Origin of the sequence: Streptomyces sp. NPDC046909 (assembly GCF_040644695.1) — a bacterium.
Lineage (GTDB): Bacteria > Actinomycetota > Actinomycetes > Streptomycetales > Streptomycetaceae > Streptomyces.
The window spans coordinates 559,405-790,090 of sequence record NZ_JBEYXC010000002.1 but is presented as its reverse complement, the minus strand read 5'-3'; the positions used below and the strand labels follow the sequence as shown (position 1 = coordinate 790,090).

Below are 230,686 nucleotides of genomic sequence, written 5' to 3'. Positions count from 1 at the left end.
GGGGCGACCCGGCTGTGCAGCAGGTAGAGGCAGGGCGCGTGGTACTCGATGTCCTGCCAGCGGGTGATCCGCCCCTCGATCCCGGTCGACTTGGCGTAGAACGGCGGGCACTCGGCGTCGTCCATGTGCCGGCTGACCCGTACGATCCCCGCGCCCTCGTCGACCTCGGTCGTGATCGGCGTCTCCGCGACCTCGGGGGTGCCTATGTATCCGCCGTGCAGATACGTCTCGTGGGACAGGTCGAGCAGGTTGTCGACGAGCAGCCCGTAGTCGGCGTCGATGGGCTCCATCCCGCGTACGGTCGTCCAGCCGGGGGAGTCCAGGTGCCGGGCCCGCGGGATGGTGCCGGCGTCGGCGAGGGCCGGGTCGCCGATCCACACCCAGATCAGGGAGTCCTGCTCGACGATCGGGTACGAGGCGACCCGGGCCGTCCGCGGTACGCGTTTCTGTCCCGGCACATACACACACGTGCCCGTCGTGTCGTACGTGAACCCGTGGTACCCGCACACGATCCGGTCACCGTCGAGCCGGCTCGGCTTCTCGTGCAGCGGGAACCGCCGGTGCACACAGCGGTCGGCCAGCGCGACGGGCGTCCCGTCCTCCTCCGTCCGGTAGAAGACGAGCGGTTCCCCGAGGATGGTCCGCCCGAGCAGCTCCTCGCGCCCGACCTCATGGCTGTAGGCGGCGACGTACCACTGATTTTTGGCGAATGCGGTGGTGTGCGGCATCGTTGCGGCTCCCGTCTGTCTGCTGTGCTGGCATCGTCCGGAAGGGCGCCGCCGCACCGCAACACCGCTTCCGCCTCACGGAAGGGGATCGGCGAAAGGCCTGTTGAGAGGGGGCCGAATCCGAGCCGAATGCCTCCGGGCCGAATGCTGTGCGCCCCGGAGCAGGGGACGGGTCATTCGACCGCCGCGCCCCCCGACAGCCGGACCTCCTCGCTGTCGAGAGCGGCCTGCAGGCGGCGCAGTACGGTGTCGTCGATCCGGCGTTCGTCGCGGAGCCGGACGACGGTGGCGCGCTTGTCGGCGATGAGGGCCAGGCGCAGGGCCAGGTAGTCCTGGTGCTGGACGACGGCCGGGTCGTCGTGGGCGCCCGCGCTTCTGGCCCGGACCGACGCGAGGGTGGCCTCGTACTCCTGACGGAGCCATTCGACGATCTTCGGATCGGTGCGCAGCTCGGCGGCCAGCCGGGGCATCGCCTTGATCGCCTCCTCGACGGCGGTGGTCTCGGCGAGGTCGTGCTCCTCGTCGACAGAGGTGTCGGGCGGGAGCTTCGCCCAGCGCGCCGCCACCGGCAGCAGCAGTCCCTGCGCCACGAGCGTCACGAGGATGACGCCCGAGGTGACGAAGACGATGAAGCTGCGGTCGGGGAACGCCTCGCCCGAGTCGAGGGTCTGCGGCACCGACAGCACCATCGCGAGGGAGACCGCGCCCCGGAACCCGGCCAGGCCGTTGACGACGCGGGTGCGATGGCCGACCCGGAGCGTGCGCTGGCGGGGGCTGCGGTCGAGGGCGCGGATCAGGTACGTGGAGGCGTAGAGGAACGCGAGGCGTACGGCTACGAGGACCACGCAGATGACGCCCACCGCGATGAGTGCGTCCCGGAGGTCGGCGCGGCCCAGGTCGCGGACCGCGTACTGGAGTTCCACCCCGACCAGGACGAACAGCGCCCCGTTGATGAGGAAGGTGGCCAGCGGCCAGAACGCCAGTGCCTGGGTGCGGTGCCCGGCCGGGATGATCCTCGGGGCGACCTGGGACATGATCAGACCGCTCACGACCACCGCGAGGACGCCGGACGCCTCGATCAGCTCGGCGAGCAGATACGCCGTGAAGGGCGCGAGGATCATCACGAGGTTGCCGAGCAGGGGGTCGGTCAGGCGGCGGCGCAGGTTCATGTTGACCCACGCGACCGCGACACCTACGGCCGCGCCACCGCCGTAGGCGAGCAGGAAGAGTCCGCCGACGTGCGGGACGCTCAGGTGCTCCTCGCCGACCGTGATGCCGACGGCGAGACCGTAGACGACCAGGGCCGTGCCGTCGTTGACCAGGCTCTCCGCGCGCAGGATGGTGACCTGGCGGCGCGGCAGGGCGCGGGCCAGGACGCCGACCGCCGTCGCGTCGGTGGGCGCCAGGGCCGCGCCGAGCACCCACGCCGGGCCCCACGGCAGCCCGAGGGCGTGCCCGGTCGCGGCGACGGCCCAGGCCGTGAGGATCACCAGGACGGTGCTCAACTGCACGATGCCGCGCAGGTTGGTGCGGATCTCCCGGAGGGACGTGGTCAGGCTCTCCCAGTACAGCAGCACCGGAAGGAAGAGCAACAGCACGACCTCCGGGGGCAGTTGGGCGTTCCGGACCGCCGGCACGAACCCCAGCAGCACCCCCGTCACCAGCAGGACGACGGGCGGGGCGATGCCGAAGCGCTGTCCGACGACATTGCCCACGAGGACGGCCACGCCGAGGACCACGACGAGTTCCAGACCGAGCACAGTGGTTGTCTCCTGTGGTTCAGCGCGCGAATGAAGGGAATTCCCTGAAAGGGCCGTACCCAGGATAATTCCACCCCGGGTGTGAGGTATCCAGGGACAAAACCCTCCTACCCAGCCGAGTGGCGGGCGACCGCGAACTGAGGAAATTCGTGATTCCGGGACGCCGGGAATCCTTGAATGGGATTGCTGATTCCCAGGGACAAATCCTTCCTACCTTTGTCGATGAATTCCGTGCCATGCTGCAGGAGCAGGATTCACAGGAACCTTTTCCAGGAGCGATTTCCCTATGTCCGCCACCTCCCGGCCCACCGTCGCCATCGCTTTCCATTCCGGTTACGGCCACACCGCCGTCATAGCCGAGGCCGTGGCACGCGGCGCCGCCGAAGCCGGTGCCGAGGTGATCTCGATCCCCGTGGACACGATCACCGACGAGCAGTGGGCGCAGCTGGACGGCGCCGACGCGATCATCTTCGGTGCCCCCACCTACATGGGCACCGCGTCCGCCGCCTTCCACTCCTTCGCCGAGGCCAGCAGCAAGCGCTGGTTCACCCAGAGCTGGGTCGACAAGATCGCCGCCGGTTTCACCAACTCCGGTGCCAAGAACGGCGACAAGTCCTCGACCCTGGGCTACTTCTTCACGATGGCCGCCCAGCACGGCATGCACTGGGTCAGCCTCGGCGTGCAGCCGGGCTGGGCCTCCACCCAGGGCAGCGAGGACGACATCAACCGTCTGGGCTACTTCGTCGGCGCGGGCGCGCAGACCCCGACCGACGCCGGTCCGGAGGCGGTCCACACGTCCGACATCGCCACCGCCGAGGGACTCGGAGCCCGGGTCGCGCGGCAGACCGCGTTCTTCCGCGCGGGCCGCGCCGCGCTCGCCGCCTGAGCCTCCTGCGCTTGAGCGCTGCATCTCACCCACAGTAAGGAGCACCGTCATGTCCGATTCCCCGAACCTCGCCCTCGGCTTCCCCTACGGCGGTGTCTACAAGACCTGGGCCGGCGCCGGCGGCGATTCCTTCGGCCGCCTGGCGCCCCGCTTCACCTCTTTCGGCGCGGTCGCCGAGGAGTTCTACGACGCCGACGGCGACCACGTCTTCGTACGCGGCCACTGCCACGCGGTGTCCAAGTCCGGCGCGGAGTCGGACGCCCGCTTCATCCACCTGTGGACGGTGAGCGGCGGCAAGCTCACCCACCTCGTGCAGGCCGCCGACAGCCACGTCGTCCAGCTGGCCGCGAACAACTGACCCCCCTCAGGGAGAACACCATGGCGAAGATCCTCTTCCTCATCACCGCCGCCGACCACTGGACCCTGGCCGACGGGTTCGAGCAGCCGGCCGGCTTCTGGGCCGAGGAGGCCATCGGCCCGTACGGCGTCTTCAAGGAGGCCGGCCACGAGATCGCCGCGGCCACCCCGGGCGGCGTCCCGCCCACCGCCGACGCGCTCAGCCTCACCCCGGACTTCAACGGCGGCGAGGAGGGTGCCGAGAGGATGCGGACCGCGCTGAAGGAGGCCACCGAACTGGCGGACCCGATCCGCATCGAGGACGTCGACATCGACGACTACGACGCGGTGTTCGTGCCCGGCGGCTGGGGTCCGATGGAGGATCTCTCCGACGACCCGGCGGCCGGAAAGCTGCTCGGCGACTGGCTCGCCTCCGGCAAGATCGTCTCGCTGGTCTGCCACGGCCCCGCCGTACTCCTGTCCACCGTGGACACCGACGGCAAGTCCCCGTTCTCCGGCTACCGCCTCACCGGCCTGTCCAACGCCGAGGAGATCCAGAACGGCCTCGCCGACCGCGCGAAGTGGCTGCTCCAGGACCGTCTCGTCGCCGACGTCGGCGCGGACTACCGCAAGGGCGAGGAGAACTTCGCGCCCCACCTGGAGCTGGACCGCACCCTCATCACCGGCCAGAACCCGGCCTCGGCCGTCCCGCTCGCCCGGGAAGTCGTCAAGGCACTGGGCTGACACCCCACCCCACACCCTCACTCACAGAACGAGGTAACACCCATGGACAGCAACGCCACCCTCCCCAGCGTCGGCCAGACCTGGCTCGCGGACCTCGGTCCCGACACTCCGCTCGGCCACTTCACGGTCGAGATCACCTTCGACTCGGCGACCCAGGTCAGCTTCGAGGTGACGGGCGGTGCCATCGCGGGCCGCAAGCAGACGATGGAGTACACCACCACCCAGCTCCGCGACGGCCTGTTCATCGTCCGCTGGACCGAGCCCGACGCCGGTGACCACGTCACCCACATCGAGGACTACACCGAGGGCACCTGCATGGCCAGCTCGGTCATCGGCGGCGAGTTCGTCCAGCTCCACGGGAAGTGGAGCCGCGTCCGCTGAATCGGCGGCGCGACTGTACCGGCGGCGCGACCGTGCACTTCCAGGGACAGAACTCTCCCCCTGACAACCCGGCCCCGCGATGCCAAGGTGAGGTCATGAACCGCGATCCTCACCGCCATGATCTGGGGGAATTCCTGAAGGCGCGGCGCGCCGAACTGAACCCGGCCGCCGTCGGACTGCCCGACGGCGGCCAGCGGCGCGTCGCGGGTCTGCGCCGAGAGGAGGTCGCCGTACTGGCGGCCATCAGCACCGACTACTACGCCCGCCTGGAACAGGGCCGTATCCAGCCCTCGCCGTCCGTCCTGGAGTCCCTGGCCCGGGTGCTGAACCTGGACGAGGACCAGCGCGCCTACCTGTACGAGCTCGCGGCCAAGGAGGAGTTCCGGCCGCCCCGGCGCCGACCCCGCCCCAAGGTGCAGACGCAGCTCCAGCGCATGATCGACGACATGGCGCACACCCCCGCCTTCGTGATCGGGCCGCGCACCGAGATCGTCGCCTGGAACACCATGGGCGCCGCCCTGGTCACCGACTTCGGGAAGATCCCCGAGAAGCAGCGCTACTACATAAGGCTGCTCATCACCGACCCCACGATGCGCGAGCTCTACGCGGACTGGGAGGGCGTCACCCGGCTCGCCATCGCCCAGCTGCGGATGCACAACACCAACAACCCCGGGGACGCTCAACTCGCCGCTCTGGTCGGTGAACTCTCCGTCCGCGACGACCAGTTCCGCCAGTGGTGGGGCGCCCACAACGTCGCCGTCCGCGACACCGGCACCAAGCATCTGCGCCACCCCGTCGTCGGCGACCTCCACCTCGACTGGAACGCCGTCACCTGGGCCGCCGACACCGACCTCCAGATCATCGTCTGGACCGCCGAAGCCGGCACCCCCACCCACGACAGCCTGCGCATGCTGGCCTCCTGGGCGGCGGACCCCAGCCACGAGGCCCGGAGCAGCAGCTCCGCCTGACCGCCCGTGGATATTCCCTTCAGAGGGGGGAGCCTTTCCTCCTACGCGCCCCGCGCCCAGGAGAAGGCTCTCCCCTTTTTCCCGTACGGCCCTCCTGGCACGCTCGTCACGAGCCCGACCGCGCACCCGCAGCCACCCCCGGTCGCCTCCTTCTCCTCCCTCTCCTTCTTCTCCTCCGCCAGGAAAGAGATCCACCTCCCCATGTCCCTGACCCAGCCCCGCCCCGCGACGCTGCCCTCCGCCCCCGAACCCCGTTGGAGCGCCCGCCTCTGGGCCGTCCTCGCCGTGCTGTGCCTCGTCCTGTTCCTGGACGGCCTCGACGTCTCCATGGTCGGCATCGCCCTGCCCTCCATCGGCCACGACCTCGGCCTGGCCACCGGCTCGCTCCAGTGGATCATCAACGGTTATGTCCTCGGCTACGGCGGGCTGATGCTGCTCGGCGGCCGTACCGCGGACCTGCTCGGCCGTCGCCGGGTCTTCCTGATCGCGCTGGCCGTGTTCGCCGCTGCCTCCCTGCTCGGCGGCCTCGTCGACGACGGCACGCTGCTGATCGCCACCCGCTTCGTCAAGGGCGTGGCCGCCGCCTTCACCGCGCCCGCCGGACTGTCCATCCTCACCACGACCTTCCCCGAGGGCCCGCAGCGCAACAGGGCCCTGTCCGTCTTCAGCCTCTTCGGCGCCCTCGGCTACTCCTCGGGCCTGATCCTGGGCGGACTGCTCACCGGGTTCGGCTGGCGCTGGACCTTCCTGATGCCGGTCCCGCTCGCCCTGCTCGCGCTGGTCGTCGGCCTGGTCCTGATCCCGCGCGACCGTCCCGCCGGGACCGGCGGCCAGGATCCGGCCGGAGCGGTCACCCTCACCGCCGGGATGCTGCTCGCCGTGTACGCCGTGGTGACCGCACCTCAGACCGGCTGGACGTCGGCGGCGACACTGGCCGCCTTCGGGGTCGCCCTCGTGCTGCTGCTCGCCTTCGTGCTGATCGAGAAGCGGGTCCGGCACCCGCTCGTCCGCTTCGGCATCCTGCGCAAGGCCACCACGGTCCGGGCCAACCTCAGCATCGTCGCGCTGATGGGCTCCTACCTCAGCTTCCAGTTCATGATGACGCTGTTCCTCCAGGACGGACTCGGCTGGTCGCCCCTGCGCATGGCGTTCGCGCTGCTCCCGGTCGGCCTGATCGTGGCCGTCGGCTCGCCGCTCACCGGAAGACTCGTCACCCGCTTCGGAACCGCGCCGCTGATCGTCGTCTCGATGACCTCGCTGACCCTCGGCTACGTCTGGTTCCTGGCCACGGCCGGGTCCGCACCCCCCTACCCGCTCGCCATGTTCCCGTCCCTGATCCTGCTCGGCGGCGGCTTCGCGTTCGGCTACAGCGCGATCATGTCCCAGGCCACCGAGGGCATCGACGACTCCGAACAGGGCCTCGCCTCCGGCCTGGTGCAGACCTCGGGGCAGGTCGGCGCCGCGCTCGTCCTCGCCGTCCTCACCGCGGTGCTCTCCGGAGCTGGCGGGAGCGGCGCCGACTTCGCCGCCTACCGCCCCGGGCTGGACCTGGTCACCGGTGTCGCGGTCGTCGGTCTGCTCCTGAACGTGGTCCCCGTACTGCGCCTGGGAAAGGACCGCACCGCGCGCCGATGAGTTCCGGCGGGTCCGGGAGTCTGCTCCGGTGACGGCCGGGGGCCGTCGTACGACGCCCCCGTCACCCGATCCGTCACCTGACACCCGTCACCCGTCATCCCGGAGGACCCCATGCCGACCGCACCCGACGCCCCGACCCCCGAACTGCCCGGCCGCCCGGCCGTCGTCGACCTGGCCACCTGGCAGGCCGCCCGTGATGAGCTCCTGGTCCGCGAGAAGGCCCACACCCGCGAGGGCGACGCCATCGCCGCGGCCCGGCGCCGACTGCCGATGGTGGAGTTCGACGGGACGGTCGAGATCGTCGGGGCCGAGGGCCCGGTCCCGTTCCTGGAGCTGTTCCAGGGGCGCGAGGAACTCGTCGTCTACAAGCACATGTGGTACGACGGGGCGCCGCACCAGGGGCAGTGCGAGGGCTGCACCACGACCGCCTGGCACCTGGACGACGCCGTCTACCTCAACGCTCGCGGCGTGTCGTTCGCGGTCCTGACCACCGGGCCGTGGGAGGAGGTGGCGCCCTTCGTCGCGTTCATGGGGTACACCCAGCCCTGGTACTCGGTGCGGGACGTGGCCGGACCGGCCGGCGGCGACATGGGCTTCCTGACCAGCTATCTGCGCGACGGCGACCGCGTGTTCCTCACCTACTCCACGACGGGCCGCGGCAACGAGCGGGTCAACAGCTCCATGGGCCTGCTCGACATGACGCCGTACGGCCGGGGCGAGACCTGGGAGGACAACCCCGAGGGCTGGCCCAAGGGGCAGGGCGCCTGCTGGTCCTGGCGCATGGACGCGGACGGGAATCCCACCTGGGGGCCGACCGGCCGCCCCACACCGCAGTGGTCCCGCCCCGGCGCGACCCCGGTGGAGACGCTCGGGCGGCACGGCCACTGTCACTGAGAGGAGCGCGCGAGCCACCGGCACACTGCTTGACCAAGGGTCTGCACTCCACGATGCTGTGTTGCGACACATGAGATGCGTGCCGTAATGAGCAACATCTGATTCGCGTCCCGACCAGTCGAGGAGTGGCCATGTCGCACCAGGTCCGTGGAGTCGTCGCGCGGGGCAAGGGCGCCCCCGTCAGCCTGGAGACGATCATCGTGCCCGACCCGGGTCCGGGGGAAGCGCTGGTGAAGGTCGAGGCGTGCGGGGTCTGCCACACGGACCTGCACTATCGCGAGGGCGGCATCAACGACGACTTCCCGTTCCTGCTGGGGCACGAGGCCGCCGGTGTGGTGGAGTCGGTGGGGGAGGGCGTCACCGACGTCGCCCCCGGCGACTTCGTCATCCTCAACTGGCGTGCCGTGTGCGGGAACTGCCGCGCCTGTCTGCGCGGGCGCCCGTGGTACTGCTTCAACACCCACAACGCCACGCAGAGGATGACCCTGCTCGACGGCACCGAACTCGCCCCGGCGCTGGGCATCGGCGCGTTCGCGGAGAAGACGCTGGTCGCGGCCGGACAGTGCACCAAGGTCGACCGGGCCGCCTCCGCGGCCGCCGCCGGGCTGCTGGGCTGCGGGGTGATGGCGGGCATCGGTGCCGCCATCAACACCGGCAACGTCGGCCGTGGTGACACCGTGGCCGTCCTCGGCTGCGGCGGGGTCGGCGACGCGGCCGTCGTCGGCTCCCAGCTGGCGGGCGCCGCGAAGATCATCGCCGTGGACATCGACGACCGGAAGCTGGAGACCGCCCGCAAGCTGGGCGCGACCCACACCGTCAACTCCAAGGAGACGGACGCGGTCGAGGCGATCCGCGAACTGACCGGCGGCTTCGGCGCCGACGTCGTCATCGAGGCGGTCGGCCGCCCGGAGACGTACCAGCAGGCCTTCTACGCCCGCGACCTCGCCGGGACCGTCGTGCTGGTCGGTGTGCCCACGCCGGACATGAAGCTGGAACTGCCGCTCCTCGACGTCTTCGGGCGCGGCGGCTCCCTGAAGTCCTCCTGGTACGGCGACTGCCTGCCCTCCCGGGACTTCCCGATGCTCATCGACCTCTATCTCCAGGGCCGGCTCGACCTGGACGCCTTCGTCACCGAGACCATCGCGCTGGACGAGGTGGAGAAGGCCTTCGAGCGGATGCACCACGGCGACGTGCTGCGCTCGGTGGTGATCCTCTGATGGCCGCCCGTGTCGAACACCTCGTCACCTCCGGGCAGTTCAGCCTCGACGGCGGCACCTGGGACGTCGACAACAACGTGTGGATCGTCGGCGACGACACCGAGGTGATCGTCATCGACGCCGCCCATGACGCCGACGCCATCGCCGAGGCCGTCGGCGACCGTGCCGTGCGCGCCATCGTGTGCACCCACGCGCACAACGACCACATCGACGCCGCCCCCGCCCTCGCGGCCCGCACCGGCGCCCCGGTCCTCCTCCATCCGGACGACCTGCCGCTGTGGAAGCAGACCCATCCCGACCGGGCCCCGGACGCCGAACTGGCCGACGGCCAGGGGATCGTGGTGGCGGGCGTGGAACTGACCGTGCTGCACACGCCAGGCCATGCCCCCGGCGCGGTCTGCCTGTACGCGCCGGCGCTGACGGCCCTGTTCAGCGGCGACACGCTGTTCGCGGGCGGGCCGGGGGCGACCGGAAGGTCGTACAGCCATTTCCCGACCATCATCGAGTCGATCCGGGACCGGCTGCTGACGCTGCCCGGAGACACCGTCGTGCACACCGGGCACGGCGACACGACCACCGTCGCCGCCGAGGCCCCGCAGCTGGCGGAGTGGATCGACCGCGGCTTCTGAGGTCTCTGCCAGGACCTTTCCTACGGCCCTCCCCATGGCGCCCGTTCCGCCTGTTTCCGCAGGTGGCCCGGGCGCTTCGGGCTGCCCGCACAGCCGTCCGCACACCGGTGCGAACGAGGCCCGGTGACGCCTTGACAACGGTTCGGAGCGGCCCGCAGACTGGCGTTGCGTCAATCGCAATCCGTTTCGCTATACGCACCGAGGTGTCATGATGATTCCCGCGTGCCGTCTCGAGGACCTTCCGCGAGGCGAGGCCCACCGGCTCGACATCGATCCGCCGGTATCGGTGTTCCACACCGACGACGGCGAGCTCTTCGCCATCGACGACACCTGCACCCACCAGGACGCGTCGCTCGCCGACGGCTGGCTGGAGGGCTGCGAGGTGGAATGCCCGCTGCATGCTTCGAAGTTCGACCTGCGGACGGGTGCGGTCGACTCCCCGCCCGCCAGGCTTCCGGTCCGGACGCACGAGGTCGTCGTCGAGGACGGCACGATCTATGTCCGGGTCTCCACCGAGGCCCCCAATCTGCCGCCCTGCGTCGCCGCCCGGCTCGCCGGAGGTCCCGCGTGAGGACCGTCGCCGTGGTCGGCGCCTCGCTGGCCGGACTGTCGGCGGCGCGCTCGCTGCGGAAGCAGGGCTACGACGGTCGGCTGGTCCTGATCGGCGACGAGCTCCACCGCCCCTACGACCGGCCGCCGCTGTCCAAGGAGTTCCTCGCCGGCACCCTCGGCGAGGCCGAACTCGCCCTGGAGACCGACGGCGAGGACCTGGGCGCCGAGTGGCTGCTAGGCGTCCGCGCCACCGGACTCGACCACACCGCGCGCGCCGTCCGGCTCACCGACGGAAGCGCGGTTCAGGCCGACGGTGTCGTCATCGCGACCGGCGCCGCCGCCCGCACCCTGCCCGGCTCCGCGGGCCTTGCCGGGGTGCACACCCTGCGCACCCTCGACGACGCCCGCGCCCTGCGGGACGAACTGGCCCTGGGCGGACGGCTGGTGGTGATCGGCGGCGGCTTCATCGGCGCCGAGGTCGCCTCCACGGCGTACACCCTCGGTCTGGACGTCACCGTCGTGGAGGTCGCCCCGACCCCGCTCGCGGGGCCGCTCGGCGAGGCCATGGGGGCCGTCGTCTCCGGTCTCCACGGCGACCACGGCGTACGGCTGCTGTGCGGGGCCGGCGTCAAGGGGCTGAGCGGGGAGACCCGCGTCGACGCCGTCCTGCTGGAGGACGGGCGCAGCATCCCCGCCGACATCGTGGTGGTCGGGGTGGGCGCACGGCCGTGCGTCGAGTGGCTGGAGGGCTCCGGCATCGCGCTCGACAACGGCGTGAAGTGCGGCGCGGACGGCCGTACCAGCCTCGCCGGGGTGGTCGCCGTCGGCGACTGCGCCAACTGGTACGACCCGCGCGCGGGCCGGCATCACCGGGTCGAGCACTGGACCGGCGCGCTGGAACGCCCGGCCGCCGCCGTCGCCGCGCTGCTGGCCGGGGGCGCGGTGGAACCAGGGGTGCCCAGGCCGCCGTACTTCTGGTCCGATCAGTACGGCGTGAAGATCCAGTTCGCCGGTCACGCGGCCGCCGCGGACAGTGTGACGATCGAGGCGGGCAGCGCGGACGACCGCGATGTCCTGGCCGTCTACCGGCGGGCCGGGGATCCGGTCGCCGTGCTCGGGATGAACCAGCCGCGGCTGTTCACCCGGCTGCGCAAGCAGCTCGCCGCCGTGTCTTGACAGCGCCCCGGCGCCATCCCATGCTGCGGTTTCACATGGTACGCAGCGTTGCTCCATGCACAACGCGGTCCGGCCTCGCCCTCCCCGGCGCGTGAACGACCCCGCGTGAACGCCCCCTCCCCGACGTCCTCCCGAGGAGTGCACCGTGACCTCGACCAGCCTGCCGGACAGTCTGATCGCCACCCTCCCCGGCTCCTCCTACACGGATCCCGGGATCTTCGCCCAGGAGCAGGAGCGCATCTTCGAGACCATGTGGTTCTGCGTGGCCCGCGCCTCCGAACTCGCCAAACCCGGCGCGTTCCGCACCGTCGACGTGGGCCGCGAGTCCATCCTCGTCACCCGGGCCCGCGACCACTCGATACGCGCCTACTTCAATGTCTGCCGGCACCGTGGGGCCAAGCTCTGCACCGAGGAGACCGGGGAGGTCAAGCGCGCCTTCCAATGCCCTTACCACGCCTGGACCTACGGTCTGGACGGCAAGCTCGTCGCCGCCCCCAACCTCACCAAGATGCCCGACGTCGGCCGCACCGAGTACGGCCTGGTCAGCGTGGCCGTACGCGAATGGCTCGGCTATGTGTGGGTGTGCCTCGCGGAGAACCCGCCCTCCTTCGAGGAGGACGTCATCGGCGAGATCGTCGGCCGGCTCGGGGACGTCGAGTCCATCGAGCACTACGACATCGACAACCTCACGGTCGGCAAGCGGATCGTCTATGACGTCCAGGCCAACTGGAAGCTCATCATCGAGAACTTCATGGAGTGCTACCACTGCGCCACCATCCACCCCGAACTCACCGAGGTGCTCCCGGAGTTCGCGGACGGATACGCCGCCCAGTACTACGTCGGCCACGGCGCGGAGTTCGGCGCGGACGTCCAGGGATTCACCGTCGACGGCTCGGAGGGCCTCGACCGCATCCCGGGCGTCGCCGAGGACCAGGACCGCCGCTATTACGCGATCACCGTCAAACCGCAGGTGTTCATCAACCTCGTGCCCGACCATGTGATCTTCCACCGGATGTACCCGGTGGCCGTGGACCGCACGGTTGTCGAGTGCGACTGGCTGTATCTGCCGCATGTCGTCGAGAGCGGCAAGGACGTCAGCCGGTCCGTGGAGCTCTTCGACCGGGTCAACCGGCAGGACTTCGACGCCTGCGAACGCACCCAGCCCGGCATGAGCTCCCGTATGTACGCCAAGGGCGGCGTGCTGGTGCCCAGCGAGCACCACATCGGCGCCTTCCACGACTGGGTGAACGAGCGCCTCGGAATCTCCGGCGGGTGACTCAGCCCAGATAGCCCATCCGGTGGCTGATCTCCTCGGCGCCCTTGACCAGCACCGGGGAGAGCTCGTGCAGCCGCTCCTCGGTGAACCGGTAGGAGGGGCCGGAGGCGCTGAGGGCCGCGATGACCACGCCGTCCCGGTCCCGGACCGGGGCGGCCATGGCGTGCAGCCCGATCTCCAGCTCCTCCAGGGTGAAGGCGTAGCCCCGCTCCCGCGCCTCGGCGAGATTCTTCTCCAGCTTCGTCTTCGCGGTGATGGTGCGCGGGGTGACCTTCTTCATACCGCCGGCGGCCAGCAGCGCGGCGCGTTCCTTGGCGGGTGCGTGGGCCAGCAGGATCTTGCCGCTCGACGTGGCGTGCAGCGGGGTCAGCTGGCCGACCCAGTTGTGGGCGGTGACCGCGCCCGGACCGCGCACCTGGTACAGGTTGATCGCGTAGTGCTCCTGCATCACCGCGATGTTGACCGTCTCACCGATCTCCTCGGCGAGGCGCTCGCAGACGGGACGGCCCTGCTGGGTGATGTCGATGCGCCCGGTGACCGCGCCGGCGAGGCGGACGATCCCGAAGCCGAGCCGGTACTTGCCGCGCTCACCGGCCTGCTCGACCAGACCGCGTGCCTCCAGGGCGCCGAGCAGACGGAAGGCCGTGGACTTGTGGACGTCGATCTCACCCGCGACCTCGCTCACGCCCGCCTCGCCGCGCTGGGCGAGGATCTCCAGGACGCTGATGGCACGGTCCACCGACTGCACTCCGCCGGCCTGTGAATTCGACGTTTCTGTGTCAGGGCTGTAGTTGCTCACAGTGAAACTATACGCGTAGTACGGTACAACGCGTTTACGTTCAAGACTCTGATCAGGGCTTTTCTCCTGGTAGGGGCCGATGCCCATATCTGATGACTTCCGACCCCTACCTGCGAGCATCCGGGCGTTCGGCCGCTAGGAGACGAGCTCCTTGGTGATGCGGTCGAGCATGTACGCCGAGGACTCCCGCGCGCGTTCCTCCCAGGCGAACACGCAGGCCGTGGCGACGCCGTCGAAGTCCAGCTCGCGGAGCGTGCCGAAGAAGGCGTCCCAGTCGACCTCGCCCTGGCCGATGTCCAGGTGCTGGTGGACACGGGCGGTGGTGCCGGGCGGGTTGAGGATGTAGCGGAGCCCGCTGGAGCCCTTGTGGTCGAAGGAGTCGGCGATGTGGACGTGCTGGAGCCTGTCGCCGGCGTGGCGCAGCATCGCCGCGATGTCCGTCCTCGGGTCGGCGCCCGAGAGATGGAAGGAGTGGGGCGCGCAGTAGAGGTAGTTCACCCAGGGCTTGTTGATCGCGCGGACCAGGTCGACCGCCGGGGCGTTCTCCTCGCAGAAGTCGTCCGGGTGGGCCTCCAGGTTCAGAGCGATGCCCTCACGCTCGAACACCGGCAGGAGTTCCTCCAGCGAGCGCCAGAACGCGGCCTCGCTCTCGGCGGCGTGCTCGGGGCGGCCGTTGAACTCGCTGTTCATCAGCGGGCATTCGAGGTCGGAGGTGATCTCGATCATCCGCTTCCAGTAGCGGACGGCCGACTGCCGCTCGGTCTCGTCGGGGGACGACCACTTGTAGAGCGGGAGCACGGAGGACAGCTTGACGCCGTGCGCGCGCAGGGAGTTCTTGAGCTCCGCGACCCGCTCGTCGTCCGCCCGCGGATGCAGGAAGAACGGCATGAAGTCGTCGCGGGGCGACAACTCGATGTACTCGTAGCCGAGTTCGGCGACCGTGCGCACCATGTCGTCGATCGGCAGGGCGCGGAACATGTACGGGTCGAGGGCGATCTTCACGCGGCACCTCCGTAGAAGGCGGGACGGGGCTTGAGGTCGGTGGTGACGACGCGGCCCGACTCCAGGGCCTCGACGGTCGCGGCGGTGATGACGGTGGCGGCGTAACCGTCCCAGGCGGAGGGCCCGGTGGGCTCCTCGCCGGCGGCGATCCCGGCGATCCACTCCCGGAACTCGGTGTCGAACGCGTCCCGGAAGCGGCCCACCCAGTCGGTCAGCACCCCGGTGCGGTGCGCGGCGGCGGTACGCACCCCGACGGCGGCCGGGTCGGGCAGCCGGACCAGGCCCTCCTCACCGACGGCCTCGCACTGGATGTCGTATCCGTACTGGCAGTTGACGAAGACCTCCAGATCGATCCGGACGCCCTTGGCGGTCTCGAACAGCATGATCTGCGGGTCCTTGAGGTGCTCGAACCGCTTGCCGGTGGGGCGCGGGGTGATCACCTGGGTGGAGACGATCTCGTCGTCCAGCAGCCAGCGCAGTACGTCCACCTCGTGCACGGCGGTGTCCAGGGCGGCCATGGGGGAGGTGTAGGACGCCGGGACCGTCGGGTTGCGGTGGGCGCAGTGCACGATCAGCGGCTCGCCGATCCGGCCGGAGTCGATGACCTCCTTCATCTGCCGGTAGCCGGCGTCGTAGCGGCGCATGAAGCCGACCTGGACCAGGCGGCGGCCGTGCGCCTGCTCCGCCTCGATGATCCGCAGACAGTCCTCGGCGGTGGTGGCCAGCGGCTTCTCGCAGAACACCGGCTTCCCGGCGGCTATCGCGCCGAGCACGTGCTCGGCGTGGGTGGGACCCCAGGAGGTCACGAGGACGGCGTCCACGTCCTCCGCCGCGGCCACGGCGGCACCGTCGGGCAGCACCCGGGCGCCGACCGGCGCCGCCGCCTCCTCGGCGCGGGCCGCGTCGATGTCGGTGACGGCGGTGACCCGGGCGCCGGTGACGGTGTCGGTCAGTCGCTTGATGTGCTCTTTGCCGATCCAGCCGGCGCCGATGACACCTACACGTACGGTCATGTTTGTTTCCCAACTGGTCCTGAACCGGGAGGAGTTCGGCGTGCTGCGGGCTTGCGCGTCACCGCGTGCCCTTCGCGGCGAACTCGGCCACCTCGTCGACGTTGTCCTTGGTGATGAAGGCGGGGCCGGTCAGGACAGGGGCGGTGCCGCCGCCGCTGAAGTTGCCGTTGGTCCTGTAGAGCCACAGGGAGTCGACCGCCAAGTAGCCCTGGAGGTAGGGCTGCTGGTCGACGGCGAACTCGATGGTGCCGTCCTGGATGGCCTTGACCAGGTCCTTGTTGAGGTCGAAGGTCGCCACCTTGGCCTTGCTGCCCGCGTCGGACAGCGACTGGACGGCGGTCAGGGCGATCGGGGCGCCCAGGGTGACGACCTGGTCGATGGAGGGGTCGGCGCTGAGCTTGGCGGTGATGGTGGACTTCACGGACGGCATGTCGGTGCCGTTGACGTAGAGGGTGTCCGTCTTGCCGCTGAAACCCTTCTTCAGGCCGGCGCAGCGGGCCTCCAGGGCGACCTGGCCCTGTTCCTGGATGACGCACAGGGCGTGCTTGGCGCCGAGCTGGTCGAGGCGTTCGCCGAAGGCCTGCCCGGCGATGTTCTCGTCCTGCCCGAAGTATTCGAGCATGCCGAGCTCCTTCCAGTCGCTCACACCGGAGTTGAAGCCGACGACGGGGATGCCTGCCGCCTTCGCCTTGGCGACGACGTCCTTCATGGCGTCCGGCTTGGCCGCGGTGAGGGCGATGCCGTCCACCTTCTGGTCGATGGCGTTCTGGACGAGCGTGGCCTGGGCGCCGGCGCTCGGGTCGGAGGAGTAGACGAGCTTGACGTTGTCCTTGGCGGCGGCGGCCGCGGCGCCCTTGCGGACCAGGTCCCAGAAGGTGTCGCCGGGCGAGGCGTGGGTGACGATGGCGACCGTCATCCGGGGCGTGGTCGCCTTGCCCGCGGAGACCGCCGCTCCGTCCTCCTCGGACTTCTTGCCGCCCGAACCGCTGGAGCAGCCGGCGGCGAACAGGGCGCAGGCCAGGACGGTGGCGGTCAGAGCGGCGGCTCGGTGGTTTCTGTGCATGTCCCTCGCACCTCACTGTGCTGAAGAAGGGTCCCTGGCGGTTCACTGGAGCGCGTTACTAGCGCGCTCTAGTGCCCGTACTATGTGGCGCCCTCGAAGTGAAGTCAATAGGTTTGTCAGGACGTATCGACAAGCTTTCCGGCGGTGGCGGCCCGGGCGCGGGTAACACCGCCGAAACCAAGCCCTAGAGGTTGCGCGGTTCGCAACCTGGTGCGTATGGCGCTACCGGGTTTAGCATGCCTCGCATATCTACGGCGCGAGCGAGACGAGACACCATGGCTCCTGTGCAGTACGACTACGTCATCGTCGGTGGCGGTTCGGCCGGCAGTGCGCTGGCGAACAGACTCTCCGCCGACCCGGCCCACCGCGTACTCGTCCTGGAGGCCGGCCGACCGGACTATCCGTGGGACGTCTTCATCCACATGCCCGCGGCGCTCACCTACCCGATCGGCAGCCGGTTCTACGACTGGAAGTACGAGTCGGAGCCCGAGCCCCACATGGGCGGCCGCCGCATCTACCACGCGCGCGGCAAGGTGCTCGGCGGCTCCAGCAGCATCAACGGCATGATCTTCCAGCGCGGCAACCCCATGGACTACGAGCGCTGGGCCGCCGACCCCGGCATGGAGACCTGGGACTACGCGCACTGTCTGCCGTACTTCAAGCGCATGGAGAACTGTCTGGCGGCCGACCCGGACGACGAGTTCCGCGGCCACGACGGCCCCCTCGTCCTGGAGCGCGGCCCCGCCACCAACCCGCTCTTCACCGCCTTCCAGAAGGCCACCGAGGAGGCCGGGTACGCCCCCACCGACGACGTCAACGGCTACCGGCAGGAGGGCTTCGCCAAGTTCGACCGCAACGTCCACCGCGGGCGGCGGCTTTCGGCCTCCAAGGCGTACATCAAGCCGGTCCGCAAGCGGCCCAACCTGACGGTCAAGACCCGCGCCCTCGTCACCCGCGTCCTCTTCGAGGGCAAGAAGGCCGTCGGCGTCGAGTACCAGCGCGGCAAGAAGGGCGCCCTCCAGGAGGTCCGCGCCAAGGAAGTCATCCTGTGCGGCGGCGCGATCAACTCCCCGCAGCTCCTCCAGCTCTCCGGCGTCGGCAACGCGGAGGAACTGCGCGCCCTCGGCATCGACGTCGTGCACGACCTGCCGGGCGTCGGCGAGAACATGCAGGACCACCTGGAGGTGTACATCCAGTACGCCTGCAAGCAGCCCGTCTCCATGCAGCCGTACCTGGCGAAGTGGCGCGCCCCCTTCATCGGCCTCCAGTGGCTGTTCCGGAAGGGCCCGGCCGCCACCAACCACTTCGAGGCCGGCGGGTTCGCCCGCAGCAACGACGACGTCGACTACCCCAACCTGATGTTCCACTTCCTGCCGATCGCGGTCCGTTACGACGGCTCGGTGCCCGCCGGCGGACACGGCTACCAGGTCCATGTGGGCCCCATGTACTCCGACGCGATCGGCTCGGTGAAGATCAAGAGCAAGGACCCGCGCGAACACCCGGCCCTGCGCTTCAACTACCTCTCCACCGAGCAGGACCGCCGGGAGTGGGTCGAGGCGATCCGGGTGGCCCGCAAGCTCCTCAACCAGCCCGCCCTCGCCCCCTTCAACAACGGGGAGGTCTCGCCAGGACCGGCCGTCGAGACCGACGAGCAGATCCTCGACTGGGTCGCCAAGGACGGCGAGACCGCCCTGCACCCGTCCTGCACCTGCAAGATGGGCTCCGCCGAGGACGAGATGGCCGTCGTCGACCCGGCCAGCATGCGGGTGCACGGAGTCGAGGGCCTGCGCGTCGTCGACGCCTCGGTGATGCCGTACGTCACCAACGGCAACATCTACGCGCCGGTGATGATGATCGCCGAGAAGGCCGCCGACCTGATCCTCGGCAAGGAGCCGCTCGCGCCCTCGAAGGCCGCGTACTACCGGCTCCGCGACGCCGAGCAGCAGGCCGGGTAGCTCTTGGACGCCACCGCGCTGAGGGCGCTGCTGCACCGCGTCCGCTACGAGGTGCTGCCCGCGAGGGCCACCGAGGAGAAGGTCCTCGCCCATGTGCCGGGCGACGTCGTCGTCACCGTGACGGCGTCGCCGGTCAAGGGCCTGGAGCCGACCCTCGACCTCACCGGCCGGCTCGCGGCGCACGGCTTCCGTGTCGTCCCGCATGTGCCCGCGCGGCTGCTGCGGGACGACACGCATCTCAAGGAGGTCGTCGACCGGCTCCGCGAGGCGGGTGTCGAGGACGTCTTCGTCCCCGCCGGGGACGCCGACCCGCCCGCCGGCTCCTTCGACGCCGCGCTGCCGGTGCTGCGCCGGCTGAGCGAGCTGGGCGGGCCCTTCGCGCGGGTCGGCATCACCGGCTATCCGGAGAGCCATCCCCTCATCCACGACGACATCACCGTCCAGGCGATGTGGGACAAGCGCGAGCACGCCACGTATCTCGTGAGCAACCTCTGCTTCGATCCACGGGTCCTGGGGGAGTGGCTCGCCCGTATACAGCGCCGCGGCATCACGCTGCCCGTCCATCTGGGCGTCGCGGGGCCCGTGCACCGTGCCAAGCTGATGGCGATGGCGACGAAGATCGGTGTGGGGGAGTCGACGCGGTTCCTCGCCAAGCACCCCTCGTGGTTCCTGCGGTTCGCGGCGCCCGGCGGCTACTCGCCCGAGCGGCTGCTCACCCGCACCGAGGTGACGCCCCAGGTGGCCGGACTGCACCTGTTCACGTTCAACCAGATCGCCGAGACGGAGAACTGGCGCCGCGAGCTGCTGGACCGTCTGGGCGGCTGAACTTCTGGGAGAAGAATGACGGACTGGAAACTGACCCGCACCTTCACCAGCACCTCGGGCGACGTCCGCTGGGACCGGCTCGGAGAGCCCGGTCGGCCGCCGGTCGTCCTCCTGCACGGCACGCCCTTCTCGTCGTACGTCTGGCGCGCCGTCGCCCGCTCCTTGGCCCGCCGGTACGAGGTGTACGTCTGGGACATGCCCGGCTACGGCACCTCCGAGAAGGCCACCGGGCAGGACGTGTCCCTGGCCGCCCAGGGCCGCGTCTTCACGGAACTTCTCGGCCACTGGGGCCTGACGGAACCCCTGGTCGTCGCCCACGACTTCGGCGGCGCCGTCGCCCTGCGGGCCCATCTGCTGCACGGCGCCCGGTACCGGGCCCTCGCCCTGGTGGACCCGGTCGCGCTGGCGCCCTGGGGGTCCCCGTTCTTCCGGCTCGTCGGCGAGCACGCCGACGTCTTCGAGCGACTGCCGCCCGCCCTGCACGCCGCCCTGGTGCGCGAGTACGTCGGCTCCGCGAGCGGTCCCGGGCTGCATCCCGCGGTCCTCGACCGGCTCGTCGAGCCGTGGCTGGAGGGTCCCGGGCAGGCGGCCTTCTACCGGCAGATCGCCCAGGCCGACCAGCGGCACACCGACGAGATCCAGGGCCGGTATCCCGGGATCGACCTCCCCGTGCTGGTCTGCTGGGGCGAGGACGACACCTGGATCCCCGTCGCGAAGGGCCGGGAACTCGCCGGCCTCGTTCCAGGCGCCCGTTTCGAGCCCATCGGCGGCGCCGGTCATCTCGTACAGGAGGACGCTCCCGCGGAACTCACCGGCGTGCTGGGGGAGTTCCTTCGGGAGCACGGCTGAGCCGGAAAGCCGTATACGAAAGGGGCGGGGCTTCAGGCCCCGCCCCTTTCGTGTGTCGGTGTCAGCGGAAGACCACCGTGCGGTTGCCGTCCACCAGGACGCGGCTCTCGCTGTGCCACTTGACCGCGTGCGCGAGCACCTGTGCCTCCACGTCCCGGCCGACCGTGACGAGGTCACCGGGGTCGAGGGAGTGGTCCACGCGGACCACGTCCTGCTCGATGATCTGGCCCTCGTCCAGTTCCGGGGTGACGTAGTGCGCGGTGGCGCCGACGAGCTTCACGCCGCGTGTGTAGGCCTGGTCGTAGGGGCGGGCGCCCTTGAAGCTGGGGAGGAAGGAGTGGTGGATGTTGATCGCGCGGCCCTCCAGCTCCTTGCACAGGTCGTCGGAGAGGACCTGCATGTAGCGCGCCAGGACGACCAGGTCGATGTCCAGGTCGCGGACCAGCTCCAGGAGCCGGGCCTCGGCCTCGGGCTTGGTCTCCTTCGTCACCGGGATGTGGTGGAAGGGGATGTCGTAGGTGTCCGCGAGCTTCTCGAAGTCCCGGTGGTTGGAGACGATCGCGGGGATCTCGATGTTGAGGGCGCCGGTGCGGCGGCGGAAGAGCAGGTCGTTCAGGCAGTGCCCGAACTTCGACACCATGATCAGGGTGCGGGTCGGGGTCGAGGCGTCGAACAGCCGCCAGTCGATCCCGTACGCCTGGGCCACCGGACCGAACCGGTAACGCAGTTGTTCCAGGTCCATGTCGGGATCGGAAACGTCGAAGTGGACCCTCATGAAGAAACGGCCCTGGAGCCGGTCGTCGAACTGCTGGCTCTCCAGGATGTTGCCGGAGTTCCGGACGAGGAAGCCACTGACGGCGTGGACCAGTCCGGCGCTGTCCGGGCAGGAGAGGGTGAGGACGTATTCGCGGCCGGGGTGCGGTCGAGGGGACATGTGCGGCCTCCGTCGGTGCGCATTGCACAACAGGGTGAGCGATACGCAACATAGTCGGCTCGGCGCCCCTTCCGGTCAAGGGCCGGGTCGCCCGAGTGATCGCATGGCCAAATCGTCATCGGCGAAGCACTTGACGTCTGTCCGGACATTCGCCAGGGTGTTCCACCACAAGCAATCGGGTGCACGATGCGCAACGAAGTTCCATCGAAAGGCTCGGCGCGTGGCAGACCTGTATGTGGATGGCGAATGGCGGAACCCGGTGGCCGGAGGGCACCGGGACATCCGATGTCCGGCTGACGGCACCCTCGCGGCGACCGTCTCCGAAGGGACCCGCCCCGACACCGAGGCGGCGATCGAGGCCGCCCGCCGCGCCTTCGACACCGGACCCTGGCCGTCCACCCCCGAGCGCGAGCGCGGCGCGGTCCTGCTGCGCACCGCCGACATCCTGGAGCGCGACGCCAAGGAGTTCGCCCGCGCCGAGTCCCTGGACACCGGCAAGCGGCTCGTGGAGAGCGAGTACGACATCGCCGACGTCGTCTCCTGCTTCCGCTACTACGGCGGCCTCGCGGGCACCGACGCCGGCCGCGCCATCGACACCGGCCGCGACGACGCCGTCAGCCGCGTCGAGTACGAGCCGGTCGGGGTCTGCGGACTGATCACCCCCTGGAACTACCCGCTGCTTCAAGCCAGTTGGAAGGTCGCCCCGGCACTCCTGGCCGGCAACACGATCGTCCTCAAGCCCAGCGAGCTCACCCCCTCCACCTCGATCCTGCTGATGAAGGCCCTGGAGGAGGCCGGACTCCCCGCCGGCGCCGCCAACCTCGTCCTGGGCACCGGCCCCGAGGTGGGCGCACCCCTCTCCGAGCACCCAGCCGTCGACATGGTCTCCTTCACCGGCGGCCTGGAGACCGGCAAGCGCATCATGGCCACCGCCGCCGCGGGCGTGAAGAAGGTCGCGCTGGAACTCGGCGGCAAGAACCCCAACGTCGTCTTCGCCGACGCCGACTTCGAGACCGCCGTCGACTTCGCACTCACCGCCGTCTTCCTGCACTCCGGGCAGGTCTGCTCAGCCGGCGCCCGGCTGATCGTCGAGGACTCCCTGCACGACCGGTTCGTCGACGAGGTCGTCCGCCGGGCCCGGCTGATCCGCCTCGGCGGCCCCTTCGACCCCGAGGCCGAGACCGGGGCGCTGATCTCCGCGGCGCACCTGGCGAAGGTCGAGGCGTACGTCGCCGCGGGCCTCGCCGAGGGTGCCGTACTGCGCTGCGGCGGCGCCCGCTCCGAGGACCCGGCGCTCGCGAACGGCCACTTCTACCCGCCGACCGTCCTCGACGGGTGCACCCAGGACATGCGCGTCGTCCACGAGGAGTCGTTCGGGCCGGTGCTGACCGTCGAGCGCTTCACCGGCGAGGACGACGCCGTACGCATCGCCAACGACACCGAGTACGGGCTCGCCGGAGCCGTGTGGACGCAGGACGCCGGCAAGGCCCAGCGGGTCGCCCGGCGGCTGCGGCACGGCACCGTGTGGATCAACGACTACCACCCCTATGTGCCGCAAGCGGAATGGGGTGGCTTCGGGCATTCGGGAGTGGGCCGGGAGCTGGGACCGACCGGTCTGAACGAGTACCGAGAGCCCAAACACATCTGGCAGAACATCCACCCCCGGCCGCAGCGCTGGTTCAGCGGCTGAACGCCGAAAGAAGGTCGAACGTGACCACACAGACCGAGGTGCCGCAGCGGCGCGGCGCGCCCCAGGACTCGGGCTCCACGCCTGTCATCTCCGTGCGCAGGCTGTGGAAGGTGTTCGGGCCGAAGGCGGACCAGGTCCCGGACTCCGAGGAGCTGTGCGGCCTGACCCGCCGCGAGCTCATGGACCGCACCGGCTGCACCGCCGCCGTGCGCGACGTCCACTTCGACGTCTCGCCCGGCGAGGTCTTCGTCGTCATGGGCCTGTCCGGTTCGGGCAAGTCCACCCTGGTGCGATGTCTGACCCGGCTGATCGAACCCACCGCCGGTGAGGTCGTCTTCGAGGGCGAGGACATCCGCCAGGCCGACGACAAGCGGCTGCGCGACCTCAGGCGCCGCAAGTTCTCCATGGTCTTCCAGCACTTCGGTCTGCTGCCCCACCGCCGCGTCGTCGACAACGTGGCGTTCGGTCTGGAGATCCGCGGCATGGGCAAGGCGGAACGCACCAGGCGGGCCCAGGAGGTCGTCGAACTCGTCGGCCTCGCCGGCTACGAGAACTCCTACCCCGACCAGCTCTCCGGCGGCATGCAGCAACGCGTGGGCCTGGCACGGGCGTTGGCGGGCGACCCGGACGTCCTCTTCTTCGACGAGCCGTTCTCCGCCCTCGACCCGCTCATCCGCCGTGACATGCAGAACGAGGTCATCCGGCTGCACCACGAGGTCGGCAAGACCATGGTGTTCATCACCCACGACCTCTCCGAGGCACTCAAACTGGGCGACCGCATCCTCATCATGCGCGACGGGAAGATGGTCCAGTGCGGCACCGGCGACGAGCTCGTCGGCGCCCCCGCCGACGACTACGTACGGGAGTTCGTGAAGGACGTACCGCGCGGCGATGTGCTCACCCTGCGCTGGATCATGCGCCCGCCGGCCGACGGCGACGAGCTGGACGGTCCCGAGCTCGGCCCGGACGTCGTGGTGAAGGAGGCCACCCGGGCGGTGCTCGCGGCCGACAAGCCGGTCAAGGTCGTCGAGAACGGCAAGCTGCTCGGCATCGTCGGCGACGAGGAGATCCTCGCGGTGGTCGCCGGGCAGGAAGGCGGCGTGTGATGACCGTCGTCATGGAGAAACCCGAGAAGACCGGGACGGTCGAGGAGAGCCCGCCGGTCAAGGCCGAGCGCCGGATCAGCCGGTCCATGGTGATCGCCGCGATCCTCGTCGTGTGGCTGCTGCTCTTCGCCGTACTGCGCGGCAAGCAGACCCTCACGCTGGCCGCGGCCGACCTCACCGATCTGCACCGGTGGTTCAACGACGTCAACGACTCCATCGGCGCGAACCGCAACTCCAACCCGCTGTTCCTGTACTTCTTCAACGAGATCCGCCTGGTCATCGACTCCGTGGTGACCTTCGTGCAGGACCTGATCTCGCAGCCCACCGGCGACCGGCCGGTCCCGCAGATCGGCTGGCTCGGCGTGGTCGGCGTCGTCGGCTTCGTCTCCTGGGCCGTCGGCAACTGGCGGGTCGCGCTGCTCGCGGTGGCCGGGTTCACCTTCCTCGGCCTCCAGGGCCTGTGGCAGGAGAGCATGGACACCCTGGCGCTCACCCTCTCCGCGGTGTTCGTGGCGCTGCTGTTCGCGATCCCGCTGGGCGTCTGGGCGGGGCTGTCCGACCGGTTCAACCGGATCGTGACGCCCTTCCTGGACTTCATGCAGACGATGCCGACCTTCGTCTACCTCGCCCCGCTGACCCTGTTCTTCCTCATCGGTCCGGCCTCCGCCAACATCGCCACCATGATCTACGCGGCCCCGCCCGCGATCCGCATCACCGCGCACGCCATCCGCTCCGTCCCGCACACCACGGTCGAGGCGGCCGACTCGCTCGGCGCGACCCGACGGCAGTCCCTGACCAAGGTGCTGCTGCCGATGTCCAAGCGGACCGTCGTCATGGGCGTCAACCAGACCATCATGGCCGCCCTCGCCATGGTCACCATCGCCGCCCTGATCGACGCGCCCGGGCTCGGCAAGACCGTCCTCCAGGCACTCCAGTCGCTCGACGTCGGCACCGCCTTCAACGCCGGTCTCGCCATCGTCGTCATGGCCATCGTGCTGGACCGGGTGACGACCGCGGCGGCCGGACGCGAGGAGGCGGCACGGCGCTCGAAAAACCGCTTCCTGGCCTGGCGGCGCCAACTCCTGGCCGCGGGCGCGGTGGTGGCGGCGGTCCTCGTCTACCTCTCGCACACCTATGTGTGGGCGGCGGAGTTCCCCGGCGAGGGCGGCACGGGCACCGCCATCCGCAGCGGGGCGGACAACGTGACCACCTGGGCGCAGGACAACCTGTCGGGCATCACCAACGCCTTCCGCGACGCCATCACCAACGGCCTGCTCAACCCGTTCCAGTCGCTGCTCACCGACTCCCCGTGGTGGCTCGTCGGCGCCGCCCTGATCGGGATCGGCGTCGTCCTCGGCGGCCCGCGCGCCGGGATCACCACGGCGGTGTGCGTGGGCCTCCTCGTCGGCACCGGCGTCTGGTCGGACAGCATGACGACGCTGGCGTCGACCGCCGTCGCCACCGCGCTGGTGATGCTGCTCGGCATCGGCTTCGGCGTCTGGATGGGCCGCAGCGCCCTCGTGGACCGGCTGCTGCGGCCGACCCTGGACGCCGCCCAGGTCATGCCGCCGTTCGTCTACCTCGTGCCGTTCCTCGCCCTGTTCGGCGCGACCCGCTTCACCGCGATCGTCGCCGCCGTCGTCTACGCCGCCCCCGTCGCCATGAAGATCGTCGCCGACGGGGTGCGCAACGTGCCCGCCACCACCGTGGAGGCGGCCACGTCCGCCGGGTGCAACACCTGGCAGATCATCACCAAGGTCCAGCTGCCGATGGCCCGCAGCGCTCTGACCCTCGCCACCAACCAGGGCCTGATCTACGTACTCGCCATGGTCGTCGTCGGCGGCCTGGTGGGTGCGGGCGCGCTCGGCTACGACGTCGTGGCCGGCTTCTCCCAGGGACAGCTGTACGGCAAGGGCCTGGCGGCCGGGCTCGCCATCGTCCTGCTCGGCGTCATGTTCGACCGGATCACTCAGGCAGCGGCTCGCCGCACCAGCGCATAAGGAGCACCACACCATGGCAAGACACTGGCGAGCCGGAGCGGCCGGCATAGCGGTCCTGGGCCTGGCCCTCACCGCCTGCGGCGGTGCGAAGGTCGGCGACGACAGCGCCGGTTCGGGCGAGTCCGGCAAGTGCGGCACCTTCAACCTCGCGGTCAACCCGTGGGTGGGCTACGAGGCGGACGCGGCCGTCGTCGCGTACGTCGCGGAGCACGACCTCGGCTGCAAGGTCAACTCCAAGGACCTCAAGGAGGAGATCGCCTGGCAGGGCTTCGGGACCGGCGAGGTGGACGCCGTCCTGGAGAACTGGGGCCACGACGACCTGAAGAAGAAGTACATCACCGACCAGAAGACCGCCGTGGAGGCCGGCTCCACCGGCAACAAGGGCATCATCGGCTGGTACGTGCCGCCGTGGCTGGCCGAGGCGCACCCCGACATCCTCGACTACAAGAACCTCAACAAGTACGCGGCGAAGTTCAAGACCTCCGAGTCCGGCGGCAAGGGCCAGCTCCTCGACGGCGACCCCTCGTACGTCACCAACGACGAGGCGCTGGTGAAGAACCTGAAGCTCGACTTCAAGGTGGTGTACGCGGGCAGCGAGACCGCGCTCATCCAGGCCTTCCGCAAGGCGGAGAAGAACAAGGAATGGGTGATCGGCTACTTCTACGAGCCGCAGTGGTTCCTGTCCGAGGTGCCGCTGAAGAAGGTCTCCCTGCCCGCCTACAAGGACGGCTGCGACGCGGACGCGGAGAAGGTCGCCTGCGACTACCCCGTGTACGACCTCGACAAGATCGTCAGCGCGAAGTTCGCCAAGTCCGGCAGCCCGGCCTATGACCTGGTGAAGAACTTCAACTGGACCAACGACGACCAGAACACCGTCGCCAAGTCCATCGCGGTGGACAAGCTGACGCCCGAGGCGGCGGCGAAGAAGTGGGTCGAGGCCAACCGCGACAAGGTGGACGCCTGGATCAAGTAACTCCTGTACGGATGCCCGGTGGGCGGTGCGCGGGGACGCGCGCCGCCCACCGGGCATTCCTGTTTCCCGGGGGTCCCCGGGGGGTTTTCCGCGGCGGGTTCGCGCACGTCACCGGGCTCTTGACACCCACCTGCCGGACAGGCACATTGAGTTGCGCAACCTGAATCATGTTGCGTAGAAAGCAACTGAACCGGAGGTGCGGCAATGGCGGGACCCCGAGTGGTCGTCATCGGAGCGGGCGTCGTCGGCGCGGCCGTCGCGGACGAGCTCTCCGCGCGAGGGTGGACCGAGGTGACGGTGGTCGACCAGGGCCCGCTCCCGGCGACCGGGGGCTCCAGCTCGCACGCCCCGGGCCTGGTCTTCCAGACGAACTCCTCGAAGACCATGACCGAGTTGGCCCGCTACACCGTCGAGAAGTTCTGCTCCCTCGACGTCGACGGCAAGCCCTGCTTCCTCCAGGTCGGCGGCCTCGAAGTCGCCACCACCCCGGAGCGCCTCGCCGAACTCCACCGCCGGCACGGCTGGATCACCGCCTGGGGCATCGAGTCCCGGCTCCTGACCCCCGACGAGTGCGTCGAGCGGCACCCGCTCGTCGACCGCGACCGCGTCCTCGGCGGCCTCCTCGTCCCCACCGACGGCCTCGCCAAGGCCGTCCTCGCCGTCGAGGCGCAGATCCGCCGGGCCACCGAGCGCGGAGTGACCTTCCTGGCCCGCCACGAAGTCCTGGACATCCTCCAGGCCGACGGCGAGGTCACCGGCGTCCGCACCGACCAGGGCGACCTGGAAGCCGACATCGTGGTGTGCTGCGCCGGCATCTGGGGCCCGAAGATCGCCCGCATGGCCGGGATGAACCTCCCCCTCACCCCGCTCGCCCACCAGCTCGCCTGGACCGGCCCGATCCCCGCCCTCGCCGGCCAGACCGAGGAGGCGGTCCGCCCGATCCTGCGCCACCAGGACGCCGACCTCTACTACCGCGACCGCTTCGACGGCATCGGCATCGGCTACTACGGCCACCGCCCCATGCCCATCACCGCCGACGAGATCCTCTCCGTCGACGCCGCCGACGACATGCCCTCCGTCCTGAAGTTCACCGAGGACGACTTCGCCCCGGCCTGGACCGAGACCCAGTCCCTGCTCCCGTCGACGCGGGAGGCGAAGATCGAGGAGGGCATCAACGGACTGTTCTCCTTCACCACCGACAACTTCCCGCTCCTCGGGGAGTCCCAGGACGTCAAGGGCTTCTGGGTGGCGGAGGCGGTCTGGGTCACCCACTCCGCGGGCGTCGGCCGCGCGATGGCCGAGTGGCTCGTCGACGGCCACTGCTCGTCCTTCGACCTCCACGAGTGCGACGTCAACCGCTTCGAACCGCACCAGCTCGCCCCGGAGTACGTCCTGGCCCGCGACTGCCAGAACTTCGTCGAGGTCTACGACATCCTCCACCCCCTCCAGCCCTCCGGGAACCCGCGCCCGATCCGCACCAGCCCCTTCCACACCCGCCAGCAGGAGCACGGCGCCTTCTTCCTGGAGGCGAACGGCTGGGAACGCCCGCAGTGGTACGAGGCCAACGCGGGCCTCGTGGAAGGCCGTTCGATCCCCACCCCGAACGACTGGGCCGCCCAGTTCTGGTCGCCGATCGTGGGCGCGGAGGCCCAGGCCACCCGCGAGACCGTCGCGATGTACGACATGACGGCCCTCAAGCGCCTGGAGGTCACCGGCCCCGGCGCCGCCGACTTCCTGGAGCGCCTGGTCACCGGCAAGGTCGCCAAGTCCGTCGGCTCGGTGACCTACACCCTCCTGCTGGACCACGACGGCGGCATCCGCAGCGACATCACGGTGGCCCGGCTGGCCCGCGACCTCTTCCAGGTCGGCGCCAACGGCAACCTCGACCTCGACTGGTTCACCCGTCACCTCCCCGCCGACGGCACCGTCCAGGTCCGCGACATCACCCCCGGCACCTGCTGCATCGGCCTGTGGGGCCCGCTCGCCCGCAAGGTCCTCCAGCCCCTGACCGACGAGGACTTCAGCAACGACGGCCTCAAGTACTTCCGCGCCAAGCGCGCCTACATCGGCAGCGTCCCCGTCACCGCCATGCGCCTCTCCTACGTCGGTGAACTCGGCTGGGAGCTCTACACCACCGCCGACCAGGGCCAGAAACTCTGGGACACCCTCTGGCAGGCGGCTAAGCCCCTCGGCGGTGTCATCGCAGGGCGCGGCGCCTTCAACAGCCTCCGCCTGGAGAAGGGTTACCGCTCCTTCGGCACCGACATGACCTACGAGCACGACCCCTACGAGGCCGGCGTCGGCTTCGCCGTCAAGCTCGACAAGGACGACTTCATCGGCAAGGCCGCGCTGTTGCTCCGCAGGGAGAACGTGAGGCGCAGGCTGACGTGCCTCACCATCGACGACCCGCAGTCGGTCGTGATGGGCAAGGAGCCGGTGTTCGACGGCGAGCGGGCGGTCGGCTACGTCACCAGCGCGGCGTACGGCTACACGATCGGCAAGGGCATCGCGTATGCGTGGCTGCCGACTGAGGTTGCCGTGCCCGGCAGCAGGCTGCACATCGGCTACTTCGACCAGCGCGTCGAGGCGCTGGTCGCCGAGGAGCCCCTGTTCGACCCCACGATGTCACGGCTCCGTGGCTGAGCGCTGCCAGGGCCGTGCCGCGATGTCCCGTCATTCGTCTGCGGGTTCGTCGTGGCTGGTCGCGCAGTTCCCCGCGCCCCTTGAGGGCGTTCACCTCAGCCTCGTTGGAAGGAGCATCCCCGGTGACCACACAACTCCTTGACGGCAAGGCGACCGCCGCCGACATCCGCCGCGAACTCGCCGAACGGGTCGCCAAGTTGACCGCCGACGGGGGACGGCCGCCCGGCCTCGGCACCGTCCTCGTCGGCGACGACCCCGGCAGCCGCGCCTACGTCGCAGGGAAGCACCGGGACTGCGCCCAGGTCGGTATCGCCTCCCTCCGCAGGGACCTGCCCGCCGACGCCACCCAGCGGCAGGTCGAGGACGTCGTCGACGAACTCAACGCCGACCCGGCCTGCACCGGCTACATCGTCCAACTGCCGCTCCCGAAGCACCTGGACGCGGGCGCCGTACTGGAACGCATGGACCCGGCCAAGGACGCCGACGGACTGCACCCCGTCAACCTCGGCCGGCTCGTCCTCGGCGTCGACGCCCCGCTGCCCTGCACCCCGCGCGGCATCGTCGAACTGCTGCGCAGGTACGAGGTGCCGCTCACCGGGGCGCGGGTCTGTGTGATCGGCCGGGGCATCACGGTGGGCCGGCCGATCGGACTGCTGCTGACCCGCCGCTCCGAGAACGCCACCGTGACCCTGTGCCACACCGCCACCAAGGGCCTGGCCTGGCATGTGCGCGAGGCGGACATCGTCGTCGCGGCGGCCGGCTCGCCGGGGCTCGTCACCGCGGACATGCTGCGCCCCGGCGCCGCCGTCCTGGACGTCGGCATCACCCGCACCGACAGCGGCCTGGTCGGCGACGTCCACCCGGACGCGGGGCAGGTCGCCGGATGGGTCGCGCCGATGCCGGGCGGGGTCGGCCCCATGACCCGGGCGATGCTGCTGGCCAACGTCGTCGAGGCCGCCGAACGGAACGCCGGCGCCGTATGACCTCACGCACCGCGGGCGCCACCAGGGCGCCCGCGGTGTTCCGACTCCTCCCGTACCGCCGACTTTCACATGGACGCCACCGGACCCTTCCCTGACGTTTGGTGCTCTTGGAACACTCGCTCCGCGCGCATTCCGTCAGGTTCCGGCCATCCGCACCCCAGGATGAGAGGCAGTACCCACCCATGTCCGAGGTCAACCGGCGCAGATTCCTCCAACTCGCGGGCGCCACCACGGCGTTCACCGCGCTGTCGAGCTCCATCCAGCGTGCCGCCGCGCTCCCGGCGAACCACCGCTCGGGGTCGATCGAGGACGTCGAGCACATCGTCGTCCTGATGCAGGAGAACCGCTCCTTCGATCACTACTTCGGCAAGCTCCGGGGCGTCCGCGGCTTCGGGGACCCGCGCCCGGTGACCCTCCAGAACGGCAAGTCGGTCTGGCACCAGGCCGACAGCACCGGCAAGGACGTCCTGCCCTTCCACCCCGACCACGACGACCTGGGCCTCGCCTTCCTCCAGGACCTCCCGCACGGCTGGAACGACGGCCACGCCGCCTTCAACGCGGGCAAGTACGACAAGTGGGTGCCCAACAAGAGCGCGACGACGATGGCGTACCTGGAACGCGAGGACATCCCGTTCCACTACGCGCTCGCCGACTCCTTCACCATCTGCGACGCCTACCACTGCTCGTTCATCGGCTCCACCGACCCCAACCGCTACTACATGTGGACGGGGTACACCGGCAACGACGGCAAGGGCGGCGGACCGGTCCTCGGCAACGACGAGGTCGGGTACGGCTGGACGACGTACCCCGAACGCCTGGAGCGGGCGGGCGTCTCCTGGAAGATCTACCAGGACATCGGCGACGGCCTCGACGCGGCCGGATCCTGGGGCTGGATCAACGACGCCTACCGCGGCAACTACGGCGACAACTCGCTCCTGTACTTCAACCAGTACCGCAACGCCCAGCCCGGCGACCCGCTGTACGACAAGGCCCGCACCGGCACCGACTACACCAAGGGCGAGGGCTACTTCGACCAGCTGCGGTCCGACGTGAAGAGCGGCAAGCTGCCGCAGATCTCCTGGGTCGTCGCCCCGGAGGCCTTCACCGAGCACCCCAACTGGCCCGCGAACTACGGCGCCTGGTACATCGCCCAGGTCCTCGACGCGCTGACCTCGGTGCCGGAGGTGTGGGCGAAGACGGCGCTGTTCATCACCTACGACGAGAACGACGGCTTCTTCGACCACGTGGTCCCCGCCTTCCCGCCCGCCTCCGCGGCGCAGGGCAAGTCGACGGTCGACCCCGGGCCCGACCTCTTCAAGGGCGACAGCGGCCATGTCGCCGGCCCCTACGGTCTCGGCCAGCGCGTGCCCATGCTGGTCGTCTCGCCCTGGAGCAAGGGCGGTTACGTCTGCTCCGAGACCCTCGACCACACCTCGATCATCCGGTTCATGGAGCGCCGCTTCGGGGTGCACGAGCCGAACATCTCGCCCTGGCGGCGCGCGATCTCCGGCGACCTCACCTCGGCCTTCGACTTCTCCCGCAAGGACGTGAAGCCGGTCGCGCTCCCGGACACCGACGGCTACGAGCCGCCGGACCGCGTCCGCCACCCCGACTACGTCCCGACGCCGCCCGCCACCCCGGCGCTCCCGAAGCAGGAGCACGGTCTGCGCCCGGCCCGCCCTCTCAAGTACGCGCCCCACGTCGACGGTTCGGCCGACACGGCGGCGGGCAGGTTCACGCTCACGTTCGCCTCGGGGGCGAAGGCGGGCGCGGCCTTCCTGGTGACGTCCGGCAACCGCGCCGACGGCCCGTGGACCTACACCACGGAGGCCGGCAAGACCGTCTCCGACACCTGGAACTCGGCGTACTCGAACGGCTCGTACGACCTGACCGTGCACGGCCCCAACGGCTTCCTGCGCGTCTTCAAGGGCCCGAACAAGGCCGCCGGACCCGAGGTCACCGCCCGGCACGTCGGCGACACCGTCGAGCTGACCTTCACCAACAAGGGCTCCGGCGCGGTACGCCTCAAGGTCACCAGCGGATACGGCGGCCGCGTGCGGACGTTCACGGTCCGCCCCGGCACCACCGTCAAGCACACCGCCGACCTCACGGCGAGCCGACGCTGGTACGACCTCACGGTCACGTCCGAGTCCGACGCGGCCTTCCTGCGCCGCTTCGCCGGCCACGTCGAGAACGGCCGCCCGGGCGTCAGCGACCCCGCCCTGTCGGCCGTGTAGCCCTCACAACGGCGTGAGATGCCCCGGCTCGGCCTGCCGGGGCATCAACCCCGCCTCGGCCGCCCCCTTGGCGGCCTCCAGCGCGAGAACGGCGGCGACGGGGTGCTCGTCGTAGGGGTGACCGGCCACGCCCGCGGGCCGCTCGTCACCGGCACGCGCGTGCTCCTCGCGGACCATCGCGCCCTCAGACGTCACCTCGCCGGCCGCCACCACCGGCGTCACCCGGCTCAGCACCACGACACCCCACGCCGCCAGCCCCGCCCCGGCCAGGGCCAGCAGGATGCCCGCGGGGCCGCCCTGGAGGCGTTCGCCGAGCAGGGTGAGGCCGATCACGGCGGCAGCCACCGGGTTGGCCAGGGTCACCACGGCCAGCGGGGCGCCCAGGCCACCCCTGTAGGCGACCTGGGACAGCAGCAGGCCGCCCGCGGCGAACGTGGCGACCAGGAGGGCGACGCCGATGACCTGGACGCTGAGGAGGGATTCGGAGCGGTCCGTCGCGGCCACCGTCACGGTCTGGGTGAGTGCTGAGGCGACTCCGGAAGCGAAGCCGGACGCGGAGGCGTGCCGGAGGCCGGGGCGGGCGCCTCGGCGGGCGAGCAGGCCGATCACCGCGGCGGTCACACCGGCGACCGCGACGGCCTCGGGCGCGCTGAGCACGTCCTCGGGCGCCGGACCGGACGCCGTCACCAGGATCGCGGCCAGACCGAGGAGTGTGTACGCCGTGCCCCGCCACTCCGCCGCGCTGACCCGCCGGCCGGCGACCCGGGCACCCATGGGCACCGCGGCGACCAGGGTGAGCGCACCGAGCGGCTGGACCACGGTCAGCGGGCCGTACTTGAGGGCGACCACGTGCAGCAGCGCCGCACCGGCGTTGAGGACCACCGACCACCACCAGGCACCCGAGGTCAGCATGTGCAGCATCCCCGCGCCCGGTTCGCGGGAGGCGAGCCGCTCCTGGGCGACGGCCGCGGCCGCGTAGGCGACGGCGGAGAACAGGGAGAGGACGACGGCGAGGACGGTGGCGCTCATCGGCCGGCTCCGACCAGGACGTTCTCCTTGGCGGGAGCGAGGCTCTCCTGGGCGCGGCCCGCGGTCGTCGTGGTCCGGTGCGGCAGGTGGATCACCGCGAGGGCGATCCCGAGCATGGCCGCCGCCACGATCGCGTCCAGCCAGTAGTGGTTGGCGGTCCCGACGATCACCGTCAGGGTCAGCAGCGGATGCAGCAGCCACAGCCACCGCCAGCGCGACCTCGTCGCGACGATCAGGCCGATGGCCACCATCAGGGCCCAGCCGAAGTGCAGCGACGGCATAGCCGCGAACTGGTTCGAGAGGTGGTCGGTCCGCGGCGGCCCGTACACGGACGGCCCGTACACCTTCGCCGTGTCCACCAGCCCCGTCGCCGCGAGCATGCGCGGCGGCGCGAGCGGGAACGCGAGATGTACCAGGAGCGCGGCGGCCGTGACGGCGGCGAGGACCCGGCGGGCCCAGACGTAGTGCGTCGGCCGGCGCAGATAGAGCCAGACCAGGAAGGCCAGGGTGGCCGGGAAGTGGACGGTCGCGTAGTAGGTGTTCGCGAGGTGCGCCAGGGTGTCGCCGTGCAGCAGCAGATTCTGCACATCGCCCTCGCCGGGGAGATGGACGGCCCGTTCCAGGTCCCACACCCGGTGCGCGTTGCGGAACGCTTCGCCGGTGTGGCCGGCCGCCAGCTGACGGCCGAGCTTGTAGACGAGGAAGAGCCCTGCGACGAGCAGGAGCTCACGGACGAGCGGCGGCCGCGCTATGGCACGGGTCTCCGCCTCTGCAGGCTCGGTGCGGGCATTCATCCCCCGGCCCCTTCGCTGACGGTGGTGCGGGTAGAGCTGGTGACTCGTCGGGTGCGGCGAACTCATCGCGCTCATCGGTACTGGTTCGTTCCGATACGACAGTGTACCGATACGCGAGTGTACCGATACGATCGGGTACCGGTACACTGACGTATCGATAGACGTACGCCACACTGGATGCGGACACCCCCCTCAAAACCTTGGCCGCAGCCGCTCAAGCGGCACTAGAACGAGGAGAAGAGCCGATGACGTCGCAGGCCGCGGACGGACCGGACATGGTCACCGCCTCGCGCCGCTCCAAGATCACGCCGGAGCGTGAGCAGGAGTTCTTCGACGCCGTGCTCGAACAGGTCCGTGAGTGCGGCTATGAGGCCGTGACCATGGAGGGCGTCGCCGCCAGCACCCGGTGCAGCAAGTCCACGCTGTACCGGCAGTGGAAGACCAAGCCCCAGTTCGTGGTGGCCGCGCTGCGCTCCCGGCGCCAGTCGAAGTTCGACGGCATCGACACGGGATCGCTCGCGGAGGACCTGCGCGAGGCGGCGCGGGCCGCGGGCCGCTGGTCCAGCAGCGACACCAAACTGCTCCAGGCCCTCGGGCACGCCGTCACCCAGGACCCGGAGCTGGCGAAGGCGCTGCGGGAGGCGCTCGTCGACCCGGAGATCGCGGCGCTGAAGGAGATCCTCCAGCGCGGCGTCGACCGGGGCGAGGTCATCGCGGGACATCCGGCGCTGGAGTACATCCCGGCCCAGATGTTCGGTGTGATCCGGGCCCGGCCCATCGTGGACGGGGAGTACGCGGATCCCAACTATCTGGTCTGCTTCGTGGAGGCCGCGGTGCTGCCCGCACTCGGCCTCACCTGAAGACCCAGGCCGCCGTCCACGGGATGACTGGACGGTGACCTGCACGCGCCGCACCGTGGGGACGGGGGCGGCGCGCACCCCCCGGCCGGGTGGGGTTCCTCTTGAGCGGAGAGGCGCCCCACCCGGCCGACTGGTTCCCCGGGTTGTGGACGACGGGGGTGTCAGACGTCCTGGCCGCTGCCGCCGCCCGTGGACACCTTGATCCCCTTGGTGATGTCGTCGATCAGGGACTGCTTCTCGCCGACGTCCACACCGAAGCGCACGACGACGATCTGTGCGGAGTTCGCGGGGGAGGGGAAGGCCAGCGACTCGACGTAGCCGTCGGCGCCCTTGCTGGTGACCGCCTTCCAGCGGACCAGATAGCCCTTCTGCCCGGCGACCGTCACGGCCTTGGAGGCCAGCACCTCGTGCGAGGTGATCGAGCCGTACGTCTTGCCGCCGTAGGACTGCTCGGCGTTCGCCTCGATGTCCGCCTTGGCGATCTGCTCGGCCGTGCTGCCGGTGGTGCCCAGCAGCTGCGCGGGCGCCGAGTACGCGCCGCCCTTCGTGCAGGTCTGCGTGGTGTCACCGGGGCAGTCGTAGGAGTCGTTGGACGTGACCGACGCGCCCGCCTGGATCTGCTGCCCGTACCAGTCGTCCGGGATCGGGATGCTGATCCCGGAGACCGCGTCGGTCACCGAGCCGCTCTCGATCTTCGGCGCCTCGGACTGCTGCGGCGAGGGCGAGGCCCCGTCGGAACCGCCCGAGCCGCCGCCGGGGCCGCCGTTCCCGCCGTTGCCGCCGGGTCCGCCCTGACCGCCCGTGGAGCCGTCCTGTCCGCCGGGCCCGCCCTGGCCGCCCGGACCCTGCTGCGAGGTGGCGTTGCCGCCGCCCGAGTCGTCGCTGCCGGCCAGCGCCCACACGCCCACGCCGATACTGGCGAGGACGGCGACGGCGACCGCGACGGCTATGCCGGTGCGCAGTCCGCGCCGGCCGCCCGCCGGTGGCGGGGCGGGGTACGCGGGATACGCCGGATACGCCCCGGCCTCGGGGGTCTGCGCCGGCGGACCCCATACGGCGGCCGACCCCGCGGGGCGGGTCTGGTCCGTCCATGCCTTGCCGTCCCACCAGCGCTCGGTGGCGGGACCGTCACTTGTCTGCCCGGGATCGGGGTACCACCCGGGAGGAGTCACCTGCGTCATGTACCCACCGTATGAGGCGTCGGTGAAAGGCGGATGAGAGGGCCTGACCCCATTCCGGTCACTTCAGTACGAGTCGTACAGGACCCTCTCGCGCGGGCGGCGGCAGCCGCAGCCCGTCCCGGCCGGGAGTGACCGAACCGAGCACGCGCGCGTGCCGGGCGCCGGTGCTCGCGGGCACGGTGCCGGGCAGCCCGTGCGCGGTCAGGAACCCGAGCACGGCGAAGGCGTACGCCTCCTTCGCCGCCGACGGCAGCCCCAGCTCGTCGGAGGTGCGCAACGGCACCCCCGGCAGCTCCTCGGCCAGCATCGCCCGCAGGACCGGATTGCGGACGCCGCCGCCGGAGGCGATCACCTCCGTCGCCCCCACGGACCGCACCGCGTCCGCCACCGTACGGGCGGTCAGCCGGGTCAGCGTGGCCACGACGTCCTCGGCGGGCAGCGTCCCGGTGCCCGCCAGGGCGTCCCGCAGATGCCCGAGGTGGAACAGCTCCTTCCCGGTCGTCTTCGGCGGCGGCAGCGCGTAGTACGGCTCGGCCAGCAGCCGGTCGAGAAGCGGCCCGTGCACCTCGCCGCGCGCGGCCAGCGCCCCGTCGGCGTCGTACGCGAGGCGTCCGCCGCTGAACCCCCGGGCCGCCGCGTCGATCAGCGCGCACCCGGGGCCGGTGTCGAAGGCGGTCCCGTCGGGCGCGGTGAGGTTGGCGACACCGCCGAGATTGAGCGCGACCGGAGTGCCGGGACGGCCCCGCAGCCACAGCAGGTCGACCAGGCTGACCAGCGGCGCGCCCTGACCGCCCGCGGCGATGTCCCGCGGCCGGAAGTCGGCGACCACGGGCAGCCCGGTCGCCTCGGCGATCCAGGCGGGCTGCCCGATCTGCAACGAGCCGTGGACCCTGCCGCCGACGGCCCAGTGATACACGGTCTGCCCGTGCGAGGCGACCAACTCGGCCCGCCCGTCGCACAGTTCACGATCGGCCCGCACCGCCGCCGCGGCGAACGCCTGCCCGATCAGGGTGTCAAGGCGGCACACCTCCGCCATCGAGGTCGCCCCCGGCGGAAGCGCCGCCGCGAGCGCCGCCCGCAGCTCGTCGTCGTACGGCCGGCTCACCATCCCCAGCGGCCTGAGGACCAGACCGTCCCCGACGAACTCCAGGTCGGCCGCCGCCGCGTCGATGGCGTCGTACGACGTCCCGGACATCAGGCCGATCACCCGCATCCACTCAACCCGCCTTCCGTCCAGGGGACTTGGCCAGCGCCAGCACACTCACCGCGCACGTCACGGCCGCGTAGTAGGCGGGGATGTCCACGTTCCCGGTGCGTTCCACCGTCTTGGTGATGATGAGCCCCGCACAGCCCGAGAACACCGCATTGGACAGGGCGTAGGCGAGTCCGAGGCCCGTGTACCGCACGTTCGTCGGGAACAGCTCCGCCAGCATCGCGGGACCCGGCCCCGCCATCAGACCCACCACGGCACCCGCGGCGAACACCGCCACCCCCTTCGCGGCATTCGAAGTCCCGCCGCTCTGCAACAGGTTGAGCAGCGGCACCGAGAGCACCGCCACCAGCAGCGCGCCCGTCAGTATCACCGGGCGGCGCCCGACGCGGTCGCTGAGCAGCCCCGCCGGGAGGATGCTCGCCGCGAAGCCCAGGTTGGCCAGCACCGTCGCGATCAGGGCCTGCCGGAAGCTCGCGTGCAAGGTGCTCTGCAGATACGACGGCAGCACGACCAGGAAGGTGTACCCGGCCGCCGCCCACCCCATGATCCGTCCCGCGCCCAGCGCGATCGCCCCCACCACCCGGCGCACCGGCGGGCGTTCGGCCTCGTGCTCCTCCCGGAACGCGGGCGTCTCGTCCAGCCGCAGCCTCAGCCACAGCGCGCCCAGCCCCAGCGGCAGCGTCAGCAGGAACGGCAACCGCCAGCCCCAGTCGCCCAGTTGCCCCTCGGACAGCACGCTCGCCAGCAGCGCCGCGACCCCCGCACCGCCCAGCAGCCCGAGCGCCACCGTGAACGACTGCCACGCCCCGTACAGCCCCCGCCTCCCGGGCGGCGCGAACTCGGTCATCAACGACACCGCCCCGCCGAACTCCCCACCGGCGGACAGCCCCTGAAGGACCCTCAGAAAGGTGAGCAGCCACGGCGCGAGCGCGCCGACCTGGCTGTACGTCGGCAGCGCGCCGATGAGGGTCGTCGCGCCCGTCATCAGGGCGATCACCAGGATCAGCACCGGACGCCGCCCGATCCGGTCCCCGAGACGGCCGAACAGGGCGGCGCCGACCGGCCGGAAGAAGAACGCCAGCGCGAACGACGCGTACGTCCTCACCAGCGCCTCGACCTCACTCCCGCCCTCCGGGGTGAAGAAGCGGGCCGCGATGATCGTGGCGAAGTAGCCGTAGACGCCGAACTCGTACCATTCGATGAAGTTGCCCACCGACCCCGCGACCAGGGCACGGCGGGAGCTTCCTGCCTTCGGATCTCGGAAAACGGTCTCCTCCTCCGGTTTTTGACCATCAGTCAAACAACACGGGACGGCAGGTCAGCGGCCTGATGCGTCGACCGTCCGAAGCCGCCGTCACCCGTCACGGCAACAGCTGCCCGGACCGCCCTCCACATAGGCAAGCGGACGGCTACGCTCGTGGTCTGTACGTCGTTCGGGCGACTTGGGGAGGTATTGGGATGACGGAGGAAGAGCCCGCACCGGCCGCCTCGGCCTCCCTCCTGTGGGAGCGCGAGACGGAGGTCGCCGCCGTGGAGCGGGCGATCGCCACCCTCCGCGCGGACCGCTCGTCCTCGGGCAGCCTCCTGCTGGTCCGCGGCGAGGCGGGACTCGGCAAGACCGCGCTGCTCACCGAGGCCCGCCGGATCGCCGAGGAACACGGCTGCACCGTCTGGTCGGCCCGCGGCGGCGAGACCCTCAGGTCCGTCCCCTTCAACGTGGTCCGCCAGCTCCTCCAGCCCGCCCTGATCTCCCTCATGCCGGAGGAGGCGCGCGAGTACCTCGGCGACTGGTACGACATCGCCGGCCCCGCCCTCGGCATCACGGACCCCGGCGAGCGCCAGGCCGACCCGCAGGGCGTGTGCGACGGCCTCGTCGCCGCCGTCCGCAGGCTCGCCCGCCGCGACTGGCCGCTCGTCCTGGTGATCGACGACGCCCACTGGGCCGACCAGGAGACCCTGCGCTGGCTCGCCGCCTTCGCCGAGCGCCTCGACGACCTGTCCGTACTCGTCCTGGTGGCCCGCCGCCCCGGCGAGGTCAGCGGCGAGAGCGCCCGCCACCTCGACGCGGTCGCCGCCGCGGGCGCCCCCGTCGCCACCCTCAGCGCCCTGACCCCCGCCGCCACCGAGGGCCTCACCCGCGCCACCCTGGGCGCCCACGCCGACGCCCCGTTCTGCCGCGAGGTCTGGGCCGTCACCGGCGGCAACCCCTACGAGACCGTCGAACTCCTCGCCAAGGTCCAGGACAGCGAACTCGAACCCGTCGAGGCCCAGGCCGCCGAACTGCGCGCCCTGAACCGCTCCGCCCGCGGCGGCGGACTCGTCGCCCGCCTCGAAGGGCTCGGCATCGAGGCCACCCGGTTCGCCTGGGCGGCCGCCATCCTCGGCACCGGCATCTCCGTCGACCTCGTGGCCAAGCTCGCCACCATGGGCCGCGACGAAGCCGTCCGCTGCGCCGAACTCCTGCGCACCGCCCGCATCCTGACCGAGCCCGACCCGGCCGCCGTACCGGCCGACGACGGCGACCTGGAGTTCGTCCACCCCCTCATCGCCACCGCCGTCTACAACTCCATCCCCGACGCCCTGCGCACCGCCATGCACGGCATCGCCGCACAGGTCGTCGCCGAGTCCGGGCTCGGCGCCGCGATGGCCTCCCGGCACCTCCTCCAGGTGCACCCGGACGACGACGAGGAACTCGTCGAGCAGCTCCGCGAGGCCGCCCGCGAACACCTCGCCGTCGGCGCCCCCGACGCGGCCCGCCGCTGTCTGGAGCGGGCTCTGCTGGAACCGCCCCGCCCCGAGGTGCACGCGCAGGTGCTCTACGAACTGGGCTGCGCCACCCTCCTGACCGCCCCCGCGACCACCGTCCACCACCTCCAGTCCGCGCTCGGCATGCCCGGCCTCGACGGCCCCGAACGCGTCGACGCCGTCTTCCGCCTCTCCCAGGCCCTCCTCCACAACGACCAGCTGGAGGAGGCCGTCCGCACCGTCGAGGCGGAGGCCGCGCGCCTCGAACCCGGGCCCGCCCAGATGCGGCTCCAGGCCGTCCAGTACATGTGGGAGGGCATCCACGCGGGCGAGGCGTCCTCCCCGGGCCGCTCCGAGCGGCTCGCCGAACTCGCCGCCACCTGCACCGGCCGCGACAACTCCGAGCGCGCCCTGCTCATGCTGCGCGGCTTCGACGCCATGACCCACGGCGAGAACGCGGAAGTCGTCGTAGAACTCTGCGACCGCGCCCTCGTCAACGGCCGCCTCGCCCCCGGACTCGGCTGGACCGACCCCGAGTGGGGCATCGAGATCCTGATGATGCTGGCCAGCTCCTACACCTACACCGACCGACTCGACCGCGCCGAGAGCCTCTTCACCGAGGGCCTGCGCACCTACGAGTCCGCCGGCTGGAGCGGCGGCCACCTCTCCCTCGCGCACGCCTTCCTCGGCTTCGCCTACCGCCGCCGAGGCCGCCTCCGGGAAGCCGAGGCCACCCTCCGCGAATCCCTCCGCATCGCCGAGCGCGTCGGCCGCGGACTGCCCCTGTACTGGTCCGCGACCTGCAACCTCGTCGACACCCTGCTCGCCCGCGGCCACGTCGACGAGGCCTGGGAGGTCGCCGAACAGTACGGCTTCATGCCGCCCTACCCCTCCACCATCGTCCTCCCCGACCCCCGCTCGGTCCGCGGCCGCCTGCTCCTCGCCGTCGGCCGTACCCAGGACGCCATCAACGAACTGGAAGCCGCCGAGAAGGCGGCGACGGTCCGCGGCCACCACAACCCGGTGATGGTCCCCTGGGGCCTGGACCTCGCCCGCGCACTCGCCGTCGACGACCCGACCCGCGCCGCCCAACTCGCCACCGACGCCCGCCGCCGCGCGGAGCGCTTCGGCACGGACACGGCGATCGGCGAGGCGTTGAGGTGCGCCGCGGCGCTGGAGACGGGGCAGCGGGCGGTGCGGCTGCTGTCGCAGGCGGTGACGTATCTGGAGGCGTCACCGTGTCAGTACGAGCACGCGGCGGCAAGGGTGGAGTACGGAATCGCCGCGAGGTCGGTGGCGGAGATCAACAGGGGTCTGTCGCTGGCGCGTTCGTGCGGCGCGGACGGCTTGGTGGCGCAAGCGAGGGAAGTCCTCGACACAGGACGAGGCTTGCGCTGAGCCCCGTAAGGGGCGCGGGGAACTGCGCGATCAGCCCCAACGCACCCGCACACGGCCTCAGAGAGCAAGCAGCTGCTCAGTAGCCGCAGAGAGCCGCTTCTGTACGTCCCTGTCGTACGTCTCCTCGTGCGCCCGCGCCGGACTCGTCCCGTCGAAATACCCACCTGTCCCCAAGTCCCGCGTGGCCAGGGCCAATACCCCCGGCGCCCCGTCCGCGACCGTGTTCCACGGCGTCACCCCGCCCTCGCGCACCATCGCGGTGTCCATGAAGGTCGCCGGATGCAGCACGTTCACCGCGACGCCTGTACCCGCCAACTCCTCGGCCAGCGTGAATGTATGCGCCGCCAGCGCGAACTTGGCCCGGCAGTACGCCCCGAACCCGTCGTACCCGCGCCGGAACTCGATGTCGTCGAAGTCGACGGGATTCTGCCCGACGGAACCGACGTTGACGATCCGCGCGGGCGTGTTGGCGCGGAGGACCGGAAGCAAGGCTCGGGTCAGGACCACCGGCGCCAAGTAGTTGACGGCCAGCCGGAGTTCATGCCCGTCGGCACTCAGCTCGCGCCCCGAGCCAGGCGCACCGGCACCCACCCCCGCGTTGTTGATCAGCACATCCAGGTCGGGATGCGCCCCCGCGACATGCGCCCCCAGCTCCCGCACCTCCGCCAGTGAGGCGAGGTCGGCGACGAACGCCTCGGCGTCGCCTTCGGTGCGAAGCTCCTCGACGAGCTGTTCGGTACGCCGGGGATCGCGGCCGTGGGCGAGGACGACATGGCCGGAGCGGACCAGCTCGAAGGCGACGTAGCGGCCGAGTCCGGAGGTGGCACCGGTGATCAGAATCGTGGACATGCCTCCACCGTAGGCGCGCGGCGGAGGCATGTGCGTGGTGCTGTCGAAGCTACGTCCCGCAGGGTCACCCTTCTTCTTCGGCTGTTTCCTCCGCCAGGACCCGCTGAGCGGTGGCGAACGCCGAGTTCGCGGCCGGAACCCCGCAGTACACGGCCGTCTGGAGCAGCACCGCGCCGATCTCCTCGGGTGTCAGACCGTTGCGCCGGGCGGCCCGGACATGCATGGCCAGCTCGTCGTAGTGGCCGTGCGCGACCAGCGCGGTCAGCGTGATCATGCTGCGCTCGCGGCGGCTGAGCGTCGGGTCGGTCCAGATCTCGCCCCACGCGTAGCGCGAGATGAAGTCCTGGAAACGGGCGGTGAAGCCGGTCTGCCGGGCCTGCGCCCGGTCCACGTGGGTGTCGCCCAGCACCTCCCGCCGTACCTCCATGCCCCGCTTGGCGCCCCCGTCGAAGTGGGCGCGCAGAGCGGTCAGCACGGCCTCCGGGCACTGCGCGGGCGCCAGATGCGAGGCGCCCGGGAGCTCGACGAGCGCGGCGCCCGGCACCGCGTCCGCGATCTCCCGCAGATGCGCGGGCGGGGTCGCGGGGTCCTCGCGCCCCGCGACCAGGAGTGTCGGCGCGGAGATCTCCGCCAGCCGGTCCCGGATGTCGAAGGCGGCGAGCGCGTCACAGCAGGCGGCATACGCGGCCGGGTCGGCGTCCCGGTGGTCCCGCACCAGCCGCGGCACGGTGAACCCGGGCGTGAACCAGCGCGCGTCCGCGCTCTCCACCAGCCACTCCATGCCCTCGGCCCGCACCCGCGCGGCCCGCTCCTCCCACGCCTTCGAGCCGTTGAAGTGGGCCGACGAGCAGACGACCGCCAGCGACGAGATCCGCCCCGGGTGGCGCACGGCCAGCTCCAGCCCGACCGCACCGCCCAGCGAGACCCCCGCGTACGCGAACCGCTCGATGCCGAGCGAGTCGGCGAGCGCGATCACCAGATCGGCCAGGTCGCCGACGGTGGCCCCGGGGCCGATCAGACCGGCCGCGCTGCCGCCGTGCCCCGGCAGGTCCCAGCGGACCACCCGATGAGTGGTCGACAGCTCGGGCGCGACCTTGTCCCACAGGGCGTACGACGTCCCGAGCGACGGCCCGAGCAGCAGCGGGGGAGCCGAAACCGGGCCCTCGGCATGGTGGTTGAGGAGTTTCTCGGTCAACGTCGCTCCAGAGCACGGTCGGTGAGAGTGGCGGCGGCGCCCGTGTAGCGGGCCGGGTCGGTGAGCGCGTCGAGGTCGACGCCCTTCAACTCCGGTTCCTCCGCCATGAGTTCGCCGAGACCGCGGCCCTCGGCGTAGGTGCGCTCGGCCAGCTCGGTCAGCAGCGCCTTGGCGCGCGCCCGGCCGAGCACGGGGGCCAGCTCGGCGGAGAGCCGCTCGGAGACGATCAACCCGTGGGTGAGGTCCAGGTGTTCCCGCATGACGTCCGCGTGCACCCGCAGCCCCTCGGTGAGTTCGGCGGCGTCATGGGCGGCGCCGCCGACCAGCCGCAGCAGATCCCGCAACGGCTCCCACTCGGCGTGCCAGGCCCCGGCCGGCCGCTCGTCCTCCGCGGCCAGGGAGCCGTACAGCGTGGCCGCGAGCTGCGGTGCCCGCCGGGCCGCCGCCGCGATCAGCGTGGACCGTACGGGATTCGCCTTGTGCGGCATCGCCGACGAACCGCCGCCGCTGCCCTCCGCGACCTCGGCGATCTCGGTACGGGCCAGCGTGAGCACATCCGTGGCGAGCTTCCCGAGCGCTCCGGCCGCGAAGGCCAGACACCCGGCGAGATCGGCGATCGGCGTCCGCAGCGTGTGCCAGGGCAGCTCGGGCGCCTTCAGCCCCAGCTCGCGCGCGTACGCCGCCGGCAGCGCGGTCGGATCGGTCGCGCCGTACGCCGTGAACGCGGCCAACGTCCCCGCCGCACCGCCGAGTTGGGCGGGCAGCGAGTTCCGTACCGCCGTCACCCGGTCCCGCGCGTCCAGGACCAGCGACCGCCACCCGGCGGCCTTCAGGCCGAACGTCGTCGGTACGGCGTGCTGGGTGAGCGTCCGCCCCGGCATCGCGGTGTCCCGGTGCGCGGCGGCCAGCCGGGCCAGCGCCGCCTCCGTACGCCCGAGGTCGGCGCGGACCAGGTCGAGGGTGCGCACCGCGACCAGCACGGTCGCCGTGTCCATGATGTCCTGGCTGGTGGCGCCCCGATGGACGTACGGCCCGTACTCCGCCCCCACCGCCTTTGTCAGATCGGCGACCAGCGGGATCACCGGATTGCCGCCCGCCCGTGCCCGTACGGCGAGGTCGCGGGCGTCGAACTCCCCGGCTCGGGCGGCCGCGGTCACCGCCGTGGCCGCCTCCTCGGGAGCTAGCCCCAGCGCCGCCTGGGCGCGGGTCAGCGCGGCCTCCGCGTCGAGCAGCGCCCTCAGATAGGCGGCGTCGCCGGTCGCGGAGGCGGCGGGGGAGCCGGCCCACCCGGGGGCGAGCAGACCGGCGTCGGGTTCGGCAGAAGTCACTGGAACTCCAGGAAGACCGTCTCGCCTTCGCCCTGAAGGCGGATGTCGAAACGGTACGTTCCGTTGCCGCCGTGGGCCGCGATCAGCGTGCCGCGCCGCGCGGGGTCCACCTGGTTCAGCAGCGGGTCGGCGGCGAGCGCGGCCTCGTCACCGGGGAAGTAGATCCGCGTGTACAGGTGTACGAGCAGCCCGCGCGCGAACACGCACACACTCAGATAGGGCGCGCTCCGCCCCCGCGCGCCCGGCCGCAGCGTCCGCGCCGACCAGTGCCCGCTCGCGTCCGTCTGGCTGCGGCCCCACCCGGTGAACTCCACCCCGGTACGCCCCATGAAGCCACCACTGGCACCGTCGCGCCGCATCGACCCGTCGACCCGCGGGATGTTCCCGTCCGGGTCGGCGCCCCACAGCTCCACGAACGCGTCGGGGAGCGGGTTGCCCGCACCGTCGTAGAGGTAGCCGTGCACGGCGACGGTGTCCGGGTGGCCGACGGGCGCGATGTCCTCGCCGCCCGGGAACGGCAGGGCGTGTCCGTAGAACGGCCCGACCGTGTGCGACGGAGTGGGCAGCACCGTCTCGGGACGGCTCGTGTCGATCTTCGTCATGGCAGGTCAGCGCCCTTCTTCGATCCAGGTGGCGTTCGGGCCGTCGAGCACGATGTCCCAGTGGTAGCCCATCGAGAACTCCGGCACCGACAGGTCGTGGTCGTACGTCGCGACCAGCCGCTGCCGGGCCGCGTCGTCCGTCACCGACTGGATGATCGGGTCGTACGGGAACAGCGGGTCGGCCGGGAAGTACATCTGCGTCACGAGCCGCTGCGTGAACGCCGAGCCGAACAGCGAGAAGTGGATGTGCGCCGGCCGCCAGGCGTTGAGGTGCTGCCGCCACGGATACGGGCCCGGCTGGACGGTCGTGAAGTGGTACTCCCCGTCGTCGCCTGTCAGCGTACGGCCGACGCCGGTGAAGTTCGGGTCCAGCGGCGCGTCGTGCTGCTCCCGCTGATGCGCGTACCGCCCCGCCGAGTTGGCCTGCCATATCTCGACGAGCTGCCCCCGGATCGGCCGCCCGTTCCGGTCGAGCAGCCGCCCCGACACGGTGATCCGCTCCCCGATCGGCTCCCCGTTGTGCTGCCGGGTCAGATCGTTGTCGATCTCGGTGATGTCCCGCTCCCCGAACGCGGGCGAGTGCAGCTCCACCAGCTCCGGGTCCTTGGACACATCGATGGTGACCGGCGGCTGCTTGGGATGCCGCAACACCGAGGAACGGTACGGCGCGTAGTCGCGGCGCGGCTGATGCTCGACGGGGGCACCATCGGCGACACGCTTCTCGTAGGCGGCGTGCTCGGCGGCGATTTCCTGGTCGATGTCGTGCTGGGTGAGAGTCATGAGAAGTCCCGGGGGCTTGACGTTCTTAGCGTTCGAGGACGAGGGCGAGGCCTTGGCCGACGCCGATGCAGAGCGTGGCCACACCGACTCCACTGCCCTGGCGGGCCAGTTGATGGGCGACCGTGCCGGCGAGCCGGGCACCGGAGGCGCCGAGCGGATGGCCGAGGGCGATGGCACCGCCCTGCGGGTTGAGGATCGCGGGGTCGAACTCGGGCCACTCGGCGACACAACCGAGCACCTGCGCGGCAAAGGCCTCGTTCAGCTCCAGGACCGACAGATCGTCAAACCCCTTGCCGGCCTTGGCGAGCGCCCGATTGACGGCCTCCACGGGGGCCAGGCCGAAGTAGTCCGGGTCGAGAGCGTTCACGCCGGTCGAGGAGATACGCGCGAGCGGCTCCCGCCCCGTGGCCCGCAACCCCTCCTCGTCCACCAGCAACAGCGCCGCCGCCCCGTCGTTCAACGGAGACGCGTTGCCCGCGGTGACCGTCCCCCCGTCCGTACGGAAGGACGGCTTCAGCTTGGCCATCGCCGCGAGGGACGCGTCGGCCCGTACGCACTCGTCCGCGCCGAACACCACCGGCTCGCCCTTGCGCTGCGGAATCGCCACTGGCGCCAACTCGGCGTCGAACAGCCCCGCTTGCTGCGCGGCGGCCGCCTTCTGATGGGAGCCCAGCGCGAACTCGTCCTGCTGCTCACGCGTGATCTTGTGCTTGTCGGCGATCAACTCGGCGGACTCACCCAGCGGAATCGTCCACTGCGGATCCATCCTCGGATTGACCATCCGCCAGCCCAGCGTGGTCGAGTACAGCTCGGTGTGCCCGGCCGGAAAGGCCCGGTCGTTCTTCGGCAGCACATACGGCGCCCGTGTCATGGACTCGACCCCGCCCGCCACGGCGATGGACGCGTCCCCGACCGCGATGGCCCGGGCCGCCTGGATCACCGCCTCCAGGCCGGACGCGCACAGCCGGTTGACGGTCACCCCCGGCACCGACGTCGGCAGCCCGGCCAGCAGCGCGCCCATGCGCGCGACGTTGCGGTTCTCCTCACCGGCCCCGTTCGCGTTGCCGAAGTACACGTCCTCGATCCGCGCCGGGTCCAAGTCCGGCGTACGGGCGAGGAGTTCACGGATGGCGTGCGCGGCGAGGTCGTCCGGCCGCACCGAGGACAGACCGCCGTTGTAGCGGCCGATCGGCGTCCGGACCGCGTCGACGATGTATACGGGCTTCACAGCAGGTCCTCCGCGACGGTGAGCTTGGCGCCGGTCCGGGCGATGACGTCGTCGACGGTGACATCGGGGGCCACCTCGGTCAGCACGAGGCCGTCCGGGGTCACGTCGATCACGCCGAGGTCGGTGATGACCCGGTTGACGCACGCCTTGCCGGTGAGCGGCAGCGCGCACTCGTCGAGGATCTTCGCCGAGCCGTCCTTGGCGGTGTGGGTCATGACGACGATGACCGTACGGGCGCCGTGGACGAGGTCCATCGCCCCGCCGATCCCGGTGATCATCTTGCCGGGGATGGCCCAGTTGGCGAGGTCACCGCCCGCGGACACCTGCATCGCGCCGAGCACCGCGACATCGATGTGCCCGCCCCGGATCATCGAGAAGGACAGCGCCGAGTCGAAGAAGGAGGCGCCCGGCAGGACCGTGACGGTCTCCTTGCCGGCGTTGATGAGGTCCGGGTCGACCTGGTCCTCGGTCGGGTAGGGGCCGGTGCCGAGGATGCCGTTCTCGGACTCCAGGATCACCTCGACGCCCGGCGGAAGGTAGTTGGGGATCAGCGTGGGCAGGCCGATGCCGAGATTGACGTACTGCCCGTCCTCAAGCTCGCGCGCCGCCCGCGCGGCCATCTGCTCGCGTGTCCAGGCCATCAGTTGCTCACCGTCCGCTGCTCGATCCGCTTGTCGGCGGCCTGCTCCGGCGTCAGTGCCACCACCCGCTGCACGAAGATCCCCGGCAGATGCACCGCGTCCGGCTCGATCCCGCCCGGCTCGACGAGTTCCTCGACCTCGGCGATCGTCACCCGACCGGCCATCGCCGCGAGGGGGTTGAAGTTGCGGGACGACTTGTTGAAGACCAGGTTCCCGTGCCGGTCGCCCTTCCAGGCCCGCACCAGTGCGAAGTCCGTACGGATACCACGTTCCAGCACATACTCCGTGCCGTCGAACTCGCGCACCTCCTTCGGCGGTGAGGCCAGAGCGACGCCGCCCTCACCGTCGTACCGCCAGGGCAGGCCGCCCTCGGCGACCTGGGTGCCGACGCCGGCGGGGGTGTAGAAGGCGGGGATCCCGGCGCCCCCGGCGCGCAGCCGTTCGGCGAGCGTGCCCTGGGGGATCATCTCGACCTCCAGCTCGCCGGCCAGGTACTGGCGGGCGAACTCCTTGTTGGCGCCGATGTAGGAGCCGGTCACGCGCGCGATGCGCCCCGCCGCGAGGAGGACGGCCAGGCCGGACTCCATGGCACCGCAGTTGTTGGAGACGACGCCCAGGCCGCTGACCTCACGCTCGTACAGGGCCTGGATCAGCACGTTCGGCACACCGCTGAGTCCGAAGCCGCCGACGGCGAGTGTCGCGCCGTCCGGCACATCGGCCACCGCCTCGGCGGCTGTGGCGACCACCTTGTCCATGCGTGAAGCTCCATCCCGCTGAATGCTCAGGGCACTGACTATTTCGGTGAAGTTTCCTTCACGCTGCCACCGGACGGGGATCGCGTCAAGACCCAGGAGAAAGGTGAGGTCAGGAGTGTGGGTGGGGTTGCAGACAGTGCGCCGGTCGGCGGGTATCGTTCAGTGCACCAATCAATTCGTCCCGTGTATCGATCGACTCGACCGTGGGGAGCGCACATGGCCGCGGTGGACCTCACCACCCACCCCGGGCACCTGGCCCGCCGCCTCCAGCAGGCCCACTACCTGCTGTGGAACACGATGGTCTCGGAGGAGATCACCTCGCCCCAGTTCGCGGTCCTCAACGCGCTCGTCGCCGAGCCCGGCCTCGACCAGCGCACCGTGGGGGAGCGGGTGGGGCTCGACCGGTCCACGATCGCCGAGGTGATCAGCCGGCTCGGCCGCCGCGGACTGCTGGACAAGGTGCGTGACCCGCAGGACGGCCGTCGCTTCCTGCTGCGGCTGACCGAGGACGGGCTGCGGACCCACCGCAAGCTGACCGTGCGGACGGCCCGTATGAACCAGGTCTTCCTGGCCCCGCTCTCCGCCGCGGAACAGTCCGTCTTCTTCGAGCTGATCCAGCGCGTCGCGGACGCGGCCGAGGGGCTCCGCAATCCGGCGGAACCCCTCGTCGCGCAGCGTTAGGCCTTCACGAAGAGCACCCACACCTGACCCTTGGCGAAGTTCACCGGGTCACCGCCGCTCGTGGTGAAGGTGGTGCCGTCCGTCGCCTTCTCCCGCTCCCAGTCGACGTTGTACGCCTTTCCGCCGCGCAGCACCTTCGCCTTCCCGGAGCCCACCGTCTCGGTGTACGGCGTGTTGTTGCCGAGGAAGTCGTAGAAGTCGGACTTGCGGATCTTCACGTACTGCACGACGACCGTCGCCGGGGCGATCCGCTTGCCCCCGGTCGTGATGGCCGGGGTGCCGTCCATCGAGACCAGGTAGCGGTCGCGGCTGGACGACCAGGTGAAGGAGTAGGTGGCCGCCGGGTAGCGCACGGTCTCCGAGGTGTCCTTCTTCCCGCCGGAGGGCGCGGTGCCGTAGGTGAAGCCGGTGGTCAGGGCGTCCGCGCCGGGGGCGGCCGGCATCAGCCGGGCCGGGCGGAGATAGAGGTTGTGCGGGGCGGGCTTCTCGGTGCCCCGGAAGTAGGCGCCGGAGGTCTTGCCCGGGGTCTGCGGGTTGAGCGGCGCCTTGTTGATCAGCGGCATCAGCTTGCCCTGGGCGCCGGAGAAGGTGAGCGTCGGGTTGTCGAACTGGCGCAGCAGCTCCAGATCGGACTCCCGGGCGCTGCGCACCGGCCCGATGACCTTCGGCAGCTTGGTCGCGTACACCGCCATCAGCCGGCTCAGACCGCCCTCGACCTGCTCGGCGTAGATGATGTCCGCGGAGTCGGTGCCCGTGTGCGGCCGGGCCGCCCGTACGTTGTCGATCTTCACGGCGAGGACCGACTCGCCGGCCAGCCCGCTCTCCGCCGGGTCCTGGCCGTCGTCGGCGCTCTGCCCGCCGTCGTGTGTCTCGCCGGGCCCGCGCCCGTCGTCCACCGGTCCGGGCCGGTTCGTGCCCGTGCAGCCCGCCGCCAGGGAAACCGTCAGTGCGGCGGCCAGAAGCGCCGCCGTCGTCGCGGCGCGTCGCGTGCGCGCCCTTCGTCCCATGCCCACCGTCGCCACCCAAGTCTCGTTTCACTGATTGTGCGCTTATCTGTTCATTGGTGGCCATACCCGCTCGGATTTGATGGACTTGGGTGAATACTCCTGACGGAGCGTGTTGCTACGCCGAGCGGCTCAGAAGGGGGTTAACCCAAGATCGCGTCGAGGTCGTAGCTGACCGGCTCCTCCAGCTGCGCGTACGTGCAGCTCTCCGGTTCCCGGTCCGGGCGCCAGCGGCGGAAGCGGGCCGTGTGCCGGAAGCGTGCGCCGTTCTCCATGTGGTCGTACGCCACCTCGGCCACCCGCTCCGGTCTGAGCGGCACCCACGACAGGTCCTTCTTCCCCGACCAGCGGCTCGGCGCCCCGGGCAGCCGGGCGCTCTCATGGGCCGCCTCGTCCGACCAGGCCGCCCAGGGATGTCCCTCGGTGTCCTGGAGCCGCAGCGGCTCCAGCTCCTCGATCAGCTCGGCGCGCCGTTTCATGGGGAAGGCGGCGGACACGCCCACATGCTGGAGGGTGCCCTGGTCGTCGTAGAGCCCGAGCAGCAGCGAGCCGACGACGGGGCCGCTCTTGTGCAGGCGGTAGCCCGCGACGACCACGTCCGCGGTCCGCTCGTGCTTGATCTTGAACATGGCCCGTTCGTCCGGTCGGTAGGGCAGCGTGAGCGGCTTGGCGATGACCCCGTCCAGGCCCGCCCCCTCGTACTGCTCGAACCACCGCTGGGCCACCTCGACGTCCGTGGTCGCCGGGGCCACGTGCACGGGCGCGGTCGCCCCGGACAGCGCCGTGGTCAGCAGCTTTCTGCGGTCGCTGAGCGGGACGTCCAGGAGCGGCTCGTCCTGGAGGGCGAGCACGTCGAAGGCCACGAAGGACGCCGGGGTCCGCTCGGCGAGCGTGCGGACCCGGGAGGCCGCCGGGTGGATGCGCTCGGTCAGCGCGTCGAAGTCCAGCCGCCCGTCCCGCGCGATGACGATCTCCCCGTCCAGGACGCAGCGCTCGGGCAGGTTGCCCTTGAGGGCTTCCACCAGCTCCGGAAAATACCTGGTCAACGACTTCCCGGTACGGCTGCCCAGCTCGACCTCGTCCCCGTCGCGGAACACGATCGCCCGGAACCCGTCCCACTTCGCCTCGTACTGCATGCCCGGCGGGATCTTCGCCACGGACTTGGCGAGCATCGGCTTCACGGGCGGCATCACCGGCAGGTCCATGGTCCGATTCTGTGCCCGACTGTCACGAAATGCCTTATATGTGATGCTCGCCTACCGTGGCTCGCATGGGTGACGCGGTGGAACTGGAGGTGGGCGGGCGGAGCGTACGGCTGTCCAGCCCGGACAAGGTCTTCTTCCCCGAGCGAGGTTTCACCAAGCTCGACCTCGCCCGCTACTACCAGGCCGTCGCCCCCGGCATCCTGCGCGCCCTGCGCAACCGCCCCACCACCCTGGAGCGCTACCCGGACGGCGTGACCGGCGAGTCCTTCTTCCAGAAACGGGCCCCCAAGAACATGCCCGACTGGATCCCCACCGCCCACATCACCTTCCCCAGCGGCCGCAGCGCCGACGAGATGTGCCCCACCGAGGAGGCCGCCGTCCTGTGGGCCGCCCAGTACGGCACGCTCACCTTCCACCCCTGGCCGGTACGCCGTGACGACGTCGACCGCCCCGACGAACTCCGCATCGACCTCGACCCGCAGCCCGGCACGGACTACGACGACGCCGTCCGCGCGGCAGGCGAACTCCGGGCCGTACTGGAGGAGTTCGGCGGCCTGCGCGGCTGGCCGAAGACCTCCGGCGGGCGGGGCCTGCATGTCTTCGTGCCCATCGAACCCCGCTGGACCTTCACCCAGGTGCGGCGGGCGGCGATCGCGGTGGGACGGGAGATGGAACGCCGGATGCCGGACCAGGTCACGATCAAGTGGTGGAAGGAGGAGCGCGGAGAGCGCATCTTCGTCGACTACAACCAGACGGCCCGGGACCGGACCATCGCCTCCGCCTATTCCGTACGACCTCGCCCGCACGCCCCTGTCTCGGCACCCTTGCGCTGGGAGGAGGTCGGCGAGGCGCATCCGCAGGACTTCGACCTCGCGACCATGCCCGCGCGCTTCGCCGAACTCGGCGATGTGCACGCGGACATGGACGATCACGCCTTCTCTCTGGACGCGCTCCTTGAGCTGGCGCGTCGCGACGAGCACGACCACGGACTCGGCGATCTGCCGTACCCGCCCGAGTATCCGAAGATGCCGGGGGAGCCCAAGCGGGTACAGCCGAGCCGGGCGCGCAAGGAACCCTCTTAGAGCTCCTTGATCCGGATGTCCCGGTACGAGACCACATCCGTAGTGCTGTGCACCTGGAGTCCGACGTAACCGGAGGCGAACCGCCGTCCGTCCGTGCCCGGGTCGTCCGAGCGGGGCGGGACGAAGTCCTGGCCGCCGATGTTGTCGAACTCGTTGATCAGGACGCCGTTGCGGTAGACCGAGTAGTGCTGGTCGACCACGCGGATCTCGTAGTCGTTCCAGGTGCCCTTCTGGGTCACGCCCGCGCCGGCCAGGCCCACGCGGTCGAACCCGTAGATCGAGCCCGTCTTGTACATGTCGCCGTCGGGCCGGTCCAGGACCTGTACTTCATGCCCGTACTTGATGGCGACCCACTCGGGGCGGGACTCCTCGGGGTGGTCGTGGACCCACGGGAAGCGCACGAACACACCGGAGTTGGCGTTGCCGGTGCCGGGGGCGTCGTCGCGCCACTGGAGGCGGAGCGAGAAGTCGCCGTACTTGCGCTCGGGGAACCACAGCATGCCGAGTCCGGCCCTGGCCGTCCCGGAGGTGATGGACCCGTCGGCGTTCAGTCCGAACGAACCGCCGCCCACCTGCTGCCACTTGGCGAAGGAGTCCGCGCTGCCGTCGAGGATCTTCCGGTAGCCCTCGGTCTGCCCGGGCTTGCCGATCCCGGACTGGCGGGCCGCCTTCTGGATGGCGTCGTACTCGCGCTGGTCGACGACCCCTTCCTTGAGCAGCTTGTCGAGGACCGTCTTCACGTGCTTGAGGAACAGCGCGTGGGACGTCCACTCCTTCTCGTCCTCGATCAACTCGTTGATACGGCAACGGCTGTTGGTGAGCCGGTTCGGCACGCCCGAGTCGACGTCCCCGACGATCACCGTCAACCGCTCGTCGAACTCGGGGCAGTTGGGGGCGGGGACCTGGCTGGAGACGACGGTGAAGGTCACCGTGCGGGCGGCCGATGTGTTGCCCGTCCTGTCGGTGGCCCGATAGGCGAGGGTGTGGGTGCCGGCCCGGTCGACGATCACCGGTGTGGTGTATGCGATGTACGGTCCACCGTCGATCGAGTACTCGATCCGGTCGACGCCCGACCCGCCCTCGTCCGTCGCGCTCACGGTCACCCTGGCGTTGCCGACATAGGCCCCGCCGGAGTTCTTCGTCCCCTCGACGGTCACCCCCGTCACCGGCGGTGTGGTGTCCGGCGTGGGCGTGGCGACCACCGTGAACCGCACATTCTTCTCGGCGGAGACGTTCCCCGCCTTGTCGGTGGCCCGGTAACGCACGGTGTGGGTGCCTAACTGATGCACCATCACGGGTGCGGTGTACGGCTGCCAGGCCCCGTCGTTCACGGCGTACTCGATGGTGTTGACCCCGGAGCCGGTGTCCGAGGCGGACACGGTCACCGTCGCCATGTCGAGGTAGGCCCCGTCGGTGTTCCGCTCGCCGGTCACCGTCGCCGAGGTGTCCGGGGGAGTGGTGTCGTCGGACTGCGGGGCGACGACCGTGAACTGGACGTTCTTCTCGGCGGAGACATTGCCCGCCTTGTCGAGCGCCCGGTAGCGGATCGTGTGGCTGCCGATCTGGTCGACGACGATGGGTGCGGTATACGGTATCCAGTCGCCCGCAGTGCCGACCGCGTACTGTATACCGTCGACCCCCGACCCGCCGTCGCCGTCCGTCGCACTGATCGCGACACTCGCCGAGCCGACGTACTCGCCCTGCGCGTTCCGCGTCCCGGTCACCTGGGCCGCGGTCTCGGGCGGGGTGGTGTCCTCGCCGCCGGCCTCGGTCACCACGAGGATGCCCTGCATGGAGCCGTGCCCCGGGATCGTGCAGTGGTAGAAGTAGCGGCCCGGGGTGAGGGTGACCTCGGCGGTGTGACGGCCGCCCATGTCGTCGTTCGGGTTGGCGAGGATGTTCAGCTCGACATCGCTGTTGAACTCGGGATCGCTCGTCACGAACGTCAGCGTGTGCGGCATTCCGGTGGTGTTGCCGGTCGCCGCACTGTTCTCGAAGACGATCGTCGCCTGCCCCGCCACCGCGGTCGTCGGCGCCGATGTGTACTGGGTGATGTCGTCACCGGCCGTCCAGGTGAGCGTCTGCGCGGCGGCGGCCTGGGGCGCGGGCCGCTGCGCCGGCTGCTGAGCGGAGACGGGTGCGGCTTGCAGCCCCAGCAGGACCAGTACGGCGGCGAGCAGGGCGGTCCAGATCCTTCGTCGCTGTCCCGTCATCGAGCGGCCCCCCTCGCCAGCAGGTCGGCGGCCGGAGTGGGCCCGCCGCCCGTGTAAGTGACCCGCCACAGCGCCGACTTCGCGTCCGAGGTGAAGAAGCCCCGGCCGTAGTCGAGGACGTACAGCGAACCGTCCGGGCCGAACTTCCAGTCCATGAGGTTCTTGATGCCGTCGTTGCCGATCGGGATGATCTTCTTCAACGACTCGGAGTGCACGGGCAGTCCGCCCTCCCCATGGTTCTTCGGGTCGGTGATGACGGCGTTGCGCGGCTGGTCGGCGTCGTAGAAGTCACCGACGAACCACTTGCCGTCCCAGTACGCGGGCCACTTGACGTCGCTCGCGCTCGTGGTGTCGTAGCGGTAGACCGGCCCGTTCATCGCGGCCTGCCCGCCGCCCTTCAGCCACGGCAGCAGATACGTGGACTCCTCCTGTTTGTATGACGGGACGCCGTTCGCGTCACGTGGGAAGTCCGGGGCGCCGCCCTGGGGCGAGTACCAGATGTTGTTGCCGGTGACCGGCGGGAGATTGACGAGGCCGTTGTTGTTCGGGGACTCGTTCTTCGGGTGGTCGCAGTCGTACCAGCCCAGCGGCTTCGTCGGGTCGGGGAGGTTGCGGTCGCGGTAGGGCTGCTTGTTGCCCATGCAGTACGGCCAACCCCGGTTGCCCGCCTTGGTGATGACGGCGAACGTGTCGTACTTGGCCGGACCCCAGGTCGTCGAGGGCGCCGAGGCGTCCGGGCCGACCCAGCCGGCGTAGAGGATGTCGGTCTTCCTGTCGACGAAGATGCGGGCCGGGTTCCTGACCCCCATCACATAGATCTCGCCGCGTGTCTTGCCGCCGCCCTCGTCGGTCTCCTGCCCGGTGAAGAGGTTCCCGGCGGGCAGCGTGTACGTCCCGTCAGCCTCCGGGTGGATGCGCAGGATCTTGCCGTTGAGGTTGTTGGTGTTGCCGGCGGTGCGGCGGGCGTCGGCGAAGGAGACGCCCTTGTAGTTGGGTTCCGGGTTGTTGCCGGAGTAACCGTCGCTGAACCGGCTGGAGTTGTTGTCACCGGTCGCGATGTACAGGTTGCCCTGGGAGTCCCAGGTCATCCCGCCGCCCGCGTGGCAGCAACTGTGGATCTGCACCGGCCACTTGAGCAGCACCTTCTCACTGCTCAGGTCCAGCTTGTTCGTGGCGAGGTCGAGCGTGAAGCGGGAGACCCGCCGCTCGGCCATCCGTGTCTCGCGGTTGATCTGTGAGTGCGGGGTGTAGTGCAGATACACCCACCCGTTCTCCTCGAACCGCGGATCGAGTTCGATGCCGAGCAGCCCCTCCTCGACCTTGACCAGTTCGTCGCCGCCGCCCTTGTTGCCGAAGACGGTCAACGCCCCGGCCAGGGTGACCTTCTTGGTCTTCGGGTCGTAGACGTGGATCTCGCCCTTGCCCTTGCCGATGTCGGGGTTGTTCCAGTCGGTGATCACCGGCTGCGAGGAGTCCGCGCCGCCCCGGCCGATGTAGAGCACCCGGCCGTCGGGCGCGGTCACCAGGCCGTGCGGCTCGCCGATCTGGTCGTTCTGGCCCGGCTGGTTGGGCTGGGTGAGACGCTCGGCCTTGTAGTTGCCGGTGATGGTGGCCTTGCAGTCGGCCTGGGCGATACGGGTGGTCCACATCAGCGCGCCCCGCAGATGCGCACGGAAGTCGGTCTCGTCGTAGGACGACACCGTGCCGCCCATGCCGGTGTAGAAGGAGCGGCCGCCGTCGTAGTCACGGCACCAGCTCACCGGATGGTCCCAGCCGTTCTTGCTGTCCCCGGGCTGGTACGTGGACTCCCGCACCCGCGCGACGGTGTGCACGGAACCGGACGGGTTCTTCGCCCAGTTGAACCACTGATCGGGCCGTTTCCACTGCACCGGCAGATCCTTGGTGGCCGGATGTTGACGATCGCCGACCTCGACGACAGCCCGCTGAACGGCCGTTGGGCTGCCCGCGGCCGGACGGGCCCCGACCAGACCGGTGAACCAGTCCGAGTACGGCTCCGCGCGGGCCGCGTCATGGACACCGACGAACCCGCCGCCGGCCTCCATATAGGCCTCGAGTCCGGCTTCCTGCTCCGGATCGAGGATGTCACCGCCGCCGGTCAGGAAGACGATCGCGTTGTAGCGCCCGAGCCGCGTCTCGTCGGTGAACACCGAGGCGTCGTCCGTGGCCTCGGTCCTGAAGCGTTGTTCCGTCGGCCCGGACAGACCGATCCTCTCGATCGCCTCGATCCCGGCGTTCACGACCGGCGACTCCTCCCCGGCCGCCGCGGAACCGTAGAAAATCAGCACGCGTACATTCGCGCCGCCCGGAGGCGACTTGATGGACATCGTTGTCAGGGGCGGCTCAGGAGCCGGGCGCGCGCTGGCGGCGGGACCCGACAGCAGTCCGGCGACGACGATTCCGGCGGTCACACCCGCCACACCGATCCGTCTTCTCGTGCTCAACCCTCGTAAGTGCATGGGCACCTCCTCGGTCACAGCAACAGCGCGTTGGAAGCTAGACCTCATTGCGCAACTCGCCAATACCTATGACCGAGTTGGGGTCAACTTTGTCCTTGGTGTGGATAAACGGCGGAAGCGCCGGTACCGTCTCACAGGTTCATCACAGGTGCGTCTCCGCAAATTCCGTATCAGGGTGGGGAGTTCCGCATGGACCGACGCGGGTTCAACCGACGAGTACTGCTGGGCGGGGCGGCCGTCGTGGGCACCGGGACCGTCGCGACATCGTTGTCGCTGGCGCCCGAGGCCGCGAGCGCCGACACCCCACCGAGAACCGCCCCGGCCGGCGGGGAGGTGAGACACCTGAAGCTGTACGCCGAGAAGCTCGCCGACGGGCAGATGGGCTACGGCTTCGAGAAGGGCAAGGCGACCGTCCCCGGGCCGCTCATCGAGCTCAACGAGGGCGACACCGCGCACATCGAGTTCGAGAACACCATGGACGTCGCGGCCAGCCTGCACGTCCACGGCCTCGACTACGAGATCTCCAGCGACGGCACCAAGCTGAACAAGAGCGACGTCGAGCCCGGCGGCACCCGCACCTACACCTGGCGCACCCACGCCCCCGGCCGCCGCAAGGACGGCACCTGGCGGGCGGGCAGCGCGGGCTACTGGCACTACCACGACCACGTGGTGGGCACGGAGCACGGCACCGGTGGCATCCGCAAAGGCCTCTACGGCCCGGTGATCGTGCGCCGCAAGGGCGACATCCTCCCGGACACGACGTACACGATCGTCTTCAACGACATGCTCATCAACAACAAACCGGCCCACTCCGTGCCCGACTTCGAGGCCACCGTGGGCGATCGCGTCGAGTTCGTGATGATCACCCACGGCGAGTACTACCACACGTTCCATCTGCACGGTCACCGCTGGGCCGACAACCGCACCGGAACCCTCACCGGCCCCGACGACCCGAGCCAGGTCATCGACAACAAGATCGTGGGCCCGGCGGACTCCTTCGGCTTCCAGGTGATCGCGGGGGAGGGCGTCGGCGCGGGCGCGTGGATGTACCACTGCCACGTCCAGAGCCACTCCGACATGGGCATGGTCGGCCTGTTCCTCGTGAAGAAGACGGACGGCACGATCCCGGGGTACGAACCGCACGAGCACGTTCACTGACGGGCCCGGAGAGCGCTCTCACACCTCCCGCGGCCAGGGATATCCTGGGCCGCAACCGCGAGGAGGGCCCCGAAGTGACCGAGACAGCGCCGCGTCCGACGTTGGAGGCCGTGGCTGAGCGGGCCGGGGTGTCGCGGGCCACCGTGTCGCGGGTGGTGAACGGTGGGGACGGGGTCAGGGAGCCGCTGGTGGAACGGGTTCGGCGGGCGGTGGAGGAACTCGGGTATGTGCCCAATCAGGCCGCTCGCAGTCTCGTCACCCGGCGGCATGACGCGATCGCCGTCGTCGTCGCCGAGCCGGAGACACGGGTCTTCGCCGATCCCTTCTTCGCCCTGCAACTCAGGGGCATCAGCAAGGAGTTGACCTCCCACGACAACCAGCTCGTGCTGCTGCTGACCGAGGGGCGGGACGATCACGCCCGGGTCGGCCGGTATCTCGCCGGGGGGCATGTCGACGGGGCGCTCGTCTTCTCGCTGCACCTCAACGATCCGCTGCCCGGGCTGATCCAGCGGGCCGGCATCCCGACGGTGTTCGGGGGGCGGCCGGGGTGGAGCGACGGGAGCCGGGACGTCGTGTTCGTCGACAGCGACAACCGGGGTGGGGCCCGGGACGCCGTACGGCATCTCGTCGGGCTCGGCCGTACCCGCGTCGCGCACATCACCGGGGCCCTGGACCAGACGTCCGCGGCGGACCGGCTCGAAGGGTTCCGGGATGTCGTGGGGGACGTCGATCCCCGGCTCGTCGTCGAGGGGGACTTCACCCCGGCCGGGGGCGAGCGGGCGATGCGGGAGCTTCTCGACCGGTGCCCGGACGTGGACGCCGTGTTCGCGGCGAACGACCTCACCGCCTCCGGGGCCCTGCGGGTGCTGCGCGAGCGGGGGCGGCGGGTTCCGGACGACGTCGCTGTCGTCGGGTTCGACGACATGCTGCCGGTCGCCGAGCAGACCGACCCACCGCTCACGACGATCCGTCAGGACATCGAGGAGATGGGCCGGTTGATGGCACGGCTGCTGCTGCGGGGGGCCGGGGACGCGCCGTCCGGGGTGGTGCTGCCGACCACCTTGGTGCGGCGCGCCTCGGCATAGGCCGCCCCTCAGCCCTGCTGCGGCACGCTCTTGATCACCGCGAACCGGGCCCCGTAAGGATCCGCCAGCTTGGCGACCCGGCCGACGCCCTCCATGTCCGTGGCGGGCATCCGCACCGTGCCGCCCCGCTCCCGGGCCTCGGCCACCACCTGGTCCGTGTCCGTGACCTCGAAGTACGGCAGCCAGTACGGCTCCGTCTCCCCGGGGGCGTCGGCGAGCGGCACGATGCCGCCGAACATGGCGTTCTCCGTCTCACCGGCCGGGTTGATGGTGGTGTACGTGCCGCCGGGGAAGTCGACGCCGTACGTCTCCAGGCCGAGGACGGCGTTGTAGAAGAACGCGGCCATCGGCTGGTCCGCCGTGTACAGCTCCAGCCAGCACAGCGAACCCGGCTCCTGGACGACGTCGAGCCCCTTGTTCCGGCCGGGCTGCCAGATGCCGAAGGGGACGCCCGCCTTGTCGGCGAGGATCGCCATGCGGCCCTGGTCCATGACGTCCATGGGCTGCACCAGGACCGCGCCGTGCGTCTGCTCGGCGGCCTTCGCCGTGGCGTCCGCGTCCGGTGTCTGGAAGTACACCGTCCAGGACGGCGGTCCCTGCTCCTCGGTGGTCTGCATACCGGCCGCGACGGTCCTGCCGTCCAGCCGGAAGAAGCCGTAGCCCCCGGCCTCGGGCGGCCCGGGCTCGAACCGCCAGCCGAAGAGCGCGCCGTAGAAGGAAGCGGCGCCGTCGATGTCGGGGGTACCGAGATCGATCCAGTTCGGGGCGCCGGTGACATAACGGGTGGTGAGCATCTCTGCCCCTCCTCATAGGGGTCCCGCTGCCTGCACTGCCGAGTCTGGCACCGCCCACTGACAATCGCCCGGAACCGCGACCGTCCGTGACCCATCGTGACCGGCGGGCTGCTCCCGGTTTCCCGCCGATACCGCTTTCCCGCGATCCCGCGCGCCGCCGTGCGCCACGCCGTGCGGCGGAGGACCATCGAGGCGGCCGGAGGCCCATGAACGCGGCGTTGATCCCGCGTTGATCGAACGTTTTTCGCTGCCCGGCACGATCCTGACCATGCTCATCGACACGATCACCCCGCCCGACCTGGAGTGGCAGGACGAGGCGTTGTGCGCACAGACCGGCGGCGACTTCTTCTTCCCCGAGCCGGGCAGCTCCGTACGGGAGGCGAAGCGGATCTGCGGCCTGTGCCCGATCCGCTCCGCCTGTCTGAACTTCGCCCTCGACAACGACGAGCGTTTCGGCGTCTGGGGCGGCCTGTCGGAGAAGGAACGGCTGGAGATCAGGCGTACATCACGCTGAACCGCCACGTCCCCGCCGGCACCCGCACGTCCTGCCCCGTCACCGGCAGCTCCCGCCCGTTCGCCTCGGCCGAGCGCACCTCGCCGAACCGGCACGGGTAGACGAACCGCACACCGTCCGGCGCCTGCGTGATGTCCACGGTCACCGTCCGCGCGCCCGGGTCGTGGGCGAGCCGGTAGCCGAACGGCGCGCCGAAGAGCGTCGGAGCCGCGTCCACGGTGACCCTCCCCCAGCCTTCGGCCGGGGGGACCCCCATCTCGCTGCGCTCGTCGCCGGGCACCCAGTGCGGCCGTACCCCCGGGGCGATGTACAGATGAGGGTCGCGGTCCTCGTCGGCCTCGAAGAAGAGGATGTCGCGGATCAGCAGCAGATACTCGGCGGCCGCCCAGCCGTGCGGGATGTCGCCCATGTACCAACGGCTGAACGGGACTTCGGCGAAGTCGGACGCCACCGGGTACGCGTGCTGCTCGTTCCACGCGCCCAGCGCCACCGCCCGCCCGGCCGTGTGCGGGAAGCCCGCGCCGAAGATCCAGCCGAGCAGTTCGTCCATCCGCCCCGGATCACCGGCCAGCAGATACGCGTGCGCCAACTGCATGGTCAGATAGGGCCCGTACGCGTTCCAGGCGGCATCGTGCCGGTAGCCGCCCGTGACGAAGTGCGCGTACATCGTGTCGAGCGTGAAGCGGGCCGCCCGGTCGATGTCGTCGCCGAGCTTGCTGCCCATGTGCAGACGCAGCGGGTGGAAGTACGCGGCCGTGCCGATCATCGTCGAGTCGAGCCGTCCGACGTCGCCGGGCCCCGTCGGAATGTACGTCTCCCAGGCGCCGCGCGCCCGCTGCTGGTCCAGCACCCAGCGGATCGAGTCCCCGGTGGCGCGCTTCAAGTCGTCGAAGGCGCCCCAGAGTTCGGCGACCTCGGGCGCCCCGATCCGCTCGGCGAGCCGGGCGGCCTCGTAGAGTCCGGCCAGTCCCCAGAAGTCGTCCCAGTAGTGCGGTTGGTTGCGGTCGCCGAGGTGTTCGGCGCTCCAGCCGCTGTGCAGCAGGCCGAGTCCGTCGCGGTTGTCACGGATCCAGCGGGCCGCGTCGAGCACGTAGGGGACGTACAACTTGGCTCCGAACGCGGCCCGTCGGCCGCTGGTGCGGTCGAACCGGCCGATCGCCCACAGGGCTTGGCCGTTGCTGTCCCACTCGCGGTCCTCCTTCTCGTGCGGGCCGCCGTAGAAGCCGTACTCGGCGCACTCGCCGATCCGGCCCGTCCCGCGGTTGAACTTGAGCGGGTAGTGGGTGCCCAACTGCCGTTCGGCCAGGGCCGAGTCGCCGACGAGCGAGCACGCCGTCGCCTCGACGGAGGAGTCACGGATCCAGAAGGAGTCGTACACGGTCGGGCCGGGATGGATCTCGCCGTGGTCGGACAGGATCAGGAGCTGCGAACGCGCCTGCCGGAACTGGTCGGTGAGGTGCGCCACCGGGCGCGGCAGCCCCGGCTGGAGGCCCTGCCCGAGGAGCTTCGCCGTCCAGAAGTCCCGGTTGGCGTCCTCCAGTTCGGCGGTCGGCGTGCCCCTCAGCTCCGCCAGGTCGGCGGCGCCGGAGAACTGGTCCACGGGCAGCCGTACGTCGATCTCGAAGCCCTCGTCCTCGGCGACCCGGAACGGCCACGCGAACACCGCGCTGCACAGCCCCGCCACCTGGTCCTGCGCCTCCAGGGCGCCGTTCAGCTTGCCGCCGACGGCCAGGTCGTGGAAGGCGCTGCGGATGAGATAGGAGTCCGGGTCGAAGGAGAAGTCCGCGTTGCCGTACACCCCGTACTGCTCGGGCGCGGTGTCGAAGACCGGGCCCCAGCCCGAGTTGGTCTCCACCCGCTGCTCGTCCGGGAGATGGCGCAGGAACGTCAGCCGCCGGTCGGTGATCTGCCGCCCGTTGCGGTCGTGCCGCTGGAAGCCGCTGGGCCCGGCCGGCAGCACCGCCGCACACAGCAGCCCGGTGCGCTCCTGTCCCGTCGGGCTGCCCACGGTCACCCGGGTGACGACAAGGTCCCGTTGGCTCGCCCCGACCGTGGTGCCGAAGGTGCGCTGCACGAACTCGACGTCGTCCTCCGTACGGAACGTCGTCAGCACGACCGGCAGATGCGGTGCCTCCATCCGCTGCTCCACCCGTCCGCCGTCCGGGAGTTGAGGCAGCCGTAAGGCACCCGTCGCCGGATCGTGCAGGAAGAAGGAGAGGCTGTACTTGTCGTAGACCGGTTCGATCTCTCCGGCCTGGCCGATCAGGGACTCCTGCCGGTGGTCCTTGACGCCGACCATGTGCCAGTACCGGTACAGGGCGTTGGAGGCGAAGGCCGCCTCCTTGGACTCGTAGGTGCCGGAGTCGAAGTCGTCGCTCCAGCGTCGGAAGGCCTGCTGCGCCCACCAGGGCACGGGATACGGGACCCGGTCCCGACCCGCCCAGCCGCGCCACATGACCTCGTAGAACATCCACTCATGGGTCTGGGCCATGGAGTTCACCCCCTTCGGGCACCGTTGCACCGCCGGGACGTTCCGTAAATCGGTGCGACCGGCCGTCGGGGGTGCGGTTAGGATCCGGGGGCGCACCCGGGCGTAGCGCAGAGGCAGGCGCACCCGCCTTGCCCAGGCGGAATCACACCGGTTCGAATCCGGTCCCCGGGCTGCGTGCGGGGCCCTGTAGAGCAGAGGCAGACTCGCCGCCCTCTCAAGGCGGATACGCCGGTTCGAATCCGGCCGGGGCCACGGTACGACGGGACACGGGGCGGGACGGCACATGAGCGAGGCGATCGGAGAGACGGTCAGCGAGGCGGAATTGGCCGCCTTCCACCAGGTCGTCGGCAAGTTGCGTGCCCTGCCCGTCGACGATCCGGTGCGGCTGCGTGCCGAGCAGGTGGCCGCCTCCTTCGCCCGTGACGGGCGTTTGCGGCGCCGCAAGGCGCGGGGCGTGGAGGCGACGGCCGCCGACGCCTCCGTGATGGCCGCCACCGCGACCGGCGCCCTGGAACGACGCGAGGACGCCCCGCTGGCCGGGTCCGGCACCGGCGGTGTCTTCCGCAAGCCGCGCAACTGCTATGTCTGCAAGTCGGCCTATCGAGAGGTCGACTCCTTCTACCACCGCCTGTGCCCGGCCTGCGCCGCCGACAACACGACTCGGCGTGCCCTGAGCACCGATCTCGGCGGCCGCCGCGTGCTGCTCACCGGCGGCCGTGTGAAGATCGGCTTCCAGCTGGCCCTGATGATGCTGCGCGACGGCGCCCAGGTCCTGGTCACCTCCCGCTTCCCGCACGACACCGTGCGCCGCTTCCGCGCCGAGCCGGGCAGCGAGAAGTGGCTCGACCGGCTGACCGTGCTCGCCGTCGACCTCCGCGACCCGCGCCAAGTTCTCGGCCTGTGCGAGGAGTTGCGGAGGGAGGGCGAGCCGCTGGACATCCTCGTCAACAACGCCGCGCAGACCGTGCGCAGGCCCCCGGAGTCGTACGCGCTGCTCGCCGCCGGGGAGTACGACGCCCTGCCCGAGGGCGCGCGGCAGGCGCCCGGGTTCACGCCGATGCGGATGCTGGAGAGCGGCGCCGCGTCGCTCCCGGCCGCCCTGCGTGAGGCCGACGAGGCCGGTCTGCTGCCTGACCCGTCCCCGGAGAACTCCTGGTCGGCCCGGCTCGGCGCCCTCGACCCGGCCGAGGTCCTGGAGACCCAGCTGGTGAACGCCCTCGCCCCGGCCCTGCTCTGCGACCGGCTGCTGCCCCTGCTGCTCGCCTCGCCGCACCCGCGCCGGTACGTCGTCAACGTGACCGCCGTCGAGGGCCGATTCGCGGTCCGCAACAAGATGGCGGGGCATCCCCACACCAACATGGCCAAGGCCGCCCTCAACATGCTCACCCGCACCAGCGCCGCCGAACTCGCCGAGCAGGGCGTCCACATGTGCGCCGTCGACACCGGCTGGATCACCGACGAGAACCCCGCGCCGAAGAAGGCCCGGATGGCGCAGGCCGGGTTCCGGACGCCGCTGGACATCGTGGACGGGGCGGCGCGGGTGTACGACCCGATCGTGCGGGGTGAGGCGGGGGATCCCGTGGCCGGGGTGTTCCTCAAGGACTACCGGGAGGCGGAGTGGTGACACCGGATGAGTCGGGCGAATCGGACGAGGGGTGGCGGTCGGAGGCGGACGGGTTCGCCGGTGTGCCGTCCGTCGTGTCGCGTCCGGTCGCCGAACTCGCCCCGTTGCTGGACTGGTTGCGCGCCGGGCGCCCCGCCGGGGAACGGCTGGACTTCCCGGCCGGTACGGCGCTGCCCGACGGGCGGCTCGACCTGTGCAAGCAGGAACTGGGCGCCGAGGGCGCGGCTCTCGTCGCCGAGGCGCTGGGTCAAGGTCCGTCGCCTGTACGTCACTTGCTGCTCGGCACGGACGGCCTCGGGGACGCCGGGGCGGCCGTCGTGGCCGGGGCGAGCGAGGACGTCGAGACGCTCTACCTCGGCTGCAACGGCATCACGGCGGGCGGCGCCTGCCGGATCGCCGACCAGCTGCGGGCCTCTCCGCAGGTCGTCACCGGCGTGTGGCTCAAGCGCAACCCGCTGGGCGCCGGGGGAGGGCGGGCGGCGGCCGAACTCATCGAGTCCGCACGGTCGTTGCGCACCCTCGACCTCGTCCAGACCGGCCTCGACGCGACCGGAGCCCTAGTCCTCGCGGACGCGCTGCTGACGGCCGCAGGCAACGGGCGCCGCGTCGAGCGGCTCTTCGTCGGCGGCAACCCGCTGGGGGAGGCGGGCGCGGAGGCGCTCGGCGCGGTGGTCGCGGCGGGCGCGATCGACGAACTGTACGTCTCCGCCGCCCGGTTGGGGGACGCGGGCGCGCTCCGCCTCGCCGACGCGCTGGACCGGGCACCGTACGGCCGGCTCACCCGTCTCGCCGTCGCCAGCAACGGCATCGGACCGGTGGCCGCCGCCCGACTGGTGTCGGCGGCCACCGCGGCCGGGGTCACCCTGCTGGACCTCGGCCGGGTGCGCGCTGCGGCGGTCCTGGGCGCGGCCGACAACCACATCGACCTGCCCGCCGCCGAGACGATCGCCGACGCCTTGGCAGCCGCCGAGCACCGCCTGACCCACCTGGTCCTCACCCACACCGGCATGCGCAGCCGCGAGGCCCACCGCCTCCTCGACACGGCCCCGCACGCCGCCACGGCCACCCGCTTCGTCCTCGGTCAGGGCATCGCGGCGAGCGTCAAACGCCGCCTGGAGGCACTCAGCGCCCACGTCCCCCGACCGGAGGTCCCGGCCGACGTGGCCGCCGTACGGAGCGTCCACCGGACGGCTCCGCCCGACGCCTGAGCCTCACCGTCTCCGCATCCCCATGAACACCTCCGTCCAGAACCGCTGCTGCCGCTCCGACGCCCCCACGAGATACGTCGCCCGGAGCTTCGCCGGCAGCAGGGCCACCAGCCGGGTCACCACCGCGCGGTGCTTCTTCAGCTGGGACAGTTCCGCGTTGGCGAGGATCTGGTGGACCACGTCACTGTCGTCGCCGCCCTCGTCGGAGTGCGCGGCGGCGCGGCGCAGCCGGGCCTCCCACGCGTCGGCGTCCCGGGCGAGCTCGCGCAGGCCCGTGACCTGGCGGCCCTTCAGACGGGCCATGAGGGCGGTGAGCGGCACCGGCGCGTACTCGCCGTCGCCCAGGTACACCGTGCCCATCTCCAGCGGGAGCCCGCGCCGGTGCAGCTTGATGAGCCGCTCCAGCGTGCGCTTGGTGATCCAGGCCCGGCCGTCGTCGTCGATGTCGTGCTTCCACCACTCCAGGACCGTCTCCGCGTCCGAGCCGTAGTGCGCGAGCAGCCACTCGTTGGCCGGGATGTCCTCCGGCTCGACGGTCAGCGAGGCCGTGAAGCGGGTCGCCTGCGCGATGTTGTTGCGGGACACCAGCAGCTTGCGGCCCAGATGGTACGGCGGGTTCTGGACGGCTATCTGGGCGCGCAGGTTCTCGATCCGCCGCCCAGCCAGCGACCACTCCTGGGTGATCTCCATGAGCTTGGCGAACGCGGCCCTGTCCTTGGGCCGGTTGTACTCGTCCCACACGATCGCCTTCGGCTCCGGACCGGTGAAGTGCGCGGCGAGGAGGTTGTCGAGGGTGCCGTCCGATGACGGGATCGGCACGCACAGGTCCTCGACGTTCGTCACCGGCAGCGAGAAGTACAGCGCGTCCCGGCCCAGCCCCTCGCGCACGGTCTGCCGCACCAGCTCCGTCTTGCCGCACCCGGGCGGGCCCTGGAGCAGCACCGTCCAGCGGTTGCGCAGCGCGGCGCGCACGACCTGCCGTACCGGGTCGGGAATCGTCGAGGGGTTGGCGACGCCGACGGACTCGGCGACGCGGTCCAGGATCTCGTTCGTACGGTTCTGCCCCGGCCTGCCGTCAGGACCCGGCTCGGCCAGCCGCAGCCGCTCGCCGTCGACCAGGGGCAGGCCCCAGCGCAGCGGGAACCCCTCCTTCGCGTTGGCCAGGACGTGGTCGAGGGTGCGCGGGGAGAGCCGCTCGCGCAGGGCGGGGGAGAGGGACGCCCACAGCGAGAACACCGGACGCAGGTCCCACGGGCGGTACTTGGCCGCCAGATGCCTGCGCCAGGACGTGTCGTCGGCCGTGATCCGCATCGTGGCCATGCGGTCCAGGAGCGCGAGGTCGCCGCGCCGGGACGAGGTCTCCGACAGGGACTCGTTGTCGGTCAGGAACACCCCGACGCAGCCGAGGGCCCGCAGATCGTGCTCGCCCAGCGTCCAGTCGCAGGCGATCTGCATCAGCTGCGACTGGATGGTGTCGCCCGCCTGGAGCGAGTCGTCGATGAGCAGCACGAACGGCGTGCCGGGCTTCAGCTGGCTCATCACCAGCTGGCGCAGCACCAGTTCACCGGTGCGCGGATCGCGCACGGGCGCGTTGACGAGCAGGTCGTCCGGCGTGAGGTTCGCCGCCGGCACGTACACCAGGGCCGTGCCGGGGTGGGCGCGGGCGATGTGCGAGAAGAACGTCGCCGTCTTGCCGATGCCGTGCTCGCCGAAGATCTGGCCCGTCTGCCCCATGTCGATCATCGCGTCGATGAAGGACTCCAGGCGTGAGACGGCCGTCGACCGACCTGTCTCCGACTGCCTTGTCTCTGTGGTCATTACCGCGATCCCGTGGTCACGCGATGGCAGTCCATCGCGGGTGTGTGCGTCTCGGGCCATTCGTCGCCGCCCTCCGTGATCAGCCAGATCCATTTGTCCGGCTCGGCGGGCGTGATCGGCGGCGCGTATCCGTCGGTGAGCATCACGACAGCGTCCGGGGTCTCGTCGAAACGCCGCCCCCTCACCTCCGTACGGCCCTCCACGTAGTCCGCGACCACCTGGAAACTCGTGCCGCCACCGCCGTAGACCCGCTCGCCCGGCACGAAGGGCATCACCACGCCGTCGAAGGACAGCCAGTGCGCCTCCACGCCGTCGATGCGGCCGACCAGTTCGGTCAGCCAGGTGATCACGTGGTGCGGCATCGAGCCCGAGGTGTCGTACGCGATGACCAGCACCTTGTCCCGGACCGGGCCGCGCCGCGCGAGCATCGGGTCCTGGCCGAGGGCCGCGAGCAGGGCGCCGCGCTTCTTCGGGTACACCAGCCGCTCGCCGTCGCGGAGTCTGGAGCCGAGGACGTCGACGAGCCAGCGCTGCCACCAGTCGACCGTCCGCGTGCGCGTGGTCCCGCCGCGCAGCGTGCCCGCGCCCAGGTTGCCCCAGATGCGGGCCGCGCGGGCGTTGCCGTCCTCGGTGCGGCCCATCAGGTCGAGCAGTTCGCCCTCCGCGCCCGTGTGCCCGCGCCGGGCGGCCAGCAGGGAGTTGAGCAGCGCGGAGGAGGTCACCGCGTCGACGGTCTCCTGGTCGGCCGGGACCGGGTCGCCGTCCGCGAGGTGCACGCAGAGCCGCCGCTCCGGAACCGGAGGGTTGTGCATGCGCTTCAGCTCGCCGTACACCCGCATGTCGGTCTCGGTGAACGTCTCGTACGGCACCGGCTCCAGGCCGTGGGCGGTGAGGTCCGCGCGGTAGCGCTCGTACACCTCGCGCGGGTCGATGCCCGTCGGACGGCCGTCCAGCAGGGGGAGTCCCTCCCGGTTGAGCCGGATCAGCGCCACGTGGTTGATGGACACCTCGGCGGCCAGCTCGAAGACCGGGTCGTCGCGCAGGTCCGGGTCGGTGAACAGATGGCGGTGCACGAGGTGGCGTGCCTCGTGGAACAGGACGAACTTCACGCCGTCCAGGCCTAGTCCGACGAAAAAGTCCGGGTTGTAGAGCAGCAGGCAGGTGCCGTCGCCCGACGCCACCACGGCCGCCGTGTCGATCGCGGTCGTCGGGATCTGGTGGTGGCACTTGGCGTACAGCCAGGACGCCACCGCCGACTCCGTCAGCCCGAAGTCCAGCAGCGCGGCCTCCTTGAGCCGCCGCGCCTCCGCCACCACCGCCGGATCCGCCGGGCGGTACGCCTCCAGCGCCCTGCGGTCGGCGAGGTCGACCACCGGGGCACGCCGCCCCCGCTCCCCGTACGCCATGTCATGCCCCCCGTACTGACGTGCCCCCGTGCCTCATTGGTACCAGGGCCCACTGACATCGGGCCAAGGCATTACGATCTGGCGCCAAGGGCGGGGTCGTAGCGCAGAGGCAGGCGCACCGGTCTCCAAAACCAGAACACGCTGGTTCGAATCCAGCCGCCCCGCCCCCTAGGCGATGGCGCCCGCGGTCACCACGAGTTCGGGCGTGTTGCCGTGGAACGTCTCGATCAGCTGGACCAGCACCGCCCAGGCCTCCTCGTTGTCGCCCAAGTGGTCCTGGACGAGCGGGCGGAGAGTGGCCTCGGCCTCCTGGGCACGCGCCGGGAACAGGGCGTGCCCCAGCGCGAGGACCTCCAGGACACGGATGGCCGGCCCCTCGGACGTCACGTACTCGGCGGGACCGTCGTACACGCCCGCCTGCCGCAGCCGGTGGGTGAACTTGCTGTGCGAGCCGAAGGCTTGGCGTATCAAGGGCGGGCAGTCCGGGCGCACGGACAGGGCCCAGCGGGCGTAACCGGGCAACGGGCGGTCGAAGTCCGCGTCGCCGACGGTCCACCAGTCGTCCTGCGTGAGCACCATGGAGGCGGCGGCGCGTCCCGCGGCCATCGAATCGACCTCACGCAGACTGCCGACGAGACCATGACGGACGTAGCTCTCGGGGATCTCGGGTTCCTGTCCCGGGAGCATGCGATCGACCGGGATGATCCCCGTGCGACCGGGCCCGAACGGCACCCCGCGCGCGATGGCCCGGCGCAGCCCGGAGTCGGTCGGGATGTGCCGCCACACGACGGCGTTGAGCCCGGGGTCGTCGTTCTCCAGGATCCACAGCGCCACGGAGGCCGGCAGATGCCGCGCCCACGTCCAGGCCCGGCGCAGCCGCTCGACCGTCGCCTCGGGTCGCTCGGAGCCGGGCAGACCGGTGCGGGCCCGGACCCGCCCGGCGATGTCCTCGTCGACGAGCCCGAGCAGAAAGCCGACCGCCTGCTCCGCAACGCTGTTCTGCCGCATGGCCGCATGATGTCGCGGGCCAGGGGCGCACCGCATCGGAAATACGGCGGTCGGCCGGAGGCGGGGTCAGCCCGCCGCGCGGGCCGCCATCCGCGCCTTGCGCGCCGCCAGCTTCTCGTCGAACTTGAGGGCCTCGGCGTCCAGGCCGCCCATGAACAGGCCGAGTTCGTCCTGGGCCCGCTGTCCCTCGGGGCCGAGGCCGTCGATCTCCATGACCTTCAGGTGGCGCAGGACGGGCTGGAGGACGTCGTCGTGGTGGATGCGCATGTTGTAGACCTCGCCGATCGCCATCTGGGCGGCGAAGCGCTCGAAGCCGGGCATGCCGTGGCCGGGCATGCGGAAGTTGACGACGACGTCGCGCACCGCCTGCATGGTGAGGTCGGGGGCGAGTTCGAAGGCGGCCTTCAGCAGGTTGCGGTAGAAGACCATGTGGAGGTTCTCGTCGGTCGCGATGCGCGCCAGCATGCGGTCGCAGACCGGGTCGCCGGACTGGTGGCCGGTGTTGCGGTGCGAGATCCGGGTCGCGAGCTCCTGGAAGGCGACATAGGCGACCGAGTGCAGCATGGAGTGGCGGTTGTCGGACTCGAAGCCCTCCGACATGTGCTGCATACGGAACGCTTCCAGCTTGTCCGGGTCCACCGCGCGCGAGGCCAGCAGGTAGTCGCGCATCACGATGCCGTGCCGGCCCTCCTCGGCGGTCCAGCGGTGCACCCAGGTGCCCCAGGCGCCGTCGCGGCCGAAGAGGGAGGCGATCTCGTGGTGGTAGCTCGGCAGGTTGTCCTCGGTCAGCAGGTTCACGACCAGCGCGATCCGGCCGATCTCGGTGACCTTCGACTGCTCCTTGTCCCAGGCCTCGCCGTCCTCGAAGAAGCCGGGGAAGTTGCGGGCGTCGCTCCACGGCACGTACTCGTGCGGCATCCAGTCCTTGGCGACCTTGAGATGCCGGTTGAGCTCGGTCTCGACGACTTCCTCCAGCGCGTACAGCAGCTTGGCGTCGGTCCAGACGGCGGGGCTGCCGAGGTGAGGGGAAGTGATCGTCACGGGGACTCCAGGGGGACGCGTAACAAAGCGGGGAGACCGGCGAGCGGTGGCCGGATCCGATGCAACCTACGTGAGCGTAGGCTACGAAGCCGTAGGTTACGAGACCGTAGGTTAAGCGCGATGTAAAGATCCCTGATCAGCAGGTGTGCCAGGGGTATGCCGAAAAGCCCCAGGACCGCAGGTCCCAGGGCTGAACGGATGAATCGCGCACGCGGTCAGGCGTACAGGTCCCGCATCCGGACCGAGAGGCACGTCACACATCCTTCGAGCTTCTCGAACTCGCCGATGTCGACGACGACGGGATCGTGCCCGAGATCGGCGAGCAGTTCCGCCGTCTTGGGCGCGCTCGCCGAGATGAGCAGCTTGTGGCCGCCGAGCAGCACCACATGGCCGCCGGCCTCCTCCGGCACCGACAGGAAGCGCGGGAAGAGCGAGGGCCGGTCCACCTTCGGGATGTGCCCGACGACCGTCCCGTCGGGCAGCGCCGTCACCGCCGACTTCAGATGCAGCACCTTGCTCACCGGCACCGCGACGACCCGCGCCCCCAGCGGCTCGAAGGCGGCCCGCAGCTGCTGCACGCCGGCCGCGTTGGTACGGCCGCCACGGCCGACGTAGATCGTGTCGCCGACCTTCAGGACATCGCCGCCGTCGAGCGTGCCCGGCTCCCAGATCCAGTTCACCGAGCAGCCGAGCGAGGCCACCGCCTCCTCGACCCCGGCGGTCTCCCCGCGCCGGGCCTCGGCGCCGGGCCGGGTGATCAGCGCGACGTTCTTGTACATGACGACCGTGTCCTCGACGAACACGGAGTCCGGGCAGTCGTCGGCCGGGTCCACCTCGACGGTCTCCCAGCCGTGCGCGCGCAGGGTCTCGACGTACGCCTCCCACTGTTCGACCGCGAGATCGACATCGATCTTCTCGCGCTCGATGTGCGTCACCAGGCCTTCGGCGAGGCGCGGGCTGGGGCGGCGGACGAGGGCCTTCTTGCTGGGCACGAGGAACTCCGTAACGGCGGCAGGGGCGGCGCCCCGAGAAGGGGCGCAGCCGCCATCATGCAGGGCGCGCCCGCCCGCACAAAACCCTCGTTGCCAGGCTGTGGCCCTCCTGAGATACGCGGCGGTAACCAGGCCCGGCGCCCGGGAGCGGCTCTCCCGGGCGCCGGACCCGGCCATCGCGCCCGGTGCCGGGCCCGCGGATCACCCGATCTCGTCCGGCGTGATCTCCCGCAGCTCGCCGTCCAGCAGCAGCCAGCGGGTGACGCCGATCGACTCCAGGAACGGCACGTCGTGACTGGCCACGATCAACGCCCCCTCGTACGACTCCAGCGCCGTGGTGAGCTGCCGGACGCTCGCCATGTCGAGGTTGTTCGTCGGCTCGTCCAGCATCAGCAGCTGCGGCGCGGGCTCGGCCAGCATCAGCGCCGCCAGGGCCGCCCGGAAGCGCTCACCGCCGGACAACGTGGCCGCCGGCTGGTCGGCGCGGGCGCCCCGGAACAGGAAGCGGGCGAGCCGCGCCCGGATCCGGTTGTTGGTGGCGCCCGGCGCGAACCGGGCCACGTTCTCGGCGACCGACAGCTCACCGTCGAGCACGTCGAGGCGCTGCGGCAGGAAACGCAACGGCACATGCGCCGTCGCCTCGCCCGACACCGGCGCCAGCTCCCCGGCGATCGTCCGCAGCAGCGTCGTCTTGCCCGCGCCGTTGCGCCCGATCAGCGCGACCCGCTCCGGGCCCCGCAGATCGAAGCCGCCCTTCACCCGGGCCCCGTACGCCAGCTCCAGATCCATGAGCGTGAGGACGTCACGGCCCGGCGGCACGGCCGTGTACGGCAGGTCGACGCGGATCTCGTCGTCGTCCCGTACCGCCTCCACCGCGTCGTCGAGCCGCTCCTTGGCCTCGGCGAGCCGCTCCTCGTGCATGATCCGGTGCTTGCCCGCCGAGACCTGGGCCGCCCTCCTGCGCGCCCCCATGACGATCTTCGGCTCCCGCTTCTGCTCGAACATCTTCTGCCCGTACCGCTTGCGGCGGGCCAACTTGGTCTGCGCGTCGGTCAGTTCGCGCTTCTGCTTCTTCAGATCCGCCTCGGCGACCCGCACCATCCGCTCCGCCGCCTCCTGTTCGGTGGCGAGCGACTCCTCGTACGCGGAGAAGTTGCCGCCGTACCAGGAGATCTCCCCGGACCTCAGATCGGCGATCTGATCGACCAGGTCCAGGAGTTCACGGTCGTGGCTGACCACGACCATGACCCCGGGCCAGGACGCGACGGCCGCGTACAGCCGCCGGCGGGCGTACAGGTCCAGGTTGTTGGTCGGTTCGTCCAGCAGCAGTACGTCGGGTCGGCGCAGCAGCAGCGCGGCCAGCCGCAGCAGCACCGACTCGCCGCCGGACACCTCGCCGATCGTGCGGTCCAGCCCGATGTCGCCCAGGCCGAGTTCACCGAGCGTGGCGAGGGCGCGCTCCTCCACGTCCCAGTCGTCGCCGAGGGTCTCGAAGTGCGCCTCGGACGCGTCGCCCGCCTCGATGGCGTGCAGTGCGGCGCGCCGCGCGGCGATTCCGAGCACCTCGTCGACGCTGAGGCCGGTGTCGAGGGTGACGTTCTGCGGCAGGTACCCCACCTCGCCCGCGACGCGCACGGCGCCGTCGGTCGGGGTGAGTTCACCGGCGATCAGCTTCAACAGGGTGGATTTCCCTGACCCGTTGACGCCGACGAGGCCGGTCCGGCCGGGGCCGAAGGCGACATCCAGGTCCTCCAGGACGGGGGTGCCGTCGGACCAGGAGAAGGACAGGGACGTACAAGTGACGGAAGTAGACATACGGGCCTCGCGGTTGCTCGATGCGGCTGGGGGGCAAACGCGTATCGAGACACCTGCGACCAAGGGGGAGTCAGGCTCAGCGGGTACAGGGCATGAAAAAGGGCCCTGCACCGGAGGACGGCTCGACGCCGAGGTCGCACGCGGCGCACACACACGTGTGGTGTGTGACGCGGTGTCTCAAGACCTCAGAGGAGCAACGTCCTTCTCCGATCGACGGCAACAGAACCGTCGTCAACGGTAGGAGGGGGCACCGAGGCTGTCAACGAATTAACGTGAGACCCGACCGCACCTCAAGGAGGCCCCGTGCCCAACGGCCCGCTGTCGCTGCCGGCCCGGCTGTTCCTGCTGGCCTGGGACCCCGGGGGGAACGAGCTCACCTCCACCACCCACGCCCAGCACCTGGTCCGCGCCGGCGCCCTCGCCGAACTGGCCCGGCGCGGCCTCCTCGTCGACGACGACGGCATCGCCACCCCGGCCGACATGGACTCCCACACCGGCGACTCCGTCCTCGACGGCCTCCTGGAGCTGGTGCGCGAGTCCCGCCCGCACCACTGGCGCAGCTGGGTCCCGCTCCACGCGCGCGTGACGCTCGAAGCGGTACGGGAACAACTGGCCGCCGAGGGATACCTCCGGGCGGAGAAACGCCGGGTCCTCGGCGTCTTCCCGACGGTCGAGTACACCCTGGACCGTCCGGCCGTGGTGGCCGCACTCCGCGAGGAGGTCCGGCAGGTCCTGGAGGGGCCCGCGAACCCCGCGGAGATCTCGGACCGGGACGCCGCCGTCGCCGTACTGGCTGCCGCGGCCGACCTGCGCACCCTGGGCCCGCGCGGGGAGCGCTCCCGGCACAAGGAGCGACTGGAGGCACTGGTGGAGCGCAGCGCGACGGCGACGCCGCCGCTGCGGACGGTCGTACCGGAGCTGTGCGCGGCGCTGAGCACGGTGGTGGCGCCCACAGGGGGCTGAGGCGGCGGGCGGCGGGTCGGCCGGACCGTCGTACCAAGGCTGCGCTCACGCCGCCCCCGTACCTGCCTCCGGCGGCCCGACGTACCCGTCGGATTCCTGCCAGCCCCGCCCCACCGCCCACTGCTTGAGTGGACGCCATGACGAACCAGACCTCCCTCCGCGACCGCGCCCTCGCCTTCCACGCCCTGCACGTCCCGGGACGCCCGCTGGTCCTGCCGAACGCCTGGGACACCGCGAGCGCCCGCCTGGTCGAGGACGCCGGTGCCGCCGCCGTGGCGACCACCAGCGCCGGGCTCGCCTGGGCCCTCGGCGCGGCGGACGGCGACCGGGTGGAGCGCGACCGCGCGCTCGGCGTCGTGGCGGACATCGTGGCCGCCGTCGCCGTACCCGTCACCGCGGACATCGAGAGCGGTTACGCCGACGACCCCGAGGGCGTCGCCGCCACCGTCCGCGCGGTGCTCGCGGCGGGCGCGGTGGGCGTGAACATCGAGGACGCGCTGTACGAGAAGGGCACGGGCCCGTTGCGCCCCATCGGCGAGCAGTCCGAGCGCATCACCGCCGCCCGCGAGGCCGCTGACACGGAGGGCGTGCCGCTGTTCATCAACGCCCGCATCGACACCTTTCTGCGGGGCTCCGGAGACGTCGACCTGACTCTGGAACGCGCCGCCGCCTTCCGGTCCGCGGGCGCCGACGGCATCTTCGTCCCCGGGGCCGTCGACCCGGGAACGGTGAAACTGCTCGCAGACGGCGTCGACGGCCCCCTGAACATCCTGGTGGGCCCGGGCGCCCCGCCGATCCAGGACCTGGCAGCGCTGGGAGTCGCGCGCGTGAGCGCCGGTTCGAGCATCGCGCAGGCGGCACACGCACTGGTCCGGCAAGCGGCAAGGGACCTGCTGGAGCTGGGCACGTACGAGAAGCTGGAGGACGGCCTCGACCACAGCACCCTCAACACATTGCTGGGCACGGCACGGTAGACGCGCCCCAAAGGGGCGCGGGGAACTGCGCGACAAGCCACAACGAACCCGCAGACGCCGACGGTCGATCGTGGCACCCCGTTACGCGTCCCGCATGAGCTCGACGAGCTGCTGATCCAGGTCGAGCTGCAAATGCTCCAGCCCCACCGGCACCAACTCCCCAGTCGCCTGCAAGAACCGCCGCACCTCCCCGGTCCGCACATGCACCACCGCGGTCCCCTCCGGCGCATGGAACTCCAGCACAGTGCGGTCGTACCCGTACGGCCGCACCCGCACGTCCCCCTGCCCCTCGGAACTCTCCAGCCCCGCCGTCAGCAGCTCACGCGAGAAGGTCCAGCAGACCTCCACCCCCTCCAGCGTGGCCGGCGCGGGAAAGGTCATACGGACGGCGAACGGATCACGACGGTCGTAGCGCAGCTTCGCGGGAATGCTCGGCATCCGCGGCGCGGCGGCGACGAGACGGGCCTCAACGGGCTGCTCGATGACAGTGGACAACGCGTTGCTCCCTCGTGACGGCTGGACTGACTTCCGGGCGGATGAGGCCGGCATTGGAAGAGACGACGGAATCGGCCGATCCGTGTACACGAATGTCGAGTGACCTCGGTCACCGTTTTCCATGCACACGAGTGGCGCAGACCACCTTCCGTTCCCCGAAGGACACTTGTGGCGCCCCCCGCCCCGTCCGTGCCCCGCCCGACGGCGGTCTGGACGGCCACGGGCGCGTGGGCTAGCTTCGCCCGCCATGAGGCGCTTGGGGATCACGCGACGCAGGGGACACCAGGGACGTACGGGCAGACGGGCCGCGGCCGCGGGGGTGGCCTGCGCGGCGGCACTGGCCGCGCTGACCGCCGTACCCGCACAGGCGACGGGGACGGCGGGGACGACGACGGCGGGGACGACGACGGCGGAGACGACGACGGCGGAGACGGCGGGGTCACCAGGGCCGGCGCACCACGCGCCGCACTGGGAGCTCAAGGACAGCGGCACCCCGGACGTACGGTTCCGAGGCCTGTCCGCCGTCAGCCGGACCACCGCCTGGGTCTCCGGCACCCAGGGCACCGTGCTGCGCACCACGGACGGCGGCGCGACCTGGCGGAACGTCTCTCCGCCGGGCACCACGGACCTCCAGTTCCGGGACATCGAGGCGTTCGACGCGCGGCGGGCCGTCGTCCTGGCCATCGGCGAGGGCGAGGCGTCCCGCGTGTACCGCACCGACGACGGCGGGGTCACCTGGACCGAGTCCTTCCGCAACACCGACGCGCGGGCCTTCTACGACTGCATGACCTTCTTCGACCGCACGCACGGACTGGCGATGAGCGACCCGGTGGACGGGAAGTTCCGCATCCTGTCGACGAGTGACGGCGGCCGTTCGTGGAAGGTGCTGCCGAACGAGGGCATGCCCGCCGCGCTGGACGGTGAGGCCGGGTTCGCGGCGAGCGGGCAGTGCCTGGTGAGCTCGGGTCCGAAGGACGTGTGGCTGGCCACCGGCGGAGCGGCACGCGCACGCGTGCTGCACTCTTCCGACCGCGGCCGCACCTGGACCGCCACGGACACCCCGATCCCGGCCGGCGACCCCGCCAAGGGCGTCTTCGCGCTCGCCTTCCGCGACCGCACCCACGGCCTCGCCGTCGGCGGCGACTACCGCGCCGACCAGGCGTCCCCGCAGGCCGGCGCCGTGACCCGGGACGGCGGCCGCACCTGGCGGCCCTCGGCCACTCCGCCGCCCGCCTACCGCTCGGGCGTCGCCTGGCTGCCGTACAGCCGTACCGCGGCCCTCGCCGTGGGACCCACAGGCACCGACCTCACGACCGACGGCGGGCGCACCTGGAGCACGGTCGACACGGGCTCGTACGACACCGTCGACTGCACCCCCGACCTCGGCTGCTGGGCGGCCGGCGAGAAGGGGCGCGTGGCGCGGCTGGAGAGCTGATCCGGAATGTGGGTACCCGGTCGCCGAGTGCGGAAGGAGTGAGCCCCCATGCCACGTGGTTCGAGCCCGAAGAGGGAACGCCAGTACGAGCACATCAAGCAGAGCGCGAAGGACCGGGGCGAGAGCACCGCGCGGGCCGAGGAGATCGCCGCGCGGACCGTCAACAAGGAACGCGCCCGCTCCGGGGAGTCGAAGACCGCGAGCCGCACCTCGACCCAGGACATGTCGTCCGGGAAGAGGGGCGGTCAGCGGTCCGGCAAGGGCTCCCAGGGCCCGACCTACGACCAGCTCTACGAGGAGGCCAAGCGCCGCAACATCAGCGGGCGTTCGGACATGAACAAGAGCCAGCTCCAGCGCGCGCTGGGCGGCAAGTGAGGCTTCAGGAGAGCGACTCGCGGTACCGGTCCAGCTCCGGCGCGGTCTTCGTCGCCGCGAACTCGGTGACGCGGTAGGCGCAGACGCCGGCCGTGACGAACGGGTCGGTCGCGGCGATCGCCTCGATCCGCGCGCGGTCCTCCGCGACGGCCAGGATCACCCCGCCGTCGCGGGGGTTCTTGCGCCCCGAGGCGAGGAACACGCCCTGGGCGTACTGCTCGTCGAGCCACGCCACATGGGCCGCGAGGGCGGCGTCGACCTGATCGAGCGGGGCGGTGTAGGTCAGCTCCAGTACGAACATGATCGCGAGCCTACGCCGACGTACGCTCATGGCCATCATGAAGACCGTGAGCATTCCCGCGGGCTGGCCCGCGACCGAGGAGCAAGCCCGCGCGGTCCAGGACGAGTTGCGGACGAAGGTGGTGCTCGACGAGCCGGGCCCGCCGCCCGGCACGGGGCACGTGACCGGCGTGGACGTGGCCTACGACGACGAGCGGGACGTCGTGGCGGCCGCGGCGGTGGTGCTGGACGCGGCGACCCTCGACGTCGTGGCCGAGGCGACGGCGGTCGGCCGGATCTCCTTCCCGTACGTGCCCGGCCTGCTGGCCTTCCGTGAGATCCCCACGGTCATGGCCGCGTTGGACGCCCTGCCGTGCCCGCCCGGCCTGGTCGTCTGCGACGGCTACGGCCTCGCCCACCCCCGCCGCTTCGGCCTCGCGAGCCACCTGGGCGTCCTCACCGGGCTCCCCACGATCGGCGTCGCCAAGAACCCCTTCACCTTCACGTACGACGATCCCGGCGCCCCGCGCGGGAGCGCCTCGCCGCTGCTCGCGGGCACCGAGGAGGTCGGCCGCGCCCTGCGCACCCGCGAGGCCGTCAGGCCGGTCTTCGTCTCCGTCGGCCACCGCGTGAGCCTCGACAACGCCTGCGCCCACACCATGGCGTTGACCCCGGTGTTCCGCCTCCCGGAGACGACTCGGCGGGCGGACGCGCTGTGCCGGAAGGCGCTCAAGGAGGCGACGCGGGACACCGTCTGAGTACGCGAACTGAGTATCCGTACGGATGTGGACGCCCCGTCGTGATCGGCAGGCTGTGCCCCATGACGACGCACCGCATGACGACGCAGCGCATGCCCCGCCACCGCTCCCCGCAGCCCCTCGCCGACCCCCACCGTCCCGTCGAGCGCGCCGTGCTGGCCGCGCTCTTCCTGGCCGTGCTCGCGGGGCTGGCGTGGATCTGCGGGATGATCTACACCGTCGCGACCTGGCCCTTCTAGGGCGACCTGGCCCTTCTGGGGCGCGGTCAGCGGCTCTTGGCCACCCGGAAGACGATCCCCGCGCGCCGCAGCCGTTCGATCAGCGCGTCGCCCATGGCCACCGCCGTGGTGACCTGACCGGAGGTCGGGGGGAGGTCGTCGAAGGCGAGGGACAGGGCCGACTCGGCGAAGATCTTCGCCGTCTCGTCGTAGCCCGGGTCGCCGCCCGCGACCTCGGTGAAGACCTGGCGGCCGCCGCCCTCGCCGACGAAGCGGACCTTGAACCAGCTCTTGGCGCGCTTCTCGGCGCTCGGACCGTCCCCGGGCTTGAGCCGGTCCGACAACCAGCGCCGCGCGGGCGGCAGTTGGGCCGCCGCGAACAGCGCGCCCGCGGCCGCGACCCCGCCGACGGCGATCGGCAGCCGGCGTACGGCCGCGTAGTGGCGGTAGCGGAAGTCGGGGCCGTAACGTTCCAGCGCCCGGGCCGAGCGTCCCACGATCTGCGCGTCGATGGTCGGCAGCGGCAGCGCCCACGCGTCGACCTCCCCGACGTACCGCGGCGCGCCGTTCGGTGTGGACGCCCGGCGTCCCACCAGGCGCGGCTCGTGCCGTCCGCGGTCCCGCGCGGCGGCGATCATCTGCCGGCCGCGCGCGAACTGGTTCAGCGCCGAGGCGAAGGTGCCGCCCGAGAAGGTCGCGTCCACCGTCACGAACCCGTCCACCCTGAGGGGCACGCCCTCCGGCAGCTGCCGGACCGTGAAGTAGGCGCCGAGGTCGTGCGGCACCGAGTCGAACCCGCACGCGTGCACCAGCCGCGCACCCGTCTCACGCGCGCGTGCGTCGTGCCGGACGTACATCCGGTCCACGAACTCCGGCTCACCGCTGAGGTCGAGATAGTCCGCCCCCGTCTCCGCGCAGGCGGCGACCAGCTCCTCGCCGTAGGTCACATAGGGGCCCACCGTCGTGGCCACCACGCGCCCGTGCTCGGCGAGCGCCCGCAGCGACGCCGGATCGGCCACGTCCGCCCGCAGCACCCCGATCTCCGCGCCGCCCGGCAGCCGCTCCCGCAGCGCGTGGAGCTTCTCCTCGCTGCGCCCGGCGATCGCCCAGCGCAGCCCCTCGGGCGCGTGCGCGGCGAGGTACTCCGCGGTGAGCATCCCCACGAAACCCGTGGCTCCGAAGAGCACGATGTCGTACGGACGGTCCGCCCTGTTCAGCCTGCTCATGACACCCCTCGGTTCCGCACCACGCGCCGTTGTCGGTGGCCGAGGCTAGCGTGAGGGGTGCGGAGCCGCCCTCGCGGGGCAGGGCGAACGGTGATTGTCCAAGCGCTTGCTCGTTCGGTCTTGTGCCGAGTGGAACAGGTTCTTAGCATCACTGGTGTTACATCGGTTGTGTCACGCCAATGGGGGCTGGATGACAACGGCAACGACGCCGGGGCAGGGACCGCTGACCGGAGTGCGCGTACTCGAACTGGCCGGCATCGGACCGGGCCCGTTCGCCGCCATGCTCCTCGCCGACCTGGGTGCCGACGTCGTGCGCGTCGACCGGCCGGGCGGGCCGGGCCTCGCCATCAACCCCGGCTTCGACGTCACCAACCGCAACAAGCGCTCGGTGATCATCGATCTGAAGGCCCCGGACGGCGCCGCCCGCGTCCTCGACCTCGCCGCCCGCGCCGACATCCTCATCGAGGGCTACCGCCCCGGCGTCGCCGAACGCCTCGGCATCGGCCCCGAGGCCTGCCACGCCCGCAACCCGCGGCTCGTCTACGGCCGCATGACCGGCTGGGGGCAGGACGGCCCCCTCGCCCAGCGCGCCGGCCACGACATCGCGTACATCGCCCTCACCGGCACCCTCGGCATGATCGGCAGCCCCGGCGAACCCCCGCCCGCCCCCGCCAACCTCCTCGGCGACTACGCGGGCGGCTCGCTCTACCTCGTCGTCGGTGTCCTCGCCGCCCTCCACCACGCGCGCGCCACCGGCGCCGGACAGGTCGTTGACGCCGCCATCGTCGACGGCACCGCCCACCTCTCCGCGATGATCCACGGCATGCTCGCCGCCGGCGGCTGGCAGGACCGGCGCGGCGCCAACCTTCTGGACGGCGGCTGCCCGTACTACGGCACCTACGAGACGGCCGACGGCGGCTACATGGCGGTCGGGCCCCTGGAGCCGCAGTTCTACGCCGAGTTCGTACGCCTGCTCGACCTGGCGGAGCATGCCGAGGCCCGTAAGGACTGGACCCGCTGGGGCGAACTGCGCGAGGCCGTCGCCGCCCGCTTCAAGTCCCGTACGCGCGAGGAGTGGACGACCGTCTTCGACGGCACGGACGCGTGCGTGGCCCCCGTGCTGTCGCTGCGCGAGGCCCCGCACCACCCCCACCTCGCCGCCCGCGGCACCTTCACCGACCACGCCGGCCTCACCCAGCCCGCCCCCGCCCCCCGCTTCTCCGCCACCCCGACCGCCGTACGCACCGGCCCCGCACAACCCGGCGCGCACACCGAGGCCGTGGCGCACGACTGGGACGTACCCGACCTCCTGAAGGGCCCCGAAACGCGATGAAGCGGCAGATCTTCGCCCCCGAGCACGACGCGTTCCGCGAGACGGTGCGCGCCTTCCTGGCCAGGGAAGTGCTGCCCTACTACGAGCAGTGGGAGAAGGACGGCATCGTCTCCCGTGACGCCTGGCGCGCGGCCGGCAAGCAGGGCCTGCTCGGGCTCGCCGTGGCCGAGGAGTACGGGGGCGGCGGCACCGCCGACTTCCGCTACAGCGCGGTCCTCGCCGAGGAGTTCACGCGCGCGGGCGCGCCCGGACTCGCGCTCGGCCTGCACAACGACATCATCGGCCCGTATCTGACCGGCCTGGCCACCGAGGAGCAGCGGCGGCGCTGGCTGCCCGGCTTCTGCGACGGCACGCTGATCACGGCCATCGCCATGACCGAGCCCGGCGCCGGATCCGACCTCCAGGGCATCCGCACGCACGCCGAGGACCGCGGCGACCACTGGGTCCTCAACGGCTCCAAGACCTTCATCTCCAACGGGATCCTCGCCGACCTGGTGATCGTCGTCGCGAAGACGACCCCGGAAGGCGGCGCGCACGGCCTGTCCCTCCTCGTCGTCGAGCGCGGCATGGCGGGCTTCGAGCGCGGCCGCAACCTCGACAAGATCGGCCAGAAGGCGCAGGACACGGCCGAGTTGTTCTTCCACGACGTGCGCGTGCCCAAGGAGAACCTCCTGGGCCGGCTCAACGGCGCCTTCGTGCACCTGATGACGAACCTCGCGCAGGAGCGGCTGAGCATCGCCGTCTCCGCGATCGCCGCCGCCGAACACCTCCTGGAGATCACCACCGAGTACGTCAAGGAACGCGAGGCGTTCGGGCGGCCGCTCGCCACCAAGCAGCACATCCGGTTCGAGGTGGCGGAGATGGCCACCGAGTGCGCCGTCACCCGCACGTTCCTCGACCGCTGCGTCGAGGATCACTCGAACGGGGAACTCGACGCCGTCCACGCCTCCATGGCCAAGTGGTGGGCCACCGAGCTCCAGAAGCGCGTCGCCGACCGGTGTCTGCAACTGCACGGCGGCTACGGCTACATGAGCGAATATCCCGTCGCCCGGGCCTTCACCGACGGCCGCATCCAGACCATCTACGGCGGCACGACCGAGATCATGAAGGAGATCATCGGCCGTTCCCTGCTGGGCTGACCCTCACCCTCGACCACCCCCGAAAGGCCTCCTCGTGAGCACCGAAGCGTATGTGTACGACGCGATCCGCACCCCGCGCGGCCGCGGCAAGGCGAACGGCGCCCTGCACGGCACCAAGCCCATCGACCTGGTCGTCGGACTCATCCACGAGATCCGCAGCCGCTTCCCGGGCCTCGACCCGGCCGCGATCGACGACATCGTCCTCGGCGTGGTCGGCCCGGTCGGCGACCAGGGCTCCGACATCGCCCGGATCGCCGCCGTGGCCGCCGGACTCCCGGACACGGTCGCGGGCGTGCAGGAGAACCGCTTCTGTGCCTCGGGCCTGGAGGCCGTCAACATGGCCGCCGCCAAGGTCCGTTCCGGCTGGGAGGACCTCGTCCTCGCGGGCGGCGTCGAGTCCATGTCGCGCGTGCCGATGGCCTCGGACGGCGGCGCCTGGTTCAACGACCCGATGACCAACCTGAACGTCAACTTCGTGCCGCAGGGCATCGGCGCCGACCTCATCGCCACCATCGAGGGCTTCTCCCGCCGGGACGTCGACGAGTACGCGGCGCTGTCGCAGGAGCGAGCGGCGACGGCCTGGAAGGAGGGCCGCTTCGACCGTTCCGTCGTCCCGGTGAGGGACCGCGCCGGTCTGACCGTCCTCGACCACGACGAGCACCTGCGCCCCGGCACCACCGCCGACTCGCTCGCCAAGCTCAAGCCGTCCTTCGCGGACATCGGCGACCTGGGCGGCTTCGACGCCGTCGCGCTCCAGACGTACCACTGGGTCGAGAAGATCGACCACGTCCACCACGCGGGCAACTCCTCCGGCATCGTCGACGGCGCCTCGCTGGTCGCCATCGGCTCCAAGGAGGTCGGCGAGCGCTACGGCCTCACCCCGCGCGCGCGGATCGTCTCCGCGGCCGTCTCCGGCTCCGAGCCGACCATCATGCTCACCGGCCCCGCCCCCGCCACCCGCAAGGCCCTCGCGAAGGCCGGGCTGAGCATCGACGACATCGACCTGGTCGAGATCAACGAGGCGTTCGCGGCGGTCGTCCTGCGCTTCGTGCAGGACATGGGCCTGTCCCTGGACAAGGTCAACGTCAACGGCGGCGCCATCGCCCTCGGCCACCCGCTCGGCGCGACCGGCGCGATGATTCTCGGCTCGCTCGTCGACGAACTGGAGCGCCAGGACAAGCGCTACGGCCTCGCCACGCTCTGCGTGGGCGGCGGCATGGGCATCGCCACCATCGTCGAGCGCATCTGACCCCCCTCCCGACGGATACGACGGATCACACGGAGCACCTCCACATGAGCACTCAGTCCACCACCATCCGCTGGGAACAGGACCGCGAAGGCGTCGTCACCCTCGTCCTCGACGACCCCGACCAGTCCGCGAACACCATGAACCAGGCGTTCCGCGACTCCCTCGCGCACGTCACCGACCGCCTGGAGGCCGAGAAGGACTCCATCCGCGGCATCATCCTCACCTCCGCCAAGAAGACCTTCTTCGCCGGCGGCGACCTGCGCGACCTCATCCGGGTCACGCCGGAGACCGCGCAGGAGCTGTTCGACGGCGGCCTCGCCATCAAGCGCGACCTGCGCCGCATCGAGACCCTCGGCAAGCCGGTCGTCGCGGCGATGAACGGCGCGGCCCTGGGCGGCGGTTACGAGATCGCCCTGGCCTGCCACCACCGCGTCGCCCTCGACGCTCCGGGCTCGAAGATCGGCTGCCCGGAGGTCACCCTCGGCCTGCTGCCGGGCGGTGGCGGCGTCGCCCGTACGGTCCGCCTCCTCGGCATCGCCGACGCGCTGCTGAAGGTGCTGCTCCAGGGCACCCAGTACACCCCGCAGCGCGCCCTCCAGAACGGCCTGATCCACGAGGTCGCCGCCACCCAGGAGGAGCTCCTCGCCAAGGCCCGCGCGTTCATCGAGGCCAACCCCGAGTCGCGGCAGCCCTGGGACAAGCCCGGCTACCGCATCCCCGGCGGCACCCCCGCCAACCCCAAGTTCGCGGCCAACCTGCCCGCCTTCCCCGCCACCCTGCGCAAGCAGACCAACGGCGCCCCCTACCCGGCCCCGCGCAACATCCTCGCCGCCGCCGTCGAGGGCGCCCAGGTCGACTTCGAGACCGCGCAGGTCATCGAGGCGCGCTACTTCGTGGAGCTGGCCGCAGGGCAGATCTCCAAGAACATGATCCAGGCGTTCTTCTTCGACCTCCAGGCCGTCAACTCCGGCGCCAACCGCCCCAAGGGCATCGCACCGCGCCAGGTCCGCAAGGTCGCCGTCCTGGGCGCCGGGATGATGGGTGCGGGCATCGCCTACTCGTGCGCCCGCGCGGGCATCGACGTCGTCCTGAAGGACGTGTCGGCGGAAGCGGCGGCCAAGGGCAAGGCGTACTCCGAGAAGCTGTGCGCGAAGGCGGTCTCCCGAGGCCGTACGAGCCAGGAGAAGGCGGACGCCCTGCTGGCCCGCATCACGCCGACCGCCGACCCCGCCGACGTCGCGGGCTGCGACGCGGTCATCGAGGCCGTCTTCGAGAACCCCGAACTCAAGCACAAGGTCTTCCAGGAGATCCAGCACCTCGTCGAGCCGGACGCGCTGCTGTGCTCGAACACCTCGACCCTCCCGATCACCGCGCTGGCGGAGGGCGTCGAGCGTCAGACGGACTTCATCGGTCTGCACTTCTTCTCGCCGGTCGACAAGATGCCGCTCGTCGAGATCATCAAGGGCGAGCGGACGGGGGAGGAGGCCCTCGCGCGCGCCTTCGACTTGGTCCGGCAGATCAAGAAGACCCCGATCGTCGTCAACGACTCGCGCGGCTTCTTCACCTCCCGCGTGATCGGCCACTTCATCAACGAGGGCGTCGCCATGGTCGGCGAGGGCATCGAGCCCGCGTCGGTCGAGCAGGCGGCGGCGCAGGCCGGCTACCCGGCGAAGGTCCTCTCCCTGATGGACGAACTGACGCTGACCCTCCCGCGCAAGATCCGCAACGAGTCCAAGCGGGCCGTCGAGGAGGCGGGCGGCGTGTGGCCCACGCACCCCGCGGAGGCCGTCATCGACCGCATGGTCGACGAGTTCGGCCGGACGGGCCGCAGCGGCGGAGCGGGCTTCTACGACTACGACGAGACCGGCAAGCGCGCGGGCCTGTGGCCGGGCCTGCGCGAGCACTTCACGCGCGCGGGCGCCGAGATCCCGTTCAAGGACATGCAGGAACGCATGCTCTTCTCCGAGGCCCTCGACACCGTCAAGCTCCTGGAGGAAGGCGTCCTGACCTCCGTCGCCGACGCCAACATCGGCTCCGTCTTCGGCATCGGCTTCCCGGGCTGGACCGGCGGCGTCCTCCAGTACATCAACGGCTACGAGGGTGGCCTCCCCGGTTTCGTGGCACGCGCGCGTGAGCTCGCCGAGCGGTACGGGGAGCGGTTCACGCCGCCCGCGCTGCTGGTGGAGAAGGCGGAGAAGGGGGAGACGTTCACCGACGGACGCTGACGACGCCGGCCGACACCCGGTGACGTACCGCTGAGCGACACGTCACGCTTGCTCCTCGGGGGACGGTGCCCCGACGCTGACCTGCGAACCGGTCCCCGTCCCCACCGAGGAGCCCTCATGGGAACCCGTCCCGCCCTCGCCTTCCTGGACATCCTCCGCGGCGAGGGCGTGGACCGCGTCTTCGGCAACCCCGGCACCACCGAACTGCCCTTCCTGGCCGCGCTCTCCCAGGCCGAGGACGCCCCCGAGTACGTCCTCGGCGTCCACGAGGGCGCCGTCGTCGCCATGGCCGACGGATACGCGCGCGCCACCGGCCGCCCCGCCTTCGTCAGCCTGCACATCGCCGCGGGGCTGGCCAACGGACTCATCGGCCTCCTCAACGCCCGCCGCTCCCGCACCCCCCTCGTGGTCACCGCTGGCCAGCAGGACCGCCGCCACCTCCAGCAGGACCCCATGCTCTCCGGCGACCTCGTCGGCCTCGCGGCCTCCGCGGTGAAGGCGGCGTACGACGTCCAGCACGCCCGCGATCTCCCGCTGGCGTTGCGTCGCGCCTTCGCCCTGGCCGTACGACCGCCCGCGGGCCCGGTGTTCCTGTCCGTTCCCATGGACGTGTTCGCCGAGGACACCGAGGTCGAGATCCCGGCCCCCACCCCCGCGCCCCCGCCGGGACCGGCCCCCGGCATCGAACGCGCCGCCGTCCTCCTCGGCGGCGCCGCCCGCCCCGTGATCGTCGCCGGGGACGGAGTCGGCCGCGAGGACGCGGTCGGCGCCCTGGTCCGCGCGGCGGAGGCCTGCGGGGCGACCGTGCACCACCAGCCGATGGCCGACTGTCTGAACTTCCCGACCACCCACCCCCTCCACGCCGGGATGCTGCCACCCCGCCACGACGCCATCCGCGCCGCGCTCGCCCCCTACGACGTGCTCCTCATCGCCGGCGCCCACGCCTTCACCCCGCACCACTACACCCCGGGCCCCGCGCTGCCGCCCGGCCTCACCGTCGTCCAACTCGACTCCGACCCCGACGAGATCGGCCGCAACTTCCCCGCCGAGGCCGGCCTGGTCGGCTCCCTCACCCCGTCCCTCCACCGCCTCGCCGACCTCCTGCGCGAACGCGTCCCCGCTCACACCGCCAAGGGCCGCACCCTGCGCGCCGGCGAACGCCACACCGCCGACCGCGACCGCGCGGAGTCCGCGGCCCGCGCCGCCTACTCACCGGCCCCCCTCGCCCCCTGGGCCGCCGCCCACGCCGTCGCCCGCGGTCTGCCGCCCGGCGCCGCGGTCGTCGAAGAGGCCATCACCGTAGGGCTGTTGCTCCGCCGCCTCGTACGCCTCGACCGCCCCGGCAGCTACACCCACACCGTCGGCGGCGGCCTCGGCTGGGGCATCGGCGCCGCCGTCGGCCGCGCGCTCGCCGAACCCGGGCGCCCCGTCGTGGCCGTACTCGGCGACGGCTGCGCCCTGTTCGGCCTCCAGGGCCTCTGGAGCGCCGCCCGCCAGTCCGCCCCCGTCCTGTTCGTCGTGATGAGCAACGGCGCCTACCGCACCCTCCAGGACACCTACGAGGCGATGGGCGGCCTGGGCACCTGCCCCGGCACCGACCTGGGCGCCCTGGACTTCACCCAGGCCGCAGCCTTCTTCGGCGTCGACGCGGTACGCGCCGAGAGCGCCGAGCATCTGCGCGAACTGGTGGCGGGGGCAGGGAAGTTGAAGGGGCCGCTGCTGGTCGACGTACCGCTGCGGTCGTGACAGGTACCGCCGAGGTCACGAGTGGATACCGCTGAGGAGATGATCCGCCACTCACAGCGACGCACACCTTGCCACCCGCCCACCCAAGCCCCACCATTCGGTCCATGACGGACGACGGTCCTCTGCCCAAGTCGGTGCTCGCACGCGGAGTGACCCTGCTGCGCGCCTGCGGGGACGCCGGGACCGCCCTCACCCTCGCCGAACTCGCCCTGCGCACCGGCCTCCCGAAACCCACCGCGCACCGGCTGATCGGCGAACTGGTCCGCCTGGGCCTGGTCGAACGCACCCCGGACGGCAGGTACCGCATCGGGCTCGGCCTCTTCGTCCTCGGCCAGTCCGCGCCGTCCGTCTGCGAACTCCGGGACGCCGCCCTGCCGTACCTCGGCGATCTGCACGAGGCCACCCACGAGAACGTGCACCTCGCCGTCCCGGACGGCACCGACACCCTGTTCCTGGAGAAGATCACGGGCCGCCGCGCCACCCCGATCGTCTCCCGCACCGGCGGCCGCCTCCCCGCCCACTGCACCGCCACCGGCAAGGTCTTCCTCGCCCAGGACCCCCGCCCCCTCCACCGCACCCTGCTCCGCCTGACCCCCCGCACCCTGGTCCTCCCCGGCCAACTCGCCCGCGACCTCGCCCTGACCCGGGCCCGCGGCTTCGGCGTCAACCTGGAGGAGGCCGAGATCGGCGTCTCGGCGGTGGCCGCCCCGGTCTACGCCCACAGCCGCGACTCCCGCCCGATCGCCGCGATCTCGGTGACGGGCGGCACGCGACGGCTGGACGTGGCGAGGGTCGGAGCGAGCGTCTGCGCGGCGGCGAGGGCGCTGACGCGGACCTTGTCGGCGTGAGCGTGGGTGATTGGCAGATCTGTTCCACACCCCGCCCGTAAAGCCGCAGGTCACAGCAGCCTGCTCTGGAACAGATCTGCCAATCACCCACGCTCAGCCCGGCGCCGACCTCAGCCCGCCCCCGACCTCAGCCCGGCGCCGACGCCCCCTGCTGCATCGCCACCGCCAACGCGTGCTCCGTCAGGTGCGCCCCGTGGATCTCGCCCGTCACCCTGCCCCGCACGAACACCAGCACCCGGTCGCAGACCTCCGTCAGCTCCGCCAGGTCCGTCGACGCGATCAGGACCGCCGCGCCGCCCGCCGCCAACTCGCCCACGATGCAGTGCATTTCGGCGCGTACACCGACGTCGACGCCCCGGGTCGGATCGTCGAGGACGACGATCCTCGGGTCGGTGGCCAGCCACTTGGCGAAGACGACCTTCTGCTGGTTGCCGCCGGAGAGGCGGCCCACCACGTCGTGCGGTCCGCCCCGCAGGCGCAGTCGCCCGGTCAACTCGGCGGTACGGCGGACCAGTTCGGAGCGTGAGGGCGCGATGCCGCCCCGGCCGAGGGCCAGCCAGCTCACCGACGTGGTGTTCTCCCACACCTCACGGTCGGTCATCAGCCCGTACCGCTTGCGGTCGCTCGGCACGAAGGCGACCCCCGACCGCACCGCGTCCCGCAGCGAGTGCGGCAGGCCCCGGCCGCCGACGTCCACCCGGCCCGCCGAGACGGCCGTACGGCCGCACACCACCTCCAACGCCGAGAGATGGCCCGCCCCTTGCAGCCCCGCGAACCCGACCACCTCACCCGCCCGCACGGTGAAGGTCACGTCCGCGAGCCGGCCCGGCACGCTCACCCCCGACAGCACCACCGGGGGTGGCAGGTCCACCACGGTCCGGGTCCGGCGTGCCCGCTGCTCGGGCCGGCCGCCCAGCATCGCCGTGACCAGTTCGGGCACATCGAGGTCCGCGCGCCGCACGCCGGCCAGCGCGACCTCTCCGTCCCGCAGCACCGTGACCCGCTGGGCGAACCGCATCACCTCCTCCAGGAAGTGGGTGACGTACAGGACGGCGATGCCCCGCCCGGTCAGGGTGCGCAGGATGCCTTCGAGGCGGTCGACGGCGGCGGCCGGCAGCGCCGAGGTCGGTTCGTCGAGGATCAGCAGCCGGGGGCGGCGCAGCAGGGCCCGTGCGATCTCCGTCAACTGCTGGTCGGCGAGGGGGAGTTCGCCGACCTCCGTGCCGAGGTCGACGTCCAGGCCCAGTTCGGCGAGGACCGGCCGGGCCGCCCGGTCCATGGCGCCCCGGTCGAGGAGGCCGAGGCGGCGCGGCGGACGGTGGGGGAAGAGGTTCTCCCGGACCGTGAGGTCGGGGAAGAGGCTCAACTCCTGGGAGACGGTGGCGATCCGGGTGTCCTTCGCGAGCCGCACCGCCCCCTCCTCCGCCGTCAGCGACCCGGACAGGATCCGCACCAGCGTCGACTTGCCGGCCCCGTTCTCCCCGACGAGGGCGTGCACCTCGCCGCCCCGCAGCCGTATCCCGGCCCCGTCCAACGCCCGTACTCCGCCGTAGGACTTGACCAGGCCCTGGGCCACGAGGATGTCGCCGTACGTCATCTCAGCGCGCGTCCTTCAAGGGGTGCAGCTGTCCCTCCTGGTCGCCGAGCAGCTTGTCGATCGTCGGCTTGTACCAGTCGTACGCCGCCTCCGGGGACTTCTGGCGGGCGATGATGTCGTCGATGTTGGAGGAGTCGACGACCCCGCCGGGGGACAGGAACCAGCCGTCCGGGAGCTTCCCGTCCTTGTCGCGCACCGACTCGATCAGGATCGCCGTCGAGAGGTAGCCCTTGAGGAAGTGCTGGGGGTCGATGGCGACGAAGTTGGAGCCGTCCTTGACCGCTTCCAGGGTCTTCGGGTCGACGTCGAAGCCGGCCGTCAGCCACTTCCCGCCCTTCGACTTCTTGATCTTGGCGAGGTTGTAGCTGTCGGCGTCCCCGACACCGAGGAACGCCAGCGCGTCCGGATGCGCGTTGACCTGCGCGGACCAGGAGCTGTAGTTCTGGCCGGGATCGCTGTACGTCTGGAAGGGGCCGAGCACCTTCACGTCCGGCGCCTCCTTGGTGAACGTGTCCTTGATGCCCTGCGCCCGGTTGTCCAGCACCGGCGTCCCGGGGTTGGGCACGCCGATGACGATCTCGCCCTCGGGGTCGTCGCCCAGCCGCTTCAGGGCCTCCTTCGCCATCAGCTCGCCGAGGGCGTAATTGTCGTTGCCCACATAGAAGTTCACCTTGCTGCCGTCGGTGGGGGAGGTGTCCAGGGCGACGACCGGGATGCCCTTGTCGACGGCCCGGGCGGCGGGGCGGGTGAAGATCGGCGGGTCGAGGTTCTCCAGGACGATGCCGTCCTTGGCGGTCGTCTGGAGGTTCTGGAACAGCTGCACCTCCGCCGGGCCGTCGGTGTTGGGCGGGCCGACCGCCTGGAAGTCGACGTTCTTCGCGTGGTCCGCCGCGCTCTGAGCGCCCAGCACCATCTCGTGGGCGAAGTTCAGTGAGATGTTGGCCACCGCGATGCCCATGTCGAGCTTGCCGCCCTTGCCGCCGCCCGACCCCCCGCTCTCGCCGCACCCGGCGGCGCCCAGCAGGACCAGGACGCCGAGCGCGGCGGCCACCGTACGGAATCGAGGGTGCATCAAGGCCTCCAAAGGGGCGGCTCACAGGGGCACTTCGGCGCCTTCGAGCGGGGATTCATCGCCGCCGGCGTCCGGTCCGGCGCAGCGCGCTGTCCGCCGCGACCGCGACGAGGATGACCCCGCCGGTCGCGAACGACGTCCAGTTGATGGGTACTTCGAAGAACACGAGCCCGGCGGCCACGACCGACAGGATCATCGCCCCCGCCACCGCGCCGACCACCGAGCCGCGCCCGCCGGCCAGCGGGGTGCCGCCGATGATGCACGCGGCGATGGCCTGCAACTCGTAACCCTGGCCCAGCGTCGGGTCGCCGGCACCGTAGAACGCCAGGGCGAGCACCGCCGCGCACGCCGTGGTCAGGCCGGACAGCGCCAGGGCCTGGACGCGGGTGCGCACGACCGGGATGCCGCTGAACGCGGCCGCGTCCGGGTTGGAGCCGATGGCCCGCACCCGGGACCCGAAACGGGTGCGGGTGAGCACCACGGCCAGCACGGCGACCACGACGAGCAGCACCCACAGGGCGAACGGCACCCCGCCCGGATCCCCGCCCGCGAAGGTGAAGAACGAGTCGTCCAGCGGCAGATCGGTGATCTGCTTGCCATCGGCCAGCGCGAGGCCGACACCCCGGAACAGCATCAGCGTGCCCAGCGTCACGATGAACGACGGCAGCGCCAGCAGCGTCGTCACCAGCGCGTTGAACACGCCCAGCACGATCCCGGTCACCAGCATCACCGGCACCGCGAGCCAGGGCGCCCACCCGTCCCGCACCAGCAGCGCCCCGACGACCAGGACCATCGCGTACGTGCCGCCCACCGACAGGTCGACCTCGCGCATGGCGAGCGCGAACACCATCCCGCACGCCATCAGCGAGATGTAGACCGAATTGTGGGCCGTGGACAGCAGGTTGTCGGTGTCGAAGAAGTCCGGGTAGGGGATCCCGATCCCCACCACCAGCAGCCCCAGCACGAGCAGCACGCCCAACTCGTCCCGCACCAGCCGGTGGGGCCACGGCAACGGCCACCACCGCCGTGCCGGGGCGTCCTGTTCGCGGGCGCGCTCGGCGTCGTCCACGGCACGCTCGGTCTCGGTCATCGGGCACGGCTCCCGTACGGCTGGCGCTGACGGCCGCCCCAGGGCGGCTGCCCTTCGCGGCTGCCCCCAAAGGCGGCTGGCCGCAGCGTCGGCCCCCCGGGGCCGGGCGGCAACACGGGCGTTCCAGCGAGTGAAATGCGCTCTTGCCCGGTGCCTGACGGGTCGTCACACTCGGCGCATGGAGACGCGTACCGCCCTGGTGACCGGAGCGGCACAGGGCCTCGGGCAGGAGTTCGCCATCGCGCTCGCCGGGCGCGGCTACCGGGTCGCGGGACTCGACCTCGTGGCGCAGCCGCGGACCGCGGGCAAGATCCTCGACTATCTGGAACTGGTCGCGGACGTCACCGACGAGGAGGCCGTACGCGCCGAACTGGAGCGCGTCATCGACCAGTTCGGCACCCTGCACGTGGTCGTCAACAACGCCGGCGTCTACCCGTCGAAGCCCTTCGAGGAGACCACCGCCGAGGACTGGCGCCGCGTCATACGCGTCAACCTGGAGGCCCCGTTCCTGGTGACGCAGGCGGCACTGCCGTATCTGAAGGCCGCCGGGTGGGGCCGTATCGTCAACATCGCCTCCGCGGCCGTGTTCACCGCACCGTCCACGATGGTCCCCTACGTCGCCTCGAAGATGGGCCTGATCGGCTTCACCCGCGCGCTGGCCACCGCGCTCGCCCCGTACGACATCACCGTCAACGCCATCGCGCCCACCATGGTCCGCACCGCGACCGCCGAACGCACGGTCGGCGCGGACGGCGGCTTCGAGTCCGTACGCGCGGGCCAGGCCGTCGCCCGCACCCAGGAACCCGCCGACCTGGTCTCGACGCTGCTGTACGTGGTCGACGAGGGCAGCGGCTTCCTGACCGGCCAGACGCTCAACGTGTCAGGAGGATCCGCCTACTTGTGACGAGCCGTCGCCGAGCAGGGGCACCCATTCGCTGAGCTCCTCCTTCAACGACCGCTGGAACGTGGTCAGCAGCGCCTGCACCACGATCGGATGCATATGGGCGGACAGCGACTTCACGTCCTGCGTGTCCCGCTCCGCGACCTCCCCGCGGAACAGCTCCGCCAACTCGTGCGCCGCGGCCCGCGAATGCTCGATGAGCACGCTCCGCGCCGCGAGGATCGACTCCAGCGACAGCGGTACGTCGAGCAGCCGCACGGCGAGCCGCAGCAGCCCCGCGTCGCAGCGGAACCCGTCCCCGTCCGCCCGCACGACGTTCATCGCGGCGAGCCGCTCCACGTCCTCGTCGCCGAGCGCCCGCCCGGCCCGCCGCTCCAGCTCCTGCCGGGTGACCGTCTCCACCGTGTCCGGCGCCCAGGAGGCGACGACCGCGCGGTGGATCGCGAGATCGTGCGGACTGAGATCCGCGGGCAGCTGCCGCAGATAGCGCTCGATCGCCGCCAGCGTCATGCCCTGGTGCTGCAACTCCTCGATCAGCGCCAGCCGGGCCAGATGCTCGCTCCCGTAGTGCCCCACCCGCCGCGCACCGATCACCGGCGGCGGCAGCAGCCCCTTGGTGCCGTAGAAACGCACCGTACGCACCGTGACACCGGCCCGCGCGGCCAGCTCGTCGATGGTCAGGGCGGTCTCGTCGGTATCGGTCGTCATGTGCAGCAGTATCGCTGTCTCACCAATACTGTGAAACCTCACACCCACCGCCGTTGTCAGTGGCGGCCTCTACGGTGGGGTCATGTCGGAGATCACTTACATCAGGGGGGACGCCACCGCTCCGTCGGTGAAGGGCGTCAAGGTGATCGCCCATGTCTGCAACGACATCGGGGGATGGGGAAAGGGCTTCGTGCTCGCGCTGTCGCGCCGCTGGCCGCAGCCGGAGGCCGCGTACCGCGCCTGGCACCGGGGGCGCGCGTCGAACGACTTCGGCCTCGGGGCCGTCCAGTTCGTGCGGGTCGAGCCGTACGTGTGGGTGGCCAACATGGTCGGGCAGCGGGGGACACGCACGGGCAGCAAGGGCGTCCCGGTGCGCTACGAGGCGATCGACGCGGCCCTGGAGAAGCTCGCCGGGAAGGCCGCCGAGCTCGGCGCCTCCGTGCACATGCCACGGATAGGGTGCGGCCTTGCGGGGGGTAAGTGGTCCCGCGTCGAGCCGCTCATCACCGAGCGGCTGACCGCGCGAGGGGTCGCCGTCACGGTCTACGACCATGGGGAGAGCCGGAGTTGAGCAAGGACATCGACGTTCTGGTGCTGGGCGGCGCGGGCGTCGACACCATCATCCACGTACCGGAGCTGCCGCTGCCTTACGCGGACAGCTACATGATCGACTCCGGGATCCGCACCCGCGCGGGCCAGACCGGGGACTTCGTCGCCGTCGGGCTCAGCGCGCTCGGCCTGCGCACGCACCACCTCGACATGCTCGGCGACGACCCCGAGGGCGACCTGGTCCGCGCCCTCCACCGGGACCGGGGCATCGGCCTCACCGCCGTACCGCAGCCCGCCGGGACCAAGCGCGCCGTCAACCTCGTGGGGCCCGACGGGCGACGCCTGTCCCTGTACGACGTCAGCCGCGGCCACCCCGACGACCGGCTCCCGGAACCCACCGTCCGGGCACTGGCCGAGCGGAGCCGGCACGCGCACGTGTCCATCACCCAGCCGTGCGCCCACGCCCTGCCCGTCCTGCGCGACACCGGGGTCACCCTCTCCACCGACCTGCACGACTGGGACGGCGAGAACCCCTACCACGAGCCGTTCGCCCTGGCCGCCGACGTCGTCTTCCTGTCGGCGGCCGCCCTGTCCCGACCCGAGCTGACCATGCGCCGCATAGCCGACCGAGGCCGGGCCGAGGTGGTCGTCGCCACGGCCGGAGCCAAGGGCGCCTACCTGCTGGCCGACGACGAACTGACCCACATACCCGCCACGCCGCCGCCGGCACCGGTGATCGACTCCAACGGCGCCGGCGACGCCTTCGCCGCCGCATTCCTCTACGGCTGGCTGAACCGGGAACCCCCGCACCGCTGCGCCCAGTACGGAGCGGTGGCAGGGGCCCATGCGTGCACGGTCCCGTCGACGGAGACGAACCCGATCAGTCGCGCCGAGCTCATGACGCGGGCGACCACAGCGCCGCGCTAGGGGCCCGGCAGGCGCTCAGTGCACGTCGTTCGTCGCCGCGATCTTCTTCCAGGACTTCGGCTGCACAGGCGCGACCGACGTGCGCACCGCCGCGGGCGCCGCCGGCTTCGACGGCTGGAACAGCCAGGTGTCGAAGAGCGCCGACAGCGACTGCCCGGAGATCTGCTCGGCGTAGGTCCGGAAGTCGGCGACCGACGCGTTGCCGTACGCGTACTTCTGCGGCCAGCCCTTCAGGATCGCGAAGAAGGCGTCGTCGCCGATCTCGTTGCGCAGCGCCTGCAACGCGAGCGCGCCCCGGTCGTAGACGGCGATGTCGAACTGGTTGTCCGGCCCCGGGTCACCGGGCTTCACGGTCCAGAACGGGTCGTCGGCCGGGTGCGCGGCGTACACGTAGTCGGCGAGTTCCTGGGCCGTGCCCTCGTCCTCGTGCTCGGACCACAGCCACTGGGCGTACCGGGCGAAGCCCTCGTTGATCCAGATGTCCTTCCACCCGGCGACGGAGACGAGGTCGCCGTACCACTGGTGGGCCAGCTCGTGCACGACCACGGAGACGTTGGACCCGTTCGCGAACTGGCGGGGGCTGTAGAAGGGCCGGGTCTGCGTCTCCAGCGCGTACCCCGTGGTCGTGTTCGGCACATACCCGCCGAGCGCGTTGTACGGGTACGGCCCGAAGTACCCGCTCAGCCAGTCGGCGACCTCACCGGTCCGCTCGATGCTCGCCCGCGCGGCCCCCGCGTTGTCGCCGAGGTCCTTGCTGTACGCGTTGATGACCGGAATACCGCTCTCGGTCGTCCCCGTGGTGATGTCGAACTTCCCGACAGCCAGGGTCGCCAGATACGTGGCCTGCGGCTTGTTGGACCGCCAGTTGTAGCGGGTCCAGCCGAGGCGTGAACTCGTCGACTGGAGCGTGCCGTTGGAGATGGCCTGGCTGCCGTCCGGCACCAGCACGGACACGTCGTAGGTGGCCTTGTCGAGCGGGTGGTCGTTGCTCGGGAACCACCACCAGGCCGACTCGGGCTCGTTGGCGCCGACCCCGCCGTCCGGGGTGCGGTGCCAGCTCGTGAAGCCGTACGCCTGCTTGGACGACGGCACCCCGCTGTACCGCACGACGACGGTCACCGAAGTGCCCTTCGCCAGCGGCGACTTGGGCGTGATCTCCAGCTCGTGCTCCCCGGAGGTGGTGAACGACGCCTTCGCACCGTTGACCCGCACCTCGCTGACGTCCAGCAGGAAGTCCAGGTCGAACCGCGACAGATCCTGGGTGGTACGGGCCAGCAGCGTCGCCGTGCCCTCCAGTTCGTCCGTGGCCGGCTGGTACTTCAGCCGCAGGTCGTAGTGCGAGACGTCGTATCCGCCGTTGCCGTAGGCCGGGTAGTAGGGGTCGCCGATGCCCGGGGCGCCAGGGGAGTAGCTCGCGGCCGATGCCGGGATCGCCAGCAGGACGGACGCGGCGGCCAGTGCTCCGGGCGCGATGAGTCTGCGGTGCACGAAAGCTCCAAGTCGTAGGGGACCGAAGTCTGTTCGCAGCCTATTCAGTCCCTGTGGACCCACCCGTGTCCACGGCCGCACCTGTCACACGATCGCCATTCGGCCGTCATGAGCGACCACGCCCCACGCACCTTTCCAGCCACCCACCGACTGCCCCGATCGGCCCTCTTTTGCACGGGAGTTGACCGCTGTACCGTCCGCGCCATGCCGATACGCACGCGCTTCACGACCTGGAGAACGTTCGCTACGGCGGCCACCGCCGCCCTCCTGGCCACTTTCCTCACCCCCGCCGCCGCACAGGCGGCCCCGCGTGAGAGCCAACCCGTCTACTCGTACGACAACGCCGTCCGTGAGGCCGTCTGGGTGGACACCGGGCTCGACGGGGACGGCGACGGCAAGGGCGACCGGGTGGCCGTCGACATCGTCCGCCCCCGTGAACCGGCCGAACAGGGCCGCAAGGTGCCCGTCATCATGGACGCCAGCCCCTACTACTCCTGCTGCGGGCGAGGCAACGAGAGCCAGAAGAAGACGTACGACGCCGATGGCGATGTCGTCCAGATGCCGCTGTTCTACGACAACTACTTCGTGCCGCGCGGCTACGCCTTCGTCGGCGTCGACCTGGCCGGCACCAACCGCTCCGACGGCTGCGTCGACGTCGGCGGGCGCTCGGACATCCTCTCCGCGAAGGCGGTCGTGGACTGGCTGAACGGCCGGGCCACCGCTTACACGACCCGCACCGGCACCGCACGCGCGCCCAAGGCCGGCTGGACCAACGGCAAGACCGGCATGATCGGCAAGAGCTGGGACGGCACCATCGCCAACGGGGTCGCCGCCACCGGTGTGAAGGGCCTGAAGACGATCGTCCCGATCAGCGCGATCTCCTCCTGGTACGACTACTACTTCCAGCAGGGCGCCCCCCTCTACGACTCCGGCCCCGACTGGCTGTCGAACTACGTCGACAGCCCCGACGCCCGCGCCAAGTGCGCCGCCGTCCAGCAGAGGATCGTCGACGGCGCCCCGCGCACCGGCGACTGGACCGGCTTCTGGACCGAGCGTGACTACGTCAAGGACACGGCCAAGGTGAAGGCCAGCGTCTTCGCGATCCACGGCCAGCAGGACCTCAACGTCCGGATGAAGCACCTCGGCCAGTGGTGGGACGCCCTCGCGAAGAACGGCGTCGAGCGCAAGATCTGGCTCTCCCAGACCGGCCACGTCGACCCCTTCGACTTCCGCCGCGCCACCTGGGTCGACACCCTGCACCGCTGGTTCGACCACGAACTCCTCGGCTACGACAACGGCATCGACCGCGAACCGATGGCCGACATCGAACGCCACCCCGACCAGTGGGTCACGTCGAAGGTGTGGCCCCCGCGCGGCACCGCCACCGCCACCCTGCGCCCCGCCCAGGGCACCCAGCCCGGCGTGGGCACCCTCGGCCTGACCAGGACCACCGGCACCGAGACCTTCACCGACGACCCGGCCCTGAGCGAGACCGACTGGGCCGCCAAGATAGACACCGCCACGCCCGACAAGGCGGGCTTCACCACCGGCGCCATCACCGAGGACCTGCGCATATCCGGCTCCTCGAAGGTCACCGTCACCGCCACCCCGACCACGGCGACGGCCCACCTCTCCGCCGTCCTCGTGGACCTCGGCCCCGCCACCATCCGCGACTACGCGGCCTCCGGCGAGGGCATCAGCACCCTCACCGACCGCACCTGCTGGGGTGTCGGCTCGGCCGGCGACAGCGCCTGCTTCAAGGTGACGCAGGCCAGGACCACCGACGTCGACTACGAGGTCGTCAGCCGCGGCTGGGCCGACCTGGGGACCTACGCGAACCCCGGCAAGGGCGTCCCGCTCACCCCGGGCAAGGCATACACCATGACCATCGACCTCGCGGCCACCGACCATGTCGTCCCGGCCGGCCACCGCCTCGCCCTGATCGTCGCGGGCACCGACAAGGACCTCATCGACCCGCCGTCGACCACCCCGACGCTCACGCTCGACCTGTCCCGCACGAAGGCGAGCGTCCCGTTCGTCGGCGGCACCGCGGCCTTCGCGCACGCCACGGACGGCGCCGCCATCGTCGTACCGGAATCCGCGCCGCTCGACGGAGTGACGGCGCCGCGGTCCGTCCAGCGCGTCCCGGGGGCCGGCTCGTGATCCGAGCCCTCACGCTGAGCACGGCGGCCCTGGCAGCGTCCTTGGTCGCCGTGCCGGCGCACGCCGCCGAACCCCCGCCCCGCACCGGCTTCGAGCAGTCGAACGGGGCCCGCTGGACCGGCGAGGCCGAGGAGCAGGACTTCCTCGCGGCCGTCGACAGGGCGAGTGACCGGGTCTCCGTCGCCCGTATCGGTACGACGCGGCAGGGCCGCCCGGTCCAAGTCGTCAGGGTCGGCAGGCAGAGCACCCCGAACAAAGTGCTCCTCGTGTGCAGCCAGCACGGTGACGAACCCTCGGGCCGCGAGGCCTGTCTCACCAGGGTCCGCGACCTGGCGTACGCGAAGGACGCCGGCACCCGGCGCTTCCTGGACCGCACCACCCTGCTCGTCGTCCCCACCGCCAACCCCGACGGCCGCGCCGCCGACACCCGGGGCAACAGCGACGGCGTCGACATCAACCGCGACCACCTCGCGCTCAGGACGGCCGAGGCACGGGCCATGGCCGCGCTGATCCGCGACCAACAGCCCGATGTCATCTACGACTTGCACGAATACACCCCGACGCCCCCGTACTACGACAAGGACCTCTTCGACCTCTGGCCCCGCAACCTCAACACCGACGAACGGGTCCACGACGAGGCCGAGACCCTGTCGCAGGAGTACGTCCGCCCCGCCGCGCGGAACGCCGGCTACACCACCGGCACGTACGGCATCTGGACCGACCCCGTCACCGGCGACCCGGTCAAGCAGACCGCAGGGGACGGCCAGGAACGCATCCTGCGCAACATGTCCGGCGTCAAGCACGCCGTCGGCCTCCTCATCGAGAGCCGCGTCGACGCGCTCACGGACGTCGACGAGGCGACCAACAACCGACGCCGGGTCGCCTCCCAACTTGCCGCGCTGAAGGGCCTGTTCGGCTTCGCCGACGAGCGGCGCGGTCGTATCGAGGCGGCGACGACCGAGGCCCGTCACGCAGGCCGGTCCGACACCGGACCCGTCTATACAGGCGGCGCCGACAACGACCCGCCCGAACCCGCCGAGGTGATCCAGGACCCGCCCTGCGGCTACCGGCTCACCGACGACCAGTACACGGAGGTCAAGGACGAACTCGCCCTGCACGGCGTGCGGACGAAGGGCACCTACGTCCCCCTCCGTCAGCCCCTGCGCGCTCTCGTCCCGCTGCTCCTCGACGAAAGCGCCCCGTACCACCTGACGGTCGGGGAGCCCGACACCGACTGTTGAGACAAGGTCATTCGTCGCATTTGTGGTAGTCCGTACCCATGGGTTACGGGAGAAGGTGCCGCGAATGACGGAAGACTTGACCAAAAGGGGTGGCCGGGAGGGTCCCTCGGATGTTCCCGGCCCCCACACCACGGACCGCGTCGTGTTCGGCGTCACCGCCGTCATCACCGTGGCCTTCGTGATCTGGGGCTCGACGGCCACGGACTCACTGGAGAGCGTCTCCACGAAGATGCTCAACGGCCTGATCCACAACGGTGGTTGGGCCTTCATGCTGGCGGCCTCCTGCTTCGTGGTCTTCGCCCTGTGGCTCGCGGTCAGCCGCTACGGCCGCATCCACCTCGGCGCCGAGGGTGAGGAGCCCGAGTTCAGGACCGTGTCCTGGGTCGCGATGATGTTCAGCGCGGGCATGGGCATCGGCCTGATGTTCTACGGCGTCAGTGAACCGCTCTCCCACTACACGACCCCGCCACCGGGTACCGGCCCCGCCGACTCCGCCGAACGCATGGAGACGGCGATGGCCACCACCCTCTTCCACTGGACGCTGCACCCCTGGGCGATCTACGCGGTCGTCGGCCTCGGCATCGCCTACAGCACCTTCCGCAAGCGCCGCCGCCAGACCATCAGCGCGGTCTTCACCCCGCTCATCGGCGAGAGGCACGCGAACGGCACCGGCGGCCGGGTGATCGACATCCTCGCGATCATCGCCACCGTCTTCGGCTCCGCCGCCTCACTGGGCCTGGGCGCGCTCCAGATCGGCTCCGGCTTCCAGGAACTGGACTGGATGGACGACGTGAGTGAGGGACTGCTCGTCGCCATCATCGCCGTGCTCACCCTCGCCTTCGTCGCCTCGGCGATCTCGGGTGTCGAGCGGGGCATCCAGTGGCTGTCCAACACGAACATGGTGCTCGCCCTGATCCTCGCGGTCTTCGTCTTCATCGCGGGCCCCACCATCATCGTCCTCGACCTGCTGCCCACCTCGGTCTTCGCCTACCTCGGCGACCTGCCCCAGCTCGCCGGCCGCACCGAGGCCAGCGGCGGCGAGGGCGTCGCGGAGTGGCTCGGCAGCTGGACCGTCTTCTACTGGGCCTGGTGGATCTCCTGGACGCCGTTCGTCGGCATGTTCATCGCCCGCATCAGCCGCGGCCGCACCATCCGCCAGTTCGTCGGCGGCGTCATCCTCGTGCCCAGCACGGTCAGTCTGATCTGGTTCGCGGTCTTCGGCGGTACGGCGATGAAGCTGAAGGAGGGCGGCGCGCTGCGCGGCGCGGACACCCCCGAGAGCCAACTCTTCGGCGTCCTCAAGGAGTTCCCCGTCGCCACCGCCACGAGCCTGCTGGTGATGATCCTGGTCGGCATCTTCTTCGTCTCCGGCGCTGACGCCGCCTCCATCGTGATGGGCACGCTGTCCCAGCGGGGCGCGCTCGAACCGGGCCGTTTCGTCGTCGTGTTCTGGGGTGTGGTGACCGGCGCGGTCGCCGCCATCATGCTGCTCGTCGGCAGCGGGCAGGGTGACGCGCTGACCGGCCTCCAGAACCTCACGATCCTCGCGGCCGCGCCGTTCGTCCTGGTGATGATCGGCATGTGTGTGGCTCTGATGCGGGACCTGCGGCGGGATCCGGTCATCGTGCGTGGCGAGATGGGGTCCGAGGCCGTTGAACTCGCCGTGATCGAGGGGCACAGGAAGTACGACGGTGACTTCGAGATCAAGGTGGGGCCGGGGCCCGGGACGGAGACGGAGGGGGATCCACTGGGTCACGATCACGGTTAGGTGCCTTCACGAGGAGGCGAGCCCTGCCGCCTCCTCCGCGCACCCCCACGCCACCGTCACCCCCGCCCCGCCGTGACCGTAGTTGTGCACCAACACCCGCTCCTCCTCCAGAAGTTCGCGCTCCAGTCGCACCGCGTCCCGCGCCGGGCGCAACCCCACCCGGTGCCCCAGCACCCGCGCCCCCGCGATCTCCGGACGCAGCGCCGCACACCGCCGTACGATCGCCTCGGCCACCGCCGGATCCGGCTCGGTGGACCACACGTCCTCGTCCGCCGTGCCGCCCAGCAGGAGCCGGTCGCGGTGCGGGAAGAAGTACGCCATCTCGCCGGCGGTGTCCGTCGAGACGACCCAGGTCCGGAGGCCGGGGTTCTCCACCACGACCAGCTGCCCCCGCACCGGCCGCACCGACGCGTCCGGCACCAGCTCGTGTGCCCCGAGGCCCGTGCAGTTGACGACCACCGGCGCCTCGACCGACGCGAGATCGGACACCGTACGCGTCTCGACGACACCGCCCGCGTCGAGCAACCGCCGCCGCAGCCAGGGCAGATGGACCGTCATGTCGATGAGCGGCAGCCGCGCCCACAGTCCGGAACCGGCGTACTTCTCGGCCGTCGTCGCGCGCAGCCCCGGCAGGCGCTCGCCCGCCCACGCCCCGGCCGCGTCCGGATCGGTCTCGCCGAGTACCCCTTCGACCATGCGTACGCCGGTCAGGTCCGGGTCCGCGGCCAGCGCCTCGTAGACCTCCAGTGAGCGCAGGGCCCACGCCCGCGCCGACTCGACCGGCTCGATGCGGTACGGCCACCACAGGGCCCCGGCAACCGCCGAGGTGGTGCGCTCGACGGGATCCCGGGTCCACACCCGCACCCGGCGGCCGCGCTCGGCCAGTGTCACGGCCGTCGTCAGGCCGATCACCCCGCCACCGACCACCACGACTTCGCTGCTCGCGTCGACTCCCACGCCCGGACGTTAGCGGAATGTCCCATGCCGTGCTCAGAGGGCGCTTGCTGCGGGAATACTCACAGCATGTCTGCCGCGTACGCGACCTTCGGCCTGGCACCGGCGATGCGTGCCGGTGGAGTCCTCGTCAACGGTGACTTCCAAGTCCACCGGGACTTCGTGGACTTCATCGTCGACGGACGACCGCTGCTCTTCCAGCTCTCCGACCTCGACGCCGTCTCCCCACTGGCCTCGGACGTCCCACCCGCCATCTTCACCGCCCAGGTCCGCAGCCTCCTGCTGGAGACGGATGCCCCGCTTCCGGGCGGACGGTTCGTCATCTACGGCTGTCCCGAGTGCGAGGACCTCGCCTGCGGAGCCGTCACCGCCGTCATCGAGAAGGAGCACGGCGACTTCATCTGGCGGGACTTCGCCTGGCAGACCGACGAATACGCCGACCTGGAACTCAACGGCTACCACGGCATCGGCCCCTTCCGCTTCCGCGGCCCCGAGTACCGCACGGCCCTCGACTCCCTGCTCACCGAGACCCCGGACTCCGCGAGCCCGCGCCGCCGCGTCCTGCTGATCGGCGCCCGGGTCGCCCTCCTCGCCAAACTCGCCGCAGCCCTGCGCACCATCGGCATCGGCGCCGACATCGCCCATGACGCCGACGGCGTCCCCGCCGACGAACTGCGGGCCTACGGCGCGGTCGCCTTCGGGCGCGCCGTCGGTCAGCAGGAACGTGCCGCCGTACGCCGCTCCTTCGAGCGCGCCGGCGTCGACGTCGCCTATGTCGACGGCCTCGCCCCGATCGTCCCCCTCCTCGTCGCCCAGATCGAGCACGCCCTCGACCGCAGCCCGCAGGAACAGCGCCGGCTGACCCGGCTGGTCGCCGCCGACGGCGAGGCGGGCGTCGAGGTCACCTCGCCGTGCCGGGTGCGCCTCACGGCGTACCGCCTCGACCGGCTCCTGCGCACCCACGCCCAGGAGGTCTTCGACGGTGTGCTGGAGGCGGGGCGGCATCGCATCGCGCTGGACGCCAAGGCGGTGAAGGGGGAGGCCTTCGTGGTGGCGCGGACCTCGGGCAGCGTGCTGGTGGAGGCGATGGCGCACTGAGCGCCCCCGCCGGGGCGGGGGCGCCGGGCAGCTCAGGAGAACAGCAGACGCCAGGTCAGCGGGCCGGGCGTGCCGTCGGCGTCGCCGCGCAGCTCCTTCCGGGACTTCTGGAAGGCCCGCACGTTGAGCCGGTCCGCCTCGCCCCAGGACTTGCTCGGACCGACCTTGTAGTGGTCACCGAAACCACGCTTCACCAGCTGCTTGCCGAGCTGGAGGACGTAACTGTTGGTCGCCCCCGCCACGAAGTACTTGCGCCCCGGGAACGCGGGGATCTTCGGCGTGGTGGGCTTGGTCGGCGCGGGCGTGTCGTCGTCCACGTCCAGGTCGGCCTTGGCGTACTTGACCAGCTGGGCGAAGTCGATGGCCCCCGGGTCACCGTGCTGGTTCTCCACCACGTGGAGGTGTCCGCATATCCCCTTGAACTTGTTCCACTCGGCCGCGGTCATCCGGGCCCCGTTGCCCTTGCCGTACGAGCTCGGGTACGCGGGCCACTCCTTCGGGCCCGACAGCGGTACGCCGTGCTCCTCGTGCATCCAGGCCAGGAACTGGGCGACGGCCTGGAGCGCCCAGTCCGGGGCGTCCGGCCAGTAGATGTGCTCCTGGCTCGCGGCCATCCACTTCTTGTGCGTCGTGGGGTCACAGGTGCCGACCAGCTCGACCTGGCACACGTTCGCCGTGTTGGTCTCGGCGCCGCCCTTGAGGTTGACCAGCGCGCGGGACGAGGTCTCTATGTCGAAGTGCTGGTACCACTTCAGCTTCTTGGCGGCGAAGTCCGGCACCGCCGTCAGGTTCGGGGCGGTGGCGCCGCCCTCGTAGCCGGGCAGGGTGCGGCCCTCGGTGGTGTGCAGGACGACGACGTTGACCTCCATCGGGTCACCGCCGAAGTCGTCCTGGTACCAGTTGGCCCGGCTCGCGCCGGGATAGCGCTGGGGTCCGGTCTTGGTGCTCATCACTGTCTCCTGAGGAGAGTTCGGCCAAGGGCCGTGCGGTGGAGAGAAGTTGAGCGCAAAAGTACGACCGATGGGGGGACCTGGGGGCGTTTCCGCGTTGTTTTGCTGTTGTCGAGTCGTTGTCGCGCGCCGCCTCCCGGACCGATATGAGAGGAAACCCGCGCACAGCGCTCGCTAGGATCAGCCCCCTGATGACTGCAACCCTCGTCGCGAAGAACCTCGCCGCCGGCCATGGCGACCGCTCCCTGTTCACCGGGCTCGACCTCGTCGTCGCGCCCGGCGATGTCATCGGGCTGGTCGGAGCCAACGGCGCGGGCAAGTCCACCCTGCTCAAACTGCTCGCCGGGCTCACCACGCCCGAGGAGGGCGAGCTACGGCTCTCCCCGCCGACGGCGACCGTCGGCCACCTCCCGCAGGAGCCGGAGCGCCGCCCCGGCGAGACCGTCCGGGAGTTCCTGGCCCGCCGCACCGGCGTCGCCGAGGCCCAGCGGATCATGGACGAGGCGACCCAGGCCCTGGTCGACGGGGCACCGGGCGCCGACGACGCGTACGCGACCAGCCTGGAGCGCTGGCTCGACCTCGGCGGCGCCGACCTCGACGAGCGCGCCGAGGAGGTCACCGACTCCCTCGGCCTCGCGGTGGACCTGGACCAGCCGATGACGTCCCTGTCCGGCGGCCAGGCGGCGCGGGCGGGCCTCGCCTCCCTCCTGCTCTCCCGCTACGACGTCTTCCTCCTCGACGAGCCCACCAACGACCTCGACCTGGACGGCCTGGAGCGCCTCGAACGCTTCGTCAGCGGCCTGCGCGCCGGCACGGTCGTCGTCAGCCACGACCGCGAGTTCCTCACCCGCACCGTCACCAAGGTCCTCGAACTCGACCTCGCCCAGGGGCGGATCAACCTCTACGGCGGCGGCTACGAGGCCTACCTGGAGGAACGGGACGTGGCCCGCCGGCACGCCCGCGACGACTACGAGGAGTACGCCGACAAGAAGGCGGCGCTCCAGGACCGGGCCCAGACCCAGCGCTCCTGGATGGACAAGGGCGTCAAGAACGCGCGCCGCAAGGCGGGCAACGACAACGACAAGATCGGCCGCAAGTTCCGCAGCGAGGCCAGCGAGAAGCAGGCGGCGAAGGCCCGGCAGACCCAGCGCATGATCGAACGCCTGGAGGTCGTCGAGGAGCCCCGCAAGGAGTGGGAACTCCGCATGGAGATCGCCTCGGCCCCGCGCTCGGGCTCGGTCGTGGCGACCCTGCGCGAGGCGGAGGTCCGGCGCGGCGACTTCGTGCTCGGCCCGGTGACCCTCCAGATCGACTGGGCGGACCGGGTCGCGGTCACCGGCGCGAACGGCGCCGGCAAGTCGACCCTGCTCGCCGCCCTGCTGGGCCGTGTCCCGGTCGACGCGGGCAGCGCCGCCGTCGGCTCCGGCGTCCTGATCGGCGAGGTCGACCAGGCCCGCAAGCTGTTCCACGGCTCGGAGTCCCTGCTGGACGCGTTCTGCGCGGCCGTCCCCGACACCGAGCCCGCCGAGGTCCGCACCCTGCTCGCCAAGTTCGGCCTCAAGTCGGACCACGTCCTGCGCCCCGCGGCGACGCTCTCACCCGGCGAGCGCACGAGGGCGGCCCTGGCCCTGCTCCAAGGCCGCGGCGTCAACCTCCTGGTCCTCGACGAGCCGACCAACCACCTCGACCTCCCGGCCATCGAGCAACTGGAGTCCGCCCTCGACGCCTACCAGGGCACCCTGCTCCTGGTCACCCACGACCGCCGCATGCTGGACGCGGTCCATGTCACCCGCCGCCTGGAGGTCGCGGACGGCAAGGTGACCGAACAACGCTAGGAGCGGTGCCGCAGCAGCGCGCACACGAAGTTCTCCTGGACGGCACGCATCCGGCGCAGCAGCTCGGGCTTCTGCGCCTGGTTGACCTGGGTGGTCACCGAGAACGTCAGTGACCGGTGTCCGTCCGGGGTGGCCGCGATCAGCTGGGTGTACCCGAGGGTGTTGCCGGTGTGCCCCAGCACCACCCCACAACGGGTGGAGTACCGGAAGACGCCCAGCCCCGCGTCGTTGCGCCCGGGCCCCTTGGGCTCGGAGGAACCGGGGATCCAGTCCCGCTGCCGCTCCACCACATGCGACCCGTACAGCCGCCCTCCGGCGTAACCGCGAATGAAGCGCGTCATGTCGGCGGGCGTGGAGACGATCCCGCCCGAGGCCCACACGCCGGACATCCCGAGCACCTCGCTCACGTCCTCGGTGGGGTGGGGCGGACTCACGTCGTACCCGTGCAGATAGGGCTTCGGCATCCGATAGCCCTGCGGCAGACTGGTGCCGCGCAGCCCCAGCGGCCGGTACACCAGCTTGTCGAGCAGTCGCTCGTACGGGATGTGCGTGGCCGCCTCCGCCATCAGGGCGACGGCGATGTTGTCCGAGTTGGAGTACTGGTACCGGGAGCCCGGCTCGAACCGCAGCGGCTCGCCGGCGGCGAAGTCCAGCAGCCCGCGGGAGTCGAACCGGTGTCGCGGATCGGCCCGGATGATCTTCAGAAACCCGGGGCTCTGCGAGAAGTCGGGCAGCCCGCTGGTGTGGTGCAGCAACTGCCGCAGCGTCACGGCGTGCCAGTCCTTGGGCAGATGGGGCAGCAGCCCACCGAGGGTGTCGTCGAGCCGCAGGGCGTTCCACTCGACGAGGGAGAGCGCGACGGCCCCGCTGAAGGCCTTGGCCGTACTGGCGATCCGCATGTGGTCACCGGCCTCGGGCCGACGCCCGGTGGCGAGATCGGCGACCCCGGCCCGCACGACCCGGCTGTGCTCGCCGTCCCGGAGCACGACGATGACCCCGGGCGGCCCGCCGGGCGCGTCGACCAGCTCGTCGAGCTGCTCCTGAAGCCCGGAGTCGTGGTGCGGCCCGGGAGGGACGGCGGCGTCGGCGGCGACGGGCGGCAGCACGGCCAGAGAGGCCGCGACCAGGGCGACCGCCACACGGCGACGGGATCGAACGGATCGAACAGGCATGGGCTCTCCGGGACGGGCGGGACGGGTCGGACGGACCCGCCCAGCTTCGCCCCGCCGTGATCAGGGGAGCCCCTTGAGCTACTGCACCTGGCGCAATGGGAGGAGGCGCGAAGCGCCTGCCCTCCCAGGGGCGCGGGGAACTGCGCGACCAGCTACAACGGACCCGCAGTTGCCCACGCCCTGATCGGCGAAGCCGTCAGCGCTTACCGTTCTTCGGATCGAGCAGCCCGGCCTTGCGCAGAGCATCGGCCATCGCACTGTTGGCAGGCGGCGGCGCCTGACGCGAACCACCCCCCTGACGCTGCTGGCCCTGCGGCCGCTGCTGCCGCTGCTGAGGCGGACGCCCACCCCGCTGCCGACGCTCGCCCCCGCCACCCTGCTGACCCTGCGGAGCCGCTTCGTCGTCCAGCCGCAGCGTCAGCGAGATCCGCTTCCGAGGGATGTCGACGTCGAGCACCTTCACCTTGACGATGTCACCCGGCTTCACCACGTCCCGCGGATCCTTCACGAACGTCTTCGACAGCGCGGAGACATGCGCGAGCCCGTCCTGGTGGACACCGACGTCGATGAACGCCCCGAAGGCCGCCACGTTGGTGACGACGCCCTCCAGGACCATCCCGGACTCCAGGTCGGAGATCTTCTCGACGCCCTCCTTGAAGGTGGCCGTCTTGAACGCGGGGCGCGGGTCACGCCCGGGCTTCTCCAGCTCCTTGAGGATGTCGGTGACGGTCGGCAGACCGAAGGTCTCGTCCACGAACTCCTGCGGCCGCAGCGAGCGCAGCACACCCGTGTTGCCGATCAGTGAGGCGACCTCCTGGCCGGCCGTCTTCACCATGCGCCGGACCACCGGGTACGCCTCGGGGTGCACGCTGGACGCGTCCAGCGGGTCATGGCCGTCGCGGATCCGCAGGAAGCCCGCGCACTGCTCGTACGCCTTCGGGCCCAGCCGGGCCACCTTCTTCAGCTCGGTCCGCGACCGGAACGGCCCGTTGGTGTCACGGTGCGCCACGATGTTCTCGGCGAGTCCGGAGGTGATGCCGGAGACGCGGGCGAGCAGCGGGGCGGACGCGGTGTTGACGTCCACGCCCACGCCGTTCACACAGTCCTCCACCACCGCGTCCAGTGAACGCGACAGCTTCACCTCGGAGAGGTCGTGCTGGTACTGGCCGACACCGATGGACTTCGGGTCGATCTTCACCAGCTCGGCCAGCGGGTCCTGGAGGCGGCGGGCGATGGAGACCGCGCCGCGCAGCGACACGTCCATGTCCGGCAGCTCCTGCGAGGCGAAGGCGGAGGCCGAGTACACGGACGCGCCCGCCTCGGACACCATCACCTTGGTGAGCTTCAACTCCGGGTGCTTGGTGATGAGTTCACCGGCGAGCTTGTCGGTCTCGCGGGACGCCGTGCCGTTGCCGATCGCGATCAGGTCGACCGCGTGCTCCTTGGCGAGGCGGGCCAGCTTGGCGATGGCCTCGTCCCACTTGTTGGCCGGGACGTGCGGGTAGATGACGTCGGTCGCGACGACCTTGCCGGTGGCGTCGACGACGGCGACCTTCACACCCGTACGGAAACCGGGGTCCAGGCCCAGCGTCGCGCGCGTGCCGGCCGGGGCGGCGAGCAGCAGGTCGCGGAGGTTGGCGGCGAACACGTTGACCGCCTCGTCCTCGGCGGCGGTGCGCAGCCGCAGCCGCAGGTCGATGCCGAGGTGAACCAGGATGCGGGTGCGCCAGGCCCAACGGACGGTGTCCGTCAGCCACTTGTCGCCGGGGCGCCCGCGGTCGGCGATCTGGAACCGGTGGGCGACGATCCCTTCGTACGACGACGGACCCTCGGTCGGCTCCTCCGGCTCCAGGACGAGGTCGAGGACCTCCTCCTTCTCGCCGCGCAGCATCGCGAGGACGCGGTGCGAGGGGAGCTCCTTGAAGGGCTCGGCGAAGTCGAAGTAGTCGGCGAACTTGGCGCCCGCCTCCTCCTTGCCGTCCTTCACCTTCGCGGCGAGCCGCCCGCGCACCCACATGCGCTCGCGCAGCTCGCCGATGAGGTCGGCGTCCTCGGAGAACCGCTCGGTGAGGATGGCGCGGGCGCCGTCGAGGGCGGCCTGCGGATCGGCCACGCCCTTGTCGGCGTCGACGAACGCGGCGGCAGCGGCCAGCGGTTCGACGGTCGGGTCGCCGAGCAGCCCCTCGGCGAGCGGCTCGAGGCCGGCCTCGCGCGCGATCTGCGCCTTGGTCCTGCGCTTCGGCTTGTACGGCAGGTAGATGTCCTCAAGGCGCGCCTTGGTCTCCGCGCCGCGGATCCGCGCCTCCAGCTCCTCGGTGAGCTTGCCCTGCTCGCGCACCGAGTCGAGGATCGCCGTGCGCCGCTCCTCCAGCTCCCGCAGATAGCGCAGCCGCTCCTCGATCGTGCGCAGCTGCGCGTCGTCGAGCATCTCGGTCGCTTCCTTGCGGTAGCGCGCGATGAAGGGCACCGTCGAACCGCCGTCGAGCAGCTCCACGGCGGACTTGACCTGCCGCTCCCGAACGCCGAGCTCCTCGGCGATCCTTCCTTCGATGGATCCGATGTCGATGGGCTCGCGTGTCGTCACGATGCCGTACCGCCTTCTCACTGAGGTTGCGCGGCAATTGTGGCAGGTGGCACCGACAGTCGGGGATCAGGGCGCGGACATCAGGCCCGTCGGCTCCGGGTGGAGCCCGAGGCGCCGCCGAAGAGCCGGGCCAGCGCCCGGAAGGGCAGCGTCACGACGGTGGCGACTGCCCCGCCGATCTGCCGGAGGACATCTGCGATCGCTCGGAACACGAATTTCCCCTTTCCTCTCCCGACCCCGGTGGCCGGGGGGGCGAGTACCTCGCGAACACGCCGGCATGCGCCCGTCGACCGGAGGAGCCGCGCCGACCCGCATCCGGCGCCTGGACGCACGGCTTGGGCAGCCGTGGAGTTCGCGGGGGGAGCGCCGGACGCCCGGCAACGCCGACCGCCACACCCGCCTGGCGCTCAGCCCGCCTCGTGCTTGCCGGGCCCGCCTCGCGCTCAACCGGCTCGCGTCACCCCTCCCGTGCTCAGCCCTTCCCGATCAGATCCGCCGGGAACGCCCCCGCGGCCAGAGCCGCCCGCGCGAACCCCGCTCCGAGCTCCGTGAGCCGTGCGACGCCCTCGGCACCCAGGTGTTCGTAGGGCGCCCGGTCCAGTCGGTCCGTCGTGTCCTCGATCTCCTCGCGGAGCGCGACGCCCCGCTCGGTCAGCTCGCCGGTGTCGTCCAGCAGTCCGCGGTCCCGGAGCCGGGCGACGGCCGCGTCCCACTCCTCCTGGGACCAGCCGCGGGTGGCGAGCACCCACTTCGGTGCCGTGCCCTTGCCGGTCGCCGTGTGGGTCACCATCGCCTCCAGACCGTCGAGCCCGGCGGTCATGAGCGCGGCGAGATGCCCGTCGCCCCGGTGCTCGCGCAGCAGGGTCGCGGCGTGGAAGTACGCCAGGTGCGGCTCCTCGGGCACCGGCAGGTCGGCGTGCGCGGCGTACAGGGGGCGGGCGCCTCGCGCGCAGGCCTCGGTGGCGCGCAGGCCCAGTTCCGCGGCCTCCGCCATCTCCGGGGACGTCACCGTCTCCTCGCCGAGCAGCCGCCGCAGGGCCGCGTCGACGGCACGCGTGCGTGCCGCGAGGACGGCCTCGGGCGAGGCGAGCGACCAGACGGCCGGGACGAACCGGGCCACCAGTTCGTGCTTGTAGTTGTAGAAGGCCGCCGTCACCGTCCCGGCGCCCACCGCCCCCATGGCGGCGGCCCGCACCGCGAAGTTGGCGGCCCTGGGGTGGGTGACCCCGACCGCGGCCAGCTCCTCGCCCAGCTCGGGGGCGAAGTACGACGTGGCGTGCAGGGAGTTCAGCACATGGGCGCAGCGACGGCCGGCGCGCGGCTCAAGGGCGGCAGTGGTCATGCCGGGCAGGTTACCAACCGCTTGGTACGTAGCCCATGGGTGGAGAGACCATGGCAGGAAAGGTGGGGTACTCGTCATTGCGGCCATCCCGGAGGCGCCCAAGAATCGAAGGCATGACGCAGCGAACCGTCCTCGTCGTCCTCTTCGACGACGTGCAGAGCCTCGATGTCACCGGCCCCCTGGAGGTGTTCGCCGGGGCCGAGCACCACACCCCGGGCACCTACCGCATCCGTACCGCCTCCCTGGACGGCGCCCCCGTGCGCACCTCCAGCGGCCTGACCCTCGTACCGGATCTCGCCCTCACCGACGCCTCCGTGCCGCACACCCTGCTCGTCCCGGGCGGCCAGGGCACCCGCCGTCCCGACCCGAGGCTGACGGACTGGCTGCGGGAGCACGGGCCGCGTGCCGGGCGCCTGGTCTCCGTCTGCACCGGCGCGATCCTGCTCGCCGAGGCCGGGCTGCTCGACGGCCACCGCGTCACGACCCACTGGGCGTACTGCGACAAGCTCGCCCGCGACCACGAGGCGATCCACGTCGAACCCGACCCCATCTACGTCCGGGACGGCCGGATCGCCACCTCCGCCGGAGTCACCTCCGGCATCGACCTCGCGCTCGCCCTGGTCGAGGAGGACCTGGACCGGGACGTCGCGCTCACCATCGCCCGCCACCTGGTGGTCTTCCTGCGCCGGCCCGGCAACCAGGCCCAGTTCAGCGCCCAGCTGGCCGCCCAGACCGCACAGCGGGAGCCCCTGCGCGAGGTCCAGCAGTGGATCACCGAGCACCCCGACGGCGATCTGACCGTCGAGACGCTCGCCGCCCGCGCCCGTCTCTCGCCGCGCCACTTCGCCCGCGCCTTCCAGACCGAGACGGGCACGACCCCCGGCCGGTACGTCGACCGGGTCCGCCTCGAACACGCCCGCCGTCTCCTGGAGGACACCGCGGACGGCGTGGAGGAGATCTCCCGCGCCAGCGGCTACGGCACCGCCGAGACCATGCGCCGCGCCTTCGTCAAAACCCTGGGCACCCCACCGGCCGAGTACCGCCGCCGCTTCCGCCCGACACCGGCTCATTGAAGCGCCGACGAGCCCTGAGCCACCGGACCGGCCCGCCCCTGTCCGGCCGCCCGGCCCACCCGGCCCCATCGAACCGCTGACCCCTTGGCCGAGCCCGCTGAGGCACCGCCTTCGGCTCCGCCCACTCCGCGCCCGCCGAGTGGCCCCCGCCGCGGACGTCGGCCCGTTCCACCTGGCACCCACCCGCTCATCCATCGGAAGGACCCCGATGCAGATCGCCATCGTCCTGTTCGACCGCTTCACCGCCCTCGACGCCGTGGGCCCCTACGAGACCCTCGGCCGTCTCCCGGACGCGGACCTGGTCTTCGTCTCCGAGCAGGCGGGCCCCGTCCGCACCGACACCGGGAAGCTCGCCATCATCGCGGACAAGACCCTCGCCGAGGTCCCGAGCCCCGACATCGTGATTGTGCCCGGCGGCCCCGGCCAGACCCCGCAGATGGAGAACGAGACCCTCCTCGACTGGCTGCGCGCCGCCGACGCCACCAGCACCTGGACGACGTCCGTGTGCACCGGCTCACTGCTCCTGGCCGCCGCCGGACTCCTCGACGGCCGCCGGGCCACCTCGCACTGGCTGGCCCTCGACTTCCTCAAGAATTTCGGCGCCGAACCGACGGGGGAGCGGGTCGTGTTCGACGGCAAGTACGTCACCGCCGCCGGGGTCTCCTCCGGCATCGACATGGGACTCACCCTGCTCGGCCGGATCGCGGGCGACGAACACGCCCAGGCCGTACAGCTGTTGACCGAGTACGATCCGCAGCCGCCCTACGACGCCGGCTCGCCGGAGAAGGCGCCCGCGCACCTCGTGGAGGAGTTCCGCGGCAAGAGCCGGTTCATCCTGACGTAGTCCATGTGAAGCGCGGCGGTCTGCGCTCCAGGAACGCGGCGACGCCCTCCGCGGTGTCGCCGCTGCCGCGCGCCTGCTCGGTCCAGTGAGCATCCCGGTCGGCGGCCCCGCCCGCGAACTCCTTCGCCGCCGCCTGCGTCAACTGCGAACGCGACACCAGGATCCGGGTGAACTCCGCGACCCGCTTGTCCAGTTCGCCTTCGGGGAGCAGCTCGTCGACCATCCCCGTGCGCAGTGCCCGCGCCGCGTCGATCAACTCGCCCGAGAACAGCAGGTACTTGGCCGCCGCCGGACCCACCAGCGCCACCAGCCTCCGTGTGGAGGAGGCCGGATACACGATCCCGAGCTTGGCCGGTGTCACCCCGAAGAGCGAACCCTCCTCCGCGAACCGCAGATCGCAGGCCGCCGCCAACTGCGAACCGCCGCCCACACAGTGGCCCCGGATCGCCGCCAGCGTCGGCTTCGGGAAGGCCGCGAGAGCCTCCTCGGCGGCCACCGCGAGCCCCTGCGCCTCCTCCGGCGACCCCCGGAGCGTGGAGATGTCGGCGCCCGCGCAGAACGTCCCGCCCTCGCCGGTCAGCACCAGGGCGCGTACCGCCGGATCGGCCGCCGCCGTGCCGAGCAGCTCCGGCAGCGAGCGCCACATCGCGGCCGTCATGGCGTTGCGCTTGGCCGGATGGTGGATGACGACGGTGGCGACCGAGCCGGTCACGCGGTACATCAGCTGGGGCTCCATGGCCGGATGCTAACCGCACCTCCCGCCCGTACGATCGGGGAGGGGCCCGCGCGAGGAGGCGCCGATGGCCAAGGACGAGACGACGAAACTGAGCCGCGGCTTCGGCTGGCTGGCCGCGCTCGGCGTGATCCTGGTGCTCGCGGGACTCGTCGGGCTGATCTACACCGGGGTGGCCACGCTCACCTCGATGATCCTGTTCGGCTGGCTGCTGCTGATCGGCGGCGCCGTCGGACTGCTGCACGCGATCCAGGCGCGCGGCACCAACTTCTTCTGGCTCGGTGTCGTGGTCGCCGCCCTGAACATCGCGGCCGGCGTCGTCGTCATCCGCCGCCCCGAGGCCGCGGCCGAGGCCCTCACCATGTTCGCGGCGCTGCTGTTCCTGACCGGCGGGGTGTTCCGGCTGGCCGGCAGCCTGGTGGTCCGCGGGCCGCAGTTCGGCTGGACGCTGGTGCAGGGCGCCTTCGGCCTGCTCCTGGGCATCCTGGTGCTGGCCTCCTGGCCGAGCAGCAGCAAGTACGTGATCGGCTGCTTCTTCTCCCTCGCGCTGCTCTTCGACGGGCTCGGTCTGGTCGCCACCGGCTTCGGCGGGCGGCGGATCGTCGGCATGGTCTCCGAGCGGCTCGCCGCCGACGAGGACGCACGGCGCGAAACGGACGAGGGCGCCGCCAAACCCGTACCGCCCGAATAGTTCACGAACACGGCACGAGTGGAACAGGAACGGTCCGGCGGGAACCCTTGTCATGCGGAGTCGATCGGAAACGCTCGATATCCGCTGACTTGTGTTCAGTCATCCGGGGCGGAGCGAGTCGTTACCAACACTCGACGTGTGGTGACAATCGAGCGCGAGGGTGGCGACCGGACGATGGAGAACCACGGGCGTGGGCCGGGCCCGCGCCCAGCAGCCGGCGAGGACGGGGAGCCGGCCCTCGGCCCGCCCGGGCCGTTGCCGTACGAAGGTGTCTGGCGGTTCACCGCCCCCGCGGTCGACGCCTCCGTCCCGCAGGCCCGGCACGCCGTGCGGGATCTGCTGCGGCGCCAGGGCGTGCCGGTCTCGGACGACCTGGTGCAGGGACTCCTGCTGATCGTCTCCGAGCTGGTCACCAACGCGGTGCGGCACGCGGCCCTGCTGTCGCCGATGCTCGCCGTGGAGGTCGCCGTCGGCGCCGAGTGGGTGCGGGTGTCCGTGGAGGACAACCACCCCTACCGCCCGACCGCCCTGGAGACCGACCACAGCGGTGAGGGCGGCCGGGGGCTGCTCCTGGTGCGCGAGGTCACCCGGGAGGCGGGCGGCGTCTGCGACGTCGAGCACACGGCGGGCGGCGGCAAGGTGATCTGGGCCGCCCTGCCGCTCGCCCCGGTCCGGGTCCTCTAGGTCACCAGCCGGCCGACGGGCCCGTCAGCTCCCGCACGGCGGGGCGGGCCGCGTCCAGCACTGTCATGAACCAGGACGAGAAGGTGTCCTTGGCGTGGCGCTCGGCGAGTTCGGCGGGCGTCACGAAGGCGGTTTCCCCGACCTCCTCCGGGTCCGGGCGCAGCGGTGACTGGAGCAGCCCGACGAAGAGGTGGTTGTACTCCTGCTCCACCAGGCCCGAGTCCGGGTCCGGGTGGTTGTAGCGGACCGTGCCCGCCTCGGCGAGCAGCGACGGGGAGGCGCCCAGCTCCTCGTACGTCCGCCGGGCCGCCGCCGCGAACGGCGCCTCGCCCGGGTAGGGGTGCCCGCAGCAGGTGTTGGACCACACGCCGGGGGAGTGGTACTTGCCCAGGGCGCGCTGCTGGAGCAGCAGCCGGCCGTGCTCGTCGAAGAGGAACACGGAGAAGGCGCGGTGCAGTTGACCCGGCGCCTGGTGGGCGGCGAGCTTCTCCGCGGTGCCGATCGTGACGCCGTCCTCGTCGACCAGTTCCAGCAGAATCGGGTCAGCGGTGCCGTTCGACGGACTGTGCGTCGCGGTGGCAGGTGTGATCGGCATACCCATCCTTCGCATCGGTTTTTCGCGCCCCAAGTGTGCCGTACAAAAACGACACCACCGGCAGTTGATCGTGCCCGGCGCGGCGGACAGGGAATCGTCCGGGGTGGCTCTGTGGGGTGGAGGACGCAGCAGAACGCCGGATCGCTGCATTCCGCTCAGTACGGACTTATCGGTACGGGTCGGTACAGGTTTGCCGGACCTTCAGTGACACAGCCGCGCCTCGTGCTCGGCGTGCCCGCTCGGCTCCAGCTGGAAGGTGCAGTGCTCCACGTCGAAGTGGTCGCCGAGGCAGCCCTGGAGCTCGTGGAGCATCTTCTCGTGGCCGATCGCGCTCAGCACGTCCGAGCGCACCACCACGTGTGCGGACAGCACCGGCATCCCGGAGGTGATCGTCCAGGCGTGCAGGTCGTGGATGTCCTCGACGCCGTCGAGCGCCAGTATGTGGGTCCGCACCTCGGCCATGTCGACGTCCTTGGGGGCCGCCTCCAGGAGCACGTCGAGGGTCTCCTTCAGCAGTTTCCAGGTGCGCGGCACGATCATCAGGCCGATGACCAGGGAGGCGATCGGGTCGGCGGCCTGCCAGCCGGTGGTGAGGATCACCACCGCGGAGAGGATCACCGCGAGCGAGCCCAGCGCGTCCGCCGCGACCTCCAGGAACGCGCCCCGCACGTTCAGGCTCTCCTGCTGGCCGCGCACCAGCAGCGACAGCGAGATCATGTTCGCGACCAGACCGATCGCGCCGAACACGATGGTCAGCCCGCCCTCGGTGCCGGCCGGCGTGATGAACCGCTGGATCGCCTCGTACAGGACGTACCCGCCGACGCCGAGCAGCAGCAGACAGTTCGCGAGCGCGGCGAGGATCTCCGCGCGGGCGTAGCCGAAGGTGCGCTTACCGCTCGGCGGCAGGCCCGCGAAGTGGATCGCCATCAGGGCCATGCCCAGGCCCAGCGCGTCCGTCGCCATGTGCGCCGCGTCCGCGACCAGGGCCAGGGAGTCCGCCACGACACCGCCGACGATCTCCACCACCATGACGGTGAGCGTGATCGACAGCGCCACCCGCAGCCTGCCGCGGAACGCCGCCGTCGCCGTACCGCCGGCCGGCGCGTGCGAGTGCGCGTGCCCGTGATCGTGCCCAGCCCCCATGGAAGCCGCCTCCTGTCGTCCGTCCGGAACAGTCCGTCCGGAACAACCCGTCCGGGATCACAGTGAACTACGGGTGGGGGGTATGGGGCAACGCGGCACTGAACACCGTTGTCATGTGCCCTGACCTGGGTAAACGATCCGCAGGTCAGGGCACCCTCAGTTCCCTGGCCCGGTCACCGCGCGTGATGCAGCCGCCAGCCCTGCCACGCCGACTCGATCATCTCGCGCACGCCTCGACGCGCGGTCCAGCCCAGCTCCTCGGCGGCTCGCGCGGCGGAGGCGACGGACACCGGTGCGTCGCCGGGGCGCCGGGCCTCCACGACGGGAGCCCGGCGGTCACCGCTCACCTCGCCGATGACGGTGACCATCTCGCGCACGGAGACGCCCTCGCCGCGGCCGATGTTGACGGTCAGATCGCCCCGCAGGCCGCCTTCGGAGAGCTTCCTGGCCGCCGCCAGATGGGCCTCCGCGAGATCGGCGACATGGATGTAGTCACGGACGCAGGTGCCGTCCGGGGTCGGATAGTCGTCGCCGAAGATCCGCGGGGCGTCGTCGCGCGTGAGCCGGTCGAAGACCATCGGCACGATGTTGAAGACGCCCGTGTCCGCCAGCTCGGGCGAGGCCGCGCCCGCCACGTTGAAATAGCGCAGACATACGGTGGAGATCCCGTGCGCCCGCCCCGCCGCCCGCACCAGCCACTCCCCGGTGAGCTTGGTCTCGCCGTACGGGTTCACCGGGGCGCATGGGGTGTCCTCCGTGATCAGTCCCACAGCGGGGTTGCCGTAGACGGCGGCCGAGGAGGAGAACAGGAACCGCTCGACACCGGCCTCGGCGACCGCCTCCAGCAGCGTCGCGAGGCCGCCGACGTTCTCCTGGTAGTACCGCGTCGGCTGCGCCACCGACTCCGCGACCTGCTTGCGCGCGGCGAGGTGCACCACACCCGTCACCCCGTGCTCGGCGAGCACCCGCTTCAGCAGACCGGCGTCCAGTGACGAACCCCGCACGAGCGGCACGTCGGCCGGCAGCCGTGCCGGGATCCCGGCCGACAGGTCGTCCAGCGCGACGACGCGTTCCCCGGCCTCCGTCATGGCCCTCGCCACGTGGGCCCCTATGTATCCCGCTCCGCCTGTGATCAGCCATGTCATGGTCGCCCACCCTATGCGGAGGGAATCGCGGCCTCCGTAATGTCCCGGATGCCCGGTCCACCCGGGCCGCGGTTTGTGGGCGGGGCCCGTGATCACCCATGATGATCGCGGCAAAGGCCGGGGGAGACGGCGTTGATCGGCCCATGAACAGGCGGTGAACGCGAGTTTCCCGGCATCCGATAGCCTCTGCCGACATGCCGCCCGGCCGTCACCGGCAAGGGGCGCCCCCACCGTGTACCGACCGGCGTCCCAGCGCCGGCACCCAGGGAGTGAGTTCGGTTGCCGACCGCCATCCTCACCGGTCAGCCGGTCCCCGGATCGTCGATCGAGGGCGATCTGCGGTCCCTCGGCTACGACGTCCGGGTCGCCTCCGACGCCACCGACGCCGAGACGCTCCTCGCCCAGGTGCCGGGTGGTGAGCGCGTAGCCGTCGTGGACGCCCGTTTCGTGGGCCACCCGCACGCCCTGCGCCTCGGTCTCACCGACCCCCGCTTCGACCTCGCCGCGATCCCCGGCGCCGTCACCGCCAAGCCCGCCGGACGCCAGGCCCTGACCCGGGCGATGGCCCGCGAGAGCAGCGCCGGCGGCGGTACGACCCTCGCCGTCGACAGCCTCGCCGACCGCATCGTCACCGCCCTGGACGCCGACGACGCCGGGGTCCACCACCCCGAGCTCGGCAGCCTGGTCGCCGCCGTCCCCACCGACCCGCAGGCCCGCAACGAGGCACGGCAGGCCGTCGCCGACGTCGACGACGAAGCCGTACGCCTGAAGTCGGCCGTGAAGTCCCGCGACGGCTTCTTCACCACCCACTTCATCAGCCCGTACTCCCGCTACATCGCCCGCTGGTGCGCCCGCCGCGGCCTCACCCCGAACCACGTCACCACCGCCTCCCTGCTCACCGCCCTCATCGCGGCGAGCTGCGCGGCCACCGGCACGCGGATCGGCTTCATCGCGGCGGGCGTCCTGCTGATCGCGTCCTTCGTCCTCGACTGCGTCGACGGCCAGATCGCCCGCTACGCCCTCCAGTACTCCACGCTCGGCGCCTGGCTGGACGCCACCTTCGACCGGGCCAAGGAGTACGCCTACTACGCGGGCCTCGCGCTGGGCGCGGCCCGGGGCGGCGACGACGTCTGGGCGCTCGCGCTCGGCGCGATGATCCTCCAGACCTGCCGGCACGTCGTCGACTTCTCCTTCAACGAGGCCAACCACGACGCGACCGCCAACACGAGTCCCACGGCCGCTCTGTCGGACAAGCTCGACAGCGTCGGCTGGACGGTGTGGATCCGCCGGATGATCGTGCTGCCGATCGGTGAGCGCTGGGCGATGATCGCGATCCTGACGGCGGCCACGACGCCCCGGATCACCTTCTACGCGCTGCTCATCGGCTGTGCCTTCGCGGCCACGTACACCACGGCGGGCCGGGTGCTGCGGTCGCTGACCCGCAAGGCCAAGCGGACGGACCGGGCGGCACAGGCCCTGGCGGACCTCGCGGACAGCGGGCCGCTCGCCCAGCTGCTCGGGCGCTTCCTGCCGAGCAGGTTCCCCGCGCTGGCACCCGTCATCGCCGCTGCCGGTGCCGTACTTCTCGTGCTCGCGGCCTGGATCGACGGGCCGGGCTGGTCGGTCGTGGTGTGCGCCGCCGTCTACGTCCTGCTGTCCGCCGAAGCCGTCTCGCACCCCCTCAAGGGCGCCCTCGACTGGCTGATCCCCCCGTTCTTCCGGGCGGCCGAGTACTGCACCGTCCTGCTCCTGGCAGCTGAAGCGGACGTGAACGGAGCCCTTCCTGCGGCTTTCGGGCTGGTGGCCGCGGTCGCCTACCATCACTACGACACGGTGTACCGCATCCGCGGCAACGCCGGCGCGTCCCCGGCCTGGCTGGTGCGCGCCATCGGGGGGCACGAAGGGCGGACGCTGCTCGTCACCGTCCTCGCCGCCGCGCTCACCGCCTCGCAGTTCACGGTCGCGCTCACGGTTCTCGCCGTGGCCGTGGCCCTGGTGGTGCTCTTCGAGAGCATCCGCTTCTGGGTGTCCTCCGGGGCGCCCGCCGTACACGATGAAGGAGAACCCGCATGATCGGCCTCGTGCTGGCGGCCGGCGCCGGACGGCGTCTGCGCCCCTACACCGACAGCCTTCCCAAGGCTCTGGTGCCGGTGGGTCCCGCGGGCATAGAGGGCGAACCGACGGTTCTGGACCTGACGCTCGGCAACTTCGCCGAGATCGGTCTGACCGAGGTCGCGATCATCGTCGGCTACCGCAAGGAGGCCGTGTACGCGCGCAAGGCGGCCCTGGAGGCGAAGTACGGCCTCAAGCTCACCCTCATCGACAACGACAAGGCCGAGGAGTGGAACAACGCCTACTCCCTGTGGTGCGGCCGTGACGCCCTCAAGGACGGCGTGATCCTCGCCAACGGCGACACCGTGCACCCGGTCTCCGTCGAGCGGACGCTGCTCGCCGCGCGCGGCGAGGGCAAGCGGATCATCCTCGCCCTCGACACCGTGAAGTCCCTCGCCGACGAGGAGATGAAGGTCGTCGTCGACCCCGACAAGGGCGTCCAGAAGATCACCAAGCTGATGGACCCCGCCGAGGCGACCGGCGAGTACATCGGTGTCACGCTGATCGAGGGCGACGCCGCCCCCGAACTGGCCGACGCGCTGAAGACGGTCTGGGAGACCGACCCGCAGCAGTTCTACGAGCACGGGTACCAGGAACTGGTGAACCGCGGCTTCAGGATCGACGTGGCGCCGATCGGTGACGTTCAGTGGGTGGAGATCGACAACCACGACGATCTCGCCCGCGGACGGGAGATCGCGTGCCTCTACTGACCCGGCTCATCCCCGCTCCGGTCGTCGTCGACATCCGCCCGGGTGCCCTCGACGACCTGGTGGGCGTCCTCGCCGACGAGCGCATCTCGCACTCCGGCAGGCTCGCCGTCGCCGTCAGCGGCGGCTCCGGCGCCAAGCTGCGCAAGCGGCTCGAACCCTCGCTGCCCGGCGCCACCTGGTACGAGGTCGGCGGCGGCACCCTCGACGACGCCGTCCGGCTGGCCAGTGACATAAAGGCCGGCCACTACGACGCGGTCGTGGGCCTCGGCGGCGGCAAGATCATCGACTGCGCCAAGTTCGCCGCGGCGCGGGTCGGCCTGCCGCTGGTCGCCGTGCCGACGAACCTCGCGCACGACGGCCTGTGCTCGCCGGTCGCGACCCTCGACAACGATGCGGGCCGCGGCTCCTACGGCGTGCCGAACCCGATCGCGGTCGTCATCGACCTCGACGTCATCCATGAGGCTCCGGCCCGCTTCGTGCGTGCCGGGATCGGCGACGCGGTCTCCAACATCTCCGCGATCGCGGACTGGGAGCTGGCCAACCGGGTCAAGGGCGAGAAGATCGACGGCCTCGCCGCCTCGATCGCCCGCCAGGCGGGCGAGGCCGTGCTCAGGCACCCCGGCGGCATAGGGGACACCGACTTCCTCCAGGTGCTCGCCGAGGCGCTCGTCCTCAGCGGTATCGCGATGTCGGTCTCGGGCGACTCCCGCCCGTCCTCCGGCGCCTGCCACGAGATCAACCACGCCTTCGACCTGCTCTTCCCCAAGCGCGCCGCCGCCCACGGCGAGCAGTGCGGACTGGGCGCCACCTTCGCGATGTTCCTGCGGGGTGCGCACGAGGAGTCGGCGTACATGGCCTCGGTGCTGCGCCGGCACGGCCTGCCGGTCCTCCCGGAGGAGATCGGCTTCACCGTGGACGAGTTCGTCCGCGCCGTGGAGTTCGCTCCGGAGACCCGGCCCGGCCGGTACACGATCCTCGAACACCTCGACCTCAAGCCCGACCAGATCAAGGATCTCTACGTCGACTATGTCAAGACCATCGGTAGCTGAACTCCGTCCGGTCGTGCACCCCGCCGGGGTGAAGGACCGGCGCAGCGGTGAGCACTGGATGGGGCGCCTCTACATGCGCGAGGTGTCCCTGCGGGTGGACCGCTACCTGGTGAACACCAGGGTCACGCCCAACCAGCTCACGTACCTGATGACCGTCTTCGGCGTCCTCGCGGCCCCGGCACTGATCGTGCCGGGGATCCCGGGGGCCGTCCTCGGTGTGGTCTGCGTGCAGATGTATCTGCTGCTGGACTGCGTCGACGGCGAGATCGCCCGCTGGAAGAAGCAGTACTCGCTCAACGGTGTCTACCTCGACCGGGTCGGCGCCTATCTGACCGACGCCGCCGTCCTCGTCGGCTTCGGGCTGCGCTCGGCGGACCTGTTCGGCAGCGGCCGTATCGACTGGCTGTGGGCGTTCCTCGGCACGCTCGCCGCGCTCGGCGCCATCCTGATCAAGGCGGAGACCGACCTCGTCGGCGTCGCCCGGCACCAGACCGGCAAGCCGCCCGTGCAGGAGTCGGCGGCCGAGATGCGCTCCTCCGGCATGGCGCTGGCCCGCAAGGCCGCGTCCCTGCTGAAGTTCCACCGCCTCATCCTCGGCATCGAGGCGTCCCTGCTGATCCTGGTCCTCGCGATCGTGGACGACGTCCGCGGCGACCTGTTCTTCTCCCGGCTCGGTGTCGCCGTACTGGCCGGTATCGCGCTGCTCCAGACCCTGCTGCACCTGGTGTCCATCCTCGCCTCCAGCAGGCTGAAGTGAGCACCCCCGGCAGCGGCCCGATGAAGGTCGGGGCGGTCATCATCACCATGGGCAACCGCCCCGAGGAGCTGCGGGCCCTGCTCGACTCGGTCGCCAAGCAGGACGGCGACCGGGTCGAGGTGGTCGTCGTCGGCAACGGCTCGCCCGTCCCGGAGGTCCCCGAGGGCGTCCGCACGGTCGAGCTGCCCGAGAACCTCGGCATCCCCGGTGGCCGCAACGTCGGCATCGAGGCCTTCGGCCCCAGCGGCCGCGACGTCGACATATTGCTCTTCCTCGACGACGACGGCCTCCTCGCGCACCACGACACCGCGGAGCTGTGCCGCAAGGCGTTCGCCGAGGACCCCAGGCTCGGCATCGTCAGCTTCCGCATCGCCGACCCCGACACCGGCGAGACCCAGCGCCGGCACGTCCCGCGGCTGCGCGCCGCCGACCCGATGCGCTCCTCCCGGGTCACCACCTTCCTGGGCGGCGCCAACGCCGTACGCACCCAGGTCTTCGCCGAAGTCGGCGGGCTGCCGGACGAGTTCTTCTACGCGCACGAGGAAACCGACCTGGCATGGCGGGCCCTCGACGCGGGCTGGATGATCGACTACCGGTCCGACATGGTGCTGTACCACCCGACCACCGCGCCCTCGCGGCACGCGGTCTACCACCGCATGGTCGCCCGCAACCGCGTCTGGCTCGCCCGCCGCAACCTCCCCGCCCTCCTGGTCCCGGTCTACCTCGGGGTCTGGATGCTGCTCACCCTGCTGCGCCGCCCCTCGCGGCCCGCGCTGAAGGCCTGGTTCGGCGGATTCCGGGAGGGCTGGACCACCGCGTGCGGCCCACGCAAGCCCATGAAGTGGCGTACGGTGTGGCGGCTGACCCGACTGGGCCGTCCCCCGGTCATCTGACAAGCTCGATTCTGAGAGCCACCGGGTCCGCCCGGCCCCGGCTCCTGCCCAAGCCCGCACAGGCTGCGCATCTCGAAGACGAAAGTGTTTCCACCAGTGAGTGAGACAACGCATGACGGCGGAGTCGCGGTGACCGCGGCCCCGTCGCCCGACGAGGGCCTCGACGCGGCACAGCTCGCCGCCAAGTACGGGCTGTCCGTGAGCGGCGCCCGCCCCTCGCTCGTCGACTACGTCCGCCAGCTCTGGGACCGGCGCCACTTCATCCTCGCGTTCTCGCGGGCGAAGCTGACCGCCCAGTACAGCCAGGCCAAGCTCGGCCAGCTGTGGCAGGTGGCCACACCGCTGCTGAACGCGCTGGTGTACTTCTTCATCTTCGGTCTGCTGCTGGGCGCCCGGAAGGGCATCCCGCACGACATATACGTGCCGTTCCTGGTGACCGGCGTCTTCGTCTTCACCTTCACCCAGAGCTCGGTCCTCGCGGGCGTCCGCGCCATCTCCGGCAACCTCGGCCTGGTGCGCGCCCTGCACTTCCCGAGGGCCTCCCTGCCGATCTCCTTTGCGCTCCAGCAGCTCCAGCAGCTGCTGTACTCGCTGATCGTGCTGGTCCTGATCATGGTCGCGTTCGGCAGCTACCCCGGCCTGTCCTGGCTGCTGGTGGTGCCCGCGCTGGTCCTCCAGTTCGTCTTCAACACCGGCCTCGCGCTGATCTTCGCCCGGATGGGCAGCAAGACCCCCGACCTGGCCCAGCTGATGCCGTTCGTGCTGCGGACCTGGATGTACGCGTCCGGCGTCATGTTCAGCATCCCGGCGATGCTGGCCGGCAAGGACCTGCCGGGCTGGGTCACCCAGGTCCTCCAGTGGAACCCCGCCGCGATCTACATGGACTTGGTCCGCTTCGCGCTGATCGACGGCTACGGCTCCGAGTACCTGCCCCCGCACGTGTGGCTCTTCGCCCTCGGCTGGGCCCTGCTCGCCGGAGCGTTCGGGTTCGTCTACTTCTGGAAGGCGGAAGAGAGGTACGGCCGTGGCTGAGCAGCCCAGGGACCCCCGTCCCACCGTCATCGCGGACGATCTGCACATCGTCTACCGCGTCAACGGCGCCAAGTCCGGCAAGGGCAGCGCCACCGCCGCCCTCAGCCGTATCGTCAAGCGCGGCGAGGAGCGCGGGGTGCGCAAGGTGCACGCCGTGCGCGGTGTCTCCTTCGTCGCCTACCGGGGCGAGGCCATCGGCCTGATCGGCTCCAACGGCTCCGGCAAGTCGACCCTGCTGCGGGCCATCGCCGGGCTGCTGCCCGCCGAGAGCGGCAAGGTCTACACCGACGGCCAGCCCTCGCTGCTCGGCGTCAACGCGGCGCTCATGAACGACCTCACCGGCGAGCGGAACGTCATATTGGGCGGGCTCGCCATGGGCATGTCCCGGGAGCAGATCAAGGAGCGCTACCAGGAGATCGTCGACTTCTCGGGCATCAACGAGAAGGGCGACTTCATCACCCTCCCGATGCGCACCTACTCCTCCGGCATGGCGGCCCGGCTCCGCTTCTCCATCGCCGCCGCCAAGGACCACGACGTCCTGATGATCGACGAGGCCCTGGCCACCGGCGACCGCAAGTTCCAGAAGCGCTCCGAGGCGCGCATCCGCGAACTGCGCAAGGAAGCCGGCACGGTCTTCCTGGTCAGCCACAACAACAAGTCGATCCGCGACACCTGCGACCGGGTCCTGTGGCTGGAACGCGGCGAGCTGCGCATGGACGGCCCGACCGAAGAGGTCCTCAAGGAGTACGAGAAGTTCACAGGCAAGTAGTCCACCCCGGCCTGGACGCACCGGGCCACCACGCTTCGCAGGGCCCCGCCGGAACTGCTCCGGCGGGGCCCCGCGTCTGCAAAGGAAACGTCAACTTCGGTACGGCGTAGGAATCTTGAAGCCAATCGGTGTGTTGTTGTGATGTGCAGGACACCCCGACGAACCTCACTGCGTTGTACAACGTAAGCTGTACCGGTCCCGAATCGCGGCAAGTGGGGCGATAATGCCCGACACCCTCAGTCAGGGCGGCTGCGCGGAAGGCCGGGCGGCGTGTCCGAAATAGTGTGTATTGGGTCGGCGGTGTAGAACGGGAGACGTGACGGCTATGGCTACGGAAACTCCCCAGCTCAACGCAGCAGGTGCCGTCCCCGCCCCGGGCGGTCGGCGGTGACGGGAACCGACACGGTGCGCGACTCCCGGGCGGAGCGCGGCACGCTGGACAAGGCCGCGGGTGAGAACTTCCCCGTGGCCCCCTTCTTCCTGCCCCGGGCCCGGCGCACCGACCTCATGGCCGTGTACGGCTTCGCCCGCCTCGTCGACGACATCGGCGACGGCGACCTCGCCCCCGGCGGCGCCGACGCCCGGCTGCTCGGGGTCTCCCCGGCGGAGGCCGACGACCGTCTGGTGATGCTGGACGCCTTCGAGGCCGACCTCGGCCGGGTCTTCTCCGGAGAACCCCGCCACCCCCTGCTGCGCCGCCTCCAGCCGACGGTCCGCCGCCGCTCGCTCACCCCCGAGCCCTTCCTCGGCCTGATCGCCGCCAACCGCCAGGACCAGCTGGTCAAGCGGTACGAGACCTACGACGACCTGCTCGCCTACTGCGAGCTGTCGGCCAACCCCGTCGGACGCCTGGTGCTCGGCGTCACCGGCACCTCGACCCCCGAGCGGATCCGTCTGTCGGACGCGGTCTGCACGGCGCTCCAGATCGTCGAACACCTCCAGGACGTGGCCGAGGACCTCGGCCGCGACCGGATCTATCTGCCGGCCGCGGACATGAAGCGCTTTCATGTCGAGGAGGCGGATCTCGCCACGAAGAGCGCGGGCGCATCGGTGCGCGCACTGGTCGCGTACGAAGCAGAACGCGCCCGCGTTCTCCTGAATGAAGGCGCCCCCCTCGTGGGTAGCGTCCACGGCAGGCTCAAGCTGCTGCTCGCAGGGTTCGTGGCGGGGGGAAGGGCGGCAATCCGTGCGATTGCCGCCGCCGAATACGACGTACTTCCCGGCCCGCCCAAGCCCGGCAAGCTCCAGCTGCTGCGCGAGGTGGGCGTGACTCTGCGAGGAGAGGGGTGATCCGGACCGTGGAGGCCGAACCACACGTGTCCGCACCGGTACTCGCCGCCTACAGCTACTGCGAGGCCGTCACCGGACAGCAGGCACGGAACTTCGCGTACGGCATCAGACTGCTGCCGACGCCACAGCGCCGCGCGATGTCGGCGCTCTACGCGTTCGCGCGCCGGGTCGACGACATCGGCGACGGCGCGCTGGAACTCGATGTCAAGGCGGTCAGACTCGAGGACACCCGGGCGATGCTGGCCCGGGTCCGCGACGGCGTGGTCGAGGAGGACGACACCGACCCGGTCGCGGTCGCCCTCACGCACGCCGCAGCGACCTTCCCGATCCCGCTGGGCGGCCTGGACGAGCTGATCGACGGCGTCCTGATGGACGTCCGCGGCGAGACCTACGAGACCTGGGACGACCTCAAGGTCTACTGCCGCTGTGTGGCGGGCGCCATCGGGCGGCTCTCGCTCGGCGTGTTCGGTACCGAACCGGGGGCGCGCGGCGTCGAGCGCGCGCCGGAGTATGCCGACACGCTCGGGCTCGCGCTCCAGCTCACCAACATCCTGCGGGACGTCCGCGAGGACGCCGAGGGCGGGCGCACCTATCTGCCGGCCGACGACCTCGCGAAGTTCGGCTGCTCGGCCGGGTTCAACGGGCCGACCCCGCCGGAGGGCTCCGACTTCGCGGGCCTGGTGCACTTCGAGGTACGCCGGGCCCGTGCCCTTTTCGCCGAGGGCTACCGGCTCCTCCCCATGCTCGACCGGCGCAGCGGCGCCTGTGTCGCCGCCATGGCCGGCATCTACCGCCGCCTCCTCGACCGCATCGAGCGCGACCCCGAGGCGGTCCTGCGCGGCCGGGTCTCGCTGCCCGGACGCGAGAAGGCGTACGTCGCCGTCCGTGGCCTCTCCGGCCTGGACGCCCGGCATGTGACGCGGCGGACCGTCAGGAGGCGCGCCTGATGGACAATTCGGTCCAAGGTGATGCCACCGGAGATAAGTGGCACGCAACCCTCCGTGCGGGGACGGCGTCCCTGACTGCAACGGTCTGCCGTGCACCGTTCAAGCACCGCGGCGGCCGTGCAGGGGAGGGTGTGCGATGACCGACGGCAAACAGTCCGGGCGGGACGCCGTCGTGATCGGCGGCGGGCTCGCCGGCATCACCGCCGCGCTCGCGCTCGCCGACGCGGGAGTCCGCGTCACCCTCCTCGAAGGCCGGCCGCGCCTGGGCGGGCTCGCCTTCTCCTTCCAGCGCGGCGAGCTGACCGTCGACAACGGACAGCACGTCTACCTGCGCTGCTGCACCGCCTACCGCTGGTTCCTCGACCGGATCGAGGGCACTGCGCTGGCGCCGTTGCAGGATCGTCTCGACGTGCCCGTCGTCGACGTGGACAAGCCCGAGGGACGGCGGCTGGGCAGGCTGCGGCGCGACGCGCTGCCGGTGCCCTTGCATCTGGGGCGCAGCCTCGCCACGTATCCGCATCTCTCGCTCGCCGAACGCGCCAAGGTGGGCCGGGCCGCGCTCGCGCTCAAGGGGCTCGACCTCGCCGATCCGGACCTGGACGCACAGGACTTCGGCAGCTGGCTGACCGCGCACGGTCAGTCGGCGCGTGCCGTCGAGGCCCTGTGGGACCTGGTCGGGGTCGCCACCCTCAACGCGGTCGCGGGCGACGCCTCGCTGGGGCTCGCCGCGATGGTGTTCAAGACCGGTCTGCTGTCCGACCCGGGCGCGGCCGACATCGGATGGGCTCGCGTCCCGCTGGGCGAACTGCACGACCGGCTGGCCCGCAAGGCGCTCGAATCCGCCGGTGTCCGTATCGAGGTCCGTACACGCGTCACCTCCATCTCTACTGACGAGAACGGGACTTGGAGCGTTCAGGTTCCCGGCGAGACACTCCGCGCGGACTCGGTCGTGCTCGCCGTACCCCAGCGCGAGGCCCACGATCTGCTGCCGGAGGGCGCCCTCGACGCCCCTGAGCGGCTGCTGGAGATCGGCACCGCGCCGATCCTCAATGTGCACGTCGTCTACGACCGCACGGTGCTGAACCGTCCCTTCTTCGCCGCCCTCGGCACCCCGGTGCAGTGGGTCTTCGACCGCACCGACGCCTCCGGCCTTCGCGAGGGCCAGTACCTCGCGCTGTCCCAGTCGGCCGCCCAGGACGAGATCGACGAACCGGTCGCCGCGCTGAGGGAGAAGTACCTCCCGGAGCTGGAGCGGCTGCTGCCCGGCACCCGTGGTGCCGAGGTGCTGGACTTCTTCGTGACCAGGGAGCGGACGGCGACGTTCGATCCCGCCCCCGGCGTCGGACGGCTGCGGCCCGGCGCCCGCACCAGAGCCCCCGGCCTGTACCTGGCCGGAGCGTGGACCGCCACAGGGTGGCCCGCGACCATGGAGAGTGCGGTCCGCAGTGGTGTGAGTGCGGCGGACGCCGCGCTGAGCGCCCTGGGCCGGCCCCGCCCCAGCCACCTCTTCGACGTCGAGGAGGCGGCCTGATGCTCGATCAGCACGCGGCAGGCCCCCGCACCCCCGGTACCGCAACAAGAGGAGAGACTGTGCCCACTGTGCCCCCGGCCTCGACGGCTGCCGAGGCGGTGGACGTGACCGCGCTGCTGGAGCGCGGCCGGACCTTGGCGACACCGGTACTGCGGGCGGCGATCGACCGCCTGGCCCCTCCCATGGACACCGTTTCCGCTTACCACTTCGGCTGGATCGACGCCGACGGCAACCCGACCTCCGGCGACGGCGGCAAGGCCGTACGCCCCGCCCTCGCGGTGCTCTCCGCCGAGGTCACCGGCGCCGCACCCGAGACCGGCATCCCCGGCGCCGTCGCCGTGGAACTGGTCCACAACTTCTCGCTGCTGCACGACGACCTGATGGACGGCGACGAACAGCGCCGCCACCGCGACACCGTCTGGAAGGTGCACGGCCCAGCCCAGGCGATCCTCGTCGGCGACGCCCTCTTCGCGCTCGCCAACGAGGTGCTCCTCGAACTCGGCACCGTCGAGGCCGGCCGCGCCACCCGCCGGCTGACCAGCGCCACCCGTGCCCTCATCGACGGACAGGCCCAGGACATCTCCTACGAGCACCGCGACCGCGTCAGCGTCGAGGAGTGCCTGGAGATGGAGGGCAACAAGACCGGTGCCCTGCTGGCCTGCGCCAGCTCCATCGGTGCCGTGCTCGGCGGCGCGGACGACCGGACCGCCGACACCCTGGAGAAGTACGGCTACCACCTCGGCCTCGCCTTCCAGGCCGTCGACGACCTGCTCGGCATCTGGGGCGACCCGGTCTCCACCGGCAAGCAGACCTGGAGCGACCTGCGCCAGCGCAAGAAGTCCCTGCCGGTCGTGGCCGCCCTCGCGGCGGGCGGCCCCGCCTCCGACCGGCTCGGCGAGATCCTCGCCGCCGACGCCAAGAGCAGCGACTTCGAGAACTTCTCCGAGGAGGAGTTCGCCGCCCGCGCCGCCCTGATCGAGGAGGCCGGCGGCCGCGAGTGGACCGCCGGCGAGGCCCGCCGCCAGCACACCATCGCCATCGAGGCCCTGGACGCCATCGACATGCCCGACCGGGTGCGGCAGCAGTTCACGGCACTCGCCGACTTCGTCGTCGTACGGAAGAGATGATCACTATCGGCCGAATAGCCCTCGCGTAGTCGCCGGCCGGTGCTGCGAGGAAAGGAAAGGCACCGGCCGACGGCGGACCCACAGCAGAGCACCACTTGCACACTGCACGAAGGGGAAGCCATGACAGCGACGACCGACGGAAGCACCGGGGCACTGCCGCCCCGCGCTGCCGCGGCCAGCGAAACCGACATCGAGACCCCCGTGGCGGCCGGGGTACAAGAAGCCGCCGTACGCGCCGTCCGACGCGCCACCGACCATCTCCTGTCCCGGCAGGACACCCAGGGCTGGTGGAAGGGCGACCTGGAGACCAACGTCACCATGGACGCCGAGGACCTGCTGCTCCGTCAGTTCCTGGGCATCCGCGACGAGTCGACCACCCGCGCCGCCGGACTCTTCATCAGAGGCGAACAGCGCGAGGACGGCACCTGGGCCTCCTTCTACGGCGGACCCGGCGAACTCTCCACCACCATCGAGGCGTACGTCGCCCTCCGGCTGGCCGGGGACGCCCCCGACGACCCGCACATGGCGAAGGCGTCGGAGTGGATCCGCGCCCAGGGCGGTATCGCCGCCGCCCGCGTCTTCACCCGGATCTGGCTCGCGCTGTTCGGCTGGTGGAAGTGGGAGGACCTGCCCGAACTCCCGCCCGAGCTCATCTACTTCCCGAAGTGGGTGCCGCTCAACATCTACGACTTCGGCTGCTGGGCCCGGCAGACCATCGTCCCGCTGACGATCGTCTCCGCGAAGCGGCCGGTACGGCCCGCGCCGTTCCCGCTCGACGAGCTGCACACCGATCCCGCCGACCCGAATCCGCTCAAGCCCCTCGCCCCGGTGGCGAGTTGGGACGGAGCCTTCCAGCGCCTCGACAAGGCGCTGCACCAGCTGCGCAAGGTCGCGCCGCGCAAGCTGCGCCGGGCGGCCATGAACACCGCGGCCCGCTGGATCATCGAGCGGCAGGAGAACGACGGCTGCTGGGGCGGCATCCAGCCACCGGCCGTGTACTCCGTCATCGCCCTGCATCTGCTCGGCTACGACCTCGAACACCCGGTCATGCGGGCGGGGTTGGAGTCCCTGGACCGCTTCGCCCTCTGGCGCGAGGACGGGGCCCGGATGATCGAGGCCTGTCAGTCGCCGGTGTGGGACACCTGCCTGGCGACCATCGCGCTCGTCGACGCGGGCGTGCCCGCCGATCATCCGCAGCTCGTGAAAGCTGCCGACTGGATGCTCGGCGAGGAGATCGTGCGGCCCGGGGACTGGGCCGTCAAGCGGCCCCAACTTCCGCCCGGCGGCTGGGCGTTCGAGTTCCACAACGACAACTACCCCGACATCGACGACACCGCCGAGGTCGTCCTCGCGCTGCGCCGCGTCAAGCATCACGATCCGGAGCGCGTCGAGCGGGCGATCGGGCGCGGGGTGCGCTGGAACCTCGGCATGCAGTCGAAGAACGGGGCGTGGGGCGCCTTCGACGTCGACAACACCAGCCCCTTCCCCAACCGGCTGCCGTTCTGCGACTTCGGCGAGGTCATCGACCCGCCGTCCGCCGATGTGACGGCCCATGTGGTGGAGATGCTGGCCGTCGAGGGGCTCTCCCACGACCCGCGCACCCGGCGCGGCATCGAGTGGCTGCTCGCCGAACAGGAGCCGGACGGCTCGTGGTTCGGGCGCTGGGGCGTCAACTACATCTACGGCACCGGGTCGGTCCTGCCGGCCCTCGTCGCCGCCGGCATCCCCGCCTCGCACCCGGCGATCCGGCGGGCCGTGACCTGGCTGGAGTCCGTCCAGAACGACGACGGCGGCTGGGGCGAGGATCTGCGCTCCTACCAGGACTCCAAGAAGTGGAGCGGCCGCGGGGCCTCGACCGCCTCGCAGACGGCCTGGGCGCTGATGGCGCTGCTGTCCGCCGGCGAGAGGGACTCCAAGGCGGTCGAGCGGGGCGTCGAGTGGCTCGCCGCCACCCAGCGGGAGGACGGCTCCTGGGACGAGCCCTACTTCACCGGCACCGGCTTCCCGTGGGACTTCTCCATCAACTACCACCTCTACCGGCAGGTCTTCCCGCTGACGGCCCTCGGCAGGTACGTCCACGGGGAGCCGTTCGCCAAGGCCGGGGAGCCGCTCGCCAAGGTGGGGGAGGCGTGAGATGAGCGACCGGCCGGCCCCCGCACCGCTGCTGATCGCCTGCGCGCTCGGCATCGAGCAGCTCGCCCTGCGCAGCGGCGACCGCGGCGGCGCCGACGGGCCGGTCACCGTGCTCCGTACCGGAATGGGACCCAGGGCGGCCGAGCGGGCCGTCACCCGCGCCCTCGCCGATCCGTCACTCGCCGGTGCCGCCGTGCTGGCCACCGGCTTCTGCGCCGGGCTCGCACCCGGCATGCACCCCGGCGACATCGTGGTCGCCGAGGAGACCCGGCATCCGGACGGAACCGTTCCGTGTGTGGGGACCGACCTACTCGTCAAGGAGCTGGTACGGGCCGTACCGGGACGTACCGTCCACACCGGACCGCTCACCGGCTCCGATCACGTCGTACGCGGCCACGAACGGTCCGATCTCCTCGCGACCGGCGCGATCGCGGTCGACATGGAGTCGGCGACCACACTCCACAGCGCCGTACGCACGGGCCCACGCCCCGTTGCGGCCGTACGGGTGGTCGTGGACGCTCCAGAACATGAACTCGTCCGGATCGGCACGGTGCGCGGTGGAATATCGGCTTTCCGCGTCCTTCGTTCCGTACTTCCCGCTTTCTTCGAATGGCACCGTTCCTTGCTGCTCCCCAGGAGGTGAGCCAGATGGCCATGCCGCTGCGTCAGTCCATCAAGGTCGCTACATACTTGGCCGAACAGAAGCTCCGCAAGCGGGACAAGTTCCCGCTCATCGTGGAGCTGGAGCCCCTCTTCGCGTGCAACCTCAAGTGCGAGGGCTGCGGCAAGATCCAGCATCCGGCGGGCGTGCTCAAGCAGCGCATGCCGGTCGCCCAGGCCGTCGGGGCGGTCCTGGAGTCCGGTGCGCCGATGGTGTCCATCGCCGGCGGTGAGCCGCTGATGCACCCTCAGATCGACGAGATCGTGCGGCAGTTGGTGGCGAAGAAGAAGTACGTCTTCCTCTGCACCAACGCCATGCTGCTGCGCAAGAAGATGGACAAGTTCAAGCCCTCCCCGTACTTCGCCTTCGCCGTGCACATCGACGGGCTGCGCGAGCGGCACGACGAGTCGGTGGCCAAGGAGGGCGTGTTCGACGAGGCCGTCGAGGCGATCAAGGAGGCCAAGAAGCGCGGCTTCCGGGTCACCACCAACTCGACCTTCTTCAACACCGACACCCCGCAGACCATCATCGAGGTGCTCAACTTCCTCAACGACGACCTGCACGTCGACGAGATGATGATCTCGCCCGCCTACGCCTACGAGAAGGCCCCCGACCAGGAGCACTTCCTGGGCGTGGAGCAGACCCGCGAACTGTTCAAGAAGGCCTTCGCGGGCGGCAACCGGCGCAAGTGGCGGCTCAACCACTCGCCCCTGTTCCTCGACTTCCTCGAAGGCAAGGTCGACTTCCCGTGCACGGCCTGGGCGATCCCGAACTACTCCCTGTTCGGCTGGCAGCGGCCCTGCTACCTGATGAGCGACGGGTACGTGCCCACGTACCGCGAACTCATCGAGGAGACCGACTGGGACAAGTACGGCCGCGGCAAGGACCCGCGCTGCGCCAACTGCATGGCGCACTGCGGCTACGAGCCCACCGCCGTCCTCGCCACCATGGGCTCGCTCAAGGAGTCGCTGCGCGCGATGCGCGAGACGGTCTCCGGAAACCGGGAGTGAGGTCATGACCGCCGTCTCCCTGGGCGTCCCCGAGATGCCGGTCCGGCCGATCGCCGAGCGACGCGTGTCGCGGCGGATCCAGGTCGGGCCGGTGGCGGTCGGGGGCGGGGCTCCGGTGTCGGTGCAGTCGATGACGACGACCCGCACCTCCGACATCGGCGCCACCCTCCAGCAGATCGCCGAACTCACCGCGTCCGGCTGCCAGATCGTCCGCGTCGCCTGCCCCACGCAGGACGACGCGGACGCGCTGGCCACCATCGCCCGCAAGTCCCAGATCCCGGTGATCGCGGACATCCACTTCCAGCCCAAGTACGTGTTCGCGGCGATCGAGGCCGGCTGTGCGGCCGTACGCGTCAATCCCGGCAACATCAAGCAGTTCGACGACAAGGTCAGGGAGATCGCGCAGGCCGCGCGGGACCACGGCACGCCGATCCGGATCGGGGTCAACGCCGGGTCGCTGGACCGGCGGCTGCTCCAGAAGTACGGCAAGGCGACGCCGGAGGCGTTGGTCGAATCGGCGCTCTGGGAAGCCTCGTTGTTCGAGGAGCACGGGTTCCGGGACATCAAGATCTCCGTCAAGCACAACGACCCCGTGGTCATGGTGAACGCCTATCAGCTGCTCGCCGAGCAGTGCGACTACCCGCTGCACCTGGGGGTCACGGAGGCCGGACCCGCCTTCCAGGGCACGATCAAGTCGGCCGTCGCCTTCGGGGCGCTGCTCAGCAGGGGGATCGGCGACACCATCCGGGTCTCCCTGTCCGCGCCGCCCGCCGAGGAGGTCAAGGTCGGCATCCAGATCCTGGAGTCGCTGAACCTCAGGCAGCGGCGCCTCGAAATCGTGTCGTGTCCGTCCTGCGGGCGCGCCCAGGTCGACGTCTACAAGCTGGCCGACGAGGTCACGGCGGGCCTGGAGGGCATGGAAGTGCCCTTGCGTGTCGCCGTCATGGGGTGTGTGGTCAACGGTCCCGGCGAGGCGCGGGAGGCGGACCTGGGGGTCGCCTCCGGCAACGGCAAGGGGCAGATCTTCGTGAAGGGCGAGGTCATCAAGACCGTGCCCGAGTCGAAGATCGTGGAGACCCTCATCGAGGAGGCGATGAAGATCGCCGAACAGATGGAGCAGGACGGCGTCGCGTCGGGGGAGCCGGCCGTCACCGTGAGCTGAACAGCACGGACCGAAGGGGGCCCGAGCGTGACCATTCTGGAGAACATCCGGGGACCACGCGACCTAAAGGCGCTGTCCGAGCCGGAACTCGGCGAACTGTCCGAGGAGATAAGGGAGTTCCTGGTGCACGCGGTCGCCAGGACCGGCGGACACCTCGGGCCCAACCTGGGGGTGGTGGAACTCTCCATCGCGCTCCACCGGGTCTTCGAGTCGCCGGTCGACCGCATCGTGTGGGACACCGGCCATCAGAGCTATGTGCACAAGCTGCTGACAGGACGTCAGGACTTCTCCAAGCTGCGCGGCAAGGGCGGCCTGTCCGGCTATCCCTCGCGTGAGGAGTCCGAGCACGACATCGTCGAGAACAGCCACGCCTCCACCGCGCTCGGCTGGGCGGACGGACTCGCCAAGGCCCGCCAGGTGCAGGGCGACAAGGGTCATGTGGTCGCGGTGATCGGCGACGGCGCGCTGACCGGCGGTATGGCCTGGGAGGCGCTCAACAACATCGCGGCCGCCAAGGACCGGCCGCTGATCATCGTCGTCAACGACAACGAGCGCTCGTACTCGCCGACCATCGGCGGCCTCGCGAACCATCTGGCCACCCTGCGCACGACCGACAGCTACGAGAAGGTCCTGGCCTGGGGGAAGGACGTACTGCTGCGGACCCCGGTCGTGGGTCACACGATCTACGAGTCGCTGCACGGCGCGAAGAAGGGCTTCAAGGACGCGTTCGCCCCGCAGGGCATGTTCGAGGACCTCGGGCTGAAGTACGTCGGCCCGATCGACGGGCACGACATCGGGGCCGTCGAGTCGGCGCTGCGGCGCGCGAAACGCTTCCACGGGCCGGTGCTCATCCACTGCCTCACGGAGAAGGGGCGCGGCTACGAGCCCGCCCTCGCCCACGAGGAGGACCACTTCCACACCGTCGGGGTGATGGACCCGCTCACCTGCGAGCCGCTCGCGCCCTCCAACGGGCCTTCCTGGACCTCGGTGTTCGGGGACGAGATCGTCGCGATCGGGGAGGAGCGGGAGGACGTCGTGGCGATCACGGCGGCCATGCTGCACCCGGTAGGGCTCGGGAAGTTCGCAGCGCGGTTCCCGGAGCGGGTGTGGGACGTCGGGATCGCCGAGCAGCACGCGGCGGTGTCCGCGGCGGGGCTCGCCACCGGCGGGCTGCATCCCGTGGTCGCTGTGTACGCGACCTTCCTCAACCGCGCCTTCGACCAGCTCCTGATGGACGTCGCGCTGCACCGCTGCGGGGTGACGTTCGTGTTGGACCGGGCCGGGGTCACGGGCGTGGATGGGGCCTCGCACAACGGCATGTGGGACATGTCGATCCTTCAGGTCGTGCCCGGCCTCAGGATCGCCGCGCCCCGGGACGCCGACCAGCTGCGGGCACAGTTGCGAGAGGCCGTGGCGGTGGACGACGCGCCGACGCTCGTCCGCTTCCCGAAGGAGTCCGTGGGCCCGTCGCTGCCGGCCGTGGACCAGGTCGGCGGCCTCGACGTGCTGCACCGCGGTGCCGGGACGCCCGAGGTGCTGCTCGTCGCGGTGGGCGTCATGGCGCCCGTCTGTCTTCAGGCCGCCGACCTGCTGGAGGCCCGGGGCATCAACTGCACGGTCGTGGACCCCCGTTGGGTCAAACCCGTCGATCCGGCGCTGCCCGGCCTCGCCGCCGAGCACCGGCTGGTCGCGGTGGTAGAGGACAACAGCCGTGCCGCCGGGGTCGGTTCCGCGGTCGCCCTCGCGCTGGGGGACGCCGAAGTCGACGTACCCGTACGGCGGTTCGGCATCCCGGACCAGTTCCTCGCGCACGCCAAGCGGGGCGAGGTGCTCGCCGACATCGGGCTCACGCCGGTGGAGGTCGCGGGACGCATCAGCGCGAGCCTCGCCGTCAAGGAAGCCGAGAGTGCTTTGGCGGTCGGGGAGCAGGTCGACGGCTCACTCAAGGAGAAACCCGAATGACCACCGAGTTCGACCTCGGCGCACTCCTGGCCGAGCGCGGAGCCGAGCGCTACGAGCTGCACACCAAGTACCTCAACCACCAGCTCCCGCGCATGCTGCACACCATCGGCTTCGACAAGGTCTACGAGCGGGCCGAGGGCGCCTACTTCTGGGACGCGGACGGCAACGACTACCTGGACATGCTCGCCGGGTTCGGGGTGATGGGCCTGGGCCGCCATCACCCCGTCGTCCGCAAGGCGCTGCACGACGTCCTCGACGCCCAGCTCGCCGACCTCACCCGCTTCGACTGCCAGCCGCTGCCCGGGCTGCTGGCCGAGAAGCTCCTCACCCACAGTCCGCACCTGGACCGGGTGTTCTTCGGCAACAGCGGTACGGAGGCGGTGGAGACCGCGCTGAAGTTCGCCCGGCGCGCCACCGGCAAGCCGCGGATCCTGTACTGCGACCACGCCTTCCACGGCCTGACCACCGGCTCGCTGTCGGTCAACGGCGAGGACGGCTTCCGCGACGGCTTCGCCCCGCTGCTGCCCGACACGGCCGTTCCCCTCGGTGATCTCGACGCCCTGGCACGGGAGTTGAAGAAGGGCGACGTGGCCGCCCTGATCGTCGAGCCGATCCAGGGCAAGGGCGTCCACGAGCCCCCGCCGGGCTATCTGCGCGCCGCCCAGGAGCTGCTCCACCGGCACAAGGCGCTGCTGATCGCGGACGAGGTGCAGACCGGGCTCGGCCGCACCGGCGACTTCTACGCCTACCAGCACGAGGACGGCGTCGAGCCGGACCTCGTGTGCGTGGCCAAGGCGCTCTCCGGCGGCTATGTGCCGGTCGGCGCCACCCTCGGCAAGGACTGGATCTTCAAGAAGGTCTTCTCGTCGATCGACCGCGTCCTGGTCCACTCGGCGAGCTTCGGGTCCAACGCGCAGGCCATGGCGGCCGGGCTCGCCGTGCTGTCCGTCATGGAGAACGAGCGGATCGTCGCCAACGCCCGCACCACCGGCGAGCTGCTCAAGTCCCGGCTCGCCGCCCTCGTCGACAAGTACGAGCTGCTCGCCGACGTGCGCGGCCGGGGACTGATGGTCGGCATCGAGTTCGGCCGGCCCAAGTCCCTGGGGCTGCGCAGCCGGTGGACCATGCTCCAGGCCGCCCGCAAGGGGCTGTTCGCGCAGATGGTCGTCGTACCGCTGCTCCAGCGGCACCGGATCCTCACCCAGGTTTCCGGCGACCACTTGGAGGTGATCAAGCTGATCCCGCCGCTGACGGTGGGGGAGGCGGAGGTGGACCGGTTCGTCGACGCCTTCACCGATGTCATGGACGACGCCCATGGCGGCGGCGGGCTGATGTGGGACTTCGGGAAGACGCTGGTCAAGCAGGCGGTGGCCAACCGCTAGGCCTGCTCACCGGACAGTCCCAGTCACGCGTTTTGCCTCTGAGGCAAGAAAATTGCCCCAGGGGCAAACCTGCGGCTGAATGGAGGGCATGAGCTCTCCCGAAACCGGGCCGGCCGACGCCGGGATCCTGCCCGTCGTCGCACCGCGGCTTCGCGCCCTGCGCCGCCGCGCCGCCCTCACCCTGGAGGCCGCGGCCCGCGCCGCCGGGCTGTCGCCCGCCCACCTCTCCCGGCTCGAGACCGGACAGCGCCAGCCCTCACTGCCGATGCTGCTCGCGCTCGCCCGTGTCTACGGTACGACGGTCTCGGAGCTGCTCGGCGAGACGGTCACCGAACGGGACGCCGTCGTACGCGCCGCCGACATGGAACCCACCTCCGCCGGCGGCTGGACCTACTGGCAGGCCGGCTCACCGGGACGCGGCATGCAGGCGCTGCGCGTCCATGTCCCGCACGGCTCCCAGGGCGACATCGTGCGCGTGCACCCCGGCGAGGAATGGCTGTACGTCCTCACCGGGCGGCTGCGGCTGCGCCTCGGGGACACCACGCACCGGCTCGCCCCCGGCGACAGCGCCCACTTCGACTCGCTGACCCCGCACCGCATCGCGGCCCAGGACCCCGACGGGGTCGAGCTGCTCTTCGTCCACACCCTGCTGCAGAGCCCCACGGCCACGCTGTGCCTCGGCCCCACCCATGGAGAGACGTCATGACCGACATGGAGGAGAAGTTCCCGCGCGCCCTGTGGGTACGGCTGATCATCTACCTCGCGGTGGGCCATGTCTTCGCGGCCTTCGTCTATCTGCTCTTCGCGCTGGGCGGCAGCCAGTAGCCGCCTCAGTCGAGCAGTCGCTCGCGCAGCCGCTCCCGGATCTCCGGTGTGATGCCGAGACCCTGCTCCAGATAGGCGTCGACGCCGCCCCAGGTCTCCTCGATCGTCGCGAACGCGGCTTCCAGATACTCGGCGCGCGCGTCGAAGAGGGGGCTCAGCAGCTCCATGACCTCGGGGGAGTAGCCGGCGGTGGACTTGCTGCTGCGCTGCACCTTGTAGCGGCGGTGCTTGGCGTTCGACTCCAGGTAGTCGGCGATGATCGCCTCCCGCTCCACGCCGAGGGCGAGCAGCGTCACGGCTATGGACAGGCCCGCGCGGTCCTTGCCCGCCGCGCAGTGCATCAGCGCGGGGACGCTCTCCTCGGCGAGGGAGTGCAGGACGCGGGAGTGCTCGGCGGTGCGCTCCTTGATGATCATGCGGTAGGAGGCGATCATCCGGTTCGCCGCCTTGTTGTCGCCGAGGAGTTCGCGCAGCGTCTCGATCTCGCCGTCCCGGACCATCTTCCAGAACTCCGAGCCGTCCGCCGGGTCGCTCAGCGGGAGGTTCACATTGCGCACGCCCGGCAGCTCGACGTCGGGACCCTCCAGCTTCTGGTCCGACGCGTTGCGGAAGTCGAAGATCGTGTGCAGCCCGAGCGAGGAGAGGAACTCGGCGTCCTCCTCGGTCGCGTGCGCCAGATGACCGCTGCGGAACAGCACCCCGTACCGCACCCGCCGTCCGTCCACGGTCGGCAGACCGCCCACATCACGGAAGTTGCGGACACCGGCCAGCTCGGGCTCGGTCGACGGGATCTGCTGCGTCACGGGGGCTCCTCCCAGCCGGTCCCGCCGCCACGGCACGTCGGCGGGCACGCCCTCGACGATACGACATGGATTCCTGGGGCAATGAGTTGTCCACAGGCGTTTGCGTCAGAGCCGCACGGCCGTCGATGATGTTGGCGCTTGAGCGCCACTGTTCGAATATGTGAGGGTTTGATGCTGGAGATCTCCGCAACCGGCCGCACCTGGCTTCTCTCAGGGCCTGCCAGCAGTTATGCCGTCCATCTCACCGAGAACGACGAGCTCCTGCATCTGCACTGGGGCCCCGCGATCGCCCTCGCCGACGCCGAGGCCCTCGCCGTGCGCCCACTGCCCGACTACTGGCCCTTCGAGTCGCAGCTCGACGGCCGCGAGGAGTACCCCGTCGAGGGCGGCCCCCGTTTCGTACGGCCCGCGCTGTCCGTGCGCACCGCCGAGCGGCGCGGGACCGAGTGGACCTTCACGTCGTACGAGACCGTGAATGGTCCCGGCGGTGACGAACTCCGGCTGCTGTTCCACGACGACGGACTGGCGATCACCCTGCACTACCGGATGCGCGGCGACGTCGTCGAGCGCTGGGTGACCCTGGACAACCAGGGCACCGAGGCCATGGAGCTGCTGCGCGCCGACTCCGCCACCTGGACCCTGCCCGACCGCGAGGACTGGCGGCTGTCCCAGCTGCACGGGCGCTGGGCCGCCGAGTCCCGGCTGACCGCGGCCCCCCTCACCTACGGTGAGAAGGTCATCGGCAGCCGCCGCGGGCACACCGGGCACCAGCATCTGCCGTGGGTCGCGCTCGACACGGACGCCACCGAGGAGCGCGGCGAGGTCTACGGCTGCGCCCTCGGCTGGTCGGGCTCCTGGCGGATCGCCGTGGCCCAGCTCCCCGACGCGCGCGTGCAGATCACCGGCGGGGCCGGGCACGACGACTCGGGCCTGCTGAGCCTGGCGGCGGGGGAGTCCTTCACCACGCCCGTCTTCGCCGGACTGTGGAGCGACGGCGGCTTCGGCGGCGCGAGCCGGGCCTGGCACGCGTACCAGCGGGCGTACGTCATCCCGGACGCCGACCAGGACCGGCCGGTGCTCTTCAACTCCTGGGAGGCCACGACCTTCGACATCTCCGAGGAGCAGCAGGGCACGCTCGCCCGGCGGGCCGCGGCGATCGGCGTGGAGCTGTTCGTGGTCGACGACGGCTGGTTCGGTGCCCGCACCAGCGACCGGGCCGGACTCGGCGACTGGACACCGAACCCCGACCGCTTCCCGAACGGCCTCAAGCCGCTCGCCGACTATGTGCACGCGCTCGGCATGCAGTTCGGCATCTGGGTCGAGCCCGAGATGGTCAACCCGGACAGCGAGCTGTATCGCGCCCACCCGGACTGGGTGCAGTATCAAGGGGGACGAAAGCGGACGGAGTTCCGCAATCAGCTCGTACTGAACCTGGCCCGCGAGGACGTCCAGGAGTACCTCTGGGAGCGGCTCGACACCCTGCTCTCCTCCGCCCCCGTCGACTATGTGAAGTGGGACTTCAACCGCTGCTTCACCGATGCGGGCTGGCCGGGTGAGCCCTACCCGCAGCGGCTGTGGGTCGACCATGTGCGCGGCTTCTACGCCCTCCTGGACCGGTTGCGGGCGGCTCACCCGGGCGTCGCCTTCGAGTCCTGCTCCGGCGGCGGTGGCCGTATCGACCTCGGGGTGCTCAGCCGTACCGACCAGGTGTGGACCTCGGACAACACCGACCCCTTGGACCGGCTCGCCATCCAGCACGGCTTCAGTCAGATCCACCCCGCGCGCGTGATGGCCGCCTGGGTCACCGACAGCCCCAACACCCAGCTCAACGGCCGGGTGAGCTCGCTCAAGTTCCGGTTCGTGAGCGCCATGGCCGGGGTGCTCGGGGTCGGCGGGGACCTCTCCGAGTGGAGCGAGGAGGAGCTGGCCGAGGCGGGGCAATGGGTGGGCCTCTACAAGGAGATCCGGCCCCTGGTGCAGCGCGGCGACCTCTACCGGCTGCGGCCCCCGCGCGGCGGGCTCAGTGCGGTGCAGTACGTCCGCGGGGACGAGGCCGTCGTCCTCGCCTGGCTCCAGGCGCAGAGCTACGGCGAGCCCGTCCCGGCGCTGCGGCTGCGCGGGCTCGACCCGGCAGCGTCGTACGAATGCCTTGAAACGGGCGAAATTCACAGAGGTGCGGTATTGCTGCATCACGGACTTCGGGTTGGATTGCGGGGCGACTTGGATGCGGCAGTTCTCCGACTGCGTCGCATCTGAGTCGTCTGTCCGAATTGGTGGCTTCCTTCGCCTTCCTTCACCTTCATTCCAACTCGCTCTGGAATAAAGGAAGCTGTGAAAACGGCACGTGAGGAGCGTCATATCCGTGACCGTCCGTCGCCCGTCATGTTCACGTAATTCCCGTGTTTTCCCAAGGGTTTTGCGGGGCGGGCGGCGGGCTGAATTCACACAGGGTGACCGGTAATTCTCACAAGGGATCAAGAGGAACGCATTTCTCTGGAACCTCTCGCTTGTCCCTTTGCGTCTTCCTCGCTTACGTTCGCCACCAATCCGGACGGACGCCCAATCCTGCCGCCGCCCGGTGCCCGCACAACTCACCCGTGAACGGCAGGAGCGGGGGACCCACAGGTACAACCGCCTGTTCCGGTCTCCGGAACGGCTAGGGGTTAAGCCGCACTTCGGTGCGGCCGGACATCTCCAGTCCGCACCCGACAGCTCACCTCGTAGGCGCCGGAGAGGAATTCGCCATGCCCGCGAAGGGTAAGCACCGCCGTCCGAAGACCCAGCGCCTCACTCGCTCGATCGCCGTCGCCGGCACCGGCGGAGCCGCACTCGCCCTCCCGCTGATGGGTGCCGCAGGCGCCCACGCGGCCACCTCGCAGTCCGTTTCGGAAAAGGCCGTCCAGTCCCTTCCGGCCGCCGAGAAGACGGCGACCGAGAAGAAGGCCGCGGAGAAGAAGAGCGCCGCGAACACCGCGACCGTGCGCACCTATTCGGTGCGGGCCGGTGACTACCTCTCGAAGATCGCCGACGAGCAGAACGTCAGCGGCGGCTGGAAGAAGCTCTACTCGGACAACCGCGAGGCCGTCGGCTCCGACCCCTCGCTGATCCACCCCGGTCTGAAGCTCACCCTCGGCAAGAAGGCCGCGGCGAGCACCGACAAGTCGGCGAGCACGGAGAAGTCCACGAGCTCCGGGAAGTCCACGAGCGCCGAGAAGTCGTCGTCCTCCTCGTCCGGCTCGTCCTCCTCGAACACCACGAGTGCCACCCAGAGCAGCGAGTCGACCGGCACCAGCAGCTCCAGCGGCTACACCCTCCCCGTGACCGGCGCCACCGTCGGCACCGCCTACCACACGGCGGGCAGCATGTGGTCCAGCGGCTACCACACCGGTGTCGACTTCGTCGTCCCGACCGGCACCTCGCTGAAGGCCGTGGCCGCGGGCACCGTCGTCTCCGCCGGCTGGGGCGGCGCGTACGGCAACCAGGTCGTCATCCAGCTCGCCGACGGCTACTACGCCCAGTACGCCCACCTGTCCTCGCTCTCGGTCTCGGCCGGCCAGACCGTCACCGAGGGCCAGCAGATCGGCCTCTCCGGCGCGACCGGCAATGTCACCGGCCCGCATCTGCACTTCGAGATCCGCACCACGCCGGACTACGGCTCGGACGTCGACCCGGTCGCCTACCTCCGCTCGAAGGGCGTCGCCGTCGGCTGACCCCTTCCCCTCGTGCCACCGAAGGCCGGATCCCGATCCCCGGGTCCGGCCTTCGGTGTGGGGTCCCGCCGACCCCTGGGTGTTGGTTCTTGCCGTTTCATGATCGGTTCATTGCGGTCTTGTGGCGCGGCTGTCCAAACCGTCGACAGTGAGGGGAGGGTGGGGACACAGTGATCTCCGTAACGATGCAAGCGCTTTCTATCCGCATCTTCCGGAGGTCCCCGTGCCCGGCGTCGACCGACGCACCGTCATCAAGGGCGCCGCAGCCGCGGCCGCCGCGGCCCAGTTCTCCTGGGCCCTGTCCCGCACCGCCGTCGCGGCCGACGCGGACGACACCGAACTCCACTGGCTGGAGGGCTCGGCACCCGAGGTCCACGCCGGTGCCACCTGGGGCGTGCCGTGGGCGCGCGGGACGTACCGGCCGGAGCAGAGATTCCGGCTGACGACCGCCGCCGGGGACGACGTGCCCGTCCAGAGCTGGGTCACCGGCTACTGGCCCGACGGCTCGGTGAAGTGGACCGCGCACGCGATCGCGCCCGATGCCCCCAAGGCCGCCGCGTACAAGCTCGCGGCGGGCGAACCGGCCGCACCGGAGCGGAAGGTCACCGTCACCCGGTCCGCGGGCCGCGTCGAGGTGTCGACCGGAGTGATCACCGCCGTGTTCGGCGCCAAGGGGTCCGACACCGTCGTACGGAGTGTGCGGCGCGGCTCGGCCGAGATCGCGCGGGACGGGAAGCTGGTCGCCCTGCGGCAGGAGTCCGTGCGGGAGGGCACGGACGTCCAGCGCTTCTCGGGCCGCGTCGAGAAGGTCGAGGTGGAGCAGGACGGCCCGGTCCGTGCCGTCGTCCGCGTAGAGGGCCGGCACCGCAGCGGCGGGCGGAGCTGGCTGCCGTACACCCTGCGCTTCTCCTTCTCCGCCGGTGCCGACTCCTTCCGGCTGGTGCACACCTTCGTCTGGGACGGCGAGCAGACGCCCGGCTCCGACCAGGGCGACTTCCTGCGCGGCCTCGGGGTCACCTTCACCGTGCCGCTGCGCGACCAGCCCTACGACCGGCACATACGGTTCGCCGACTCCGACGGCGGCCTGTTCAGCGAGGCCGTCCAGGGCATCACCGGGCTGCGCCGCGACCCGGGCGCGGCGGTCCGCGCGGCCCAGATCGCGGGCACGAAACTGCCCGACACCGCCACCTGGGACACCCGTGTTTTCAGCCGCCTCGCCTACATCCCGACCTGGGGCGACTACACCCTCACCCAGCCCAACGCCGACGGCTACACCGTCCGCAAGCGCACCAAGGCGGGCTACGGCTGGATCCACGCCGCGGCCGGCCGCCGCGCCGGAGGCTTCGGCTACGTCGGCGGCGCGAGCGGCGGACTCTCCTTCGGACTACGGGACTTCTGGCAGCGCCACCCCGCCCAGCTGGACGTCCGGGGCGCCGCCGGCGACGCCGCCGAGGCCACCGTATGGCTGTACTCGCCCGAGGCGCAGCCGCTCGACCTGCGCTTCTACCACGACGGGCTGGGGCAGGACACGTACGAGGAACAGTCCGACGGCGGTCTGGAGATCACGTACGAGGACTACGAGCCCGGCTTCGGCACGCCGTACGGCATCGCGCGGACCAACGAACTCACCTTCTGGGCACTGGAGAAGACTCCGTCCGCTGCTTCCCTCGCCGCACAGGCCGCCGCCACCGCGACCCCGCCGCTCCTCACCGCCACTCCCCAACGGCTGCACGCCGCCGGGGTGTTCGGGGACTGGGCGCCCGTCGACCGGTCCAACAAGGCCCGGACAGCGGTCGAAGACCGTCTCGACGACCTGTTCGCCTACTACGCCGGGCAGCGCGAGCAGCACCGCTGGTACGGGTTCCTCGACTACGGCGACGTCCAGCACACCTACGACAACGACCGGCACGTCTGGCGCTACGACGTGGGTGGATACGCCTGGGACAACTCGGAGTTGGGCACCGACCTGTGGCTCTGGTACCACTTCCTGCGCACCGGTTCCGCCGAGGTCTTCCGGTTCGCGGAGGCCATGACCCGGCACACCGGTGAGGTCGACGTCTACCACCTCGGGAAGTGGGCGGGCCTCGGCACCCGGCACGGTGTGCAGCACTGGGCGGACAGCGCCAAGCAGGTCCGTATCTCCACGGCCGTGAACCGGCGCTTCTACTACTTCCTCACCGGCGACGAGCGCACCGGCGACCTGCTGCGTGAACTCGTCGACGTGGAGCGGACGTTCCTGGAAGTCGACCCGCAGCGCAAGGTCCGGACGGACGGCTACACGCCGGGCGACCGGCATGCCCTGTCGGTCGGGTTCGGTACCGACTGGGGTGGCATCTCGGCGGCCTGGCTCACCGAGTGGGAGCGGCAGGGGCCCAGTGCCGCGCAGGCGAAGGCCAAACTGGTCAACTCGCTGCGGACGATCGCCGCCCAGCCCAACGGGTTCTTCACCGGCACGGGGCTGCTCGACGCGGACACCGGCAAGTTCGCGATCACCACCAGCACGGCCGTGAGCGTGTCGCACCTGAGCGCCGTCTTCGGGCTCGTCGAGACCAACAGCGAGCTCGCGTCGCTCCTCGGCGACGAGGAGCCCGAGTTCCGCGCCGCCTGGCTGAACTACGCGCAGTACTACAACGCCACCGACGCCCAGAAGAAGCAACTCACCGGCTCCACCTGGAAGTCGGCGCTGCCCGCAGCGCACTCCCGGATCACCGCGTACGCCGCGCGCCACAAGGACGACCCGACGCTCGCCACGCGCGCGTGGAACGAGTTCTACACCGGCAGCGACACCTACTTCCCGTCCAACGACTGGAACCCGGTCACCGTCAAGACCCCGGCCGTGCTGCGCACCACCGAGGAGATCCCGTGGATCTCCACCAACTCCTCGGCCCAGTGGGCCCTTGCCGCGATCCAGAACCTCGCCCTGATCGGAGACCGGATCCCGTCATGAGACATGCCGGCTTGATCGCGGCGGTGACCGCGGGGTTGCTCACGGGCGCGGTACAGCCCGTGGCGGCCTCGGCCTCCGAGGACGTCGTACGCCCGAACGACCGACGCCTCGCCTACGAGGGCCACTGGGGCCGCACCGCCGATGCGGCGATCACCGTCAACTCCGGTTCCCGGCTGAGCTTCCGCTTCACCGGCGGCAGCGCGCACGCCCTGTTCGACGTCTCGTCGATCACCGTGCCCGCGCAGATCTATGTGTCGGTCGACGGCGGCCCCAAGCAGCTGTACGCCGTCGATCGCGGCGACATCGAGATCGCGGCCTCCGGACGCGGGCCGCACACCGCCGAGTTGTCCGTGAAGGACGTCTTCTCACGGGCCAACCGGTGGACGCCCCCGCTGGAGACCGGTGTCGTACTCACCGGGATCCGGGGGCGGCTCCTGCCCCAGCAGGTCCAACACGGTGGACACGGACGGGAGTTCGCGTTCTACGGCGACTCCATCACCCAGGGCGTCATGGCCCTGTGCGAGGTCAACACCTCCGACTGCGCCGACGGCACCGCCGCCTACCCCACCCTGGTCGCCGACGCGCTGCACGCCTCGCTGACCCAGGTCGGCTTCGGGCGGCAGGGCGTGATCCAGACCGGCAACGGGGGAGTGCCGACGGCGTCGGACGCGTACGGCTGGAACTACGCGGGGTCCAGGGCGGATTCGGACCACCGGGCCGATGTGATCGTCGTGAACCAGGGCACCAACGACGCCGCGTGGGGCTCGGACGACTTCCGTGCCGCCTACCGCGCCTATCTCACCCGGCTCCGGGCCTCGGCCCCGCATGCGCGCATCCTCGCGCTGCGCCCCTTCAACGGCACACACGCCGAGGACGTCGCCGCCGTCGTCGCCGAACTGGCCGACGCCCGGACCGAGTTCGTCGACACGACCGACTGGCTCTCCGTGGCGGGCGGGGACTTCAACGGGACCGTCCATCCCAGCGTCCAGGGTCACCGCAAGGTGGCCGACCGACTGATCGCCCATCTCGCAAAGGAGCACTAGTGCATCGCCCGCATGGCCCGCGCGGTCCGCATCATCCGCGTCGCACGCATCGCCGAAGAACCGTCGCCGTCACCGCGGCCGCCCTGCTGGCCGGGCTGATGTCCGCGCCCGCCGGCCACGCCACCAGCGGGGAGCCCCCGCGCCGGGTCGTCGAGAACCTCGACCGCGGACTGGTCGCCGTGCCGTCCGGCTCGGGTGAGGGGACCTTCCTCAGCTGGCGTCTGCTCGGCACCGAGTACGCCCGGTACGGCAACGCCATCGCCTTCAACGTGTACAAGAACGGGCGACGGCTGAACCGTACGCCGGTCGTCAAGTCCACGACGTACCAGGACGATTCGCCCGGCAAGGGCACGTACACCGTGCGGGCCGTCGTCAACGGGCATGAGCGGAGGCCGAGTTCGGCCGCGCTCGACTTCGCGAGGGGCTACGCCGAGATCCCCCTCGCGAGCGCCGACGGCTACACCGTGCAGCATGCCTGGCCCGGGGACCTCGACGGTGACGGGCGGTACGAGATCGTCGTCAGCCGGCTCTCCGGGACCCGTGACAAGCCCGACCTGCTGGAGGCGTACACGCTGACCGGCGAGCGGCTGTGGCGGGTCGACCAGGGGCCCGGCTCGTACACACAGGTCGGCGGGAACGGCGCCAACGACCCGGCGCCCGCGGCGATCAGCGGTTCCACGGCGATCGGCGGCTACCGCAACGACGACAACGTCACGGTGTTCGACCTCGACGGCGACGGCAGGGCCGAGGTGCTGGTGCACACGGCCGACGGGACGACCTTCGCGGACGGTTCCGAGGTCAGCGCGGCCTCGCCCGCGAACCAGTTCGTGTCCGTGATCGACGGCCTGACCGGCACCGAGCGCGCCCGGCAGCCCGTTCCCGACGACTTCGTCGCCGACGGCCCCTCCGGCGGCCACTTCGGCATCGCCTACCTCGACGGCGAACACCCCAGCCTGGTCACCAAGTTGGTCACCCGCGTCGGCGCCAAGCGCGGCACCTTCCGGATCCTCTTCCAGACCTGGGACTTCAACGGCACCGACCTGAGCCCGCGTTGGAAGTACGTGGTCCCCGCCGCGAGCGGCGCGACCAGCTTCCACCAGATCCGTACCGTCGACGTCGACCTCGACGGCAAGGACGAGATCGCCGACGGCAACTATGTCGTCAACAGCGACGGCACGCTGCGGTACGTCGTCGACGGCGCCGGGCACGGCGACCGGTTCCACATCGCCGACCTCGACCCCGACCGGCCCGGGCTGGAGGGATTCGCCATCCAGCAGGCCGAGTTGGGCGTCATCCCGAACTTCCCCTGGTACTACTACGACGCCGACACCGGCGAGCGGCTCGTCACCGGACAGCACCCCGCCGACTGGGTCAACGACACGGACATCGACGTCGGCCGCGGCAGCACCGGTGACATCGACCCCAGCCACCCCGGTTACGAGTACTGGACCTCCACCGCCGACGTCACCGCCCCCGGCGCGGGCGTCCGCAACGTCCAGGACGGCAAGGTCTCCACGACCACGCCGAGCGTCAACTTCCGTATCTGGTGGGACGGCGACAAGGCCTCGGAGAACCTCGACTTCACCCGCGTGGAGAAGTGGGACCCGGCCACCGAGACCAGCGCGAGGATCTTCGAGCCGACCGGTGTCGTCTCCGGCGCCCGCAACGCCACCCCCTTCTACGGCGACATCCTCGGCGACTGGCGCGAGGAGATCCTCGCCGAGACCGCCGACCACACCGCACTGCGGCTCTACACCACCACCGAGCCGACGAAGACGCGCATCTACACGCTCGCGCAGAACGCCGAGTACCGCCTCGGCTGGACCGTGCGCGGCTACCTCCAGTCCACGTACACCGACTACTACCTCGGCACCGAGACCCGTCGCGTGCCGAAGCCCTCGATCACCCTCCCGGAAGGAGCCGTCTCCCGTGACGACCACGCGTAGAGCCTTCGGAGCCCTGGCCGCGGGCACCGCCCTGGCCGCCCTCGCCCCCGCGGGCACCGCCGGCGCCCACTCGTCCCACCGCCGCGGGCGCCTCATCGCCCACGACGACTTCCGCCACGGCCTCGGCCAGTGGGCCGTCGAACTGGAGAAGGGCGGCACCGTCACCGCCGCCCGCGGCATCCTGGAGTCCGACGTCCCCGCCGGCGCGACCATCTGGTTCAAGCAGCGGCTCGAAGGCCCGTACGTCATCGAGTACACGGCGACCCCCGTGTCCGAGGGCGGCGTCAACGACCGGGTCTCCGACCTCAACAACTTCTGGAACGCGACCGACGTCCGTTCCCCCGAGGACCTCTTCGCCACCCAGCGCGGCGGTGCCCTGGCGGAGTACGACTACCTCAAGACGTACTACGTCGGCTACGGCGCCAACACCAACACCACGACCCGGCTGCGACGGTACGTCGGCGAGGCCGGGGTGCGTCCGCTGATCTACGACTACACGGAGCCCTTGCTCGCCGCCAACGAGCCCCACCGGGTCCGGATCGTCTCCGACGGCTCCAGCCAGCGGTGGTGGATCAACGGGCAGCTCGTGTTCGACTACACCGACCCGGAGCCGTACACCAGTGGGCATTTCGCCTTCCGCACCACCTGGAGCCACTTCCGCTTCAGCGACTTCCGGGTGTGGCGGCTGAGCCCTCACCGCTGAGCCCTCGACATCGATGAGCCTCCAACATCGCTGATCGGAGACCTATTCCGGGCTTGGCCAACACTTTAGGAGTGGCTTATCTCACCGCCCGTCAACCCTTCCTTACGGTCGCGTAGGTCACATTCGAAGGGGAATCATGGGCCGATGTGGCAGACGATTCGAAGAGTGACAGCAGAGCAGTGATCGGGTCGTACGTTGCGGTGGGGGACAGCTTCACCGAGGGCGTCGGCGACCCCGGCCCCGACGGGGCGTTCGTCGGCTGGGCCGACCGGTTCGCGGTACTTCTCGCGGACCGGCGGCCCGAGGGCGCCTTCACGTACGCCAACCTCGCCGTGCGCGGCAAGCTGCTCGACCAGATTGTCGAGGACCAGCTTCCCAAGGCCGTGGAACTCGGCCCGGACCTGGTCTCCTTCTGCGCGGGCGGCAACGACATCCTCCGGCCCGGCACCGACCCCGACGAGGTCGCCGAGCGCTTCGAGCGGGCGATCGCCCGGCTCACCGAGGCGTGCGGCACCGTGATGGTGACGACCGGCTTCGACACCCGTGGCGTGCCCGTGCTCAAGCATCTGCGCGGCAAGATCGCCACGTACAACGGACATGTGCGGGCGGTCGCCGACCGCTACGGCTGTCCCGTCCTCGACCTGTGGTCCCTCAAGACCATCCAGGACCGCAGGGCCTGGGACGGCGACCGGCTCCACCTCTCCGCCGACGGGCACACGCGCGTGGCGCTCCGCGCCGGACAGGTGCTCGGCCTGGAGGTCCCGGCCGACCCCGACCAGCCGTGGCCCCCGCTCCCGCCGCGCGGCACCCTCGACGTACGGCGCGACGATGTGCACTGGGCGCGGGAGTACCTCGTGCCGTGGATCGGGCGGCGGCTGCGCGGGGAGTCCTCGGGCGACCATGTGACGGCCAAGGGCGCGCTGTCGCCGGACGACATCAAGATGCGGATCGCCTCGGTGGCGTAGTCGCCGTCCCGGGCCACGCGGTCCTGGACGGTCTTGAGGGGTTCCGGCCGTCGCGGCTGCTCGACCAGTGAGGTGACCGCGCGGGAGTGGTGCGCGGTCCGGTCCGAGGCCCGGTGTTGGGATGACGGCACACCGTCACCCGACTCCCGGAAGGACCGGACGCGCATGCCCGTTCCCCGTACGCCTGTCACGGCGATCGCAGTGACCCTCCTCGCCCTCGGCCTGCCCACCGTCGTCGCGCCCGCGGCCGTCGCCGTCACCGCGGGCGGCACCGCCCCCGCCCTCGCGGCCCGTGCCGCGGCGGCGCCCGCCACGGTCACCGTGACCGGCGACGGCAGTGCCGTCGGCGACCCCGACATCGCGCTGGTCGGAGCCGGGGTGGAGGCCACCGCCAAGACGACCCAGGCCGCGCTCAACGCGCAGAACAAGGCGGCCGCCGCCCTGCTGAAGGCGGTGCGGGCGCAGGGGATCGCCGACAAGGACGTCCGTACCGAGAGCGTCTCCCTCAGCCCCGTCTACGACTACCAGGACGGCGAGTCCACGCTGAAGGGCTACCAGGCCGCGCAGTCCTTCACGATCAAGGTCCGCGCACTGGACACGACCGGGGCCCTGCTCAAGGCGATCACCGACGCCACGGGGAACGCGGGCCGCATCAACTCCGTCGTCTTCGACCTCGACGACCGCCGCCCGCTTCAGGCCCGCGCCCGCAAGGCCGCTCACGACGACGCCCACGCGAAGGCCGCGCAGTACGCCAGGCTCAGCGGGCATCACCTGGGGCGCCTGGTCTCCCTCAGCGAGGGCGGTACGGGGTACGTCCTGCCGATGCCGCCGGTCTCCGCGGACGCGCCGGCGGGTGGGGTGGGCGGTCCGGTGCCGTTGGCGCCGGGGGAGATCAGGGCCACGGCTTCGGTGACGGCGGTGTACGAGCTGGACTGAGGTGAGGAGCCGTCCTTCAGCGCTCCTGGGCGCTCAACGTCTCCGCCCCCAGCCCGAGTTCCCGGGCCAGTGCCTCCTCCGCCCATTCCTGGGCGCGGGCCCGGGACACCGAGCCCGGGTACGACGTCAGCTGGACGGCGAGTCCGTCGAGGAGGGCGGTCAGACGCAGGGCCGTGGCGTGCGGGTCGGGGCACTGGAACTCGCCCGCGGCCACGCCCTCCGCGACGACCTCGGCGAGCGCCGCCTTCCACTGCTTGTCGAGGTCGCGGGTGACATCCCGCAGCGCGGGCTCGCGCAGCGACACGGCCCACCCCTCGATCCACAGCCGCCAGCCCTTGGCCGAACCGGTCGGGGCGTACCAGCGCACCGCCGACCGCAGCCGCCGCAGCGCCGTCGTACGGCGGCCGAGCAGCTTGCGCAGCTGGGCGAGGTCGTCCTCGGCGGCGTAGGCGAACGCGGCGGCGACCAGCTTCTCCTTCGTCGAGAAGTGGTACAGCACGAGCGCGTTGCTCACCCCCAGCACCGCGGCCACATCGGCGATCCGCACCGCCGCCACGCCCCGCGCCTCGATCTGCTCGATGGCCGCCCGCAGCAACTCCTCACGCCGCTCGGCCACACTCAACCGCACTCTCGCCACGCGGTCACCCTATGCGGTCACCGGGGGTGGTGCCGGGTGAGGTCAGGGCTCGACGAACTCGACGGGGTAGAGGTCGGTCCGCGCGATCGCCGCGTCCCGCTCGGCGGCCAGGGCCGTGCGCCGCTCGTCGGCCAGGAAGCCGTCGTACCCGGACCGCGAGGCGAACTCGATCAACTGGATCTCGTCCGGGCGCCCGTCGGCGCCATCGGCCCGCGCCCGCCGCACCAGCCGCCCGTCGTGCTCACCCAGCAGGGCCAGCACCTTGTCCTCGTACGCGGCCAGGGCCTGGGCGGCGCCTGGACGGGCCCACAGCAGACAACACAGCTGAATCGTCACGCCGGTTGACCTTACCCGTGCGTCCGGGAGAGTCGTGGCGTCGGTCGGTCGGTCGGGCGGGCGGGTGGGCGGTCGGCCCCGGCCGTCGTCACCGGTACCAGCCGAACCGCTCGGCGATCACCGGGAGTCGGTCCGCGACGATGGCGTGCGCGGCGGCCCGTGGTGTCGTTCCGTCGGTCTCCGCGCGGGCCAGCATCTGCTCGACCAGGGCCCGCATCGAACGGCGGGTGTGCGCGAACGCCTCGTCCGCGTCCGGACCGATGTCGCCGAACAGGGTCCACCACCACCAGGCGTTGGTCCCGGAGTTGACGACCACGTCCGGCAGTACGGTCACCCCGCGCGCGGCGAGGAGTTCCTCGGCGTCCTGCCGTACCGGCATATTGGCCGCCTCGACGATCCAGCGGGCGGTGATCCGCGCCTGGTTCGCGGAGTCGATCGCGTACGACACGGCCGCCGGCACCAGCACCTCCGCCTCCGCCGACAGCCAGTCCTCACCCGGCAGTTCGAGGTCGCCGGGGCGCAGTACGGCACGGTCCACGGTGCCGTACGCGTCCCGCGCGGCGAGCAGTGCCTCGACGTCGAGGCCCGCCGGGTTGGCGATCGTGCCCTTGATGTCGGCGACGGCGACGACCGTGAGCCCCGCGCGCGTGAGGAAGCGCGCCGTGGCGCCGCCCATGGTGCCCAGCCCCTGCACGGCGACCCGCGTCCCCGCGTACGGCACCCCGGCCCGGTCCAGGGCCGTGAGCGCCGCCTCGGCGACCCCGCACCCACCGGCCAGCTCGTCCAGGCCGATGCCGTCCACCTCGACCGCGAAGGCGTCCGCGAGCCGTCTCCGTGCCGTCTCCTCGTCGTCGAGCAGCGGATAGACGGCCTGGATCGACGAGACGAGCCCGGCCTCGGCCGCCGCCCGGTCCACCAGGTCCTGGGTGAGACCCAGGTCCTCACCGGTGGTCCAGAAGCTCTCGATGTACGGCTTCATGGCGCGCAGATAGCGCACCAGCACGTCGTACGCGGCCGGGTCCCGCGGATCGCAGTCGATGCCGCCCTTGGCGCCGCCCAGCGGGATGTACCGCCCCTCGGGGTTGTAGTGCAGGGCCTCCTTCATCGTCATCCCGCGCGCGAGCCCGGCGACCTCGTCGAGCGTGCAGCCCTCACGCATACGGAGGCCGCCGCTGGACACGCCGCGCACCAGCCGGTCGACGACCAGGAAGCCCTGGCGGCCGGTGAGGTGGTCGGTCCAGGTGAGCGACATCAGGGGGGTGGTCAATGCGGGCTCCGATTACTGATGACGGATTACTGAATCGTCGGTCAGTATCGGAATCGGGCGGGGCCCTGTCAACGTGCGTAAAACCCGTTGGCGGGCTCTTGGGCGTCCTCGATAGGTTCCCTTGGGGAACCCGCTGGTCGTCGGAGGGGACGGGACATGGCCAAGGTCGTCGAGTTGTTGTACTACCCGGTGAAGGGATGCGCCGGGATCTCGGCGAGCGAGGCGATGGTGACGCCGGCCGGGCTCGCCCACGACCGCGCGTTCATGGTCGTGGACGACGAAGGGGTGTACCGGACGCAGCGGCGGGACCCGCGGCTCGCGCTGATCCTGCCCGGCATCGACGCCGGCGGCGTACGCCTGACCCTGCGGGCGCCGGAGTGGGGCGAGGTGGCCGTCGACGTCGACACCACCGGGCCGCGGCGGCCGGTCGACCTGTTCGGGGCGCCCTTCCGGGGCATCGACCAGGGCGACACCGTCGCACGGTGGCTCACCGAGGTGCTCGGTGTCCCGAGCCGGCTCGTGCGCGTACCGCCGGAGCACGCGCGCGTGACCGACGGCAGGACCCCGGGCACGGCGGGCTGGGCCGACAGCGGAGCGCTGCACGTGCTGTCGCGCTCCTCCCTCGACCTCCTCAACGAGAAGATCGCGGAACGCGGCGCCGAGCCCCTCGCCATGAACCGCTTCCGCCCCAACATCGTGATCGGCGGCTGGGACGTCCCGCACACCGAGGACCGCGCGCACCGCGTCCTGGCCGGCGACACGGAACTGGCCTACGCGAAACTCGCGATCCGCTGTGCCGTCACCCTGGTCGACCAGGAGCACGGCATCAAGGACGGGCCCGAGCCCATCCGTACCCTCGCGGGATATCGCCGCGGGGCGGTCGGAACCGTGTTCGGGGCGAAGTTCTCGGTGCTGCGGCCCGGGAAGGTGGCGGTCGGTGACGAGGTGGACGTGACGGAGTGGGGCGAGGCGGAGCGGTAGCACCCCTGTGACCAGGGCTGACCGGGGCTGACCAGGGCTGATCGAGGTTTGTCGGAGGGGCCGACCATAATGGAATGCCTCACCGACTCCACCTGGAGGTACCGTGTCCGGTTTCCAGTCCCTGAGCTCCGGGCTCCGAGCGCTTCAGCCCGCTGCCTTCGGCGTGGACCCGAGCGGTGAGCGCCTCGCGCGCATCCGTACATCACCCCACTTCAAGGACGGCGTCTTCCAGAACCCGGGAGGCGTCGCCCGTACCCGGCCCTCGGGCTCCACCGTGGAGTTCGCGAAGGTCTTCTTCGACAAGGACGAGCGGCCCCGCCGCGCCCCCAAGGGCCGGATCCCGGTGCACGCCACCACGCTCGCCGACATCGCCAGGCCGCCCGTCACGGGACTGCGGCTGACCTGGATGGGGCACTCCAGCGTGCTCGCGGAGATCGACGGGCAGCGGGTGCTCTTCGACCCGGTCTGGGGCGAGCGCTGCTCACCGTTCCCCTTCGTCGGCCCCAAGCGGCTCCACCCGGTGCCCCTGCCGCTGGCCGCGCTCGGCCCGGTCGACGTGGTCGTCATCTCGCACGACCACTACGACCACCTGGACATGCCCACGATCAAGGCGCTGGCCGACACGGACACCCTGTTCGCCGTGCCGCTCGGCGTCGGCGCCCACCTCGAACACTGGGGCGTCTCCGCCGACCGGCTGCGCGAGCTGGACTGGCACGAGACGACCCAGGTCGGCGGCCTCACCCTCACCGCCACCCCGGCCCGCCACTTCTGCGGCCGCGGCCTGCGCAACACCCAGCACACCCTCTGGGCCTCCTGGGTGGTCGCGGGCGAGGAGCACCGGATCTACCACAGCGGCGATACCGGCTACTTCGAGGGCTTCAAGGACATCGGCGCCGAGCACGGCCCGTTCGACGCCACGATGATCCAGATCGGCGCCTACAGCGACTTCTGGCCCGACATCCACATGACCCCCGAGGAGGGCATGCGCGCCCACCTCGACCTCCAGGGCGACCCCTCGGCCGGCCTCATGCTGCCGATCCACTGGGCCACCTTCAACCTGGCCACGCACGCGTGGGCGGACCCGGGGGAGGGGACCGTCGCGGCGGCGCGGGCGGCGGGTGCGCGGGTCGGGCTGCCGAGGCCGGGGGAGCCGTTCGAGCCGACGGCGGAGACCGTGCCGAGCGAGCCGTGGTGGCGGGCGGCGGCCCTCGAACCGGCGGGTGGGTGGCCCGCGACCGAGCTGGTCACCGACGTGGCGGTCAAGGCGAACGTGGATGCGGCGGCGCGGGAGCAGGACCGTACCGGGGACGAGACACCGGAGGCCAAGGGAGAGGGGAGCGGGGAGCCGGAGGCGGTGCCGGCAGGCTGACGGGGCGGTGAGCCCAGGAGGCGGCGACTGACCCGGGCGGTGGCGTTGAACACGAGGCTTCTCCCCGGGTCTGACGCCCTATCCTGAACACTTCGGGGGAGCGCGGGAGTTGGGGGACGTCCGTGGCAGTGACGACACAAGACCGCCGGTCGGGGTGAGGGGCCGGTGGAGCACGAGAGCGAGCCCTACGTCCGGCTCGTCACCCTGCGCCAGCTGCACCAGGCCCTGGCCGACGTGCACACGGCCCGCACCCTCGCCGACACGCTGCAGACCGTCGCCGACGGCCTCGCCCGGGCCATGGGGTACGGGCTGAGCAGCGTCCATCTCGTCCAGCCGAACGGCGATCTCGTCGTCGCCGCGGTGGCCGGGGGCGACGCCGACGGCGGGCCGAGGCCAGGGGTGGCCGTGCCCCGTGAGATCTGGGACGAGCGTCTGGACGCGGGCGAGCCCTCGGAGCTGCTGTGCTTCGTCCCGTACGACCGGGGCCGGTTCTTCACCGAAGAGGACCTCCCCCAGTACGGGGACGAGCCCTCGCCGCCCTTCGAGGACAACTGGCACCCAGGTGACCGGCTCTTCGCCCCCATGTACACCCCCGGCTCGCAGACCGGTCGCGGCGGTGACCTGGTCGGTGTGCTGTCGGTGGACCGGCCGCGGAACGGACGGCGGGGAGGGGCGTGGGCGAGGGAGGCGCTGCACATGTACGCCTCCCAGTCCGCCATCGCCCTCACCAACGCCCGTCTGCGCGGCGACATGCAGCGCACCCAGGTGCGGCTCGAACAGGACCAGCAGTCCCTGCGCGCCAGCGAGGAGAGCTTCCGGCAGGCCTACGAGTACTCCCCCTCCGGCGCGGCCGTCGTCGAGCTCGGCGGTGACTCGTACGGCCGTATCGTGCGGGCCAACGACGCCCTGTGCCGGCTGCTCGGCCGCCCGGCCTCGGAACTGTCGCGCCGATCCTTCGCGGATCTCGTCCACCCCGACGATGTGGGCACCCTGCTGCGGACCTCCGCGGAAGGCGGGCGCACGGAAGTGCGTCTGGGCCGCCGCGACGGCACCTACGTCTGGGTCTCCCTGCACAACTCCGTCGTCGCGGACGCCGCCGACGGCCCCCGCTACCAGCTCACCCATGTCGAGGACGTCGAGGACCGCAGACGGCGCGAGCAGCAGCTGGCCCACCGAGCCGCCTACGACGAGCTGACCGGACTGCCCAACGTCGCCGAACTGCGGGCCAGGCTCGGCGAGCGGCTGTGCGGCCGACCGGCTGCGGACGGCCACGACCACACGGCCCGTCCCGTGCACGGAAGGTCGGGCGGGCTCGCCGTGTTCTTCTGCGACCTCGACGGGATGGCGGAGATCAACGAGCGCTTCGGACACGACACGGGGGACGCGGTGCTCGTCGAGGTCGGCCGACGGTTGTCGAGCCGGGTACGCCCCACCGACACCGTCGCCCGGTACGGGGGAGACGAGTTCGTCGTACTGGCCGACGTGGCCGGCGAGGAGCAGGGCCGGAAACTGACGGAGACCCTCAGGGCCGCCGTCACGGAGCCCATGCGCATCGACCGGCACGTGGTGCAGGTGGGGGCCGGTCTCGGCAGCGCCTGGGCGGCCTGCGGAATGTCCGTCGAGGACGTCCTGCGCGCGGCGGACCTGCGCATGTACGAGGACAAGAGGTCACGGTCGACGAAGGTCGTCCGGCCCGTGGAGGCGCGCGAGATCCTGCCCGAGCGGCGTACCGCCGGGGCCCTCCCGGAGCTCTCACCCGACGCCTGGGTCCCGCAGCGGGCGGCCGTGTCCCGGCAACTGGTCCGGACCTGGCCGACCCGTCCTCCCGGGGCACCCCTCAAGGACGCCGAGGTCCACTCCACCGGCGAACTCGCCCGCCTCGCCGGCGCCGAGTACCTCCGGCGTCTGGTCTGCCGGGGCGACATCACGGACCTCGGCTTCCTGCGGGAGCTGCCCGCGCTGCGGTCCCTGGTCGTCGTGGACAACACGGTGCTCGCGCACCTGGGCGATCTGGAGGGCTGCGAGAAGCTCCGCTCCCTGAGCGTGACCGGCTGCACGTCCCTCGTGGACTGGAGCGCGGTCGCCCTGACCGGCGTGATGTTCCTCGACGTCGGCCCCGGCCACGCCGTACGCCTGCTCGGCGCGCTGGTACGGGCGCGGCGGCTGCGCGAGCTGACGCTGCGGCAGGCGCTCCCCGAGGACGACCGGGAACTCGCGCGACTGCGCCGCCTCCTGCCCGCGGCGCGGGTACGGGTCACGGCCGGGCCTTCACCCACTGGGTGAAGAACTGCCGGTACGTCTGCTGCATCTCCCGCTCCTGCCCCGCTGTCAGTGCCGTGAGGCGGGTGTGCTCCGCCGGACCCCCGCCGGCGTCGGTCCGGCCGTGGGCGAAGAGGAACAGCAGCTTCGGGAACGCGGCCAGCAGACGCCGTACCAACTCCGCGTCCGGCTGCACCCCCAGCACCACCGTGACCGGACCGGACTCCTCTTCCTGGAGGGCCAGCCAGGGCAGGAGTTCCTCGTCGTCGAGCAGGTCGAAGCGGTCCGTGAGGAAGGCGCGGATCTCGGCGATCACACTGTCCACGAAGTCCATGCCCGGGCGGGGCACGGGGGTGCACATCGGCCAGGGCATGGGGAGTTCGCTGGCGCGCCGGACGTACATCTGCGCCGTGGTGGTCCGGTCCGCCGTCAGCAGGGCCACGCGGCCCTCGGCGGCGGTGGCGCACAGCGCGCGCAACTCCTCGGCGGCGGCCGCCGGAACGCGGGCGAACGGCACCACCACGTCGAGGATCTCCCCGCGGTCGTCCTGCCGCAGCGCGGGCAGCAGCCGGTGCAGGGCCTTGCGCATCGCGCACACCGCGCCCACACCCGCCACCGGACGCTCGCTCAACAGGCCCGCCGAGACGACGTAGTGGGCGTGGTCGTGGGCGTAGGCCACATGCGCCACGCCCAGTTCTCGCGCGATCTCCGACAGCGTGACCGCCGACACGTCCTGGACACGGCCCGCGAGGTACTCGGTCACCAGCGGGTACGGCAGCGCTCCGTGCCGCTCCACCAGCGACCGCAGTCTGTCACCCAACTTGGCGGGCGGGACAGGGGAGTTCGCGGGCCAGTCGACCATGTCGAGGCGGCCGAGATCGAGCCGTCCCAGCGAGCTCCCGGCGATCTCGTCGCGCCCCGCCCCGGGCAGCGTGACGGGCAGGACGAGGAAGTGCCCGTCCGTCACCGACGACAGGTACATCGAGAGCATCGCCTCCTCGAACACGTAGTGGGAATCGAGGGCGTGCGGCGATATCAGAAGCACCGTGCCGTGGCAGCAGGCCAGTTCGCGCAACAGCTTCGGATGCCACAGGTCGCCCGCCCGCAGGACACCCTGGTCGACGACGGCCTCGCAGCCCAGTTCGTCCAGCAGCGCCACGACCGCTTCACGGTGGGGGACACAGGCACAGCCGTGCTCGGCGCACTTGCCCGCACCGGAGCTGTGACTGACGAAGATTCTCGGGCGTGCCATGAACGGGCTCCTGCGGGTGGGGCGTTGACTTGTGAGCCTAGGGTGCGAGCAGCCGGAACCAGCGGACACCGCCGGGCTGGAGCGGGATCGTCGCACCGTCGGCCAGGGTGCGGAACGAGGTGTCGAAGGCATCCTGGAGCCGGGCCGCACCGCCCAGCCCCACCGGGGCGACCGTCGCCCTGGCCGGTGTCCTCGCGATGTTGACGAGGCACAGCATCGCGTCGTCCCCGTGGCGGCGCACCACCGCGAGCACCTGCGGACCGCCGGCGTCGACGACCTCGCACTCGCCCCGGCTCAGCGCGAGATGATCCCGGCGCAGCTCCAGCAGCGCCGACAGCGAGTCGGGCCGGTCCGCGTCGTCCCGCAGGAGAAGGCTCCCCGGTACGACCGGACAGCCCGGCAGGGACAGCAGGATCGCGGCGCCCAGCCGGCCGAGGGCGGGCGACAGCGTGGGCGGCAGTGCGAGCCCCCACTGGAAGGCGGCCCGCGCGCGGGATGTGCGCGGCGGCGGGAACGTGCTGCCGATCTCGTTCCTGAGCCGTGCAATCGCCTGCTCCAGGGCACGGCCCGGCACTTCGTAGTAGCTCAGCGCGAATTCCAGGGCGGCGGTCAGTGAGGACGCGGGCGCCACATGCGGGACGTCGGTGTCGCCCGCGGGCGGAGCGTGGTCCCACAGCAGCATGCGGTCGTCGTACCCGCCGGCCAGATGACGGATGTCGTCCAGGAGGTCATGGGGCGCCTCGGCGACACCCGAGAGCGACAGCCCGTCGACGTCCGCGTCCAGCCAATGCCGTACGACACCCAGGGCGTCCTCGGCCTGCCCCTCGGGAACGCCGGCCGAGGTCCCGTCGCCGGTCGCCGTCAGATCGACTCCGACGACGACACGTACCCCCTGCTCGTGCGCTGCCGCGAACTCGCGATCAGTCTCCGGAGGGGCGTCTCCCGGGCGGACGAGCAGGCACTCCACGCCAGGGAGTGCGGCGAGTTCGGTCGGCGGCGCGGTCCCGGTCTCGACCAGTGCGCAGCCGCGGCCCCAGGACGGGACGCCGTCCTCCCCGTCGGCCGCCGGCTCGGTGTCCGGGAGGACACGGAAGCCGCTGCCGTCCTCCGTGCGCAGATCCACCGGCCCGCCGTGCCCGACCACGATCCAACTGCCGTCCGCGCAGGCCGAGACCCAGGTGGCGCAGAAGCGGAGCCGGGTCTCCCGGGGGCGGCCGGCGTCGACGGGCAGTTCCAGGAGCAGGGAGTCGTTGCCCACGACCGCCACCCATCGCTCGTCGGGGCTGATCGCGAGAAAGGAGACCCGCCACGGGGCATGCCCGATGACCCGCATCCGCGGTGTGTCACCCTCCGGCGCGGGTCCCACGGTGATACGGCCGTCCGCGAGCGCCTGCACGACCATCTCGCCCGACCGGAAGTGCAGCGCTCCGTCGCGGAGCCCCTCGTCGCGCAACCGCCGCGGCACATCGGGGACGTACGGGGAGTCCAGCACCAGCATCTGCTCCAGCTCGTCGCCGTACCGGAGGTACGACACCCGCTTTCCGTCCTTGCTCAGATACACGTGGTTACGGGCACTCTCCGCCGGGATGCGCCGGTTCTCCGCGCCGTTCCCGTCGTGCAGCACGATCGTGCCGTCGGGCAGCAGCACCGCGCAGTGCGCCGCCCCCTCGCCGGTGCCCAGATGGTCGGAGACCGCGATGTCCAGGGCCGTGCCCGGATGGCTGAGGCTCATGCGTACGTCGCCCTCGGGGCCGATGCGCTGCACCACCGTGAACGGCAGGTGCAGGCTCTGGTCGGGCGGCAGGTCGAGGCGGACGGGCTCGGCCGTGTGGGAGAGCGAACTGCGCACATCCAGACGGACCTTGTGCCGGGTGCCGCGCGCCCGGACCACCCGCGCCCCGGCCGCCGGCGGCCTGCTCAGCACGATGCCGTCCGAGCGGACCGTGACTCCGAGAGGCACCGCGTGCTGCACGCGCGCGCGTGCCCGCGCCGTCACCGACGTCGGACGCCCCTCGGGATCCTCGGGCGGCTCAAGCCCGAGCCGCTCTCGGGAGGCGACCTGGATGTCCCACAGGTCGTCGCGCCGCAGTACATGGCCGGGCAGCCGGTGCGCGTAATGCAGTGCCCAGCGGCCCATGTCGTCGGCGACCTCGTCGGCCACGTCCTGCCCGGACACCGTCCGCAGGACCCGGGCCATGTGCCGGTTCAGCCGCGCCTCCTCGACCTCCTCGACACCGAGGCCTGACCACAGCAGGTCCTCGTACAGCCGGACGACGAGCGGGGCGTGCGCGTGTTCGACGGCGGTGAAGGCGCGGATCTCGCGGAGTGACTCCGGTGCCGTCCGGGCCAGTTCCGTGCGCAGGTATTCGGCCGCCTCGGGGTCCAGCAGCAGGGCCTGCCGGCCGGCCGCCTCCACCAGGGGCGAGAACCACAGCTCGGCCTCCAGACCGGCCGTCGTCCGGGGCAGGAACCGCAGCCGGGCCCGCCGCAGGAAGCCCCGGTCCACGCTCACGGCCAGGGACAGACACCGGGCCAGTTCCACGACCTCCGGCTGATCCTCCGTCAAGCCCGCGACCAGCTCGGGCAGATACGTCACGACCGCTCTTCCAGCAGTCGGTGGACCGTCCGGGTCGCCTCCCGCGCATGGCGCAGCGAGATCCGCCGGTCGAACGGGATCAGGGCCACCCGGGCGCGGACCGACGGCGGGTACGCGGCGGCCGGGAACGGCGTCAGACACACCGGGGGACAGCCGCAGCGCAGGACGCCGTCGATGAATCCGAGCCACTGCTCCGGCGGAGCCACCGTGCCGCCGGTGAACGGCGGCCGGATCCGGCCGAGGTCCGACACCAGCACCACCGGGGTGCCGGGAGCGGGCGGACGGTAGAGCTCCGGCCGGTTGGATCCGGCCCGCACCACCCGTCGCGGCGGAGAGCCGGAGAACCGCAGCACCTCGACCCGGTCGCGTCCGGCCACGCTCTCCAGCAGCGCGCGCAGCCACCGCCGGTCGTCCTGGAACGGGGCCATCCCCGCGCCGTGGTCCAGCAGAAGCTGGACGCCGCGCCGGGCGCTGGGACGACGCTGCCACGGAACGGTCCGCAGCGCCTGCTGCCGGGCCACCTTCCTCACCAGGGCCCGCTGGTCGAGCCGGCGGCTCGTGACCGGGGCGGAGACGGCGGCGACCATGACCCCGCGCGCCCACTCGGGGCTCCACGGCGGCTCCGGGGGCGAGACGGGATGGGCGTCCGGGGTTCCGTCGTCCGGCGGCCGGTGCACGTCCTCGGCCTCGGGCGGTTCCGGGGCAGAGGGGTGGTGTGCGTCCTGGAGCGCCTCCTCGGGCCGCTCCTGGGTGTCGTGGCCGCCCGGCGCCCGAGGTGTCGTCCCTGCCTCGTCGTCGGACGGCGGCCGGGTGCGGGCCAACGTGAAGTCGAGGGGGCGTTCGGCGAGTCTCGGGGCCGGGTCCGGGCGCTCCGCGGCGGCGAACGGCGGGGACTGCGGGGCGTCGTGCCGTGCGGTGGCCTGCTGGATGTGCGGGACGGGGGCGGAAACGGGGACGGTGACCGGCCCGGCGGGTGCGGTCGGCGGGAGAGGAGGCCGTAACAGCCCGGCTCGCACTCCACCGACGCCGGCCACCACGAGCGACTGCTCCGGTGCCGCCGGTCCGGACCCGAGGCCGAGCAGATGGGCCACGGCGGCGGCCGTCGACGCGTCCCGGGGCCGCAACAGGGCGACGGCCTTCACGAGATCCCCGAGGAACACCTCGCCGCGCCCGCTCACGCCGGACGCCCCGCGGTGCCGCGCCGCTCCCGCTTCCGCAGGGTCACCGCCTCCAGTACGTCCCACTCGTGTGTGCCCGGCATGACCTGTAGCTGGTGGCTGGCCTTGAGGGCGTCCAGGTACTCGGCGGTGCTCGGGCCCGCCGGGTCCTCGGCGCGGTCGTCGCGGATGCCGATCAGGTGATCGGCGATCATGTCGGCGAGCCGTTCGTCGTAGTGCGCCCCGAGGTGCTGCCGCGCCACGCGGATCAGGTGCTCCTTCGAGGGCGAGTCCAGTTCGAAGACGATGCAGCGGCGCAGGAACGGGCGGGGCAGTTCCCGCTCGTCGTTGGTGGTGATGACCACGAGCGGGGCGTGCTCCTCGGCGACCGTGATCCGCTGCGTGTCGTCCCAGGGCAAGGAGAAGGACAGCGAACCGAGCGGCCCCAGCAGGCTGTTGGGCAGATCGGGGTCGGCCTTGTCGATCTCGTCGATGAGCACCACACTGCGCTTGCCGGCCGCGCCCTCCTCGAAGGCCCGCCACAGCGGCCCGTGCTCGTAGTAGTCGCCCAAGGGGCGCAGGGCCTTCGCCTGGGCGTCGTTCAGCCGCTTCATCGCGTCGAACCGCCACAGGAGATCCTCGGGTTCGGTGCGTGCCGTCACGACCTGGGCATGGAAGGTCCAGCCGAGTTCGCGCGCGACGTTGGGCGCCAGCGAGGACTTCCCCGACCCCGGCGGGCCGAACAGCAGCAGTGGGCGACCCGTCTTCAGGGCGACGTTGACCGCCAGGACCAACCGTTCGTCGTCGAAGACGTACACCTCGTTGTCCGCGGCGTAGCCGGTGCCGACCGCGGAGTCTTCGACGGCGGGGTCGAACTCCTTCTCGTACTGGAGCACGCTTCCTCCGGTGTCGGGGACAGGGGTCGGGGCCAACAGGGGCCCGGCGGACGCGACTTCGCCGGGTGCGAGTCGATCACCATTCTGTACCTGGCCGGTCGCGGAGCGGATCGGTCCATGGGAATCGCCCCACCCGCGGAGGCGGGGAGCCGGGCTCGTCGGTCGCACCCGGTCACGGTCGGTCGTGACAGCCGGGGCCCGGAAGGCGCTCGAGAGGTGTTCGGGAGGGGCTGGCCGAACCGGGTCCGAGGGCGCGAGAGCGTTCGGCGAGAGGAGTGCGCGATCCGACGCACGCTGCCGGGCCGTTTCGCCGTGGACCGTTTCTGACCAGGTTCGATCGGTCTCCTTTCGTTCCGGGGCCGATGCCCGACGGGCTTATCGGGCTGTCGTACGAAGCCTCATACCAGAGCGGGACGCTCTCCGTACGAGTTTGTCAACTGCCCACCGCACCTGACGCGTTGCCGACTACTGTGAGTGTCCGTCGGGCGACGCAGGGCCGAATTTTTCGGCGCCGCCGACCGACGCCGCGATGGCGCATGCCCCGCCGGGGGTGCCGAACCGGAGGAGGGAGTCGACGCGATGGGGATCCCCCCAGCTCGACCGCAACCGGGAGCCGGGGGAAGCCGGTGACCGACGACCGCGTCGGAGTGCGCGCCGCCCGGAGCGAGCGCACCCGGGAGACGGCCGGAACACGGGGCGGGGCCCGGGAGCCCGGCCGCGGCCGCCCGAGCCCGCCCGGTGACCAGGCCCGACGGAACAGTACGAGGACACCGATGTCTCAGCTCCGCGCACCCGCGCCACGCGCAGACCGCCGCGAAGGCGGCCGGCACGGGAAGCCGGCCGCCCGCCCCGTGCCCGCGCTGCCCGAGACCCACATACGGCCTCAACTGCTCAGGCTCGCCGTGCTGCCGCCCATCGCGGTCGCCCTCGCCGCCTCCGCAGCCGTCCTCTTCACCGTGCGCTCCACCGGAGCCCGGCCCGGCCTCACCCTGTGGGGCGTCCTCACCGGCGCGGTCTCCGTCGCGCTCGCCGGCATCCTCATCGCCGCCGTCGCCGCCGACCGCGCGGCGAAAGCGGTGAGCGACCGCATCGGCGCCCTGCGCCGCACCAGCGCACGGGGCGAGGCCGATCTGCGGGCCCTCGTCGAGACCCTGCGGCGCGGCGACGGACCGCCGCAGCGCAAGCCGCGCGGCGGTCCGCCCGACGGCGCCGACGACTTCGAACTCCTCGCCGCCGACCTGGCCCGTGCCCACGACGGGGCCGTCAGCGCGGTCGTCGCCGCCGCCCAACTCTCCAGCCAGGCGGGCAGCGAGCAGAAACTGGAGGTCTTCCTCAACCTCGCCCGGCGTCTTCAGTCGCTCGTGCACCGCGAGATCTCCATCCTCGACGAGCTGGAGAACGAGATCGAGGACCCCGACCTGCTCAAGGGGCTCTTCCACGTCGACCACCTCGCCACCCGCATCCGCCGCCACGCCGAGAACCTCGCCGTCCTCGGCGGCGCCGTCTCCCGCCGGCAGTGGAGCCACCCCGTCCCCATGACCGAGGTGCTGCGCTCGGCCATCGCCGAGGTCGAGCAGTACTCCCGCGTCAAACTCGTGCCGCCCATCGACGGCACCCTTCGCGGGCACGCCGTCGCCGACGTCATCCACCTGCTCGCCGAACTCGTCGAGAACGCCACGGTGTTCTCCGCCCCGCACACCCAGGTCCTGCTCCGCGCCAACCTCGTCACCTCCGGGCTCGCCGTCGAGGTCGAGGACCGCGGCCTCGGCATGCCCGTCGGCGAACAGAACAAGATGAACGCCCTGCTCGCCGACCCCGACCAGGTGAATGTGGCGAGCCTGCTGGCGGACGGCCGCATCGGGCTCTTCGTCGTCTCGCAGCTGGCCCGCCGGCACGGCATCAACGTCCGGCTCCAGACCAACATCTACGGCGGGGTGCAGGCCGTACTCGTTGTGCCACAGGGGCTGTTGGGGTCGGATCCCGGCGCGCCCGGTGTCGTACCTCGGTCGCCGGAGGGGATGGAGGCGGCGCCGGGGCCGGGGGCTGGGCAGGGGGCTGGGCCGGGTGGGTCGACGCCGGTGCAGGGGAGTGCCGTATCGCCGCAGCAGTACTCGTACGGTGGTTCTGGTTCTGGTTCGGGTGCCGGAGCAGGGGCGGGAGTTGGGGCCGCAGGGGGTGTGAGCGCGCATGCCCACGCGAGTGGCGGGACCGGTGGCGATACCGGCGCCCAGCGGGTCGTGCCCTTCGCGCCCCGCCGACAGGCGGATGCCCCCCGCGCTGCGGCTCCCGCCCGAGGCGGCGGCGGTCCCGTACCTCTGCCCGTGCGCGGCACCCACCAGGCTCGTCCCAACCCGGCGGAGGCCGTACCCGGTATCCGCCGCGACGACCGTCCGCTGGTCGCGGAGAGCACATCCCTGCCGCCCACCCCGCGCACCGGCACCGTCCGCGGCACCATGGGCAAGCCCCAACTGCCCCGCCGCCGCGCCCAGGAGCACATCGCGCCCCAACTGCGTGACGGCCCCGCGGCACCACGCCCCGACAGCGAGTACCTCGCCGGGCACGACCCGGGTCTGATGGCCGCCTTCCAACGTGGCATCGGCCTCGCCGAGGCACAGCAGCACATGGAGGCGGAGCACACGGAACCGGCCGCCATGGAGGCGGACCACATGGGGTCGCCGCACGTGGATGCGGGCCACACGGGCTCGCTGCACCTGGATACGGACCACATGGGCTCCTCCCGCATGGGCTCGTCCCACATGGACACGGGCCACATGAGCGTGCCGCACCTGGACGGGGACCACATGGGTTCGGCCTCCATGGACGCTGCCCACACGGACTCGGACCACATGGCCCCGGGCCACACGGACTCGGACCACACGGCCCCAGACCACACGGACTCGGACCACACAGTCCCGGACCACATGGCCCCGTTCAACACGCATGCCGCCCGCTTCGCTCCGACGCACACCGACTCCGCCCCCATGAGCTCGGCCGCGACGGACTCCGCGAGCTCGGCGTCCGACCTCACGGACCGGTTCTCCGCGCCGCCCGCGAACTCCCCGCAGCCCGGACCGGCCCCCCTCGACCTCACCCACCTCGACGCCAGGTCCGTGCCGCCCGTCAGGGACGTACGGGCCACGGACCCGGCGCGGATAGCCGAGGTGCGGCCCGAGCACACCACCCCCACCCGGCACGACGGGAGCGCAACAGCCGGATGAGCATCTCTGTCTCCACCCCACCCCCCAGCGCTCCCGCAGACCTTCGTACCTCAAGGAGTCGATCCCCCATGGCGAGCGAAGCGCCGACCGGCCATGTATCCGATCTCGACTGGCTGATGAGCGGCCTCGTGCAGCGCGTACCGCACACCACCAGCGCGGTACTGCTCTCCTGCGACGGCCTGGTGAAGTCGGTGCACGGTCTCGACACCGACAGCGCCGACCACATGGCGGCCCTGGCCTCCGGCCTGTACTCCCTCGGCCGCAGCGCCGGTGTCCGGTTCGGTGACGGCGGAGACGTCCGCCAGGTGGTCGTCGAACTGGACTCGACCCTGCTCTTCGTGACCACCGCCGGCTCCGGGACGTGTCTCGCCGTGCTCGCGGGACGCGAGGCCGACGCCGCCGTCCTCGGCTACGAGATGGCGATGCTGGTCAAGAGCGTCCGCCCCTATCTGGTGACCGCGCCCAGGCAACACGCCGTCGAGTCCCCGGCGTCCCCGGTGATGAGGCCTTGAGCGTGGCGGCGGCCGGCGACGGGCCCTGGCTCGACGACGCGGCCGGACGCCTGGTGCGCCCCTTCACGGTCAGCAACGGCCGCACCAGGCCCACCATCGCGCTCGACCTGCTGTCGCAGGTGATGGCCACCGGAGCCACCCCCCTCGGCTATCTCGGCCCCGAGCACACGCAGGCACTCGACCTGTGCCGCGCGCCCGTCTCGGTCGCCGAGGTCGCCGCCCATCTGAAGCTGCCGGCGGTCGTCACCAAGGTGCTGCTGTCGGACCTCGTCGACTGCGGGGCGCTCACCACCAAGCCCCCCGAGTTCACCCACAACCCGACAGACCGGGCCCTTCTGGAGGCAGTGCTCGATGGACTACGACGACAGCTCTGACCCCTTCCCCACCGCACTGAAGATCCTGGTGGCGGGAGGGTTCGGAGTAGGCAAGACGACCTTCGTGGGCGCGGTCAGCGAGATCGCGCCGCTCAGCACGGAGGAACTGCTCACCACGGTCAGCGCCGCGACCGACAATCTCGACGGGATCGAGAACAAGGTCGAGACGACCGTGGCGATGGACTTCGGCCGTATCACCCTCGATCCGGAACATGTCCTGTACCTGTTCGGCACACCCGGGCAGGAGCGGTTCTGGTTCATGTGGGACGAGCTCTCCGAGGGGGCGCTCGGCGCCGTCATCCTCGCCGACACCCGCAGGCTGGAGGACTGCTTCGCCGCCGTCGACTTCTTCGAACAGCGCGGCCTCGGCTTCATCGTCGCGATCAACGAGTTCGACGGCTCGTACCGCTACGACCCGGAGGAGGTCCGCGCCGCCATCGACCTCGCCCCGGAGATCCCCGTCGTCCGCTGCGACGCCCGGATCTCCAGCTCCGGGGTCCAGACCCTGCTGACCCTCGTACGCCATCTCATCGCCCACGCCCCGGCGACCGCGCCGAGCCACGGCGCCCACATGTGATCACCGCACACCCCCAACCCCACCCTTCAGGGAGCCGCATATGCCCCACACCCACAGCGACGGAACCCGCCGATGAGCTACGACCCGGTGCGTCCCGCCGGTCGGCTGCTGCTCACCCCCGAGGACAAGGAGGCGCCCGCCCGGGTCCGCCGACTGCACGGGCTGGGTCTGGGGGAGCACCCGGAGCCGGCCCTCGACACGTTCGCGGACCGGCTGGCCGAGCTGACCGAGGCACCGTACGCCATGGTCAACTTCATCGGCGAGGACCGGCAGTTCTTCGCCGGCCTGCACACCCCGGCCGTGCGGCCGGTGGTGCCCGCCGACGAGGCCAAGCCGGAACTCGGCCGGCAGCTGGGGCGCGACCACGGCTTCTGCCCCCATGTGGTGGTCCGGCGCAAGGCGTTGGTCCTGGAGGACGTCCGCGACTATCCGCGGTTCGCCGGCAATCCGGTGGTCGACGAGTTCGGCATCCGCTCCTATCTGGGCGCACCGCTCATCGACAGCACGGGGATGGTGCTGGGGACCGTGTGCGTCGCCGACATAGAGCCGCGGCCCTGGGGGAAGGCGGGCCTGGAGACCATCAAGTCGGCGGCGGCGGATCTCGTCGCCCGGCTGGAGCGACGGGAAGCGGACGGGCTCCCGGTGCTTTGAGACGGGCTTCCGGTGCTGTGAAACGGTGCCGAAGGGCAGCTTCTCCTACGTCTTCGAGTCGAAGGAGACCCTCGGCCGCCGTCTAGAAGCCGCGCCAGACGTTGTCGAACGCGGCGTCCTCGACGACCTTGCGCTGACGTACGCCCTCCAGTTCCATCACGGCCTCGCCGACGGCGGCCAGCACGGTCGTGATCGTGTCTCCGTCGAGGTCTTCCGCGGTCCCGGCCGGTTCGTCGCGGAGCCCGGCGGCGGCCGCCAGCGCGGCGAGTACGGGTTCGCCCGCCGCCCAGCGTCCCTCGGCCTCGTCCCGCGCCGCCGAGTCGACCAGCTCGGTTCGCCCGCCGCGCAGCGCGATCCGCAGGCCGCGAGGCCGGGCCGTCAGGCCGGTCCGCTCCAGGTCGTCGACGTAGGCGGAGAACAGCCCGCGGCCCCGGCGCCACAGCCACTCCTCGACCGACTCGTACGGCTCCTGCCGTACGAGCGCCGCCGCGGCCTCGTCCAACAGGCGGTCGCCGGTGGGTGCTTGGGCGCTGGGCGCGATCCGGTCGTCGTCCAGGATCAGGGCCCCCGTCGCCGCGAGGTCGAGCAGTTCGGCTCCCGCGAGCGCGAGCGACAGATCGCCCTGCTCCACCGGACGTTCGGACGCCCGGTCCAGAGCGACGATCGCGAGATCCCGTGCGGTGTTCATCAGCGACTCCAGGTCAGTTGGCCGAGTACGGGGCGACAGCGTCGGGCCCGGCCGCCGCGGGCCGGGGCTCCCCGGTCGATTCTGACCGAGGACGCGCGGCTGCGGGCCGTATGACGACCATGTGGTGAGGGAAGCCGACGCGCGGCACGGCGGTGGCCGCGGCGAGGACCATGAGGGCGTGAAGCCCAGCTGCGGCGCGGGTTAAGAAAACCTCGATGGACCCGGGGTGGTGCCGTACGGCAGATTGCTACTCGATCTCACTCCCCCTTCCCGTGCGCGGGCGCCTTCGGCATGCCCGCGGACGGGGTCTCACCCACAGGAGCCGTAGCGTTGAAGGCGCTGGTCAAGGAGAAGGCGGAACCCGGGCTGTGGCTCGCGGACGTTCCGGAGCCCGCCGTCGGACCCGGCGACGTACTGATCAAGGTGCTGCGCACCGGGATCTGCGGCACCGATCTGCACATCCGGTCCTGGGACGGCTGGGCCCAGCAGGCGATCCGTACGCCGCTGGTACTCGGGCACGAGTTCGTCGGCGAGGTCGTGGAGACCGGCCGTGACGTCGCCGACATCGCCGTCGGCGACCGGGTCAGCGGCGAGGGCCACCTCGTCTGCGGCAAGTGCCGCAACTGTCTCGCGGGACGGCGTCATCTGTGCCGGGCGACCGTCGGGCTCGGCGTCGGACGCGACGGGGCCTTCGCCGAGTACGTCGTCCTGCCCGCCGCCAATGTGTGGGTGCACCGCGTCCCCGTCGACCTCGATGTCGCCGCGATCTTCGACCCGTTCGGCAACGCCGTGCACACCGCGCTCTCCTTCCCCCTGGTCGGCGAGGACGTGCTGATCACGGGGGCCGGGCCGATCGGCCTGATGGCGGCGGCCGTGGCCAAGCACGCCGGGGCCCGCAACGTGGTCGTCACCGACGTCAGCGAGGAGCGCCTCGACCTGGCCCGCAAGATCGGCGTCAGCCTCGCCCTGAACGTCGCCGAGTCCTCCATCGCCGAGGGTCAGCGCTCGCTCGGACTGCGCGAGGGCTTCGACATCGGCCTGGAGATGTCCGGCAACCCGACCGCGATGCGCGACATGATCGCCAACATGACGCACGGCGGCCGGATCGCCATGCTCGGTCTGCCCGCCCAGGAGTTCCCCGTCGACTGGGCGCGGATCGTCACCTCGATGATCACCATCAAGGGCATCTACGGCCGTGAGATGTTCGAGACCTGGTACGCGATGTCGGTCCTCCTGGAGGGCGGCCTCGACCTCGCCCCCGTGATCACCGGCCGCTACGGCTACCGCGACTTCGAGGCGGCGTTCGCGGACGCCGCGAGCGGCCGCGGCGGCAAGGTCATCCTCGACTGGACCGCGTAAGTCATCCGCGTAAGTCATCCGCGTAAGTCATCTGGGCAAGTCACCAGCTTTTCTAGGAGCTTTGAGATGTTCGACTCCGTGCGCGACGACCTGCGCGCCACCCTCGACGAGATCCGCGCCGCCGGTCTGCACAAGCCCGAGCGCGTCATCGGCACCCCGCAGTCCGCGACCGTCGCCGTCACCGCGGGCGGCCGCCCCGGTGAGGTCCTCAACTTCTGCGCCAACAACTACCTGGGCCTGGCCGACCACCCCGAGGTGATCGCCGCCGCCCACGAGGCCCTGGACCGCTGGGGCTACGGCATGGCCTCCGTGCGCTTCATCTGCGGTACGCAGGAGGTGCACAAGGAGCTGGAGGCGCGGCTGTCGGCGTTCCTCGGCCAGGAGGACACGATCCTCTACTCCTCCTGCTTCGACGCCAACGGCGGTGTCTTCGAAACCCTGTTGGGCCCCGAGGACGCGGTGATCTCCGACGCCCTCAACCACGCCTCGATCATCGACGGCATCCGCCTGTCCAAGGCCCGCCGCCTCCGCTACGCCAACCGTGATCTGGCCGATCTGGAACGGCAGTTGAAGGACGCGTCCGACGCCCGCCGCCGACTGATCGTCACCGACGGCGTGTTCTCGATGGACGGTTACGTCGCCCCGCTCCGCGAGATCTGCGACCTCGCCGACCGCTACGACGCCATGGTCATGGTCGACGACTCCCATGCCGTCGGCTTCGTCGGCCCCGGTGGCCGTGGCACCCCCGAGCTGCACGGTGTCATGGACCGCGTCGACATCATCACCGGCACGCTCGGCAAGGCGCTCGGCGGTGCCTCCGGCGGCTATGTGGCGGCCCGCGCGGAGATCGTCGCCCTGCTGCGCCAGCGCTCCCGCCCGTACCTGTTCTCCAACACCCTCGCCCCGGTGATCGCCGCGGCCTCCCTGAAGGTCCTCGACCTGCTGGAGTCCGCGGACGACCTGCGGCTCCGGCTCGCCGAGAACACCGCCCTGTTCCGCCGCCGGATGACCGAGGAAGGCTTCGACATCCTCCCCGGCGACCACGCCATCGCCCCCGTGATGATCGGCGACGCGACGGTCGCGGGACGCATGGCCGAACTGCTGCTGGAGCGCGGCGTGTACGTGATCGGCTTCTCGTACCCGGTCGTGCCGCAGGGGCAGGCCCGGATCCGCGTCCAGCTGTCGGCCGCGCACTCCACGGACGACGTGAACCGCGCCGTGGACGCCTTCGTCGCGGCCCGGGCGGAGCTGGACGCCTGAGTCAGGAGCACCCGGGGCATTTGAGACAATCGATCTCATGATCGAAGCGCGGCGGCTCCACATCCTCCGTGCGGTGGCCGACCACCGCACGGTGACGGCGGCTGCCGCCGCGCTGTACCTCACCCCCTCGGCGGTCTCCCAGCAGCTCACGGCCCTGGAGCAGGAGACCGGGCACCGCCTGGTGGAGCGCGGCGCGAAGGGCGTACGGCTCACCGCCGCCGGCGAGATCCTGCTCAGCCACACCAACGCCGTCCTCGCCCAGCTGGAGCGCGCGGAGGCCGAGCTCGCCGCGTACAGCTCCGGCGAGGCAGGCACGGTCACCGTCGCCTCCTTCGCGACCGGCATCGCCCTGGTCGTCGCCCCCGCCGTGGCCCGCCTCGCCGACACCGCCCCCGGCATCCTCATCCACGTACAGGACGCGGAGGGCGACGCCAGTCTGCCGATGGTGCTGGACCGGCAGGTCGATGTGGCGGTCGCCGTCGAGTACCGGGGGGCGCCGCCCGCCGACGATCCCCGGCTGGCCCACGTGCCCCTGTACGCCGAGCCCTTCGACGCGGTCGTGCCGGTCAGCCATCGGCTCGCGGACGCGGCGGAAGTACCGCTGGCCGAGCTGGCGAAGGACACCTGGATCGGGCCGTACCCCGGCAACCCCTGCCATGACGTGGTGGTCCTGGCCTGCGAGAACGCCGGGTTCCAGCCCCGCCTCGCGCACTCCTCGGACGACTTCCGCGCGGTCGTCGCGCTCGCGTCCGCCGGAGCGGGGGTGGCGTTGGTGCCGCGCTCTGCCCTGATCGGCATGGACCTGACCGGGGTGGTGGTGCGCCCCGTCGACGGTGTGGCACCCACACGCCGGGTCTTCGCCGCCGTACGGCGGGGAGCGGAGGAGCATCCGCTGATCCGTCCGGTGCTGGACGCGCTGGGCGAGGCTTCTCAGCCGTAGGGAACCGGGTGGTGGGGGAGCAGTCGTAGGGAATCGGCGGAAGGAAACTGGGGGAAGCGAGCCGGGGGGCGGGAACCGGTAGCCGACCTCTTCCGCTGGCGTCCCGGATCCGGGATAACATCCCGGATATGAAACAGGATGTCGTCGTCGAGACCGGGCCCGACCCCGTCGACGCCCGCCTCGGTGCCCGGCTCGCCGAGCTGCGGGCCGAACGCGGCTGGTCGCTCGGGGAGTTGGCGGAGCGCAGCGGGGTGAGCCGGTCGACGTTGTCGCGGGCCGAGCGTGCGGAGATCAGCCCCACCGCCTCGCTGCTCAACCGGCTGTGCGCGGTGTACGGGCGGACCATGTCCCAGCTGCTCAGCGAGGTCGAGTCCGAGCCCGCGCTGCTCGTCCGGACCGCAGAGCAGCCCGTGTGGGAGGACCGGGCCTCCGGTTTCGTACGGCGGTCCGTGTCACCGCCGCACCCCGGGCTGCGCGGCGAACTCGTCGAGGGGCGGCTCGCCCCGGGCGCCGACATCGCCTACGACCGGCCGCCCGTATCCGGGCTCGAACAGCACATCTGGGTGCTGGAGGGGGCGCTCGCCGTGACCGCGCAGGAGGTCGAGCACGACCTCGGCGCCGGGGACTGTCTGCGGCTGCGCGTGTGGGGCCCGACCCGGTTCCGGTGCGTCGGCCCCGAGCCGGTGCGGTACGTGCTGGCGGTGGTGCTGCCGTGACCGTGACACGCCTGGACGCGGACGCCGTACGGGAACGCCTCGACGCGCTCGCCGAACTCATGACCGACACCGTGGACGGAGGCGCCTCGATCGGCTTCCTCGCGCCCCTCGACCACGCCGCGGCCGTGGCCTGGTGGAAGGAGCGGGCCGCCGCGGTGGCCGCCGGCGCGCTTGCCGTATGGGCGGCCCACGACGGGGAGCGTGTCGTCGGGACGGTCAGTCTGGCCTTCCCCGACAAGCCCAACAGCCGCCACCGCGCCGAACTCGTGAAGCTGATGGTGCACCGCGGCGCTCGGGGCCGGGGCCTCGGCCGCACCCTCCTGGCCACGGCCGAATCGGCGGCCGCCGACAGCGGCATCACCCTCCTCCACCTCGACACCGAGACGGACAGCCCCGCGGAGCGCCTCTACACCTCGGCGGGCTGGACCCGGGCCGGTGTGATCCCGGACTACGCGGGCGATCCGGCCGGGGTGCTGCGGCCCACCACGCTCTACTACAAGCGGCTGGGGCCCACCGCTCCCACCAGGTGATTGTCAGTGGCAGCGGCTACGGTGCCTGACATGCCGGATGCCGAAGACGTACGCCGTATCGCCCTCTCCCTGCCGGACACCTCGGAGAAGATCGCCTGGAGCATGCCCACGTTCCGGGTCGCGGGCAAGATGTTCGCCACGCTCCCCGAGGAGGAGACCTCCCTCGCGGTGCGCTGCCCCAAGGAGGAACGAGACGAACTGGTGCTGGCCGAACCGGAGAAGTTCTGGATCGCCGACCACGAGGCACAGTTCGCCTGGGTCCGCGCCAGACTCGCCGCCCTGGAGGACGAGGACGAACTGCGCGACATCCTCGCCGACTCCTGGCGCCAGGCCGCCCCGACCCGACTCCTGGAGTCGTACCCCGAGTTGGGGCGGCCGGCCGCGGAATGAAAATCCCTCCGCCGTTGTCAGTGCACCGTGACAGGATCCGAGACCGTGGGCGCCGGGGCGGAGGAGGCCTCTGCCGTCACGGGTGCGGGTGAGGCTCAGGGGGAGGGGCGGCAGGGATGGGCGGGACGTCGTCGCACTCCACCCACGTCACCGGTGACCGGGAACGCGCGCCCGTCCAACCCGCCGTCTGGTCGCGGGACTTCGCCTTGTTCTTCGGCGCCCGCGCCGTCGCCGGACTCGGCGACACCATGCTGCCCGTCGCCCTCGCCGCAGGCCTGCTCCAGCACGGGTACGGGGCGGGCGCGGTGGGCCTCGCCATGGCCGCGACGACGGCGGCCTTCGCCGGGCTCGTCGTCTTCGGCGGGGTGATCGCCGACCGCTTCGACACCCGTCGGCTGATGATCGGCGCCGACGCCGTGCGCGTGGGCACCCAGGCCCTGGCCGCCGGCCTCTTCTTCTCCGGTCATGTGGTGCTGTGGCAGATCTGCGTCATCGGATGCGCCAACGGCGTGGCCGGCGCCCTGTTCCAGCCCGGAGTGGCCGGAACCGTGCGCCGCCTCGCCACCGACGTGCAGGGCGCGAACGGCGCGATACGCGTCGCCGAGGCCGTCGCCCAACTCGTCGGCCCCGCCTTCGCGGGAGTACTGGTCGGCTTCGCCTCACCCGGCGGAGTCTTCGCCGCCCACGCCGGCACGTACGCGGTGAGCGCCCTGTGCCTCCTGCTGCTCCGGCTGCCCCCGCGGACGCCGGACGACCACGCGACGAGCACCTACCGGGCCGATCTCGTCGAAGGCTGGCGGGAGTTCAGATCCCGCACCTGGCTGTGGGGCGTGATCGCCATCTGGGGCCTCTACATGATCGCGGTCTCGGGCCCCACCTTCCCGCTGGTCGCGACCGAGGTCGTCCAGGAACACGGCCCCCGCGCCTACGGCCTGCTGAACTCCGCCCTCGGCGCCGGCACCGTACTCGGCGGACTGCTCGCCCTGCGGCTGCGCCCCCGCCGGATGCTCCGGGCCGGGGCCATCGCCCTGGTCGGCTTCGGGGCCTTCCCGGCGAGCGTCGGCGCCGGCCTCGCCCTCCCCGCCATGGCGGCCGGAGCCGTCGTCGCCGGGGCCGGCATGGCGTTCTGGAGCGTGATGTGGTCGACCAGCGTCCAGACCCAGGTCCCGCCCGACGCCCTCAACCGCATCCACGCCTACGACGTGGCCGGCTCCCTCGCCCTGATGCCCGTCGGCCAGGCCCTCGCGGGGCCCTCCGCGGCGGCCCTCGGCGCCGACCACGTACTCCTCGTCGCCGGGGCGGCCGGCCTCGTCGTCTGCGTGGCCCTGCTCGCGGTCCCCGCGATCCGCGACCTGGTGCGCGCGGACGCCCGCCCCGCGGACCATCGGCCCCGAACCGATGCGTCCACCGGCCCCGAATAAACGGGTGCGCGACCACCGACCCGAGTGCGGTATTGTTTCCCTGCACGTTCGGCCGGGGGAAACCCCAGGTCAGACGGACACCGGGACGTGGCGCAGCTTGGTAGCGCACTTGACTGGGGGTCAAGGGGTCGCAGGTTCAAATCCTGTCGTCCCGACGGTGCGAAGGGTCTTCGCAGGCGAGAGCTTGCGGGGGCCCTTTTTCCATGGCTCCGCCCTCTGGCTCGATGGCCCTGCTCCCCGATCCCTGATACCTGCCCTTGTCCGACGGCGTTGTCAGTGCCCCCTGCCATCATCCCGTCATGCTCTACGACACATTGGTGGCGGAGTCCCCCAGGAACGACCCGTTCGACGCGGTGCGCGCGGCCGCTCTTGCCCGTGCGCGGTGGCTCGTCGATCTCCTGGAACGCCAGCGGGCCGAGTTCGCGGCGGGACTGCGGGGCCCGTACCTGCCCGAGCAGTCCGAGCAGCAGGACGCGGCGACCCGGAACGAGATCGACACAGGCCTCGCCGCCTGCGACGACGAGGAGGGCAGGGCCGCCGTTCTGACCCTCATGATGGCCGCGACTTTCGGCGACACACTGTGGCAGTACGGCTCCGAGATCGACAGCCTCGTCTCGCGGGTGCGCGGGTGGACCCCCGCCGAGGTCGCGGTGATGCTGCTGCGCTCCGCCGAGTACGACATGGGCTTCTGGTTCGCCGACGCGCTGGAGTCGGCCCTGACCGCCGCCGAGCGGCTCGACGCCGAGGATCTGCGCACGATCACGCCCTGGCTGCGGTGGGCGCACACCGAGCTCATGGACACCGAGATCGGGTCGGGAGCCGCGCCGCTCGCCCGTCGGCTGCGCGCCCTCCTCGCGGTCGTCGACGGCAAGGAGATCCCCGACGGCCTCATCCCCGAGAAGGCGCCCTGGGCCGCCCCGCTGCGCGCCCGGGTGAGCGCGGGCCCAACCGCTGAACTGGCCGATCTCGTACGTCACTTGGCGAGCCTGACCGGGCCCCGCCCCGCGCAGCGCTGGCGCCGGACCTGTCTCACCGTCGTCGACGCGGCGGCGGCGCGGGACCTCGTCGTCGACACCCTGCGGGAGCTGGCCGAGGGTGAACCGCTGTGCAGCAGGGAGCACGGGCAGCACACGGCCTGGATGTACGACGACCACCACTACCACTACGTCGTCCAGCAGAACGACGGCGACCTCGCGCGCGGCACGGTCTGGGCCGCGGCCCTGACCGATGGCCCGGCCGCGGTGCCGTATCTCGACGCGCTCGCCCTGCGCACCGGCGCGCCCTGGTCGACCGGCGTGGTCGAGGACCTCAAGCTCGCGGGCGCGGCGATCAACGCGCTGGCCGACATCGACGACCCGGCCGCCCTGGATTCCCTGTGGCGGCTCCACTCCCGGATCAAGCACCGAGGTCTGCGCAAGCAGCTCGACACCGCGCTGACGTCGGCCGCCGCACGGCAGGGCATCACCCCGGGCCAGCTCGTCGAACGCGGCGTGCCCGACCACGGCCTGGCGGCGGACGGCACGCTGGAGCGCGAGGTGGGCGGCGGCCACCGGGCCCGGGTGGAGATCGAGGACGCCACGACCGTACGACTCACCTTCACCGCCCCCGACGGACGGACCTCCCGCACCGCCCCTGCCGCGCTGAAGGACGGCTTCCCGGAGCCGCTCAATGAGCTGAAGAAACTGGTCAGAGAGGTGCGGGGCACGCTGGCGGGGGAGCGGGCCCGCGTCGAGGCGCTGCTGTCGACGGCGCGCGAATGGCCGTACGACGAATGGTGCCGCCACTACCGCGACCACCCGGTCACCGGTGTCCTCGTCCGCGGCCTGATCTGGGAGTTCCAGAGTGAGGACGGTGCATGGCATGCCGTGGCTCCGGCCGAGGGACCGGAGGAGGGTCGACCGGAACGGGTGCGGCTGTGGCACCCCATCCGGGCGTCGGTCGACGACATCAGGGCGTGGCGGGAGCGGATCGTCGGCGCGCGGCTGAGGCAGCCGTTCAAGCAGGCCTTCCGGGAGCTGTACCGGCTCACCCCGGCCGAGGAGGGGACCGGCGTCTACTCCAACCGTTTCGCCGCCCACATAGTCCACTACCGGCAGCTGTACGCGCTGTTCAAGGAGCGCGGCTGGCAGGCCAACTTCCTCGGCCACTACGACGGCGGCCACGACGGGGAGGCCCGCGCCGAGTTCGGCGACGGCGATTGGCGGGCCTGTTTCCACCACGAACCCGCGGAGGACTACGGCTACGAGGTCGAGCGTGCCGCCACCGACCAGGTGCGCTTCGAACGACGCGACGGCGGGCGCTGGCGCGAGACACCGCTGGCCGAGGTGCCGCCGCTGGTGTTCAGCGAGGCGATGCGCGACGTCGACCTGTTCGTGGGCGTGACCTCGATCGCGGCGGACCCCGAGTGGGCCGACCGGGGCGAGAGCCGCCACGCCGCGTACTGGCGGAGGGCGGGCTTCGGTGATCTGACGGCGAGCGCCGAGGTGCGCCGCGAAGTACTGGAACGCGTCGTGCCGCGCCTGAAGATCGCCGACCGTTGCTCGATCGACGGCCGCTATCTGACCGTGCGCGGCGATCTGCGCACGTACCGGATCCATCTCGGTTCGGCGAACATCCTCATGGACCCGGACGACTCCTACCTCTGCATCGTCCCGGCACGCCGCAAGAGCGACGGCAAGGTGTTCCTGCCGTTCGAGGACGACCGGCTCGCGCTGATCCTGAGCAAGGCCTTCCTGCTCGCCGCCGACACCCGGATCACCGACGGGACGATCCTGCGGCAGATCAAGAGGGGAGGCTGAGGACGGTCACTCGGCGGAGGGGGTGCCGGTCGCGATCTTGGAGAACCTCGACGTCTCGCGTCTCACGCCGTGCGCTCACCCCGCTCCTCCCGCCCGAACCGGTCCAGCAGCGCGGCCAGCCCGGCGGCCAGCCCCTCCGGCCCGCCTCGTTCCGCGAGCGCCGGCGCGACCTCGCGCAGCCGGGGCAGTTCCTGCGGCGGCATGTGGTGCAGGCCGAGCCGGAACCCGGGGTCCGGCTCCTCGGGGTTGTCCACCATGGCCTGGAGCTCCACGGACACATACCCGAGGACCCAGCCGGTGAAGGCACGGAACACGGCGGCGGACCGCTCCGCGTCGAGTCCGGCCTCCTGGAGCAGACCGATCACCCGCTCGTGGTGCCGCAGTGTCGCGAGCGGACGCCGGGCCAGCGGGACCGCGAGCATACGGGTGGACAGCAGCGGCACGACCTGGGGATGGGCCAGACACACGTCGTAGGTCGCCTCGGCGATCCGCCCGAGCTCGGCCCGCCACCCCGCCGCCGCAGCCTCGCCGGCCAGCCGCTCCTCCAGCTCCAGATGGAGCGCCTCGACCAGCCCGTCCAGCAGGGCGTCCTTGCTCGCCGCGTACCGGTACAGCGCCATCGCCTCGACCCCGAGCTCGGCACCCAGGCGGCGCATGCTCAGCGCGGAGAGGCCGTCGCGGTCGACCAGGTCCAGGGCGCTGGCGAGGACGCGTTCGCGGCTTAGGCGGCCGTAGCGGCCGCGGTCGCCGGCCCGCCTCGCGGGCGCCTCGCCGCCGCCCTTCTCCTTGGCCTCCTTGGCCATGCCCGCCTCCAGATGCTCGTCGGTCCGCACGTGTGTTGACTCTATGCATCTTCGAGAGGAATATGTACGTATACGACGTAAATATACGCCATTTGGACTCACGGCGGCGTCGCCGTGCCCCCAAGAAGAGCCAAGGCCGGGGAGCACACCATGACAATCCATCGGTTGCGTCCCCGGCGGAAGCCGGCCGAACACACGAAGCAACCGGACATCCCCTTCGCGGTCACCCGGATCAGCCCGGAGGCCAGGCGCGCGGCGCAGCGGGTGTTCACCTCGGGCTGGGTCACCACAGGGCACGAGACCGAGCTCTTCGAGAAGGAGTTCGCCGCGTACGTCGGTGTCGAGCATGCCGTCGCGGTGAGTTCGTGCACGGCCGCTCTGGAACTGGCCCTGCGCGCGCTGAAGCTGCCGCCCGGCGGCAAAGTGCTGGTACCGGTGATGACGTTCTGCGGCGCGGCCCAGGCGATTCTGCACGCCGGGCTGTTGCCTGTGCTCGTCGACGTCGATCCGCGCAGCGGGCTGGCGACTCCGGACACCATCGCCCGGGCCGCCAGGGCGTGCGGTCGCCCGCAGGCCATGATGGTCCTGCACTACGCCGGAGCCCCGGCGCCCGTCGCCGCGCTGGCCGAAGCGGCACGACTGCCCCTCACCCATGTGATCGAGGACGCGGCCCACGCCCTAGGCACCACGGTGGGAGACCGACCGGTGGGCGGTCTGTCACGAGCCGCGTGCTTCAGCTTCTACGCCACCAAGAACCTCCCCATCGGCGAGGGCGGCATGGTCACCACGGACGACGCCGACTTCGCCGACCGGATCCGCCGGGCGAGATTCCACGGAATGTCCGCCGACGCCTGGCGAAGGAACCTGACCGGGAGCACCTGGCGGTACTCGGTCGAGGACGCGGGCCTCAAGGCGAACATGACCGATGTGCAGGCCGCGGTGGGCCGGGCACAGCTTCGTCACCTCGACACCTGGCAGCGGCTGCGGAGCGCCGTGGCCGCACGCTACGACGAGACCCTCCGGACCGTGCCGGGCATCGAGCCGCTGGACGCCCCGGTCACGGGGCGGCATGCCCGTCACCTCTATGTGGTGCGGGTGCTGGACGAGTTCGGGACCGGCCGGGACGAGGTCGTGGACCGGCTGGCGGAGCGCGGCGTCGGTACCTCCGTGCACTTCATCCCGCTGCATCACATGCCGTACTTTCGGCGCGCCTCGATCGTTCCGCCCGGCGGGCTGCCCGGAGCCGACGCGCTGTTCCCGCACCTGCTGTCGCTGCCCCTCTACCCGGCTCTCACCGAGCAGTCCGTCGACCGGGTCTGCGGTGAGCTGGCCAGGCTCGCCGCGCCCGTAGCGGAGAAGCCGCGCCTTGTTCGGCTGCGCACCCTCGTGATCGGTGCCGGGGAGGCCGGCCGGGCCCTCGCCCGGGACCTGGCACGGGCGCCGGAGTTCGGCCTCGAACCCGTCGGCTTCCTCGACGACGACCCGGCCAAGGGCGAGGCGGCGGGCCTGCCCGTCCTCGGCGGGCTGGCCGCGACCCGTTCCACTGTCCTGCACCATCGGATCGAAGCGGTGATCGTGGCGATACCCGGCCTGGCCCCCGACCGTTTCCGCCGGGTCGCGCGTGCCGCCGAGGCCGCGGGGGCCAGCGTGCGCTACCTTCCGTCGTTCATCGCCGCACTCCGGCGCGACGTGGTCGGCGGAGACATGCGGGAACTGGACGTCAGCGAGCTGATCGGCCGCGCCGAGATGCACGTGGTCAGCCCGGAGGCGCGCTCGGTCGTCGCCGGACGGCGGGTGCTGGTCACCGGGGCCGGCGGATCCATCGGCAGTGAACTGTGCCATCAGGTACGAGCCTTCGGACCGAGCCGGCTCTTCCTGCTCGACCATGACGAGTCGAACCTGCACCGGCTGCAACTGGAGCTCTACGGCGACGCCCTGCGCAGCGACGACATCGTCATCTCTGACATCCGCGACCGCCCGCGTATCGACCAGATCTTCCGCGAACTGCGCCCCGAGGTCGTGTTCCACGCGGCCGCGCACAAGCATCTGCCGCTGCTCGAACTGCATCCCTGCGAAGGCGTGAAGTCGAATGTGCGCGGCACGGAGAACCTGGTCTGTGCCGCCGCCGCGGTGGGCACCGCGCGGTTCGTGCTGATCTCCACCGACAAGGCCGCCGACCCGGTGTCCGTGCTCGGCGCGACCAAATGCCTGGCGGAAATGATCGTGCGCGGAGCGCAGCAGGACGCTCCGCAGGGCACCGTCTTCACGGCCGTGCGGTTCGGCAACGTCCTCGGGAGCCGTGGCTCGCTGCTGTCGGTCGTGGCCGAGCAGTTGGGCACGGGCGCTCCGGTGACCGTCACCCACCCCGATGTGACCCGGTTCTTCATGACCGTGGAGGAGGCTGTGGGCCTGGTTCTGGAGGCGGCCCGCATGGCCCGGGGCGGCGAAGTGTTCGTCCTGGACATGAGCAGCCCGGTGCGGATTGTGGACCTCGTCCGCAAGTTCGCCCGGTCCGTGCACGTGCCCGATGTCGACATCCGCTACACGGGACTACGACCGGGCGAGAAACTCAACGAGACCCTGTTCTCCACCCATGAACGCCACACCTCCACCGCACACCCGCGGATCCTTGCCGCGACCCCGGTGTCCCGCGCCGGGAACACCACCGTCCGGCTGCCTGCCCTGTACGCCGCGGCGGAACGCAACGACGCCCCGGAGGTGCGCCGCGTACTGGCCGACCTCCTTCCGGGATTCCCCGCGGCCCAACGGGACGTGCCGGCGCCCGCCGGCCTGGCCGCCCCCTACCCGGACGACTTCTGATGTCGAGGCGCCCGCGGTGGCCGCGATGGGAGCCGAGGCGTCGCACCGGAAAGCGCCATCGCCTCGTGAGGGCCGTGCTGCTGCTCGGCCTGGCACTCCTCCTGGCCGTGGTCGGACTCGGTGCCGGCGCGGTGTGGTGGGGCACCAACCACTACGGCGATCAGGTCGCCCGTATCCCCGACGCCTTCCCCTCCGGCCCGCGCCCACCCGAACCCACGGCCCACGACGGGGGTACGACCTTCCTGCTGGCCGGAGTCGACAGCCGCTCCGAGCGACCGACCACCGGAAACGAAGCCACGGCACGGCTGTGGAAGTACGGCGCGCAGCGCAGCGACACCCTCATGCTGGTCCACCTGGGCGCCGACGGGCGTACCACCTGTCTGATGTCCATCCCGAGGGACAGCTGGGTCCCGATCCCCGGTCACGGCTCGGCGAAGGTCAACGCCGCATTCTCGTGGGGCGGCCCGGCCCTCCTCGTCCAGACGGTGGAGCAGCTCACCGGAGTGCGCGTAGACCACTTCGGCGTCATCGACTGGCATGGATTCAAAGCCCTCACCGACGCCGTTGGGGGCGTCCCGATCACCGTGGCCGAGGACTCGTACGACCCCGTACTGGAATGGCACTTCACGGCCGGAACACACGTCATGCACGGGGAGGAGGCACTGGCGTACGTCCGGCAGCGGCACGGTGTGCCCGGCGGCGAGCTGGACCGGATCAAGCATCAGCAGCAGTTCCTGCGCAGCTTGATGACCGAGATCCGCGGCGAGGTCAGCCTCACCGACCCGCTGGGCACCGCCCGGATGCTCGACGCCATAACCCGCACGGTGAGTGTGGACGACCGGATGTCCAACTCCGACCTGCGTGACCTGATGCTCGGACTGCGGCACCTGGACGCCTCCGACACCACGTTCACCACCGCGCCGATCGTGCGCTCGGAGATGATCCGGGGGCAGTACGCCCTGATCCTCGACATCCCGGCTCTGCGGGACCAGTGGCGTGCGATCGAGACCGGCGCAGCCAGCTGACGGACACCGCCCCCGCCACCAGCCGCAGGTCGGAGACGACCCGGCGGTCGTTGAGGTAGCCGAGGTCCAGGGCGAGCTTGTAGTGCAGCTGCAGTGCCACATACCGCTCCTCGGCTCGTCCTGCGTCGTCCAGTTCGCTGCCGCGCTCCGCCACGTACAGTGCTCCCGGTCCGATGATCCCGGGGCGTACGTCCAGCAACCGCAGCTCGTCCCGGGTGTAGTACGGCAGGAACCGTTCGACCTCCGGGCGCGGCCCGATCAGCGTCATGTCGCCGCGCAGCAGATTGACCAGCTGGGGCAGTTCGTCCAGCCGGGTCCTGCGCAGCCAGTGGCCCACGCTTGTGACCCGTGGGTCGGAGTCGCCACTGACTGCGGGTCCCGCGAGGTCGGCGCCGACGACCATCGAGCGGAACTTGAGGATGGTGAACGGGCGGAGCGCGCGGCCCGCTCGCCACTGCCGGTACACCGCGGGGCCCCGGCTGGTGGTCCGCACGAGCACGGCCAGGAGTGCCATCGGGACCAACAGTGCGGGCAGCAGCACCAGCGCGACCGCGATGTCCACGGCACGGCGCAGCGCCGTGTCCCCAAGCGGCCCAGGCAAGGACGTCATGGTCAGTACACCTCCCGCAGTACCTGGAACGGCTCGACGGCCGGCCGTCCGACCCGGCTGCCCCAGTAGGCGGCCCGTTCCCGCAGGGCGCACAGAGACCTCGGATGCGGGGGATCGCGCAGCTCGGTGTCGTAACAACGCATCGCCTCCAGCTTGTCGTCCAGCGTGCCGGTGACATCGACGTAGAGCGACGGGGTGAAGGCCTGGTCGGCCGACCAGGCCCACTCCGTGGACGACGGTGTCTCGAAGACGGCGAATCTGCGCAGTCCCGGCAGCACATAGGGACGGCAAGCCGTCCATGCGGCGCGGGCGGCGACGCCGTGATCGGTGTTCACATCACCGGGGAAGTGCGTGTAGACCACGTCCGGGCGCACCGCGTCCACCGCGGCCTCGACCCGCTGGACCACATCGATGAGAGGCAGCGCGTCCAGCCGTTGGTCCGGCAGCGACCACATCTCGATCGAGGTGAGACCGAGCACCTGAGCCGCCCGGTGCGCCGACTTGGCGAGATCCTCGGCCAGTCCGTCCCGGTACCGGCTCGACGCGCCCTCGCTGAGGACGACGGCATGCACCGAATCCCCCTCGCGGACGTGCCGGGCCAGCGTGCCCCCCACGCCCAGCAGTTCGTCGTCGGGATGCGCGGCCAGCACGAGTACGGTGCTCATCTCGCCGCCCCCTCGGGCCGCGGGCCTTCCCCCAGCACCCAGCGGGCCACCGCCGGCGGCACCGCGGCGAACCGTGCCCCGGGCCGCACACCGACCTGGCGGGACCAACGGGCCGCGGGAGCGGGCGGTCCGGCCCGGCCGCTCATCTCGGTGACCAGCACACTGCCGCCGCGGGTGGCGATCCGTACGCCGGTGGGTTCCACCGCGAGCACCTGTCCCGGCGGGCCGGCGGGCTCCTGGCCGCCGGGAGCCCGGGTACGCCACACCATCACCCGCTCGCCGTCCAGTACCCCGAATGCCCCCGGGTACGGCGAGGTCAGCGCGCGCACCCAGTCGTGCACCGCGGCCGCCGGGCGGTCCCAGTCGATGACCCCCATGCCCGGGGTACGGCGCGGCAGCACATCGCCCTCGGCGGGATTCTGCGGGCGGCGCGGAGCCGCGCCGGTGAGCAGTGCGGGAAGGTGGGCGAGGAGCATCTCGGCACCCGCTCGTGCCACCCGGTCGTACACGGTCGCGCAGGTGTCCTCGGGACCGATGGGCACCGCCCGCTGATCGACGATGTCACCGGTGTCCGCACCGGGGTCCAGCATCATCATGGTGTTGCCAGTGACGCGCTCACCCCGCAGGATCGCCCAGTTCACCGGGGCACGGCCGCGGTGGCGGGGCAGCAGGGAGGCGTGGAAACCCACGCAGCCGTACCGCGGCACGGAGAGCAGTTCCGGGCCGAGCAGCCGGGTCCAGCCGACGACCACCAGCAGATCCGGATCCAGCGCACGGACCCGCGCGCACACTGCGGAGGTGTTGAGGTCCGACTCGCGCAGGACGGGTACCCCGGTGGCGCGGGCGGCGACGGACAGTTCTGCCGCGCCCGCCAGCTTGTGCAGGTCGTCGTCAGGCGGAGTGACCACGGCCGTGAGATGGACCAGCGGCGAGCGGAGCAGGGCGGTCAGCGCCGCCTGGGCCTCGTGCACGGCGCCGATGAAGACGACACGGCCGGGCCGGTGCACGGGTGCGGAGCGAGCGGATGCCGTACTCATGGCGATTCCTTCGAGGTCGGGCCGCGATCCGGGTCAGGGCCACCAGCACCACGGCGGTGACCAGGTACGCGGCACTGGATGCCACCGCCGCTCCGACCGCCCCGAACCGGGGGATGAGCAGCAGGTCCAGGACGACGGTCACGGCGACACCGGCTCCCATCGCGCAGGAGGTGAGCCCGGGTCGGCCGACACCGAACAGATAGGCGGTGCAGACGGCCGTCGCGCCCTCGAACGCCAGACCTCCCAAAAGGATGCAGGCCGGGAGGACTGCGTCCCGGAAAGCCGGGCCGTACAACTGCGGCAGTGCGAACACGGCGGCGCCCAGCAGCGGCGGAACCAGCGCGGCGGTCAGGGCCAGGGCGCGCGGCAGCATACGGCGTACCTCCTGGCCGGCCAGCCGCGGGCCGTCCCGGGCGAACCGTGGGTAGAGCACGTAGTGCATCGCCACGGCGGGCAGCCTCATCAACTCGGCGAACTTGGAGGCGACGGCGTACACGCCGAGCACCGCGGGGGCCGACAGAGCGCCCACGACGAGGAAGTCCAGCCGGAGGTTGACCAGCAGCAACAGATTGCCCGACTGGCCGCGGGCACCGTAGAGCAGCACTTGAGCGGCGAGCGGTGCCGACGGCCGCCCCCAGTGCCGCCCGAACCCGGTGCGGGCCAGCCGGCCGAGCGAGGTGGCCGTGGCGGCCGCCCCGCCTCCGAGCAGCGCGGCGACCACCGCGCCGGTGTCGCGCAGCCCGGCCAGCAGGGCCAGCCCGAAGGCGGGGAGGAAGAGGAACTCCTCTGCGACGATGACCAGATCGGCCCCCCGCATGTCGGCTCGCCCCTGACAGCAGGCCTTGCCCCACACCGTGAGCAACTGGGTGATCACAGTGAGGGCGACCAGGGCCAGCTGCCACCGCGGAATGCCCGGGAAGAACCGGTCGAGCACCGGGACCAGGGCGAGCCACAGCAGCGCACCGGCCGTCGAACCCACGGCGGCGAGCACCGCCAAGGTGGGCCGCAGCCGGGGATCGTCGCGCAGGTCCCCGGCGAGGAAGTAGGCACTCGCCAGCGGGAGTCCGCAGCTGACCACGACACCCGTCAGCCAGGGCATGATGCGCAGCAGCGCGTACTCACCGAGCACCTCGGGTCCGTAGAGCCGGGCCACGAGCAGACCGGCGACGAAGACCACGAGCACCGCACAGCCCTGCGCCGCCAGGTTGCCGACCATGCTGCGCCGCCCCAGTTCCGGTGCCCGCCGCTCGACGGCGCCCTTCATGGCGGGTCCTTCTCCGGAGCCGACGCGAGGACGGCCGCCAACGCCAGCAGCACCCACAGGAAGCGGAAGTGCAGCACCTCGTAGTAGGCGCCCGCGACGGCGAGGGCCAGCAGCGCCGCGACCAGTCCGGCGGGCCGGGGCACCTGGGCGGTGAATCCAGCTCCGGGAGGTGCGCGCAGGGCTTGGGAGGCTCGCCAGGCGGCCGACGCCAGCAGGATCAGCAGGGCCAGCGCGCCGAGCGGCCCGCGTTCGACGAGAGCCGCGAGGTAGTCGTCGTGGGCCTCCTTGGCGTACGGGAACTGCTGGTCCTGGAAGAGCTGTTTCGTCGTACCGGGGCCCGAGCCGGTGAGCCACTGCTGGTCGTACAACTGGAGACTCTCGCGCAGCAGTGTGCCGCGCTGCTCGGTGCTGGCCCCGCTGCGCCCGACCGTGTGGACCAGCAGCGACTGGTCGGACTGCCGGGCCCGGTCCTGTACGTCGGTGAGACTCGCCGCGCTGAGCGCGCCGCCGATCGCGAGGGCGACGATCAGGACGACAGCGGTCGCGGCGGCGGGACCGCTCGCGCGATAGGCCCGGTGCGCGAAGAGGAAGACCAGCGCGACGCCCAGCTCCAGGACACCGCCGTTCGACTGACTGAGCAGCAGGGCCCAGACGAGCATCGTGTATCCGTACCAGCGCAGCACCGCGGAGCGGGGGCGCTGGGCCGCGTACACCATCAGGAGCGACACCACCCAGTACGTGGCGGCGTAGTTGGGGTCGCCCAGGGTGAACAACTTCCGGTCGCCCTCGGTCGGGGAGATCCCCTCGACCGCGGTGAGATGCAGGAACGTGGCGGTCACCAGGACCGACGCCCAGACCACGGCCGCGTACGCGAACGACGCGGTGAGCAGCCGCAGGACGCCGGGACGGCGGGCGATGTTGTACAGCGCGACGCACCAGGCCAGCAGGAGGAGTTCCTTGCCGAGGTTCATCAGCGAGGTGCTGGGGAGCGGCCCCGCCAGCCCGGCGACCGCGCCGCTCAGCAGCATCAGACCGCCTGCCAGGCAGTACGGGGCGCCGAGCCGGCGTCCGCAGGTCGCCGCCCACAGGACGCTCAGCAGGACGGTGGCAAGGGTGAGGACGTCCACCGGCGAGCTGTTGCCGGGGCCTGCCGGGCGCAGGATCGGCTGGAAGACGATCGCGGCACAAGCGGCGCTCGCCACCGTGCCCGTGAGCCCCTCGTCCCGAGCGAGGCCAGGGGCGCGCACTGCCGCGGTCACGATGGTCATGACGACTCCTCGGCCGCGGCCAGGCGGACGAACGCCCGGGTCTGTGCGTCGGCGAACCCCGGGTCGGTGGCCTCGGCGGCCACCGCGGCCAGTTCCGCCAGCACGGCGTCCCGCCCGCAGGCGAGGGGCAGACCGAGCCGGCGCAGCGCCGAGGCGAGGAAAGCGCGGACGAGACGCGGGTACCAGCCCGTGCCGTCCAGCGCGTGGGCCAGGGCCGCCCCGGGTTCCCCGGCGACCAGTCCGGGGTGACCCGGAACCCGGCGCCCGGGCCTGGTGTGCCGGTCGAGGTATTCGCAGTAGGCCACGACGAAGCGGGCGGGGTCGGCGAGGGGGCTCCCGGCCGTCCGTGCGTGCTCCCAGTCGACGACACCCGAGACCCGCCCCTCGCGCAGCAGCACGTTCCCGGCCCAGAAGTCGCCGTGCACGGCGGTCGTGGGAGCGGTGTACCGCCGCAGTCGACGGCGCAGGGTGTCCAGTTCCCGCCGGGCACGGTGGTTGTCCGGGCGGTGGTCCAGGACCTGAGCCACCCGGGGCCCGAGGTCCAGCGGGACGGTGTCGCCCTCGGTGCCCGACTGGAAGTCGGCGAGCCATGCCGCCGCCGCGCCGAAGTCGCCGTACACCGGTTCCCGACGGGTGTGGTGGCCCGGCCGGTGGTACGCGACCAGCATCGGCACCCCGAGCAGGGCCGTGGTCGCCAGCGCCGGCAGATCCGCGTGCCTCAGCAGTCCCACGACGGTGGGCACGGTCTGCCGGAGCCGGCCCAGGGGCAGCGCGGTGACGGCCCGCAGCCGTTCGGCCTCCCGGACCACGGCGGCCGCGCCGACGGGCCCGACCGGGATCTTCACCGCCAGAGCGGGCCGGTCCGAGCCGGTCGGGAACATCAGCAGGATGATACGGGCGGCAGGGTCGTGACTGTGCTCCAGCAGGACCAAGGGGCCAGCCCCGGCGAGCAGTTGCTCCACGGTGCCGTCGACGCGGGTTCCGTCCGGCAGTTGCTCGGCGCCCCGGTCCGTCACGACCGCCGCATCCCGCGTGGGTATCGTCAGCCCCGGCATACAGCGTCGCACCGCCGGCACGGTCAGCGCGGCCCGCGCGGCCGGGTAGAGCCAGGTCGGGAGCGGCGGCGGCACGGCCAGGAGCGACTCGCGCACATAGGACAGCACCGCCGGCCGGTCCTCGGCCACCACGAGCGGATGCCGTCGGGACGGCAGCGCCAGATACCGTCGCCCCGGGGGGAGCAGTTCGTGCCGGAGCCGGTCCCGTGCCGCGGCCGTCATGACAGCACCGCGAACGGTCGTAGCCGGGCGACCGGCCGGGCCAGGCCGTTGCCGGACAGGATGGCCATCGCCGCGTCGACGCCGACGTCGTCCAGCTGGGGCACACTGCGCGGTGTGAGCCGGTCGTAGGTGAAGCGCAGGGTGTGCCGGTGCCGGGGGTCCGGTCCGCTGCGGCCGCTGCGCTCGAACGCCCCGATGATGCTGCCCGTTCCATGGCACGCGGTGTAGAGGCTGCGGTGCGCCTGTGCCGCCGGGACGCACAGGAACGACGAGGTGCGGTTAGTGCCGGGCACCAAGAGCGGCTGACCGGTGCGGGCGAAGGCGGGATGCTCCGGCATCAGCTCCGCCGGCCACGCCCGGGCCGCGTTGTGCCGGTGCAAGAACGCGGGCTCACCGTCGACGAGTTCCTCATAGACGGAGTTGTGCGGGGAATCCACCACCAGCCGCAGCGAGGCGCCGAACGCCACCCGGGCGACGCTGCGCAGCGTGGCGTACGTGGCCAGCCGATAGGCGAAGCCGTAGTTCATGGCGAGCCGTTGGGCGAGCAGCACCCGTCGGCCCTCGTCGCCCTCGACGGACAACGGAGGGCAGCCGTGCCGGAAATAGGCCGCGTACCGCTGCCGGGCCACGGCCGGACTGCCCGCGCCCAGCAGGTGCGACAGCGGTTTCTGTACCGCCATCTCGGCGCGCAGCAACCGGGACGCCGCCAGCCGCCGCGCGTACAGCTCGCCGAGCTGGCCGGTCAGCACACCGCCGCCGTTGTGGAACTGAAGGGTCACCTGGCCCTCGCGCACCCCGAGGAGATCGGCGATGCCGGGGTCCAGCACCTCCTCGACCTCCTGCAACTCCAGGAAATGGGTGCTGGGACCGATGCCGCCGAACCGCAGCCGAGCCAACTGCACGCACAGCCACGGCAGTTCACGGCGGGCGCGGCGGGCGCCGCCGTACTCCTCGACGGGGAGGTGACCGAACTCCTCGATCCGCTCCAGGTCCGCGGCGTCGAGGCCGAACCGTTCCGCGGCGAACCCGGCCCCTTCGACGGCGGCTCGCAGCACCTCGGCGCGGGAGAGCTCGAACTTCCAGCGCGGCGGGTCCGGGTACCGCCGACGGACCCGGCCGTAGAAGTCCTCGACGGCGGCGGGGGAGGGGCGGGGCACGTCCAGCACGGCGAGTGCCATGCCGCAGTTCAGTGCCGCGTCGGTGAGAGCGGGCCGGATCGCGCCCCGGGTGGCCACCGCGATGCTGGACGGCATCTCCGACTTGCCCTTGTGGCAGAAGTCCGGCAGCACCACAGGCGGCGCGGCCAGATCCACCGCCTCGGTGCCCCGGCGGACTCTGGCCAGCAGCGTCGGGTCGGCCGGGGCCTCGGCGCTGTCGAACACGGTGAGACCGGCACCGGATTGATCCACGGGACCGAGGTGCGTTCCGTTGATGATGTCGACGCGCACGGGAACTCCTCGGATCAGATGGGTTCGGGGTGGTAGGCGGCGGCCAGTTCCTCGCCCAGCGCCTTGCCGCTGAAGCCGTCGCCGATCAGGGATCTGGCCTCGGCTGCGAGCCGGTCCGCCTCCCGCGGATGGTCCAGCAGATGACCGACCGCGCGGGCGAGCAGGTCGGGCCGCTGCGGGGGCACGAGCAGACCGGTCCGGCCCGGTACCACCACGTCCGGTACCGAGTTGACGGCCGTGGCCACGACCGGGATCCCGCAGGCCATCGCCTCGACGACGGCGACCGGGAGCCCCTCGTACCGGCTCGGCAGGGCGAACACATCGAAGGCCGGGAGCAGATCGGGTACGTCGGAGCGCTCCCCGGCGAGGATCACCGGCGCCCGCTCGCTGGTGATCAACTCCCGTACGGACCGGGTCAGTTCGCCCCCACCGATCCACACGCCGGTGACATCGGACCGGCCCAGCGCGATGAGTGCGCGGACGAAGGCCTCGGGATTCTTCTGGTAGGCGAGCCGTCCGACGGCTCCCACCACATGGCCCCGCCCGGCCAGGCCGAGCGCGTCGCGGGCCCGGATCCGGGCGGCGGGCGTCCTGGCCGGTGCGTCGAGTTCTACCGGGACACCGATGGTGCGGACCCGCTCCGGCGGCACCAGGCCCCTGCGCACGACCTCGACAGACACGGCCGAGCCCACACACAGCGCCACGTCGGTGAGACGCCCGACCCGCCGCTCGATCCCGATGTACGCGCCGCGCCGGGCGGCCGATTGGAACTCGTGGTACGGCAGCCCGTGGAACGTGTGGACGACACGCTGCACCCCGGTCCGGTGGGCCGCCAACCGCCCCAGTATTCCCGCCTTGGCGCTGTGCGTGTGCACGACGTCGAACTCCCGCCGCGCGAACAGCCGGGTCAGCCGGCGCAGTGCGAGCAGGTCGTCGACGGGTGCGATCGGCGAGCGCAGGGCCGGCTCGACGACCACCTCGATGCCGGACTCGGCGGCGAGGCGGAGCAGCCGGTCGCCCTGGCCCGTGACGATCGTTGTGCGGTACGCGGCCGGATCCAGCGCTTGGGCACCGCGCAGGGCGACGATGCCGGCCCCGGCCTCGAACCGGGTGATGACGGTGGCCACCCGCAGTCTGTTCATGGCGTCGCCTCCACCTGCCGCGGGGCCTCGGCGGCGAGGCGGTACAGCGCGTCGAGCCCCTCCTCCGACCGGTCGCCGAGCGTCAGTTCGAGCGTCGGAAGCCGCCGGGCGATCTCCAGGGCCGTGGCAGTGATCGGAGGGTGGGCGGGCCCTCGCCCCGTCCCCAGAGCGAGGGCCGCCGAGAAGGACCAGTAACGGCGCAGTTCCCCGGCCAGGTAGGTGCCGGTGACCAGGGACCGTGCCGCCTGGACGGGGTCCAGGGGACGCACCGCCGGTCGGCCCGAGCCGGTCCTGCGCAGGACCACGAGCCGGTCCGGGCGCAGGGTGTCCACGCGCCCAGGCAGCGGACGCTCGGTGCGCCCGTAGGACATGCGCCGGCCGCCGCCGTCCCGGATGCGCATCGGCTCGACCAGGCCGTGGACAGCGCGGCCGTCGGTGACGCACAGGTTGTCGGAGCAGGCGTGCCCGCCGGCCGTGACGGCACCCAGCACCAGCGTCGACCGGCCGGTCCCGCCCGGCCCGGCCAGCAGGGGGACCGCCGAGCCGACGGTGACCGCACTTGCGTGCACCGGCACCCGGCCCCGGCAGCCGGCCCACCACAGCGCCGGGTACTGGAGCAGCGTCGCTCGTGCCAGCAGGTGGAAGCGGGACCGCAGCAGCCGCGCGGCGAGGCGCTCTCTGGCCGGAGGGTGCCATCGGGCCTCCACCCGCAGTTGCCGGGCATCGGCCGTCAGTCTCAGGTCGAAGCCGCTGCCGCAGGCGTTGCCCAGGACCACCGCGCCGTCCCGGGTGTATCCGCCGCGGGTGAGCGGCGTCCACCCGCGCACATCGAACGGGCCGTGCCGCGGCTGCACTTCGACATGCACGTCGGTGCTGTCCGGGCCGCCCGGTCGCCATGCCCCGGCCCCGCCTTCGACGAGCAACCGGGACAGCTGGGTCGATGGGCAGTCCAGCAGGAGGCGTTCCCCAGCCTGGATCAGGTGAGCGTGCATCAGTCGAGCTCCGATCGCTTCGCCCTGCGCTCCTTGCGCCGGTCGGGATCGCCCAGGACGCCGATGACCTGCCACCCGGTCGTGGCCACGAGGTTGAGCACCCTGCGCAGCTCGGTGTGCGACGGGAGGTCGGGTTCCACCGCGACCAGGGCGTGGTGGGCGCCGTCGGAGACGTCGTCCACCTGGTGCAGCGCGCGCACCCGGACGGCGACGGCGGGCCGGGACGCCGTTCGGCCGTCCGTGAGGGCCGTCGCCTCACGGATGCGCGAGGTGGTCAGGGTGCGGATGAGCCCGGAGCGCTCCTGCCCGCCGTTGCCGTCGGGCATCGGCCCCATGGAGTGTGCTCCGCTGGGGCGACCGTCCCGGAGCACCGCTTCCGCCTTGGCGACGGGGGCGACGGACAGGTCGAGGCCCGCTTCGAGTTCCGCCGCGAGGGCGCTCATGCGCTGCTCACCGGCCGGTCCTGTCAGCACCACAGTCCCGGCTCTGGTGCGGGTGACGGCACGGCGGAGTGCGACGACCGTCTCGGTGTCGAACGAGGGCCGTGCGCCGACATCGGCCTTGTGGTCGGACCGGTCGGCCGCGCGGAGCCGGCCCAGTACGGGGGCGTCGAGTTCGCGGGCGAACGCGCCGGGCCCCGCCACATGCGGCCTGAGCACCTCGAGCAGTGTCACCAGGAGCAGTCCGGCGACGAGCCCACCCATCCCGGCCAGTGCCAGGTCGGTGCCGCTCAGCGGCGCCACGGAGACCGCGTCGCTGGCGGGGGAGAGGAGCGAGGCCGTCCGGTCGCCGAGGCCGGCCGCCTGCGCCGCGCGCAGTGAGGCCTGGACATCGAGTATCTGCTGGTCGAGGGAGCTCAGTTCGGCGGTGAGCCGTCCGGACTCCGCGGCGTCCTTGGCACCCGGCAGTTCACCGGCGACTCGCACCCGCTCGTCGTGGAGGGTGCCCTCACGGTCCGTCAGCTGTGTGACCAGCAGGTTTCCTGTGCCGTTGAAGAAGGCCACGAGTTCCTCGGACACCGCGCCGGCGAGCTTCTCCGCCGTTCTGGGGTCGGCGTCGGTGACCTTGACGGTGAACACCGAAGAGCCGCCCAGCCGGGCGACCCTGGTCTCCTTGGCCACCTGAGCCGGGGTGCGATCGGTGACCTTCGACTCCTTGAGGGCCGTCGACACGACGGAACTGCTGGTGGCGACGGCCTTCACACGGCTCAGCATGGCGTTGGCCTGGACATCCGTCGCGGGCAGCGTGGCGGAGGCCTGGACGCGCGCCTTGGAGACGTACGCCCGTCCGTCACGGAGTTCGAGAGCGCCCACGACGAGCATCGGCAGGACGACGAACAGCACGAGCAGCCGCCAGTGTCCACCGACGGTGCGGCGCAGAGCTTCGTTGAATTCCATCGCACATCCTCAGTAGGCTCGAAAAAAGGCTTTTGTTCTGATTCGCGAAACCGTCCGGTGCACACGGGAGACATGTCGATGCTCGATCTCCACGCCCGGCGGAGGTGGCGCCCCCGGCTTTGCGCGCTGCTCCTCGCCGGTCTGCTGCCGGCGGCGACGCTCTCCTGTCAGGAGACCTCCTCGCCGGGCGAGCCCAGCGGTACCGCGCTCGCGGGCGGCTTCCTCTCGGTCGCTCTCAACACCACGGACCCGGCCACCGCGCGGTACGGCTACTCGCTGGCCGACGTCACGCCCGAGCAGGTCTCGAAGATCGGCACCGGGCAGCGTGCCCTGGTGTGGCTCGGCGGGTACGACAAGAAGCGCTGCGTCTGGAACTGGAGCGACACCGAGGTCAGGGAGCGCTTCGAGCGGTACGGCCTGGCGCGCTCGCCCCGGGTCGCCGGCTACTTCGTGGCGGACGAGCCCAACACCGACCTCAACTGCCCCCTGGCCGCCGCGGACGTGCGCGACCGGGCGGCGCTCGTACGGGCCCTCGACCCGGACACCGAGCGCTTCACGGTCGTCAACGTCGACCGGCCCGAGCACTTCGCGGCGTTCCGCGGCGCGACGGACGTGATGAGTGTCAACGTGTACCCGTGTCTGGTCGGCGAGGCGTGCGACTGGTCGAAGATCCCCCGCACCCTCGACCGGCTGCGTGAGGTCGGTGTCACCAGGTACATGGGGATGCTCCAGGCGTTCTCCTTCGAGCAGTGGCGCTGGCCCACGGCCGATGAGCTCTCCGGCATGATCGCCCAGTGGCAGCGCTCCGACTGGGTGGGCCAGCTGACCTTCTCCTGGGAGTACCGGGGCGGAGAACTGGCCGACCACCCGGAGCTGCTCCGGGTGTTGAAGAGGCTGAACGACGCACCGCACGAGCTTTTTCCACTTCCCTAGCTCGGCCCCCGTACGTTTACAGCGTATATATACACTTTTATCCCCCTTGTGGATGGTGTCAAGAGCGGTGCTGGTTGACCCGGACGGGCTGCAGGGTCATGATGTACGTATACAGCGTAAATATACGGCTTCCTCCTCCGCGGGGATCGAGGCGCCGACGGCGCAGCTGCCGTCGCCGTCGGCGCCGGGCCCGCAGCAAGGCACAGGTCCCGTCATGACCACCACCCGCATCCTGGTCACCGGCGGAGCCGGATTCGTCGGCTCCCACTACGTCCGCGCGTTGCTCGGTCCGGACGGCCCGCCGGGTGTAGCGGTGACCGTCCTGGACCGGCAGGAGATGCAGGCGGCGGGGCGGTTCACCTCCGTCCGGGGCGACATCTGCGACGCGGAACTCGTCGGCAAGCTCGTCTCCGAGCACGACCAGGTGGTGCACTTCGCCGCACAGTCGCCCGTCCGGCCCTGTGGACCGGACGCCGACGGATTCCTCCGTACGAACGTCATGGGCACGCACACCCTGCTGGCCGCGGCCCTCCGGGACGGCCTGCGCACCTTCGTCCACATCTCCACCGACGAGGTCTACGGATCGATCCGGGCCGGCTCGTGCCCCGAGACCGATCCGCTGCGCCCCAACTCGCCGTACGCCGCCTCGAAGGCCGCGGCCGACCTGATCGCCCTCGCCCATCACCGCACCCACGGCCTGGACGTACGGGTTGTCCGCTGCTCCGCCACCTATGGACCTCAGCAGTCCCCCGAGGCAGTCGTGCCGATGTCCATCGCCTGTCTGCTGAAGGGCAGACCGGTGCGGCTGCGCGGCCAAGGCCTGAACGTCCGCGACTGGATCCACATCGACGACCATGTCCGAGGCGTTGAACTCGTCCGCACCCACGGCCGCCCGGGCGAGGTGTACAACATCGGTGGCGGCAACGAACTGTCCGACCGTGAACTGACCGGCCTGCTGCTGCGCGAGTGCGGCGCGTACTGGCACATGGTGGAGTCCGTCGAAGCCTCCGAGGACCAGGACAGCCGCTGCTCGGCCGACTTTACGAAGATCCGCACAGAACTCGGCTACGCACCGGACAAGGACCTGGCGACCGGACTCGCGGAGACCGTCGCCTGGTACCGCACACATCGCTCCTGGTGGGAACCGCTGCTGCAGCGGTCCGAGCAGGGGGCGGCGTGACGGGGAGCGACTTCGGTCATGAACGCGCCCATCGAGGACTACGCCCTCCTCAGCGACCTGGAGACCGCCGCCATGGTAGGCACCACCGGCCGCGTCGACTGGCTGTGCCTGCCCCGCTTCGACTCACCCGCCTGTCTGGCCGCCCTGCTGGGGACGCGGGACAACGGCTACTGGCGGGTGTCCCCCGTGGCCCGCGGCCCCTGCACCCGCCGCCGGTACGAGCCGGACACGCTGGTCCTCGTATCGGAGTGGGAGACCGGGGCCGGGACGGTGCGGGTGACGGACTTCATGCCGCCGCGCACCCAACTGCCGTGCCTGGTACGGCTGGTGGAGGGGGTCTCGGGTGCCGTGCCGATGCGCAGCGAGCTGCGGCTGCGGTTTCACCACGGCCGGGTGCAGCCGTGGGTGCGGGTGAGCGACGGCTGCACGGTCGCGGTCGCCGGGCCCGACGCCGTGTGGCTCAACGCCGACGGCCCGGTGCGGGCCGGGCACGGCCAGGACGCCACCGTGCTGGACTTCACCGTCGCGGCCGGACGGAAGGTGGCCCTCACCCTCGTGTGGGCGCCCTCCCATCTGCCCCAACCGCCCGCCCCGCTGTTCGTCCCCGCGGAGACCGTGCTGAAGGAGACCGCCGACTTCTGGCGGCAGTGGAGCGGGCAGTGCCGTTACGAGGGGCCGTGGCGGGACGCCGTGGTGCGGTCCCTCATCACCCTCAAGGCGCTCACCTACGCGCCCACCGGCGGCATCGTCGCCGCCCCGACGACCTCGCTGCCCGGCTGCCTCGGCGGCGAGCGCAACTGGGACCACCGGTACTGCTGGCTGCGCGACTCCACCCTCGCCCTGTCCTGTCTGCTGCGCAGCGGCTACCGCGAGGAGGCGACGGCCTGGCTCGACTGGCTGGTCCGCGCCATCGCGGGCGACCCGGCCGCCCTGCAGACCGTGTACGGGGTCGGCGGCCAGCGGCTGCTCCCGGAGACCGAGGCGCCCTGGCTGCCCGGCTACGCGGGATCCCGGCCGGTCCGCTTCGGGAACGCCGCCGTGAACCAGTTCCAGCTCGATGTGTACGGCGAGGTCCTGGACACCCTCCATCTCTCGCTCCGGGCGGGCATTCCCCTGCCGGCCCATCTGTGGGACCTGGTGGAGGCGATGATGGGGCACCTCCAGGCGCACTGGCGGGAACCGGACCAGGGCCTGTGGCAGGTCCGCGGCCCCGCACGCCAGTTCGTCCACTCCAAGGTCATGGTCTGGGTGGCCGCCGACCGCGCCCTGCGCATGGGCCGCCTCCTCGGCAGGAACGGCGCCTCGGGACAGTGGCGGGCGCTGCGCGACGAGGTGCACCGGCAGGTGTGCCGCGAGGGCTGGGACCCGCGCCTGCGCTCCTTCGTGCAGTCCTACGGCTCTCCGGCCCTGGACGCCTCGGCGCTGCTCATCCCGCGGCTCGGCTTCCTGCCCGCCGGGGACGCGCGGGTGCGGGCCACGGTCGGTGCCATGAGCGGCCTCGACCAGGGCGGGTTCATCCGCCGGTACGCGCCCGACGGCCCCGGCGCGCACGGCGTGGACGGACTGCGGGGCGACGAGGGCGCGTTCCTCGCCTGCTCCCTCTGGTACGCCGACGCACTCGCCGCGACCGGCCGGAGGCGGGAGGCCCGGGAGGCCTTCGAGCGCGTCCTCGCCGTCCGCAACGACGTCGGTCTGCTCTCCGAGCAGTGGGACCCGGCCGCAGGACGCCAACTCGGCAACGCTCCCCAGGCGTTCAGCCACATCGCCCTGGTCGAGACGGCCTACGCCCTCACGGCTCCCCGGCCCTCCGCTCCCCTCACCGCTTCCCGTTTGAATGCCGCGCCGACCCCGCGTACCCCTGCGGGTTGAGCTGCTGGAACCGCCAGGAGTCCCGGCACATGTCGGCCAGGTCCCTGGTGGGCCGCCAGCCCCAGGCGCGGTCCACGGCCGACGCGTCGGCGACGAGGTCGGCCACGTCACCGGGCCGCCGGGCCACGATCTCGTACGGCACCTCCCGGCCGGCCGCCTCCGTGTACGCGGCGACCACGTCCAGGACCGAACTGCCCCTGCCCACACCCAGGTTGTACACATGCATGCCGGGTGCGTCGGCGAGGTGGTCGAGCGCCACGCGGTGGGCCTCGACGGTGTCCATGACGTGCAGATAATCGCGGACCGCCGTGCCGTCGTGCGTGGGATAGTCACCGCCGAACACCCGCAGCAGCTCCCGTCGGCCGGCCGCCACCTGGGCGACGTACGGCATCAGGTTGTCCGGCTCGCCCCGGGGGTCCTCGCCGAGCAGTCCGCTGGGGTGGGCGCCGGCCGGGTTGAAGTACCTCAGGCTCAGCACGGTGTACTCGGGGCGCCGGTCGCAGAGGTCGGCGAGGATCTGTTCGCAGAGCCACTTCGAGAGGGCGTACGGATTGGTCGGGCGGGCCGGCGCGGACTCGTCGAGCGGGCCGGGACCGGCGTCGCCGTAGATCGCGCACGAGGACGAGAAGAGGAGCCGGTGCACACCGTGCTCCTGCATGGTCCGCAGCAGGGCGGTCGTGCCGCCGACATTGGTGTCGTAGTACTCGGCGGGCATCCGTGTCGAGGCGCCGACGGCCTTGCGCGCGGCGAAGTGCACCACCGCGTCCACGGCGTGCCGGTCGAAGACGGCCGACAGCGCCCGCCGGTCGCGCACATCCAGTTCGTAGACGGCGCCCACAAACCGCCCGGCGATCCGTTCCACCCGGGTCAGGACCTGCGGGGTGCTGTTGGAGTAGTCGTCGACCACGATCACCTCGTAGCCGTGGTCGAGCAGCTCGACGCAGGCGTGACTGCCGATGAAACCGGCTCCGCCGGTCACGAGCACGGTCGACGGTGGGCTCATGAGCCCGGTTCCTTCACTCCATGACGCCGTACGTTTACGACGTATATGTCCCACTTTCCGCTCATTGCCCCCGAGCGTCAAGCGCTGCCGGCGCAACCTGCCGCGCACTCATAGCGTGCGGACGTGAGGGAGGGCCCGCGCGCGTGTCGGGTGTGTCGCTGCGGCACTATCGAACCGTTCGTGCACCCGCCACCTCGGGAGGCCACCATGCCCCGCTCCGAAGCCCGCGTCGCCACCGACCGCCCCGCCCGCTACGCCAAGCAGCTCGCCTCCCACCTCGGCCGCCGCTCCACGACCACCTGGGACGAGGACACCGGCGAGGGCGGCATCGTGTTCCAGGGCGGCACCGGCACCCTCACCGCCGTCGAGGGTGCGCTGCTGCTCGTCGTGGAGGCGGGTGATGCCGAGGTGCTGGCCGTGCTGGAGGACGTGGTGGGACGGCACCTGGTCCGCTTCGGGACGAAGGACGAGCTGGTCGTCGAGTGGAAGCGGGACACCGGTGAGCCGGGCACGAGCCAGCGCAAGGCCGAAGAAAGCTGACCGGAGCTGCTCAGACCGCGCAGCCCAGGTGGGCCAGGGCCTGCTTGAGGAGTACGCCGTGTCCGCCCGGCATCTCGCTCTGGACCGCCTCCGACACGGCCTCCTGCGGGCTGAACCAGACCAGGTCCAGGGCGTCCTGGCGGGGGCGGCAGTCGCCGGTGACCGGGACGACGTAGGCCAGTGACACCGCGTGCTGACGCGGGTCGTGGTACGGCGTGATGCCCTGCGTCGGGAAGTACTCGGCCACCGTGAAGGGCTGCGGGGCCGCCGGGATGCGGGGCAGTGCCACCGGGCCCAGGTCCTTCTCCAGGTTGCGCATGAGGGCGTCGCGGACGCGCTCGTGGTGCAGCACGCGGCCGGAGACCAGCGTCCGGCTGACCGTCCCGTCGGGTCCGATCCGCAGCAGCAGGCCGACGCTGGTGACTTCGCCGCTGTCGTCGACCCGCACGGGCACGGCCTCGACGTACAGGATCGGCATCCGGGCGCGCGCCTGCTCGAGGTCGTCCGTCGTCAGCCAGCCGGGCGTGGTTTCGGTCATGTCAGACATTGCTTGATCATACTTTCAGGAGGGGCCGGAAAGGCGGTAGACCCGGCGCGCATTGTGTGCTCCCGCCCACTCCGCGAGCCGTAGCGCGTCGGACGGGCTCAGTTCGTCGGCGGCCACCCGGTCCTGGAGCAGTTCGCCCAGGCCCCGGCGGAAGGACAGCGCGCCCAGCGCGTAGAACTCCGCGAGACCGTACGCGTCGGAGCTGTACAGCAGTTTGCGGAACGGTGTGATCTCCAGTGCCTCCTCAAGGACCGCCCGCGCCCGTGCCGGGCCCACGTGGTGGAGTGTGAGGCCGACGTCCAGATACACCTGCTCGAAGACCGCCGCCAGGTAGGCCGCCTGGCGCTGGTACGGCCAGCAGTGCAGGAGCATGACAGGGATCGTGCCCGCTGTCAGATGCAGCCAGTCCGTGAGATGGGTGGGGTCCACCCGGTGCAGCCGGATGTCGTTGTCGCCGAACCCGGTGTGCAGCTGCAGGGGGAGGCCCACGTCGACGGCCGTCCACAGCAGGTTGCGGACCAGGACCGGGTCCTCCAGGCGGCCGCCCGCCGCCAGCCGGTCCCGAGCCGCCCGCTCGACCTCCGCCGCCGACGGACGCGCCGGGTCCAGCTCGAAGCCCGTCCGGTACGCCGCCACCGACTTCACCGCCACCACACCCGGCCGCCCCACCGCCGTCCGCACGGCCGAGCCGAAGGCCTCCGCATAGGCGTCCGGCTCCACCCCCTCGGCCGCCAGCGCCTCCTCGACGCTCTCCAGCCGCACGACCTCGTACACGTCGTCGGCCGCCAGTTCCGTCGGGCCGAATCCCGTGTCCACGCAGTACGTGCCCGTCCCCGAGGCGGCCAGGAAGCGCCGGTTCACCTCCTGCCAGCCGACCTCCGCCCGCCGCGACAGGTACTCCTCCGGCGGGGCGTGCCGGTCCAGGTCCAGCAGGGGCGCGCAGTGGCGGCGTACCGCCACGCCCACGGGGGTGTCGAAGGGCGAGCTGCCCGGCCAGCGGTCGCCCTCGGTGAGGAGGGACTCGAAGGCGGGCCGGTCCAGGTCGGTGGTGGCCACACCGTGGCAGTGGTGGTCGACCAGGCTCAGGGCGGCGAGCGCCTCGTGGACCGCGCTCATGTCAGTACTTCCAGCGGTACGCCGCCGCGATCCGCTCGGGGTCCCAGCCGTGGACGGCCGCGATCTCTCCTTCTCGTACGGCGATGACGGCGTCGGCGAGGACCGGGCCGAGGGCGTCGCGCAGTACGCCGTCGGCGCGGAACTCCGTCACCGCCTCGGTCAGCGAGGTCGGCAGTCGGCGTACGTCACGCGCCTTCGCCTCCTCGGCCGTGAGGCGGGCGGGGTCACCGGTGATCTCCTCGGGCAGCCTCGCCGCCGACGTGACGCCGTCCAGGCCCGCCGCGATGACGCTCCCCAGCGCCAGATACGGGTTGGCGGCCAGGTCGACCGGCTTGACCTCCAGGTTGGCGGCCTGGTCGCGCAGGCCCAGGGTGCCGGTGACGATCCGTACCGCGGCCTCGCGGGTTTCGCGGCCCCAGGCGGTGAACACCCCTGCCCACTGGGAGGGTTTGAGACGCAGATAGCTGGCCGGGCTGGGGGCGGTGACCGCCGTCAGGGCGGGCAGGTGACTCAGCACCCCGGCCGCGAACGCCTCCGCCTCCGCCGTCATGCCGTACCTGCGGTCACCGCCGGTGTGGAGGTTCACGCCCTCGCGCCAGGCGGAGAGGTGGAGGTGGCCGCCGTTGCCGACGCCCTCGGCGAAGACCGCCGGGGCGAACGACACCACGAGACCGTGGCGCCCGGCCACCGCGCGGATCGTCTGCCGTACCAGCACACTGCAGTCGGCCGCCGCCACCGGGTCGAGGGCGCCCACCGAGATCTCGAACTGGCCCGCCGCGTACTCGGGATGGAGCTGGTCGACGTCGACGCCCTGCGCCGCCAGGGCCGCCAGCAAGTCGGCGGTGCAGTCGCTCAGTTCGACCTGGCGGATCGCGCCGTACGCGGGACCCGACAGGGCGGGGACGAACTCCCCGTCCGCCGACGGGCCTTGGCCGACCGCCCACTCGATCTCGACGGCCGCCTTGAAGCTGATGCCGTGCCGCTCCGCCGCGTCCGTGACGATCCGGCGCAGGAGGGTGCGGGTGCAGCCCGGGTGGCGTTCGCCCTCCTGGGTGATGCGGTCGACCGGCGCCCAGGCCCAGCCGGGCTGCCCGGCCAGGACCGCGAGTTGGTCGAGGTCGGGGTAGAGGCGCAGGTCACCGTCCGGGGAGCCGAGGACGTCGGTGGTGACGATGGAGTCGTTCGCGAGGAAGGTGTCGAAGACCGGGGACATGCCGACACCCCAGGCCGCCGCCGAGGCGAGCTTCGCCGTCGGGACCGTCTTCACCCGGCCGACGCCCGCGGTGTCGACGTAGGAGAGCACGATCCCGTGCACGCCTCTCCCGGACAGTTCGCCGCTCAGCGCGGTGGCGCGCTCGACGTCACCGGGGCGTCCGCCGGGTACGGGGTCGGCGAGGTCAGCAAGGGGGGTCATACGTCCTCCACGACGGCCTGGGCTACCGCGGTCAGGGTTTCACGGCCACCGCGCCGAACTGCGGTACCGCGCCCGGGGAGTCGGCGTCGGCCCGCCACCGCGAGCACGACACCAGGCCCGGCTCCAGGAACTCCAGTCCCTCGAAGAACGCGGCGATCTCCGCACCGCTGCGGGCGGTGATCGGCGGGGTGGCGTTCTCGTTCCAGAACCTCATGGCCGGGATCTGGCCGGCGCCGCCGAGGTCGTCGTCGAAGGTGGGGTGGGTCAGCACCAGGCAGCTGCCGGAGGGGACGGCGGCCAGCACCCGGCGGACGATGTCCCGCGCCTTCTCGTAGTCCAGGACGAAGTTGAGGATGCCCAGCATCATCACCGCGACCGGCCGGGTGAAGTCCAGGGTGCGCGCGGCGCGTTCGAGGATCGCCTCCGGATCGTGCACATCGGCGTCGATGTAGTCGGTGACGCCCTCGGGGGTGCTGGTCAGCAGGGTACGGGCGTAGGTGAGGACGATGGGGTCGTTGTCGACGTAGACGATCCGCGCGTCCGGCGCGATCCGCTGGGCGATCTCGTGGGTGTTCTCCGAGGTCGGCAGGCCCGTGCCGATGTCCAGGAACTGCCGCACCCCGCGCTCGGCGGCCAGATGGCGCACCGCGCGGCCCAGGAACTCGCGGTCGGCGCGGGCGATGTCCCGGATGACCGGGAACATTCCGGCGACCTGCTCGCCGACCCGCTGGTCGACCTCGTAGTTGTCCTTGCCGCCGATCCAGTAGTTCCACACGCGCGCGTTGTGCGCGACAGCGGTGTTCAGCCGCGACGACCCGTCACTCACGTCCAGTCCTCTCCTCGCCCCGACGGCCGCGGCGCCCCCGGCCGACGCTGCCATTCTGCCGCCGGGTGATCAAGCTGTCCGCGGAACGGGCGGAAGTGACGGGTGGGGGACGCGGCGACCCGAACGACCCGCCCGGAATGCCCGCCCGCGCCCCGGCCCCGACACTGGTCCCGAGGTGTGCCCGGATCGAAAGGAGTCGACATGCTGCCCGGATTCCTCGCCAGGGTCGTGGAGTCGTTGCTCGGCCGGGAGGGCAGGTCGCTCCATGTGAAGGCGGCGGGCGGCGCCACGGCCGTGCTCGTGGCAGTGATGCTCCTCGGCTCGTGGGCGGTGGTGGCCGCCGAGGAGGGGGCTCGGGGCGCCAGTCTGACGTCGTACCCGAAGGCGCTGTGGTGGTCGGTGGAGACCGCGACCACTGTCGGATACGGCGACTTCTACCCTGTGACCCCGTGGGGCCGGGTCGTCGGCTCGGTGGTGATGGTCGTCGGCATCACCACGTACGGCATGGTCACCGCGGCCCTCGCCACCTGGTTCGTCGGCCGGGAGCAGAAACGCCGGTACCGGCTCGCCCATGAGACGGCCCGGGCCCTGCACGAACGGTTCGACCGGCTGGAGGAGTTGGTGCGGGGGAGGGGAGAGAGGAGCTGAACGCTACCGGTGAGTACCCCGGCCCTTGATACCCGTGACGCCTTGAGTAGGGTTCCGTGCGGTTCGTTACGGGCGGGGTCGAAGGGGGCGACGGCATCATGGAATTCCCAGAGGTCGAAGAGGAAGCGGCGTCGGAGGGCGTACGACTGGAAGACCTGGCCCCGGAACCGCTGTTGACCCGGGACTACGAGACCCGCCCCGCGCTCGTCTACGAGCGGCTGCGGGAACGGTACGGCCCGGTGGCGCCGGTGGACCTGCTCGGCGTGCCCGCCTGGCTGGTGCTCGGCTACCGCGAGTCGCTCCAGGTGCTCCAGGACGACGCCGGCTGGCCGAAGGGCCTGGAGAACTGGCGGGCCCGCACGGAGGGCCGGGTGCCCGCCGACTGGCCGCTCGGCCCCTCCCTGGAGGTCAACCACGTTCTGATCCAGGGCGGTCCCGGCTACCCCCGGCTCCGTGGCGCCTGGGACACCGCCCTCCGGCCCTTCCAGGACCCGCGCCAGCCGCAGGCCAAGCGGCTCAAGGCCGCCGTCACCGGCTACGCCGACGAGCTGATCGACCTGCTCGCGCAGGGCGGCCGTACGGGCCTCGCCGACCTGTCCGCGCAGTTCTCCCGCCCGCTGCCGCTGATGGCGGCGAGCCATCTGCTCGGCTTCCCCGGCTCGCAGGGCGACGACGCCCTCATGGACATGTGGCGCGTCCTGGACGCCGGCCCCGACGCCGAACCCGCCCTGGCGCGGCTCCTGGTGACGCTCTCGGAGCTGGCCGCCGCCAAGATGGCGGAGCCCGGCGACGACTTTCCCTCCCACCTCATCGCCGCCCACCCGGACCTCACGGTCGACGAACTGGCCCGCGAGCTGTTCATGCTGCTCGGCATGACCTCCGACCACGTCGGGATCCTCATCTCCAACACCGTCGTCGAGGTGATCTCCGGGGAGAGCGACGGCGGGGTGCGGCACACCCTGTCCGCCGGGATGATCCGGGAGACCATGAACCGGGTCGTCATGCGCAAGCCGCCCCTGGTCAACTTCGTGCCTCGGTTCGCCGCCGCCGACACCCCGCTCGGCGCGTACACCATCCGCGCCGGTGACCCCGTGTGGGTCTCCTCCTCCGCCGCGCACGCCGACCCGCTGTTCGCCGGGCAGACGGCACCGGGCTCCTCCAGCATCAGCAGCCGCGCCCACCTGGCGTGGGGCGCGGGACCCCGGCAGTGCCCGGCACGGGAGCTGGCCTCGACGATCGCCGCGGCCGGGGTCAGCCGTATCGTCGAGCGGTTCGGCCATCTGGAACCGGCCCTGCCGGTCGACCAACTCCCTTGGCGCTCCTCGCCGTTCATGCGGGGCCTGCGCTCGCTGCCGGTGCGCTACGAGCTGAACGGGACGGTGGCGCCGGCACCGGTGAAGCCCGCGGAGCCCGAGGCGGACGTACCGGCGGCTTCGGAGGTGCCGGATCAGTCGGTCAAGCGGCGGTCGTCGCTGTGGCGGTATCTGACCGGGCTGATCCGCTCGGGCGACTAGGAGACGGCCTCAGCCGCCGAACGGCCATGACCGGGACGGGCGGGGGTCGACCATTGGGTCGACCCGGCTGTTCAATGGAGCTGCACATCGCCCGTCTCGGAGAGGAGCCGTCCGTGTCCCCTGCCCCCGTGCCGCCGGTCGGCGCGCGCATCCGGCGGGCGCGCCTGGAGAGCGGGCTGAGTCTGCGGGGCCTCGCGCGGGAGGTCGGGGTTTCCGCGAGCCTCGTCTCGCAGATCGAGACCGGAAAGAGCCAGCCCTCGGTGAGCACGCTGTACGCGATCACCACCGCGCTGGGCATCTCCGTCGAGTCGCTCTTCGAGGCGCGGGAGCCCGCCGCGGCGACGGCCGGCGCCCTCGCGCCGCACCCCGTCGCCGCCTTCGCCGCCGACCCCGGTCTGCGCATCGGACCCCTGGTCACACCGTTGGAGCGGGAGGTGCTGGAGCTGGACTCGGGGGTCGTGTGGGAGCGGCTGGGGCATCTCCCCGGCACCGACGTCGACTTCCTCCTCGTCACCTACCGGCCCGGGGGTGCCTCCTCCACCTCCGGCGGTCTGATGCGGCACGCGGGCACGGAGTACGGCTATCTCACCTCCGGCGAACTCGTCCTCACCCTCGGCTTCGAGGAGCGTGTCCTGGGGCCCGGCGACGCCGTGTCGTTCGAGTCGACGACTCCGCACCGCTATCGCAACGACGGGGCCGAACCGGCCGTGGGGGTGTGGTTCGTGACCGGCCAGAGTGTTCAGTAGCACTTGACACTTGCGGGGCGCGGTCGTTGACTCCGCAGTGGGGGTGGTCGCCATGGCGATCCGCACATTCGGACCCAACGCCGTCGACTGGGAACAGCGCGTCGACCTGGACCGGCTCCGCACCCAGCGGCTGGCCCGGCTGCACGAGACCCTGAACCGTTCCTCGCTCGGCGCGGTGCTGAGCTTCGACTTCGCCAACATCCGCTACATGACCGCCACGCACATCGGCACCTGGGCGATGGACAAGCTGATCCGCTTCGCCCTGCTGACCCGCGGCGGCGACCCGGTCGTCTGGGACTTCGGCTCCGCCGCCCGGCACCACCAGCTGTACAACCCCTGGCTCGACTACAGCGAGGGCAAGGAAGGCCCGCCCACCGGCGCCCGCGCCGGGATCTCCACGCTCCGCGGCGCGTTCCACCCGGACGCCGGGATCGCCGAGGACGTCGCCGCGAAGATCGCCGCCGAACTGCGCGAACACGGCCTGGCGGACGAGCCGTTGGGCATCGACGTCGCCGAGATGCCGATCCTCGCCGCGCTGCGCGCCGAGGGCATCGACGTCGTCGACGGCCAGCAGGTCTTCCTGGAGGCCCGCCGCATCAAGACCGGCGACGAGATCTCCCTGCTCACCCAGGCCTGCGCGATGGTGGACGCCGCCTACGAGGAGCTGTACGGGTATCTGCGGCCGGGCGTGCGCGAGAACGAGTGCGTCGGACTGGTCAGCAAGGTCCTGTACGACCTCGGCAGCGAGTACGTCGAAGGCGTCAACGCCATCTCCGGGGAACGCTGTTCACCCCACCCGCACGTCTACAGCGACCGTCTCATCCGCCCCGGCGACCCCGCCTTCTTCGACATCCTGCACAGCCACCTCGGCTACCGCACCTGCTACTACCGCACCTTCGCCGTCGGCAGCGCGTCCGGCGCGCAACGGGACGCCTATGTCCGGTGCCGGGAGTACATGGACCAGGCGATCGCGCTCGTCCGGCCCGGCGCGACCACCGCCGACATCGTCCAAGTGTGGCCGCGCGCCGAGGAGTTCGGCTTCGCCGACGAGACCGCCGCGTTCGCGCTGCAATACGGGCACGGTGTCGGACTGTCCATCTGGGAGAAGCCCATCTTCAGCCGCCTGGTCTCCCTCGACCACCCCGAAGTCCTCGAAGAGGGCATGGTGTTCGCCCTGGAGACCTACTGGCCGGCCGCCGACGGCTGGTCCGCGGCCCGCATCGAGGAGGAACTCGTCGTCACCGCCGACGGCTGCGAGGTCATCACCAAGTTCCCGGCCGAGGAACTCCTGGTGGCGGGCCGCAAGTACTGGACGGTCGGCGGCGAGCTCAACACCCGGCGGGAGTCGCAGTCGCACCTCAACACCGGGGACCGCTGATGGAGGCCGGCGAACTCCTCGCCCTGTACGAGCGGATGGTCCTCATCCGCCGCACGGAGAAGGCCGCCCACGACCTCTTCCTCCAGGGTCTGGTCAAGGGCACCACCCATCTCGCCGCCGGACACGAGGCGATCGCCGTCGGCGCGAGCGCCGCGCTGCGCGCCGACGACTACGTCTTCGCCACCTACCGGGGCCACCATCACGCGCTGGCCCGAGGAGCCACTCCCGAGGAGTGCCTCGCCGAACTCATGAGCCGGGCAACGGGGTTGTGCGGGGCCAAGGGCGGCTCCATGCACCTCACCAAGGCGGCCACCGGCATGCTCGGCTCCTACGCCATCGTCGGCGCCCACCTCCCCCTGGCGGCCGGTGCCGCGTGGTCGGCCCTTCTGCGCGGCACCGGTCAGATCGCGGTCGCCTTCTTCGGGGACGGCGCGACCAACATCGGCGCCTTCCACGAAGCCCTCAACCTGGCCGCCGTATGGAAGCTGCCGGTCCTGTTCGTCTGCGAGAACAACCTGTACATGGAGTACACGCCGATCGCCGACGTCACCGCCGTCGCCCGGCCCGCCGCCGACCGGGCGCCCGCCTACGGCATCCCCGGCGAGACGGTCGACGGCAACGACGTCGTCGCCGTCAAGGAGGTCGTCTCCCGGCTCGCGGAACGGGCCCGTGCAGGAGACGGGCCCGCTCTGCTGGAGGCCGCGACCTACCGGCACTTCGGGCACAGCCGCACCGACCCGGCGACCTACCGGCCGGCCGAGGAGGTCGAACGCTGGCTCAAGCACGACCCGTTGGACCTCGCACGCGGACGGCTGACCGAGCTGGGCGTGCCCGAGGCGACGGTCACTGCGGCCGACGAGCGCGCGCTGGACGTCGTACGGAAGGCCGTGGAGGCGGCGAAGGGGGCGCCCGCGCCCGATCCGGGGGCGGCGCTGACCGACGTATGGGCCGACGGGGGTGCCGCATGGCGGACGTGATCAGCTACCGGGAGGCGGTTGCCGAGGGCATCGCGCGCGAGATGCGCAGGGACGCGGCGGTGGTGTGTCTCGGGGAGGACATCGGGGCGGCCGGCGGGGTGTTCAAGACGACCGTCGGGCTGTTCGAGGAGTTCGGGCCGAGGCGGGTGTGGGACACGCCGATCTCCGAACAGGCCATCGTGGGCGCCGCGATGGGGGCCGCCATGACCGGGATGCGGCCCGTCGCGGAGATCATGTTCTCGGACTTTTTGGCCTGTTGTTGGGACTACCTCGCCAACGAGATACCCAAGGTGCGTTACATGACAGGTGGTCAGGTCACCGTGCCCCTCGTCGTTCGCACCGCCAACGGCGGCGGGCTCGGCTTCGGCGCCCAGCACTCGCAAGCCACCGAGAACTGGGCGCTCACCGTCCCCGGCCTGAAGATCGCGGCACCGGCGACGCCCGCCGATGTGATCGGCCTGATGGCGGCGGCGATCCGCAGCGACGACCCGGTCGTCCTCTTCGAGCACAAAGGGCTGCTGGCATCGAAGGGTCCGCCCCCGCCGCCGGACCATGTGGTCGAACTGGGCCGTGCCGCCGTCGTGCGCGAAGGGGCCGACGTGACGCTCGTGGCCCTCGCCGCGATGGTGCCGGTGGCGCTCCGGGCCGCCGCCCGGCTCGCCGAGGACGGCATCGAGGCCGAGGTCGTCGATCTGCGCTGCCTCGTCCCGCTGGACATGAGCACGGTCCTCGCCTCGCTCGCCCGGACCTCGCGCCTCGTCACCGTCGAGGAGAACCCGTACCAGGGCGGCTGGGGCGCCACCCTCGTCTCGGTCGTCGCCGACGAGGGGTTCGGCCTGCTGGACGCGCCGGTGCGACGGGTGGCGGGGGAGTGCGTCCCGCTGCCGTTCGCCGACGCGCTGGAGGAGCGGGTCATCCCCACCGCCGACAAGGTCGTCGCGGCCGTCCGCGACCTCACCGCGTACTGAACACCCCGAAGGAGCAAGGGCGATGACCGTTCGGACACTCCTGCGCGCAGGCCATGTGATCTCCATGGACCCCGACATCGGGGACCTTCCCCAGGGGGACGTCCTCGTCGAGGACGGGAAGATCGCGGCCGTGGCACCCGAGATCGGCGCGGACGACGCCGAAGTCCTCGACATGACCGGGCGGATCGTGATCCCCGGCTTCGTCGACACCCACCGCCACACCTGGGAGGCCTCGATCCGCGGGGTCGCGCCCGACGCCACCCTCGACGACTACTTCGTCGACATCCTCGACACCTTCGCACCCCTCTACACCCCGGAGGACGTGTACGCGGCCAACCTGGCCGGTGCCCTGGAGTGCCTCAACGCCGGTATCACCACGGTCGTCGACTGGTCCCACATCAACAACACCCCCGCCCACCCGGACGCCGCGATCCAGGCCCTCACCGAGACCGGCATCCGCGCCCAGTACGCGTACGGCAGCGCCAACACCTCCCTCGCCGACTACTGGTTCGAGAGCAAGATCGCGATCCCGGGGGACGACGTCCGGCGCATCCGCGACACCTACTTCGCCTCCGACGACGGCCTGCTCACCCTGGCCCTCGCCACCCGCGGCCCCGGCTTCTGCGTGAACGACGTCGTGGCCTCCGAGTGGGGCCTGGCACGGGAGTTGGGCATCCCGATCACCGTGCACGTCGGCATGGGCCGCCTGGCCGGCCGCTTCGGCATGGTCAAACAACTCCACGACCTGGGCCTCCTCGGCCCCGACACCACCTACATCCACTGCTGCTACTTCAGCGAGGAGGAGTGGCGGATGGTCGCCGACAGCGGCGGTACGGTGTCCATCGCGCCGCAGGTCGAGACGCAGATGGGGCACGGCTGGCCGCCGGTGATGAAGGCCGTCGAGCACGGACTGCGACCCTCCTTGAGCATCGACGTCGTCACCACCGTCCCCGGCGACATGTTCACCCAGATCCGCGCGGCCTTCGGCGCCGAACGCGCCCGCGTCAACGCCGAGTGCTGGCAGGCCGATGTCCCGGTCCCCGCAACGATGCTGACGGCCCGTCGGATGCTGGAGATCGCCACGGCGAACGGCGCGCATGTCGCAGGTCTTGAGGACCGCACCGGTTCCCTCACCCCCGGCAAACGCGCCGACATCGTCGCGATCGACGCCACCGCGCTGAACATCGCCCCCGTGCACGACCCGGCGGCCGCGGTGACTCTCTCCGCCGACGTCTCCAACGTCGACACGGTGCTCGTCGACGGCCTGATCCGCAAGCGGGACGGGAAGTTGACGGCCGACGTGGCCCGCGCCCGGCGCCTCGTCGAGGAGTCCCGCGACCGGCTCCTGGCCGCGAAGGCCGCGAAGGGTGAGAAGGCCGCCCGGTGACCGCACACCTCGTACGCCGCGCCACCGACGTCCCGCCGCCGGAGTACGACGAACACGGCTACCGGCGGCGGGAGTTGGTCGGCGAGGCGGACGGCAGCGCCCATACCGGCTTCGGCGTCTGCGAGTTGCTGCCGGACGGCACGATCGGGCCGCACGTCCACTCGTACGAGGAGAGCTTCTGCGTCCTCGACGGGACGCTGGTCCTCGATGTGCCCGAGGGGTCGTACCTCCTCGAAGAGGGCGACTACGGGCTGCTGCCGACCGGTGTCCCGCACGCCTGGCGGGGCGCCGGGGACACCGCCGCACGCTGGGCCGACATGCTCGCGCCCGTGCCGCGCGCCCGCTACGGCCACGACACCCAGCCGGTGCCCGCGCCGCCCCGCCGCACCCCCGTCCGCATCGACGTCCGCGACCCGCGCACCCGCTCCTTCGGCCACTTCGAGCCCGCGCAGATGGACCCCGGCAAGCAGTCCCAGGACCTCCTCGCGGTGTCGGCGAGCATGCGGACCGCGCTGCTCGTCTACAGCGGGATCACCGTGAAGATGATGGTCGACGGCGATCTGGGCGCGGTCGCCTCGACGATGTTCATGGTGCAGTACGCGCCCGACGGCGTCGCGGGCACGCACGACCACCCCTTCGAGGAGACGTATCTGATCCTCGAAGGGAGCGTCGACGCGACCTTCGACGGCGCGGTGTACCGGCTCGGACCCGGTGACGTGGCCTGGGCGGGCGCCGGTTGTGTGCACGGGTTCACCAACGCCGGTCAGGGGCCGGTGCGTTGGCTGGAGACCCAGGCGCCGCAACCGCCGGTCCGCCACTCGTACCGGTTCACCCGGGACTGGGAGTATCTGAGGGAGGCCCTGGAGTCATGAGCAGTGTGCTCGTCGTCGGCGGTACGTCGGGGATAGGCCGTGAGTTCGCCCGCTTCCGGGCGGCGCGCGGGGACGAGGTGGTCGTCACCGGCCGGGACGCGCACCGCGCCGACACCGCGGCCAAGGAGACCGGGGCGGTGCGGGGCATCGCCCTCGACCTTGCTCAACCACACGACATCGCAGGGGCGTTGGAGGGCCTCGGCCCACTCGACCATCTCGTCCTCTGCGGCGTCGCCCGCGACGAGAACCGGGTGGGCGAGTACGACATCGAGGCCGCCCTCCGCCTGGTGACGCTGAAGCTCGTCGGCTACACCGAGGTCGTGCACGCCCTCCGCGGCCGCCTCCATGACGACAGCGCGATCGTCGTCTTCGGCGGCCAGGCCAAGGAGCGGCCCTACCCGGGTGCGACGACCGTGGCGACCGTCAACGCGGGTGTGCGCGGACTGATGAACACCCTCGCCGTCGAACTCGCCCCCGTCCGCGTCAACGCCCTCCACCCCGGAGTCGTCGGGGACAGCCCGTACTGGCTGCCCAAACCCGGGGAGGTACTGGCGGGACTGCGCGCCAGGACGCCCACCGGACGGCTCGCCTCGATGGCGGACGTGGTGGACGCCGTGGACTTCCTGCTCCGCAACCGGTCGGTCAACGGGGTCGAACTCGCCGTGGACGGCGGGTGGTTGCTGGGCTAGGGAGGGACGGTTGCTGGGCTGGGGACAGATGGCAGGTGGGCTAGGACTTGATCCCGACGGCCCCGTACAGCGACACCGGTCCGTCCGTCGGGTCCGGCGTCTCGTCCACCGCGAGTTCGGGACGCCAGTCCTTGACCGACACGATCCCCGGCTCCAGGACGTCGAGTCCCTTGAAGAACCGGCCGAACTCGTCCTGCGTACGGGCCACCAGCGTGACCCCGCCCGCCGCGTAGGCCTCGATGCCTCGCTGGACGCTCTCCGGCTCGAAGTCGGCGGTCATCGCGGACAGCACCAGAGCACTGCCCGGGGCCAGCGCCCCGACCAGGGTGTCCACCACGTCGTACGCGCCGTCCGCCTCCGCGACGAAGTGCATCAGCGCGATCAGCGACAAGGCGATGGGCTGGTCCAAGTCGAGGATCTGGCCCGCCTGTTCGAGGATCTTCCGCGGCTCGCGCGCGTCGGCCTCGATGTACTCCGTCACGCCCTCCTCGGTGCCGCGCAGCAGGGCGCCGGCGTGGGCGAGGACGATCGGGTCGTTGTCGACGTAGACGACACGGGCGGCCGGGGCGGTCTTCTGGGCGATCTGGTGGAGGTTGGGCTCGGTGGGGATGCCGGTGCCGATGTCCAGGAACTGACGGATCCCGGCCTTGCCGACCAGATGGCGGGTGGCCCGGTGCATGAACCAGCGGTTGGCGCGCGCGGCCCGCGGGGCGTCGCCGCTGAGTTCGGCGATGCGGCGGCCGAGGGCCTCGTCGACCGGGTAGTTGTCCTTGCCGCCGAGGTACCAGTCGTAGACGCGGGCCGGGTGCGGCTTGGTCGTGTCGATCCGCTGGGCAGCGGCCGGCTCGGTCCCGGTCACGTGTGGCTCCTCTGCTCGCCTGTCAAGGTCGGGAGCAGTCTCGCACGATCATCCGGGTGCGGCGGAGTCGCTCTTCGGCCACCTGTTTCAGGTCAACTCGGTTTGCTGCCCGCTGGTTTGAGGCCCGTGGTCGTGGGTGTCCAGCCGTCAGTCCCGCGGCCAGTTCTCGGCCTCGAACATCCAGCGCTGCTTCTCCAGTTCCGCGGTGATGCCGATCAACAGGTCCTGGGTGACCGGATCCGCCTTCTCCGTCGCGTCGATGCGGTCGCGGAGCCGGCCGATCGACGTCTCCAGGGTCTCCACCATCAGGGCGACGACCTCGTTGTCGCGCAGCCAGCCGTCCTTCGGTCCGGGCAGGGTGTAGGCGGCGGCGATCGTCTCCGGGCGCCCGTCGGGCGGCAGGCCGAGCGCCGAGGAGCGCTCCGCCACCGTGTCGGAGTACGCGCGGGCCGTCGCCACGACCTCGTCCAGCTGGAGATGGATGGAGCGGAAGCGCGGGCCGACGATGTTCCAGTGCGCCTGCTTGCCGATCAGGGACAGCCCGAGCAGGTCGACGAGCGTGTTCTGCAGCGCGTCCCCGGCGATCCGGCGGGCGTCCTCGGGAAGGGTGCTCCTCACCACGGTCATAGGGTGCTCCTCCTTCTGGCGTGGTCCGTGCTGGTGCGGAGCAGCGCGACACGTTCCTGTTCGCAGGTGCCGCCCCAGACGCCCGAGGTCTGCCCGTTGTCGAGCGCCCAGTTCAGGCACTCGGGGGTCACCGGGCAGCGGGCGCAGACGCGCTTGGCCGCCGCGATGTCCCGCAGGGCGGGTCCCTGGGTGCCCACGGGGAAGAACAGGTCGGGGTCCTCTCCCACGCAGGCGGCCTGCCGCAACCACTCCATGCGGGCGCGGGTGCCCAGGGCGAACCGGTGCAAACGCGACGGGATCACGCCACCGGGCACACGCCGTCACCGGCCGGGAACACGCCATCGGGCACACGCCGTCACCGGCCGGGATCAGCCGCCGAGCACACCGTCCAGGAAACGGGTGAGGTCGGCGAAGACCTCGGCCCGGTTCGTCTCGTTGAACACCTCGTGCCGGGCGCCCGGATAGATCCGCTCGGTGAGGGCACCGCCGCTGAGCCGCTCGACCCCCGGGCGGCTGCCGTCGAGCGGCACCAGACGGTCGTCGTCCCCGTGCAGCCACAGCAGCGGGAGCCGGCCGACGTCCCCGCCCTTGGCCACGGCCTCCAGGGTCCGCAGGAACGACTCCACCGTCGGCCGCTTCATCGGCCCGTGCCAGACCAGCGGATCCCCCACGTACGCCGCCCCGACCGCGGGGTCACGGGAGAGCGAGGCCGGGCTGATGGGCGTGTCCGGGATCTCGTCCAGGGCGATCAGCTGCCGGGGCAGATACCAGTCGCCGATCACCGGCCCCGACAGGACGAGCGCGGTGAGCTCGGTGCCGTAACGCTGCGCGAAGCGGGCGGAGATCAGGCCGCCCATGGAGTGCCCGATCAGGACGAGCGGCAGGCCCGGGTGGGCGGCCCGGGCGAGGTCGGCCACCGCGTGCGCCTCCGTGACGATGTCCTCGAAGTCCTCGACCAGCACTCGCCCGCCCGCCGACTTCCCGTGGCCCCGGTGATCGGGCCCGAAGACGGCCGCGCCGTGCTGGTGCAGCTCCTCGGCGAGCTCCTCGTACCGTCCGATGTGCTCGCCGTATCCGTGCACCACGAGAGCGAGGTACCGGGGGCGCTCGTGCGGCCACTCGCGTACGACGATCCCGTCGAGGGTGTGCTCGCGGGCGTCTGCCATGTCTCCTCCAGCTGCGTCGGTGAAGGTGCCCCGGTCGCCGGGATCTTCCCGGGACGCGGCGGGGCGGACTATAGTCCGGGATCACTGAAACTAGCAGTGCTAATTAATTGAACCGTGGAGTTCTGTCGTGCGTCCCGTCCACTTCGCGGCCGCCCGCCGCACCCCCCTCGGCAAGCTGCGCGGAGCCCTCTCCTCCGTACGCCCCGACGACCTCGCCGCCGCCGTCATCCGTGGCCTCGTCGCCGACGTCCCGGCGCTCGACCCGGCGCGCGTCGATGACGTCTACTGGGGCGCCGCCAACCAGGCAGGCGAGGACAACCGGAACGTCGCCCGCATGGCCGCGCTGCTCGCGGGACTGCCCGAGACGGTGCCGGGCGCCACGGTGAACCGGCTCTGCGCCTCCGGCCTGGAAGCGGTGACGACCGCCGCCCGCACGATCGCCGCGGGCGAGGCCGACATCGTGCTCGCCGGCGGCTCCGAGTCCATGAGCCGCGCCCCCTTCGTGCTGCCCCGCCCCGACGAGGCCCTGCCGCACCGCATCGAGACGGTCGACACCCGGCTCGGCTGGCGGCTCGTCAACCCGGCGATGAAAGAACTGCACGGAATGCTGTCCATGGGCGAGACGGCCGAGGAGGTCGCCACCCGCTACGGCATCTCCCGGGAACGCCAGGACGAGTTCGCCCTGCGCAGCCACCGACTCGCCGCTCTGGCCCGCAAGAACGGGCACTTCGACGACGAACTCCTGCCCGTGGAGCGGCCGGACGGTGTGGTCGTCGACGTCGACGAATGCATCCGCGAGGACACCTCGTACAAGAAGCTGGCCCGCCTCAAGCCGGTGTTCCGGCCGGACGGCAGCGTCACCGCGGGCAACGCCTCGCCCATGAACGACGGCGCGGCCGGGCTCCTGCTGGTCAGCGAGGAGGCGCTGAACGACCTGGGCCTGGAGTCGCTCGGCCGCTATGTCGCCGGAGCCTCGGCCGGAGTCCACCCCGACGTCATGGGCATCGGGCCCGTCCCCGCCACCCGGAAGGCGCTCGCCCGCGCCGACTGGAGCGTCGGCGACCTCCAGGAGGCCGAGTTCAACGAGGCGTTCGCCGCCCAGGCCCTCGCCTGCGTGGACCGCCTCGGCATCGACCCCGACCTGGTCAACCCGAGCGGCGGCGCGATCGCCCTCGGCCACCCGCTCGGCTGCTCGGGTGCCCGGATCCTCACGACGCTGCTGCACCGGATGCGGCGGACGGGGGCGGAGCGGGGGCTCGCGACGATGTGCGTGGGGGTGGGGCAGGGGAGCGCGGTGCTGGTGGAGCGGCATTAGGGACGGGGCGGGGAAGGGAGGGCGTCAGGCGGCGCCGGCGACGACGGAAGGGCCATCAGGCGAGACGCTCCTTACGCCCTCCAATAGATGCGCATAGCATCGGGTTCCGCATGGACACGATGACGCTCTGGCACATAACCGGCTGGGAGTTCGCCGCCCTCGCCGCCGCGGCCCTCCTCGTCGGCTTCTCGAAGACCGCCGTGAGCGGGGCCAACACGGTCAGCCTCGCCATCTTCGCGGCGGTTCTGCCCGCCCGCGCCTCGACGGGCGTACTGCTGCCGATCCTGATCGCCGGCGACGTCCTCGCGGTCCTCACCTACCGGCGTCACGCCCACTGGCCCACCCTGTGGAAGCTGTTCCCGGCGGTCGCGGCGGGGGTCGTCGGCGGCACGCTGTTCCTGATGTGGGCGGACGACGGGATCGTCCGGACGTCTATCGGCGCGATCCTGCTGCTGATGGCGGCCGTCACGGTGTGGCGCCGCCGCGTCGCCGACCAGGCCGGGGAACCGGACGCGGTGACCACGAAGGCGGGCCGGATCAAGGCCCGTTCGTACGGTGTCCTCGGCGGCTTCACCACGATGGTCGCCAACGCCGGCGGCCCGGTGATGTCGATGTACCTTCTGTCGGCGGGCTTCCGGAAGCTCGGCTTCCTGGGCACCTCCGCCTTCTTCTTCCTGATCGTCAATGTGTCCAAGGTGCCGTTCAGCGTGGGCCTCGGCCTGATCGACGGCCACTCGCTGCTCCTCGACGCCGCGCTCGTCGCCTTCGTCGTACCCGGTGCGTTCCTCGGCAAATGGGCCGTGAACAGAATCAACCAGCGGCTCTTCGAGCAACTCGTGATCGCCGCGACGATCGTCGGCGGCCTCCAGCTACTCCTGCGCTGACCAGGACCGCAGCAGCGCCGGGAGATCGGCGAACGAGTCGATCACATGGTCCGGGGTGCCGCTCGCGTCCCGATGCGTCTCCGGCAGATACTTGCCCGTCCTCACCAGCACCCCGGTGACCCCGGCGGCCTGCGCCGCCAGTACGTCGGACTCGATGTCGTCCCCGACCATCACCGCCTCGTCCGCCCCGACGCCCAGCCGGGCGAGCGCCGACGCGAAGAACGCCTTCGACGGTTTCCCCGTCACCACGGCCTCGGTACGGGCCGCCTTCTCCAGCCCCGCGAGGAACGCGCCGGCGTCCAGCTGGAGTCCGTCCTCGGTACGCCAGTACAGATTCCGGTGCATCGCCACGAGCCGCGCCCCGCGCTGGAGATGCCCGAACGCCCGGTTCAGGGCCGCGTAGCCGAACTCGGGCCCCGCGCCCCCGACGATCACGACGTCCGGCACGCTGTCGGTGTCGTCCGCACCGAGCACGTTCACCTCACCGAGATCTTCCTCGATGTCCCCGCTGTTCAGCAGCGCGCACCGCGCCCGCGGAAAGTGCTCGGCGACATACGCGGCGGTCACGGCGGGCGCGGTGAGGATGTCCTCCGCCGCCACCGGAAACCCGGCCTTCGCCAGCGACCCGGCGATCGACGCCCGCGTCCGTGACGTCGTGTTGGTGACCAGGGCGACGGCGAGCCCGGACTCCCGGATCTTCCGCAACCCCTCGACCGCACCCGGCAACGGCTCCCACGACACGGTGAGCACACCGTCGATGTCGATCAGTACGGCACGTACGGACTCCATGGCACGACGATAGCGATCCGCCCGGGCCGGGGAGTGATCCGGACTTCCCCGACGCGGCCGTACGCCTCAGGGCGAGGCGGCGGGGCTCGCCGAGGGCGAGGGGTTCTGCGGGACGGCGGGTGACTCGGGGTTGGCCGGGCCGGACTGGAGCATCGCCACGGTCGCCGCACCCGCCAGTGCGGTCGCGACCGTGGTGGCCATGGCCACGATCACCGTGGCGGCGGGCGCGCTGACCGTGGACAGCCGGCGCAGATCGCGCAGACCGCTCCACGGCAGACCGGCCAGCCGCGCCAGCCGGACTTCCCAGGACAGACCCAGGCCGTAGCAGAAGACGACGGTCTCTCCGGTGCGCAGCAGAAGGACGGTGAGTGTTTCGCGGGTCGAATAGGGCGCGGACAGCGGAATGAGCGTCAGCTCGGGCAGGAGGACGGCCATGAGGAAGAACGTCGACTTGGCGACCGGGACATGTCCCGGAAGCCTTGGGTAGAAGTACCCGTAGAACGCCCCGTAGACCACCCAGCGGAGGATGTGCAGCGAAAGCATGAGGAGCTGGGTGAAAGAAGTACCCGGAAATATGGATTCCCAGGAGCGCAGGTCGATGACCACCACGGGTATCGCGAAGATCAGGCCCAGGATTCCGGTTTCCAGCGCGTTCTGGCGCGGGGACCGGGCGGCGCTGCTGGCCATCGCGGGATTCGTCGAAACATAACGCCTGTTCCTCAGCGGGAGGGCTCGCTCCGCGAAGTCCCGCCACTTCATCTCGAATTCCCTGGCGTCGGCCTCCGCCGCGCCCAGCGCGGTCTGGGCCGACTTGTGGAAAGCGATCCAGGCCTGTCGGTGGAGGCGGTTCCGTGCCTCCGTCTGCATGAGCCGCACATACGCTCCCGGGCTGAGCCGGGAGAGCCGGACGGCGAATTCCGCCTTGGCCCTCGGCAACAGGAACCAGAAGGCGACCATTCCGAGGACGCAGGCGATCACGTCGCTCACCATGAACGGCATGTTGGCCATGAGGGGACTGATCGACAGGCCGATGAGCAGGACACCCGAGAGACGGACCGCGTCGTCCCGCATGGCGTCCGCGTCGCCGCCCCGGCGGAAGGCGAGGGCGGCACAGGCGGCGGCGAGGGCCAGAGCCGCCAGTTCGATCAGCCCGTAGCCGACGAAGGAGGGCGAGGCATCGGCCACCGCCTTGAAGAGCGCGTCGTCCCCGCTCCAGGTGAGGTACTTGCTCGCCGGAAAGAGACACAGTGCCGCGGTGAAAGCGGTGAGGGCCAGGGCGCCGATCCGCCAGTCGCCGAGAACGCGTGCGCAGTACGTCAGCGCGGCGGCCCAGGAGAGCGAGCAGCCGGCCACCAGGGCGAACGTGGCACCGGCCGGAAGAGGGGCGTCCAGCAACGGGGCGAGCCAGATCCCGGTGAACAGCAGGAGGCCCAGCGCCGCGCCCACCCGCCAGCCGCGTCTCAGGAGCAGGGCGGCCATGACCGAGGGCCCGACCGTCGCGACACCGCCGACGGCGAGGAACTCGCCGTCCGCCGGATCGGCGTACCGGACCAGCACCACGAGCACGGCCAGGACCACGGCGGCGAACGGCATGGCCGTGCCGTACCTCAGCAGCCGCGACGGTGGTGGCCCGCCCCGGTCCTCAGACCTACGGGCGACCGTGCTGATGAGCAGTGCGGGCAGCAGCAGACTCCACCACGCGAAGGAGAAGCCGTTCAGGAAGTGCGCCGCCGTGCCGTCCCCCAGGAGGGAACTGTCCCAGGTGCCGAGGAAGAAGCCGGTGGTCGCGCTGGTCACCGTCACCGTGACGGAAGCAATCACGGGCACCCGGGGAAACCAGGAGCGCGCGAGGAGCAGGCCGATGGCCGCGGCCGCGAGGGCCAGCGCCAGTTCGTTGCCGAGGGCGTCCTCGGGTTGCGGCTGCTCGCTCAGGGCGAGTCCGGCGCCGTCTCCGTCCGGTGCCAGGTACAGGTTGAACCACACATCGGCGTCCGGTGTGCGGACTTTGATGGAATGCGGTTCCTGGACATACGGATTCAGCTCGGACACACCGGTGAACGAATAGCCCTCCGCGGTGAAGAAGAAGTCCTTTCTGCCGATCGGCGGTGTGTACTTGCCGCTGCTCTCGTAGGAGCACTCGATGCCGATCGAGGTGGCGTCCGTCAGGTCGAGGGTGGTGCGGGGCACCGGGAACGTCGCGATGACCTGGGTGTCACCGACGGTGATCCGTGGCGTCCCGGGAAAGACCGAGCCGGACTTGGGGGTATGGACGGCGCATGCCATCGCCGCCGCCCAGCCCGACCAGCTGGAGGTGACGCCGCCGTGCCGCAGTTCGGCTGCCAGCGGATCGTCCAGGGGCAGCGTGAAGACTTCCTCACCGCTGACCTCGAGTTGGCCGGAGCTGTTCTTGATGAAATCCAGCGAATAGGACGAGGAACGCTTATCCTGCCCCTCGGTGAACCCCAGCCAGTGGCCGACGTCATCGGATATTCTGTCGGATCCCGTGAAATCGTTGCCGACGGAGTCGACGGTCCACTCTATTTCCGGCTGAACGCGATAGCTGCATAAGAGGGCGGTCACTATCCACAGCGTTGCCGCAGCCGCCCGAAACACCCGAAAATGTATCCAAGGGAGTGCCTGCACCGACGCAGTGTAGCGGCGGCCGTATCGCATCGTATAGAGAGCGGAAATCGAACCCTCGGGCACAGGATGTGCGAATCCCCGTCTACGCTCTACCCCATGTCCCCCCACGTCCTCATCCTCGGCGGCACCACCGAGGCCCGAGAACTCGCCGCCGAGCTCACCGCGCTTCCCGGAATCCGCGTCACCACTTCCCTCGCGGGCCGCGTGACCCGGCCGGGAACCGTCACCGGGGACGTACGGATCGGTGGCTTCGGGGGTGCGGAAGGGCTCGCCGGCTGGCTGCGGGAGCAGAAGGTGGACGCCCTCGTGGATGCCACGCATCCCTTCGCCGAGGCGATCACGGCCAACGCGGTCCGGGCCGCCGCCGTGACCGGCGTACCGGCGGTGGTGCTGCGCCGCCCGGGCTGGCGGCCGGGTCCCGAGGACCGGTGGTACCCGGTCGGTTCACTGGCCGAGGCCGCCGGTCTGCTGCCGCTGCTCGGCCCCCGCGTCCTCCTCACCACCGGCCGCCTCGGCCTCGCGGCCTTCGCCCACCTGACGGAACTCCACTTCGTCGTACGCTCCGTGGAACTCCCCGACCCGCCGATGCCCCCGCGCACCGAAGTCCTGCTGGCGCGCGGCCCGTTCACCGTGGACGACGAGTCCGCGCTGCTGTCCGCGCACTGCATCGACGTCGTGGTGACGAAGGACAGCGGGGGCGCCGCGACGGCCGCCAAACTCACGGCCGCACGCCGACTGGCGTTGCCCGTCGTGGTCGTACGACGTCCCCCGTTGCCCCGGGATGTCGAGGCGGTGCCGGATGTGGCCGGGGTCCTGGAGCGGCTCGGTCTCAGCCGGAGATGACGGAGGCCCGCAGCCACAGGGACGGCATGCAGCCGCAGCCGCACCGCTTGGTGGCCCTGCCCAGCCCGCAGGAGCGGCAGATCACCCGGGGCTGCGGCGGTGCGCTCCGCTCGAAGTGCGCGATCCGGTCGCAGCGTGGGCAGCGGACCACTGCGGAGCCGCTGAGGTCGCTGAGGTCGAGGCCGGGATCGTGGAAGCGGACGGGAGACCTGCCAGGGTTATGACAACCGCCCGGCATGTCCGGCACGCTGTCTTCAGGAGGCCGGGACGAGTTCCTTCGAGCGTTCCGCCAGGCCGTTGCTCATGTCCTCGACCAGCAGGCGCTTGGAGATGGTGTCGACCGCTCGTTTGAGGTCCGCGCCGGCGGGGCGGCCGATGTCCTGCTGGACGCGCTCCTCCAGCCAGCCCGCCCAGGCCTTGCCGATGACCCGCGCCTCGCGGGCGCCCGCCTCGGTGTGGGAGAAGAAGGAGCCCTCGCGGGTCAGATAGCCCTCGTCGACCATGCGGTCGAAGACCGGCAGCAGCACCTCGGGCGGCATGTGCCGGCGGGCCGCCATCAGGCCCAGGCTGGCGTGGCCCACCATCCGTGTGAACAGCTCCACCTGCATGACCGCCCAGGCGCCTGCGATGTCCAGCCGGGTGTCGGAGGCCGCCACGATCCGGCGCGCGTCCTCCAGGCTCGCGGTGCCGATGATCTTCCCGACGGCCGCTTCCAGCACCCGCTGCGAGTCGGCGCCGGACGGCTGTCCGAAGCCCTCGCCCATGTCCGTCGAGCCCGCCCGCGCGCTGTCGCGCAGCTCGACCTGCTTGAGGAACAGGGCGACCAGGAAGCCGAGCGCCGCGACCGGCACCGTCCACAGGAAGACGGTCTGGAGGGTGTCGGCGTAGGCGTCGATGATGGGCGACGCCACCGCCGAGGGCAGGTCGTGCACGCCCTCCGGGCTGGTCGCCGCCTTGGAGAGGGCCGCCGGGTCGAGGCCGCTGCCCGTCTGCGCGGCCCGGGCGACCCCGTCCTGGAGGTTGGGCTTGAGGGAGTTGGCGTAGATCGTGCCGAAGACGGCGGTGCCGAAGGAACTGCCCAGCGTACGGAAGAAGGTGACACCGGAGGTCGCGGTGCCGAGGTCGGCGTAGTCGACGGTGTTCTGCACGGCGATCGTCAGCACCTGCATGCACAGACCGATGCCGGTGCCGAGCACGAACATGTACAGCGACTCCAGCCAGGCCCCGCTGTCCGGCCCCATCAGCGACATCAGATACAGCCCGACGCCCATCACCAGGGAGCCCACGATCGGGAAGATCCGGTACTGGCCGGTCTTGCTGACCACGTTGCCGCTCGCGACGGACGCGATGAGCAGGCCGATGACCATCGGCAGGGTGCGGACGCCGGAGACCGTGGCCGAGTCGCCGTCGACGTACTGGAGATAGGTCGGCAGATAGGTCATCGCGCCGAGCATGGCGAAGCCGACGATGAAGCTGAGGATCGAGCAGACCGTGAACACCGGGTTCCTGAACAGCCGCATCGGCAGCATCGGTTCGCGCGCCCGGGTCTCGGCCCAGGCGAACAGGCCGAGCGCGATCGCGCCGCCGACGAACAGGCCGATGATGACGCCCGAACCCCACGCGTACTCGTTGCCGCCCCAACTCGTCGCCAGGATCAGGGCGCTGGCACCGGCCGCGACGAGCGCGATGCCGAGGTAGTCGATGACGGGCCGGGAGGCCGACTTCACCACCGGGATGGTGCGGGCCGCCGCGAAGACCACGACGATCGCGATCGGGACGTTGACGTAGAACGCCCAGCGCCAGGTGAGATGGTCCGTGAACAGGCCGCCGAGCAGCGGCCCGATGACCGTGGCGACTCCGAAGACGGCACCGATCGCGCCCTGGTACTTGCCGCGCTCCCGCAGCGGGATGACATCCGCGATGAGCGCCATCGCCGTGACCATCAGACCGCCCGCGCCGATGCCCTGCATGGCCCGCCAGGCGATCAGCAGCGTCATGTTGCCGGCGAGACCGCACAGGAACGAGCCCGTGATGAACACGATCGCCGAGACCTGGAAGACCACCTTGCGGCCGAAGAGGTCACCGAACTTGCCCACCAGGACCGTCGAGACGGTCTCCGCGAGCAGATAGGACGTGACCACCCACGACATGTGCTCCGCGCCGCCCAGATCCGACACGATCGTCGGCAGGGCCGTGCCCACGATCGTCTGGTCCAGGGCCGCGAGCAGCATGCCCAGCATGATCGTCACGAAGACGACATTGCGTCGGCGCTTGTCCAGCACCGGCGGCTCGGCGGCGGGCGGTGGCGCGGTTTCCTCGGTCACTGTCACGGGGCCACGGTCACACCGGTGACCCATCCGTGCATGCCGGGTGAGGCCGCCCGGGTGTTTACCGCTCGCCGGGGTTGCGGCGCAGCAGATACGTGTCCATGATCCAGCCCTTGCGCTCCCGGGCCTCCGCGCGCAGCCGCTCGATCCGGGGCGCTGCCTCGGCGATCGGGCCCGAGGCGAGGATCTCGTCCGGGGTGCCTATGTAGGCGCCCCAGTAGATGTCGATGTCCTCGTCCGCGTACCGCCGGAAGGCCTGGTGCGCATCGAGCATCACGACGACGTCGTCCACGCCCTCGGGGAACCCCTCCGCGAGCCGCCGCCCGGTGGTGATCTGCACGGGCCGGGCGACCCGGTTCAGCCCGGTCCGATGACGGGCCACGAGCGCGGAGACGCTGCTGATGCCGGGCACGACGTCGTACGCGAAGGCGACGGCACCCCGCTCCAGGATCTCCTCGAGGATCCCCAGCGTGCTGTCGTACAGCGCCGGGTCCCCCCACACCAGGAACGCGCCGCTCTCGTCCTCGCCCAGCTCCTCGGCGATCAGCCGCTCGTAGATCTCGGCCCGCGCGCTGCGCCAGTCCCCGACGGCGGGGGAGTACGCCGCACCGCCCGCCTTCCGGTCCCGCTCCGGATCCCGCGCCTCGACGACCCGGTACGTCCCCTCCGGTATGTGCGTCTCCAGCATGTCCCGGCGCAGATCCGTCAGGTCGCTCTTCACCTCGCCCTTGTCCAGGACGAAGAACACGTCCGTGCTCCGCAGCGCCCTGACCGCCTGGAGGGTGAGCTGGTCGGGGTCGCCCGCGCCGATACCGATGACATGAATCTTTCGCACGCCATGAGTCTGCCGTACGCCACTGACAGTGACGGCACCGCGTCCGGGGTGGGGTGGTGGTGAGGGGGGGGCGAGTGGGGCGGCGCCGAGGGATGGGGCCGTGCTCGGGGTGAGGCCTCGCCCGGTCCGTCCGGCGTGGAGCTGCGTGCGGGGGCGGGCCGAGCCCGGCGTCCGGGGGCGGTTCGCGCCGGGCGAGTCCGGGATGCGGCGGTGCTCCGGCGCAGGTCGCGACCGGTCCGTGCGGAGTGGGGCCGTGACCGGGGTCAGGTCGGGTTTTGGCCGTCCGGGGGCGGTTCGCGCCGGGCGAGTCCGGGATGCGGCGGTGCTCCGGCGCAGGTCGCGACCGGTCCGTGCGGAGTGGGGCCGTGACCGGGGG

Annotated in this window: 199 protein-coding genes, 4 tRNA genes, 2 pseudogenes and 1 riboswitch (1 of these 206 cut by a window edge); of the genes and pseudogenes, 121 read left to right on the top strand and 84 right to left on the bottom strand. The window is 71.3% G+C overall.

Annotation, left to right across the window (positions count from 1 at the left end; all coding sequences use genetic code 11):
- Positions 1-728 carry the 5' portion of an aromatic ring-hydroxylating dioxygenase subunit alpha gene (locus ABZ928_RS07825; RefSeq protein WP_361515847.1) on the bottom strand. 346 nt of this gene lie to the left of the window's left edge, so only the first 728 of its 1,074 coding nucleotides appear in the window; the start codon lies at positions 726-728; its stop codon lies beyond the left edge, outside the window.
- Between the two features lie 173 nt (positions 729-901).
- Entirely contained in the window at positions 902-2,488 is a 1,587-nt protein-coding gene (locus ABZ928_RS07820; RefSeq protein ID WP_361515845.1) for a Na+/H+ antiporter, read from the bottom strand.
- Between the two features lie 286 nt (positions 2,489-2,774).
- On the opposite strand from ABZ928_RS07820, the gene ABZ928_RS07815 reads away from it, so the two are divergent.
- The 12 genes from ABZ928_RS07815 to ABZ928_RS07760 all read left to right on the top strand — a co-directional run bounded on the left by ABZ928_RS07815 (position 2,775) and on the right by ABZ928_RS07760 (position 13,182).
- A complete protein-coding gene (locus ABZ928_RS07815; RefSeq protein WP_361515843.1) occupies positions 2,775-3,374 on the top strand; it encodes a flavodoxin family protein in 600 nt (199 codons plus the stop codon).
- A 49-nt stretch (positions 3,375-3,423) separates the two neighbouring features.
- Positions 3,424-3,732: a hypothetical protein gene (locus tag ABZ928_RS07810; RefSeq protein ID WP_361515841.1), complete on the top strand. Its 309-nt coding sequence runs from the start codon at positions 3,424-3,426 to the stop codon at positions 3,730-3,732.
- Between the two features lie 20 nt (positions 3,733-3,752).
- Positions 3,753-4,454: a type 1 glutamine amidotransferase domain-containing protein gene (locus ABZ928_RS07805; RefSeq protein ID WP_361515839.1), complete on the top strand. Its 702-nt coding sequence runs from the start codon at positions 3,753-3,755 to the stop codon at positions 4,452-4,454.
- 42 nt (positions 4,455-4,496) lie between these two features.
- Positions 4,497-4,835: a hypothetical protein gene (locus ABZ928_RS07800; RefSeq protein ID WP_361515837.1), complete on the top strand. Its 339-nt coding sequence runs from the start codon at positions 4,497-4,499 to the stop codon at positions 4,833-4,835.
- A gap of 95 nt (positions 4,836-4,930) precedes the next feature.
- Positions 4,931-5,803, top strand: a complete 873-nt coding sequence (locus ABZ928_RS07795) for a helix-turn-helix transcriptional regulator (RefSeq protein WP_361515835.1) — start codon at positions 4,931-4,933, stop codon at positions 5,801-5,803.
- Between the two features lie 201 nt (positions 5,804-6,004).
- Entirely contained in the window at positions 6,005-7,438 is a 1,434-nt protein-coding gene (locus ABZ928_RS07790) for an MFS transporter (RefSeq protein WP_361515833.1), read from the top strand.
- 111 nt (positions 7,439-7,549) lie between these two features.
- On the top strand, positions 7,550-8,332 hold the full coding sequence (locus ABZ928_RS07785; protein ID WP_361515831.1) for a DUF899 family protein: 783 nt from the start codon (positions 7,550-7,552) through the stop codon (positions 8,330-8,332).
- Positions 8,333-8,463: 131 nt separating this feature from the next.
- Positions 8,464-9,549: an S-(hydroxymethyl)mycothiol dehydrogenase gene (locus ABZ928_RS07780; RefSeq protein WP_361515829.1), complete on the top strand. Its 1,086-nt coding sequence runs from the start codon at positions 8,464-8,466 to the stop codon at positions 9,547-9,549.
- Positions 9,549-10,178: an MBL fold metallo-hydrolase gene (locus ABZ928_RS07775; protein WP_361515827.1), complete on the top strand. Its 630-nt coding sequence runs from the start codon at positions 9,549-9,551 to the stop codon at positions 10,176-10,178. The genes ABZ928_RS07780 and ABZ928_RS07775 overlap by 1 nt, the downstream gene beginning before the upstream one ends.
- Before the next feature lie 208 nt (positions 10,179-10,386).
- The gene (locus ABZ928_RS07770; protein WP_361515825.1) at positions 10,387-10,749 is read left to right on the top strand and encodes a bifunctional 3-phenylpropionate/cinnamic acid dioxygenase ferredoxin subunit; all 363 of its coding nucleotides are present in this window, start codon (positions 10,387-10,389) and stop codon (positions 10,747-10,749) included.
- Positions 10,746-11,906, top strand: a complete 1,161-nt coding sequence (locus ABZ928_RS07765) for an FAD-dependent oxidoreductase (protein ID WP_361515823.1) — start codon at positions 10,746-10,748, stop codon at positions 11,904-11,906. Before ABZ928_RS07770 ends, ABZ928_RS07765 begins: the two co-directional genes overlap by 4 nt.
- Before the next feature lie 145 nt (positions 11,907-12,051).
- Entirely contained in the window at positions 12,052-13,182 is a 1,131-nt protein-coding gene (locus ABZ928_RS07760) for an aromatic ring-hydroxylating dioxygenase subunit alpha (RefSeq protein WP_361515821.1), read from the top strand.
- 1 nt (position 13,183) lies between these two features.
- Here ABZ928_RS07760 and ABZ928_RS07755 read toward each other — a convergent pair whose 3' ends face one another.
- The 4 genes from ABZ928_RS07755 to ABZ928_RS07740 form a co-directional block, all read right to left on the bottom strand.
- Positions 13,184-13,930: an IclR family transcriptional regulator gene (locus ABZ928_RS07755; RefSeq protein ID WP_361516156.1), complete on the bottom strand. Its 747-nt coding sequence runs from the start codon at positions 13,928-13,930 to the stop codon at positions 13,184-13,186.
- Positions 13,931-14,116: 186 nt separating this feature from the next.
- Positions 14,117-14,983 (bottom strand): sugar phosphate isomerase/epimerase, encoded by an 867-nt coding sequence (locus tag ABZ928_RS07750; RefSeq protein WP_361515819.1) that lies wholly within the window; start codon positions 14,981-14,983, stop codon positions 14,117-14,119.
- The gene (locus ABZ928_RS07745; RefSeq protein WP_361515817.1) at positions 14,980-15,996 is read right to left on the bottom strand and encodes a Gfo/Idh/MocA family oxidoreductase; all 1,017 of its coding nucleotides are present in this window, start codon (positions 15,994-15,996) and stop codon (positions 14,980-14,982) included. Before ABZ928_RS07745 ends, ABZ928_RS07750 begins: the two co-directional genes overlap by 4 nt.
- 58 nt (positions 15,997-16,054) lie before the next feature.
- A complete protein-coding gene (locus tag ABZ928_RS07740; RefSeq protein ID WP_361515815.1) occupies positions 16,055-17,059 on the bottom strand; it encodes a sugar ABC transporter substrate-binding protein in 1,005 nt (334 codons plus the stop codon).
- 275 nt (positions 17,060-17,334) lie between these two features.
- On the opposite strand from ABZ928_RS07740, the gene betA reads away from it, so the two are divergent.
- Genes betA through ABZ928_RS07725 form a run of 3 tightly spaced genes read left to right on the top strand, consistent with a single transcriptional unit; the run spans position 17,335 to position 20,688 of the window.
- Entirely contained in the window at positions 17,335-19,014 is a 1,680-nt protein-coding gene (gene betA, locus ABZ928_RS07735; RefSeq protein ID WP_361515813.1) for a choline dehydrogenase, read from the top strand.
- A gap of 3 nt (positions 19,015-19,017) precedes the next feature.
- Positions 19,018-19,839: a 5,10-methylenetetrahydrofolate reductase gene (locus tag ABZ928_RS07730; RefSeq protein WP_361515811.1), complete on the top strand. Its 822-nt coding sequence runs from the start codon at positions 19,018-19,020 to the stop codon at positions 19,837-19,839.
- A gap of 15 nt (positions 19,840-19,854) precedes the next feature.
- A complete protein-coding gene (locus ABZ928_RS07725; RefSeq protein WP_361515809.1) occupies positions 19,855-20,688 on the top strand; it encodes an alpha/beta hydrolase in 834 nt (277 codons plus the stop codon).
- A 61-nt stretch (positions 20,689-20,749) separates the two neighbouring features.
- Here the strand turns inward: ABZ928_RS07725 and purU are convergent, their stop codons facing one another.
- A complete protein-coding gene (gene purU, locus ABZ928_RS07720; RefSeq protein ID WP_361515807.1) occupies positions 20,750-21,622 on the bottom strand; it encodes a formyltetrahydrofolate deformylase in 873 nt (290 codons plus the stop codon).
- A 220-nt stretch (positions 21,623-21,842) separates the two neighbouring features.
- Between purU and ABZ928_RS07715 the strand changes: the two genes are divergently transcribed.
- The 7 genes from ABZ928_RS07715 (at position 21,843) to ABZ928_RS07685 (ending at position 33,254) form a co-directional block, all read left to right on the top strand.
- The gene (locus ABZ928_RS07715; protein ID WP_361515805.1) at positions 21,843-23,312 is read left to right on the top strand and encodes an aldehyde dehydrogenase family protein; all 1,470 of its coding nucleotides are present in this window, start codon (positions 21,843-21,845) and stop codon (positions 23,310-23,312) included.
- A gap of 20 nt (positions 23,313-23,332) precedes the next feature.
- A complete protein-coding gene (locus tag ABZ928_RS07710) occupies positions 23,333-24,418 on the top strand; it encodes a glycine betaine/L-proline ABC transporter ATP-binding protein (protein WP_361515803.1) in 1,086 nt (361 codons plus the stop codon).
- On the top strand, positions 24,418-26,418 hold the full coding sequence (locus tag ABZ928_RS07705; protein WP_361515802.1) for an ABC transporter permease subunit: 2,001 nt from the start codon (positions 24,418-24,420) through the stop codon (positions 26,416-26,418). Before ABZ928_RS07710 ends, ABZ928_RS07705 begins: the two co-directional genes overlap by 1 nt.
- 13 nt (positions 26,419-26,431) lie before the next feature.
- Complete coding sequence (locus ABZ928_RS07700; RefSeq protein WP_361515800.1) at positions 26,432-27,391, top strand: ABC transporter substrate-binding protein; 960 nt, start codon at positions 26,432-26,434, stop codon at positions 27,389-27,391.
- A 204-nt stretch (positions 27,392-27,595) separates the two neighbouring features.
- Positions 27,596-30,034 carry an FAD-dependent oxidoreductase gene (locus ABZ928_RS07695; protein WP_361515798.1) on the top strand — a complete coding sequence of 813 codons (2,439 nt, stop codon included), beginning with the start codon at positions 27,596-27,598 and terminating at the stop codon, positions 30,032-30,034.
- Between the two features lie 122 nt (positions 30,035-30,156).
- On the top strand, positions 30,157-31,017 hold the full coding sequence (locus tag ABZ928_RS07690) for a bifunctional methylenetetrahydrofolate dehydrogenase/methenyltetrahydrofolate cyclohydrolase (protein WP_361515796.1): 861 nt from the start codon (positions 30,157-30,159) through the stop codon (positions 31,015-31,017).
- Positions 31,018-31,199: 182 nt separating this feature from the next.
- Positions 31,200-33,254: a phosphocholine-specific phospholipase C gene (locus tag ABZ928_RS07685; protein ID WP_361515794.1), complete on the top strand. Its 2,055-nt coding sequence runs from the start codon at positions 31,200-31,202 to the stop codon at positions 33,252-33,254.
- Between the two features lie 3 nt (positions 33,255-33,257).
- Here ABZ928_RS07685 and ABZ928_RS07680 read toward each other — a convergent pair whose 3' ends face one another.
- Positions 33,258-34,283: a hypothetical protein gene (locus ABZ928_RS07680; RefSeq protein ID WP_361515792.1), complete on the bottom strand. Its 1,026-nt coding sequence runs from the start codon at positions 34,281-34,283 to the stop codon at positions 33,258-33,260.
- A complete protein-coding gene (locus tag ABZ928_RS07675) occupies positions 34,280-35,077 on the bottom strand; it encodes a phosphatase PAP2 family protein (RefSeq protein ID WP_361515790.1) in 798 nt (265 codons plus the stop codon). Before ABZ928_RS07675 ends, ABZ928_RS07680 begins: the two co-directional genes overlap by 4 nt.
- A 245-nt stretch (positions 35,078-35,322) precedes the next feature.
- On the opposite strand from ABZ928_RS07675, the gene ABZ928_RS07670 reads away from it, so the two are divergent.
- Positions 35,323-35,937: a TetR/AcrR family transcriptional regulator C-terminal ligand-binding domain-containing protein gene (locus ABZ928_RS07670; RefSeq protein ID WP_361515788.1), complete on the top strand. Its 615-nt coding sequence runs from the start codon at positions 35,323-35,325 to the stop codon at positions 35,935-35,937.
- Between the two features lie 161 nt (positions 35,938-36,098).
- Here the strand turns inward: ABZ928_RS07670 and ABZ928_RS07665 are convergent, their stop codons facing one another.
- From ABZ928_RS07665 to ABZ928_RS07655, 3 genes are read right to left on the bottom strand one after another with little or no spacing between them, the layout of a single operon-like run.
- Positions 36,099-37,118, bottom strand: coding sequence for a DUF2510 domain-containing protein (locus ABZ928_RS07665; protein ID WP_361515786.1), 1,020 nt, complete (start codon positions 37,116-37,118; stop codon positions 36,099-36,101).
- A 58-nt stretch (positions 37,119-37,176) separates the two neighbouring features.
- Positions 37,177-38,331: an anhydro-N-acetylmuramic acid kinase gene (locus ABZ928_RS07660; protein ID WP_361515785.1), complete on the bottom strand. Its 1,155-nt coding sequence runs from the start codon at positions 38,329-38,331 to the stop codon at positions 37,177-37,179.
- Positions 38,332-38,335: 4 nt separating this feature from the next.
- Positions 38,336-39,544: an MFS transporter gene (locus tag ABZ928_RS07655; protein WP_361515783.1), complete on the bottom strand. Its 1,209-nt coding sequence runs from the start codon at positions 39,542-39,544 to the stop codon at positions 38,336-38,338.
- A 245-nt stretch (positions 39,545-39,789) separates the two neighbouring features.
- Between ABZ928_RS07655 and ABZ928_RS07650 the strand changes: the two genes are divergently transcribed.
- On the top strand, positions 39,790-42,474 hold the full coding sequence (locus tag ABZ928_RS07650; RefSeq protein WP_361515781.1) for an AAA family ATPase: 2,685 nt from the start codon (positions 39,790-39,792) through the stop codon (positions 42,472-42,474).
- 57 nt (positions 42,475-42,531) lie between these two features.
- On the opposite strand, the gene ABZ928_RS07645 is transcribed toward ABZ928_RS07650, so the two are convergent.
- The 8 genes from ABZ928_RS07645 to ABZ928_RS07610 all read right to left on the bottom strand — a co-directional run bounded on the left by ABZ928_RS07645 (position 42,532) and on the right by ABZ928_RS07610 (position 49,852).
- Complete coding sequence (locus ABZ928_RS07645; protein ID WP_361515780.1) at positions 42,532-43,323, bottom strand: SDR family NAD(P)-dependent oxidoreductase; 792 nt, start codon at positions 43,321-43,323, stop codon at positions 42,532-42,534.
- A gap of 64 nt (positions 43,324-43,387) precedes the next feature.
- Complete coding sequence (gene pcaD / locus ABZ928_RS07640) at positions 43,388-44,518, bottom strand: 3-oxoadipate enol-lactonase (RefSeq protein WP_361515778.1); 1,131 nt, start codon at positions 44,516-44,518, stop codon at positions 43,388-43,390.
- Complete coding sequence (pcaB, locus tag ABZ928_RS07635) at positions 44,515-45,846, bottom strand: 3-carboxy-cis,cis-muconate cycloisomerase (RefSeq protein WP_361515777.1); 1,332 nt, start codon at positions 45,844-45,846, stop codon at positions 44,515-44,517. Before pcaB ends, pcaD begins: the two co-directional genes overlap by 4 nt.
- Positions 45,843-46,448: a protocatechuate 3,4-dioxygenase subunit alpha gene (gene pcaG, locus ABZ928_RS07630; RefSeq protein ID WP_361515775.1), complete on the bottom strand. Its 606-nt coding sequence runs from the start codon at positions 46,446-46,448 to the stop codon at positions 45,843-45,845. The genes pcaB and pcaG overlap by 4 nt, the downstream gene beginning before the upstream one ends.
- A 6-nt stretch (positions 46,449-46,454) precedes the next feature.
- Positions 46,455-47,228, bottom strand: coding sequence for a protocatechuate 3,4-dioxygenase subunit beta (pcaH, locus tag ABZ928_RS07625; RefSeq protein ID WP_361515773.1), 774 nt, complete (start codon positions 47,226-47,228; stop codon positions 46,455-46,457).
- Positions 47,229-47,253: 25 nt separating this feature from the next.
- Positions 47,254-48,456 carry a thiolase family protein gene (locus ABZ928_RS07620; RefSeq protein ID WP_361515771.1) on the bottom strand — a complete coding sequence of 401 codons (1,203 nt, stop codon included), beginning with the start codon at positions 48,454-48,456 and terminating at the stop codon, positions 47,254-47,256.
- Positions 48,453-49,097 (bottom strand): CoA transferase subunit B, encoded by a 645-nt coding sequence (locus ABZ928_RS07615; protein ID WP_361515770.1) that lies wholly within the window; start codon positions 49,095-49,097, stop codon positions 48,453-48,455. Before ABZ928_RS07615 ends, ABZ928_RS07620 begins: the two co-directional genes overlap by 4 nt.
- Positions 49,097-49,852: a CoA transferase subunit A gene (locus ABZ928_RS07610; RefSeq protein WP_361515768.1), complete on the bottom strand. Its 756-nt coding sequence runs from the start codon at positions 49,850-49,852 to the stop codon at positions 49,097-49,099. The genes ABZ928_RS07615 and ABZ928_RS07610 overlap by 1 nt, the downstream gene beginning before the upstream one ends.
- Before the next feature lie 216 nt (positions 49,853-50,068).
- Here ABZ928_RS07610 and ABZ928_RS07605 point away from each other — a divergent pair, with 216 nt between their 5' ends.
- Complete coding sequence (locus ABZ928_RS07605; protein ID WP_361515766.1) at positions 50,069-50,533, top strand: MarR family transcriptional regulator; 465 nt, start codon at positions 50,069-50,071, stop codon at positions 50,531-50,533.
- Here the strand turns inward: ABZ928_RS07605 and ABZ928_RS07600 are convergent.
- Both ABZ928_RS07600 and ABZ928_RS07595 read right to left on the bottom strand, forming a co-directional pair.
- Entirely contained in the window at positions 50,530-51,540 is a 1,011-nt protein-coding gene (locus tag ABZ928_RS07600) for a DUF3048 domain-containing protein (protein WP_361515764.1), read from the bottom strand. The two genes, ABZ928_RS07605 and ABZ928_RS07600, sit on opposite strands and share 4 nt — an antisense overlap.
- A 140-nt stretch (positions 51,541-51,680) precedes the next feature.
- Positions 51,681-52,742, bottom strand: coding sequence for an ATP-dependent DNA ligase (locus ABZ928_RS07595; protein WP_361515763.1), 1,062 nt, complete (start codon positions 52,740-52,742; stop codon positions 51,681-51,683).
- A gap of 65 nt (positions 52,743-52,807) precedes the next feature.
- Between ABZ928_RS07595 and ligD the strand changes: the two genes are divergently transcribed.
- Entirely contained in the window at positions 52,808-53,824 is a 1,017-nt protein-coding gene (gene ligD / locus ABZ928_RS07590; protein WP_361515762.1) for a non-homologous end-joining DNA ligase, read from the top strand.
- On the opposite strand, the gene ABZ928_RS07585 is transcribed toward ligD, so the two are convergent.
- Both ABZ928_RS07585 and ABZ928_RS07580 read right to left on the bottom strand, forming a co-directional pair.
- Positions 53,821-56,037 (bottom strand): family 16 glycoside hydrolase, encoded by a 2,217-nt coding sequence (locus tag ABZ928_RS07585; RefSeq protein ID WP_361515761.1) that lies wholly within the window; start codon positions 56,035-56,037, stop codon positions 53,821-53,823. The two genes, ligD and ABZ928_RS07585, sit on opposite strands and share 4 nt — an antisense overlap.
- On the bottom strand, positions 56,034-58,514 hold the full coding sequence (locus tag ABZ928_RS07580) for a ThuA domain-containing protein (protein WP_361515759.1): 2,481 nt from the start codon (positions 58,512-58,514) through the stop codon (positions 56,034-56,036). Before ABZ928_RS07580 ends, ABZ928_RS07585 begins: the two co-directional genes overlap by 4 nt.
- Positions 58,515-58,703: 189 nt before the next feature.
- Between ABZ928_RS07580 and ABZ928_RS07575 the strand changes: the two genes are divergently transcribed.
- Complete coding sequence (locus ABZ928_RS07575; protein ID WP_361515757.1) at positions 58,704-59,672, top strand: multicopper oxidase domain-containing protein; 969 nt, start codon at positions 58,704-58,706, stop codon at positions 59,670-59,672.
- Between the two features lie 74 nt (positions 59,673-59,746).
- A complete protein-coding gene (locus ABZ928_RS07570; RefSeq protein WP_361515755.1) occupies positions 59,747-60,757 on the top strand; it encodes a LacI family DNA-binding transcriptional regulator in 1,011 nt (336 codons plus the stop codon).
- An 8-nt stretch (positions 60,758-60,765) separates the two neighbouring features.
- Here ABZ928_RS07570 and ABZ928_RS07565 read toward each other — a convergent pair whose 3' ends face one another.
- The gene (locus ABZ928_RS07565) at positions 60,766-61,551 is read right to left on the bottom strand and encodes a VOC family protein (RefSeq protein ID WP_361515754.1); all 786 of its coding nucleotides are present in this window, start codon (positions 61,549-61,551) and stop codon (positions 60,766-60,768) included.
- Between the two features lie 229 nt (positions 61,552-61,780).
- On the opposite strand from ABZ928_RS07565, the gene ABZ928_RS07560 reads away from it, so the two are divergent.
- Positions 61,781-62,065: a WhiB family transcriptional regulator gene (locus tag ABZ928_RS07560; protein ID WP_361515752.1), complete on the top strand. Its 285-nt coding sequence runs from the start codon at positions 61,781-61,783 to the stop codon at positions 62,063-62,065.
- On the opposite strand, the gene ABZ928_RS07555 is transcribed toward ABZ928_RS07560, so the two are convergent.
- Positions 62,046-64,556: a hypothetical protein gene (locus ABZ928_RS07555; RefSeq protein WP_361515751.1), complete on the bottom strand. Its 2,511-nt coding sequence runs from the start codon at positions 64,554-64,556 to the stop codon at positions 62,046-62,048. The genes ABZ928_RS07560 and ABZ928_RS07555 overlap by 20 nt on opposite strands.
- A 95-nt stretch (positions 64,557-64,651) precedes the next feature.
- Between ABZ928_RS07555 and ABZ928_RS07550 the strand changes: the two genes are divergently transcribed.
- The 4 genes from ABZ928_RS07550 to ABZ928_RS07535 all read left to right on the top strand — a co-directional run bounded on the left by ABZ928_RS07550 (position 64,652) and on the right by ABZ928_RS07535 (position 67,388).
- Positions 64,652-64,727: transfer RNA gene (locus ABZ928_RS07550), tRNA-Gly, on the top strand.
- A 9-nt stretch (positions 64,728-64,736) separates the two neighbouring features.
- Positions 64,737-64,808 (top strand) — tRNA-Glu (locus ABZ928_RS07545).
- 31 nt (positions 64,809-64,839) lie between these two features.
- On the top strand, positions 64,840-66,180 hold the full coding sequence (locus ABZ928_RS07540) for an SDR family oxidoreductase (RefSeq protein ID WP_361515749.1): 1,341 nt from the start codon (positions 64,840-64,842) through the stop codon (positions 66,178-66,180).
- Positions 66,177-67,388: a ribonuclease inhibitor gene (locus tag ABZ928_RS07535; RefSeq protein ID WP_361515747.1), complete on the top strand. Its 1,212-nt coding sequence runs from the start codon at positions 66,177-66,179 to the stop codon at positions 67,386-67,388. The genes ABZ928_RS07540 and ABZ928_RS07535 overlap by 4 nt, the downstream gene beginning before the upstream one ends.
- 3 nt (positions 67,389-67,391) lie before the next feature.
- Here the strand turns inward: ABZ928_RS07535 and ABZ928_RS07530 are convergent, their stop codons facing one another.
- Positions 67,392-69,206 (bottom strand): AAA family ATPase, encoded by a 1,815-nt coding sequence (locus ABZ928_RS07530; protein ID WP_361515746.1) that lies wholly within the window; start codon positions 69,204-69,206, stop codon positions 67,392-67,394.
- Positions 69,206-70,612 (bottom strand): hypothetical protein, encoded by a 1,407-nt coding sequence (locus tag ABZ928_RS07525; protein WP_361515744.1) that lies wholly within the window; start codon positions 70,610-70,612, stop codon positions 69,206-69,208. The genes ABZ928_RS07530 and ABZ928_RS07525 overlap by 1 nt, the downstream gene beginning before the upstream one ends.
- 90 nt (positions 70,613-70,702) lie before the next feature.
- On the opposite strand from ABZ928_RS07525, the gene ABZ928_RS07520 reads away from it, so the two are divergent.
- Positions 70,703-70,778 (top strand) — tRNA-Trp (locus ABZ928_RS07520).
- A gap of 2 nt (positions 70,779-70,780) precedes the next feature.
- Here ABZ928_RS07520 and ABZ928_RS07515 read toward each other — a convergent pair.
- The 4 genes from ABZ928_RS07515 to ABZ928_RS07500 form a co-directional block, all read right to left on the bottom strand.
- Positions 70,781-71,620 (bottom strand): hypothetical protein, encoded by an 840-nt coding sequence (locus ABZ928_RS07515; RefSeq protein WP_361515742.1) that lies wholly within the window; start codon positions 71,618-71,620, stop codon positions 70,781-70,783.
- 66 nt (positions 71,621-71,686) lie between these two features.
- Positions 71,687-72,661, bottom strand: a complete 975-nt coding sequence (locus ABZ928_RS07510; protein ID WP_361515741.1) for an acyl-ACP desaturase — start codon at positions 72,659-72,661, stop codon at positions 71,687-71,689.
- Between the two features lie 215 nt (positions 72,662-72,876).
- Entirely contained in the window at positions 72,877-73,653 is a 777-nt protein-coding gene (gene ddaH / locus ABZ928_RS07505; RefSeq protein WP_361515739.1) for a dimethylargininase, read from the bottom strand.
- 201 nt (positions 73,654-73,854) lie between these two features.
- Positions 73,855-75,468 (bottom strand): ABC-F family ATP-binding cassette domain-containing protein, encoded by a 1,614-nt coding sequence (locus ABZ928_RS07500; protein WP_361515737.1) that lies wholly within the window; start codon positions 75,466-75,468, stop codon positions 73,855-73,857.
- 303 nt (positions 75,469-75,771) lie between these two features.
- Between ABZ928_RS07500 and ABZ928_RS07495 the strand changes: the two genes are divergently transcribed.
- Both ABZ928_RS07495 and ABZ928_RS07490 read left to right on the top strand, forming a co-directional pair.
- Positions 75,772-76,431, top strand: coding sequence for a GPP34 family phosphoprotein (locus ABZ928_RS07495; RefSeq protein ID WP_361515735.1), 660 nt, complete (start codon positions 75,772-75,774; stop codon positions 76,429-76,431).
- A 137-nt stretch (positions 76,432-76,568) separates the two neighbouring features.
- Complete coding sequence (locus ABZ928_RS07490; RefSeq protein WP_361515733.1) at positions 76,569-77,405, top strand: isocitrate lyase/phosphoenolpyruvate mutase family protein; 837 nt, start codon at positions 76,569-76,571, stop codon at positions 77,403-77,405.
- 81 nt (positions 77,406-77,486) lie between these two features.
- Here the strand turns inward: ABZ928_RS07490 and ABZ928_RS07485 are convergent, their stop codons facing one another.
- A complete protein-coding gene (locus tag ABZ928_RS07485; protein WP_361515731.1) occupies positions 77,487-77,900 on the bottom strand; it encodes an SsgA family sporulation/cell division regulator in 414 nt (137 codons plus the stop codon).
- A 247-nt stretch (positions 77,901-78,147) separates the two neighbouring features.
- Here ABZ928_RS07485 and ABZ928_RS07480 point away from each other — a divergent pair, with 247 nt between their 5' ends.
- Together ABZ928_RS07480 and ABZ928_RS07475 are read left to right on the top strand one after the other, a co-directional pair.
- Positions 78,148-79,335, top strand: a complete 1,188-nt coding sequence (locus ABZ928_RS07480) for an oxidoreductase (protein ID WP_361515729.1) — start codon at positions 78,148-78,150, stop codon at positions 79,333-79,335.
- 48 nt (positions 79,336-79,383) lie between these two features.
- The gene (locus ABZ928_RS07475; RefSeq protein ID WP_361515728.1) at positions 79,384-79,710 is read left to right on the top strand and encodes a plasmid stabilization protein; all 327 of its coding nucleotides are present in this window, start codon (positions 79,384-79,386) and stop codon (positions 79,708-79,710) included.
- A 4-nt stretch (positions 79,711-79,714) separates the two neighbouring features.
- Here ABZ928_RS07475 and ABZ928_RS07470 read toward each other — a convergent pair whose 3' ends face one another.
- The gene (locus ABZ928_RS07470) at positions 79,715-80,011 is read right to left on the bottom strand and encodes a YciI family protein (RefSeq protein WP_361515726.1); all 297 of its coding nucleotides are present in this window, start codon (positions 80,009-80,011) and stop codon (positions 79,715-79,717) included.
- Between the two features lie 37 nt (positions 80,012-80,048).
- Here ABZ928_RS07470 and ABZ928_RS07465 point away from each other — a divergent pair, with 37 nt between their 5' ends.
- Both ABZ928_RS07465 and ABZ928_RS07460 read left to right on the top strand, forming a co-directional pair.
- Positions 80,049-80,747, top strand: a complete 699-nt coding sequence (locus tag ABZ928_RS07465) for an endonuclease V (RefSeq protein ID WP_361515724.1) — start codon at positions 80,049-80,051, stop codon at positions 80,745-80,747.
- 62 nt (positions 80,748-80,809) lie between these two features.
- Positions 80,810-80,986 (top strand): hypothetical protein, encoded by a 177-nt coding sequence (locus tag ABZ928_RS07460; protein ID WP_361516174.1) that lies wholly within the window; start codon positions 80,810-80,812, stop codon positions 80,984-80,986.
- 26 nt (positions 80,987-81,012) lie between these two features.
- Here ABZ928_RS07460 and ABZ928_RS07455 read toward each other — a convergent pair whose 3' ends face one another.
- Positions 81,013-82,191, bottom strand: coding sequence for a saccharopine dehydrogenase NADP-binding domain-containing protein (locus ABZ928_RS07455; RefSeq protein WP_361515722.1), 1,179 nt, complete (start codon positions 82,189-82,191; stop codon positions 81,013-81,015).
- A gap of 190 nt (positions 82,192-82,381) precedes the next feature.
- On the opposite strand from ABZ928_RS07455, the gene ABZ928_RS07450 reads away from it, so the two are divergent.
- The 6 genes from ABZ928_RS07450 (at position 82,382) to ABZ928_RS07425 (ending at position 90,731) form a co-directional block, all read left to right on the top strand.
- Entirely contained in the window at positions 82,382-83,524 is a 1,143-nt protein-coding gene (locus tag ABZ928_RS07450; protein WP_361515720.1) for a CaiB/BaiF CoA-transferase family protein, read from the top strand.
- Positions 83,521-84,663, top strand: a complete 1,143-nt coding sequence (locus tag ABZ928_RS07445; RefSeq protein ID WP_361515718.1) for an acyl-CoA dehydrogenase family protein — start codon at positions 83,521-83,523, stop codon at positions 84,661-84,663. The genes ABZ928_RS07450 and ABZ928_RS07445 overlap by 4 nt, the downstream gene beginning before the upstream one ends.
- 34 nt (positions 84,664-84,697) lie before the next feature.
- A complete protein-coding gene (locus ABZ928_RS07440) occupies positions 84,698-85,912 on the top strand; it encodes an acetyl-CoA C-acetyltransferase (RefSeq protein ID WP_361515716.1) in 1,215 nt (404 codons plus the stop codon).
- Between the two features lie 44 nt (positions 85,913-85,956).
- On the top strand, positions 85,957-88,137 hold the full coding sequence (locus ABZ928_RS07435) for a 3-hydroxyacyl-CoA dehydrogenase NAD-binding domain-containing protein (protein WP_361515714.1): 2,181 nt from the start codon (positions 85,957-85,959) through the stop codon (positions 88,135-88,137).
- Positions 88,138-88,254: 117 nt separating this feature from the next.
- Positions 88,255-89,883, top strand: coding sequence for a thiamine pyrophosphate-binding protein (locus ABZ928_RS07430; protein WP_361515713.1), 1,629 nt, complete (start codon positions 88,255-88,257; stop codon positions 89,881-89,883).
- A 104-nt stretch (positions 89,884-89,987) separates the two neighbouring features.
- Positions 89,988-90,731, top strand: coding sequence for an IclR family transcriptional regulator (locus ABZ928_RS07425; protein WP_361515711.1), 744 nt, complete (start codon positions 89,988-89,990; stop codon positions 90,729-90,731).
- Between the two features lie 127 nt (positions 90,732-90,858).
- On the opposite strand, the gene ABZ928_RS07420 is transcribed toward ABZ928_RS07425, so the two are convergent.
- The 3 genes from ABZ928_RS07420 to ABZ928_RS07410 are packed head-to-tail and all read right to left on the bottom strand — an operon-like array spanning position 90,859 to position 94,490.
- The gene (locus ABZ928_RS07420) at positions 90,859-92,328 is read right to left on the bottom strand and encodes a sugar ABC transporter ATP-binding protein (protein WP_361515709.1); all 1,470 of its coding nucleotides are present in this window, start codon (positions 92,326-92,328) and stop codon (positions 90,859-90,861) included.
- Position 92,329: 1 nt separating this feature from the next.
- A complete protein-coding gene (locus tag ABZ928_RS07415) occupies positions 92,330-93,400 on the bottom strand; it encodes a sugar ABC transporter substrate-binding protein (RefSeq protein WP_361515707.1) in 1,071 nt (356 codons plus the stop codon).
- 55 nt (positions 93,401-93,455) lie between these two features.
- Positions 93,456-94,490: an ABC transporter permease gene (locus tag ABZ928_RS07410; protein WP_361515705.1), complete on the bottom strand. Its 1,035-nt coding sequence runs from the start codon at positions 94,488-94,490 to the stop codon at positions 93,456-93,458.
- Positions 94,491-94,668: 178 nt separating this feature from the next.
- Here ABZ928_RS07410 and ABZ928_RS07405 point away from each other — a divergent pair, with 178 nt between their 5' ends.
- Complete coding sequence (locus ABZ928_RS07405; protein WP_361515704.1) at positions 94,669-95,394, top strand: SDR family oxidoreductase; 726 nt, start codon at positions 94,669-94,671, stop codon at positions 95,392-95,394.
- Here ABZ928_RS07405 and ABZ928_RS07400 read toward each other — a convergent pair.
- Complete coding sequence (locus ABZ928_RS07400; protein ID WP_361515702.1) at positions 95,371-96,099, bottom strand: MerR family transcriptional regulator; 729 nt, start codon at positions 96,097-96,099, stop codon at positions 95,371-95,373. The genes ABZ928_RS07405 and ABZ928_RS07400 overlap by 24 nt on opposite strands.
- An 82-nt stretch (positions 96,100-96,181) precedes the next feature.
- Here ABZ928_RS07400 and ABZ928_RS07395 point away from each other — a divergent pair, with 82 nt between their 5' ends.
- On the top strand, positions 96,182-96,670 hold the full coding sequence (locus ABZ928_RS07395; protein WP_361515700.1) for a macro domain-containing protein: 489 nt from the start codon (positions 96,182-96,184) through the stop codon (positions 96,668-96,670).
- On the top strand, positions 96,667-97,575 hold the full coding sequence (locus ABZ928_RS07390) for an adenosine kinase (protein ID WP_361515698.1): 909 nt from the start codon (positions 96,667-96,669) through the stop codon (positions 97,573-97,575). The genes ABZ928_RS07395 and ABZ928_RS07390 overlap by 4 nt, the downstream gene beginning before the upstream one ends.
- Positions 97,576-97,590: 15 nt before the next feature.
- Here the strand turns inward: ABZ928_RS07390 and ABZ928_RS07385 are convergent, their stop codons facing one another.
- A complete protein-coding gene (locus tag ABZ928_RS07385) occupies positions 97,591-99,063 on the bottom strand; it encodes a M1 family metallopeptidase (RefSeq protein WP_361515696.1) in 1,473 nt (490 codons plus the stop codon).
- A 204-nt stretch (positions 99,064-99,267) separates the two neighbouring features.
- Here ABZ928_RS07385 and ABZ928_RS07380 point away from each other — a divergent pair, with 204 nt between their 5' ends.
- From ABZ928_RS07380 to ABZ928_RS07370, 3 genes are all read left to right on the top strand, one after another.
- Positions 99,268-101,226 carry a Xaa-Pro dipeptidyl-peptidase gene (locus ABZ928_RS07380; RefSeq protein ID WP_361515695.1) on the top strand — a complete coding sequence of 653 codons (1,959 nt, stop codon included), beginning with the start codon at positions 99,268-99,270 and terminating at the stop codon, positions 101,224-101,226.
- On the top strand, positions 101,223-102,467 hold the full coding sequence (locus tag ABZ928_RS07375; protein ID WP_361515693.1) for a M14 family metallocarboxypeptidase: 1,245 nt from the start codon (positions 101,223-101,225) through the stop codon (positions 102,465-102,467). The genes ABZ928_RS07380 and ABZ928_RS07375 overlap by 4 nt, the downstream gene beginning before the upstream one ends.
- Before the next feature lie 64 nt (positions 102,468-102,531).
- Positions 102,532-104,235, top strand: a complete 1,704-nt coding sequence (locus ABZ928_RS07370) for a BCCT family transporter (protein WP_361515692.1) — start codon at positions 102,532-102,534, stop codon at positions 104,233-104,235.
- Between the two features lie 6 nt (positions 104,236-104,241).
- Here ABZ928_RS07370 and ABZ928_RS07365 read toward each other — a convergent pair whose 3' ends face one another.
- The gene (locus ABZ928_RS07365) at positions 104,242-105,192 is read right to left on the bottom strand and encodes an FAD-dependent oxidoreductase (RefSeq protein WP_361515690.1); all 951 of its coding nucleotides are present in this window, start codon (positions 105,190-105,192) and stop codon (positions 104,242-104,244) included.
- Positions 105,193-105,258: 66 nt separating this feature from the next.
- On the opposite strand from ABZ928_RS07365, the gene ABZ928_RS07360 reads away from it, so the two are divergent.
- The gene (locus ABZ928_RS07360; RefSeq protein WP_361515688.1) at positions 105,259-106,287 is read left to right on the top strand and encodes an oxidoreductase; all 1,029 of its coding nucleotides are present in this window, start codon (positions 105,259-105,261) and stop codon (positions 106,285-106,287) included.
- A 32-nt stretch (positions 106,288-106,319) separates the two neighbouring features.
- Here the strand turns inward: ABZ928_RS07360 and ABZ928_RS07355 are convergent, their stop codons facing one another.
- Complete coding sequence (locus ABZ928_RS07355; protein ID WP_361515686.1) at positions 106,320-107,237, bottom strand: peptidoglycan-binding protein; 918 nt, start codon at positions 107,235-107,237, stop codon at positions 106,320-106,322.
- 191 nt (positions 107,238-107,428) lie between these two features.
- Here ABZ928_RS07355 and abc-f point away from each other — a divergent pair, with 191 nt between their 5' ends.
- Positions 107,429-109,072: a ribosomal protection-like ABC-F family protein gene (abc-f, locus tag ABZ928_RS07350; protein WP_361515684.1), complete on the top strand. Its 1,644-nt coding sequence runs from the start codon at positions 107,429-107,431 to the stop codon at positions 109,070-109,072.
- On the opposite strand, the gene ABZ928_RS07345 is transcribed toward abc-f, so the two are convergent.
- The 4 genes from ABZ928_RS07345 to ABZ928_RS07330 all read right to left on the bottom strand — a co-directional run bounded on the left by ABZ928_RS07345 (position 109,069) and on the right by ABZ928_RS07330 (position 114,170).
- A complete protein-coding gene (locus ABZ928_RS07345; RefSeq protein WP_361515683.1) occupies positions 109,069-110,244 on the bottom strand; it encodes a serine hydrolase domain-containing protein in 1,176 nt (391 codons plus the stop codon). The genes abc-f and ABZ928_RS07345 overlap by 4 nt on opposite strands.
- Positions 110,245-110,440: 196 nt before the next feature.
- Positions 110,441-112,828: a Tex family protein gene (locus ABZ928_RS07340; RefSeq protein ID WP_361515681.1), complete on the bottom strand. Its 2,388-nt coding sequence runs from the start codon at positions 112,826-112,828 to the stop codon at positions 110,441-110,443.
- A gap of 80 nt (positions 112,829-112,908) precedes the next feature.
- A complete protein-coding gene (locus ABZ928_RS07335) occupies positions 112,909-113,040 on the bottom strand; it encodes an LPFR motif small protein (protein WP_020129452.1) in 132 nt (43 codons plus the stop codon).
- Between the two features lie 260 nt (positions 113,041-113,300).
- Positions 113,301-114,170 carry a hypothetical protein gene (locus tag ABZ928_RS07330; RefSeq protein WP_361515679.1) on the bottom strand — a complete coding sequence of 290 codons (870 nt, stop codon included), beginning with the start codon at positions 114,168-114,170 and terminating at the stop codon, positions 113,301-113,303.
- A gap of 113 nt (positions 114,171-114,283) precedes the next feature.
- On the opposite strand from ABZ928_RS07330, the gene ABZ928_RS07325 reads away from it, so the two are divergent.
- Together ABZ928_RS07325 and ABZ928_RS07320 are read left to right on the top strand one after the other, a co-directional pair.
- Positions 114,284-115,243, top strand: a complete 960-nt coding sequence (locus ABZ928_RS07325) for a GlxA family transcriptional regulator (RefSeq protein WP_361515677.1) — start codon at positions 114,284-114,286, stop codon at positions 115,241-115,243.
- A 208-nt stretch (positions 115,244-115,451) separates the two neighbouring features.
- Positions 115,452-116,087 carry a DJ-1/PfpI family protein gene (locus ABZ928_RS07320; RefSeq protein ID WP_361515675.1) on the top strand — a complete coding sequence of 212 codons (636 nt, stop codon included), beginning with the start codon at positions 115,452-115,454 and terminating at the stop codon, positions 116,085-116,087.
- Here the strand turns inward: ABZ928_RS07320 and ABZ928_RS07315 are convergent.
- Positions 116,074-116,823, bottom strand: a complete 750-nt coding sequence (locus ABZ928_RS07315; protein WP_361515673.1) for an enoyl-CoA hydratase-related protein — start codon at positions 116,821-116,823, stop codon at positions 116,074-116,076. The genes ABZ928_RS07320 and ABZ928_RS07315 overlap by 14 nt on opposite strands.
- A 64-nt stretch (positions 116,824-116,887) precedes the next feature.
- Between ABZ928_RS07315 and ABZ928_RS07310 the strand changes: the two genes are divergently transcribed.
- Both ABZ928_RS07310 and ABZ928_RS07305 read left to right on the top strand, forming a co-directional pair.
- Entirely contained in the window at positions 116,888-117,511 is a 624-nt protein-coding gene (locus ABZ928_RS07310; protein ID WP_361515671.1) for an HdeD family acid-resistance protein, read from the top strand.
- A gap of 174 nt (positions 117,512-117,685) precedes the next feature.
- The gene (locus tag ABZ928_RS07305; protein WP_361516154.1) at positions 117,686-118,195 is read left to right on the top strand and encodes an ATP-binding protein; all 510 of its coding nucleotides are present in this window, start codon (positions 117,686-117,688) and stop codon (positions 118,193-118,195) included.
- A gap of 1 nt (position 118,196) precedes the next feature.
- Here ABZ928_RS07305 and idi read toward each other — a convergent pair whose 3' ends face one another.
- From idi to galE (ABZ928_RS07290), 3 genes are all read right to left on the bottom strand, one after another.
- Entirely contained in the window at positions 118,197-118,790 is a 594-nt protein-coding gene (idi, locus tag ABZ928_RS07300) for an isopentenyl-diphosphate Delta-isomerase (protein ID WP_361515669.1), read from the bottom strand.
- 201 nt (positions 118,791-118,991) lie between these two features.
- Complete coding sequence (locus ABZ928_RS07295) at positions 118,992-119,933, bottom strand: cation diffusion facilitator family transporter (protein WP_361515667.1); 942 nt, start codon at positions 119,931-119,933, stop codon at positions 118,992-118,994.
- A 173-nt stretch (positions 119,934-120,106) separates the two neighbouring features.
- Entirely contained in the window at positions 120,107-121,078 is a 972-nt protein-coding gene (galE, locus tag ABZ928_RS07290) for a UDP-glucose 4-epimerase GalE (RefSeq protein WP_361515665.1), read from the bottom strand.
- 279 nt (positions 121,079-121,357) lie between these two features.
- Here galE (ABZ928_RS07290) and ABZ928_RS07285 point away from each other — a divergent pair, with 279 nt between their 5' ends.
- The 20 genes from ABZ928_RS07285 (at position 121,358) to ABZ928_RS07190 (ending at position 142,430) form a co-directional block, all read left to right on the top strand.
- Entirely contained in the window at positions 121,358-123,151 is a 1,794-nt protein-coding gene (locus tag ABZ928_RS07285; RefSeq protein WP_361515663.1) for a DUF5941 domain-containing protein, read from the top strand.
- On the top strand, positions 123,148-123,900 hold the full coding sequence (locus tag ABZ928_RS07280; protein ID WP_361515661.1) for a phosphocholine cytidylyltransferase family protein: 753 nt from the start codon (positions 123,148-123,150) through the stop codon (positions 123,898-123,900). The genes ABZ928_RS07285 and ABZ928_RS07280 overlap by 4 nt, the downstream gene beginning before the upstream one ends.
- Entirely contained in the window at positions 123,888-124,949 is a 1,062-nt protein-coding gene (locus tag ABZ928_RS07275) for an iron-containing alcohol dehydrogenase family protein (RefSeq protein ID WP_361515660.1), read from the top strand. Before ABZ928_RS07280 ends, ABZ928_RS07275 begins: the two co-directional genes overlap by 13 nt.
- Complete coding sequence (locus ABZ928_RS07270) at positions 124,927-125,706, top strand: CDP-alcohol phosphatidyltransferase family protein (protein WP_361515658.1); 780 nt, start codon at positions 124,927-124,929, stop codon at positions 125,704-125,706. Before ABZ928_RS07275 ends, ABZ928_RS07270 begins: the two co-directional genes overlap by 23 nt.
- A gap of 20 nt (positions 125,707-125,726) precedes the next feature.
- On the top strand, positions 125,727-126,599 hold the full coding sequence (locus ABZ928_RS07265; RefSeq protein ID WP_361516152.1) for a glycosyltransferase: 873 nt from the start codon (positions 125,727-125,729) through the stop codon (positions 126,597-126,599).
- A 96-nt stretch (positions 126,600-126,695) separates the two neighbouring features.
- Positions 126,696-127,631 (top strand): ABC transporter permease, encoded by a 936-nt coding sequence (locus tag ABZ928_RS07260; protein WP_361515656.1) that lies wholly within the window; start codon positions 126,696-126,698, stop codon positions 127,629-127,631.
- Positions 127,624-128,400, top strand: coding sequence for an ABC transporter ATP-binding protein (locus ABZ928_RS07255; protein WP_361515654.1), 777 nt, complete (start codon positions 127,624-127,626; stop codon positions 128,398-128,400). Before ABZ928_RS07260 ends, ABZ928_RS07255 begins: the two co-directional genes overlap by 8 nt.
- 387 nt (positions 128,401-128,787) lie before the next feature.
- The gene (hpnC, locus tag ABZ928_RS07250) at positions 128,788-129,690 is read left to right on the top strand and encodes a squalene synthase HpnC (protein ID WP_361515652.1); all 903 of its coding nucleotides are present in this window, start codon (positions 128,788-128,790) and stop codon (positions 129,688-129,690) included.
- On the top strand, positions 129,687-130,637 hold the full coding sequence (hpnD, locus tag ABZ928_RS07245; RefSeq protein WP_361515650.1) for a presqualene diphosphate synthase HpnD: 951 nt from the start codon (positions 129,687-129,689) through the stop codon (positions 130,635-130,637). Before hpnC ends, hpnD begins: the two co-directional genes overlap by 4 nt.
- Positions 130,637-130,777: a DUF6380 family protein gene (locus ABZ928_RS07240; RefSeq protein WP_361515648.1), complete on the top strand. Its 141-nt coding sequence runs from the start codon at positions 130,637-130,639 to the stop codon at positions 130,775-130,777. Before hpnD ends, ABZ928_RS07240 begins: the two co-directional genes overlap by 1 nt.
- Entirely contained in the window at positions 130,774-132,168 is a 1,395-nt protein-coding gene (hpnE, locus tag ABZ928_RS07235) for a hydroxysqualene dehydroxylase HpnE (RefSeq protein WP_361515646.1), read from the top strand. The genes ABZ928_RS07240 and hpnE overlap by 4 nt, the downstream gene beginning before the upstream one ends.
- Entirely contained in the window at positions 132,168-133,295 is a 1,128-nt protein-coding gene (locus ABZ928_RS07230) for a polyprenyl synthetase family protein (RefSeq protein WP_361515644.1), read from the top strand. The genes hpnE and ABZ928_RS07230 overlap by 1 nt, the downstream gene beginning before the upstream one ends.
- Positions 133,296-133,415: 120 nt before the next feature.
- On the top strand, positions 133,416-135,428 hold the full coding sequence (gene shc / locus ABZ928_RS07225) for a squalene--hopene cyclase (protein WP_361515642.1): 2,013 nt from the start codon (positions 133,416-133,418) through the stop codon (positions 135,426-135,428).
- A gap of 1 nt (position 135,429) precedes the next feature.
- Positions 135,430-136,071 carry a 1-hydroxy-2-methyl-2-butenyl 4-diphosphate reductase gene (locus ABZ928_RS07220; RefSeq protein ID WP_361515640.1) on the top strand — a complete coding sequence of 214 codons (642 nt, stop codon included), beginning with the start codon at positions 135,430-135,432 and terminating at the stop codon, positions 136,069-136,071.
- A gap of 5 nt (positions 136,072-136,076) precedes the next feature.
- Positions 136,077-137,099, top strand: a complete 1,023-nt coding sequence (gene hpnH / locus ABZ928_RS07215; protein WP_361515638.1) for an adenosyl-hopene transferase HpnH — start codon at positions 136,077-136,079, stop codon at positions 137,097-137,099.
- A gap of 4 nt (positions 137,100-137,103) precedes the next feature.
- Entirely contained in the window at positions 137,104-138,261 is a 1,158-nt protein-coding gene (ispG, locus tag ABZ928_RS07210; RefSeq protein WP_361515636.1) for a flavodoxin-dependent (E)-4-hydroxy-3-methylbut-2-enyl-diphosphate synthase, read from the top strand.
- A gap of 27 nt (positions 138,262-138,288) precedes the next feature.
- Positions 138,289-140,223 carry a 1-deoxy-D-xylulose-5-phosphate synthase gene (gene dxs / locus ABZ928_RS07205; RefSeq protein ID WP_361515634.1) on the top strand — a complete coding sequence of 645 codons (1,935 nt, stop codon included), beginning with the start codon at positions 138,289-138,291 and terminating at the stop codon, positions 140,221-140,223.
- Positions 140,220-141,605, top strand: a complete 1,386-nt coding sequence (locus tag ABZ928_RS07200) for an aspartate aminotransferase family protein (protein WP_361515632.1) — start codon at positions 140,220-140,222, stop codon at positions 141,603-141,605. Before dxs ends, ABZ928_RS07200 begins: the two co-directional genes overlap by 4 nt.
- An 88-nt stretch (positions 141,606-141,693) precedes the next feature.
- Positions 141,694-142,311: an XRE family transcriptional regulator gene (locus tag ABZ928_RS07195; protein ID WP_361515630.1), complete on the top strand. Its 618-nt coding sequence runs from the start codon at positions 141,694-141,696 to the stop codon at positions 142,309-142,311.
- On the top strand, positions 142,308-142,430 hold the full coding sequence (locus ABZ928_RS07190; protein ID WP_361515628.1) for a DUF6126 family protein: 123 nt from the start codon (positions 142,308-142,310) through the stop codon (positions 142,428-142,430). Before ABZ928_RS07195 ends, ABZ928_RS07190 begins: the two co-directional genes overlap by 4 nt.
- Positions 142,431-142,435: 5 nt before the next feature.
- On the opposite strand, the gene ABZ928_RS07185 is transcribed toward ABZ928_RS07190, so the two are convergent.
- Entirely contained in the window at positions 142,436-143,233 is a 798-nt protein-coding gene (locus ABZ928_RS07185) for a tyrosine-protein phosphatase (protein ID WP_361515626.1), read from the bottom strand.
- Between the two features lie 171 nt (positions 143,234-143,404).
- On the opposite strand from ABZ928_RS07185, the gene ABZ928_RS07180 reads away from it, so the two are divergent.
- The 8 genes from ABZ928_RS07180 to ABZ928_RS07145 all read left to right on the top strand — a co-directional run bounded on the left by ABZ928_RS07180 (position 143,405) and on the right by ABZ928_RS07145 (position 155,483).
- Positions 143,405-145,489: an alpha-galactosidase gene (locus ABZ928_RS07180; protein WP_361515624.1), complete on the top strand. Its 2,085-nt coding sequence runs from the start codon at positions 143,405-143,407 to the stop codon at positions 145,487-145,489.
- Positions 145,490-145,795: 306 nt separating this feature from the next.
- Positions 145,796-145,973: riboswitch (cyclic di-AMP (ydaO/yuaA leader) on the top strand.
- Between the two features lie 4 nt (positions 145,974-145,977).
- Positions 145,978-146,943 (top strand): LysM peptidoglycan-binding domain-containing M23 family metallopeptidase, encoded by a 966-nt coding sequence (locus ABZ928_RS07175; protein WP_361515622.1) that lies wholly within the window; start codon positions 145,978-145,980, stop codon positions 146,941-146,943.
- A gap of 223 nt (positions 146,944-147,166) precedes the next feature.
- Complete coding sequence (locus ABZ928_RS07170; protein WP_361515621.1) at positions 147,167-149,890, top strand: Tat pathway signal sequence domain protein; 2,724 nt, start codon at positions 147,167-147,169, stop codon at positions 149,888-149,890.
- Positions 149,887-150,933 (top strand): GDSL-type esterase/lipase family protein, encoded by a 1,047-nt coding sequence (locus ABZ928_RS07165; RefSeq protein ID WP_361515619.1) that lies wholly within the window; start codon positions 149,887-149,889, stop codon positions 150,931-150,933. Before ABZ928_RS07170 ends, ABZ928_RS07165 begins: the two co-directional genes overlap by 4 nt.
- Complete coding sequence (locus ABZ928_RS07160; protein ID WP_361515617.1) at positions 150,933-152,879, top strand: hypothetical protein; 1,947 nt, start codon at positions 150,933-150,935, stop codon at positions 152,877-152,879. The genes ABZ928_RS07165 and ABZ928_RS07160 overlap by 1 nt, the downstream gene beginning before the upstream one ends.
- Positions 152,863-153,582, top strand: a complete 720-nt coding sequence (locus tag ABZ928_RS07155; RefSeq protein WP_361515615.1) for a DUF6250 domain-containing protein — start codon at positions 152,863-152,865, stop codon at positions 153,580-153,582. Before ABZ928_RS07160 ends, ABZ928_RS07155 begins: the two co-directional genes overlap by 17 nt.
- A 179-nt stretch (positions 153,583-153,761) precedes the next feature.
- A complete protein-coding gene (locus ABZ928_RS07150; protein WP_361516150.1) occupies positions 153,762-154,547 on the top strand; it encodes an SGNH/GDSL hydrolase family protein in 786 nt (261 codons plus the stop codon).
- A gap of 165 nt (positions 154,548-154,712) precedes the next feature.
- Positions 154,713-155,483 (top strand): SIMPL domain-containing protein, encoded by a 771-nt coding sequence (locus tag ABZ928_RS07145; protein ID WP_361515613.1) that lies wholly within the window; start codon positions 154,713-154,715, stop codon positions 155,481-155,483.
- 16 nt (positions 155,484-155,499) lie between these two features.
- On the opposite strand, the gene ABZ928_RS07140 is transcribed toward ABZ928_RS07145, so the two are convergent.
- The 3 genes from ABZ928_RS07140 to ABZ928_RS07130 form a co-directional block, all read right to left on the bottom strand.
- On the bottom strand, positions 155,500-156,120 hold the full coding sequence (locus ABZ928_RS07140) for a TetR/AcrR family transcriptional regulator (protein WP_361515612.1): 621 nt from the start codon (positions 156,118-156,120) through the stop codon (positions 155,500-155,502).
- 42 nt (positions 156,121-156,162) lie between these two features.
- Complete coding sequence (locus ABZ928_RS07135) at positions 156,163-156,456, bottom strand: hypothetical protein (RefSeq protein WP_361515610.1); 294 nt, start codon at positions 156,454-156,456, stop codon at positions 156,163-156,165.
- Positions 156,457-156,544: 88 nt separating this feature from the next.
- On the bottom strand, positions 156,545-157,723 hold the full coding sequence (locus tag ABZ928_RS07130) for a Glu/Leu/Phe/Val dehydrogenase dimerization domain-containing protein (RefSeq protein ID WP_361515608.1): 1,179 nt from the start codon (positions 157,721-157,723) through the stop codon (positions 156,545-156,547).
- 156 nt (positions 157,724-157,879) lie between these two features.
- Here ABZ928_RS07130 and ABZ928_RS07125 point away from each other — a divergent pair, with 156 nt between their 5' ends.
- From ABZ928_RS07125 to ABZ928_RS07115, 3 genes and pseudogenes are all read left to right on the top strand, one after another.
- Positions 157,880-158,704, top strand: coding sequence for an MOSC N-terminal beta barrel domain-containing protein (locus ABZ928_RS07125; RefSeq protein WP_361515606.1), 825 nt, complete (start codon positions 157,880-157,882; stop codon positions 158,702-158,704).
- Between the two features lie 103 nt (positions 158,705-158,807).
- Positions 158,808-160,073, top strand: coding sequence for an MBL fold metallo-hydrolase (locus tag ABZ928_RS07120; protein WP_361515605.1), 1,266 nt, complete (start codon positions 158,808-158,810; stop codon positions 160,071-160,073).
- A gap of 165 nt (positions 160,074-160,238) precedes the next feature.
- Positions 160,239-161,747, top strand: a pseudogene (locus ABZ928_RS07115) (diguanylate cyclase); the annotation flags it as partial.
- Between the two features lie 580 nt (positions 161,748-162,327).
- On the opposite strand, the gene ABZ928_RS07110 reads toward ABZ928_RS07115, so the two are convergent.
- The 4 genes from ABZ928_RS07110 to ABZ928_RS07095 are packed head-to-tail and all read right to left on the bottom strand — an operon-like array spanning position 162,328 to position 168,233.
- Positions 162,328-163,584 (bottom strand): hypothetical protein, encoded by a 1,257-nt coding sequence (locus tag ABZ928_RS07110; protein WP_361515603.1) that lies wholly within the window; start codon positions 163,582-163,584, stop codon positions 162,328-162,330.
- A gap of 37 nt (positions 163,585-163,621) precedes the next feature.
- Positions 163,622-166,180, bottom strand: a complete 2,559-nt coding sequence (locus ABZ928_RS07105; RefSeq protein ID WP_361515601.1) for a DUF3459 domain-containing protein — start codon at positions 166,178-166,180, stop codon at positions 163,622-163,624.
- Positions 166,177-167,358 (bottom strand): hypothetical protein, encoded by a 1,182-nt coding sequence (locus ABZ928_RS07100; RefSeq protein WP_361515599.1) that lies wholly within the window; start codon positions 167,356-167,358, stop codon positions 166,177-166,179. The genes ABZ928_RS07105 and ABZ928_RS07100 overlap by 4 nt, the downstream gene beginning before the upstream one ends.
- Positions 167,355-168,233: a MoxR family ATPase gene (locus ABZ928_RS07095; protein ID WP_361515598.1), complete on the bottom strand. Its 879-nt coding sequence runs from the start codon at positions 168,231-168,233 to the stop codon at positions 167,355-167,357. The genes ABZ928_RS07100 and ABZ928_RS07095 overlap by 4 nt, the downstream gene beginning before the upstream one ends.
- A gap of 773 nt (positions 168,234-169,006) precedes the next feature.
- On the opposite strand from ABZ928_RS07095, the pseudogene ABZ928_RS07090 reads away from it, so the two are divergent.
- The 5 genes and pseudogenes from ABZ928_RS07090 to ABZ928_RS07070 all read left to right on the top strand — a co-directional run.
- A pseudogene (locus ABZ928_RS07090) lies at positions 169,007-170,860 on the top strand (ATP-binding protein); the annotation flags it as partial.
- 659 nt (positions 170,861-171,519) lie between these two features.
- The gene (locus ABZ928_RS07085) at positions 171,520-171,963 is read left to right on the top strand and encodes a roadblock/LC7 domain-containing protein (protein WP_059194969.1); all 444 of its coding nucleotides are present in this window, start codon (positions 171,520-171,522) and stop codon (positions 171,961-171,963) included.
- A 2-nt stretch (positions 171,964-171,965) separates the two neighbouring features.
- A complete protein-coding gene (locus ABZ928_RS07080) occupies positions 171,966-172,337 on the top strand; it encodes a DUF742 domain-containing protein (protein WP_361515595.1) in 372 nt (123 codons plus the stop codon).
- The gene (locus ABZ928_RS07075; RefSeq protein ID WP_361515594.1) at positions 172,315-172,914 is read left to right on the top strand and encodes an ATP/GTP-binding protein; all 600 of its coding nucleotides are present in this window, start codon (positions 172,315-172,317) and stop codon (positions 172,912-172,914) included. The genes ABZ928_RS07080 and ABZ928_RS07075 overlap by 23 nt, the downstream gene beginning before the upstream one ends.
- A 72-nt stretch (positions 172,915-172,986) precedes the next feature.
- Positions 172,987-173,565, top strand: a complete 579-nt coding sequence (locus ABZ928_RS07070) for a GAF domain-containing protein (RefSeq protein ID WP_361515592.1) — start codon at positions 172,987-172,989, stop codon at positions 173,563-173,565.
- Between the two features lie 82 nt (positions 173,566-173,647).
- On the opposite strand, the gene ABZ928_RS07065 is transcribed toward ABZ928_RS07070, so the two are convergent.
- Positions 173,648-174,253 (bottom strand): GPP34 family phosphoprotein, encoded by a 606-nt coding sequence (locus ABZ928_RS07065; protein WP_361515591.1) that lies wholly within the window; start codon positions 174,251-174,253, stop codon positions 173,648-173,650.
- Between the two features lie 330 nt (positions 174,254-174,583).
- On the opposite strand from ABZ928_RS07065, the gene tdh reads away from it, so the two are divergent.
- From tdh to ABZ928_RS07020, 9 genes are all read left to right on the top strand, one after another.
- Entirely contained in the window at positions 174,584-175,612 is a 1,029-nt protein-coding gene (gene tdh, locus ABZ928_RS07060; protein ID WP_361515589.1) for an L-threonine 3-dehydrogenase, read from the top strand.
- Positions 175,613-175,678: 66 nt separating this feature from the next.
- Positions 175,679-176,872, top strand: a complete 1,194-nt coding sequence (locus tag ABZ928_RS07055) for a glycine C-acetyltransferase (RefSeq protein WP_361515587.1) — start codon at positions 175,679-175,681, stop codon at positions 176,870-176,872.
- Positions 176,873-176,909: 37 nt separating this feature from the next.
- The gene (locus tag ABZ928_RS07050; RefSeq protein WP_361515585.1) at positions 176,910-177,812 is read left to right on the top strand and encodes a LysR family transcriptional regulator; all 903 of its coding nucleotides are present in this window, start codon (positions 176,910-176,912) and stop codon (positions 177,810-177,812) included.
- Positions 177,813-177,940: 128 nt separating this feature from the next.
- The gene (locus ABZ928_RS07045) at positions 177,941-178,528 is read left to right on the top strand and encodes an XRE family transcriptional regulator (protein WP_361515584.1); all 588 of its coding nucleotides are present in this window, start codon (positions 177,941-177,943) and stop codon (positions 178,526-178,528) included.
- Entirely contained in the window at positions 178,525-179,058 is a 534-nt protein-coding gene (locus ABZ928_RS07040) for a GNAT family N-acetyltransferase (protein WP_361515582.1), read from the top strand. The genes ABZ928_RS07045 and ABZ928_RS07040 overlap by 4 nt, the downstream gene beginning before the upstream one ends.
- A 30-nt stretch (positions 179,059-179,088) precedes the next feature.
- Positions 179,089-179,448: an MmcQ/YjbR family DNA-binding protein gene (locus tag ABZ928_RS07035; protein WP_361515580.1), complete on the top strand. Its 360-nt coding sequence runs from the start codon at positions 179,089-179,091 to the stop codon at positions 179,446-179,448.
- 116 nt (positions 179,449-179,564) lie between these two features.
- Entirely contained in the window at positions 179,565-180,869 is a 1,305-nt protein-coding gene (locus ABZ928_RS07030) for an MFS transporter (RefSeq protein ID WP_361515578.1), read from the top strand.
- An 81-nt stretch (positions 180,870-180,950) separates the two neighbouring features.
- Positions 180,951-181,024: transfer RNA gene (locus ABZ928_RS07025), tRNA-Pro, on the top strand.
- A 144-nt stretch (positions 181,025-181,168) separates the two neighbouring features.
- Entirely contained in the window at positions 181,169-183,667 is a 2,499-nt protein-coding gene (locus ABZ928_RS07020) for a DUF4132 domain-containing protein (protein ID WP_361515576.1), read from the top strand.
- A 62-nt stretch (positions 183,668-183,729) separates the two neighbouring features.
- Here ABZ928_RS07020 and ABZ928_RS07015 read toward each other — a convergent pair whose 3' ends face one another.
- Entirely contained in the window at positions 183,730-184,470 is a 741-nt protein-coding gene (locus ABZ928_RS07015) for a TetR/AcrR family transcriptional regulator C-terminal domain-containing protein (protein ID WP_361516148.1), read from the bottom strand.
- Positions 184,471-184,620: 150 nt separating this feature from the next.
- Between ABZ928_RS07015 and ABZ928_RS07010 the strand changes: the two genes are divergently transcribed.
- Positions 184,621-187,290: a DegT/DnrJ/EryC1/StrS family aminotransferase gene (locus ABZ928_RS07010; RefSeq protein ID WP_361515575.1), complete on the top strand. Its 2,670-nt coding sequence runs from the start codon at positions 184,621-184,623 to the stop codon at positions 187,288-187,290.
- A 65-nt stretch (positions 187,291-187,355) separates the two neighbouring features.
- The gene (locus ABZ928_RS07005; RefSeq protein WP_361515573.1) at positions 187,356-188,315 is read left to right on the top strand and encodes an LCP family protein; all 960 of its coding nucleotides are present in this window, start codon (positions 187,356-187,358) and stop codon (positions 188,313-188,315) included.
- Here the strand turns inward: ABZ928_RS07005 and ABZ928_RS07000 are convergent.
- Genes ABZ928_RS07000 through ABZ928_RS06955 form a run of 10 tightly spaced genes read right to left on the bottom strand, consistent with a single transcriptional unit; the run spans position 188,200 to position 199,415 of the window.
- The gene (locus ABZ928_RS07000) at positions 188,200-188,925 is read right to left on the bottom strand and encodes a sugar transferase (RefSeq protein ID WP_361515571.1); all 726 of its coding nucleotides are present in this window, start codon (positions 188,923-188,925) and stop codon (positions 188,200-188,202) included. The genes ABZ928_RS07005 and ABZ928_RS07000 overlap by 116 nt on opposite strands.
- 2 nt (positions 188,926-188,927) lie before the next feature.
- Positions 188,928-189,590: a PIG-L deacetylase family protein gene (locus tag ABZ928_RS06995; protein WP_361515569.1), complete on the bottom strand. Its 663-nt coding sequence runs from the start codon at positions 189,588-189,590 to the stop codon at positions 188,928-188,930.
- Positions 189,587-190,561: a methionyl-tRNA formyltransferase gene (locus ABZ928_RS06990; RefSeq protein ID WP_361515567.1), complete on the bottom strand. Its 975-nt coding sequence runs from the start codon at positions 190,559-190,561 to the stop codon at positions 189,587-189,589. Before ABZ928_RS06990 ends, ABZ928_RS06995 begins: the two co-directional genes overlap by 4 nt.
- A complete protein-coding gene (locus ABZ928_RS06985) occupies positions 190,482-191,891 on the bottom strand; it encodes a polysaccharide biosynthesis C-terminal domain-containing protein (protein ID WP_361515566.1) in 1,410 nt (469 codons plus the stop codon). The genes ABZ928_RS06990 and ABZ928_RS06985 overlap by 80 nt, the downstream gene beginning before the upstream one ends.
- Positions 191,888-193,159 carry an O-antigen ligase family protein gene (locus ABZ928_RS06980; protein ID WP_361515564.1) on the bottom strand — a complete coding sequence of 424 codons (1,272 nt, stop codon included), beginning with the start codon at positions 193,157-193,159 and terminating at the stop codon, positions 191,888-191,890. The genes ABZ928_RS06985 and ABZ928_RS06980 overlap by 4 nt, the downstream gene beginning before the upstream one ends.
- Positions 193,156-194,436, bottom strand: coding sequence for a phosphotransferase (locus ABZ928_RS06975; RefSeq protein WP_361515562.1), 1,281 nt, complete (start codon positions 194,434-194,436; stop codon positions 193,156-193,158). The genes ABZ928_RS06980 and ABZ928_RS06975 overlap by 4 nt, the downstream gene beginning before the upstream one ends.
- A complete protein-coding gene (locus ABZ928_RS06970; RefSeq protein WP_361515560.1) occupies positions 194,433-195,884 on the bottom strand; it encodes an RtcB family protein in 1,452 nt (483 codons plus the stop codon). Before ABZ928_RS06970 ends, ABZ928_RS06975 begins: the two co-directional genes overlap by 4 nt.
- A 14-nt stretch (positions 195,885-195,898) precedes the next feature.
- A complete protein-coding gene (locus ABZ928_RS06965) occupies positions 195,899-197,026 on the bottom strand; it encodes a glycosyltransferase (RefSeq protein WP_361515558.1) in 1,128 nt (375 codons plus the stop codon).
- The gene (locus ABZ928_RS06960; protein WP_361515556.1) at positions 197,023-198,018 is read right to left on the bottom strand and encodes a hypothetical protein; all 996 of its coding nucleotides are present in this window, start codon (positions 198,016-198,018) and stop codon (positions 197,023-197,025) included. The genes ABZ928_RS06965 and ABZ928_RS06960 overlap by 4 nt, the downstream gene beginning before the upstream one ends.
- Entirely contained in the window at positions 198,018-199,415 is a 1,398-nt protein-coding gene (locus ABZ928_RS06955) for a hypothetical protein (protein WP_361515554.1), read from the bottom strand. Before ABZ928_RS06955 ends, ABZ928_RS06960 begins: the two co-directional genes overlap by 1 nt.
- Before the next feature lie 78 nt (positions 199,416-199,493).
- Between ABZ928_RS06955 and ABZ928_RS06950 the strand changes: the two genes are divergently transcribed.
- The 3 genes from ABZ928_RS06950 (at position 199,494) to ABZ928_RS06940 (ending at position 203,397) form a co-directional block, all read left to right on the top strand.
- On the top strand, positions 199,494-200,348 hold the full coding sequence (locus ABZ928_RS06950) for a hypothetical protein (RefSeq protein ID WP_361515552.1): 855 nt from the start codon (positions 199,494-199,496) through the stop codon (positions 200,346-200,348).
- Between the two features lie 214 nt (positions 200,349-200,562).
- Positions 200,563-201,528: an NAD-dependent epimerase/dehydratase family protein gene (locus ABZ928_RS06945; protein ID WP_361515550.1), complete on the top strand. Its 966-nt coding sequence runs from the start codon at positions 200,563-200,565 to the stop codon at positions 201,526-201,528.
- Between the two features lie 18 nt (positions 201,529-201,546).
- Positions 201,547-203,397, top strand: coding sequence for a glycoside hydrolase family 15 protein (locus ABZ928_RS06940; RefSeq protein WP_361515548.1), 1,851 nt, complete (start codon positions 201,547-201,549; stop codon positions 203,395-203,397).
- Here ABZ928_RS06940 and galE (ABZ928_RS06935) read toward each other — a convergent pair.
- Positions 203,345-204,400: a UDP-glucose 4-epimerase GalE gene (gene galE, locus ABZ928_RS06935; protein WP_361515546.1), complete on the bottom strand. Its 1,056-nt coding sequence runs from the start codon at positions 204,398-204,400 to the stop codon at positions 203,345-203,347. The genes ABZ928_RS06940 and galE (ABZ928_RS06935) overlap by 53 nt on opposite strands.
- A 207-nt stretch (positions 204,401-204,607) precedes the next feature.
- On the opposite strand from galE (ABZ928_RS06935), the gene ABZ928_RS06930 reads away from it, so the two are divergent.
- Positions 204,608-204,940 (top strand): DUF2218 domain-containing protein, encoded by a 333-nt coding sequence (locus ABZ928_RS06930; RefSeq protein WP_361515544.1) that lies wholly within the window; start codon positions 204,608-204,610, stop codon positions 204,938-204,940.
- 10 nt (positions 204,941-204,950) lie between these two features.
- Here ABZ928_RS06930 and ABZ928_RS06925 read toward each other — a convergent pair whose 3' ends face one another.
- The 4 genes from ABZ928_RS06925 to ABZ928_RS06910 are packed head-to-tail and all read right to left on the bottom strand — an operon-like array spanning position 204,951 to position 208,843.
- A complete protein-coding gene (locus tag ABZ928_RS06925; RefSeq protein ID WP_361515543.1) occupies positions 204,951-205,487 on the bottom strand; it encodes an NUDIX hydrolase family protein in 537 nt (178 codons plus the stop codon).
- A gap of 15 nt (positions 205,488-205,502) precedes the next feature.
- Positions 205,503-206,603: an amidohydrolase family protein gene (locus ABZ928_RS06920; protein ID WP_361515541.1), complete on the bottom strand. Its 1,101-nt coding sequence runs from the start codon at positions 206,601-206,603 to the stop codon at positions 205,503-205,505.
- Position 206,604: 1 nt separating this feature from the next.
- A complete protein-coding gene (locus tag ABZ928_RS06915) occupies positions 206,605-208,017 on the bottom strand; it encodes a glutamine synthetase family protein (RefSeq protein WP_361515539.1) in 1,413 nt (470 codons plus the stop codon).
- A 31-nt stretch (positions 208,018-208,048) separates the two neighbouring features.
- Positions 208,049-208,843 carry an SAM-dependent methyltransferase gene (locus tag ABZ928_RS06910; protein ID WP_361515537.1) on the bottom strand — a complete coding sequence of 265 codons (795 nt, stop codon included), beginning with the start codon at positions 208,841-208,843 and terminating at the stop codon, positions 208,049-208,051.
- Between the two features lie 201 nt (positions 208,844-209,044).
- Between ABZ928_RS06910 and ABZ928_RS06905 the strand changes: the two genes are divergently transcribed.
- The 9 genes from ABZ928_RS06905 (at position 209,045) to ABZ928_RS06865 (ending at position 218,022) form a co-directional block, all read left to right on the top strand.
- A complete protein-coding gene (locus ABZ928_RS06905) occupies positions 209,045-209,491 on the top strand; it encodes a potassium channel family protein (protein WP_361515536.1) in 447 nt (148 codons plus the stop codon).
- Between the two features lie 98 nt (positions 209,492-209,589).
- Positions 209,590-211,005 carry a cytochrome P450 gene (locus ABZ928_RS06900; protein ID WP_361515534.1) on the top strand — a complete coding sequence of 472 codons (1,416 nt, stop codon included), beginning with the start codon at positions 209,590-209,592 and terminating at the stop codon, positions 211,003-211,005.
- A gap of 113 nt (positions 211,006-211,118) precedes the next feature.
- On the top strand, positions 211,119-211,751 hold the full coding sequence (locus ABZ928_RS06895) for a cupin domain-containing protein (RefSeq protein ID WP_361515532.1): 633 nt from the start codon (positions 211,119-211,121) through the stop codon (positions 211,749-211,751).
- 52 nt (positions 211,752-211,803) lie between these two features.
- Entirely contained in the window at positions 211,804-213,129 is a 1,326-nt protein-coding gene (locus ABZ928_RS06890) for a Xaa-Pro peptidase family protein (protein ID WP_361515530.1), read from the top strand.
- Positions 213,129-214,106: a thiamine pyrophosphate-dependent dehydrogenase E1 component subunit alpha gene (locus ABZ928_RS06885; RefSeq protein ID WP_361515528.1), complete on the top strand. Its 978-nt coding sequence runs from the start codon at positions 213,129-213,131 to the stop codon at positions 214,104-214,106. The genes ABZ928_RS06890 and ABZ928_RS06885 overlap by 1 nt, the downstream gene beginning before the upstream one ends.
- Complete coding sequence (locus tag ABZ928_RS06880; protein WP_361515526.1) at positions 214,094-215,074, top strand: pyruvate dehydrogenase complex E1 component subunit beta; 981 nt, start codon at positions 214,094-214,096, stop codon at positions 215,072-215,074. The genes ABZ928_RS06885 and ABZ928_RS06880 overlap by 13 nt, the downstream gene beginning before the upstream one ends.
- A 22-nt stretch (positions 215,075-215,096) precedes the next feature.
- Positions 215,097-216,461, top strand: a complete 1,365-nt coding sequence (locus ABZ928_RS06875; protein WP_361515524.1) for an amidohydrolase family protein — start codon at positions 215,097-215,099, stop codon at positions 216,459-216,461.
- Positions 216,458-217,333 carry a cupin domain-containing protein gene (locus tag ABZ928_RS06870; protein ID WP_361515522.1) on the top strand — a complete coding sequence of 292 codons (876 nt, stop codon included), beginning with the start codon at positions 216,458-216,460 and terminating at the stop codon, positions 217,331-217,333. The genes ABZ928_RS06875 and ABZ928_RS06870 overlap by 4 nt, the downstream gene beginning before the upstream one ends.
- Entirely contained in the window at positions 217,330-218,022 is a 693-nt protein-coding gene (locus ABZ928_RS06865; RefSeq protein WP_361515520.1) for an SDR family oxidoreductase, read from the top strand. Before ABZ928_RS06870 ends, ABZ928_RS06865 begins: the two co-directional genes overlap by 4 nt.
- 40 nt (positions 218,023-218,062) lie before the next feature.
- Here the strand turns inward: ABZ928_RS06865 and ABZ928_RS06860 are convergent, their stop codons facing one another.
- From ABZ928_RS06860 to ABZ928_RS06845, 4 genes are all read right to left on the bottom strand, one after another.
- Positions 218,063-218,881: an SAM-dependent methyltransferase gene (locus ABZ928_RS06860; RefSeq protein WP_361515518.1), complete on the bottom strand. Its 819-nt coding sequence runs from the start codon at positions 218,879-218,881 to the stop codon at positions 218,063-218,065.
- Between the two features lie 147 nt (positions 218,882-219,028).
- Entirely contained in the window at positions 219,029-219,508 is a 480-nt protein-coding gene (locus tag ABZ928_RS06855; protein WP_361515516.1) for a DNA starvation/stationary phase protection protein, read from the bottom strand.
- Positions 219,505-219,795, bottom strand: coding sequence for a WhiB family transcriptional regulator (locus ABZ928_RS06850; protein WP_361515514.1), 291 nt, complete (start codon positions 219,793-219,795; stop codon positions 219,505-219,507). The genes ABZ928_RS06855 and ABZ928_RS06850 overlap by 4 nt, the downstream gene beginning before the upstream one ends.
- A gap of 81 nt (positions 219,796-219,876) precedes the next feature.
- Positions 219,877-220,674, bottom strand: a complete 798-nt coding sequence (locus ABZ928_RS06845; protein WP_361515512.1) for a lysophospholipase — start codon at positions 220,672-220,674, stop codon at positions 219,877-219,879.
- A gap of 127 nt (positions 220,675-220,801) precedes the next feature.
- Here ABZ928_RS06845 and ABZ928_RS06840 point away from each other — a divergent pair, with 127 nt between their 5' ends.
- Positions 220,802-221,989, top strand: a complete 1,188-nt coding sequence (locus ABZ928_RS06840; protein WP_361515510.1) for a thiolase family protein — start codon at positions 220,802-220,804, stop codon at positions 221,987-221,989.
- A 110-nt stretch (positions 221,990-222,099) separates the two neighbouring features.
- The gene (locus tag ABZ928_RS06835) at positions 222,100-222,873 is read left to right on the top strand and encodes a sulfite exporter TauE/SafE family protein (protein ID WP_361515508.1); all 774 of its coding nucleotides are present in this window, start codon (positions 222,100-222,102) and stop codon (positions 222,871-222,873) included.
- On the opposite strand, the gene ABZ928_RS06830 is transcribed toward ABZ928_RS06835, so the two are convergent.
- Both ABZ928_RS06830 and ABZ928_RS06825 read right to left on the bottom strand, forming a co-directional pair.
- Positions 222,859-223,662, bottom strand: a complete 804-nt coding sequence (locus ABZ928_RS06830) for a TIGR01458 family HAD-type hydrolase (protein ID WP_361515507.1) — start codon at positions 223,660-223,662, stop codon at positions 222,859-222,861. The genes ABZ928_RS06835 and ABZ928_RS06830 overlap by 15 nt on opposite strands.
- A gap of 66 nt (positions 223,663-223,728) precedes the next feature.
- The gene (locus ABZ928_RS06825; protein ID WP_361515505.1) at positions 223,729-226,242 is read right to left on the bottom strand and encodes a hypothetical protein; all 2,514 of its coding nucleotides are present in this window, start codon (positions 226,240-226,242) and stop codon (positions 223,729-223,731) included.
- 159 nt (positions 226,243-226,401) lie between these two features.
- Here ABZ928_RS06825 and ABZ928_RS06820 point away from each other — a divergent pair, with 159 nt between their 5' ends.
- Positions 226,402-227,148, top strand: coding sequence for a cobalt-precorrin-6A reductase (locus ABZ928_RS06820; protein WP_361515503.1), 747 nt, complete (start codon positions 226,402-226,404; stop codon positions 227,146-227,148).
- On the opposite strand, the gene ABZ928_RS06815 is transcribed toward ABZ928_RS06820, so the two are convergent.
- From ABZ928_RS06815 to cobF, 3 genes are read right to left on the bottom strand one after another with little or no spacing between them, the layout of a single operon-like run.
- Positions 227,135-227,395 carry a hypothetical protein gene (locus tag ABZ928_RS06815; protein ID WP_361515501.1) on the bottom strand — a complete coding sequence of 87 codons (261 nt, stop codon included), beginning with the start codon at positions 227,393-227,395 and terminating at the stop codon, positions 227,135-227,137. The two genes, ABZ928_RS06820 and ABZ928_RS06815, sit on opposite strands and share 14 nt — an antisense overlap.
- Positions 227,396-227,402: 7 nt before the next feature.
- Positions 227,403-229,478 carry an MDR family MFS transporter gene (locus ABZ928_RS06810; RefSeq protein ID WP_361515499.1) on the bottom strand — a complete coding sequence of 692 codons (2,076 nt, stop codon included), beginning with the start codon at positions 229,476-229,478 and terminating at the stop codon, positions 227,403-227,405.
- 58 nt (positions 229,479-229,536) lie between these two features.
- Positions 229,537-230,310: a precorrin-6A synthase (deacetylating) gene (cobF, locus tag ABZ928_RS06805; protein ID WP_361515497.1), complete on the bottom strand. Its 774-nt coding sequence runs from the start codon at positions 230,308-230,310 to the stop codon at positions 229,537-229,539.
- Between the last annotated feature and the right edge of the window lie 376 nt (positions 230,311-230,686).

Bases quoted from the DNA above. Each gene is read 5' to 3' on its own strand.
- ABZ928_RS06900 (WP_361515534.1), top strand. From the start codon at position 209,590: ATGGAATTCCCAGAGGTCGAAGAGGAAGCGGCGTCGGAGGGCGTACGA.
- shc (WP_361515642.1), top strand. From the start codon at position 133,416: ATGACAGCGACGACCGACGGAAGCACCGGGGCACTGCCGCCCCGCGCT.
- ABZ928_RS06955 (WP_361515554.1), bottom strand. From the start codon at position 199,415: ATGGAATTCAACGAAGCTCTGCGCCGCACCGTCGGTGGACACTGGCGG.
- ABZ928_RS07430 (WP_361515713.1), top strand. From the start codon at position 88,255: ATGGGAACCCGTCCCGCCCTCGCCTTCCTGGACATCCTCCGCGGCGAG.
- ABZ928_RS07680 (WP_361515792.1), bottom strand. From the start codon at position 34,283: ATGAGCGCCACCGTCCTCGCCGTCGTCCTCTCCCTGTTCTCCGCCGTC.
- ABZ928_RS07685 (WP_361515794.1), top strand. From the start codon at position 31,200: ATGTCCGAGGTCAACCGGCGCAGATTCCTCCAACTCGCGGGCGCCACC.
- ABZ928_RS07585 (WP_361515761.1), bottom strand. From the start codon at position 56,037: ATGACGGGACAGCGACGAAGGATCTGGACCGCCCTGCTCGCCGCCGTA.
- ABZ928_RS07065 (WP_361515591.1), bottom strand. From the start codon at position 174,253: ATGAACACCGCACGGGATCTCGCGATCGTCGCTCTGGACCGGGCGTCC.
- ABZ928_RS07320 (WP_361515675.1), top strand. From the start codon at position 115,452: ATGCAGATCGCCATCGTCCTGTTCGACCGCTTCACCGCCCTCGACGCC.
- ABZ928_RS07665 (WP_361515786.1), bottom strand. From the start codon at position 37,118: ATGACGCAGGTGACTCCTCCCGGGTGGTACCCCGATCCCGGGCAGACA.
- pcaG (WP_361515775.1), bottom strand. From the start codon at position 46,448: ATGACGAAGATCGACACGAGCCGTCCCGAGACGGTGCTGCCCACTCCG.
- ABZ928_RS06940 (WP_361515548.1), top strand. From the start codon at position 201,547: ATGAACGCGCCCATCGAGGACTACGCCCTCCTCAGCGACCTGGAGACC.
- ABZ928_RS07695 (WP_361515798.1), top strand. From the start codon at position 27,596: ATGGCGGGACCCCGAGTGGTCGTCATCGGAGCGGGCGTCGTCGGCGCG.
- ABZ928_RS07670 (WP_361515788.1), top strand. From the start codon at position 35,323: ATGACGTCGCAGGCCGCGGACGGACCGGACATGGTCACCGCCTCGCGC.
- ABZ928_RS07470 (WP_361515726.1), bottom strand. From the start codon at position 80,011: ATGTTCGTACTGGAGCTGACCTACACCGCCCCGCTCGATCAGGTCGAC.
- ABZ928_RS07200 (WP_361515632.1), top strand. From the start codon at position 140,220: ATGACCACCGAGTTCGACCTCGGCGCACTCCTGGCCGAGCGCGGAGCC.
- ABZ928_RS06845 (WP_361515512.1), bottom strand. From the start codon at position 220,674: ATGGCAGACGCCCGCGAGCACACCCTCGACGGGATCGTCGTACGCGAG.
- ABZ928_RS07085 (WP_059194969.1), top strand. From the start codon at position 171,520: ATGGCGAGCGAAGCGCCGACCGGCCATGTATCCGATCTCGACTGGCTG.
- ABZ928_RS07380 (WP_361515695.1), top strand. From the start codon at position 99,268: ATGCCGATACGCACGCGCTTCACGACCTGGAGAACGTTCGCTACGGCG.
- ABZ928_RS07075 (WP_361515594.1), top strand. From the start codon at position 172,315: ATGGACTACGACGACAGCTCTGACCCCTTCCCCACCGCACTGAAGATC.
- ABZ928_RS07070 (WP_361515592.1), top strand. From the start codon at position 172,987: ATGAGCTACGACCCGGTGCGTCCCGCCGGTCGGCTGCTGCTCACCCCC.
- ABZ928_RS07270 (WP_361515658.1), top strand. From the start codon at position 124,927: ATGTCAAGACCATCGGTAGCTGAACTCCGTCCGGTCGTGCACCCCGCC.
- ABZ928_RS07530 (WP_361515746.1), bottom strand. From the start codon at position 69,206: ATGACCACAGAGACAAGGCAGTCGGAGACAGGTCGGTCGACGGCCGTC.
- ABZ928_RS07295 (WP_361515667.1), bottom strand. From the start codon at position 119,933: ATGGGGGCTGGGCACGATCACGGGCACGCGCACTCGCACGCGCCGGCC.
- ABZ928_RS07315 (WP_361515673.1), bottom strand. From the start codon at position 116,823: ATGGAGCCCCAGCTGATGTACCGCGTGACCGGCTCGGTCGCCACCGTC.
- ABZ928_RS07045 (WP_361515584.1), top strand. From the start codon at position 177,941: ATGAAACAGGATGTCGTCGTCGAGACCGGGCCCGACCCCGTCGACGCC.
- ABZ928_RS07705 (WP_361515802.1), top strand. From the start codon at position 24,418: ATGACCGTCGTCATGGAGAAACCCGAGAAGACCGGGACGGTCGAGGAG.
- ABZ928_RS07780 (WP_361515829.1), top strand. From the start codon at position 8,464: ATGTCGCACCAGGTCCGTGGAGTCGTCGCGCGGGGCAAGGGCGCCCCC.
- ABZ928_RS07810 (WP_361515841.1), top strand. From the start codon at position 3,424: ATGTCCGATTCCCCGAACCTCGCCCTCGGCTTCCCCTACGGCGGTGTC.
- hpnH (WP_361515638.1), top strand. From the start codon at position 136,077: ATGGCCATGCCGCTGCGTCAGTCCATCAAGGTCGCTACATACTTGGCC.
- idi (WP_361515669.1), bottom strand. From the start codon at position 118,790: ATGCCGATCACACCTGCCACCGCGACGCACAGTCCGTCGAACGGCACC.
- ABZ928_RS06975 (WP_361515562.1), bottom strand. From the start codon at position 194,436: ATGACGGCCGCGGCACGGGACCGGCTCCGGCACGAACTGCTCCCCCCG.
- ABZ928_RS07305 (WP_361516154.1), top strand. From the start codon at position 117,686: ATGGAGAACCACGGGCGTGGGCCGGGCCCGCGCCCAGCAGCCGGCGAG.
- ABZ928_RS07355 (WP_361515686.1), bottom strand. From the start codon at position 107,237: ATGAGCACCAAGACCGGACCCCAGCGCTATCCCGGCGCGAGCCGGGCC.
- ABZ928_RS07450 (WP_361515720.1), top strand. From the start codon at position 82,382: ATGACAACGGCAACGACGCCGGGGCAGGGACCGCTGACCGGAGTGCGC.
- ABZ928_RS07410 (WP_361515705.1), bottom strand. From the start codon at position 94,490: ATGACCGAGACCGAGCGTGCCGTGGACGACGCCGAGCGCGCCCGCGAA.
- ABZ928_RS07615 (WP_361515770.1), bottom strand. From the start codon at position 49,097: ATGGCCTGGACACGCGAGCAGATGGCCGCGCGGGCGGCGCGCGAGCTT.
- ABZ928_RS07175 (WP_361515622.1), top strand. From the start codon at position 145,978: ATGCCCGCGAAGGGTAAGCACCGCCGTCCGAAGACCCAGCGCCTCACT.
- ABZ928_RS07195 (WP_361515630.1), top strand. From the start codon at position 141,694: ATGAGCTCTCCCGAAACCGGGCCGGCCGACGCCGGGATCCTGCCCGTC.
- ABZ928_RS07110 (WP_361515603.1), bottom strand. From the start codon at position 163,584: ATGGCACGCCCGAGAATCTTCGTCAGTCACAGCTCCGGTGCGGGCAAG.
- ABZ928_RS07525 (WP_361515744.1), bottom strand. From the start codon at position 70,612: ATGGCGTACGGGGAGCGGGGGCGGCGTGCCCCGGTGGTCGACCTCGCC.
- purU (WP_361515807.1), bottom strand. From the start codon at position 21,622: ATGTCCCCTCGACCGCACCCCGGCCGCGAATACGTCCTCACCCTCTCC.
- ABZ928_RS07795 (WP_361515835.1), top strand. From the start codon at position 4,931: ATGAACCGCGATCCTCACCGCCATGATCTGGGGGAATTCCTGAAGGCG.
- ABZ928_RS07600 (WP_361515764.1), bottom strand. From the start codon at position 51,540: ATGGGACGAAGGGCGCGCACGCGACGCGCCGCGACGACGGCGGCGCTT.
- ABZ928_RS07020 (WP_361515576.1), top strand. From the start codon at position 181,169: ATGCTCTACGACACATTGGTGGCGGAGTCCCCCAGGAACGACCCGTTC.
- ABZ928_RS07595 (WP_361515763.1), bottom strand. From the start codon at position 52,742: ATGGACCTGCCGGTGATGCCGCCCGTGAAGCCGATGCTCGCCAAGTCC.
- ABZ928_RS06890 (WP_361515530.1), top strand. From the start codon at position 211,804: ATGGCGATCCGCACATTCGGACCCAACGCCGTCGACTGGGAACAGCGC.
- ABZ928_RS07015 (WP_361516148.1), bottom strand. From the start codon at position 184,470: ATGGCCAAGGAGGCCAAGGAGAAGGGCGGCGGCGAGGCGCCCGCGAGG.
- ABZ928_RS07265 (WP_361516152.1), top strand. From the start codon at position 125,727: ATGAAGGTCGGGGCGGTCATCATCACCATGGGCAACCGCCCCGAGGAG.
- ABZ928_RS07555 (WP_361515751.1), bottom strand. From the start codon at position 64,556: ATGGCCCAGACCCATGAGTGGATGTTCTACGAGGTCATGTGGCGCGGC.
- ABZ928_RS07445 (WP_361515718.1), top strand. From the start codon at position 83,521: ATGAAGCGGCAGATCTTCGCCCCCGAGCACGACGCGTTCCGCGAGACG.
- ABZ928_RS07480 (WP_361515729.1), top strand. From the start codon at position 78,148: ATGAGGCGCTTGGGGATCACGCGACGCAGGGGACACCAGGGACGTACG.
- ABZ928_RS07725 (WP_361515809.1), top strand. From the start codon at position 19,855: ATGACGGACTGGAAACTGACCCGCACCTTCACCAGCACCTCGGGCGAC.
- galE (WP_361515546.1), bottom strand. From the start codon at position 204,400: ATGAGCCCACCGTCGACCGTGCTCGTGACCGGCGGAGCCGGTTTCATC.
- ABZ928_RS06980 (WP_361515564.1), bottom strand. From the start codon at position 193,159: ATGACCATCGTGACCGCGGCAGTGCGCGCCCCTGGCCTCGCTCGGGAC.
- ABZ928_RS07700 (WP_361515800.1), top strand. From the start codon at position 26,432: ATGGCAAGACACTGGCGAGCCGGAGCGGCCGGCATAGCGGTCCTGGGC.
- ABZ928_RS06945 (WP_361515550.1), top strand. From the start codon at position 200,563: ATGACCACCACCCGCATCCTGGTCACCGGCGGAGCCGGATTCGTCGGC.
- ABZ928_RS07415 (WP_361515707.1), bottom strand. From the start codon at position 93,400: ATGCACCCTCGATTCCGTACGGTGGCCGCCGCGCTCGGCGTCCTGGTC.
- ABZ928_RS06880 (WP_361515526.1), top strand. From the start codon at position 214,094: ATGGCGGACGTGATCAGCTACCGGGAGGCGGTTGCCGAGGGCATCGCG.
- ABZ928_RS07515 (WP_361515742.1), bottom strand. From the start codon at position 71,620: ATGCGGCAGAACAGCGTTGCGGAGCAGGCGGTCGGCTTTCTGCTCGGG.
- ABZ928_RS06965 (WP_361515558.1), bottom strand. From the start codon at position 197,026: ATGAACAGACTGCGGGTGGCCACCGTCATCACCCGGTTCGAGGCCGGG.
- ABZ928_RS06920 (WP_361515541.1), bottom strand. From the start codon at position 206,603: ATGAGCGCGGTCCACGAGGCGCTCGCCGCCCTGAGCCTGGTCGACCAC.
- ABZ928_RS07575 (WP_361515757.1), top strand. From the start codon at position 58,704: ATGGACCGACGCGGGTTCAACCGACGAGTACTGCTGGGCGGGGCGGCC.
- ABZ928_RS07605 (WP_361515766.1), top strand. From the start codon at position 50,069: ATGGCCGCGGTGGACCTCACCACCCACCCCGGGCACCTGGCCCGCCGC.
- ABZ928_RS07240 (WP_361515648.1), top strand. From the start codon at position 130,637: ATGGACAATTCGGTCCAAGGTGATGCCACCGGAGATAAGTGGCACGCA.
- ABZ928_RS07800 (WP_361515837.1), top strand. From the start codon at position 4,497: ATGGACAGCAACGCCACCCTCCCCAGCGTCGGCCAGACCTGGCTCGCG.
- ABZ928_RS07310 (WP_361515671.1), top strand. From the start codon at position 116,888: ATGGCCAAGGACGAGACGACGAAACTGAGCCGCGGCTTCGGCTGGCTG.
- ABZ928_RS06950 (WP_361515552.1), top strand. From the start codon at position 199,494: ATGCTCGATCTCCACGCCCGGCGGAGGTGGCGCCCCCGGCTTTGCGCG.
- ABZ928_RS07580 (WP_361515759.1), bottom strand. From the start codon at position 58,514: ATGCACTTACGAGGGTTGAGCACGAGAAGACGGATCGGTGTGGCGGGT.
- ABZ928_RS07775 (WP_361515827.1), top strand. From the start codon at position 9,549: ATGGCCGCCCGTGTCGAACACCTCGTCACCTCCGGGCAGTTCAGCCTC.
- ABZ928_RS07675 (WP_361515790.1), bottom strand. From the start codon at position 35,077: ATGAATGCCCGCACCGAGCCTGCAGAGGCGGAGACCCGTGCCATAGCG.
- ABZ928_RS07360 (WP_361515688.1), top strand. From the start codon at position 105,259: ATGTCTGCCGCGTACGCGACCTTCGGCCTGGCACCGGCGATGCGTGCC.
- ABZ928_RS07425 (WP_361515711.1), top strand. From the start codon at position 89,988: ATGACGGACGACGGTCCTCTGCCCAAGTCGGTGCTCGCACGCGGAGTG.
- ABZ928_RS07345 (WP_361515683.1), bottom strand. From the start codon at position 110,244: ATGCCTGTTCGATCCGTTCGATCCCGTCGCCGTGTGGCGGTCGCCCTG.
- ABZ928_RS06915 (WP_361515539.1), bottom strand. From the start codon at position 208,017: ATGACCCCCCTTGCTGACCTCGCCGACCCCGTACCCGGCGGACGCCCC.
- ABZ928_RS07645 (WP_361515780.1), bottom strand. From the start codon at position 43,323: ATGTCCACGATTCTGATCACCGGTGCCACCTCCGGACTCGGCCGCTAC.
- ABZ928_RS07465 (WP_361515724.1), top strand. From the start codon at position 80,049: ATGAAGACCGTGAGCATTCCCGCGGGCTGGCCCGCGACCGAGGAGCAA.
- galE (WP_361515665.1), bottom strand. From the start codon at position 121,078: ATGACATGGCTGATCACAGGCGGAGCGGGATACATAGGGGCCCACGTG.
- ispG (WP_361515636.1), top strand. From the start codon at position 137,104: ATGACCGCCGTCTCCCTGGGCGTCCCCGAGATGCCGGTCCGGCCGATC.
- ABZ928_RS07370 (WP_361515692.1), top strand. From the start codon at position 102,532: ATGACGGAAGACTTGACCAAAAGGGGTGGCCGGGAGGGTCCCTCGGAT.
- ABZ928_RS07455 (WP_361515722.1), bottom strand. From the start codon at position 82,191: ATGAGCAGGCTGAACAGGGCGGACCGTCCGTACGACATCGTGCTCTTC.
- ABZ928_RS07145 (WP_361515613.1), top strand. From the start codon at position 154,713: ATGCCCGTTCCCCGTACGCCTGTCACGGCGATCGCAGTGACCCTCCTC.
- pcaH (WP_361515773.1), bottom strand. From the start codon at position 47,228: ATGACTCTCACCCAGCACGACATCGACCAGGAAATCGCCGCCGAGCAC.
- ABZ928_RS07650 (WP_361515781.1), top strand. From the start codon at position 39,790: ATGACGGAGGAAGAGCCCGCACCGGCCGCCTCGGCCTCCCTCCTGTGG.
- ABZ928_RS07815 (WP_361515843.1), top strand. From the start codon at position 2,775: ATGTCCGCCACCTCCCGGCCCACCGTCGCCATCGCTTTCCATTCCGGT.
- ABZ928_RS07010 (WP_361515575.1), top strand. From the start codon at position 184,621: ATGACAATCCATCGGTTGCGTCCCCGGCGGAAGCCGGCCGAACACACG.
- ABZ928_RS07125 (WP_361515606.1), top strand. From the start codon at position 157,880: ATGGCCAAGGTCGTCGAGTTGTTGTACTACCCGGTGAAGGGATGCGCC.
- ABZ928_RS07325 (WP_361515677.1), top strand. From the start codon at position 114,284: ATGACGCAGCGAACCGTCCTCGTCGTCCTCTTCGACGACGTGCAGAGC.
- ABZ928_RS07770 (WP_361515825.1), top strand. From the start codon at position 10,387: ATGATGATTCCCGCGTGCCGTCTCGAGGACCTTCCGCGAGGCGAGGCC.
- ABZ928_RS07540 (WP_361515749.1), top strand. From the start codon at position 64,840: ATGAGCGAGGCGATCGGAGAGACGGTCAGCGAGGCGGAATTGGCCGCC.
- ABZ928_RS06960 (WP_361515556.1), bottom strand. From the start codon at position 198,018: ATGCACGCTCACCTGATCCAGGCTGGGGAACGCCTCCTGCTGGACTGC.
- ABZ928_RS07180 (WP_361515624.1), top strand. From the start codon at position 143,405: ATGCTGGAGATCTCCGCAACCGGCCGCACCTGGCTTCTCTCAGGGCCT.
- ABZ928_RS06995 (WP_361515569.1), bottom strand. From the start codon at position 189,590: ATGAGCACCGTACTCGTGCTGGCCGCGCATCCCGACGACGAACTGCTG.
- ABZ928_RS07400 (WP_361515702.1), bottom strand. From the start codon at position 96,099: ATGACGACCGATACCGACGAGACCGCCCTGACCATCGACGAGCTGGCC.
- ABZ928_RS06905 (WP_361515536.1), top strand. From the start codon at position 209,045: ATGCTGCCCGGATTCCTCGCCAGGGTCGTGGAGTCGTTGCTCGGCCGG.
- ABZ928_RS07475 (WP_361515728.1), top strand. From the start codon at position 79,384: ATGCCACGTGGTTCGAGCCCGAAGAGGGAACGCCAGTACGAGCACATC.
- abc-f (WP_361515684.1), top strand. From the start codon at position 107,429: ATGACTGCAACCCTCGTCGCGAAGAACCTCGCCGCCGGCCATGGCGAC.
- ABZ928_RS07220 (WP_361515640.1), top strand. From the start codon at position 135,430: ATGAGCGACCGGCCGGCCCCCGCACCGCTGCTGATCGCCTGCGCGCTC.
- ABZ928_RS06925 (WP_361515543.1), bottom strand. From the start codon at position 205,487: ATGTCTGACATGACCGAAACCACGCCCGGCTGGCTGACGACGGACGAC.
- ABZ928_RS07805 (WP_361515839.1), top strand. From the start codon at position 3,753: ATGGCGAAGATCCTCTTCCTCATCACCGCCGCCGACCACTGGACCCTG.
- ABZ928_RS07420 (WP_361515709.1), bottom strand. From the start codon at position 92,328: ATGACGTACGGCGACATCCTCGTGGCCCAGGGCCTGGTCAAGTCCTAC.
- ABZ928_RS06985 (WP_361515566.1), bottom strand. From the start codon at position 191,891: ATGAAGGGCGCCGTCGAGCGGCGGGCACCGGAACTGGGGCGGCGCAGC.
- ABZ928_RS07460 (WP_361516174.1), top strand. From the start codon at position 80,810: ATGACGACGCACCGCATGACGACGCAGCGCATGCCCCGCCACCGCTCC.
- ABZ928_RS07740 (WP_361515815.1), bottom strand. From the start codon at position 17,059: ATGCACAGAAACCACCGAGCCGCCGCTCTGACCGCCACCGTCCTGGCC.
- ABZ928_RS07000 (WP_361515571.1), bottom strand. From the start codon at position 188,925: ATGACGTCCTTGCCTGGGCCGCTTGGGGACACGGCGCTGCGCCGTGCC.
- ABZ928_RS07745 (WP_361515817.1), bottom strand. From the start codon at position 15,996: ATGACCGTACGTGTAGGTGTCATCGGCGCCGGCTGGATCGGCAAAGAG.
- ABZ928_RS07500 (WP_361515737.1), bottom strand. From the start codon at position 75,468: ATGTCTACTTCCGTCACTTGTACGTCCCTGTCCTTCTCCTGGTCCGAC.
- ABZ928_RS07280 (WP_361515661.1), top strand. From the start codon at position 123,148: ATGATCGGCCTCGTGCTGGCGGCCGGCGCCGGACGGCGTCTGCGCCCC.
- ABZ928_RS07435 (WP_361515714.1), top strand. From the start codon at position 85,957: ATGAGCACTCAGTCCACCACCATCCGCTGGGAACAGGACCGCGAAGGC.
- ABZ928_RS06830 (WP_361515507.1), bottom strand. From the start codon at position 223,662: ATGGAGTCCGTACGTGCCGTACTGATCGACATCGACGGTGTGCTCACC.
- ABZ928_RS06930 (WP_361515544.1), top strand. From the start codon at position 204,608: ATGCCCCGCTCCGAAGCCCGCGTCGCCACCGACCGCCCCGCCCGCTAC.
- ABZ928_RS07030 (WP_361515578.1), top strand. From the start codon at position 179,565: ATGGGCGGGACGTCGTCGCACTCCACCCACGTCACCGGTGACCGGGAA.
- ABZ928_RS07190 (WP_361515628.1), top strand. From the start codon at position 142,308: ATGACCGACATGGAGGAGAAGTTCCCGCGCGCCCTGTGGGTACGGCTG.
- ABZ928_RS07405 (WP_361515704.1), top strand. From the start codon at position 94,669: ATGGAGACGCGTACCGCCCTGGTGACCGGAGCGGCACAGGGCCTCGGG.
- ABZ928_RS07490 (WP_361515733.1), top strand. From the start codon at position 76,569: ATGACGAACCAGACCTCCCTCCGCGACCGCGCCCTCGCCTTCCACGCC.
- ABZ928_RS07660 (WP_361515785.1), bottom strand. From the start codon at position 38,331: ATGCGGGTGATCGGCCTGATGTCCGGGACGTCGTACGACGCCATCGAC.
- ABZ928_RS07055 (WP_361515587.1), top strand. From the start codon at position 175,679: ATGTTCGACTCCGTGCGCGACGACCTGCGCGCCACCCTCGACGAGATC.
- ABZ928_RS06820 (WP_361515503.1), top strand. From the start codon at position 226,402: ATGTCCCCCCACGTCCTCATCCTCGGCGGCACCACCGAGGCCCGAGAA.
- ABZ928_RS06885 (WP_361515528.1), top strand. From the start codon at position 213,129: ATGGAGGCCGGCGAACTCCTCGCCCTGTACGAGCGGATGGTCCTCATC.
- ABZ928_RS07785 (WP_361515831.1), top strand. From the start codon at position 7,550: ATGCCGACCGCACCCGACGCCCCGACCCCCGAACTGCCCGGCCGCCCG.
- ABZ928_RS07165 (WP_361515619.1), top strand. From the start codon at position 149,887: ATGAGACATGCCGGCTTGATCGCGGCGGTGACCGCGGGGTTGCTCACG.
- ABZ928_RS06865 (WP_361515520.1), top strand. From the start codon at position 217,330: ATGAGCAGTGTGCTCGTCGTCGGCGGTACGTCGGGGATAGGCCGTGAG.
- ligD (WP_361515762.1), top strand. From the start codon at position 52,808: ATGGGTGACGCGGTGGAACTGGAGGTGGGCGGGCGGAGCGTACGGCTG.
- ABZ928_RS06835 (WP_361515508.1), top strand. From the start codon at position 222,100: ATGGACACGATGACGCTCTGGCACATAACCGGCTGGGAGTTCGCCGCC.
- ABZ928_RS07565 (WP_361515754.1), bottom strand. From the start codon at position 61,551: ATGCTCACCACCCGTTATGTCACCGGCGCCCCGAACTGGATCGATCTC.
- ABZ928_RS07230 (WP_361515644.1), top strand. From the start codon at position 132,168: ATGCTCGATCAGCACGCGGCAGGCCCCCGCACCCCCGGTACCGCAACA.
- ABZ928_RS07050 (WP_361515585.1), top strand. From the start codon at position 176,910: ATGATCGAAGCGCGGCGGCTCCACATCCTCCGTGCGGTGGCCGACCAC.
- ABZ928_RS07035 (WP_361515580.1), top strand. From the start codon at position 179,089: ATGCCGGATGCCGAAGACGTACGCCGTATCGCCCTCTCCCTGCCGGAC.
- ABZ928_RS07395 (WP_361515700.1), top strand. From the start codon at position 96,182: ATGTCGGAGATCACTTACATCAGGGGGGACGCCACCGCTCCGTCGGTG.
- ABZ928_RS06875 (WP_361515524.1), top strand. From the start codon at position 215,097: ATGACCGTTCGGACACTCCTGCGCGCAGGCCATGTGATCTCCATGGAC.
- ABZ928_RS07330 (WP_361515679.1), bottom strand. From the start codon at position 114,170: ATGACCACTGCCGCCCTTGAGCCGCGCGCCGGCCGTCGCTGCGCCCAT.
- betA (WP_361515813.1), top strand. From the start codon at position 17,335: ATGGCTCCTGTGCAGTACGACTACGTCATCGTCGGTGGCGGTTCGGCC.
- ABZ928_RS07790 (WP_361515833.1), top strand. From the start codon at position 6,005: ATGTCCCTGACCCAGCCCCGCCCCGCGACGCTGCCCTCCGCCCCCGAA.
- ABZ928_RS06855 (WP_361515516.1), bottom strand. From the start codon at position 219,508: ATGACCGTGGTGAGGAGCACCCTTCCCGAGGACGCCCGCCGGATCGCC.
- ABZ928_RS07610 (WP_361515768.1), bottom strand. From the start codon at position 49,852: ATGGACAAGGTGGTCGCCACAGCCGCCGAGGCGGTGGCCGATGTGCCG.
- hpnE (WP_361515646.1), top strand. From the start codon at position 130,774: ATGACCGACGGCAAACAGTCCGGGCGGGACGCCGTCGTGATCGGCGGC.